193 protein-coding genes, 5 tRNA genes, 14 pseudogenes and 3 riboswitches (1 of these 215 running past the window's edge) are annotated in these 230686 nt (G+C 66.8%); of the genes and pseudogenes, 76 read left to right on the top strand and 136 right to left on the bottom strand.

What is annotated here, in order from left to right:
* Positions 1–312 carry the end of a 5-formyltetrahydrofolate cyclo-ligase gene (locus LXE91_RS14110; RefSeq protein ID WP_223274358.1) on the top strand. Its footprint begins 357 nt before the window's first position, so 312 of the gene's 669 nt are visible here — the last part of the coding sequence; its start codon lies beyond the left edge, outside the window; it ends in the stop codon at positions 310–312.
* Positions 313–441: 129 nt separating this feature from the next.
* Here the strand turns inward: LXE91_RS14110 and LXE91_RS14105 are convergent.
* A pseudogene (locus tag LXE91_RS14105) lies at positions 442–1500 on the bottom strand (AAA family ATPase); the annotation flags it as partial.
* Positions 1501–1589: 89 nt separating this feature from the next.
* Positions 1590–3281, bottom strand: coding sequence for a site-specific integrase (locus LXE91_RS14100; RefSeq protein ID WP_007180429.1), 1692 nt, complete (start codon positions 3279–3281; stop codon positions 1590–1592).
* A 143-nt stretch (positions 3282–3424) separates the two neighbouring features.
* On the opposite strand from LXE91_RS14100, the gene LXE91_RS14095 reads away from it, so the two are divergent.
* The 4 genes from LXE91_RS14095 (at position 3425) to LXE91_RS14080 (ending at position 7719) form a co-directional block, all read left to right on the top strand.
* The gene (locus LXE91_RS14095) at positions 3425–6451 is read left to right on the top strand and encodes a Tn3 family transposase (RefSeq protein WP_278068094.1); all 3027 of its coding nucleotides are present in this window, start codon (positions 3425–3427) and stop codon (positions 6449–6451) included.
* Positions 6448–6810, top strand: coding sequence for a hypothetical protein (locus LXE91_RS14090; protein ID WP_156903410.1), 363 nt, complete (start codon positions 6448–6450; stop codon positions 6808–6810). Before LXE91_RS14095 ends, LXE91_RS14090 begins: the two co-directional genes overlap by 4 nt.
* On the top strand, positions 6807–7070 hold the full coding sequence (locus LXE91_RS14085) for a hypothetical protein (protein ID WP_007180432.1): 264 nt from the start codon (positions 6807–6809) through the stop codon (positions 7068–7070). Before LXE91_RS14090 ends, LXE91_RS14085 begins: the two co-directional genes overlap by 4 nt.
* 76 nt (positions 7071–7146) lie before the next feature.
* Positions 7147–7719 (top strand): hypothetical protein, encoded by a 573-nt coding sequence (locus LXE91_RS14080; RefSeq protein ID WP_007180433.1) that lies wholly within the window; start codon positions 7147–7149, stop codon positions 7717–7719.
* 257 nt (positions 7720–7976) lie between these two features.
* Here the strand turns inward: LXE91_RS14080 and LXE91_RS14075 are convergent, their stop codons facing one another.
* Entirely contained in the window at positions 7977–8846 is an 870-nt protein-coding gene (locus LXE91_RS14075) for an RNA ligase family protein (protein ID WP_039354939.1), read from the bottom strand.
* A gap of 735 nt (positions 8847–9581) precedes the next feature.
* Between LXE91_RS14075 and LXE91_RS14070 the strand changes: the two genes are divergently transcribed.
* The 3 genes from LXE91_RS14070 (at position 9582) to LXE91_RS14060 (ending at position 13183) form a co-directional block, all read left to right on the top strand.
* Entirely contained in the window at positions 9582–10730 is a 1149-nt protein-coding gene (locus tag LXE91_RS14070) for an RNA ligase RtcB family protein (RefSeq protein ID WP_039354942.1), read from the top strand.
* On the top strand, positions 10724–11338 hold the full coding sequence (gene prfH, locus LXE91_RS14065) for a peptide chain release factor H (protein WP_039354945.1): 615 nt from the start codon (positions 10724–10726) through the stop codon (positions 11336–11338). The genes LXE91_RS14070 and prfH overlap by 7 nt, the downstream gene beginning before the upstream one ends.
* 381 nt (positions 11339–11719) lie before the next feature.
* The gene (locus LXE91_RS14060; protein WP_039354948.1) at positions 11720–13183 is read left to right on the top strand and encodes an MFS transporter; all 1464 of its coding nucleotides are present in this window, start codon (positions 11720–11722) and stop codon (positions 13181–13183) included.
* A gap of 542 nt (positions 13184–13725) precedes the next feature.
* On the opposite strand, the gene LXE91_RS14055 is transcribed toward LXE91_RS14060, so the two are convergent.
* From LXE91_RS14055 to LXE91_RS14035, 5 genes are all read right to left on the bottom strand, one after another.
* The gene (locus tag LXE91_RS14055; RefSeq protein WP_039354952.1) at positions 13726–14619 is read right to left on the bottom strand and encodes a LysR family transcriptional regulator; all 894 of its coding nucleotides are present in this window, start codon (positions 14617–14619) and stop codon (positions 13726–13728) included.
* Positions 14620–14715: 96 nt separating this feature from the next.
* Entirely contained in the window at positions 14716–15543 is an 828-nt protein-coding gene (locus tag LXE91_RS14050; protein ID WP_039354955.1) for an alpha/beta hydrolase, read from the bottom strand.
* 246 nt (positions 15544–15789) lie between these two features.
* Complete coding sequence (locus tag LXE91_RS14045) at positions 15790–16173, bottom strand: VOC family protein (protein WP_039354958.1); 384 nt, start codon at positions 16171–16173, stop codon at positions 15790–15792.
* Between the two features lie 22 nt (positions 16174–16195).
* Positions 16196–17158 carry a hydroxymethylglutaryl-CoA lyase gene (locus tag LXE91_RS14040; protein ID WP_039354961.1) on the bottom strand — a complete coding sequence of 321 codons (963 nt, stop codon included), beginning with the start codon at positions 17156–17158 and terminating at the stop codon, positions 16196–16198.
* Between the two features lie 24 nt (positions 17159–17182).
* The gene (locus LXE91_RS14035) at positions 17183–18373 is read right to left on the bottom strand and encodes a CaiB/BaiF CoA transferase family protein (RefSeq protein WP_039355045.1); all 1191 of its coding nucleotides are present in this window, start codon (positions 18371–18373) and stop codon (positions 17183–17185) included.
* A gap of 146 nt (positions 18374–18519) precedes the next feature.
* Here LXE91_RS14035 and LXE91_RS14030 point away from each other — a divergent pair.
* Positions 18520–18762: pseudogene (locus LXE91_RS14030) on the top strand (NAD(P)-dependent oxidoreductase); the annotation flags it as partial.
* 296 nt (positions 18763–19058) lie between these two features.
* Here LXE91_RS14030 and LXE91_RS14025 read toward each other — a convergent pair.
* The 12 genes from LXE91_RS14025 to LXE91_RS13970 form a co-directional block, all read right to left on the bottom strand.
* The gene (locus LXE91_RS14025) at positions 19059–19271 is read right to left on the bottom strand and encodes a hypothetical protein (protein ID WP_039354966.1); all 213 of its coding nucleotides are present in this window, start codon (positions 19269–19271) and stop codon (positions 19059–19061) included.
* A 288-nt stretch (positions 19272–19559) separates the two neighbouring features.
* A complete protein-coding gene (locus LXE91_RS14020) occupies positions 19560–19997 on the bottom strand; it encodes a hypothetical protein (RefSeq protein ID WP_039354969.1) in 438 nt (145 codons plus the stop codon).
* 122 nt (positions 19998–20119) lie between these two features.
* Positions 20120–21052, bottom strand: a complete 933-nt coding sequence (locus tag LXE91_RS14015; RefSeq protein ID WP_039354972.1) for an ABC transporter permease — start codon at positions 21050–21052, stop codon at positions 20120–20122.
* On the bottom strand, positions 21052–21924 hold the full coding sequence (locus LXE91_RS14010; RefSeq protein ID WP_039354975.1) for an ABC transporter permease: 873 nt from the start codon (positions 21922–21924) through the stop codon (positions 21052–21054). The genes LXE91_RS14015 and LXE91_RS14010 overlap by 1 nt, the downstream gene beginning before the upstream one ends.
* Before the next feature lie 37 nt (positions 21925–21961).
* Positions 21962–23041 carry an ABC transporter ATP-binding protein gene (locus LXE91_RS14005; RefSeq protein WP_039354978.1) on the bottom strand — a complete coding sequence of 360 codons (1080 nt, stop codon included), beginning with the start codon at positions 23039–23041 and terminating at the stop codon, positions 21962–21964.
* A gap of 49 nt (positions 23042–23090) precedes the next feature.
* Positions 23091–24257, bottom strand: a complete 1167-nt coding sequence (locus LXE91_RS14000; protein WP_039354979.1) for an ABC transporter substrate-binding protein — start codon at positions 24255–24257, stop codon at positions 23091–23093.
* Positions 24258–24565: 308 nt separating this feature from the next.
* Positions 24566–25153 (bottom strand): RBBP9/YdeN family alpha/beta hydrolase, encoded by a 588-nt coding sequence (locus tag LXE91_RS13995; protein WP_039354981.1) that lies wholly within the window; start codon positions 25151–25153, stop codon positions 24566–24568.
* 16 nt (positions 25154–25169) lie between these two features.
* Positions 25170–26498: an MFS transporter gene (locus tag LXE91_RS13990; protein WP_039354984.1), complete on the bottom strand. Its 1329-nt coding sequence runs from the start codon at positions 26496–26498 to the stop codon at positions 25170–25172.
* A gap of 169 nt (positions 26499–26667) precedes the next feature.
* The gene (locus tag LXE91_RS13985; RefSeq protein ID WP_039354991.1) at positions 26668–27723 is read right to left on the bottom strand and encodes a beta-keto acid cleavage family enzyme; all 1056 of its coding nucleotides are present in this window, start codon (positions 27721–27723) and stop codon (positions 26668–26670) included.
* A gap of 120 nt (positions 27724–27843) precedes the next feature.
* Positions 27844–28692, bottom strand: coding sequence for a TauD/TfdA dioxygenase family protein (locus tag LXE91_RS13980; protein ID WP_039354994.1), 849 nt, complete (start codon positions 28690–28692; stop codon positions 27844–27846).
* Between the two features lie 10 nt (positions 28693–28702).
* Positions 28703–29683 carry a quinone oxidoreductase family protein gene (locus tag LXE91_RS13975; RefSeq protein WP_039354997.1) on the bottom strand — a complete coding sequence of 327 codons (981 nt, stop codon included), beginning with the start codon at positions 29681–29683 and terminating at the stop codon, positions 28703–28705.
* An 18-nt stretch (positions 29684–29701) separates the two neighbouring features.
* Complete coding sequence (locus LXE91_RS13970; protein WP_039355000.1) at positions 29702–30634, bottom strand: universal stress protein; 933 nt, start codon at positions 30632–30634, stop codon at positions 29702–29704.
* Positions 30635–30873: 239 nt separating this feature from the next.
* Between LXE91_RS13970 and LXE91_RS13965 the strand changes: the two genes are divergently transcribed.
* The 3 genes from LXE91_RS13965 (at position 30874) to LXE91_RS13955 (ending at position 35801) form a co-directional block, all read left to right on the top strand.
* A complete protein-coding gene (locus tag LXE91_RS13965) occupies positions 30874–33576 on the top strand; it encodes a winged helix-turn-helix domain-containing protein (protein ID WP_278068093.1) in 2703 nt (900 codons plus the stop codon).
* Between the two features lie 223 nt (positions 33577–33799).
* Positions 33800–34924, top strand: a complete 1125-nt coding sequence (locus LXE91_RS13960) for a porin (protein ID WP_039355003.1) — start codon at positions 33800–33802, stop codon at positions 34922–34924.
* Between the two features lie 172 nt (positions 34925–35096).
* Positions 35097–35801, top strand: coding sequence for a glutathione S-transferase N-terminal domain-containing protein (locus LXE91_RS13955; protein WP_039355004.1), 705 nt, complete (start codon positions 35097–35099; stop codon positions 35799–35801).
* 219 nt (positions 35802–36020) lie between these two features.
* Here LXE91_RS13955 and LXE91_RS13950 read toward each other — a convergent pair whose 3' ends face one another.
* Both LXE91_RS13950 and LXE91_RS13945 read right to left on the bottom strand, forming a co-directional pair.
* Positions 36021–37502 carry an ApeA N-terminal domain 1-containing protein gene (locus tag LXE91_RS13950; RefSeq protein WP_135370770.1) on the bottom strand — a complete coding sequence of 494 codons (1482 nt, stop codon included), beginning with the start codon at positions 37500–37502 and terminating at the stop codon, positions 36021–36023.
* A gap of 232 nt (positions 37503–37734) precedes the next feature.
* Positions 37735–38229, bottom strand: a complete 495-nt coding sequence (locus tag LXE91_RS13945) for a MarR family winged helix-turn-helix transcriptional regulator (RefSeq protein WP_039355007.1) — start codon at positions 38227–38229, stop codon at positions 37735–37737.
* Between the two features lie 130 nt (positions 38230–38359).
* Here LXE91_RS13945 and LXE91_RS13940 point away from each other — a divergent pair, with 130 nt between their 5' ends.
* Positions 38360–39538: an MFS transporter gene (locus tag LXE91_RS13940; protein WP_039355010.1), complete on the top strand. Its 1179-nt coding sequence runs from the start codon at positions 38360–38362 to the stop codon at positions 39536–39538.
* A gap of 220 nt (positions 39539–39758) precedes the next feature.
* Here LXE91_RS13940 and cobM read toward each other — a convergent pair whose 3' ends face one another.
* The 5 genes from cobM to LXE91_RS13915 are packed head-to-tail and all read right to left on the bottom strand — an operon-like array spanning position 39759 to position 43599.
* Positions 39759–40487 carry a precorrin-4 C(11)-methyltransferase gene (cobM, locus tag LXE91_RS13935; protein ID WP_039355013.1) on the bottom strand — a complete coding sequence of 243 codons (729 nt, stop codon included), beginning with the start codon at positions 40485–40487 and terminating at the stop codon, positions 39759–39761.
* Between the two features lie 43 nt (positions 40488–40530).
* Complete coding sequence (locus LXE91_RS13930; RefSeq protein WP_039355016.1) at positions 40531–41262, bottom strand: cobalt-precorrin-6A reductase; 732 nt, start codon at positions 41260–41262, stop codon at positions 40531–40533.
* Positions 41259–42347, bottom strand: a complete 1089-nt coding sequence (locus tag LXE91_RS13925) for a cobalt-precorrin-5B (C(1))-methyltransferase (protein WP_039355018.1) — start codon at positions 42345–42347, stop codon at positions 41259–41261. Before LXE91_RS13925 ends, LXE91_RS13930 begins: the two co-directional genes overlap by 4 nt.
* A complete protein-coding gene (gene cbiT, locus LXE91_RS13920) occupies positions 42347–42895 on the bottom strand; it encodes a precorrin-6Y C5,15-methyltransferase (decarboxylating) subunit CbiT (RefSeq protein ID WP_278068092.1) in 549 nt (182 codons plus the stop codon). Before cbiT ends, LXE91_RS13925 begins: the two co-directional genes overlap by 1 nt.
* Positions 42892–43599 carry a cobalt-precorrin-7 (C(5))-methyltransferase gene (locus LXE91_RS13915; protein WP_278068091.1) on the bottom strand — a complete coding sequence of 236 codons (708 nt, stop codon included), beginning with the start codon at positions 43597–43599 and terminating at the stop codon, positions 42892–42894. The genes cbiT and LXE91_RS13915 overlap by 4 nt, the downstream gene beginning before the upstream one ends.
* A 271-nt stretch (positions 43600–43870) precedes the next feature.
* Positions 43871–44061, top strand: a riboswitch (cobalamin riboswitch).
* A gap of 107 nt (positions 44062–44168) precedes the next feature.
* Here LXE91_RS13915 and cobG point away from each other — a divergent pair.
* The 4 genes and pseudogenes from cobG to cobJ all read left to right on the top strand — a co-directional run bounded on the left by cobG (position 44169) and on the right by cobJ (position 48606).
* Positions 44169–45532: pseudogene (gene cobG / locus LXE91_RS13910) on the top strand (precorrin-3B synthase).
* Positions 45525–46151 carry a precorrin-8X methylmutase gene (locus LXE91_RS13905; RefSeq protein ID WP_039355026.1) on the top strand — a complete coding sequence of 209 codons (627 nt, stop codon included), beginning with the start codon at positions 45525–45527 and terminating at the stop codon, positions 46149–46151. Before cobG ends, LXE91_RS13905 begins: the two are co-directional and overlap by 8 nt.
* On the top strand, positions 46148–46882 hold the full coding sequence (locus LXE91_RS13900; protein WP_039355028.1) for a precorrin-2 C(20)-methyltransferase: 735 nt from the start codon (positions 46148–46150) through the stop codon (positions 46880–46882). The genes LXE91_RS13905 and LXE91_RS13900 overlap by 4 nt, the downstream gene beginning before the upstream one ends.
* Positions 46879–48606: a precorrin-3B C(17)-methyltransferase gene (gene cobJ / locus LXE91_RS13895; RefSeq protein ID WP_046196758.1), complete on the top strand. Its 1728-nt coding sequence runs from the start codon at positions 46879–46881 to the stop codon at positions 48604–48606. Before LXE91_RS13900 ends, cobJ begins: the two co-directional genes overlap by 4 nt.
* Positions 48607–48612: 6 nt before the next feature.
* Here the strand turns inward: cobJ and LXE91_RS13885 are convergent.
* A pseudogene (locus LXE91_RS13885) lies at positions 48613–49819 on the bottom strand (MFS transporter).
* 94 nt (positions 49820–49913) lie between these two features.
* Between LXE91_RS13885 and LXE91_RS13880 the strand changes: the two are divergent.
* Together LXE91_RS13880 and LXE91_RS13875 are read left to right on the top strand one after the other, a co-directional pair.
* Entirely contained in the window at positions 49914–50816 is a 903-nt protein-coding gene (locus tag LXE91_RS13880) for a LysR substrate-binding domain-containing protein (protein ID WP_039358567.1), read from the top strand.
* A gap of 259 nt (positions 50817–51075) precedes the next feature.
* A complete protein-coding gene (locus LXE91_RS13875) occupies positions 51076–52431 on the top strand; it encodes a chitinase (RefSeq protein WP_039358570.1) in 1356 nt (451 codons plus the stop codon).
* A 93-nt stretch (positions 52432–52524) separates the two neighbouring features.
* Here the strand turns inward: LXE91_RS13875 and LXE91_RS13870 are convergent, their stop codons facing one another.
* The 3 genes from LXE91_RS13870 to LXE91_RS13860 are packed head-to-tail and all read right to left on the bottom strand — an operon-like array spanning position 52525 to position 55678.
* Positions 52525–53268, bottom strand: coding sequence for an IclR family transcriptional regulator (locus tag LXE91_RS13870; RefSeq protein WP_039358572.1), 744 nt, complete (start codon positions 53266–53268; stop codon positions 52525–52527).
* Positions 53269–53328: 60 nt separating this feature from the next.
* Positions 53329–54495, bottom strand: coding sequence for an acyl-CoA dehydrogenase family protein (locus LXE91_RS13865; protein ID WP_039358576.1), 1167 nt, complete (start codon positions 54493–54495; stop codon positions 53329–53331).
* 19 nt (positions 54496–54514) lie between these two features.
* Positions 54515–55678: a CaiB/BaiF CoA transferase family protein gene (locus tag LXE91_RS13860; RefSeq protein ID WP_039358579.1), complete on the bottom strand. Its 1164-nt coding sequence runs from the start codon at positions 55676–55678 to the stop codon at positions 54515–54517.
* A 274-nt stretch (positions 55679–55952) separates the two neighbouring features.
* Here LXE91_RS13860 and LXE91_RS13855 point away from each other — a divergent pair, with 274 nt between their 5' ends.
* Together LXE91_RS13855 and LXE91_RS13850 are read left to right on the top strand one after the other, a co-directional pair.
* Positions 55953–56213 carry a hypothetical protein gene (locus LXE91_RS13855; protein ID WP_039358582.1) on the top strand — a complete coding sequence of 87 codons (261 nt, stop codon included), beginning with the start codon at positions 55953–55955 and terminating at the stop codon, positions 56211–56213.
* A gap of 150 nt (positions 56214–56363) precedes the next feature.
* Complete coding sequence (locus LXE91_RS13850; RefSeq protein ID WP_039358584.1) at positions 56364–56786, top strand: NUDIX hydrolase; 423 nt, start codon at positions 56364–56366, stop codon at positions 56784–56786.
* Between the two features lie 21 nt (positions 56787–56807).
* Here LXE91_RS13850 and LXE91_RS13845 read toward each other — a convergent pair whose 3' ends face one another.
* From LXE91_RS13845 to LXE91_RS13800, 10 genes are all read right to left on the bottom strand, one after another.
* On the bottom strand, positions 56808–57134 hold the full coding sequence (locus LXE91_RS13845) for a low molecular weight protein tyrosine phosphatase family protein (RefSeq protein WP_039358586.1): 327 nt from the start codon (positions 57132–57134) through the stop codon (positions 56808–56810).
* A gap of 31 nt (positions 57135–57165) precedes the next feature.
* Positions 57166–57738 carry a DUF1993 domain-containing protein gene (locus LXE91_RS13840; RefSeq protein ID WP_039358588.1) on the bottom strand — a complete coding sequence of 191 codons (573 nt, stop codon included), beginning with the start codon at positions 57736–57738 and terminating at the stop codon, positions 57166–57168.
* 174 nt (positions 57739–57912) lie between these two features.
* The gene (locus LXE91_RS13835; protein ID WP_039358591.1) at positions 57913–58365 is read right to left on the bottom strand and encodes a YaiI/YqxD family protein; all 453 of its coding nucleotides are present in this window, start codon (positions 58363–58365) and stop codon (positions 57913–57915) included.
* A 61-nt stretch (positions 58366–58426) separates the two neighbouring features.
* Positions 58427–59035: a vWA domain-containing protein gene (locus LXE91_RS13830; protein ID WP_039358593.1), complete on the bottom strand. Its 609-nt coding sequence runs from the start codon at positions 59033–59035 to the stop codon at positions 58427–58429.
* Positions 59036–59103: 68 nt separating this feature from the next.
* On the bottom strand, positions 59104–60189 hold the full coding sequence (locus LXE91_RS13825; RefSeq protein WP_039358596.1) for a magnesium chelatase ATPase subunit I: 1086 nt from the start codon (positions 60187–60189) through the stop codon (positions 59104–59106).
* A complete protein-coding gene (gene cobN, locus LXE91_RS13820) occupies positions 60186–63995 on the bottom strand; it encodes a cobaltochelatase subunit CobN (RefSeq protein ID WP_039358599.1) in 3810 nt (1269 codons plus the stop codon). Before cobN ends, LXE91_RS13825 begins: the two co-directional genes overlap by 4 nt.
* A gap of 6 nt (positions 63996–64001) precedes the next feature.
* Positions 64002–65090, bottom strand: a complete 1089-nt coding sequence (cobW, locus tag LXE91_RS13815) for a cobalamin biosynthesis protein CobW (protein ID WP_039358602.1) — start codon at positions 65088–65090, stop codon at positions 64002–64004.
* A gap of 26 nt (positions 65091–65116) precedes the next feature.
* Positions 65117–66175 (bottom strand): HoxN/HupN/NixA family nickel/cobalt transporter, encoded by a 1059-nt coding sequence (locus tag LXE91_RS13810; RefSeq protein ID WP_039358605.1) that lies wholly within the window; start codon positions 66173–66175, stop codon positions 65117–65119.
* Positions 66176–66358: 183 nt separating this feature from the next.
* A riboswitch (cobalamin riboswitch) is annotated at positions 66359–66621 on the bottom strand.
* A gap of 82 nt (positions 66622–66703) precedes the next feature.
* Positions 66704–67288 (bottom strand): EAL domain-containing protein, encoded by a 585-nt coding sequence (locus LXE91_RS13805; protein WP_278068088.1) that lies wholly within the window; start codon positions 67286–67288, stop codon positions 66704–66706.
* The gene (locus LXE91_RS13800) at positions 67285–68199 is read right to left on the bottom strand and encodes a CSS-motif domain-containing protein (protein ID WP_278068087.1); all 915 of its coding nucleotides are present in this window, start codon (positions 68197–68199) and stop codon (positions 67285–67287) included. The genes LXE91_RS13805 and LXE91_RS13800 overlap by 4 nt, the downstream gene beginning before the upstream one ends.
* A gap of 297 nt (positions 68200–68496) precedes the next feature.
* A riboswitch (cobalamin riboswitch) is annotated at positions 68497–68733 on the top strand.
* A 170-nt stretch (positions 68734–68903) separates the two neighbouring features.
* Between LXE91_RS13800 and cobA the strand changes: the two genes are divergently transcribed.
* From cobA to LXE91_RS13780, 4 genes are read left to right on the top strand one after another with little or no spacing between them, the layout of a single operon-like run.
* Positions 68904–69653 carry a uroporphyrinogen-III C-methyltransferase gene (cobA, locus tag LXE91_RS13795; protein ID WP_039358610.1) on the top strand — a complete coding sequence of 250 codons (750 nt, stop codon included), beginning with the start codon at positions 68904–68906 and terminating at the stop codon, positions 69651–69653.
* On the top strand, positions 69650–70027 hold the full coding sequence (locus LXE91_RS13790; RefSeq protein WP_039358613.1) for a cobalamin biosynthesis protein: 378 nt from the start codon (positions 69650–69652) through the stop codon (positions 70025–70027). Before cobA ends, LXE91_RS13790 begins: the two co-directional genes overlap by 4 nt.
* 37 nt (positions 70028–70064) lie before the next feature.
* Positions 70065–70667 (top strand): cob(I)yrinic acid a,c-diamide adenosyltransferase, encoded by a 603-nt coding sequence (gene cobO / locus LXE91_RS13785; RefSeq protein WP_039358616.1) that lies wholly within the window; start codon positions 70065–70067, stop codon positions 70665–70667.
* A 2-nt stretch (positions 70668–70669) separates the two neighbouring features.
* Positions 70670–71974, top strand: coding sequence for a cobyrinic acid a,c-diamide synthase CobB (locus LXE91_RS13780; RefSeq protein ID WP_039358619.1), 1305 nt, complete (start codon positions 70670–70672; stop codon positions 71972–71974).
* Between the two features lie 70 nt (positions 71975–72044).
* Here the strand turns inward: LXE91_RS13780 and LXE91_RS13775 are convergent, their stop codons facing one another.
* The 3 genes from LXE91_RS13775 to LXE91_RS13765 all read right to left on the bottom strand — a co-directional run bounded on the left by LXE91_RS13775 (position 72045) and on the right by LXE91_RS13765 (position 73855).
* Positions 72045–72284: a type II toxin-antitoxin system RelE/ParE family toxin gene (locus tag LXE91_RS13775; protein WP_232490759.1), complete on the bottom strand. Its 240-nt coding sequence runs from the start codon at positions 72282–72284 to the stop codon at positions 72045–72047.
* A gap of 45 nt (positions 72285–72329) precedes the next feature.
* A complete protein-coding gene (locus LXE91_RS13770; protein ID WP_076841742.1) occupies positions 72330–72575 on the bottom strand; it encodes a type II toxin-antitoxin system ParD family antitoxin in 246 nt (81 codons plus the stop codon).
* Positions 72576–72691: 116 nt separating this feature from the next.
* Complete coding sequence (locus tag LXE91_RS13765) at positions 72692–73855, bottom strand: M20 aminoacylase family protein (RefSeq protein WP_039358627.1); 1164 nt, start codon at positions 73853–73855, stop codon at positions 72692–72694.
* 340 nt (positions 73856–74195) lie between these two features.
* Between LXE91_RS13765 and LXE91_RS13760 the strand changes: the two genes are divergently transcribed.
* Positions 74196–75263 carry a type IV toxin-antitoxin system AbiEi family antitoxin gene (locus tag LXE91_RS13760; protein ID WP_039358630.1) on the top strand — a complete coding sequence of 356 codons (1068 nt, stop codon included), beginning with the start codon at positions 74196–74198 and terminating at the stop codon, positions 75261–75263.
* Between the two features lie 16 nt (positions 75264–75279).
* A pseudogene (locus LXE91_RS13755) lies at positions 75280–75516 on the top strand (nucleotidyl transferase AbiEii/AbiGii toxin family protein); the annotation flags it as partial.
* A 48-nt stretch (positions 75517–75564) separates the two neighbouring features.
* Here LXE91_RS13755 and LXE91_RS43660 read toward each other — a convergent pair.
* The 9 genes and pseudogenes from LXE91_RS43660 to LXE91_RS13705 all read right to left on the bottom strand — a co-directional run bounded on the left by LXE91_RS43660 (position 75565) and on the right by LXE91_RS13705 (position 97824).
* Positions 75565–75981 (bottom strand): annotated as a pseudogene (locus LXE91_RS43660) (type II toxin-antitoxin system VapC family toxin).
* Positions 75978–76244, bottom strand: coding sequence for a type II toxin-antitoxin system VapB family antitoxin (gene vapB, locus LXE91_RS13740; protein ID WP_046196769.1), 267 nt, complete (start codon positions 76242–76244; stop codon positions 75978–75980). Before vapB ends, LXE91_RS43660 begins: the two are co-directional and overlap by 4 nt.
* Before the next feature lie 249 nt (positions 76245–76493).
* Positions 76494–77510 (bottom strand): GNAT family N-acetyltransferase, encoded by a 1017-nt coding sequence (locus LXE91_RS13735; RefSeq protein ID WP_039358635.1) that lies wholly within the window; start codon positions 77508–77510, stop codon positions 76494–76496.
* On the bottom strand, positions 77510–78349 hold the full coding sequence (locus LXE91_RS13730; RefSeq protein WP_039358638.1) for a formyltransferase family protein: 840 nt from the start codon (positions 78347–78349) through the stop codon (positions 77510–77512). Before LXE91_RS13730 ends, LXE91_RS13735 begins: the two co-directional genes overlap by 1 nt.
* Positions 78350–78435: 86 nt before the next feature.
* On the bottom strand, positions 78436–80673 hold the full coding sequence (locus tag LXE91_RS13725) for a TonB-dependent siderophore receptor (RefSeq protein ID WP_455550411.1): 2238 nt from the start codon (positions 80671–80673) through the stop codon (positions 78436–78438).
* Between the two features lie 46 nt (positions 80674–80719).
* Positions 80720–82096: a lysine N(6)-hydroxylase/L-ornithine N(5)-oxygenase family protein gene (locus tag LXE91_RS13720; protein ID WP_039358642.1), complete on the bottom strand. Its 1377-nt coding sequence runs from the start codon at positions 82094–82096 to the stop codon at positions 80720–80722.
* 32 nt (positions 82097–82128) lie between these two features.
* Positions 82129–83163 carry a GNAT family N-acetyltransferase gene (locus tag LXE91_RS13715; RefSeq protein WP_278068086.1) on the bottom strand — a complete coding sequence of 345 codons (1035 nt, stop codon included), beginning with the start codon at positions 83161–83163 and terminating at the stop codon, positions 82129–82131.
* Positions 83153–88153 carry a non-ribosomal peptide synthetase gene (locus tag LXE91_RS13710; RefSeq protein WP_039358647.1) on the bottom strand — a complete coding sequence of 1667 codons (5001 nt, stop codon included), beginning with the start codon at positions 88151–88153 and terminating at the stop codon, positions 83153–83155. Before LXE91_RS13710 ends, LXE91_RS13715 begins: the two co-directional genes overlap by 11 nt.
* 9 nt (positions 88154–88162) lie before the next feature.
* Positions 88163–97824, bottom strand: a pseudogene (locus LXE91_RS13705) (amino acid adenylation domain-containing protein).
* Between the two features lie 271 nt (positions 97825–98095).
* Here LXE91_RS13705 and LXE91_RS13700 point away from each other — a divergent pair.
* Entirely contained in the window at positions 98096–99841 is a 1746-nt protein-coding gene (locus tag LXE91_RS13700; RefSeq protein ID WP_039358650.1) for a cyclic peptide export ABC transporter, read from the top strand.
* Positions 99842–100041: 200 nt separating this feature from the next.
* Here the strand turns inward: LXE91_RS13700 and LXE91_RS13695 are convergent, their stop codons facing one another.
* The 7 genes and pseudogenes from LXE91_RS13695 to LXE91_RS13665 all read right to left on the bottom strand — a co-directional run bounded on the left by LXE91_RS13695 (position 100042) and on the right by LXE91_RS13665 (position 106847).
* Positions 100042–101079, bottom strand: a complete 1038-nt coding sequence (locus LXE91_RS13695; RefSeq protein ID WP_039358653.1) for an ABC transporter substrate-binding protein — start codon at positions 101077–101079, stop codon at positions 100042–100044.
* Positions 101076–101879, bottom strand: coding sequence for a siderophore-iron reductase FhuF (gene fhuF / locus LXE91_RS13690; RefSeq protein ID WP_039358654.1), 804 nt, complete (start codon positions 101877–101879; stop codon positions 101076–101078). Before fhuF ends, LXE91_RS13695 begins: the two co-directional genes overlap by 4 nt.
* Positions 101876–103965, bottom strand: a pseudogene (gene fhuB, locus LXE91_RS13685) (Fe(3+)-hydroxamate ABC transporter permease FhuB). Before fhuB ends, fhuF begins: the two are co-directional and overlap by 4 nt.
* Positions 103962–104810, bottom strand: a complete 849-nt coding sequence (locus LXE91_RS13680; protein ID WP_039358658.1) for an ABC transporter ATP-binding protein — start codon at positions 104808–104810, stop codon at positions 103962–103964. Before LXE91_RS13680 ends, fhuB begins: the two are co-directional and overlap by 4 nt.
* Complete coding sequence (locus LXE91_RS13675; protein ID WP_039358661.1) at positions 104810–105817, bottom strand: TauD/TfdA family dioxygenase; 1008 nt, start codon at positions 105815–105817, stop codon at positions 104810–104812. The genes LXE91_RS13680 and LXE91_RS13675 overlap by 1 nt, the downstream gene beginning before the upstream one ends.
* 45 nt (positions 105818–105862) lie before the next feature.
* Positions 105863–106105, bottom strand: coding sequence for an MbtH family protein (locus LXE91_RS13670; RefSeq protein ID WP_039358664.1), 243 nt, complete (start codon positions 106103–106105; stop codon positions 105863–105865).
* A gap of 85 nt (positions 106106–106190) precedes the next feature.
* On the bottom strand, positions 106191–106847 hold the full coding sequence (locus tag LXE91_RS13665; protein WP_039358666.1) for an RNA polymerase factor sigma-70: 657 nt from the start codon (positions 106845–106847) through the stop codon (positions 106191–106193).
* A 320-nt stretch (positions 106848–107167) separates the two neighbouring features.
* Between LXE91_RS13665 and LXE91_RS13660 the strand changes: the two genes are divergently transcribed.
* Together LXE91_RS13660 and LXE91_RS13655 are read left to right on the top strand one after the other, a co-directional pair.
* A complete protein-coding gene (locus LXE91_RS13660; RefSeq protein WP_039358669.1) occupies positions 107168–107407 on the top strand; it encodes a hypothetical protein in 240 nt (79 codons plus the stop codon).
* Positions 107408–107454: 47 nt separating this feature from the next.
* Positions 107455–107592, top strand: coding sequence for an HHHH-motif protein (locus LXE91_RS13655; protein ID WP_172625590.1), 138 nt, complete (start codon positions 107455–107457; stop codon positions 107590–107592).
* A gap of 257 nt (positions 107593–107849) precedes the next feature.
* On the opposite strand, the gene LXE91_RS13650 is transcribed toward LXE91_RS13655, so the two are convergent.
* The 7 genes and pseudogenes from LXE91_RS13650 to LXE91_RS13620 form a co-directional block, all read right to left on the bottom strand.
* Entirely contained in the window at positions 107850–108875 is a 1026-nt protein-coding gene (locus tag LXE91_RS13650; RefSeq protein ID WP_039358672.1) for a fimbrial protein, read from the bottom strand.
* The gene (locus LXE91_RS13645; RefSeq protein ID WP_039359009.1) at positions 108872–109618 is read right to left on the bottom strand and encodes a fimbrial biogenesis chaperone; all 747 of its coding nucleotides are present in this window, start codon (positions 109616–109618) and stop codon (positions 108872–108874) included. Before LXE91_RS13645 ends, LXE91_RS13650 begins: the two co-directional genes overlap by 4 nt.
* Positions 109619–109634: 16 nt before the next feature.
* Positions 109635–112121 (bottom strand): fimbria/pilus outer membrane usher protein, encoded by a 2487-nt coding sequence (locus LXE91_RS13640; protein ID WP_321200021.1) that lies wholly within the window; start codon positions 112119–112121, stop codon positions 109635–109637.
* Positions 112122–112207: 86 nt separating this feature from the next.
* Complete coding sequence (locus LXE91_RS13635; RefSeq protein WP_039358675.1) at positions 112208–112720, bottom strand: fimbrial protein; 513 nt, start codon at positions 112718–112720, stop codon at positions 112208–112210.
* Positions 112721–113557: 837 nt separating this feature from the next.
* Positions 113558–115014: pseudogene (locus LXE91_RS13630) on the bottom strand (efflux transporter outer membrane subunit).
* Positions 115014–118151, bottom strand: coding sequence for a multidrug efflux RND transporter permease subunit (locus LXE91_RS13625; RefSeq protein ID WP_039358678.1), 3138 nt, complete (start codon positions 118149–118151; stop codon positions 115014–115016). Before LXE91_RS13625 ends, LXE91_RS13630 begins: the two are co-directional and overlap by 1 nt.
* A gap of 20 nt (positions 118152–118171) precedes the next feature.
* Positions 118172–119371, bottom strand: coding sequence for a MexX/AxyX family multidrug efflux RND transporter periplasmic adaptor subunit (locus LXE91_RS13620; protein ID WP_039358681.1), 1200 nt, complete (start codon positions 119369–119371; stop codon positions 118172–118174).
* Positions 119372–119521: 150 nt separating this feature from the next.
* Here LXE91_RS13620 and LXE91_RS13615 point away from each other — a divergent pair, with 150 nt between their 5' ends.
* The gene (locus LXE91_RS13615; protein ID WP_039358684.1) at positions 119522–120169 is read left to right on the top strand and encodes a TetR family transcriptional regulator; all 648 of its coding nucleotides are present in this window, start codon (positions 119522–119524) and stop codon (positions 120167–120169) included.
* A 340-nt stretch (positions 120170–120509) separates the two neighbouring features.
* A complete protein-coding gene (locus LXE91_RS13610; RefSeq protein ID WP_039359014.1) occupies positions 120510–121772 on the top strand; it encodes a M23 family metallopeptidase in 1263 nt (420 codons plus the stop codon).
* Positions 121773–121920: 148 nt separating this feature from the next.
* Here the strand turns inward: LXE91_RS13610 and LXE91_RS13605 are convergent, their stop codons facing one another.
* From LXE91_RS13605 to LXE91_RS13540, 14 genes are all read right to left on the bottom strand, one after another.
* A complete protein-coding gene (locus tag LXE91_RS13605) occupies positions 121921–122646 on the bottom strand; it encodes an amino acid ABC transporter permease (RefSeq protein ID WP_039359015.1) in 726 nt (241 codons plus the stop codon).
* Between the two features lie 2 nt (positions 122647–122648).
* A complete protein-coding gene (locus LXE91_RS13600; RefSeq protein ID WP_039358687.1) occupies positions 122649–123371 on the bottom strand; it encodes an amino acid ABC transporter permease in 723 nt (240 codons plus the stop codon).
* Between the two features lie 94 nt (positions 123372–123465).
* Complete coding sequence (locus LXE91_RS13595; protein WP_039358690.1) at positions 123466–124281, bottom strand: ABC transporter substrate-binding protein; 816 nt, start codon at positions 124279–124281, stop codon at positions 123466–123468.
* 181 nt (positions 124282–124462) lie between these two features.
* Entirely contained in the window at positions 124463–125638 is a 1176-nt protein-coding gene (locus LXE91_RS13590) for a fimbrial protein (protein WP_039358692.1), read from the bottom strand.
* A 60-nt stretch (positions 125639–125698) separates the two neighbouring features.
* Positions 125699–128695 (bottom strand): two-partner secretion domain-containing protein, encoded by a 2997-nt coding sequence (locus LXE91_RS13585; protein WP_039358695.1) that lies wholly within the window; start codon positions 128693–128695, stop codon positions 125699–125701.
* An 82-nt stretch (positions 128696–128777) separates the two neighbouring features.
* The gene (locus LXE91_RS13580; RefSeq protein ID WP_039358697.1) at positions 128778–129569 is read right to left on the bottom strand and encodes a fimbrial biogenesis chaperone; all 792 of its coding nucleotides are present in this window, start codon (positions 129567–129569) and stop codon (positions 128778–128780) included.
* Between the two features lie 4 nt (positions 129570–129573).
* A complete protein-coding gene (locus LXE91_RS13575; RefSeq protein ID WP_223274362.1) occupies positions 129574–132252 on the bottom strand; it encodes a fimbria/pilus outer membrane usher protein in 2679 nt (892 codons plus the stop codon).
* 148 nt (positions 132253–132400) lie between these two features.
* Positions 132401–133180: a fimbrial biogenesis chaperone gene (locus LXE91_RS13570; protein ID WP_223274364.1), complete on the bottom strand. Its 780-nt coding sequence runs from the start codon at positions 133178–133180 to the stop codon at positions 132401–132403.
* Positions 133181–133183: 3 nt separating this feature from the next.
* A complete protein-coding gene (locus LXE91_RS13565; RefSeq protein WP_039358699.1) occupies positions 133184–133768 on the bottom strand; it encodes a fimbrial protein in 585 nt (194 codons plus the stop codon).
* A gap of 802 nt (positions 133769–134570) precedes the next feature.
* Entirely contained in the window at positions 134571–136094 is a 1524-nt protein-coding gene (locus LXE91_RS13560) for an agmatine deiminase family protein (RefSeq protein ID WP_039358703.1), read from the bottom strand.
* 150 nt (positions 136095–136244) lie between these two features.
* A complete protein-coding gene (locus tag LXE91_RS13555) occupies positions 136245–137357 on the bottom strand; it encodes an agmatine deiminase family protein (protein ID WP_039358706.1) in 1113 nt (370 codons plus the stop codon).
* 76 nt (positions 137358–137433) lie between these two features.
* Complete coding sequence (locus tag LXE91_RS13550; RefSeq protein WP_082139518.1) at positions 137434–138546, bottom strand: polyamine ABC transporter substrate-binding protein; 1113 nt, start codon at positions 138544–138546, stop codon at positions 137434–137436.
* A gap of 10 nt (positions 138547–138556) precedes the next feature.
* Positions 138557–139471, bottom strand: coding sequence for an N-carbamoylputrescine amidase (gene aguB, locus LXE91_RS13545; RefSeq protein ID WP_039358709.1), 915 nt, complete (start codon positions 139469–139471; stop codon positions 138557–138559).
* Between the two features lie 46 nt (positions 139472–139517).
* The gene (locus tag LXE91_RS13540) at positions 139518–140555 is read right to left on the bottom strand and encodes an agmatine deiminase family protein (RefSeq protein ID WP_039358712.1); all 1038 of its coding nucleotides are present in this window, start codon (positions 140553–140555) and stop codon (positions 139518–139520) included.
* A gap of 101 nt (positions 140556–140656) precedes the next feature.
* Between LXE91_RS13540 and LXE91_RS13535 the strand changes: the two genes are divergently transcribed.
* Positions 140657–141586, top strand: coding sequence for a LysR family transcriptional regulator (locus LXE91_RS13535; RefSeq protein ID WP_039358716.1), 930 nt, complete (start codon positions 140657–140659; stop codon positions 141584–141586).
* Positions 141587–141672: 86 nt separating this feature from the next.
* Here LXE91_RS13535 and LXE91_RS13530 read toward each other — a convergent pair whose 3' ends face one another.
* From LXE91_RS13530 to LXE91_RS13480, 11 genes and pseudogenes are all read right to left on the bottom strand, one after another.
* A complete protein-coding gene (locus tag LXE91_RS13530) occupies positions 141673–142977 on the bottom strand; it encodes an MFS family transporter (RefSeq protein WP_039358719.1) in 1305 nt (434 codons plus the stop codon).
* A 232-nt stretch (positions 142978–143209) separates the two neighbouring features.
* The gene (locus LXE91_RS13525) at positions 143210–144889 is read right to left on the bottom strand and encodes a SpoVR family protein (RefSeq protein WP_039358723.1); all 1680 of its coding nucleotides are present in this window, start codon (positions 144887–144889) and stop codon (positions 143210–143212) included.
* Positions 144886–146154, bottom strand: a complete 1269-nt coding sequence (locus LXE91_RS13520) for a YeaH/YhbH family protein (RefSeq protein ID WP_039358726.1) — start codon at positions 146152–146154, stop codon at positions 144886–144888. Before LXE91_RS13520 ends, LXE91_RS13525 begins: the two co-directional genes overlap by 4 nt.
* Positions 146155–146279: 125 nt before the next feature.
* Entirely contained in the window at positions 146280–148202 is a 1923-nt protein-coding gene (locus tag LXE91_RS13515; RefSeq protein WP_011351905.1) for a PrkA family serine protein kinase, read from the bottom strand.
* Positions 148203–148753: 551 nt separating this feature from the next.
* Positions 148754–150514 carry a methyl-accepting chemotaxis protein gene (locus LXE91_RS13510; protein WP_039358729.1) on the bottom strand — a complete coding sequence of 587 codons (1761 nt, stop codon included), beginning with the start codon at positions 150512–150514 and terminating at the stop codon, positions 148754–148756.
* Positions 150515–150796: 282 nt separating this feature from the next.
* Entirely contained in the window at positions 150797–151723 is a 927-nt protein-coding gene (rbsK, locus tag LXE91_RS13505; protein WP_039358731.1) for a ribokinase, read from the bottom strand.
* Positions 151720–152752, bottom strand: a pseudogene (locus tag LXE91_RS13500) (LacI family DNA-binding transcriptional regulator). The gene rbsK and the pseudogene LXE91_RS13500 overlap by 4 nt, the downstream one beginning before the upstream one ends.
* A gap of 35 nt (positions 152753–152787) precedes the next feature.
* On the bottom strand, positions 152788–153807 hold the full coding sequence (locus LXE91_RS13495; protein ID WP_039358738.1) for an ABC transporter permease: 1020 nt from the start codon (positions 153805–153807) through the stop codon (positions 152788–152790).
* Positions 153804–155417, bottom strand: coding sequence for a sugar ABC transporter ATP-binding protein (locus tag LXE91_RS13490; RefSeq protein ID WP_039358741.1), 1614 nt, complete (start codon positions 155415–155417; stop codon positions 153804–153806). The genes LXE91_RS13495 and LXE91_RS13490 overlap by 4 nt, the downstream gene beginning before the upstream one ends.
* Positions 155418–155562: 145 nt before the next feature.
* Entirely contained in the window at positions 155563–156513 is a 951-nt protein-coding gene (locus tag LXE91_RS13485) for a sugar ABC transporter substrate-binding protein (protein ID WP_039358744.1), read from the bottom strand.
* A 275-nt stretch (positions 156514–156788) separates the two neighbouring features.
* Positions 156789–157175: a DUF805 domain-containing protein gene (locus LXE91_RS13480; RefSeq protein ID WP_039358746.1), complete on the bottom strand. Its 387-nt coding sequence runs from the start codon at positions 157173–157175 to the stop codon at positions 156789–156791.
* Between the two features lie 27 nt (positions 157176–157202).
* Here LXE91_RS13480 and LXE91_RS13475 point away from each other — a divergent pair, with 27 nt between their 5' ends.
* A complete protein-coding gene (locus LXE91_RS13475; protein WP_135370768.1) occupies positions 157203–157484 on the top strand; it encodes a hypothetical protein in 282 nt (93 codons plus the stop codon).
* 64 nt (positions 157485–157548) lie between these two features.
* Here LXE91_RS13475 and LXE91_RS13470 read toward each other — a convergent pair whose 3' ends face one another.
* From LXE91_RS13470 to LXE91_RS13450, 5 genes are all read right to left on the bottom strand, one after another.
* On the bottom strand, positions 157549–158475 hold the full coding sequence (locus LXE91_RS13470) for a CysB family HTH-type transcriptional regulator (RefSeq protein ID WP_006484201.1): 927 nt from the start codon (positions 158473–158475) through the stop codon (positions 157549–157551).
* 75 nt (positions 158476–158550) lie between these two features.
* Positions 158551–159612, bottom strand: a complete 1062-nt coding sequence (locus LXE91_RS13465; protein ID WP_039358749.1) for a sulfate/molybdate ABC transporter ATP-binding protein — start codon at positions 159610–159612, stop codon at positions 158551–158553.
* Between the two features lie 13 nt (positions 159613–159625).
* Complete coding sequence (gene cysW, locus LXE91_RS13460; protein ID WP_039358752.1) at positions 159626–160570, bottom strand: sulfate ABC transporter permease subunit CysW; 945 nt, start codon at positions 160568–160570, stop codon at positions 159626–159628.
* Positions 160567–161460, bottom strand: coding sequence for a sulfate ABC transporter permease subunit CysT (gene cysT, locus LXE91_RS13455; protein ID WP_039358755.1), 894 nt, complete (start codon positions 161458–161460; stop codon positions 160567–160569). Before cysT ends, cysW begins: the two co-directional genes overlap by 4 nt.
* A 123-nt stretch (positions 161461–161583) precedes the next feature.
* The gene (locus tag LXE91_RS13450; RefSeq protein WP_039358757.1) at positions 161584–162621 is read right to left on the bottom strand and encodes a sulfate ABC transporter substrate-binding protein; all 1038 of its coding nucleotides are present in this window, start codon (positions 162619–162621) and stop codon (positions 161584–161586) included.
* 264 nt (positions 162622–162885) lie between these two features.
* Between LXE91_RS13450 and lexA the strand changes: the two genes are divergently transcribed.
* Genes lexA through LXE91_RS13435 form a run of 3 tightly spaced genes read left to right on the top strand, consistent with a single transcriptional unit; the run spans position 162886 to position 164635 of the window.
* Positions 162886–163533 carry a transcriptional repressor LexA gene (gene lexA / locus LXE91_RS13445; RefSeq protein WP_009689103.1) on the top strand — a complete coding sequence of 216 codons (648 nt, stop codon included), beginning with the start codon at positions 162886–162888 and terminating at the stop codon, positions 163531–163533.
* 26 nt (positions 163534–163559) lie between these two features.
* On the top strand, positions 163560–163895 hold the full coding sequence (locus LXE91_RS13440; protein ID WP_006476078.1) for a hypothetical protein: 336 nt from the start codon (positions 163560–163562) through the stop codon (positions 163893–163895).
* Between the two features lie 29 nt (positions 163896–163924).
* Positions 163925–164635 carry a DUF2939 domain-containing protein gene (locus LXE91_RS13435; protein WP_039358763.1) on the top strand — a complete coding sequence of 237 codons (711 nt, stop codon included), beginning with the start codon at positions 163925–163927 and terminating at the stop codon, positions 164633–164635.
* 97 nt (positions 164636–164732) lie between these two features.
* Here the strand turns inward: LXE91_RS13435 and LXE91_RS13430 are convergent, their stop codons facing one another.
* On the bottom strand, positions 164733–165230 hold the full coding sequence (locus LXE91_RS13430; protein WP_039358765.1) for a universal stress protein: 498 nt from the start codon (positions 165228–165230) through the stop codon (positions 164733–164735).
* A 336-nt stretch (positions 165231–165566) separates the two neighbouring features.
* Here LXE91_RS13430 and nodI point away from each other — a divergent pair, with 336 nt between their 5' ends.
* Both nodI and LXE91_RS13420 read left to right on the top strand, forming a co-directional pair.
* Complete coding sequence (gene nodI / locus LXE91_RS13425; RefSeq protein ID WP_039358767.1) at positions 165567–166481, top strand: nodulation factor ABC transporter ATP-binding protein NodI; 915 nt, start codon at positions 165567–165569, stop codon at positions 166479–166481.
* Positions 166482–166487: 6 nt separating this feature from the next.
* Positions 166488–167321: an ABC transporter permease gene (locus LXE91_RS13420; RefSeq protein ID WP_039358769.1), complete on the top strand. Its 834-nt coding sequence runs from the start codon at positions 166488–166490 to the stop codon at positions 167319–167321.
* A 36-nt stretch (positions 167322–167357) separates the two neighbouring features.
* On the opposite strand, the gene LXE91_RS13415 is transcribed toward LXE91_RS13420, so the two are convergent.
* From LXE91_RS13415 to LXE91_RS13400, 4 genes are all read right to left on the bottom strand, one after another.
* On the bottom strand, positions 167358–167780 hold the full coding sequence (locus LXE91_RS13415; protein WP_039358772.1) for a hypothetical protein: 423 nt from the start codon (positions 167778–167780) through the stop codon (positions 167358–167360).
* 101 nt (positions 167781–167881) lie between these two features.
* A complete protein-coding gene (locus LXE91_RS13410; RefSeq protein ID WP_039358774.1) occupies positions 167882–168940 on the bottom strand; it encodes a permease in 1059 nt (352 codons plus the stop codon).
* Positions 168937–170064 carry a tRNA 2-selenouridine(34) synthase MnmH gene (gene mnmH / locus LXE91_RS13405; RefSeq protein ID WP_039358777.1) on the bottom strand — a complete coding sequence of 376 codons (1128 nt, stop codon included), beginning with the start codon at positions 170062–170064 and terminating at the stop codon, positions 168937–168939. The genes LXE91_RS13410 and mnmH overlap by 4 nt, the downstream gene beginning before the upstream one ends.
* A gap of 64 nt (positions 170065–170128) precedes the next feature.
* A complete protein-coding gene (locus LXE91_RS13400; protein ID WP_039358780.1) occupies positions 170129–171082 on the bottom strand; it encodes a LysR family transcriptional regulator in 954 nt (317 codons plus the stop codon).
* 166 nt (positions 171083–171248) lie between these two features.
* Here LXE91_RS13400 and LXE91_RS13395 point away from each other — a divergent pair, with 166 nt between their 5' ends.
* Both LXE91_RS13395 and LXE91_RS13390 read left to right on the top strand, forming a co-directional pair.
* The gene (locus LXE91_RS13395; protein WP_039358782.1) at positions 171249–172670 is read left to right on the top strand and encodes a M20 family metallopeptidase; all 1422 of its coding nucleotides are present in this window, start codon (positions 171249–171251) and stop codon (positions 172668–172670) included.
* A 35-nt stretch (positions 172671–172705) separates the two neighbouring features.
* Positions 172706–173992, top strand: a complete 1287-nt coding sequence (locus LXE91_RS13390) for an MFS transporter (protein WP_039358784.1) — start codon at positions 172706–172708, stop codon at positions 173990–173992.
* 77 nt (positions 173993–174069) lie between these two features.
* On the opposite strand, the gene LXE91_RS13385 is transcribed toward LXE91_RS13390, so the two are convergent.
* Together LXE91_RS13385 and LXE91_RS13380 are read right to left on the bottom strand one after the other, a co-directional pair.
* Entirely contained in the window at positions 174070–175122 is a 1053-nt protein-coding gene (locus tag LXE91_RS13385; RefSeq protein ID WP_039358787.1) for an NADP(H)-dependent aldo-keto reductase, read from the bottom strand.
* Positions 175123–175269: 147 nt separating this feature from the next.
* On the bottom strand, positions 175270–175707 hold the full coding sequence (locus LXE91_RS13380) for a PaaI family thioesterase (protein WP_039358790.1): 438 nt from the start codon (positions 175705–175707) through the stop codon (positions 175270–175272).
* Between the two features lie 178 nt (positions 175708–175885).
* Between LXE91_RS13380 and LXE91_RS13375 the strand changes: the two genes are divergently transcribed.
* Together LXE91_RS13375 and LXE91_RS13370 are read left to right on the top strand one after the other, a co-directional pair.
* A complete protein-coding gene (locus tag LXE91_RS13375; RefSeq protein ID WP_039358793.1) occupies positions 175886–176374 on the top strand; it encodes a winged helix-turn-helix transcriptional regulator in 489 nt (162 codons plus the stop codon).
* A gap of 340 nt (positions 176375–176714) precedes the next feature.
* On the top strand, positions 176715–177338 hold the full coding sequence (locus tag LXE91_RS13370; protein ID WP_039358796.1) for a phospholipase D family nuclease: 624 nt from the start codon (positions 176715–176717) through the stop codon (positions 177336–177338).
* 106 nt (positions 177339–177444) lie between these two features.
* On the opposite strand, the gene LXE91_RS13365 is transcribed toward LXE91_RS13370, so the two are convergent.
* Positions 177445–177663, bottom strand: coding sequence for a hypothetical protein (locus LXE91_RS13365; RefSeq protein ID WP_076841741.1), 219 nt, complete (start codon positions 177661–177663; stop codon positions 177445–177447).
* Positions 177664–177937: 274 nt separating this feature from the next.
* Here LXE91_RS13365 and LXE91_RS13360 point away from each other — a divergent pair, with 274 nt between their 5' ends.
* Entirely contained in the window at positions 177938–178909 is a 972-nt protein-coding gene (locus LXE91_RS13360; protein WP_039358800.1) for a GGDEF domain-containing protein, read from the top strand.
* Positions 178910–178975: 66 nt separating this feature from the next.
* Here LXE91_RS13360 and LXE91_RS13355 read toward each other — a convergent pair whose 3' ends face one another.
* The 5 genes from LXE91_RS13355 to LXE91_RS13335 all read right to left on the bottom strand — a co-directional run bounded on the left by LXE91_RS13355 (position 178976) and on the right by LXE91_RS13335 (position 181523).
* Positions 178976–179449, bottom strand: a complete 474-nt coding sequence (locus LXE91_RS13355) for a VOC family protein (RefSeq protein ID WP_027787493.1) — start codon at positions 179447–179449, stop codon at positions 178976–178978.
* 163 nt (positions 179450–179612) lie between these two features.
* Positions 179613–180155: a hypothetical protein gene (locus LXE91_RS13350; protein ID WP_039359022.1), complete on the bottom strand. Its 543-nt coding sequence runs from the start codon at positions 180153–180155 to the stop codon at positions 179613–179615.
* Positions 180156–180333: 178 nt separating this feature from the next.
* Positions 180334–180576 carry a hypothetical protein gene (locus tag LXE91_RS13345; RefSeq protein ID WP_039358804.1) on the bottom strand — a complete coding sequence of 81 codons (243 nt, stop codon included), beginning with the start codon at positions 180574–180576 and terminating at the stop codon, positions 180334–180336.
* A 208-nt stretch (positions 180577–180784) separates the two neighbouring features.
* Entirely contained in the window at positions 180785–181093 is a 309-nt protein-coding gene (locus LXE91_RS13340) for a phosphatidylserine/phosphatidylglycerophosphate/cardiolipin synthase (protein WP_039359025.1), read from the bottom strand.
* A 46-nt stretch (positions 181094–181139) separates the two neighbouring features.
* Positions 181140–181523 carry a VOC family protein gene (locus LXE91_RS13335; protein ID WP_039358806.1) on the bottom strand — a complete coding sequence of 128 codons (384 nt, stop codon included), beginning with the start codon at positions 181521–181523 and terminating at the stop codon, positions 181140–181142.
* A gap of 86 nt (positions 181524–181609) precedes the next feature.
* Here LXE91_RS13335 and LXE91_RS13330 point away from each other — a divergent pair, with 86 nt between their 5' ends.
* Entirely contained in the window at positions 181610–182353 is a 744-nt protein-coding gene (locus LXE91_RS13330) for a DUF695 domain-containing protein (protein ID WP_039358809.1), read from the top strand.
* A 430-nt stretch (positions 182354–182783) separates the two neighbouring features.
* Here LXE91_RS13330 and LXE91_RS13325 read toward each other — a convergent pair whose 3' ends face one another.
* Positions 182784–183146, bottom strand: a complete 363-nt coding sequence (locus LXE91_RS13325; protein WP_176731172.1) for a hypothetical protein — start codon at positions 183144–183146, stop codon at positions 182784–182786.
* A 565-nt stretch (positions 183147–183711) separates the two neighbouring features.
* On the opposite strand from LXE91_RS13325, the gene LXE91_RS13320 reads away from it, so the two are divergent.
* Positions 183712–184512 carry a VUT family protein gene (locus tag LXE91_RS13320; RefSeq protein ID WP_223274370.1) on the top strand — a complete coding sequence of 267 codons (801 nt, stop codon included), beginning with the start codon at positions 183712–183714 and terminating at the stop codon, positions 184510–184512.
* A gap of 271 nt (positions 184513–184783) precedes the next feature.
* Here LXE91_RS13320 and LXE91_RS13315 read toward each other — a convergent pair.
* The 8 genes from LXE91_RS13315 to ssuD form a co-directional block, all read right to left on the bottom strand.
* Positions 184784–184859 (bottom strand) — tRNA-His (locus LXE91_RS13315).
* Positions 184860–184916: 57 nt separating this feature from the next.
* Entirely contained in the window at positions 184917–185903 is a 987-nt protein-coding gene (dusA, locus tag LXE91_RS13310) for a tRNA dihydrouridine(20/20a) synthase DusA (RefSeq protein ID WP_039358811.1), read from the bottom strand.
* Positions 185904–186033: 130 nt separating this feature from the next.
* A complete protein-coding gene (locus tag LXE91_RS13305; protein WP_011351864.1) occupies positions 186034–186279 on the bottom strand; it encodes a hypothetical protein in 246 nt (81 codons plus the stop codon).
* A 55-nt stretch (positions 186280–186334) separates the two neighbouring features.
* Positions 186335–186532 carry a hypothetical protein gene (locus tag LXE91_RS13300; RefSeq protein WP_039358814.1) on the bottom strand — a complete coding sequence of 66 codons (198 nt, stop codon included), beginning with the start codon at positions 186530–186532 and terminating at the stop codon, positions 186335–186337.
* A 142-nt stretch (positions 186533–186674) separates the two neighbouring features.
* Positions 186675–186890: a TOBE domain-containing protein gene (locus tag LXE91_RS13295; protein WP_006476104.1), complete on the bottom strand. Its 216-nt coding sequence runs from the start codon at positions 186888–186890 to the stop codon at positions 186675–186677.
* Positions 186891–186947: 57 nt separating this feature from the next.
* Positions 186948–187907, bottom strand: a complete 960-nt coding sequence (locus LXE91_RS13290) for an ATP-binding cassette domain-containing protein (RefSeq protein ID WP_039358820.1) — start codon at positions 187905–187907, stop codon at positions 186948–186950.
* Positions 187904–188716 carry an aliphatic sulfonate ABC transporter permease SsuC gene (gene ssuC / locus LXE91_RS13285; RefSeq protein ID WP_039358823.1) on the bottom strand — a complete coding sequence of 271 codons (813 nt, stop codon included), beginning with the start codon at positions 188714–188716 and terminating at the stop codon, positions 187904–187906. Before ssuC ends, LXE91_RS13290 begins: the two co-directional genes overlap by 4 nt.
* Positions 188717–188733: 17 nt before the next feature.
* A complete protein-coding gene (ssuD, locus tag LXE91_RS13280; protein ID WP_039358826.1) occupies positions 188734–189891 on the bottom strand; it encodes an FMNH2-dependent alkanesulfonate monooxygenase in 1158 nt (385 codons plus the stop codon).
* 341 nt (positions 189892–190232) lie between these two features.
* Between ssuD and LXE91_RS13275 the strand changes: the two genes are divergently transcribed.
* Positions 190233–190661: a hypothetical protein gene (locus LXE91_RS13275; protein WP_039358828.1), complete on the top strand. Its 429-nt coding sequence runs from the start codon at positions 190233–190235 to the stop codon at positions 190659–190661.
* Positions 190662–190780: 119 nt separating this feature from the next.
* Here LXE91_RS13275 and LXE91_RS13270 read toward each other — a convergent pair whose 3' ends face one another.
* Genes LXE91_RS13270 through LXE91_RS13260 form a run of 3 tightly spaced genes read right to left on the bottom strand, consistent with a single transcriptional unit; the run spans position 190781 to position 192806 of the window.
* Positions 190781–191935, bottom strand: a complete 1155-nt coding sequence (locus LXE91_RS13270; RefSeq protein WP_039359033.1) for an enoyl-CoA hydratase/isomerase family protein — start codon at positions 191933–191935, stop codon at positions 190781–190783.
* Positions 191936–191966: 31 nt separating this feature from the next.
* Positions 191967–192299 (bottom strand): DMT family transporter, encoded by a 333-nt coding sequence (locus LXE91_RS13265; protein WP_321200025.1) that lies wholly within the window; start codon positions 192297–192299, stop codon positions 191967–191969.
* A 9-nt stretch (positions 192300–192308) separates the two neighbouring features.
* Positions 192309–192806, bottom strand: coding sequence for a heme-degrading domain-containing protein (locus LXE91_RS13260; protein ID WP_039358833.1), 498 nt, complete (start codon positions 192804–192806; stop codon positions 192309–192311).
* 197 nt (positions 192807–193003) lie between these two features.
* Here LXE91_RS13260 and LXE91_RS13255 point away from each other — a divergent pair.
* The 7 genes from LXE91_RS13255 (at position 193004) to LXE91_RS13225 (ending at position 198274) form a co-directional block, all read left to right on the top strand.
* Positions 193004–193080, top strand: a tRNA-Met gene (locus tag LXE91_RS13255).
* Between the two features lie 161 nt (positions 193081–193241).
* On the top strand, positions 193242–193787 hold the full coding sequence (locus LXE91_RS13250) for an NUDIX hydrolase (RefSeq protein WP_039358836.1): 546 nt from the start codon (positions 193242–193244) through the stop codon (positions 193785–193787).
* Between the two features lie 11 nt (positions 193788–193798).
* Positions 193799–194563: a leucyl/phenylalanyl-tRNA--protein transferase gene (gene aat / locus LXE91_RS13245; RefSeq protein WP_039358838.1), complete on the top strand. Its 765-nt coding sequence runs from the start codon at positions 193799–193801 to the stop codon at positions 194561–194563.
* Between the two features lie 33 nt (positions 194564–194596).
* Positions 194597–195427, top strand: coding sequence for an arginyltransferase (locus LXE91_RS13240; protein WP_039358841.1), 831 nt, complete (start codon positions 194597–194599; stop codon positions 195425–195427).
* 100 nt (positions 195428–195527) lie between these two features.
* Positions 195528–196565 (top strand): quinone-dependent dihydroorotate dehydrogenase, encoded by a 1038-nt coding sequence (locus tag LXE91_RS13235; RefSeq protein WP_039358844.1) that lies wholly within the window; start codon positions 195528–195530, stop codon positions 196563–196565.
* A gap of 99 nt (positions 196566–196664) precedes the next feature.
* Positions 196665–197459, top strand: a complete 795-nt coding sequence (locus tag LXE91_RS13230; RefSeq protein WP_039358847.1) for a cystine ABC transporter substrate-binding protein — start codon at positions 196665–196667, stop codon at positions 197457–197459.
* A gap of 122 nt (positions 197460–197581) precedes the next feature.
* On the top strand, positions 197582–198274 hold the full coding sequence (locus LXE91_RS13225; protein WP_039358850.1) for an amino acid ABC transporter permease: 693 nt from the start codon (positions 197582–197584) through the stop codon (positions 198272–198274).
* Positions 198275–198326: 52 nt separating this feature from the next.
* Here the strand turns inward: LXE91_RS13225 and LXE91_RS13220 are convergent, their stop codons facing one another.
* The 6 genes from LXE91_RS13220 to rnr all read right to left on the bottom strand — a co-directional run bounded on the left by LXE91_RS13220 (position 198327) and on the right by rnr (position 205528).
* Positions 198327–199313 carry a Gfo/Idh/MocA family protein gene (locus LXE91_RS13220; RefSeq protein WP_039358853.1) on the bottom strand — a complete coding sequence of 329 codons (987 nt, stop codon included), beginning with the start codon at positions 199311–199313 and terminating at the stop codon, positions 198327–198329.
* Positions 199314–199414: 101 nt separating this feature from the next.
* The gene (locus LXE91_RS13215) at positions 199415–200131 is read right to left on the bottom strand and encodes a FadR/GntR family transcriptional regulator (protein ID WP_039358856.1); all 717 of its coding nucleotides are present in this window, start codon (positions 200129–200131) and stop codon (positions 199415–199417) included.
* Positions 200132–200410: 279 nt separating this feature from the next.
* Positions 200411–201106, bottom strand: coding sequence for a ribose-5-phosphate isomerase RpiA (gene rpiA, locus LXE91_RS13210; protein WP_011351848.1), 696 nt, complete (start codon positions 201104–201106; stop codon positions 200411–200413).
* Positions 201107–201197: 91 nt separating this feature from the next.
* Positions 201198–202070 carry an N-acetylmuramoyl-L-alanine amidase gene (locus LXE91_RS13205; RefSeq protein ID WP_039358860.1) on the bottom strand — a complete coding sequence of 291 codons (873 nt, stop codon included), beginning with the start codon at positions 202068–202070 and terminating at the stop codon, positions 201198–201200.
* 97 nt (positions 202071–202167) lie between these two features.
* Positions 202168–202911, bottom strand: coding sequence for a 23S rRNA (guanosine(2251)-2'-O)-methyltransferase RlmB (gene rlmB / locus LXE91_RS13200; protein ID WP_039358863.1), 744 nt, complete (start codon positions 202909–202911; stop codon positions 202168–202170).
* Between the two features lie 148 nt (positions 202912–203059).
* A complete protein-coding gene (gene rnr, locus LXE91_RS13195; RefSeq protein ID WP_039358866.1) occupies positions 203060–205528 on the bottom strand; it encodes a ribonuclease R in 2469 nt (822 codons plus the stop codon).
* 249 nt (positions 205529–205777) lie between these two features.
* Here rnr and LXE91_RS13190 point away from each other — a divergent pair.
* Positions 205778–205864 (top strand) — tRNA-Leu (locus tag LXE91_RS13190).
* Between the two features lie 69 nt (positions 205865–205933).
* On the opposite strand, the gene LXE91_RS13185 is transcribed toward LXE91_RS13190, so the two are convergent.
* Complete coding sequence (locus LXE91_RS13185; protein ID WP_174990660.1) at positions 205934–206137, bottom strand: MarR family winged helix-turn-helix transcriptional regulator; 204 nt, start codon at positions 206135–206137, stop codon at positions 205934–205936.
* Between the two features lie 165 nt (positions 206138–206302).
* Here LXE91_RS13185 and LXE91_RS13180 point away from each other — a divergent pair, with 165 nt between their 5' ends.
* The 3 genes and pseudogenes from LXE91_RS13180 to LXE91_RS13170 form a co-directional block, all read left to right on the top strand.
* Complete coding sequence (locus LXE91_RS13180) at positions 206303–207292, top strand: aliphatic sulfonate ABC transporter substrate-binding protein (protein WP_039358869.1); 990 nt, start codon at positions 206303–206305, stop codon at positions 207290–207292.
* Positions 207293–207404: 112 nt separating this feature from the next.
* A tRNA-Leu gene (locus tag LXE91_RS13175) sits at positions 207405–207491 on the top strand.
* A gap of 353 nt (positions 207492–207844) precedes the next feature.
* A pseudogene (locus tag LXE91_RS13170) lies at positions 207845–208051 on the top strand (IS256 family transposase); the annotation flags it as partial.
* A gap of 57 nt (positions 208052–208108) precedes the next feature.
* Here the strand turns inward: LXE91_RS13170 and LXE91_RS13165 are convergent.
* Positions 208109–208546, bottom strand: coding sequence for a MarR family winged helix-turn-helix transcriptional regulator (locus tag LXE91_RS13165; RefSeq protein ID WP_223274372.1), 438 nt, complete (start codon positions 208544–208546; stop codon positions 208109–208111).
* Positions 208547–208831: 285 nt separating this feature from the next.
* On the opposite strand from LXE91_RS13165, the gene LXE91_RS13160 reads away from it, so the two are divergent.
* The 5 genes and pseudogenes from LXE91_RS13160 to LXE91_RS13140 all read left to right on the top strand — a co-directional run.
* Positions 208832–209251: a RidA family protein gene (locus LXE91_RS13160; protein WP_052760102.1), complete on the top strand. Its 420-nt coding sequence runs from the start codon at positions 208832–208834 to the stop codon at positions 209249–209251.
* Between the two features lie 11 nt (positions 209252–209262).
* Positions 209263–210186 (top strand): DODA-type extradiol aromatic ring-opening family dioxygenase, encoded by a 924-nt coding sequence (locus LXE91_RS13155; RefSeq protein ID WP_039358872.1) that lies wholly within the window; start codon positions 209263–209265, stop codon positions 210184–210186.
* A 31-nt stretch (positions 210187–210217) separates the two neighbouring features.
* Positions 210218–211030, top strand: coding sequence for a DODA-type extradiol aromatic ring-opening family dioxygenase (locus tag LXE91_RS13150; protein WP_039358874.1), 813 nt, complete (start codon positions 210218–210220; stop codon positions 211028–211030).
* Positions 211031–211087: 57 nt separating this feature from the next.
* Positions 211088–212563 carry a 2-hydroxymuconic semialdehyde dehydrogenase gene (locus LXE91_RS13145; protein WP_039358876.1) on the top strand — a complete coding sequence of 492 codons (1476 nt, stop codon included), beginning with the start codon at positions 211088–211090 and terminating at the stop codon, positions 212561–212563.
* Positions 212556–212897: pseudogene (locus LXE91_RS13140) on the top strand (RidA family protein); the annotation flags it as partial. The gene LXE91_RS13145 and the pseudogene LXE91_RS13140, both read left to right, overlap by 8 nt.
* Before the next feature lie 99 nt (positions 212898–212996).
* On the opposite strand, the gene istB reads toward LXE91_RS13140, so the two are convergent.
* On the bottom strand, positions 212997–213746 hold the full coding sequence (gene istB, locus LXE91_RS13135) for an IS21-like element helper ATPase IstB (protein WP_046543512.1): 750 nt from the start codon (positions 213744–213746) through the stop codon (positions 212997–212999).
* 15 nt (positions 213747–213761) lie between these two features.
* Positions 213762–215314 (bottom strand): annotated as a pseudogene (gene istA / locus LXE91_RS13130) (IS21 family transposase).
* Positions 215315–215614: 300 nt separating this feature from the next.
* On the opposite strand from istA, the pseudogene LXE91_RS13125 reads away from it, so the two are divergent.
* The 8 genes and pseudogenes from LXE91_RS13125 to LXE91_RS13090 all read left to right on the top strand — a co-directional run.
* A pseudogene (locus tag LXE91_RS13125) lies at positions 215615–215734 on the top strand (RidA family protein); the annotation flags it as partial.
* A 13-nt stretch (positions 215735–215747) separates the two neighbouring features.
* Positions 215748–216560: a 2-keto-4-pentenoate hydratase gene (gene mhpD, locus LXE91_RS13120; protein ID WP_039358881.1), complete on the top strand. Its 813-nt coding sequence runs from the start codon at positions 215748–215750 to the stop codon at positions 216558–216560.
* The gene (locus tag LXE91_RS13115) at positions 216557–217321 is read left to right on the top strand and encodes a 2-keto-4-pentenoate hydratase (RefSeq protein WP_039358883.1); all 765 of its coding nucleotides are present in this window, start codon (positions 216557–216559) and stop codon (positions 217319–217321) included. The genes mhpD and LXE91_RS13115 overlap by 4 nt, the downstream gene beginning before the upstream one ends.
* A gap of 59 nt (positions 217322–217380) precedes the next feature.
* A complete protein-coding gene (locus LXE91_RS13110; protein ID WP_039358886.1) occupies positions 217381–218322 on the top strand; it encodes an acetaldehyde dehydrogenase (acetylating) in 942 nt (313 codons plus the stop codon).
* Positions 218323–218412: 90 nt separating this feature from the next.
* Positions 218413–219375 carry a 4-hydroxy-2-oxovalerate aldolase gene (dmpG, locus tag LXE91_RS13105; RefSeq protein WP_395460140.1) on the top strand — a complete coding sequence of 321 codons (963 nt, stop codon included), beginning with the start codon at positions 218413–218415 and terminating at the stop codon, positions 219373–219375.
* A 188-nt stretch (positions 219376–219563) separates the two neighbouring features.
* Positions 219564–219650, top strand: a tRNA-Leu gene (locus tag LXE91_RS13100).
* 218 nt (positions 219651–219868) lie between these two features.
* Positions 219869–221068 (top strand): tyrosine-type recombinase/integrase, encoded by a 1200-nt coding sequence (locus tag LXE91_RS13095; RefSeq protein WP_003056225.1) that lies wholly within the window; start codon positions 219869–219871, stop codon positions 221066–221068.
* Positions 221065–222201: a PDDEXK nuclease domain-containing protein gene (locus LXE91_RS13090; RefSeq protein WP_003056224.1), complete on the top strand. Its 1137-nt coding sequence runs from the start codon at positions 221065–221067 to the stop codon at positions 222199–222201. Before LXE91_RS13095 ends, LXE91_RS13090 begins: the two co-directional genes overlap by 4 nt.
* 45 nt (positions 222202–222246) lie before the next feature.
* On the opposite strand, the gene LXE91_RS13085 is transcribed toward LXE91_RS13090, so the two are convergent.
* Both LXE91_RS13085 and LXE91_RS13080 read right to left on the bottom strand, forming a co-directional pair.
* Positions 222247–223035: a hypothetical protein gene (locus tag LXE91_RS13085; RefSeq protein WP_003056223.1), complete on the bottom strand. Its 789-nt coding sequence runs from the start codon at positions 223033–223035 to the stop codon at positions 222247–222249.
* A 6-nt stretch (positions 223036–223041) separates the two neighbouring features.
* Entirely contained in the window at positions 223042–223944 is a 903-nt protein-coding gene (locus tag LXE91_RS13080) for a WYL domain-containing transcriptional regulator (RefSeq protein ID WP_003056222.1), read from the bottom strand.
* An 89-nt stretch (positions 223945–224033) separates the two neighbouring features.
* Between LXE91_RS13080 and LXE91_RS13075 the strand changes: the two genes are divergently transcribed.
* From LXE91_RS13075 to LXE91_RS13055, 5 genes are all read left to right on the top strand, one after another.
* Entirely contained in the window at positions 224034–225227 is a 1194-nt protein-coding gene (locus LXE91_RS13075) for a ComEC/Rec2 family competence protein (protein WP_003056221.1), read from the top strand.
* Positions 225224–227479, top strand: coding sequence for a Mov34/MPN/PAD-1 family protein (locus LXE91_RS13070; protein WP_003056220.1), 2256 nt, complete (start codon positions 225224–225226; stop codon positions 227477–227479). The genes LXE91_RS13075 and LXE91_RS13070 overlap by 4 nt, the downstream gene beginning before the upstream one ends.
* Positions 227480–227524: 45 nt before the next feature.
* Positions 227525–228595 carry a ComEC/Rec2 family competence protein gene (locus LXE91_RS13065; RefSeq protein ID WP_003056219.1) on the top strand — a complete coding sequence of 357 codons (1071 nt, stop codon included), beginning with the start codon at positions 227525–227527 and terminating at the stop codon, positions 228593–228595.
* Between the two features lie 376 nt (positions 228596–228971).
* A complete protein-coding gene (locus tag LXE91_RS13060) occupies positions 228972–229322 on the top strand; it encodes a DUF2958 domain-containing protein (RefSeq protein ID WP_003056217.1) in 351 nt (116 codons plus the stop codon).
* A 63-nt stretch (positions 229323–229385) separates the two neighbouring features.
* Positions 229386–229664: a hypothetical protein gene (locus tag LXE91_RS13055; protein WP_003056215.1), complete on the top strand. Its 279-nt coding sequence runs from the start codon at positions 229386–229388 to the stop codon at positions 229662–229664.
* A 142-nt stretch (positions 229665–229806) separates the two neighbouring features.
* Here LXE91_RS13055 and LXE91_RS13050 read toward each other — a convergent pair whose 3' ends face one another.
* Both LXE91_RS13050 and LXE91_RS13045 read right to left on the bottom strand, forming a co-directional pair.
* On the bottom strand, positions 229807–230106 hold the full coding sequence (locus tag LXE91_RS13050) for a hypothetical protein (protein ID WP_003056213.1): 300 nt from the start codon (positions 230104–230106) through the stop codon (positions 229807–229809).
* Positions 230107–230253: 147 nt separating this feature from the next.
* On the bottom strand, positions 230254–230517 hold the full coding sequence (locus LXE91_RS13045; RefSeq protein ID WP_012204589.1) for a hypothetical protein: 264 nt from the start codon (positions 230515–230517) through the stop codon (positions 230254–230256).
* Between the last annotated feature and the right edge of the window lie 169 nt (positions 230518–230686).

Here is a 230686-nt window from a genome sequence, read left to right as displayed (position 1 = left end):
GACGCACCGGCCGGCTCCGAGCTTCGCGAGCGCGCGCTTGCCGACGGTTTCAAGGACGGGCGGTTTGAACTGACGGAGAGCGGCACGATCACCGGAAAGCGTTACCAGCCGAACGATGTCACGCCTTCGTCGATACCCCAGGCATTCAATCACCCGTACAACGTCAAGGTGATCGAGCGACCGTCGGTGCTCGGTAAGGGGGCGAAGATCGCGCTGTCGCCGATCACGATTGCAGCCGATGGTGCGCTCGGCCTGCTGGGTGTCGCACTGGCGCCGATCGCACTTACCACGATCCTCGTGCTGGCCCACTAGGGTCACGGCATCGCGACGTCACCGAGCTGCGTGCTCGCGCGACGCAGCAGAATCCGGCGCTGAAAATGAAACGAGCCGGTACGTCGCGGTGAATTGCGGCGTACCGGCTCGTGTCGCGATGTCGCCGCATCACACTTCATACCGCACCGCATGCGCTTCGGTCGGCTGCGGCAAATCCCAGCGCAGCAGCATCGACTCGAGCACGCGGTTCGTCAGCGACGTGTCGCGCCGCGCGTTGCGGCGCAACAGTTCCGCGCGCGGCTGTTCGAGATAGACGAGCGTCACGTCGGCGTTGTACGCAAACAGCAGGTCGAGCGTCTTCTTGCGCATCAGCGGCGACAGGTTCGTCGCATTCCACACGAACGGTTGTTGCGCGCGCAACAGTGCCTTCGCGGCGTCGACCGCGTGGTGCGCGACGGCGCCCTCGTTCTGCCCATGACGCAGCCCCAATGCATCGCGTGCATCGTCGAACGACACGACCGGCAGATCCGGATGATGCCGCGCCACCCACGTGTTCTTGCCCGACGCTGGCAGGCCCGACATCACGACGACCCGCGAGCCCGGCGTACGGAACAGCGGATAGTCGGGATGCACGTCCGCGCCACGGAAGTAGCTGAGTGCGGTGTGCGCGTCGGCGAACGCACGCGGCTGGCCATAGCAGCGCTCTTCCCGCGCCAGTTCGCGCAACAGTTCGATGTTGTCGAGCACGCGCTGTGTGTCGTCGCAGATGCGCCCGCGGATATCGGCTTCGGCGAGCAGGCACAGCAGCGGCAGGCTGACCTGCCACGACAGCTCGCGTGCGATGAACTCGGGCGTGCCGCGGCGCGACCCGCTCATCGCGAAGAACGGCACCTGGTGTACCGCGATCATCCGGCAGATCGCCTCGCGCACCGCGAACGGCACGCCGGCATCCCACAGTGCGATCCGCGCGTCGATCGCGCCCTTGCGCGAATGGCCGGGATGGCCGATCGCACCGGTAACGGGATCGACGACCGTCGTGCCGTGCTTCGCGATGTCGTGCAGCAGCGCGGCCAGGAACACGATCTCCTGGTCGGCGCGCGACGCGGCCTGGTACTCGGGCAGCGCGAGCAGCGCATCGATCACCATCATCGTATGCGTCCACACGTCGCCTTCGCCGTGGTGCGCGGGCTCTTGGGGTGTTGCCTTTGCGTGTTCGAGGGCGGGAAATGGGGTTCTACGCCGGAACCCCAGAAAATTCCGTCATTCCACATTGTGAACGTCAATCGGTTTGTTGCCTGACGTGCCGAGCGAGTAACTCAGTCGGTAAATGCCTGCCCGAACTGCCGTGCCCGCTTTACATCGTCGGTATGCAAGTAAATCGACGTGGTCGAAATCGACGCGTGACGCAGGTTATCTCGTACGGCGCTCAGCTCAACCCCTCTGGCGATCGCGTGGGTCGCATGGGTGTGCCGCATCCAGTGCGGAGAGGCCCGATGCAGCTTTTCAGCCAGCACCGGATGGTCGTTCTTGATAATCTGCGCGACGAGCCGAAAAAACCGGCGCATGACTTCCCACAGCCGCAAGGGCTTGATGCCGGCATCGGCGTCGTCAAGGCTGCCAATCAGGGACGTGGTCGGATTCCAGTGAGCACGGCTGACAGGAAGCCCCCGCTCCTGCAGATATCGGTCCAGCGCTGTGCGCGCTAGGGGTGTCAGGGTAACGCGGGCTGGCTTGCCGCCCTTGCCGACCACGTGCAGCCAGTGATCACCGGCTGCGTCGACTTCGATGCTGCGCAGTGTGGCGTCAGCCAGTTCGCTGATCCGCAGTCCCGTTGCGTAGCCGAAATCCAGCATGAACCGCAACCGTTGCGCAGCGGGCGCCTGCCAGCCGTACGACCACTCGAGCCCGTTGGCGATGGTGCGCGTCAGCATCCATTCTCCTTCGGTGAAAGCGTGCGAGGTTTCAAGAGCCATGGCGCGCTTGCTGCCGCGTACCTTGATGCCGGAGAATGGGTTGGCCACGACGTAGCGCTGCTCGACCAGCCAGCGGAACATGGCGCTGAGCACGGCAAGCGCATGCGCAATCGAACGGGCCGAGAGGTTGTCGACAAACGGGCGCCAGTCCGTTGATGTGCGCGGCCGCGGTGGCCCGACCCAGCGTTCTCGCGGTGTAGGTCTGCGCAGAAACGCCCTGTAGTCGGTGGCATCCCGGGTGGTCAGCGAAGACAGCGCCTTGCCGCGAGCAACGATGCCCCAGAGAATCAGCCGTTCGGCTTCCTTGCGGTAGGCCCGCTGCGTGGCCGGGGATTCGTGCAACGCGAGCCATGCCTGGATAGCGTCGTAATCGTTGTCGACGCCGAGGATGCAGGCCGACACCGGTGCGCGGAAGGCGCCGGCGGATCCGTCGATCTCGTGCGGTAGCCGTAGTTGCTCCCAAGGCGTCACGACTGACTGCCGATCCGCGATGATCAGTGCGCGGGCCCGCTCCGTGAGCGCCGGGTACGCGGCAAAGAAGGCCTCGATCCTTCTTGCACTGGCCGGCCCGAGACCCGGAATGACGGTCCACCACTGCCGGCGACGCGGAATCCGTACCGTGAGATCGGCCAGGGTCCGGATGCCGGCCGCGTGCAGGGTGCGGGCAGCGCGATTCGGCAGCCAGTGCGCAATGTCGTCGCCGATCTGCGGAGCTGGCGCAGGCATGATGCGCAGTAGCTCGACAGCCTGCGTGGTGGCGCGCGCATGATGCATACGCTTTTGGGCCGGGCATTCGAACAGCGTGGCCAGATCTGCCCGCTGTCGGTTACGGGCATAAAGTGCCAGTTGCCGGCGGATCTGGCCGATGACGCCGCGGGCTGACTGGCTGTGGCTGAGCCGATCTTGCATGTACCGGTGTGCCGCCTCACGCGAGGATGCGCCCTCGTACCAGGCACGCAGCGCTGCCAGTGCATCAGCATCAGGAAAGTCGGTCGGGATGTCGGCGGCGGACGGGCTCGTGGGGCGCGTTTTCATGTCATCGAGTTTAATATGGAAACAATGCCACAGAGATAATAAAGCTTATCTCTGTAGAATGCGGGAGTTCAATATTTCTGTCGTACCCCATGTCGTGATATCACAAAATTGAAGGATCTGACGTTGCGTGGAGAGGATGGTCGATGATCAACAAGAATAAGCTGCTCAGCGTCTTTTCCGACGCCGAACAGGAAGCCCTGTATGGCCTGCCTGATTTCGACGATGCGCAGCGGCTGGAATACCTGGCATTGACCGAATCCGAACTGGCGCTCGCCAGTAGCCGGCCCTCCATACCCGCGCAGGTCTATTGCATCTTGCAGATTGGCTACTTCAAGTCCAAGCACGCCTTCTTCCGCTTCGATTGGGACGAGGTTGAGGACGATTACGATTTCGTGTTGAGCCGCTATTTCCACGGCGAGCCGTTCGAACGCAAGCCGATCACCCGGCACGAGTACTACGCCCAGCGCGAACAGATCGCTGAACTGTACGGCTATCGACCGTGGGTGGCCGCCTTCCTGCCGCAACTCATGCAGCAGGCCGCGCAGATCGTACGTCGCGACGTGACACCGGGATTCGTCGCCGCCGAGCTCATCGTGTGGCTCAATGAGCACAAGATGATCCGGCCCGGCTACACGACCTTGCAAGAGCTAGTCAGCGAAGCCCTGTCCGTCGAACGTCGGCGGCTGGGCGACCTGCTCACCGGCGTATTGGACGAATTGACCCAAACCGCGCTAGACCAACTTCTGGTGCGCGATGATACTCTGTCGAAACTGGCGGCGCTGAAACAGGATGCCAAGAATTTCGGCTGGCGTCAGATGGTCCGCGAACGCGAAAAGCGCGGCACGCTGCAGCCGTTGCACGAAATCGCCAGGACGCTGCTGCCCCGGCTGGATATCTCGCAGCAGAACGTGCTGTACTACGCAAGCCTGGCGAACTTCTATACCGTCCACGACCTGCGCAACCTGAAGGCGGATCAGGCGCAGCTCTACCTGCTGTGTTACGCCCGGGTGCGCTTCCGACAGCTCACCGACAACCTGGTCGATGCGATGGCCTTCCACATGAAGCAGCTCGAGGAAGAAAGCAGCGCGGGCGCGAAACAGTCACTCATCGCCGAGCAAGTAAAACGCCATCGGGAAACGCCGCAGATCGGCCGCCTGTTGTCGCTCTATGTGGACGACAGCGTAGCCGATCCGACGCCGTTCGGCGAGGTGCGTCAGCGCGCCTATAAAATCATGGCCAAAGATGTGCTACAAAACACGGCGCAACGCATGACGGTCAAGCCGCTGAGTCAACTGGCACTACACTGGTTGGCGGTGGACGGCCTAGCCAAACGTATTCGCCGTCACCTGCGCCCCTTGTACGTCGAGCTCGACTTCGTCGGCACCTCCCCAGACAACCCGTGGCTCGCGGCGCTGGCTTGGGTCAAGGGGGCCTTCGCCAAACAGCAGCGCCTGTCACAACGACCGCTCGCCGAATGTCCCGCGGCCACGCTGCCGAAGCGCCTGCGACCGTACCTGCTGATCTTCGGCGCTGATGGTCAGCCGACCGGTTTGCACGCCGATCGCTACGAATTCTGGTTGTACCGCCAGATCCGGAAGCGCTTCCAGTCGGGAGAGATCTATCTCGACGACAGTCTGCAACATCGTCACTTCTCCGACGAGCTTGTTTCGATGAACGAGAAGGCCGACGCGCTGGCGCAGATGGAGATCCCGTTCCTGCAGCAGCCAATCGATGCCCAACTCGATGCGTTAGCGGCCGAGTTGCATGCACAATGGCTGGCCTTCAACCGAGAGCTGAAACAGGGCAAGCTTACGCACCTGGAATACGACAAGGATACGCAGAAGCTGATTTGGCGCAAACCGAAAACCGAGAACCAGAAGGTGCGTGAGCAGGCATTCTACGAGCAACTGCCATTCTGCGATGTTGCCGACGTGTTCCGCTTCGTCAACGGCCAGTGCCAGTTCCTGTCGGCGCTGACGCCATTGCAGCCGCGCTACGCGAAGAAGGTAGCGGACGCCGATAGCCTGATGGCGGTTATCATCGCTCAGGCAATGAACCATGGCAACCATGTCATGGCGCGCACCAGCGACATTCCGTACCACGTTCTGGATAGCACCTACCAGCAGTATCTGCGTCAGGCGACGCTGCATGCGGCCAACGACTGCATCAGCAACGCCATCGCCGCGCTGCCGATCTTCCCGTACTACTCGTTCGATCTCGATGCGCTGTACAGCGCCGTCGATGGGCAGAAATTCGGCGTCGAGCGACCGACCGTGAAGGCGCGTTACTCGCGCAAATACTTCGGACGAGGCAAAGGCGTCGTCGCCTACACGCTGCTGTGCAATCATGTCCCGTTGAACGGCTACCTAATCGGCGCGCACGAGTACGAGGCGCATCACGTGTTCGACATCTGGTATCGCAACACGTCGGATATAGTGCCGACTGCGATCACCGGCGACATGCACAGCATCAACAAAGCCAACTTCGCTATCCTGTATTGGTTCGGGTTGCGCTTCGAGCCTCGCTTCACAAACCTCGATGACCAGTTGCAGGAATTGTATTGTATCGACGACCCGGCGCTGTACGAGAAATGCCTGATTCAGCCGATCGGACAAATCGATCGGCAGCTCATCACCAGTGAGAAGACAAATATCGATCAGATCGTCGCCACGCTGGGCCTCAAAGAGATCACGCAGGGCTCGCTGATCCGCAAACTATGTACGTACTCGCAGGAAAACCCGACACGTCGCGCGATTTTTGAGTTCGATAAGCTCATTCGTACCATCTACACGTTGCGTTACCTGCGCGACCCGCAGCTCGAGCGAAACGTGCATCGCTCCCAAAACCGCCTCGAGTCTTACCATCAGCTTCGTTCGACCATCGCCCAGGTCGGCGGCAAGAAGGAATTGACCGGCCGCACCGACATCGAAATCGAGATCAGCAACCAGTGCGCCCGGCTGATCGCCAACGTCATCATTTTTTACAACTCGGCGATTCTGTCGCATCTACTGACGAAATGGGAGGCCAGTGGCAACGCCAAGATGCTGGCGCGGCTTACGCAGATATCACCGGCAGCCCGGCGGCATATCCTTTTGAACGGGCACTACACTTTTCAAAGCGACAACAAAATCGACCCGGACGCGCTCATTGCAGGGCTCGAATTGGAGTGATCGAATTTTCGGCGGTTCTGGCTTGGAATCCCTTATTCCTGTTACGGTGGAATACGATGCCACAACCGGGTAATCCTTTACCCCCAGCCGTGGTCAACACCTGGCGACTGAGCGTCGGCACGTCGCTGTTCGTGATCGATATCCTGGCCGACGGCAGCTGGCGACCGGCGTATATTGCGCCAAAGCGGCTGGGTGGCTGGACGATGGATGTGTTGCCGAACATGCCGCCGACGTTAGTCGATATCGCTCCCTCGGTACGCACCTGGGCGCGACAGTACGGCGCGAATGTAACGAACCGGCGCACGCCGGCGCGCCGGTTTCCCGCGCAAACCGCTTCTTCGAACAGGACGCCAGAATGAACATGCTGAAACGTCGTCTCGATGCGACAGACGAAAAGCTGCAGGAGCTGAAAACAGCCCGCAAAGCGGCAGCTAAGGCGCAGCGCCAGCAGGTCAAGCAAACGCGCGCGGATCGCGAGCGAAAGATCATGCTGGCCGGCGAGGCGTTGCTGCGGCGTGTCGATCGCGGCGAGTGGGATGAAGCCGATTTCCGCGCGATGATGGACGATTATCTGTCGCGGCCCGCCGATCGCGCGCTGTTCGAGCTCGACGATGTATAGCCTTTGATGTTCGACGTCGACGCACCGCACAGCCAGGTCGGCAAATGTTGATTTGATTCACGATGAAGGATGCCCGATGCTGCCAACGCTCCGCATGAACCGGAATTTTGTCGAGGCCTTGCTGGCCGAGCGCGCGCCCTGCTTTGCGATGGGACTCGTGGCCGAGGGCCAGACGCACTATGCTTGCCTGGCACTGCGGCCGGTGGATGACATTCCGAACGACGTAACACGCAGCGGTTTCAACTTTGGCCACTCGATACGCGGCACCGACGACTTCGAGGTCGTACACTTCGGCTTAGAGTTTTACGGCTACCGCATCTTCAATGCGCTGATCAATCCGAGCAACTTCATCGCCAGGACAATCCTGTCGCACATGGTCGACACGAAGGCGTTTTTCTTCTTCGCGGTCAACCCGTCAGGCGGTGTGACGGTGTTCAAGTCCGGCATCGGTGAATGCAGCCTGGACAGCATCGAGTCTAATCTCGAGCGGATACTGCGCTCGAGCACGTCCGATGCTCAGTACGACGCGGCGCTGACAACGTTCAGCGACCATCCAGATCCGGTCGGGCCGATGCTGCACTGGGTTTGCCGGGACTGCGAAGATTGTCTCGACCTGTCCCACAATGTAATCGAACTGGGCCCCGCGTAACGGTCCTGATGGTCCGTGTGACCGAGACCGTCATGTCACTCACCGGACGTCGCTCCAACATTCTTCGGCTGGAATAAGCCGATTAATGTTCACAATGTGGAACGACGGAATTTTCTGGGGTTCCGGCGTAGATCCCCGAAATGCCGCGAGACACGCGTGATAGTCCGGCTGCCGGCCGGGTGCGGGCACGAGTGCCTGCAACTGTTCGTACTTCATGATCAAGACTCCTCTCGAAACGGCGCTCGGCCGTTCCGCATTCATGTGTTCGGGTGCGCAGCGCGGCGCGAGGCCCACGTTACGGTCGGGCGCGGCGCATACAGGTCGACACCCGGCGCGAGCAGGTTCGGGATGAACGGCTGCTCCGAGTGATGGCGCGCCGATTCGAGAATGGCCTGCACGAAATCGTGGCGCACCCACTTCAGGCGCGCGGTCGTCGTGTCGTCCGTCTCGACCTTCACGTAAAGCCCTTCGGAGCGCTCCGACTTGTCGCACTGCTGCCATGCCCGCGCGAGATCGAGCCCCTGCCGCCGCACCGTTTCCTCGAATGCGCGACGCCAGTCCGGCGTCTTCGCGAGCGACGGCCCGAGCATGGCCTTCAGGTCCGCGAGCCGTGCTGGCGCGATGCCTTCGTACAGCACGGGCACCGACAGCACGGGGCCGCCGGCGAGCAGCGCGCGACGCGCGGGTGTCGACAGGAAACGGCCCGTCGCGCGATCGAACACGTCGAACTCGAAAAAGTGATGCGGCAGTGCGTCGTAGAACACCGCGTGCTTCTTGCTCATCGTCTCGCCGTACATCACGTAGCGATCGCCGAGGCGCTCGAGCAGCCAGCCGGCATGGGCGGCGGCCCAGGTCTTCACGAACCCGAACTGCCGCTCGCGGCCGCCGCCGGCCAGATAGTGGCCGCGTGACTGCAGCAGCAGTTCGCCCGCGGGGCTGAAACTGATGCCCGTGTTCGCGCCGTCGAGCTTTTCCTCGACGACGAGATGGGCGCCCGCGAGGGTGCGATAGGGAACGTGGTCGTGACCTTCGTCGCCGTCCTGCAGGCGCGAGCCTTCGAGGTGCGGCGTGCGCGGGTAGCGGGCGAGGTCGAGCGATTGCGCGTAGGCGCGAAAATCCAGCGTCATGGTCTTTCTCCGGAAATATCAGAAAAAGCCGACGACGGGAACGAACGATGGGGTGTGCGTTGCGGTGTCAGTGCGTGTCCGGGCGCGGCCCTGCGACACTGTTCCGGCGCCGCGAGGCGGACGGAAACGGGCAGGACGACACGCGGCCGGGACGGCAGTCGTCGGCGTATCAGGCGAAGGGACGAATGTTTGCGGGCACTTGGATCACCGATTCGATGAGGGTTCAGGGATGAAGCAGGCGGATGCTACGAAACGGTATTTGCGCTGTCAAGCGTGATGGCGTTCAGCCATTGCGGGTGTCGGCGTGCGTCGAATGCCTGCTGCGGCGTGCCAGGCACGCCATCGACATGGGAGTGATATGGATTCCTACTTGTGTGTTTTTCGCCACATCAAGCGGTGATTCGATGCGCAACGCTGCGCCCCCCGCTTGCTGCGCCCGTCGCGTGCGTGCTAGAGTCGCCGCCATTCCGATCAACCCCTCACTCGCAAGGAGAAAAAATCATGACGTCACGCCAATACTCCTCCCGTCGCGGGTCGTAGTTCGGGTTTTTCGCGTCCGTTCGTTTCATCGTTCACGCCACCAAGCAGCACCACGTATCGCCGTCACGGCGATGAGCCGGGTCGTTCCGATCCGGTCGTGCCGCCCTCTTCCCGACTTCCGATGCCGGGCAGCGCATGTGTGCGCTGCCTGTGCCATGGCCCGCCGTTCTCCTTTTTCATCGAACGGAAACCTCCATGGGCAATTCCATGCAATACCTGGGCGAGCGCATCACGTTGTGCGCTTGCGCCACCACCTGGATCGAAGGTGAGGCCATCCGGCAGCTCGAACACGCTGCCACCCTCCCCGGCATGCGGCGCGTCGCCGGCATGCCCGATCTTCACCCCGGACGCGGCTACCCGGTGGGCGCCGCGTTCTTTTCGACGGGCCAGCTGTATCCGGCGCTGATCGGCGGCGATATCGGCTGCGGGATGGCGCTGTGGCAAACCGCGCTCGATGCGCGGCGCGTCAGTGCGTCGAAGCTGGCGAGCCGGCTCGGCTCGATCGACGCCACGCCCGATGCAAGCTGGCAGCCGCTCATTGCGGCCGCCGGGTTCGCGGATCACGCGTACGCGGCATCGCTCGGCACGATCGGCAGCGGCAATCATTTCGCGGAAGCGCAGCGGATCGACGCAATGTACGAAACCGAGCCCCTCGCGGCGCTCGGTCTCGATCCCGATCGCCTGCTGCTGCTCGTGCATAGCGGGTCGCGCGGCTTCGGCCAGTCGATCCTCGAGCAACACATGCGCGAGCACGGCTACAACGGCCTCGTCGACACGGACGCCGCATGCACGGCATACCTCGTGCGTCACGATGCGGCGTTGCGCTACGCGATCGCGAATCGCGACCTGATCGCGCGGCGCATGCTGGCACGCTGGCGCACCGATGGCCGGTGCGTGCTCGACGTGAACCACAATCTGGTGAGCCGCGCGAACGTCGACGGCGAGCCGGGCTGGCTGCATCGCAAAGGTGCGACGCCGGCCGATGCGGGGCCGGTCGTCATTCCCGGATCGCGCGGCGACTACAGCTACCTCGTCGCACCGGTGCGGCCCGACGATGCGGCCAGCCTGGCGTCGCTGGCGCACGGTGCGGGCCGCAAGTGGGCGCGCGGCGATTGCAGGGGGCGCCTCGAACGGCGCTTCACGCCGTCGCAGCTCACGCGCACGCCGCTCGGCAGCCACGTGATCTGCGAAGACCGCGAACTGCTGTACGAGGAAGCGCCGCAGGCCTACAAGCCGATCGACAGCGTCGTCGACGCGCTCGAAGCGGCCGGGCTGCTGCGCAAGCTGGCGCGGCTCGCGCCGGTGCTGACCTACAAGACGTCCGGGGAGGCTGGCCGATGCTGATGCAGATTTCTTCGGCGCACGGCCCGCTCGAGTGCCAGCTGGCCGCGGCCAATGCATTGCGGCGCCTGCAGGCGGAAGCCGATATGCAGCGCGTCGTCGTCACCGTGCTCGATGCGCAGCCGGGCGAACGGCCCGGCACGCTGCGCTCGGCGCTGTTCGACCTCGACGGCGAAGGTGCGCAGGCACTCGCGGACCGCTGGACGGGCACGCTGCAATGGATTTGCGCGAGCCCGTACCGGTTGCGTCATCCGCGCAAGAACTGGTTCATCGGCGTCACGCGCTGCACCGACGCGCGGCCGCTGCCTGACGGCGACGTGCGGTTCGAAGCGATGCGCGCGCGCGGGCCGGGCGGCCAGCACGTGAACAAGACGAGCTCCGCGATTCGTGCGACCCATGTCGCGACCGGCCTGTCGGTGCGCATGGAAAGCGAGCGCAGCCAGCACGCGAACAAACGCCTGGCGCTGCAGTTGCTGCAGGTTCGCCTGCAGCAGGAAGCCGATCGTCACGCGTGCGATGCGCGCCGGCAGCGGCGGATGCAGCACTTTGCGCTGGAGCGCGGCAACCCCGTGCGCGTGTTTTACGGGGCAGCGTTCGTGCCGGCTGATTGAGCCCGAATGCCTGGCCGCTGGTGGTTTTCGCGCCGGCGACCAGGCCACCGGCCTCATGGTTTTCCCGCCTGCCGGTTGCGCGAGCGCGCCATCGGCTCCGTTGCGTGACCGCGCGCCAGGCCGGCTGCACGGGCCTGCCGCGTGCATGCCGGCTGCCGCGTGTTCCGCACCCTTTCTGCGCGGGAAAGGACGCTTGAAGCATCCGCAATTATCGCGTGCGGCGGATTTGCCCACCATGTGTCGAACGATCGGTACAGCCCGCCTGTCCGGCCCTTTCACTGGCCTTGCGGTGCCTGCCGCCGCGTCGTGCGACCGGATGCATCGCGCCGGTTGCGAACGGCCGGGCCCGGCGCCACGGCGGATCGATAATCAGGAGACACGATGAACAGCCATTCCCTCGATCTCGGCGGCAACGCGGGCGGACCCGCTTCCGCACGACCACCGGCCGCTGCCGCCGGCGTCGGTGCCGATGCGTCGGCCCGCCCCGCCCGCCGCGTCACGCTCGGCGATTTCATGGACGACCTGCCCGTCGGTGCGTTGCACCGGTTCGTCGTCTGGGTGATCGGCATCGGGCTGTTCTTCGACATGTACGAGATCTTCCTCGTCAGCACGATCGGTGCCGCCTTGCAGAACGAATACGGGCTGAGCCGGCAGAGCACCGATTTCAAGCTGCTGCTCGCATCGGCATTCATCGGCATGTTCGTCGGCGCGATGTGCCTCGGCAGCCTCGCCGACCGCATCGGCCGGCGCAAGGCCTTCCTGCTGACGCTCACGTGGTACAGCGCATTCTCGCTGGTCGGCGCGTTCTCGGTGAATGCCGACATGCTCGTCGCGTGCCGGTTCCTGACGGGTATCGGCGTCGGCGCGATCTATCCGGTTGCCGACAGCTTCCTGTCCGAGATCCTGCCGAAAGAGAAGCGCGGGCGGCTCGCCGCGTGGGCCTATACGACCTCCTATGTCGCGGTGCCGCTCGTCGGGTTCCTCGCGCTGTGGCTCAACCCGTTGCATGTGGGCGGCGTAGCCGGCTGGCGCATCATCCTCGCGATCGGCAGCCTCGGCGCCGTGTACGTGCTGCTCGTCCGGCATCGGCTGCCGGAGAGCCCGCGCTGGCTGCTCGCGCAGGGGCGAACGGCCGATGCGTACGCGGCAGCGCGGCGCTTCGCGGAAAGCACCGGCGTGCGCGTGCCCGAGCAGTTCGCGGAGCCGGTCGAGCCGCAACGGCCGCTCAGGCTCGGCGAGCGTATCGCGCTGCTGCGACGCGAACCGTACGGCGCGCGCTACGTGATGCTCGCGATCTTTCACCTGTTCCAGGGCTTCGGTTATTACGGCTTCGGTACGCTGGCCGGCACGGTCGTGAAGAGTCGCGGCTTCGACGTGACGGACAGCACGCTGTTCATCGCGCTGTCGTTCATCGGCTATCCGGTCGGCTCGCTGCTGTCGATTCCGCTGCTCAACTGGATCGAGCGCCGCACGCTCGTGATCGTGTCGATCCTGTCGATTGCCGTGTTCGGGCTGTGCTTCGCGTATTCGGGCAATACCGTGCTGATCGTCGGCTTCGGGTTCCTCACGACCTGCGCGTCGAACGTGTTCAGCAACGCGTATCACGTGTACCAGGCGGAGATTTTCCCGGCGCGGGTGCGCTCGACGGCGATCGGCAGTACCTATGCGCTGTCGCGGATCGTCAGCGGTGCGCTGCCGTTCGTGTTGTTGCCGGTGCTTGGCAGTTATGGCGCGGGTGCGATGTTCGGGGTGATCTCGGTCGCGCTTGGTGTCGTCGCGGTCACGCTGCGCGTGCTCGGGCCGCTGACGACGCGGCGCAGTCAGGACGAGATCAATCCGGTTTGAGGGTGGGGAATGCGGGGGCATGAGAACGTGCGCCCGCATCACTCTCGATGGCTGGGGGATTTCTTGGGCGATCGGTTGCGAGTCATCTGAGGTGACACGTTCGCCCGATCCCGAAAGGGCGCCCATGAATTCGCGAGCAAGTGACGCCATGCTACCTGCGGAACAGGAAGCCCCACATGAGGACCGTACAGAACACCAGCCCTATCCACCCCTGGAATCGGGTGATTCGAACCATTCTGGCCGACATGACGTCTTCGGTAGACATGTTGTAAATGAATTTGTACCACCATCGCCAGGCCCTCGATCGGCAATAGAAGGCCAATATTCGTTCCGGACGAAATGCCATGACAGCGGACATCGCGATACCGTAAGCAATAACGACAAAGCCGAAAATAAGGCGGTAGTTCGATTCGTTCATGTAGCGGCCCCGCATCCAGCTGTTGAGGGATTGGACAGAACGTCGGAAATCGGTGCGAACGCGGCCCGATGATTGTGTTCTCCGGAATCCGGGCCGAACCGGCTTTGCCGAATTCAACCCCGCCTCACCGCGCCGACATGAAATCGAACAGCTTCGCGATATCGGTTGTCAGCACACTCCCCGCCTTCACCCCCACCCACAGCGTTCTCGTCGCCCACGAATCGTCGAGCTTCACGACCCCGAGCCGCGCCGCGCGCTCGCCCGTCACCGCATCGCGCGGCAGGATGCCGATGCCGAGCCCTGCCTCGATCATCCGGCTCACGCCGTCGAAATTCGATACCTGGATTCGCAACTTCAGCGAGCGCTCGACCGCGAACGCCGCGTCGGTCATGCGCGCGAGCAGCGAGCTGCCGTCGCTGAGCCCGACGTAGTCCTCGTCGAGCGTATCCGCGAAGCGGATGCTGTCGCGCGCGGCGAACCGGTGCGTGCGCGGCACGAGCAGCACGAGCTCGTCGCGCCGGTACAGCCGCCGTTCGATGCCGGGCGCCGGCACGTTGTCGGCGAACACGCCGAGATCGGCCTTGCCGGACGCGAGCGCGTCGACGATCTCGTGGCTCAGCCGCTCCTCGAGGCTCACCTTGATGCCCGGATTGTCGGTGAGGAACGCGGCGAGGTCGGCGGGCAGGAACTGGACGATCGCGGACGTGTTGGTCCACACGTGGATGTGGCCGCGCACGCCGGCGACGTAATCGCTCATCTCGTGCGCCATCCGGTTGACCTGCTCGATCACCTTCGCCGCATGGTCGAGCAGCGCGCGGCCTGCGGGCGTGAGCTCCACACCGCGTGCATGCCGGACGAACAGCGCACTGCCCGTCACGCTCTCGAGCTCGGCGATGCGCTTGCTGACCGCGGACAGCGTGAGCTGGCCGTGTTCGGCCGCTTTCGTCAGGCTGCCGTGCTCGGCGACGAGCGCGAACACGCGCAGCGACTGCAGATCGAAATGAAGCGGGTTCACCATGTCGTGGGTCCTGGGAAGGCCGTGCCGGCGCATGCCGTCAGCGCGGCGGCCTGACGCCGATCATACGCGCGGCCGCCCCCGCGCGATACGGCGCGCCTAGCGCGGCGCGATCGACAGCAAGGCGGTGAGCATCGCACCGTCCGGCTTCTCGAGATCGTCGAGCACGTCGAAGTGCTTCATGCCGGGCAACCCGACATGGGCGATCCGTTCGCCGGCCGCTTCGCACGCCGTCGCGTAGTCGCGTGCCTGCCGGACGAGTTCGGGCAGTTCGGCATCGCCGACCGCCACGACCGTCGGCGCGCCGCGCCCGACATGGCGCAACGGGCTGTACGCGTCGACTTCGTGCGCGGTGAGCTGCAGCTTGTCGTTCAGGCAGCAAAGCGAGATCGGTTCGAGATCGACGAGCGGGCTGATCGCGAGCGCCGACACGACGGCCGGATGCGCGCGGTGCACGGCCGTCAGGTGGCCGCCGGCCGAATGGCCGCTCAGGTGGATCGGCCGCTTCGCCGTACCGAGGCCGTCTGGGTCGTTCGCCAGGTAGTCGAGCAGCGCGCCGATCTCGCCGACGATGTCGGTCATCGTCGCGACCGGCGCGAGCGTGTACTCGGCGAGTATCACGTCGAAACCGCGCGCGAGCGGCCCGCTAGCGGCGTAGGCGAAATCCTCTTTCGCGCAGTGCTGCCAGTAGCCGCCGTGAATGAACACGAACAGCGGCGCATCGGGCTGACCGCACGACAGCCAGTCGAAACGCTGCGCGGGTTGCGCGCCGTAACGCAGGTCGCGCCTGACGGATGCGGCTTCATAGAGCGCTGCGCTGCGCGCCTGCATCGACGCCAGCAACGCTGGGAAATCAGGTACCACCTTCGTGTTCAGATAAGCGGCGTCGAGCGCCGCGCGGTCCATGCCGCGATAGAGGATCGTCATCGGGAATTGCCTGGGTCGGGTTGCGGAAGCGCGGGCGCAAGCGTTGCGTCCGCTGCGAAGGCGGCTTCTCAGTCGCCGATGCGAGCATTATCCGCAGCGCGACACGGGCCGGCTATCCGGATTCGGCGAGCGCGGAAACCGGCTGTCCGATTTCGGCGGGAGATCGGCGCGGCATGCAGCCGCACCGTGTTCAGGTCCGCACACGCGCGTGCGACGGCGCGATACGGCGCGGCGGTGCACCGGTGCTCAGATCAACTCGGAGATCTCGATCAGGTTCAGGTCGGGATCGCGTACATAAACCGACCGGATCTTCTGCGTCGCGCCCGTGCGCTCGACCGGCCCTTCGACGATCGGCCAGTCGACGCGCTTCAGGTGCGCAATCACGTCGTCGAGCGGCACGGACGCGATGAAGCACAGGTCGAGCGCGCCTGGCACCGGCACATATGCTTTCGGTTCGAACTCCGCGCCACGCACGTGCAGATTGATCTTCTGGATGCCGAAGCGGAATGCGATCCGGCCGGCGCCGAAGGTTTCGAGCTGCATCTGCAGTACCTCGGTGTAGAAATGCGTGGTCCGGTCGGGATCGACGCAGGTCAGCACGAGATGGTCGAGGTGGTCAATCAGCGCCATGAGGTTTGCTCCTGTTCGTGGTTCACGAGAACGCGCGTTGCACGGGCATGTCGCCGGCGTCTGCGCGCGGCGCCGGGTGAAGGTCCGAGCGGCGCCCGGCCTTCAGGATCTGGCTCGGCACGTCATGGCCGATCAGCGCGGGCAGCCGTGCCGACGCTGCCAGCACGGCCGCGAGATCGATGCCCGTATCGTAGCCGTCGAGTTCGAGCATGTGCACGAGTTCTTCCATGCATGCGTTGCCGGTCGCGCCCGGTGCGTACGGGCAGCCGCCGAGCCCGCCGAGCGACGCGTCGAAGCGGTCGATCCCGGCATCGAGTGCCGCGAGCGTGTTCGCGAGCGCCATCCCGCGCGTGTTGTGGAAGTGCAGCGTGAGCTGCAGTGCGCCGAAGCGCTCGCGGGCCCGTGCCGACAGGTCGCGTACCTGCGACGGAAACGCCATGCCCGTCGTGTCGCACAGCGTGAAGCCGTGCACGCCGAGATCCGCGAAGCGCTGCATCCAGGCGAGTACGACTTCGGCTGCCACATCGCCTTCCATCGGGCAGCCCATCGCGGTCGACAGCGACACGTTGATCGCGACACCGGCGCCGCGTACCGCGTCGATCACGTCGCGCAGTTGTGTGAACGACTGCTCGCGCGTCATCCGCAGGTTCGCGCGGTTGTGGCTTTCGCTCATCGACATCACGAGGTTCACTTCGTCGACGCCGCACGACAGCGCACGCTCGGCACCGCGCACGTTCGGCACGAGCACCGTATAGACGACGCCGGGTGCGCGCGCGATGCCGTGCATCACGGCCTCCGCATCGCGCAACGCGGGGATCGCCTTCGGCGACGTGAACGACGTGACCTCGATCTTCGCGTAGCCGCACGCGCTCAACGCGTCGACGAGCGCGATCTTGTCGTCGGTGTCGACGAACGCCGCTTCATTCTGGAAACCGTCGCGTGTCGCGACTTCGTGGATGTAGAGCCGTTTGCGTTGCCCGTTCATGTCGTCGTCTCCTGTTTCCGCTTCTCAGATCACGCCGCGCGTGCGCCAGTCGCCGCGCGTCGCCGCATCGATGCCGAGCGATTCGAGTACCGCGTCGGTATTGGCGCCGAGCGCGGGCGCCGCGTGTTCGATGCACCCGGGCGTCGCGCCGAGCTTCGGCACGATGCCCGGCACGATTACCGGCGTGCCGTCGGGCAACGCGGCATCGACGAGCATGTCGCGGGCGCGGTAATGCGGATCGGCCGCGATGTCGGCTACGTCGTAGATGCGGCCGGACGGAATGCGCGCGTCGTTCAGCGCGGCCAGCACGGCGTCGAGATCGTGCTGCGCGCTCCATGCGCCGATCGCCGCGTCGATGCGTTCGACCTGCGCGACGCGCCCGTCGTTGTGCGCGAGCGCGGGATCGTTGCCGAGATCGGGCCGGCCGATCAGCTCCATCAGGCGCCGGAAGATGCTGTCGCCGTTGCCGGCGATCAGCGCGTACTTGCCGTCGCGGCAGCGGTACGCGTTGGTCGGCGCGATGCCGGGCAGGCTGCTGCCGGCCGCCTCGCGCACGGCGCCGAACGCCGAGTATTCGGGCAACAGGCTTTCCATCATGTTGAATACCGACTCGTACAGCGCGACGTCGACGACCTGCCCCTTGCCGCCCTGCTGTTCGCGATGCCGCAGCGCAAGCAGCACGCCGATCACGCCGTGCAGCGCCGACAGCGAATCGCCGAGCGAGATGCCGACGCGCACGGGCGTGCGGCCGGGCTCGCCGGTCAGGTGCCGCAGGCCGCCCATCGCCTCGGCGATCACGCCGAAGCCGGGACGGTCGCGGTACGGGCCCGTCTGGCCGAAGCCCGACACGCGCAGCATCACGAGCCCCGGATTGATCGCGGAGAGCGCGTCCCAGCCGAGCCCCCAGCCTTCGAGCGTGCCGGGCCGGAAGTTCTCGATCAGCACGTCGGTTTGCGCGACGAGGCGACGCACGACATCCTGCCCTTCGGGCGTGCGCAGGTCGAGCGTGAGCGAGGTCTTGTTGCGCGACTGCGCGGCCCACCAGACCGACGTGCCTTCATGCAGCAGCCGCCATTTGCGCAGCGGGTCGCCGAGCCCGGGCGGCTCGACCTTGAGCACGTCGGCGCCGAATTCGGCGAGCATCCGGCCCGCGAACGGCCCGGCGATCAGTTGGCCGAGTTCCAGCACGCGGATGCCGTCCAGGGGGCGTGTCATGACTATCTCCGATGCAATCGTGTTGTCGATGAAGGCGATCATGACGGCGTTCGCGACCGGCGAAAATCGATCGATCCTCAACCCGCCTTTCCGTTTCGGAAAGGCGCGCGTCGCGCCCCACATGCAGGCGTTGCGTCAGCCTTTCCATCCGGGAAAGCGCGCTCGTCGACGCATTGCAGTCGGGGCAGATCGTGGGCGCGGGGTTCGACGTGGTCACGCAGGAGCCGCTGCCGGCCGCGCATCCGTTCCACGCGATCCTGTCGCATCCGGCATTCATCCTGACGCCGCACGTTGCGTGGGCGAGCGACGAAGCGATGCAGGCGCTCGCCGATCAGCTCGTGGACAATGTCGCCGCGTTCGCGGGCGGGATGCCGCGGCACGTGGTGTGACGCGCGTGGCGCATGGCGCTGCGGAAGGTGATTTGGACCGCGCAAACGGAACGGCCCCGCTCGATGGCTCGAAGCGGGGCCGGCTGAATACGGGGGCTGCTTACGCCAGCGACTCGGCACGTTACGGGTTCGTGCATCCGCCCTATCTTGCGGCCGGTTTCTGAATTCCTGATGGGCTCTACTTTAAGGAATCCAGACGACCAGAGATATAGGACAAGTCCGAAACTGGATGGGGCCGATTCTGGAAACGTGCGTTTCGATCGCAGCGCACGGCGCCGACGCGACCGACGCGAATCTCAGTAAGCCGACATCTCGACGCAAGGATCGACCTTGGACGGCGAGCAGATGACCGAGTACTTGGCGCTCTCGCGCATCAGCGCTTCGCCTTCGTGCAGCGCGATCTTGATCTCGGGGTGACGCTCATACGCAAGGAATGCCGAGCACACGACGGCGGACATCACGACGAGGGAAAACACAAATTTTTCAATGGTTTGGAAACGTTCAGGCATGGTTCTGACCTATCTCTTAGGCCATGATTATATCTCGAAATAAGGGTTTTCCCTATAACCCGGCCCGCATACCGAGGATGTGTTCGGTCTTTAGGGAGCAGGTGCTCGAACCCCTTTTCGGTGAATCGGTGCCGAACGCGGGCCGTGCCGGTCGGATGGCGCGCCCCGCCGCCTGCGGTCGTGCGTGCACGGGCGATGGTCGTCGATGGCTTGAAGAAACGAGGCGAGCGCGGCCCGCCAGGACGAAACCGCGCCCGCGGAATCAGTGTGCGCCGCGCCGCCGGCGCGTCACTGCGGCGCCGACGCGCCGCTTGCCGCGTTGCCGGGCCACGCCTTGCCGATCTCGTCGACCAGCGATTTCGCGGCGCCGGACACGATCGCCGCGTCGACGCCGGACGTCTGCCAAGAGCCGTCGGCGGCTTTCACGAAGGTCAGGTTCGCACGCGAAGGCTTGTAGTCGGCATTGCGCCACGTGACCACGACGTCGCACGAGTACGTACGATCGCCGAGCTTCTTGCAGTCGCCATCGGGCTTCGCCGACACGACATCGGCCGAGACCGGCAGCGGCTGGCCGAACAGTGCGTTCAGGCCGCCGTGGTTTTCCGCCTCGAGCGCGCGGCGCACGGCGGCGTCGACGTCGCTCGAACCGGGGCCGTCTTGGAGCAGGTTGCAGGCGGCCAGCAGCGTCGATGCACCGGCGAGTGTCAGCAGCGTGTGGAGCTTCATGGATATCCGTGATCGGGTGAACGCCGCGTAGTCTGCAACGTCCGCGTGTCGTGCGCGGTATCCATTTGTAACCAATTGCACGGATGTGCAGGCGGCATCGCGCATCCGCGCGCCGCCCTTGCCTACTGCCGCTCCTGCTTCACGCGGCTCACGAGCTGCGTCGGGCTCACGAACTGCAGTGCGATCACGACCCACACGAGCGTGATGGCCATGTAGATCATCGCCATCGCGTCGATCGACTGTGGTGCGCGCACGCCGGTCGAGAACACCGCGTAATACAGCGCGACGACGAGCGTCTGCGTGCTCGGCCCCGCGGTGAAGAAGGTCAGCTCGAACATCCCGATCGTGCGCACCAGCACGAGTAACCCCGCCGCGAGCATGCCGGGCACCAGCAGCGGCAGCAGCACGTAGCGGAAATAGCGCCACGTGTTCGCGCCGAAGATGCGCGCGGCGGCTTCGAGATTCGGGTCGATCTGCTCGATGAACGGCGTCATCACGAGGATCACGAACGGCAGCGCCGGCACGAGGTTCGCGAGGATCACGCCGGGCAGCGTGCCCGCGAGTCCGACCTTGTACATCACGGTGGCCATCGGGATCCCGTACGTGACGGGCGGCACCATCAGCGGCAGCAGGAACACCAGCAGCGCGAAGCGCTTGCCGCGAAACTGCACGCGCGCCAGCGCATACGCGGCCGGCACGCCGAGCGCGATCGACAGCAGCACCACTGCGCCGACGACCTCGACGGTCACCCACAGCACGCTCGCGAGCTGGAAGTCCTCCCACGCCTTCGCGTACCAGTGCAGCGTGAAGCCCTGCGGCAGCGGCGTGCCGAACCAGCGGGTCGCGATCGAATTCACCGCGACGGTCGCGATCAGCAGCAACACGTTCAGCAGGAAGAACGCCATCAGCCCCCACACGAGCGCCTTCCAGGCGCGGCCGGCGAGATTGCCTGTCATCTTCTGCGGTTTCCCCGCGTCGACGTGGGGCGCATCGGGCGCATCGGGCCTGTCGTGCTTCGGCGGCCAGGTGCGCGCGGCATGATTGTCGGTCGCCATCAGCCCTTGCCTCCCGTTACCGCGCCCGTATAGAAGAAACGGCGCGCGCCGAGCATCGACGCGACCACCAGCAACTGCACGAAGCCCATCACGATCGCGATCGCCGATGCGAGCGAATAGTCGTAGCTCTCGAACGCGGCTTCCGCCGCCGCGATCGAGATCACGCGCGTGGGCCCGGCCGGCGCGCCGAGCAGCACGGCCGACGGGAACACCGAGAACGCCTGCACGAACGACAGGCACGCGGCCATCGTGAGCCCCGGCACGAGCAGCGGCAGGTAGATCTGCCGGAACTGCTGCCACGGGTTCGCGCCGAGCGTTGCCGCCGCGCGGGCGAGCGTCGGGTCGATGCCGCTGATGTACGACAGCATCAGCAGGAACGCGAACGGAAAGCCCGACACGATCAGCGACAGCAGCACGCCCCAGTAGTTGTGCGTGAGGCGCACTTCGTCGGTGTACAGGTGCAGCCCCTGCAGCGCCTGCGGGAACCAGCCGTTCGGCCCGAAATACGTGAGCATCCCGTCGGCGACGAGCACCGTGCCGAGCGTGACGGGAATCACGAGCAGCGTCGTGACGAACTTCTGGTACGGCGAGTGGCGGCGCAGCGCGAACGCGACGGGCACCGCGATGCCGACGTTGATCAGCGTCGCCGGCACCGCGAGCTTCAGCGTGACGAGCACGGTCGGCCACATCGCGGTGTCGGTGAAGAACTGCACGTAGTTCGCGAGCGCGCCGCCGCCGTTCATCGGCTGGAATGACAGCACGAGGCCGTACGCGAACGGATAGACGAACAGCGCGACGATGAACCCGAGCGCGGGCGTGACGAGCCAGGCTTTCGCGTCGCGCGGCGTGGCGCCGGACGCGAACGTGCTCATGCGGCCTCCCGGTGTAACCGCGCCGCGGCTGCGCCGCTCATGTCGGCGCTCCCGGGTAGACGAGCGTGCGCGACGGCGCGACGCGCAGCCGCAGCGGCTCGCCCTCCGTGAATTCGCCGGCCACGCGCGCCCAGATCGGGCCGAACGGCGTGACCGCGCGGATCAGCGAATCGCGGCCGCCGTACTCGACCGTTTCGACCGTCGCGTCGAACGTGTTGTCGCCGCCCTCGTCCGCGCGCTCGATGTCGTCGGGTCGCAGCGCGACCATGACCTCTTTCGCGTCGAAGCCGGCCATCGGCACGCCGGTGACGCGAACGCCACCGGCCGCCACGTTCACATAATCGCCGGCCATCCCTTCGAGCGTGAACGGCAGCACGTTGCGATAGCCCATGAAACGCGCGACATGCAGGTTGTGCGGGCGCGTGTAGACGTCCTTCGGCGTCGCGACCTGCTGCACGACGCCCTCCTTCATCACGACGATGCGGTCGGCCATCGACAGCGCCTCGTCCTGGTCGTGCGTCACGTAGATCGTCGCGCGTTCGAGCTGCGTGTGGATGCGGCGGATCTCGGCGCGCATCTCGATGCGCAGCTTCGTGTCGAGGTTCGACAGCGGTTCGTCCATCAGCACGAGCGGCGGCTCGATCACGATCGCGCGCGCAATCGCGACGCGCTGCTGCTGCCCGCCCGACAGCTGCCCGGGCAGCTTGCCCTCGTGGCCGACGAGCTGCACGAGTTCGAGCGCCTGCTGCGCGCGCCGCCGCGTTTCCTGCTTCGGCACGCCGCGCATCTTGAGGCCGAAGCCGACGTTGTCGAGCACCGACATGTGCGGAAACAGCGCGTAGTTCTGGAACACCATCCCGAAGCCGCGGCGCTCGGGCGGCAGCACGTCGATGCGCGTGTCGTCGAGCCAGATGCCGCCGCGCGTGAGCGGCTGCAGCCCCGCGATGCAGTTGAGCGCGGTCGACTTGCCACAGCCCGACGGGCCGAGCAGCGCGATGAATTCGCCGCGCCGGATCTCGAGATCGAGCCCGTCCAGCGCGGCGACCTGCGCGCCTTGCGCATTGGTGAAGCTGCGGCACACGCCATCGAGCCGCAGCCGTTCGAAACTGTGCTTCATTGCGCGAACTCCCTCGACGCGGGCGCCGCGGCGCCCGCCGGTCCATGCGTCACTTCGACTTCTGCGCGCCGATCTCGCGATCCCACTTCTGGAACGCGGCGACCATCGCCTGCGCGCTGAGCGGCTGCACGTGCGGGCGATCCGCGAGCAGCTTCGCGTACTCGGGGCGGCCGAATTTCCTGATCACTTCCTGGCTGTGCGCGGGCGCCATCTCGAGCGTCACGCCCTTCACCGCCGGGCCCGGATAGAAATAGCCGTCGTCGTAGGTCATCGCCTGTTGCGCCGGTTCGAGCAGGAAGTTCATCAGCTTGAACAGCACGTCGAGCTTTTCCTTCGGCACGCCCTTCGGGATCACCATGTAGTGCGCGTCGTTGACCCACGTCATGTTGTCGAACGCCTGGACCCTGAACTCGGCCGGCACGATGCCGAGCGCGCGCGGGTTGAGATCCCAGCCGGTGACGGTCACGGTCATGTCGCGCGTGCCCTCGCCGAGCTCCTTCATCACCGCCGACGTCCCGCCCGGGTAGTACGGCACGCAATCGTTCAATGCCTTGAGGAACGCCCAGGTCTTGTCCCAGCCGTTGATCGGATCCTGCGGGTTCCTGTCGCCGAGCACGTACGGCAGCCCCATCAGGAACGTGCGGCCGGGGCCCGAGTTCGCCGGGCGCGCATAGATCAGCTTGTTCGGGTGCGCCTTGCACCAGGCGAGCAGCTGGTCGGGCGTCCTGGGCGGGTCGCCGACCTTCGCCGGGTTGTATTCGAGCAGCGGGCCGGCCGGCATGTAGGTGACTTCGAGGCCGTAGCCCTGCGCGAGATCCTGCATCTTGCGCGGGCCGGGTGCGTATTTGTCGAGCACGCCGGGGAACGCGGCCGCGTCGTCGGGCAGCAGCTTCTGCCACAGGTTCTGCTCGATGCCGGCGGCCAGCGCGTCGGTGCCCGTCAGCACGAGGTCGATGTCGGCGCGCCCCGCCGCCTGCATCGCCTTGATCTTGCCCGGCAGCTGCGGCGCGGGTGCGTTCGTGAACGTGACGTTCGAGACGAGGTTCGGGTTCTTGTCCTTGAAGGCTTCGATGGCCTTTTGCGTGAGCTGCAGGTTGCCAGCGACATCGACGATGTTCAGCGAGACGGGCGCGGCGACGGCAGCCGCGGCGGACAGCGTGAAACCCAGGGCGAGTGCGATCCGGCGGACACGGCGAGCGATCGGGGTGGCGTTCATGTCTCCTCACTTCGGTCGGTGGATGGGACCTTTCTTTTCAGGAAATCATGACGGCGTTATACGATGTCGGTCAACAAAAAACCATGACGCACGGGGCGGGACTTTCCCTGACAAACAGCTTCCGGTTGTTGATGATTTGTGTACCGATCGCTGCCGGGAGCCGTGTGGCGCCGATTGTGTCGCGTGTTAAGACGTCGTATCTCGGCGGACAGCGAATTGGAATCGGTTCGGGGCCGCATCGCGGCCCGACGGTGACGGGGCGCGCGCCGGGTACCCGGTCGGGCGCGGCGCGCGAAAGACAGGAATATTCAGTCAGTCCGGGAGGCCGTGCCGAGTGCGGCCACCTCTTCGATCAGCCGCTCCGCATCCCGCCACTCGCCATACCCGGACGCCGGGTTCAGGTGCCCGACCTCTCCCAGATCGACGAGCGTGCTGCCCCACCCGGCCGCCAGCGCTTCAATGCGTTCGAAACGCGCGAGCGGATCGTTGCGGCTCGCGGCGACGATGCTCGGAAACGGCAGCCGTTCGATCGGTATCGGCGTCCAGCCGTTCGCGGCGATCGCATCGGGCGCCGGATAACCGGCGGGCATCGGCGATTCGAGATCGGCCGGCGCCGCGAGCAGCGCGCCGTGGATCCGGCGCTTGGCCTCGCGCGCCCAGTGCACCGTGATCATCACGCCCGCGCTGTGCGCGACGAGGATCACGGGGCCGTCGATCCCGGCCAGCGCCGCATCGAGCGCCGCGACGCGCGCGGCACGGCTCAGCTTGTCGGCTTCGAGCGGCGCGACGGAGCGCGCGTTCGGCAGGCGCCGTTCGAGGTGGGTCTGCCAGTGGTCTTCGACGTGATCGCGCAAGCCGGGCACGATCAGGATGGTGGGGGCGGTCGTCAGGGTCATGCAGTCTCCGAAGCGTTCAGGAAAGTGGGGACACGCGCCGTTCGCGTTCGACGCGTGCGAGGTCGGCCACATAGCTCGCGCGGCCGATGGCGAACAGCACGGCGGCCATCAGCGGCACGACGGGAATCCATTGCAGCGCGCCGACGAGGCCGGCGCGATCGGCGACCCACCCCGTCAGCAGCGGGCCCGGCGCCATGCCGAGCAGGTTGTTGGCGAGCGTGAGCGTGGCGAACGCCGATGCGTGGATCGCGGCCGGCGTCAGGTTCGCGACCATCGCGCCCGACGCACCGGACGCACCCGCGCCGACCAGCATCCCCGCGCAGATCAGCGTGAGCTGCAGCGGCCCGGGCGGCAACCGGAATGCAATCGCGAGGCACACGCCTGTGAGTACGCAATACGCGATCGCGGTCAGCCACTTGCGCTTGCCGTCGGTCTTGCCGACGCGGTCGGTGACGATCCCGCAGCCAACCATCCCGACGCCCGCGAGCAGCACGAAGCCTGCCGCGAGCACCGCTGCGCGGTCGGGCGCCATCGCGTAGTAGCGGTTCAGGTAGCTCGGCAGCCACGCGAACAGCGCGCCCGGCACGAACAGGTGCAACCCGCTGCCGAGATACGCGCAGATCACCGAACGCGAAGCGAACAACCCTGACATCAGCGCGCGCACGTTGCCGCGCAGGTCGCGCGGCGCGCCGGCGTCGCGCCGGCACGGTTCGATCCGGTACGCGGCGAGCCGCCGCTCGGTCACGACGCAGCGATACGCGACGAGCAACACGATGCCGAGCGCGGCCATCACGCCGAACGACCAGCGCCAGCCGAGATGCGCGCCGACCAGCCCGCCGAGCGCCATCCCGAACACGGAGCCGAATGCGCCGCCGGCCATGAACGCGCCGGTCAGCGTCGCGCGCAGCCGTGCCGGAAAGATGCTGAGGATCAGCGCGACGCCGACGCTGCCGTACGCGGCTTCACCGAGCCCGACGAGGCCGCGCGCGACGAGCATCTCCGTGTAATTGGTCGACAGCGCGCAGCCGAGCGTCGCGATGCTCCACAACGCGGCCATCAGCACGATGCTGCGCACGCGTCCGAAGCGGTCGGCGAGCACCGACAGCGGAAACGTCAGCAACCCGACCAGCAGCGCGACGACGCCGGACAGCGAGCCGAGCTGCGTGTCGGACAGCCCCCACGCGTGCTTGAGCAGCGGGAACACGGCGTTGAGCACCTGCCGCGACATGTAGTCCGACAGCAGCAGGCAGACGGTCAGCCCGAACACGAGCCACGCATACGCGGGCGCGCGCCGGCCGGCGGCGGCGACGTCCTGCATCGACGGCTCGACATGATGGATCAGCATGCGTGTCTCCTCCGGCGCCGGAACTCGTGCTCCGGCGCGGCTTGCGTGGCCCCGCTCCGTTGGCCGGAGTCAGCCCCCGCGCCGTGCGCGGGGATGGGTGCCACGCCACAACGATCGGCGGGCGGCGTCCCATGCGGCCGCTCGCCCGGATGCGCGAATGCGCAGCGCGTCAGGCGGCCCGCAGCGGCACGTTCACCTGGCCGGAGCGGCGGTTCGGCGCCATCCCGAGGTGCGCCAGCGTCTCGTCGATGCCGTCGTACTGCACGCCGATCCGGTAGATCGCCTTCGCCTCCTTGCCGCTGGCGATGTCGCGGCCGAGTTCGCGCGCGATCCGCACGCACTGCTCGACCTGCTGCACCGACGTCATCCGGTTGCCCTTCTGGTCGATGATCGTGTCCTCGATCCCGCAGCGCGGATGCAGGCCCAGCGCCATCGCGACCGTGTTGATCGGCAGCACGTTCTTCATCAGCGATTCGAGCGTGATGCACGCGCCGTCCGGGCAGCGCCGCACGAATTCCATGAAGTTGTACGGATTCGGGCCGTCGAAGCCGCCGCCGATGCCGACCCACGTGACGTTCAGCGGGCCGCGATAGACGCCGCGGCGGATGATCCGTTCGAGCGTTTCCAGCGCGTGCATGCCGGTGAGCTGGAAATGCGGCTGGATGCCGGCCGCCTGCAGGCGGCGCAGGTGCTCGTCGACCCAGCCGGGGCCGGCCGGCACGGTCATCTCGCGGTATGCGTCCCACAGTGCGGCTTCGTTCAGCGACGTGCCGGCGATGTCCCGGCGGTCCATCAGCTCGGTGATGTTCATCTGCACGGTGTTGATCGCGACCGTCACCTGGTCGGGCTTCGGCGTCAGCTCGGCGAGCATGTGGCGCGTGTCGTCGGACAGCCATTTCGCGTCGGCGCCCTCGCCTTCCGGCGCGAACGAGATCGAGCCGCCCACCTGCAGGATCATGTCGGGCACCGCCTCGCGCAGCCGGCCGAGCAGCTCGTTGAACTTCGACAGCCGCTTGCTGCCCTTGCCGTCGAGCTCGCGCACGTGCATGTGCAGCACCGTCGCGCCCGCGTTGTAGCAGTCGACGGCCTTCTGCACGTGCTCGTCCATCGTCACCGGAATGTCTTCCGGAAAATCGGCGGGCATCCATTCGGGGCCGTACGGCGCGACCGTGATGACCACCTTGTCCTGGTTTTCCGGGTGCAGCGAATCGTCGAGAAATTGCATGTCGTCCTCCAGTGGAAATCGTTGTATTTCGGTTGTACGGGCGTGCGTATCCCGCCGCGCCGGGCGGCGGGCCCGGCGCGTTGCATGGGGTTTCAGAAATTGGCTACCGTGCTGGCGGGCTCAGAACGGCACGTCGCCGACGATGCCCGCGCGCTCCATCTGGCGCACGCACGGCGGGTAGTCCATCACCGCGTAATGCTGGGTGCTGCGGTTGTCCCAGATCGCGACGCTGTGCTTCTTCCAGCGCCAGCGCACCTGGTACTCGGGGATCATGGCCTGGCTGATCAGGTATTGCAGCAACTGGCCGGCGCCGGGATTCGCGTCCTGCCCGAAGCGCACGCGCGCCGGCGTGTGGAAGTTCGTGAAATGCGTGGTGAACGCATTCACGTACAGCACCTTCTCGCCCGTTTCGGGATGCGTGCGCACGACCGGATGCTCGGCGTCCGGGTACTGCGCCTTCAGCGCGAGGCGCTTGTCGATCGGCATCGCCGCGCCGAAGCTCGCCTCGATGCTGTGGCGTGCACGCAAGCCGTCGATCTGCTGCTTCACGTGTTCGGGCAGGCGTTCGTACGCGAGCACCATGTTCGCCCACATCGTGTCGCCGCCAACCGGCGGACCGTCGATGCAGCGCAGCACACAGCCGAACGGCGGCGCCACGCGCCAGCTCGCGTCGCTGTGCCACGCATTCTCGTAGCGGTCGTTCGGCTGGTCGGGCGACTTGTAGATCCGCACGAGCCCCGGGTGCTCGGGATCGCTGCCGGCCACCGGATGATCCTCGAGCTCGCCGAAGCGCCGTGCGAACGCGACGTGCTCGGCGCGCGTGATGTCCTGGTCGCGCAGGAACAGCACGCGATGCCGGATCAATTGCGCGCGGATCTCGGCGAACAGGCCGTCGTCGTGCACGGCGTCGGCGAGGCTCACATCCAGCAGTTCCGCGCCGATCGCGCAGGTCAGGGGTTCGACTCGCATGCGCGTCTCCTCAGACGATGAACACCGACGAACCGGTCGTCTTGCGCGATTCGAGATCGCGATGTGCCTGTGCGGCGTCCTGCAGCGCGTAGCGCTGGTTGATCTCGATCCGGATCCGGCCGGCCGCGACGTGGGCGAACAGTTCGCCGGCCAGGTCGTTCTTCTCGGCCGGATCGGCGATGTAGTCGGCCAGCGCCGGGCGCGTCAGGTACAGCGAGCCCTTCATCGCGAGGCGCTGCGGATCGAACGGCGGGATCGGGCCCGACGCGGTGCCGACGCACACCATCAGCCCGCGCCGCTTCAGCGAATCGAGCGAGCCTTCGAAGGTGTCCTTGCCGACGCTGTCGAACACGACGTCGACGCCCGCGCCGTCCGTCAGTTCGCGCACGCGTTTCGCGACGTCCTCGCGGCTGTAGTCGATCGTGTGGTCACAACCGTGCGTGCGGGCGATTTCGGCCTTGTGCTCGCTGGAGACGGTGCCGATCACCGTGAGCCCGAGCAGCTTCGCCCACTGCGACACGATCAGCCCGACGCCGCCGGCGGCCGCGTGCAGCAGGATCGTGTCGCCCGGCGCGAACGCGTGGATGCGGCGCAGCAGGTAGGCCGACGTCAGGCCGCGCATCGTCATCGCCGCGGCCGTCTCGCACGCAATGCCGGCCGGCAGCCGCACGAGCGGCGCGGCGGGGATCAGCCGTTCGGTGCTGTACGCGCCGAGCGTGTTCAGGAAGCCCGTGTACGTCACGCGGTCGCCGACGGCGACGTTCGTCACGCCGGGGCCGACCGCCTGGACCACGCCGGCCGCCTCGACGCCGAGGCCGGCGGGCAGCGGCACCGGATACAGGCCGCTGCGGAAATACGTGTCGGCGAAATTCAGGCCGACCGCGTCGTGCCGCAGGCGGACCTGGCCGGGGCCCGGGTCGCCGACGTCGACTTCCTCCCAGCGCAGGACCTCGGGGCCGCCGGTTTCGTGGAATCGCACTGCATGTGCCATGGTGTTCTCCGTAGGGTGTCAGTCGGATGCGTGTCGCGCATCGTCGGGTTCGTTCGGTTCGTTCGCGCGTAGCGGCGTCGCGGCTGCGCCGTCCGCCAGCGATTCATCCAGTCCGGCCCAGTCCGCGTCGCCGAGATAGCGCCGCGCGGCCGGGAAAATCACGCCTTCCATCCGCCCCATCTGCTCGAACGCGCCGTGCGCGTAGCGGGCGAGCGCCGTGTCGAACGCGGCCGACGGCAGACCTTCCGCGGCGATCCGCATGAGCGCATCGAGCGCTTGCGCGTCGCGCTGCCGCTGGCGGTCGAGTTCGTCCAGCTCGGCCGCGACGCACTCCGCACGGTCGCGCAATGCCGCGAAAAGGCGCGCTTCGGCGGCCGTGCGGACCCGGGCGTGCTGCAGGGCGGCGAGCGATGCCAGCGCCTCCTGCGGGTCGGCCGCGTGCTGTTGCGGCGCGTCCACACCCGTGTGCAAGCTCGAGGCCATCAGCGCACGCAGCCACCCTTCGACCGCACGATGCGCATCAAGACACTGCGCCATCACACGCACCTCGGCAGGCGTTCGCCGCGACGTGCACACGAGCACCGGTACGCCGCTCGTCGCGAGCAGGTGCTGCCGTTTAGCGCAGGCCGCCGCGTCGGCATCGGGCGGCAGTGCCGCGACGCCGATCAGGTCGCAGCCGAGTTCGGCCGCCAGCGCGCCGGGGGCTATGTCGCCTGCCCCCGGATGGCCGGCCCCCGCAATCACATGGGACAGCCCCTGCGCCCGCGCGGCCGCTTCCACTTTCGCACCGTGCTCCGGCAGCCGCGCTCCGGATAAACGCGAGTCCGGAGCGGCGCCGGGCAGCACGAACGTGACCCGGGCGCCGACCGCGCGCGCCAGTTCGAGCGCATGGCCGATCGCGTCGATGCCGCCGGGCGCGCCGTCGACCGTCACGAGCAGATGGCGGTACATCGTGCCGCTCCGCTTATCCGGCGAATGGCGCGCTGCGCCGCGTGCCGGTCGATACGATCTTCATGGGGCTCCTCGTGGTGTTCGTCATGCATCGGAACCCATGCTATCGATGCGGTGCCGGTGCGGCCCCACTCGTCGCGGGGGGGATTGACGCGCGAACGCGGTTCGACCGATCCTTCCCCCCACACCCACCCCGACGCTGGCCCGCACGGCACCGCCGGATTCCGACTGCTGCCCCGATGGCCCACCCACCCGATCGCGCCGACGCGCCGCCCACCGAACTGGTCCTGAAGACGACCGCGCCGCGCGTACCGGCGCAGTTGCTGGCGCGCGCGCGGCTGAGCCTCGCCGCGCCCGCTTTCGACGGCCGGCCGGTCACGCTCGTGCAGGCGCCGGCCGGTTACGGCAAGACGTCGCTGCTCGCGCAATGGCGCCGCGAAACCCTCGCGCTCGGCCGCGCGGTCGTATGGCTGTCGGCCGACGAGCGCGACGATGCGGCGCGGTTGCTGCAGGGGCTCGTGCAGGCGGTGCGGACCGGTTGCGCGCGGCCCGGCTTCGGGCGCCTGATCCCGGTCGGTGCGGCCGACGCGGCGCGCGCGCTGGAAGGCGTGACCGCGTGGCTGGCCGAGGTCGCGCAACTGTCGATCGATGCGCTGCTGATCGTCGACGATGCGGAGCGGCTGCCGCCCGCCGGCCTTGATGCGCTGACCTACGTGCTGCACAACGCACCGCAAAACCTGCATGTCGTCGTCGCCGCGCGGCGCGGGCTCGATCTCGTGGCCGGCGACCTGCTCGCCGGCGGGCAATGCACGCTCGCGGGCCCCGACTGGCTGCGCTTCACGCTCGACGAGACGATTGCGCTGGTCGGCGCGCGCTTTGCGCAGCGGGTCGACGCCGACGCGTGCGCGCGGCTGTTCGAACGCGTCGACGGCTGGCCGCTGGGCCTGCAGCTCGCGATGGCCGCGATGGCGCGCTCGGCCGATCCGCGCCGGGCGGTCGACGCACTCGCCGCCCGCGTGGACGGCACGCGCGACCGCCCGGTCGAGCTGCTGCTCACGAACCTGTCGGCCGACGACACCGCGTTCCTGATCCGCACGAGCGTCGCCGATCGCCTGCATCCGACGCTGTGCGCCGCGCTGCTCGACGACGCAGACGCACCCGACCGCCTCGCGCGGCTCGCGCGCGACACGCCGCTGTTCATTGCGTCGGACGATTCGGACTGGTGCCGGCTCCATCCGCTCGTGCGCGACACGCTGCGCGACCGCCTGGCCGCGGGCCCGGAAGCCGAGCGCCGCACGCTGCATGCGCGTGCGGCCGCGTGGCTCGACGCGCACGGGATGACCGAGGAAGCCGCCCGCCACGCATACGCGGCCGGCCAGTTCGAGGTGGCGTATGCGCTCGCGCAGCGCTGTCTCGAGGATGCGATCAAGCAGGGCCGCATCAACGACGTGCTCGACTGGCTTGCGCTGCTGCCCGATGCGGAGCTCGACAAGCGCCCGACGCTGCGCGTAGCGGTGGCATGGGCGCTGGCGCTCGGCGAGCGCCATGTCGAGGCACGGCGCCAGATCGCGGGCATCCTCGCGGATCCCGGCACGCCCGCGGCAGTGCGCTACGAATGCGCGCTGATCCTCAGCGCGGCCGCCTATTACGCCGACGAAATCGACCGTTTCGTCGAGCTGTTCGAACCGTGGGCCGACTTCACGCCGCCGGCGGCGACGTGGCTCGCGCAAATGCACGCGAACCGGCTGTCGGCGCGCGCGATCATCGTCGGCGAACCGGCGCAGGCGCGCCGCTTCCAGCACGCCGCGCCGCGCGGCGAGACGGCGGCCGGGTTCGGCTACGTCGCGCGCTGGGGCGAGCTGATCACGGGCCTGAGCTACCTGCGCGAGGGCCAGGTCCGGCTGGCCGACGACACGTTGTCGCCGGCGCTGGCGCGTGCGGAAGCCGATCTCGGGCGCCGCCATCCGCTCACCTGCATGCTCGCGGCGATGTGCGCGGCGCTCGCGTACGAGGCGGACCGCGTCGACCAGGCGGCCGCGTTGCTCGCCAACCGCCTCGACGTGCTCGAACACGCGGGCACGCCCGATACCGTGCTGCTCGGCTATCGCACCGCCGCGCGCATCGCGCTGCTGCGCGGCGTCGAGCATCGTGCGATCGACCTGCTCGAAGCGCTCGACGCGATGGGTGTCGCGCGGCGCCTGCCGCGCCTGTCGGTCGCGAGTCTCGCCGAACAGGTGCGCATCCACGCGGCGCGCTATCGCGAGGCGACCTGCCACGCGCTCGTCGAGCGGATCGATGCGATCGCCGCGGCCGAGTTTCCGTCGCATGGGCCGCTGTGGCGGCGCCCCGTCGTGCTGCTGCAGGCAACCGCGCACGCGGGCGCGGCGCTGGCCGCGCGCCGCTGGGACGACGCAAGCGCCGCGCTCGACGAAGCCGCCGTGCTGGCCCGCGAAATGACCATGGGGCAGGCGCGCATCGAGATCATGGCGCTCAGCGCGTTCGCGCGCGAACAGTCGGGCGGCGGCGGCCGTGCGTTGCTCGACGAAGCGATGAACCTCGCGGACCTGTTCGGGCTGACGCGCACGCTGGCCGACGCGCATCCGGCCATCGCCGACTGGGCGCGCCGCGCCGGCGACGAAGCGGCCGCCGGCACCGGCCCCGTGCGGCACGCGCTTCCGCAACCGCGCATCGTGCCGCCTGCCCCGCGCGCCGCGGCCAGCCCGCGCGCGGTGCCGAGCGTCGTGCTGACGCCGAAGGAGCGCGCGATTCTCGAGTTGCTCGCGCGCAACCTGTCGAACAAGGAGATCGCGGTGGCGCTCGCCGTCGGCGAGGAAACCGTGAAGTGGCACCTGAAGAACCTGTTCGGCAAGCTCGACGCCAGTTCGCGCAAGCATGTGGTGCACCGCGCGCTGGTGCTCGGCCTGCTCGAAAGCGCGCCCTGACGCCGTAACGCCGGTTTCGCCAGTCGGGCGCATCGTCGCGCCCGCCTTCCGCCGATTCTCCGCAACCCTGCCCCCCGCGCATGGGGGGGAGCGGCCGCCCGCCGTTGCGTAGTCTTTCCGCACGGCTCATGCGGGCGTTGCCTGTCACACCTTCCCGCTAGCCTCCCTGCTTCACCCGGACGGGCTCGATCCCGTCCGGTCCAAACCGACCCCGGAGACTTTGATGAAGACGAAACTGGCCGCGCTCGCGGCGCTTGCCGGCTGTTCGGCGCTCGCGCACGCGCAATCCTCCGTCACGCTCTACGGCGTGATCGACTCGGGCCTGCTGTACCAGAGCACGTCGGCGGCGTCGTTCAGCCCGACCGCGAAGAACACGGGCAAGGTGTTCCGCATGAAGGACGGCGGCATCTACTCGAGCTTCTGGGGCATCAAGGGCAGCGAGGACATCGGCGGCGGCTACAAGGTCAACTTCAAGCTGCAGGGCTCGTTCGACAGCGGCACCGGCAAGCTGCAGCTGAGCGACACGCCGGGTGCCGTCGCGATCTTCAACCAGGTCGCGTCGCTCGGCGTGTCGGGCCCGTTCGGCGCGTTCACCGCCGGCCGACAGATCGTGCCGATGATCTACGCGATGGCCGACACCGACGTGCGCAACGCGCAGTTCTTCGGCAGCGTGCTGATCGCGTGGCTCGGCCTGAACACGGCGGCCGGCTGGTCGGGAACGAGCACCAACGCAGCGATCGGCGCGCTGTACGACAGTAATGCGCTCGTCTACCAGTCGCCGACCTTCGCGGGCGCGTCGATCGCGCTCGAATACGCGCCGGGCGGCGTGGCCGGGCAGTTCCAGGGCGGCACGCGCGAATCGGTCGTGCTCAGGTATGCAAACTATGGGCTCAATGCTTCGGCCGTCTACTACAACGGCCACGACACGAGCCCGGCGCCGGGCGTCGCGCCGACCGGCGTCGACAACAACCGCTTCATCTACTTCGGCGCGAAATACACGATCCACGATTTCTCGGTGTCGGCGTCGTACGGCAACGGCCGGAACCCGTCGCATGCGGACAAGGTGAACCTCGACATGCTGTCGGCCGGCATCGGCTATCGCTTCACGCCCGCGCTGCAGGTGACGTCCGCGGTGTATTACCTAAAGGACCGCAACGTCTCGGCGAACAAGTCGACGGCGGTCGTGCTCGCGGCCGACTACAGCCTGTCGAAGCGAACGATGGTCTATGCGCAGGTCGGGCACGTGAACAACCGCGGCACGATGGACCAGATGCTCGTGTACGGGCAGCCGGTCGCGCCGGGCGTCGGCACGACGGCTGCGATGATCGGGCTGCGGCACAACTTCTGACGGCTTCCGGCCGTGCGGCGGCGGTCGCGTGCGGCCGCCGTCGGCATCGATCGCCGGGATCGGCTACAGTGGGCGTTTTCGGCGCGCTCCGCCCTGCCGTCCCGCCATCGACCGTGGCGCGCGCGGCAGCAGGAACGGGGCGCGGATCCTTCACTTCGACGAGCGACCCTCCATGTCCGACCTGTCCGCCTTCCCGATCACGCAAAAGTGGCCGGCCCAGCATCCCGACCGTCTCCAGCTCTACTCGCTGCCGACGCCGAACGGCGTCAAGGTGTCGATCATGCTCGAGGAAACCGGCCTGCCGTACGAGCCGCACCTCGTGCGTTTCGACACGAACGATCAGTTTTCGCCCGAATTCCTGTCGCTGAACCCGAACAACAAGATCCCGGCGATCATCGATCCGAACGGCCCGGACGGCAAGCCGCTGCCGCTGTTCGAATCGGGCGCGATCCTGATCTATCTCGCGGACAAGACGGGCCAGTTGATCCCGAAGGATCTCGCGGGCCGCTACGAGACGATCCAGTGGGTGATGTTCCAGATGGGCGGCATCGGGCCGATGTTCGGCCAGGTCGGCTTCTTCCACAAGTTCGCCGGCCGCGACTACGAGGACAAGCGCCCGCGCGACCGCTACGTCGACGAGTCGAAGCGCCTGCTCGGCGTGCTCGACGCGCATCTCGCGAATCGGCAATGGGTGATGGGCGATACGTACACGATCGCCGATATCGCGATTTTCCCGTGGGTGCGGAACCTCGTCGGGTTCTATGAAGCGGGCGACCTCGTGGGCTTCAGCGAATTCCGGAACGTCAAGCGGGTGCTCGACGCGTTCGTTGCGCGGCCGGCTGTGGAGCGTGGGCTCAATATTCCGGCGCGGGGCTGATGGGTCAAGCGGGTGTACGTCGTGCAGGCCGCGATCTGAAAAACCCGCCGCGTTACGCGGCGGGTTTTTTGTTTGAAGTCGTCGCGAGTTTTTCGGGGAACGCCGGGAAGACTGTCGGTGTTCGGCCAGGAGGCGACACTGTGCCTCCCTAAGCGGACGGCGGGAGGGCAGCGAAAGTCAGTTTCGCTTGTAAATTAGAGTCTCGGGCTTGCAGCGATATCAGGACAACACCTCTTTCAAAAGATCAGCATTCGTTCGATAGCTCCAGCGGAACCTTGTGAAGCTATGCCCGAATCCGTAGTGTTTGTCGCCCCAAGCTACCGCATTCCACCCCGCGCATATCAAATCAGAGGTCGCGAAGATGAATTCCAGTGCGTCTGTGAGGAATGGCATCAATGGCTCCAACTTCGCATAGTCGAATCCATCTGAGCCTCCGTGCACAAAGAAATTGCGAAACTTGACTGCGGTCTTGGCTACCAAATCAAGATCCGGAAATCGATTTCCAAATTCGTCACTCACGATAGCGACGCGATGAAGCACTTTCTTCGTTAGAGATGGCTTGTTCAACCGCCCTAGCGCCCCGAGAATACTGTCTCGCTCCACTCCAGGTGCCAATTTTTTGAAGATTTCGCGACACTCTTTCTGTGCCTTGGTTACCTCCGGCGAAAGATTAGAGGTTGCGGGCACAGCATTCGGAGGCAAAATGTCGAACATATTTGCGGCGGCAACAAGGCGGTCAATGCTGTAAGAGTTCCCTTTCCCTGTGCATCCTGCATATCGGATTCGTGCCGCTCTCCATTCCGGATCTCGACTTAACCAATTCACGAGGACTGTTTTGAACTCCTCCGGTCGGCGAACCGCGTCGAGCGGAACATCCGCCGGCTGAGGCTTGTTGTCTTCATTTTTCGTTTTTTTTGGTGCGAACGCCCAATGTAAATCAAGTGTCGAGTGTGTGCTGGTTGACTCGTTGACTAAATCCATGCGAACGGATTCAATCGCTTGCTTACGACCCGCGATAACACTTAGGAATCTGTGAATCGACATCATTCGATCGATACATTCGTCGAAGATAACTGGTTGCGAGTACTCTAGGCTCACAATCATGTGGTTCTTTATGTATTCGCTAAACGAGTTGCCGATGCTGAAAGTTGGCTGATGAGATACACGGAATCGACCAATCGGCGTCTCTACTGCGACAACCTCATATTTCCCAGAAAAATAGAAAACTTCCGGTGATTCGCCAAACTCAATTTTATGATTTGGCTCGCATTCCTTCGCAAAGGATTCAATGGCCGATTTTGATGCAAAGATATGGCCGAACGTTCCGAAGTCGTAAAAAATCGAAGGGAGGTCAGGTGTCGTGAAATGAACTGCCCGGATGGACGGCTCGCCTGGCGCAAAGTGCCGATCACCGATGGTGACAAAGTGTGGAAGAATCTCAGCGTAGTGATATCGGCCCGCGTTACCCTTATATTCACTGCCCGACGATCCGATGACGCAGTCTAGACAGCTAACTTTCCGCAGGTCACCTAGCTCGCCAGTTATCGTGGTCGACGCGGGAAACGCCGGCAGTTCTCGTTTGAGGTGAAGGCGTAATGTCGTGCGACGTCCCTTGAGATACAGGTCGCCAAACACCTTTTGCGCATCTGGCGTTGTGAATACACCAGACGTTTGCGGCTTCTGTTTTCTGGAGTTGGCCATGATCGAGTCTCAGGCAGATATTAATTGGCTACAGATTGGGTTGACCGGATTCCGATCGTCGGGGGTGTTCAGGCTGCTATCTTGCTTGTTCGGTCCGAAAGTCCGTTTTCGCAACGCGCGACAGTCCGCTCCGGGTCGGCAAGCGACGTCCGAGATAATTCACGAAGCCCTTTTTGTCCGCCTCGCTGCGTTTGCGCCACGCATTCACAGCGCTACTTGCCGTCGGCCGCTTTCAGCTTCTCGCCCCCAACCCCGCCAGCAACTTTCCCAGCAGTTCCGACAACTGCGCCTGTTCCGCATCCGACAGCACGGCCAGCAACTCGCGCTGATTGTCGATATGCGCGACGACTGCCTCATCGATCAGCGCGCGGCCGCTCTCCGTCAGCGCCACAAGCGTGCCACGCCCATCCGCCGGGTTCGGCCGGCGCTCCACCCACCCTGCCTTCTGCAGCCGGTCGATGCGCGCGGTCATCCCGCCCGACGACATCATCAGCGCGTCGTACAGCGCCGTCGGCGTCAGCGCGAACGGCGCCCCGCCGCGCCGCAGCGTGGCCAGCACGTCGAATTCGCCCGGCTGCATCCCGTAGCGCGCGAATAGCGGATTGAGACGGTCACGCGCGATCACGAGCGCCGCTTCCTGCAGCCGCCCCATCACCACCATCGACGACGCGTCGAGATCCGGACGCTCGGCGCGCCATTGCACGAGCGCATGCGCGGCTCGATCCATTAACCCTCCTTGGCTCACCAGTTATCTTGACGTCGAGATAAATCAGCATTTATCTTGATGTCGAGATACTTTACATGAAATGCGCGTGGCGCCTCACCGGGGGCCGCGTACCGATATCGAGGGCCTTGCAATGAATCGCTTCACTTCCCCCGGATGGCGGCTCGCCGCCATCGTCCTTGTCGGGCTGAACCTGCGGCCGGCGCTTGCCGCGGTCGGCCCGCTGCTCGACATGATCCAGCGCGCGACCGGCCTCAGCGACGGCGCGGCCAGCCTGCTGACGACGATCCCGATCCTGTTGATGGGCCTCGGCGCACTGAGTGCGCGGCGCCTGCAGCGCCTGACCGGGATTGCGGGCGGCGTCTGGCTGGGCGTCGCGCTGATCGGGCTCGCCTGCGTGTCGCGCATCGGCGCGCAGCACGCGTGGCTGCTGCTCGCGAGCGCCTGCTGCGCGGGCGTCGGGATCGCGATGGTGCAGGCGCTGCTGCCCGGCTTCGTGAAGGCGCATTTCGCGACGCGGATCGGCGGTGCGATGGGCGTCTATTCGACGTCGATCATGGGCGGCGCCGTGCTCGCGAGCGTCGTCGCGCCGTTCGCCGCGGCGCGCTGGGGCTGGCTCCCCGCGCTCGCGGGCTGGGCGCTGCCGGCCGTGGTGGCCGCGCTGGCGTGGCCGCTGGCCAGTCGCGGCGGCGACGCGCTCGCCGCCGGGCCGACGTCGGCGTCGAATGCGCAGCCGTCGCGCTCGCCGCGCGCGTGGCGGCTCGCGCTGTTCTTCGGCATCGCGACGGGCGCATACACGCTCGTGCTCGCGTGGCTGCCGCCGTACTACATGCGGCTCGGCTGGTCGCCGACGGCGGCCGGCAGCCTGCTCGGCGGCGTGACGCTCGCGGAAGTCGTCGCAGGGCTGACGATCTCGGCGACGATCGACCGCCTGCCCGATCGCCGCCCCGCGCTGTACGCGTCGATCGCGTCGCTGTTGGTCGGCTTGCTGGTGATGCTGGCCGCGCCCGAGGCGCTGGCGTTGCCGGCCGCGCTGTTGCTGGGCGCGGGAATCGGCGCGCTGTTTCCGCTGTCGCTGATCGTCACCGTTGACCATGCCGCGACGCCGGCCGATGCCGCGTCGCTGACGGGGTTCGTGCAGGGCATCGGCTACCTGATCGCCGGGCTGTTCCCGTTCGGGGCGGGCATCGTGCGCCAGCACCTCGCGGACCTGACGCCCGCTTGGATCGCGATGGCCTGCCTGTGTGTCGCGCTGTTCGCGCTGGCGGCGGGGTTTGCGCCGAAGCGGGTCCTGCAGGCCGCGCGTGCGTAGCGCGGGTCCCGCCGCATGTGGCCCGGCCGCGATCGGATATGGCGGTGGTCGTGCTCGACCTGAGCCCCGTCGTCGGCAGCGCGGCGTCGATCCCGATCCTCGGCGAATCGGCGTCGCCGATCGACTTCATCGGTGCCGAGATCACGATCGGCGCGGCGCGCCACACGCACCCAAGCAACTGCGCGAACGCCGCAGCGAACCCGGGCCGGCTCGCGCGTGATCAGCCTGCGCCGGCGTACAGCGTCGAATCCGTGAACCCTTCGGCGTCGAGCACCCGCCCGACCAGGATCAGCGCGGTGCGCTCGATCTGCGTGCCCTGCACCTTGTCGACGATGTCGGCGAGCGTGCCGGTCACGCGCGCTTCATCGGGCCAGCTCGCGCGATAGATCACCGCGACCGGACAATCGGCGCCGTAATGCGGCAACACTTCGTCGACGATGCGGGCGAGATGGCGCACGCCGAGATGGATCGCGAGCGTCGCGCGGTGCGCGGCGAGCGCGCCGAGCGATTCGCCTTCCGGCATCGTCGTCTTGCCCGCGAAGCGCGTGAGGATCACCGTCTGCGCGACACCGGGCAGCGTCAGCTCGACGCCGAGCGTCGCCGCGCACGCGGCCGTGGCCGTCACGCCGGGCACGATTTCATACGGAATCCCGAGCGTCTTCAAGCGGCGAATCTGCTCGCCGATCGCACCATACAGCGACGGGTCGCCCGAATGCACCCGCGCGACATCCTGCCCTTTCGCGTGCGCGCCGGCGAGCAGCGCGACGATTGCGTCGAGGTCGAGTTCGGCGGTATTGACGACCTGCTCCGCGCGATGGCCGTCGAGCACGGCCGCCGGTACCAGCGAACCCGCATACAGGATCACCGGGCATGTGCGCACGAGGCGCTGGCCCTTCACCGTGATCAGCTCCGGGTCGCCGGGGCCCGCGCCGATGAAATACACCGTCATCGAAAAATCTCCGTCAATTCATGGGGTGACCGGCCGCGCGACGTCACGCGCGTGCAGCCGGATCGAGCGCGTCGATGAGCGCCGCGGCGGAATCGAACACGCGATCGGCTCCGGGCAGCGGCGGCCGGCGCAGCATCACGACCGGCAGCCTGCGTTCGCGCGCGACATCGAGCTTGGCTTCCGTGGCGGCGCCGCCGCTGTTCTTGCTGACGACGACGTCGATGCCCGTCAGCGCGAACAGCGCGCGCTCGCCGTCGAGCGTGAACGGCCCGCGCGCGGCGACGATCTGCGCGCGCGCATTGCCGGGATGCGCGTCGAGGCAGCGCACGAGCCAGAACTGGTGTGGCGGAATCGCGTCGAGATGCGCGAGCGGTTCGCGGCCGAGCGTGAACAGCGGCCGCCTGAACGGCGCGAGCGCGGCCTCGATGCCGGCCCAGTCGTCGACCATGCGCCAGTCGTCACCCGGTTGCGGCACCCACGGCGCGCGGCGCAGCGCCCACAGCGGCACGCCCGCTTCACGCGCGGCTGCTGCTGCGTTCGCGCTGATCCGCGCGGCATACGGATGCGTCGCGTCGATCACGAGGCCGATGCCGGCGTCGCGCAGATACGCGGCCAGGCCGGCCGCGCCACCGAAGCCGCCGACGCGCACGTCGCAGCGCAGGTCGTCGGGCACCTTGCCGAGGCCGGCCAGGCTGTACACATGATGCGAGCCGAGCGCGCGTGCGATCTTCAGCGCATCGCCGGTGCCGCCGAGCAGCAGGATGCGCGCGCTCATCGCGCCTCCCCGACGAAGCGGCCCTGCCGATCGATCGCGAACATCTCGACGGCCACCGACGGCGGCACGATGTCGCGCGCGACGCGTAACGCCTGTGCACAGACGAGATCGCCGAGCGGCACGCCGTCGGCGAGCGCAAGCTTCAGCGCTTCCTGGCTCGTGTTCGCGGCGCGCATCGCGCCTTGCAGCGTATCGCTGGCGCCGGCTTCGGCCGCCCACTGCGCGAGCAGCGGCAGGTCGATGCTCGAATGGCGGCTGTGCAGGTCGAGATGGCCGGCCGCGAGCTTGCTGAGCTTGCCGAAGCCGCCGCACATCGACAGCCGCGCGACCGGTGCGCGCCGCAGGTGCTTGAGCACCGCGCCCGCGAAATCGCCCATCTCGATCAGCGCCATGTCGGGTAGTTGATAGTGCGCGCGCATCGCGTCCTCGCTTGCGTTGCCGGTGCACGCGGCAATGTGGGTGATGCCGTTCGCGCGTGCGACGTCGATGCCCTGGTGGATCGACGCGATATAGGCCGAACACGAGAACGGCCGCACGATGCCGGTCGTGCCGAGGATCGACAGCCCGCCGACGATGCCGAGGCGCGGGTTCATCGTCTTCAGCGCGAGCGCTTCGCCGCCTTCGACGCCGATCGTCACGTCGAAGCCGCCCGCATAGCCATGCTCGGCCGCCAGCGCGTCCAGGTGCGTCGTCATCATCTGGCGCGGCACCGGGTTGATCGCCGGTTCGCCGACCGGCAGCGTGAGCCCGGCGCGCGTGACCGTGCCGACGCCCGGCCCCGCATGAAACCGCACGCCGGGCGCCGCCGCGAGCGCGACGCGCGCGAAGATAAGCGCGCCGTGCGTGACGTCCGGATCGTCGCCGGCATCCTTGATCGTGCCGGCTTCCGCACCGTCGGCCGTCGCCCGGCAGAACTCGAGCCGCATCATCACGCGCTGCCCCTTCGGCAGCACGATCTCGACCGCGTCGTCCACCCGGCCCGCAAGCAGTAGCCGCGCGGCGGCGAGCGACGTCGCGGTCGCGCAGCTGCCGGTCGTATAGCCGAAGCGCAGCGGTGCGGGCTGTTCGGGGGTCTCGTCGCGCATCACGCGTCCGTTGGGTTCGTCGTGTTCGTCGTGGCCGACGACGCGGGTGTGTCGGCCGGGTCGGGCTTGCGCACGTCGTACAGCGTGACCGGCAACGGTTGTCGCCACGTATCGAAGCGGCCGAGCGGCTCGGCATGCGCGAGCGACACGCGCGTGAGCGTGCCGCCGTGCGCATCGCGCCACGCGGCGAGCGTCATCTCGCCCTGCAGCGTGACCGCGTTCGCGACCAGCCGGCCGCCGGGCTTCAGCGCTGCCCAGCACGCGTCGAGCACGCCGGGCGCGGTCGCGCCGCCGCCGATGAAGATCGCGTCGGGCGCGGCGAGCCCCGCAAGCGCATCGGGCGCGCGGCCCGCGACGAGCTGCAGGCCCGGCACGCCGAGCGCGTCGCGGTTGTGCTCGATGAAGCGCTGCCGCTCCGCATGCGCTTCAATCGCGATCGCTCGGCATGACGGATGCGCGCGCATCCATTCGATGCCGATCGAGCCGCTGCCGGCGCCGACGTCCCACAGCAGCTCGCCGGGCGCGGGCGCGAGACGCCCGAGCGTCATCGCGCGCAGGTCGCGCTTGGTGAGCTGGCCGTCGTGACGGTACGCATCGTCGGGCAGGCCGGGCGTGAGCGCGCGGCGCGGCGCATCGGGGCCGGCCGGCAGTCGAGCGCGACGAGGTTGAGCGCGGCCGTTTCGTCGATGCGCCAGTCCTGCGCGAGCCCGTCGAGACGCCGCTCGAGCGGGCCGCCCAGATGTTCGAACACGCTGATGCGCGTCGGCCCGAAGCCGCGTGCGACGAGTTCGGCCGCGACGGCAGCCGGCGTGCGGCCGTCGGCGCTCAGCACGAACAGGCGGCGGCCGGGCAGCAGGTGCCGCGCGAGCGTCGCGAGCGGCCTGCCGACGAGCGAGACCGCGCCGACATCCTGCAGCGCCCAGCCGAGGCGCGCGGCCGCGAGCGACAGCGACGACGGCGCAGGCAGGACGCGCCATTCGTCGGGGAAAGCTGGCGCGCGAGCGTGGCGCCGACGCCGAACAGCATCGGGTCGCCGCTGGCGAGCACGCAGACGGGTGACGCGCGTCGAGCCAGCACGCCCGCCGGGTCGAACGGCGACGGCCACGCTTCGCGCGCGGCCGGCAGCCGCGCGGGCAGCATGTCGAGATGCCGCTTCGCGCCGACGACGAGCGTCGCGTCGAGCAGCGCGCGACGCGCGCTGCGCCCGAGCCCCGCGTAACCGTCGTCGCCGATGCCCACTACTGTCAGCCACGCCGTCATGCACCCTTCCCCATCGTTCGATTTCCTGCCGTGTGTTGCGATGCGCGGCGGCCGGGCTGCCGCGCGTTGATTCGTTGCTGATTCCGATCCCGATCCGCCTCCGCGCCGTGCGCGTCGCCCGCCGGTGCGATACGGCCCGGATGTCGGGTGCCGAGCCGCCAATCGTACCATTGACGCGACAGCGCAAAACCGGCTGCAGCCGTGCTGCGACGCGGTTGTGCGACACATCGCCGATGCCGGATCGTCCCGAAAATCGGGTATCCTACGGCCGTTCGTTCGCCGGTGCCCCTCGGGGCCGAAGAGGGAACACAGGGCGCGCCACGCGCCGCTGTGGCTGCCCCCGCAACTGTAGACAGCGAGCCGATCTCCCCCTCATGCCACTGGTTCCACCGGGAAGGCCGGGAGCCGGCGCCGACCTGTCAGCCAGGAGACCTGCCGGCCAGAAAGTGCGTGCGTGCCAGTCGGCGTCGGGCGGGGTGTACCGATGCGTTGGCCGCGGCGCGACACTGCCCCGGTACCCCGTTGAGTTCCGCCCCCGTTTCGATTCCTGCATCGCCCGTCATGCGCCCGTCGGCCTGCCCGGGGCTCGTGCGCGTGGTTGCGGCCGCCGACGGCGGACTGTGCCGGATCAAGCTGCCGGGCGGCCGGCTCGACGCGCGCCGGCGCGTGCGATCGCCGCCGCCGCGCGGGCATTCGGCTCCGGCGCGATCGACGCGACCAATCGCGCGAATCTCCAGCTGCGCGGCGTTCGCGACGGCGCGGCTAACGCGCTGACGCGCGCGTTGCTCGACGCGGGTCTCGGCCCGTCTGTCGACGCCACGTCGAATGCCGCCGCCGACGCGGCGGCGCTCGCCGCGAGCGACGACGTGCGCAACCTGATGCTCAGCCCGCTCGCCGGCCACGACCCCGCCGCGCTCGTCGACAGCCGCGCGCTCGCCGTGCCGCTCTTCGACATGCTGGCACGCGAGCCCCGCCGTGGCGAGTTGTCGCCGAAATTCTCGATCCAGCTCGACGGCGGCGAATCGGTTGCGGCGCTCGATCATCCGCACGACATCTGGCTGGCCGCCTGGCGTCGCGGCGACGGCGCGATGCGTATCGCAGCCGGGCTGGCCGGCTGCCCGCCGGTTGCGCACGACGACCCGCCCGCTTCGGTCGATGTCGCGCCCGATCAAGTCGCTGCGCTGGTTCGCGCGCTGCTGCTCGCGTTTCTCGATCTCGCACCGGCGGACGTCACGCGGCTACGCGCGCTGCTCGCCACCTGCAGCGAACACGCGTTGCTGGAGCGCGCGCAGCATTACCTGCCCTTCCCGCTTGCAGCCGATCCGGCGCTCGCCGGCTGGCGCCGCACGCGCACCGACCCGACGCTGCGTTTCGGCGTGCGCCCGTCGCTCGATGCGGCGCGCTGCAACGTCGGCGCCCAATTCGTGCTCGGCCGGCTCGATGCGACCCAACTGGAACGGCTCGCCGCGCTGGCCGAAGCCGACGGTGACGGCACGCTGTCGATGACGCCATGGCAAGGCGTGTTCCTGCATGACGTATCGCGCGTACGCGCACCGGCCACGCTCGATGCGCTCGCGTCGCTCGGCCTCGTCTGCGCGTCGTCCGACCCGCTCGCGACGCTCGTCGCGTGCACCGGCAGCGCGGGCTGCGCGAAGGCGCGCGCCGACACGAAGCACGACGCACTCGCGCTCGCCGCCCGCATCGGCCACGCAGTCGACGTGCACCTGACCGGTTGCGAGCGCCACTGCGCGCTGCCGCATCCCGCGACGCACACGCTCGTCGCGGTTGCGCCCGCGCACTACGACCTTTACCGGCGCGACGCCGCTGCGGGCCTCGGCGCCCCGCTCGCGCGCCATCTGACGATTGACCAGGCCGCGGCCCGACTGACGGGCGCGCGGCACAGCCAGGACACCACCGATGCTTGACTACATTCGCGACGGGCAGGAAATCTACCGCCAGTCGTTCGCGACGATCCGCGCCGAGGCCGACCTGTCGCAGGTTCCGCCCGACCTCGAGAAACTCGCGGTGCGCGTGATCCATGCGTGCGGGATGGTCGACGTCGTCTACGACCTGCGCTTCTCGGCCGGCGCCGGCACGGCGGGCCGCACGGCGCTCGCGGCCGGCGCGCCGATCCTGTGCGACGCGAGGATGGTCGCCGAAGGCATCACGCGCGCGCGGCTGCCGGCCGACAACCGCGTGATCTGCACGCTCGGCGAGCCCGAGGTGCCCGATCTCGCGCGGCATCTCGGCAACACGCGCTCGGCCGCCGCGCTCGAGCTGTGGCGTCCGCATCTCGAGGGCAGCGTCGTCGTGATCGGCAATGCGCCGACCGCGCTGTTCCACCTGCTCGACATGATCGACGCCGGCGCGCCGCGCCCCGCGCTGATCCTCGGTTTCCCGGTCGGCTTCATCGGTGCGGCCGAATCGAAGGCGCTGCTCGATGCCGACAGCCGCGGCGTGCCGTACGTCGCGCTGCTCGGCCGGCGCGGCGGCAGCGCGATGGCGGCGGCGGCGGTCAACGCCCTCGCGACGGAGGTCGAATGAGTACCGCGCGCGGACGCCTGTTCGGGGTCGGTGTCGGCCCCGGCGACCCCGAACTGATGACGATCAAGGCGCTGCGCGTGCTGCAGGCCGCGCCCGTGGTCGCGTACTTCGTCGCGAAGGGCAAGAAAGGCAATGCGTACGGGATCGTCGAAGCGCACCTGCAGGACGGGCAGACGCAACTGCCGCTCGTCTATCCGGTGACGACCGAGGCATTGCCGCCGCCGCTGTGCTACGAGACGGTGATCGCCGACTTCTACGACACGGCCGCCGGGATCGTGGCTGCGCATCTCGACGCGGGGCGCGACGTCGCGGTGATCTGCGAAGGCGACCCGTTCTTCTACGGCTCGTACATGTACCTGCACGACCGCCTCGCGCCGCGCTACGACACCGAGGTGATCCCCGGCGTGTGTTCGATGCTCGGCGGCACCGCGGTGCTCGGTCAACCGCTCGTCTATCGCAACCAGAGCCTGTCGGTGCTGTCGGGCGTGCTGCCCGAGCCCGAACTGCGCGAACGGCTCGCGCGGGCCGACGCGGCCGTCGTGATGAAGCTCGGCCGCAATTTCGACAAGGTGCGGCGGGTGCTCGACGAACTGGGGCTCGCGAAGCGCGCGCTGTATGTCGAGCGCGCGACGATGGCGAGCCAGCGCATCGTGCCGCTCGACGAAGTCGATCCGATGGCGTCGCCGTATTTCTCGCTGCTCGTCGTGCCGGGGGAAAAATGGCAAGGATGACGACTCCGCCCGCGATCGTGATTCTCGGCGCGGGCGCGCTCGATACCGCGCGGCGCATCCAGGCGCGCTATCCCGGGGCGCTCGTGCATGGCCTTGCGTCGCGCGTAGCGACCGACGTGCCGTTCGACGATCTCGGCGCCCACCTGCGTGAACTCTATGCGCGCGGCCTGCCGATCGTCGCGCTGTGCGCGGCCGGCATCGTGATCCGCTGCATCGCCCCGGCGCTTGCCGACAAGGGCGTCGAGCCGCCCGTGCTCGCGGTGGCGGAAGACGGCTCGGCGGTCGTGCCGCTGCTCGGCGGGCTGACGGGCGTGAACGTGATCGCGCGGGAAATCGCCGCATGCGTCGGCGTTGCGCCGGCGATCACGACGAGCGGCGAACTGCGCTTCGGCGCGTGCGTGCTCAATCCGCCGGAAGGCTATGCGCTTGCCGATCTCGGCCAGGGCAAGCGCTTCGTGTCCGACTTGCTCGCAGGCGCGTCGACGCGTATCGACGGCGCGGCGCCGTGGCTCGACGATGTCGCGCTGCCGCGCGACGATGCGGCCATGCATGCGATCCGCGTAACCCCCGATGCATGGCGCGGTGCGCGCGACGAACTCGTGATTCACCCGCGCAGCGTGGTGGTCGGCGTCGATGCGCTGGCTATCCACGCGGATGAAGCGCTTGCCGCACGCATCGATGCCGCGCTCGATTCGCAAGGTCTCGCACGACTGGCGCTCGTGGCCATCGTTGCGCCCGCATCGGAAATCGGCAATGCCGTGCTGGAAAGAGCCGCGCAAACGCTCGACGTGCCGCTGCGCTTCGTCGATGCCGGAACCGACGCTGACGCTGATGCTGACTCAACCGATGATGCGGCCACCCTGCTCGGCCGCGCGTTGCGCGTCGCACATACGCTGCGCGCCACGACGAACGGCATCGCATGCGCGGTCGCGTCGCATCCCGTCGATCCCGCCACGCTCGGCCGTGCGCGCGGCCGCCTGACGGTGCTCGGCCTCGGCCCGGGCGACGCTGAATGGCTCACGCCGGCCGCGCGCGCCGCGCTTGCGGACGCAACCGACATCCTCGGCTACACGACCTACGTGAACATGGCCGGCCCGTTCCGCGACGACCAGCGCGTGCACGGCACCGACAATCGCGAAGAGATGCAGCGCGCACGCCATGCGTTCGAACTCGCGGCCGAGGGCCGACGCGTCGCGGTCGTGTCGTCGGGCGACCCGGGTGTGTTCGCGATGGCCGCGGCCGTGCTCGAAGCACTCGACGAAGCGCGCGATCCGCACTGGGCCGCGGTCGACCTGCGCATCGAACCCGGCATCTCGGCGTCGCTCGCGACGGCCGCTCAGGCCGGCGCGCCGCTCGGCCACGACTTCTGCGCGATCTCGCTGTCGGACAACCTGAAGCCGTGGGACGTGATCGAGAAGCGCCTGAGCCATGCGGCACAGGCCGATCTCGTGATGGCGTTCTACAACCCGATCTCGCGTGCGCGGCCGTGGCAGCTCGATCGTGCGCTCGATGTCGTGCGCACGCACCGCCACGCCGATACGGTGGTCGTGCTCGGCCGCGACATCGGCCGGCCGGGCGCGACGCTCACGACGACGACGCTCGGCGCGCTGCGTAGCGATCAGGTCGACATGCGCACGATGGTGATCATTGGTTCGTCGACGACGCGGCGCTTCGTGATCGGCAACGCACGCGAGTGGGTCTATACGCCGCGCTGGTATCGCTGAACCGGGTCAGCGCATCGGCGTGACGCTGCGTGCGTCGGCCTGCGCGGTGCCGGCTGCGCCGTCGGCATGCCAGAACCGGTACACGAGCACGCCGACGATCGCCTGCGCCGCGACCACGAACGCGACGCAACCGGCCCATCCCCACCGATGCCAGCCGGGCACCGGCAGGATCGAGCCGAGGCTGCCGCCGAAGTAATAGCAGGACAGGTAGATGCCGATCGCCGTCGAGCGTGCGTTCGACGCCGCCTGCGAGATGAACGTGTTGGCCGACGCCTGTTCGACGAACACGGCGGTCGAACTGAGCGCGAGGCCGGCCGGATCACCGGCACGTTGTCGGACAGCGTGAGCAGCGCCCCGCCGATCGCGAGCGCGGCCGCGGCAAGCCCGGCGCGCGCGGGCCGCGATGCCGCGCGAGGCGCCCCGCCAGCGGGGTCACGACCACCGCCACCAGAAACACCCCGTAGATCGCGCCGATCCCGACCGTGCCGAAGCCGAACGGCGCGCCGGCCAGGCGCAGGCCGACGAACGTAAACGTCGCGACCTGCGACGCGAGCACGCATGCGCCGATCGCGAACGACGCGAGCAGCGGGCCACGCGTGACGATGCGCCAGGACGGCCCCGCGCCGCCATCCGCATCGTGCTCGACGTGCCGCGCGATCCCGCCGGACGCCGGCAGGCTCGCGTAGATTGCGATGCCCGTGACGAGACACAGCGCCGCGACGACGTCGAGCGCATGCCGCCAGCCCCAGATCGACGTCATCAGGTTGGTCGCGAAGCGGCCGGCGAAACCGCCGAGCGTCGTGCCGGCGACGAACAGCGCGCTGATCTCGGCCGACGTGCCGCGATCGAAGCGCTCGGCGATATAGGCGATCGACAGCGCGAAAATGAACGGCATGACGAGGCCGGCTGCAAAGCGCGCGCCGAGAAACGACGCGAAACTCCCCGCATGCGCGGACCACACGACCGGCAGCGCGACGGCCACCGCCGCGAGCGAGATCGCGACGCGCCGCTCGATGCGCGCGGCCAGCACGCCGACGAACGGCGCGATAATGGCGACGGCCGTCGTGGTGGCGCTCACGCCCTGCCCCGCGCGCTCCGCGCTGACACCGAAGGTGCCCGCGAGTTCGTGCAGGATGCCCTGCGTCGAATACAGATTGAGAAACGCGGCGAAGCCGCAGAGAAAGAACGCGATGCGCGTGGTCCTGTCGTTCATCGGAGCGGCCTGTTCGTCGATGCCGACAGTCTGACGAGTGCGCCGCAGGCACGCCAATACCGTTTTCAACGTCATTGATACCGGAACCACAACAATGCTCGACCTGCGCCGCCTCCGCTATTTCGTGGTCGTCGCCGACGAACTGCACTTCGGCCGCGCGGCGTTGCGCCTGCGGGTCGCGCAGCCGCCGCTGACGCGCCATATCGCCGCGCTGGAAAGCGAGCTCGGCGTCCGGCTGTTCGAACGTTCGACGCGCGCGGTGCGGCTGACGCCGGAAGGCGCCGCGTTCCTCGACCATGCGCGCAACGTCGTCAGCGCGGCCGCCGAGGCCGAGGCGAGCGCGCGCAAGATCGCGCAGGGCATCGCCGGGCGCATCGTGATCGGCTATGCGAGTTCGATTCCGATGTCCGACACGTTCCCGGACGTCATCCGCGTCGCGAGCCGGACGATGCCCGACGTCGAACTCGCGTTTCGTGAGGCGGCGACCGCGAGCCAGCGCCAGCAGATTGCGGACGGCACGATGGACATCGGTTTCGGCTGGGCGTGGGACGGTGCGCCCGGCGTGCCGGTGGCGTCGCTGGTCGTGTCGCGTGAACCGCTCGTCGCGGCCGTGCCGGCCGGCGATCCGCTCGCGGGCCGTGCGAGCGTCGACGTCGCGGAGCTTGCGAACGCAACCTTCGTCACCTTTCCGCCCGGTTACGGCTCGGCACTGACTGCGGCGCTGGACGACCTGTGCGCGCAAGCCGGATTCGCGCCGCGGATCGGCGCGACCGCCGCGCAGATCACGACGCTCGTGTCGCTGGTGGCCGCCGAGCGCGGCATCGCGATCGTGCCGGGCTTCACGGCCACGCTGCAGCGTCCGGGCGTCGTCTACGTGCCGCTCGCCGGCACGCGCGCGGTCGAGCAGATCGTGTCGTGGAACGAGCCGTTCGCGTCGGCGTGCGTCGAGCGCTTCGTCGCACTGGCACGCTCGCTCGTGCAGCCGCCATCGGCCTGATGCGTCGCGAACGACGCGCGTGAGGCCACGCGCGATCGGCACGATCGATCGGAAAAAACACCCGCATCACGCATTCCGCAACTGTGTCGAATCGGCAAGATCGTTACGTATCGGGAATCAAATAACAAAAAGAACTCCTGACCATTCACTATTCGACGCGAATCCTCCAAGATGGGCACGCCGCCGGCCGGGCATGCCCGGTCGCCCGACCGGCGGCGATACGCAGGCCAGCGTATCCCTCTTCCACTTGGAGAACACAATGAACAACAATGTGTTGCCGCGTTTCGTTCCGCGGGCGTTTGCCGCGGGTTGTCTGCTCGCGATCGCGAGCGTGTCGCACGGTGCCGGCGTCTATGCGCCCTACGTCGACGTGACGCTCTATCCGACACCGCTCGTCGACCAGATCGGCGTGCGCCAGGGTATCCAGCAGTTCACGCTCGCGTTCGTGGTCGCGGGCAACGGTTGCGTGCCGTCGTGGGGCGGCGTGCAGCCGATCGGCAACGGCGCGAGCGGCGGGCTACTGACCGCGCTCTCGACGTCGATCGCGAGTTATCGCGCGAAAGGCGGCGAAGTCGCCGTGTCGTTCGGCGGTGCGAACGGCACGCCGCTGATGCAGGCATGCTCGACGGTCCCCGCGCTGGCGAGCGCGTACCAGACCGTGATCGACACGTACGGCCTCACGCACATCGACTTCGACATCGAAGGCGCGTCGCAAACCGACACGGCCGCGGTCGCACGCAACTTCCAGGCGGTCACGCAGCTGCAGGCGAGCTATGCGGCGAAAGGCAAGTCGCTGCGCGTCACGTTGACGCTGCCGACGATGCCGACCGGGCTCACGCAGGACGGCGTAAACGTCGTCAACGCGGCCATCGCGAACAGGACCACGTTCGACGCGGTCAACGTGATGGCGATGGACTACGGCCCCGCGAACCTCGACATGGGCGCCGCCGCGATCAGCGCCGCGCAGGCGCTGTACTCGCAACTCGATACCGCGTTCAAGTCGGCCGGCCAGCCGAAGACCAACGCGCAGCTCTGGCAGATGGTCGGCGTCACGCCGATGATCGGCGCGAACGACGTGCAGGGCGAAACCTTCACGCTCGCGAATGCGCAGACCGTGCTGAACGCGGCCGTCGCGAACGGCTACGGTTTCTTCGGCAACTGGTCGGTCGGCCGCGATCAGGCATGCCCGTCCGGCGGTACGTATGCGTCGCCGACCTGCTCGGGCGTCGCGCAGCAGCCGTACGCGTTCGCGACGATCTTCAAGCAGCTCGACGGCAAGTGGGGCGCGGGCGTCACGCAGGATCCGAACTACGGCGGCGGCTCGAACGGCGGCACGCCGCAGCCGGGCGCGCCCTGGTCGGCCGGCCAGGTCTATACGGCCGGCGCGACGGTCACCTACCAGGGCACGACGTACCAGGCGCAATGGTGGACGCAGGGCGACGTGCCCGGCCAGGCCGCCGTGTGGAAGGCGGTGGGCGGCGGCACGGCCACGTGGTCGGCGACCACCGCGTATTCAGGCGGCACCTGCGTGATGTACCAGGGCGCGAAATACTGCGCGAAATGGTGGACGCAAGGCGACAACCCGAGTGCGGGCGGTGTGTGGGTGAAGTCGTGATGCGGCGGAACGGCCGTCGCTAGGCTTCAGGCCTGTGCATCTGGGGCCGTTCACGGCGATCGCCAGTACCGGATCGCCGGCGGACGGCCCGCCCTAGCCGTGCGCGTGCTCGGCCAGCAGTCTGGCCTTCGCGTCGACGAGCAGCGCGGCATGCATGTCGCGCTGCTGGCGAATCCGCTCGGTCGGCCCGACCACGGATAGCCCGTACCAGTCGCCGTCGAGCGTCAGCGCGACCGCAATGGCTGACAGCTCGGGCGCGCTCTCGCCGACGTTCTCGGCCCAGCCGACTTCGCGAAACCGGGCGGTTTGCGCGACGAGCGCGGGCAGATCCGCCACCGTCGCATCGGTGAGGCGTTCGAACGGCAGCTGCATGCCGAGCGCCTGCTGCGCGTCGCTCGCCAGTTCCGCGAAAATTGCCTTGCCGATCGAGTTCGCATGCAGCGGGCGCAGTTCGCCCGGCGCGCGCGTGTAGCGGATCGCCTGCTCCGATTCGACGACGTCGAGATACGTGACCGATACGCCCTGGATCTTGCCGAGCACGGCCGTCTCGTGGCTCGCGTCGCGCAGTGCGACGAGATGCGGATGGACGATGTCGACGACCGGATCGGTCGCGTCGATTGCGGCGGCGATCGTCTGCAGGCGGCGCGTCGGGTAGTAGCCACCGCGCTTGCGCACTTCGTACAGGTAGCCGCGGCTCACGAGCGTGCGCGCCATCGCGAGGCAGCTCGACGCCGGCACGTTGAGCAGGCGCGCGAGTTCGGTGAGCGGCAGCGGCCGCCGTTCGGCGGCGAACAGCTCGAACAGGTCGAGCGTGCGGGCAACGAGTTTGACGTCCATGACGAGCGCTTGAATCGGAACGGGAAACCGCGCACCGGGCCGGCCGCCGGGTCGGTACGGTCAGTACGACTTCGGCAGCCCGAGCACCTTCTCCGCGATGTAGCACAGGATCAGTTGCGGACTCACGGGTGCGAGCCTCGGAATCATACACTCGCGCAGGTAGCGCTCGACATGGTATTCCTTCGCGTAGCCCATCCCGCCGTGCGTCGCGACCGCCGTCTGGCACGCGTGGAACGCGGCTTCCGCGCCGAGGTATTTCGCGGCGTTGGCCTCCGCGCCGCACGACTGCCCCGCGTCGTAGCGCGTCGCGGCCTTCATCACCATCAGCCACGCGGCCTCGAGCTGCATCCACGCCTGCGCGAGCGGATGCTGGATCGACTGGTTCTGCCCGATCGGCCGGCCGAACACGACGCGCTCGCACGCATACTGCGTCGCGCGCCGCAGCGCAGCCTGCCCGAGCCCGATCGCCTCCGCGGCGATCAGGATCCGTTCGGGATTCAGCCCGTGCAGCAGGTAGCGGAAACCGTCGCCTTCGTGGCCGATCAGGTCGCCTTCCGGCACGCGCAGGTCGTCGATGAACAGCATGTTCGAATCGACCGCCTTGCGGCCCATCTTGTCGATCTCGCGCACCTCGACACGCGAGCGGTCGAGATCGGTATAGAACAGGCTCAGCCCGTCGGTCGGCTTCGCGACCTGGTCGAGCGGCGTCGTGCGCGCGATGATCAGCATCTTGTTCGCGACCTGCGCGGTCGAGATCCAGATCTTGCGCCCGCTCAGCAGGTAATGGTCGCCGTCGCGGCGCGCCTGCGTGCTCAGGTGCGTGGTGTCGAGGCCCGCATCGGGCTCCGTCACCGCGAAGCACGCCTTGTCGCGCCCGGCGATCAACGGCGGCAGGAAGCGCGCCTTCTGCGCGTCGGTGCCGAACACCTGCACCGGGTTCAGCCCGAAGATGTTCATGTGGACGGCCGACGCACCAGAAAGGCCGGCGCCCGATGCGCTGATCGTGCGCATCATCAGCGCGGCCTCGGTCATCCCGAGCCCGGCGCCGCCGTGGGCCGGATCCATCGCGATGCCGAGCCAGCCGGCCTCGGCGAGCGCCGCGTGGAAATCGGCCGGAAACCCGCCCGCGCGATCGCGTTCGAGCCAGTAGTCGTCGCCGAAGCGCGCGCAGATTTTCTCGATCGCGCTTTCGATCGCGCGCTGGTCATCGGTCAGGTCGAACTGCATGGCATGCCCTCCCGTCCAGTCAGTCCTGGCGTATGTCGTGATCGTTGCCTGCGTCGGCGAACACCTGCCCCGCATGTTCGTTCAGCGCGGGCGGCGGCCGCCGGTACGTGGCCGGCGTGCGGCCGAGCTTGATCGGCGACGCGATGCCGCGATGCCGGCCCAGCTCGACCTTCATCTGCCGATGCGCGACATGCGGATGGTCGAGCGCCGCATCGAGCCCGAGCACCGGTGCGCACGGCACGCCGCGGCGCATCAGCTGCTCGGCGAGCGCCGCGCCGTCGTGTCCGGCCAGCGCCGTTTCGAGCAGCGTGCGCAGCGCGGCACGGTTCGCGCTGCGCGCGCGGTTGTCCGCGAAACGCGGATCGTCGAGCCAGTCGCGCGTGCCGAGCACGTCGCACAAGCCCGCGAACTGCCCGTTGTTGCCGACCGCCAGAAAGATGTCGACGCCCGCCGTCGGAAAGCTGTCGTACGGCGTGATGTTCGGATGCGCATTGCCGGTGCGCACGGGTGCCTTCCCCGAATGGAAGAAGTTCGGCGTATGCGGATGCAGGATCGACAGCGCGCAGTCGAACAACGTCGATTCGACGAACTGGCCGCGGCCGCTCGCATCGCGCTCGCGCAGTGCCATCAGCAGGCCGAGCGCCGCGTTCAGCCCGGTGACGAGATCGACGATCGGCACGCCGACCCGCAGCGGCGCGCCACCGGCTTCGCCATTGACGCTCATCAGCCCCGTGAGCGCCTGCACGGCCGCGTCGTAGCCGGGCAGCCCGCCCAGCGGGCCGTCCGCGCCGAAGCCCGATACACGGCAATGAACGAGGCGCGGAAACCGCGCATGCAGCACGTCGAAGCCGAGGCCCCAGCGCTCCATCGTGCCGATCTTGAAGTTCTCGACGATGGCGTCCGCATGTTCGAGCAGGCCGAGCAGCCGCTCGCGGTCGGCCGGTTGCGTCAGGTCGAGCGCGATGCCGAGCTTGTTGCGGTTCACGCCGAGGAAGTACGACGCGGTGTCGCCGTCGAACGGCGGGCCCCAGGCGCGCGTCTCGTCGCCGGACGGCGGTTCGACCTTGATCACCTCCGCGCCGTGATCGGCCAGGATCTGCGTGGCATAGGGGCCACCCAGCACCCGCGACAGATCGATGATGCGCAATCCCGCCAGCGCGCCCTGCTGCTCGTGTCCCACCATGCGTCCCGCTCCTGGTTCCGGTTGATCGGCCTGCCGGCCCCGGTGGTCCCGCGCCTGCGGCGCGATCTTCCGGATTCGGCAAATAATTCTTGTGCGTGAATTTATATTCACACTCAGGAATTACATTGTCAACTCCGGCGGTACGCTGAGGCGGAGCGGACGACGACGCCGCGCGCAAGTGGGGCGGCACCCGGCACGGGCCGGTTGCGGCGGCGCGCCGCCTTTCGTAAGCTGGCGGGCAATCTTCATCTCAAAACAATCGGACGGATCATTCATGAAACGGATGTTGCTCGCGGCCTTCGTGCTGGCGTCGACGCTGGGCGTCGGACATGCGCAGACCCAGACGTACCATTTCGGCGAAGGACAGACCGGGATGCCGGGTGGCGCGCCGCAGTCGGCCTCACCGGCCGCACGGCCCGCGCCCGCGCGGCGGCACGTCACGTCGCCGCCGTCCCACCATCGGCGCGCGGTTCACAAACGCCGCCAGCCGCGCCACGCGAAGCCCGCGCGCAGCGGCATCTATACGCACGCGTGACCCGGCGGTCGTCCCGCGAAGGCGTGCATGGAACTGTCATGAACGACCGCTAAGATCGCTACGGGTGCCTGTACGCCGCTGTAGCCTGCTGCCGGGCAACGCGCCGCCGACACGCAATTTCTCCACGATTCAGCACCTGTTTTACCGAACATGAGTACCGGGCCGGACACTCTCGCCGTCATCAAGGAACGCGCCACGATCGTGTGCCGTCAGCGCAGCAGCGTGCTGCTGGTTGCCCGCGTCGCGTCGCGCTGGTCGCTGCCGGGCGGCACGATCCGGCGTGGCGAAACGCCGCTCGATGCCGCATTGCGGGAGCTTGCCGAGGAAACCCGGCTGGAGGGGCTCGCGCTCGACTACGCAGTGCAGTTCGGCGGGCTGACGAAACTTCATCACGTGTTCGTGGCCGACGTGCCGGCGCACCTGACGCCGCGCGCGAGCAACGAGATCGCCCGCTGCAAGTGGTTCACCGTCGACCGGCTCGACACGCTGCGTGCGAGCGTGCCGACGCGCAAGATCATCGAGCTGCTGCGTCTCGACGGTTTTTCGGCGATCGCGAACGGCCGGCTGCGCTGACGTCGATAGCGCCTGCTCTGGTCACGCGCGCAGCAACGGGCCGGCCTTGCGTTCGAGCAAGGTGACGAGTTCCGGCTGCATGTATGCATAGCGGTCGGGAATGTCGAGGCAGACGATCTTCTTGTGCCGCAGATGCGCGCCGAATTGCGCCGCCAGCCGCGCCTGGTGCGCGCGCTCCATCACGAATACGACGTCGGCCCAGTCGAGCTGCTCGGCGGACACGCGCGTGTCCGCATCGGGGGCGAGGCCCGCCGAGTCGGTTTCGACGCCCGGCCATGCTGCGAACACCGCTTCGGCCGTCGGGCTGCGCAGCCGGTTGCGGCTGCAGAGGAAGAGTGCCCGCGTCATGTCGCTTCGCAGAGGCCCGACGCCTGCCCGATCAACCTTGCGGAATCGTGCCCGGCCGGACGTACGCGAGCATGTGCGGCACGTAGTCGGCCTTGCCGAGTTCGACGCCCTGGTGGCGCAGGATCGCGTACGCGGTGATCGCGTGGAAGTAGAACTGCGGCAGCGCCCAGTCGCGCGCGTACTGTTCGCCCGTCATGTCGAACGCGATCCCGTTCGGCAACTCAAGCGCGATCGGCAGCGCGGCACCGCCATCGAGCGCATCCGGCGCGAGGTCGCCGAGAAACGTGAGCGTGCCGGCGATGATCGCCTGCGCATCGGCGAGCGTGCCGGGCTGCGCATCCGCATTCCATCCCGCCTCGCGCAATGCGAGCAGTGCGTCCGGCAGCGGCTCGCCGCGCAGCCGGTGGACGGGCTCCATCGCCTGGAAGCACGAGAAGCGCGCCTGTGCCGCGAGCGGATACATGTCGGGCGCCAGCTTCAGCAACATCGCCGCGTCGGGCGCGTCGCCCGCGGCCTGCCGATGTGCGGCGGCCTTGTCGAGCCACGCGGACTGCGCGCGCAGCATCTGGGTGAAGGTCGGAACGAGGAGTTGAGTCGGTGACACGCGTGCGCTCCTATGCTGTGTTGTGGTTTTTGCCACGATAGCAGCGCAGGGACAAACCTGCATCCCCGCCTGTGGGGCACGCGCGATTCGATGCGGATTCGGTGAGGTAGCGCATGGCGCGCAGGCGCAGCCCCACGCAGGGCGATCACGACACGTGGCCGCAGCGACGCAACCTCAAGGCTTGCCGTGCCGCGCCAGGAACCGGTCGAACTGCGACGCAAACGCCTTGCCGTCGCGTGCGCTGAACGGCGCCGGGCCGCCCGTATCGATGCCCGCGCTGCGCAACTGGTCCATCATCGCGCGCGTCGACAGGCGTTCCTCGATGTTCTCGCGGCTGAACCAGTTGCCGCGTGGGTCGAGCGCATGCGCGCCCTTGTCGAGCACGGCGGCGGCCAGCGGGATGTCGGCGGTGATCACGAGGTCGCCCGCTTCCACCAGCTCGACGATGCGCGCATCGGCCACGTCGAAGCCGGCCGGCACCTGCACCGCCTTGATGAATGGCGATGGCGGCGTGCGCAGAAACTGGTTCGCGACCAGCGTCACGCGGATTTCGGCACGACGCGCGGCGCGAAACAGCATGTCCTTGATGACGGCGGGACACGCGTCGGCATCGACGAGTACTTGCATGGCGGGGTTTTCCAATGGGTTGAAGCAGAAGCGGCGATCATAGCGCACCGCCGGCCGGCCATCAGCCGGCGCGGCCCGTGCACAGCGCGTCGGCCGTCACCCACTGCGCGCCCCACGCGTCGGCCAGCCGCGCGCCCTGCCCGATCCGCACGGCCGCATCGTCGAAGTCGACGAACACGACGTGATCGGCCGCCGCGGGTTTCGCGGGCATCTCGCGCGTGCGTCCGTCGGACAGCACCCACAGCCAGCGCTGTGTGGCCGGCTCACGCCGCGCCGCGCGCGCGAGCAATTGCGCGGCGGCCGCGATGCCGTCCGCGAGCGGCGTACCGCCGCCGCCTTCGACCGGTTCGAGCCAGCGCGCATTCCACCAGCGCGGCACGGCCGGGCCGAAGCGCCGCACGGCGCCATGGCCGCCGAAGCAGATCAGCGCGGTTTCGACACGGTCGCGCGCGGCCTGGTCGAAATACGCGACGATCAGCCCCTTCGCCAACGCGAGCCGCGCGTGCGACAGCATCGACGCCGAACAGTCGAGCACGAAGCATTGCAGTGCGTGCGGCGTGCCGGCGTGTTTCCGGAAGCGCAGATGGTCGCGATGCAGCGCGCTGCCGCGTTTCGCGGCGAGCGTCGCGGGCCATGCCACGGCCGTGCCGGCGCGCACCGTGCCAGGCACGCGCGCGGCTGCGCCTGATTGCCATCGAGGACCGCGAACGGGGTTCGCGGCGGCGCCGGCTCGATGGCTCAGCGTTTTTTTAGCGGCAGCGGCACCACGCCCTTTACTTCGCGCAGCCCGGCCGGCTCGGGTGGCAGGTAGCCCCAGTCGCCCTGCGATGCGGTGGCATCGTTCTTCGCCATATCAGACGAATCGTCGGGGCGATCGTGCACATCGGGCACATCGGGCGCAGAGCGATCGTTGCGTTCGTCGTCGCGTTGCGGCGCGCCTGACGAGGGCGGCGCGCCCGCGTGGCGCCGGTGCCGCAGCACCGCGTCGGCCACCCGCTCGACATGCGACACCGTCACAGCGTCGGCCTGCTCCAGCGCGGCGAGCGTGCGCGCCGCGCGCAGCATCACGAGATCGGCACGCAGCCCGTCGACCGCCGCGGCGATGCACAGCGCGCTGACGCGCGCATGGACCGCATCGTCGAAATCGAGCGCCGCCAGCCGGGCGCGCGCCGCCTGAATGCGGCTGCCGAGTTCGCGCTGCGCGGATGCATGACGTGCGCGGAACGCATCCGGATCGAGATCGAACGCGAGCCGCGCCTTCACGATCCGCTCGCGCTGCGCGGCGTCGAAGCAGTTCTCCAGCTCGACCATCAACCCGAAGCGGTCGAGCAGTTGCGGACGCAGCTCGCCCTCCTCCGGATTCATCGTGCCGATGAGCACGAAGCGCGCATCGTGCGCGTGCGACACGCCATCGCGCTCGACGATGTTCACGCCGCTCGCGGCGACGTCGAGCAGTGTATCGACGAGCCCGTCGGCGAGCAGGTTCACTTCGTCGACATACAGCACGCCGAGATGCGCCCGCGCGAGCAGGCCCGGCCGGAAGCGCACGCCGTTTTCGGCGAGTGCATGCGCGAGATCGAGCGTCCCCGTCACCTGCTCGTCGCTCGCCGACAGCGGCAGCGTGACGAACTGCCCTTCGGGCAACAGCTCCGCGAGGCCGCGCGCCGCAGTCGATTTCGCGGTGCCGCGCGGCCCGCTCACGAGCACGCCGCCGAGCGACGGGTCGATCGCGGCGAGCAGCAGCGCCTGCTGCAACGCGTCCTGTGCGACCAGCGCCGCAAACGGAAAGACCGCGCGGGCGCGGTGCGTCGTCGGATCGGTCATCGCCGTCCTCCTTCCTGGAGTTGTTCGCTCGCGAGCCAGACCGCTTCGATCCGTTCGCGATAGTTGCCCGGCTGCTGCCACAAGCCGCGCTGCATCGCCTCGACGAAGCGTTCGCAGATGCCGTGCAGCGCCTTCGGATTGTGCCGCTCGAGGAACGCGCGGGTGGCGTCGTCGAACAGGTACGCGTCGGCGACGAGCGCGTACTGGTGGTCGGACAGCACGCGCGCGGTCGCGTCATAGCCGTACAGGTAGTCGACGGTCGCGGCCAGCTCGGCCGCGCCCTTGTAACCATGTCGCTTCACGCCGTCGAGCCATTTCGGGTTGACGACGCGCGAGCGGATCACGCGCGCGATTTCCTCGCGCAGCGTGCGCATCTTCGGCGCGGCCGGGTTCGCGTGGTCGCCGTGGTAGATGCTCGGCTGCTGCCCGGACAGGTGCCGCACGGCCGCCGTCATCCCGCCCTGGAACTGGTAGTAGTCGTTCGAATCGAGGATGTCGTGCTCGCGGCTGTCCTGGTTCTGCACGACGACGTCGATCGTCGCGAGCCGCTCGCCGAACACGTCGGCCCCGGCGTCGCCCGCGCTGTTCTGCGCGTACGCATGGCCGCCCCACTGGCGGTAGGCATCGGCGAGATCGGCGTCGGTCTGCCAGCGGCGCTGGTCGATCAGGTCCTGCAGGCCCGCGCCGTAGCTGCCCGGCCGCGCGCCGAACACGCGCCAGCCGGCGCGGCGCCGCGCTTCGTCCGGCGCCACGCCCTGCGCCACCCATTTCTCGCGTTCGCGCTCGATGCGCGCGCGGATCGGGTTCAGCGCCTCGGGCTCGTCGAGCGCGGCCACCGCCTGCACGGCCGCGTCGAACAGGTGCATCAGGTTCGGGAACGCGTCGCGGAAGAAGCCCGACACGCGCAGCGTCACGTCGATGCGCGGCCGGTCGAAGATCTCGATCGGCAGGATCTCGAAGTCGGTCACGCGGTGGCTGCCGTGCGCCCATTTCGGCCGCACGCCGAGCAGCGCGAACGCCTGCGCGATGTCGTCGCCGCCGGTGCGCATCGTGGCCGTGCCCCAGACCGACAGGCCGATCGCGCGCGGATAGTCGCCGTGATCCTGCAGATGGCGCTCGATCAGCTGCTGCGCGGATTTCAGGCCGAGCGACCACGCGGCCTGCGTCGGCACCGCACGCGTGTCGACCGAGTAGAAATTGCGGCCGGTCGGCAGTACGTCGGGGCGGCCGCGCGACGGCGAGCCGCTCGGCCCCGGCGGCACGAAGCGGCCGTCGAGCCCGCGCAGCAGCTGGCGCATTTCCTCGCCGCCGCACGCATCGAGCGCGGGCAACAGCGTCGCGCGGACGCGTTCGATGACGGCGAGCGTATGCGGCCAGTCGCCGGGCGGCGGCGTGCCGGTGCACGTGTCGCGGCCGTCGGCTGCGCACAGCCCGTCGAGCCATTGCTGCGCGAGCCGTTCGAGCCGCTCGCGTGTATCGCCCGCATGGCGCCACGGCGATGCGTCGAGCGCCTGCAGGACCGCCGGACGCGGGCCGACCCACGGCGCGGCCCAGTCGGCCGCGAGCGGATCGAAGTCATCGCCGAGCGCGAGATCGCGTGCGAGCGCGCCGATCAGCCCGGCGCGCGCCCCCTTGCCGTCGCCGACCGGAAAACGCGCGAGCGCGAGCAGCGTGTCGCGACGCTGGCGCTCGGCCGGCGATTCGCCGAACACGTGCAGCCCGTCGCGGATCTGCGCTTCCTTCAGTTCGCACAGCCACGCGTCGACGCGGGTGAGCAGCGCATCCTCGTCGCCCGCGTCGCGCGGCGGCGACACGCTCAGTTCGTCGTGCAGCCGATGCTCGGCGATCGTCGCGAGGATCGTCTTGCGCAGCAGCTTCGCGCGCCGCGCATCGACCATCAGCGCTTCGTAGTATTCGTCGACCTGCCGTTCGAGATCCTGCAACGGACCGTAGTTTTCCGCGCGGGTGAGCGGCGGCATCAGGTGATCGACGATCACGGCCTGCGCGCGGCGCTTCGCCTGGCTGCCCTCGCCCGGATCGTTGACGATGAACGGATACAGGTGCGGCAGCGGCCCGAGCGTGAGGTCGGGCCAGCACGCGTCGGACAGCGCGACGCTCTTGCCCGGCAGCCATTCGAGGTTGCCGTGCTTGCCGAGGTGGATGACCGCGTCGATGCGATACGCATCGCGCAGCCAGAAATAGAACGCGAGATACGCATGCGGCGGCACGAGATCCGCGTCGTGATAGCTCGCGTAGTCGTTCTCGCCGCGCGAGCGCGACGGCTGGATGCCGACGAACACGTTGCCCGCGCGCCAGCCGGCGATCGTGAAGCGCCCTTGCCGCAGCGTCGGGTCGGCTTCGGGCGGACCCCAGCGTTCGTTCAGCGCATCGCGCACGGCCGCCGGCAGCCGCGCGAAACGCGCGACGTAGTCGGCCAGCGGGAAGCTCTGGAATGCGGGGCGCAACGCATGCACGGCCGCGTCGTTGGTCACGCCTTCGGTGAGCCGCGCGATCAGCGCGCCGCCGTCGGGCGGCAGGTCGGCCACCGTGTAGCCCGCGTCGCGCAGCGCCGCGAGCACGCGCAGCGCGGACGCCGGCGTGTCGAGCCCAACGCCGTTGCCGATGCGCCCTTCGCTTTGCGGATAGTTCGCGAGAATCAGCGCGACGCGCTTGTCGGCGTGGTCGAGCGTGCGCAGCCGGCACCAGCCGCGCGCAAGCGCCGCGACGAACGCGATCCGCTCGGCGTCCGGCTGGTAGCGCACGACGTCGACCTCGGTGTGCGGGCAGCGGTACGCGAGCCCCTTGAAGCTCACCGCGCGCGTGACGATGCGCCCGTCGACCTCGGGCAGCGCGATATGCATCGCGATGTCGCGCGCATGCAGGCCCTGGTTGTCGGCCACCCACGCGTCGCGATTGCCGCCGGACAGGATCACCTGCAATACCGGCGCGTCGCCGGCGAGCACGTCGTGCTCGGGGCTGTCGATTGCGCCCGCCGCGAACGCGGTCGTGTTCAGCACGAGCGCGACGTCGTGCGTGTCGCAGAGCTGCGTGATGACTTCGCGGCTGACCGCGTCCTTCAACGACGTGACCGCGATCGGCAGCGGATTCAGCCCTTCGTCGACGAGCGCGTCGGCCAGTGCATCGAACACGGCCGTGTTTGCCGCCTGCCAGTGCGCGCGATAGAACAGGATAGCGACGACGGGCGCGCCGGGCGTCCAGCGCGGCCGCCAGTCGTCGACGCTCGCGCGGTCGCGCGCCGGGTGATACAGCGCGGCGGCCGGCAGCGGGCGCGGCGGTTCGGGTTCGTCGCCGAACCCGAGCGTGTGGAAGGCGATGCTGCGCAACAGCGCCTCGGCGTTGTGCACGCCACCCTCACGCAGGTAGCGCCACCACAGCCGGCACAGGTCGGGCGCGACGGTGCTTTTCGCGACGAGGTTCGGGTCTTCCTGCAGGTCGCCCGAGAACATCGCGAGCTGCTGCCCGCGCTTCGACGCGAGCGACACGGCCTGCTCGATCCCGTACGGCCAGTACGCCTCGCCGCCGAGATGATCGATCACGACCGACTTCGCATGCTGCAGCACGTCGTCGACGTAGAAATCGACCGACGCCGGCTGCCGCAGGAACGTGACGTTCGCGAGCCGCACGCTCGGGAACCCGGCCGGCAGGCGCGGCACGACGCTCGCGAGGAGCGACAGCGTCGTGTCGGCCGAACTGAGGATCACGATGTCGGCCGGTTGCTGGTCGATCCGGACGACGCCCTGCGTATCGTCGACGAAGCCGCCCGGCGTGGTGCGCAGCAGATGCATCGTGCGTTACGCCTGTTGCGGCTCGGCCGCGCATGCGGCGTCGAACGCGCGTTGCAGCGCGGCCGCGTCGAGATCCTCGCCGATCAGCACGAAGCGGCTCGCACGCGTTTCGCCGTCCTGCCAGCGACGGTCGAAATAGCTGTCGAAGCGGCGGCCGACGCCCTGGATCACGAGCCGCATCGGCGCGCCGGGCAGCGCGGCGAAGCCTTTCGCGCGGTAGATCGTGTGCGCCTCGACGACGCGCTGCAGCGCGGCGATCGTCGCTTCGCGCGTACCCGCATCGCCCGACACGACCACCGAGTCGAAATCGTCGTGATGGTGATCGTGATCGCCGTCGTCGGCCGAGCCGTGATGGTCGTGACGCAGGTGGATCGTTTCTTCCGATGCCGATTCGAGGCCGAGCAGCATCGCGAGGTCGAGCTCGCCGCGCGTCGCGCGCACGATCTTCACCTGCGGCGGGATCTCGTCGCGGATCGCGGTTTCGATCTGCGCGAATTCCGCGTCGCCGACGAGATCGGCCTTGTTCACGATCACGAGATCGGCGGACGACAGCTGGTCGGCGAACAGCTCGTGCAGCGGCGATTCGTGGTCGAGGTTCGGATCGGCGCGGCGCTGCGCGTCGACGGCCTGCGGGTTTTCCGCGAACTGGCCGCTGGCGGCGGCCGGCCCGTCGACCACGGTTACGACCGCGTCGACCGTGAAGCTGTTGCGGATCGTCGGCCAGTTGAACGCCTGCACGAGCGGCTTCGGCAGCGCGAGGCCGGACGTCTCGATCAGCACGTGGTCGATGTCCGCGCGGCGCTCGACGAGCGCTTCCATCACCGGATAGAACTCTTCCTGCACGGTGCAGCACAGGCAGCCGTTCGCGAGTTCGTAGAGCTGGCCCGCCGCTTCGCCCTGCGCGCCGTCGGCATCGTCGCAGCCGATGCCGCAGCCCTTGAGGATTTCGCCGTCGATGCCGAGCTCGCCGAATTCGTTGACGATCACCGCGATGCGGCGGCCTTCGGCATGCTGCAGGATGTGACGCATCAGCGTGGTCTTGCCGCTGCCGAGAAAGCCCGTGACGATCGTGACGGGAAGCTTGCGTAGGGTCATGGTAGGTCCTGTGTCGAATGAGGGAGTCAGGCCGAGAGCGTCACGTCGATCTCGTCGTATCGTTTGAGGCGGTAGATCGCGGCCGATACGATCCAGCACGCGAGGAACAGGCCGATCACGACGTAGCCGAGCATCCCGAAATGCGAGGCGACCAGCGTCGAGAATGCCCAGACGGGGCCCTGCAGCGAGAGTTTGTCGGCGAGCAGCGCGAGCACCTCGATGCCGCCGATCAGCGCGGCGACCAGCACCGACACGAACGTGATCGTCATGTTGTAGTAGATCTTGCGGATCGGCCGCACGTATGCCCAGCGGTACGCGCCCATCATCAGGATGCCGTCGGTCGTGTCGACGAGCGTCATGCCCGCGGTGAACAGCGCCGGCAGCACCATCACCGACCAGAACGACATGCCGCCCTGAACCTGCGTCGCGGAAATGCCGAACAGCGCGATCTCGGTCGCGGTATCGAAGCCGAGGCCGAACAGGAAGCCGACCGGATACAGGTGCCAGCTGCGCGACACGAGGCGGAACAGCGGCCGGAACAGGCGCGCGAGCACGCCGCGCTGGTTCATCAGCATGTCGAGATCGGCATCGACGATCGCCTCGCCGCGACGGGCCGCGCGAAACGTGCGGTACACGGAGATCAGGATCAGCAGGTTCGCGGCCGCGAGCACGAGCAGGAAGAATGCCGACACGCTCGTGCTGATCACGCCGCCCCAGGTCTTCACGCTCTCGAAGCGCGCGAGCGACGCCGCGGTCAGCGCGACCGCCGCCGACATCACGATCACCACGGTCGAGTGGCCGAGCGAGAAGAACAGGCCCGCGCCGAGCGGGCTGCGGCCTCCCTGCATCAGCTTGCGCGTGACGTTGTCGATCGCGGCGATATGGTCGGCATCGACCGCGTGGCGCAGCCCGAACACGTACGCGAGCAGCGCGGTGCCCAGCAGCACGGGCTGGTCGCGGAACGCGACGAAGGCCCAGATCCACGCGGCGACGTTGAACGCGACGAGCAGCGAGTAGATCGCGGCGATTTTTCCGCGCAGCCCGGACGGGCTGTCGTTGAACAGGCGGAGGAACGAGTCGAGCATGATGCTCCCTTGCGAACGGTCGACAGGGTGAATGCCAACACGGCTGCCGCGTGCCCTGCCCGTGCCGCCCGCCGCACGCCACGCCGGCGCGTGCATGCAGCGGACGGTTCGGCGGAGGAAGCGGGAAACACTCGGACGTCTGGGCGTACTGCGGCCGTGGACGATGCGCCGCCTCCCCGCGGCGCTGGATCCAACGTCCTGGCCGGTATCCGGGCTGACGAACACGCCGCTTCGCCTTCCCGGATGCACGGCATCCAGTGGCGGTCGTCCGCATGCGGCAGGCATGCGGCGAAGCGGCGCTGCGTCGTGGCGGGCACGACGCGTTCGCTTACCGTTGCGGGGGCAGCACAGGTTGGCTCGACTGCGGTGCAGGCAGGCTCCCTGTTTCCCGTTTAACTGCGCGCGCCGGAGCGGCACGCGCGAGCACCAAAACGCGTGCGAGTGTAGGCGGGTGGGCCGAGAGCGTCAAGACGACGGCCCGCGAGCCCACGCGAGCGCGCGTCGCGGCCGGCTTTTCGGTCCAGCGGCTCAGCCGGTTCCCGGCGACTGCGCCGCGATCGCGTGGCGCAGCGCTTCGACGGTATCGGGACGCCCGAAATACCAGCCCTGTGCACGGATCGACTGCCCGGGGATGTCGAGCATGTCCGCCTGCTCACGGGTCTCGACGCCCTCGAAGACCAGGCCGGCCCCGAGCCGGCGGGCGATCGCCAGGATCTCCGGAATGAACGAAGTGCCGTCATGCTGCGGCGCGACCGGCAGCAGCGAACGGTCGACCTTGATGTAGTCGATCGGAAGATGCTGCAGCAGGCTCAGGCTGGAGTAGCCGGTGCCAAAATCGTCGATGTAGACGGGATGCCCGAGCTCGCGCAATTGCCGCAGTGCCGGCACGATTTCCGGCAGCTCCACGGTCGACCGTTCGGTCAGTTCGACGCCGACATGCCGGCGCGGCAATCCGGCCGGCCAGCAGCCGTTCAGCGTCGCCATCAGGCTGCCGTCCCGCAATTCGGGCGCGCTGGCGTTGATGGTGACGCAAAAGTCCGGCCTGCTGTCGAACAGCACGCGCATCTCCCGCAGGACCGTGCGTACGACGAACGCCGTGACGTCGACGATCATGCCCGCGCGTTCGGCCTCGGCAATGAACACGTCGGGGCGGCCGGCCCGCCGGTCCAGCGGATCAGCGCTTCGGCGGAGACGATTCGCGATGACGCGCCCAGCGCAACGATCGGCTGATAGCGCAGGACGAATTGCCCGTTTGCCAGCGCTCGACGTATCTGCGCCGGGAGCGCGGCCCAGCGCCGGTGCAGCACCCACGCGCCGAGCCCCAGACAGCAGCCCGCCGCGCCGGCGGCGATCCCCAGCAGCCAGCCGGCGCGCCGACGCGCGTTCGCGAGCGCCTGCGGCGTCACGACGACGACGGTGCACAGCGGCACCCGCGCCGAGCAGAATGGTTTGCCGTCCCGAAACCCCGGCACCTGGCCGGCATCGACGTACGCCGGGACGCCGCGCTTGTCGAGTCCGATGACGAGCGCGGCCGGGTGGTCCTTGAGTTCGATCACGTAGTGCAGGCCCGGAGGCGGCGGCACCCTGAAGGCGTCCAGATCCATCAGCAGGTTCGCCCTCCCCCCGGCGACCACCAGCCCCAGCGTGTCGGGGCTCGACAACAACGGCACAGTCCAGAAGGCCGACATCGCGTCGGTCAGCCGGAATGGCTGCCGCTTCGGCGCAAAGGGCCTGGGCAGCACGCCCAGCATCGTCGTGCAGAGCAGATCGGGGCCCGACAGGCGTCCGACGTCCTTGATGTACTTCGACTGCACGGAAGCCGATCGCAACAGGCGCCGATCCTGGGGCGAGCAGGCGGCGTACGGCGAGGCATCGACGTCGGCAAGCGTCCTGGCCGCCGAGTCGAATACAACGTCGATCTGCTGGACGACTTGCATCCCCAGCGCGGCAACCGATCGCGCCAGCACGATCTTCGTGACCTGTGGCCACACTGCCAACGCCAGTCCTGCCGAAACGACCAGCACGCAGATAGCGAGTGCATGGCCGGCCCCATGGGAGGTTGTCCACCTGCGTACGTTCGGCATAGGTGCAGCGCTTTGCGATGTAGTGGTCATCGCCCTGCAGGTCCGGCAGAGCGAGCCGATTTTGGTATGGATTTCGTCAGCCTCGTGCGACCGGGGGCCCGAAGCCCGCGCCTTGGTCGTGACGTTGGCCAGAGGATCGCACACCAATATTACGGCCGGACAACGCAGCGCCGCCGGATCGAGTACCGAACGGATACGGGCCCGGTTCGCCGGCGCCGTGCCCGATGTGCGCTGTGCTATCGTAGCGCCGCGTTCGGTGCTCGCATGCGCATTCCGCGCGTGCAGTTAAACGGGAAACAGGAGGCGGACCACCGCCCGGCCTGTGCTGTCCCCGCAACGGTACGCCGCCCGCGCGACGCGCTTCCCCGCGCACGCGCCCAGGCCGCCCTCGATGCCACTGCCCTTCAGCCGGGCGGGAAGGCTGCGGCCCGGCAAGCGGCCAGCCCGGATACCGGCCGACGCAAGGGGCGAGCCCGACGCTCGCCGAACGCCCGATCCGCGGGGGACGGATGAGGTGCGCATTCCGCCCGCGTCCGCGCGAGCTTCGTTCGATTCGTCATGGTTCACCTGTCCGCTGGCCGCCGCCGGGCCGCCCGCCTGCCCCTTTTCCCCGTTACGACACGGTGCGCGCCGTGCCGCGCCCGATGAGCCGCGCCTGGCTCATCGGCGCCGGCCCGGGCGATGCCGACCTGCTGACGCTCAAGGCCGCCCACGCGATCGGCGTGGCGGACGTGCTGCTCGTCGACGATCTCGTGAATCCCGACGTGCTGCGCCATGCGCGCGCCGATGCGCACGTCGAGCACGTCGGCAAGCGCGGCGGCCATGCATCGACGCCGCAGGAGACGATCGTCGCCGCGATGCTCGCGCATCTGCGCGCGGGCCGCAGCGTCGCGCGGCTCAAGGGCGGCGATCCGTTCGTGTTCGGCCGCGGCGGCGAGGAGCTGGCCGCGCTCGGCGCGGCGGGATTCCCGGTCGAGGTCGTGAACGGCGTTACCGCGGGCATCGCCGCGCCGGCTGCCATCGGCATCCCGGTCACGCAGCGCGGCGATGCGCAGGGCGTGATCTTCGTCACGGGCCACGGCGCGGGCGCCGACGAACCCGACTGGCGCGCACTCGCGGCCACGCGCATGACGATCGTCATCTACATGGGCATTCGCCGGCTCGACGCGATTGCAACCGCGCTGCGCGAAGGCGGCCTGCCCGGCGAGACGCCGTGCGCGGCGATCGAGAACGCGACGCGCGTCGAACAACGGCACGTGCTCGCCACGCTCGACACGCTCGTCGAACGTATCGACGCCACCGGCATCGGTTCACCCGCGATCGTCGTGATCGGCCGCGTCGCGGCGTTCGCCGACGATCCCGCGGTACGTGCCGCGCTCGGCGGCGGCGCATGATGCGTGTCGCACTCGGCATTGGTTTCCGTGCCGGCGTGACGGCCGCGCAACTCGATGCCGCGATCCGCGCGGCGCTGATGCCGTACCCGGCCGCCGAACCGGCGCTCGTGGCCACGCTCGCCGACAAGGCGCGCGCCCGTGCGCTGCGCACGCTGTGCGCGCGACGCGGCTGGCCGCTCGTCGCGTTCGATGCGGCGCAGCTCGCGAGCCGCCCGGAGCTGGCCGCGAGCGGCCCGTCGGATGCCGCGCTCGCCCGCTTCGGCGTCGCGGGCGTGGCCGAGCCTTGCGCACAGCTCGCGGCGCCGCACGGCCGGCTGCTGGGCCCCAAATCCATCCGGGACGGCGTGACGGTCGCACTCGCCGGCCCGCTCTGAACCCTTTGTTTCGCTTTCTTTCGACAGGACGAATCCGATGAAAACCGACGCCGAATCCCATCAACGGATGACCGAACGCCGCCGTGCGGGCCACGAGAAGAAGCAGGCCGCCGCCGTCAACGAAAAGGGCCTGCTGATCGTCAACACCGGCAACGGCAAGGGCAAGAGCACGGCCGCGTTCGGCATGGCCGTGCGCGTGCTCGGCCACGGCATGCGGCTCGGTGTCGTGCAGTTCATCAAGGGTGCGCTGCATACGTCCGAGCGCGACTTCCTCGGTGCGGTGGCCGAATGCGATTTCGTCACGATGGGCGACGGCTATACGTGGAACACGCAGGATCGCGACGCCGACATCGCAACCGCGCGCAAGGGCTGGGACGAGGCGCGCCGGATGATCGAGAGCGGCGACTACCGGATGGTGATCCTCGACGAGCTGAACACCGTGCTGAAGTACGAATACCTGCCGCTCGACGAGGTGCTCGCGACGCTGACTGCGCGTTCCGATTCGGTGCACGTCGTCGTGACCGGGCGGCATGCGCCCGATGCGCTGATCGACGCGGCCGACCTCGTCACCGAAATGCGGCTCGTCAAGCATCCGTACAAGGAGCAAGGCGTGAAGGCGCAGCGCGGCGTGGAGTTCTGAGCATGCCCGCCTGCCCTGCGCTGTTCGTCAGTGCGCCCGCGTCGGGCCAGGGCAAGACGTCGGTGACGGCTGGCCTGGCACGGCTGCACCGCCGGCTCGGCCGGCGCGTGCGCGTGTTCAAGACCGGGCCCGATTTTCTCGATCCGATGCTGCTCGAACGCGCGAGCGGCGCGCCCGTGCATGCGCTCGATCTCGGGATGGTCGGCGAGGCCGGCTGCCGCGCGCTGCTGGCCGATGCCGCGCGCGACGCGGACCTGATCCTGATCGAAGGCGTGATGGGGCTGTTCGACGGCACGCCGAGCAGCGCCGACCTCGCGGCCGCGTTCGGCGTGCCGGTCGTCGCGGTGATTTCCGCGAAGTCGATGGCGCAGACGTTCGCCGCGATCGCGTTCGGGCTCGCGCGGTTCCGGCCGGGACTGCCGTTTCACGGCGTGCTGGCGAATCGCGTCGGGTCGGCCCGACACGCGGAACTGCTGCAACAGGCGATGCCCGACGATTTGCGCTGGCTCGGGCACGTGCCGGCCGATGCGGGCATCGCGCTGCCGGAGCGGCATCTCGGCCTGCACCAGCCGAACGACATCGACGATCTCGATGCGCGGCTCGATCGCGCGGCCGACGTGCTCGCACAGACGGCGCTTGCCGAGTTGCCGCCGGCCGTTGCGTTCGCGGAACCGGATGTAGCGGCGCCGCTGCCGCGTGCGCTCGCCGGCAAGCGGATCGCGGTGGCGCGCGACGGGGCTTTTTCGTTCATCTATCCGGCGAATCTTGCGTTGCTCGACGCGCTCGGTGCGCAATTGCGGTTCTTCTCGCCGCTCGCCGACGAACCCGTGCCGGACGATTGCGACGCACTGTTCCTGCCGGGCGGCTATCCGGAACTGCATGCGGCGACACTCGCGGCGAATGCCGCGACCGCGCGAACGATTCGCGCGCACGCCTCGGCCGGCCGGCCGATCGTCGCGGAATGCGGGGGGATGGTGTATCTGTGCGAATCGCTGACCGACGTGGACGGCGTGACGACGCCGATGCTGGGGCTGTTGCCGGGTCACGCGACGATGCAGCGCCGGTTCGCGGCGCTGGGGATGCAGCAGCTCGACACCCGCAGCGGGACGATGCGGGGGCATACGTTCCATTATTCGCGGCTCGAGACGCCGCTGGAACCGGTCGCGAATGCCGTGCGCCCCGACGGCGCATCGGGCAGCGGCGAAGCCGTCTATCGACGCGATGCGATCGTCGCGACGTACATGCACATGTACTGGCCGTCGAATCCGGATGCGGTCGTGGCGATGTTCAGCGGGGAAGCGTTCTAGATTCGGGATCGCTCAAGTCATACCGGGATTGCATGCCCCGTCGCAACGATCACGTGCCTGCTTTGTGCGACTACAGATGTTGTTCGATGTCCATGCGTTGATGCAGGACCCGAATCAAATCGATCGTGTATTCCGTTTCACGATAGAACACGACGTGGGAGCCCACGGCGTACCGGAAATATCCATCGCGAACAATGCAAGTCCGGCCGACCTTTTCACCGCGCGCCAGCGCTTCCATGGTTCCGATCAGATCGCGGTGGTAAAGGTCGGTTTGCTTGAGCGACCCACGCCCGACGGTATCGCGCCAAATGTCTTCGAGATCGAGTTCGGCCAGCGGGGCGAGCCGACGCTGCCTTTAGCCGTCATGCGCGGCCCGCATGCGGGCCAGGAAGGCCTCGCGGTCGAATGGCCTGAGTGCTCCCGATACCTCCCCGGCCTTCAACGCTTCCTGCAACGCGCGCACCTGCATGTCGCGTGATTCGAGAAGCCGCAAACCGGTTCGTTCGACGTCGCTTGCGGAACCGTATTGTTCCGATTGCACTTGGGTATCGACGAGTTCGGCAAAGTGGTCGCGCCGGGAAACGGATGCGTTTTGCGACATGAGTCATTTCTCTTTCAATGCGGCCATCGTTTTCCCGAGTCTGGGACTTCCGGCGCTCCGCCGTTGCGGCGACCTTGTCGATGCCCAACCTCGCGCCGTAAGCGTCGTTTCCGACGTCAAACCAGAAACGTCTCCGCCAGCTTCACCCAGTACGACGCGCCGGTCGGCAGCGCCGCGTCGTTGAAGTCGTAGCCGGGGTTGTGCACCATGCAGCCGCCCTCCCCGTCGCCGTTACCGATGATCAGGTAGCATCCCGGCCGCTTCTCGAGCAGGAACGCGAAATCCTCGCTGCCGGTGAGCGGCACCATCCCGTCGATCAGGTTCGCGTCGCCCACCCATTCGCGGGCGACGTTGCGCGCGAACGCGGTCATTTCCGCATCGTTGACGAGCACCGGATAGCGGCGCTGGTAGTCGATCGTCGCGGTCGCGCCGAACACGGCCGCCTGCGCATGCACGACTTCCTTGATGCGCGTCTCGAGCAGGTCGCGCACCTCCGGCTTCAGCGCGCGCACCGACAGGCGCATCTGCGCGCGATCGGGAATCACGTTCGGCGCCTCGCCCGCGTGGATCGCGCCGACCGTGACGATCGCCATGTCGAGCGGCGACACGTTGCGCGACACGATCGTCTGCAGCGCGATGACGATCTGCGCGCAGACCACCACCGAATCGACCGCCTTGTGCGGCACCGCGCCGTGGCCGCCCCGGCCCTGCACGTCGACGATCACCGTATCCGACGACGCCATGAACGACCCCGGCAGGAAGCCGAACTTGCCCGTCGGGAAGCCGGGCATGTTGTGCATCGCGAAGATCGCGTCGCACGGGAACAGCTCGAACAGCCCTTCGTCGAGCATCTTCTTCGCGCCGCCGAGCCCTTCCTCGGCCGGCTGGAAAATCAGGTTCAGCGTGCCCGAGAAGCGGCGCTCGCGCGCAAGATGCTTCGCGGCCGCGAGCAGCATCGCCGTGTGGCCGTCGTGGCCGCACGCGTGCATCTTGCCGGCGATCCTGCTCTCGTACGGAAGGCCGGTGGCCTCGTGGATCGGCAGTGCGTCCATGTCGGCGCGCAGGCCGAGACGCTGCGTGCCTTCGCCGACCTTCAGCTGCGCGACGACGCCCGTGCCGCCAAGCCCGCGGTGCACCGTGTAGCCCCACGACTGCAGTTGCTCGGCGACGAGGTCGCTCGTCGCGAATTCCTCGAAGCCGAGCTCGGGGTGGGCATGGATACGGTGCCGGATCTCGATCATTTCGTCGGCGAGGCCTGCGGGAATCACGCTGTGCGTCACGGTGTCGTCTCCTGTCCTGTGGGGAATGTGCAGCCAAGGATAGTGGGTTCGACGGCAACCGGGCAGACGGAAAGTCGTCGCGGTAGCAACCGTCAGTTGCCATATTGGGAACGATGCGCGACGCACGCAAGCTGGCCATCCGGACGACTGCCGCGCAGCAACCGAACGCGCCAGACTACGCGCCATCCATCGATTTCTTGTGCGCGAGGGCCCCGATGACTATCGTTAAAAATTATAAAATAGTGACTATGTATCAATGCCTTGCGCATTCTTGTTCACTTTTTGAGCATCGTACATTTTTTGTGTACGCTGACAAAAAATGAACATGCGATCCCTGTCGATGCCCGCGAATCCTGCCCTCTCCGTGTCGGAACAGCACGTGCTTGACGAAGCCTGCGTCGCGTTCGAACGCGCGACCCGGCGCTTTCGCGCACGGCCCGTGCGCGTGCCGGCCGCCTACAAGGCGCGCGCCGACGCCATGATCCGCTTCGACATCGCCGGGCAGACATTCGAGATGCCGGTCGCCGTGAGCCTGCGCGTCGAATCGCTGGCAGGCGCGCTGGCGGCATTGCGTCGAGGCGGCAGCGCAGTGCCCGGCGAACGCCCGTTGATGCTGGTCACGCCGCATCTGTCGGCCGAACTGGCCGCCGGCCTGACCGACCAGGGCATCCCGTTTCTCGATACCGCCGGCAACGCATGCCTGATTCAGCCGGAGGCGACCGTGATGATCGCCGGCCGGCCGAAGCCCGCACGTGCACCGCGCCGGCAGTCGTCGCGCGCGACGACGCCGAAGGGGTTGGCCGTGATGTTCGCGCTCGCGACACAGCCGGGCCTCGTCGCGCAACCGTACCGGGCGATCGCCGCCGCGTCGGACGTCGCGCTCGGCACGGTCAATCTCGCGATGGACGACCTGATTGCGCGCGGCCTCGTCGGGCAGCGCCGCAATGGCGAGCGCCTGCTTCCCGACTGGCCTCGCTTCGTGCAGGAATGGGTCGCGCTGTATCCGAGCCGCTTGCGCGCGAAACTGCCGAGCCGCCGGTTTGCCAGCCTCGCGCCCGACTGGTGGCGCAGCTTCGATTTCGCGGCATTCGATGCGCGGCTCGGCGGTGAGCCGGCGGCCGACCTGTTGACGCACGACCTGAAGCCGGCCGCGATCACCGTCTATACGCACGGTACCGCGTCGAACCGGCTGCTGCTCCAGGGCCGCCTGCGTCCGGACGAGGGCGGCGAGGTCGAACTCGTCGAAGCGTTCTGGCCGCCGTCTGCCGCACTCGACTGGCGCGAGCAGGAAGTCCCGGTCGTGCCGCCGCTGCTGATCTACGCGGATCTCGTCTCGTCCGGCGACAGCCGCAATCTCGCCATCGCCGATCGCATCCATGGCCGATACCTCGCCCAACCGCCCGCTTGAGGTCGACGCACGCCGGCCGGGACTCGCCGCTGCCGCGCTGCTCGCGCGACAGGCGAAACGGATCGCTTCGCCGCAAACGCGTGACGCGATCCGTGCGCTGTTGTCGGACGAAGCAACTTATGCCGTGCTCGGCCAGGATCTGTTGGCACGTGCATTTGCGCTGTTGCCCGGTGAATTCAGCGATGACGCCGACCGGTATCTCGACGCATTCCGCAACGCCTTTCTCGCAGACGAACCCGCGTCACGCGCTTGACGCGCCGATGCGCAACTGCCGAGCGACCGAACAGATCCCGAACGGCGCTCAGGCGGCCCAGTCTTCGAGCGACAACCCGGCCACACGACCGAACTCGCGGCTGTTGTGCGTGACGAGCACCGCACCGGCCGCGATCGCATGGCCGGCGATCGATGCGTCGTTCGCGCCGACCGGCGTGCCGCGCGCGGCGAGATCGGCACGGATCGCGGCTGTTGCATCGACGGCCGCCGTGCCCCACGACAGCACGCCATCCAGCCGCGACACAAAGGCCGTCACGAGTTCCGCATGCTTCGGCGATGCCTTCTAGCCGGCCGCGCCGAATCGCATTTCGGCATAGGTAATTGCCGAGACGACGATCCGGTGCTGCGCATTGACGCACGATTGCAACCGGGACAGCACCACGGGCGGCCGCTCGCGCATGATGAACGAACAGATGCTCGTATCGAGCATGTAGAGCGTGGTCACTGGCCGGACTCCGTCGGTGCGGCGCCGCCACCGTCGGACAGGTCGAAGCGGCCGGGCTCGATGACGGCCGGGCGTTCGGCGAGGAAGTCGGCGTCGGCCGGCGGTTCGCTCGCGAACGAGAGACATGTGGGCCGCACCGGCCGCAGCAGCAGCGTGTCGCCCTCGCGGCGAATCTCGAGTTCGGTCACCCCCTCGAACTCCATGTCCTTCGGGATGCGGATTGCCTGGTTACGAGCATTCTTGAAAATGGAAACGGTGCGCATGAGCCACTCCATGGGAGTACGATGCGCCCATTCTGGACATGTGCCGGCATATGTCAATTTCGGCGCACGCAAACCGGATGTCGCGCCCCATGCCGTCGCGGATGTTTTTGCCATGTCGAGGGCCTGTCGTCGATGAGGAGAGCGATCCATTCTTCACGACGCCGGCCGCGCGGTCCATATCCCGGACGGCCGATGCCCGCGAGCCACGGCGCCGCGCGCAACCTCGCGCCGCACCGCGCACCCGCTCCGTTACGGCAATTTGAAAGTGTCGAAGAATGTATCGCGCTCGATCACCGTGAGCGCCGCGCGCTTGTGCGGGAAGTCGAATTCCTTCAGCGTGTAGAACCCGAGCCGGTGCATGTACGCGATGTGCCGCACGTGATCGACGCGCGGCTCGCCCACGAGCCGCTGCGTGCGCGGTTCGTCGACGAACATGTAGTGCAGCACCCCGCTCCACCACGCATGCAGCTTGCCGGCGCTCTGGAAGCGCGAATCGCCGATCAGCAGGTGCAGCCCGCGATCGTAGTCGTGCGCGTCGTAGAACGGCGCGAGGCGGTCCTCCTTCGCCCAGTAGAACTCGAAATAGCCGAACGGCGTGTCGTCGAAATAGCCGATCATCGGGTGCATGTGCGGATCGGCGAGCCGCTCGGCGAGATATGCCGCGTGCTCGTCGCGCGTGCCGCGCTGGTCCCAGAAATGCGCGACGCGATCGAGGTTCATCCAGCCGCTGAACAGGTCCGCGTGCGCGTCGACGTCGACGGTGCGCAGGCTGAACGTCATCCCGACCTGCGGCATGTAGCGTGCATAGATCTCGCCGGCCGGCGACGGTGGCCGCACCGGGTGCCGGTGGCCGTTCGTGATCACATGGCGCAGCGGCATTCCCCCCGATGCGGGCGACTTCAGCCACGGCCGCGGGTTCTGCCAGAACGTCGCGCGCGACACGGTGAAGCGCAGCGCGTCGCCGGCAACCTGTGCGCCGTCGATCACGCCCTCGCGCACCGCGCGCGCGGCGTACGCCGCGACGGCTGCCGCATCGGCGCCGCCGAGCGGCACCGTGATCGTCGCCGCGTCGTAGCGCGTGTCGGTGTTGAACAGCGCGACGAATGCCGCGAGCAATACGTCCGGCGAGTCGTCGGGCCGCCACGCGTCGAGCGTATGCTCGGCGACGGCCATCGCCTGCCCGTGCGAGGCGCCGTCGAGCGCGGCGGCCACTTCACCCTCGACGGCGTCCGCGGCGCCGGCCGGTTTCGTCAGCGTGTCCTGCATCACAGTGCTCCCGCGTCGTGGCGATCGGCAAGGACATGCAGCCCCCGCTCGAGTGCCGGAAACAGGCTGCGCTGGAAGTTGTTCCAGCGCAGTTCGAGAATCGTGTCATCCGGCGCGATCGGCGTGTCGAGCACGTCGCAGATCACCTCGCCGGAATCGATGCCGTTGTCGACGTAGTGAAACGACGCGCCCGTCATCATCACGGGCTCGACGGACGACGTCATGCCGTTCGACCAGTCGACCCGTTCGCCGCGCGCGCCGTGCAGCGCGTCGAGCGTCGCCCATGCGCCGCGCCGCTGGTACGGCGAACCGTCGGCCGTGATGCCCGGGTGGATGTTGGCGATGCGCCGGTGAAAGCGCGCGCCGGGCCGCACGAGTTCGTCGAGGATCACAAGCAGCCCGTCGAGCACGACGACGTCGGCGTCGAGTTCGAGCAGGCGCTCGAGCAGGCGGCGCTCGAACGCCTGCTTGCCGGCCACGCGCTCGCGCGCGTCGCGCGGCAGCCGCCGGTACGTCGACGCAATCGTGCAGAACAGGTCGTCGACCGGCCGGCCCTGCACCGTCAACCCTTCCGGCAGGATCCACGGGCGGCCCGGCGTGCGGGCGAAGCCGTAGTCGGCGACTTTCGCGCGGTCGGCCGGCGAACCGTCATCGTCATCGACGATCACGCCCTTGAGCGTGTAGCGCTCGCCGAGTGACGAATCGTTCAGGCGTTCGACGAGATATTCGAGCGGCGCCTTCATGTAGCGCGTGCCGCCCTGATAAGCGACCGGCTGCCCGGCACGATCGGCCGCGCCGTTGCGCAGCGACTGGATGTAGACGAGGTTTTTCTTCGGCATGGATGGGTCGTGGAAAAGCGGACGAAGGCGCCGCGGCCCGCCCGCGCCGGCCACGAAGGCCGGCCGGCGAGCCGTGGCGCGCATCGTCACCAGTTGTATTTCGCGGTCGCGATCACGGTACGGTCGGTGCCGAACACACAGACGTTCGTCGACTGGCAACCGCTGATGTAGTGACGGTTGGCCAGGTTCGTCCCGTTCACCGCGAAGCGCCAGTTACGCGTGTCGTAGTGCACGCCCGCGTCGAACAGCGTGACGCTCGATACCGTCAGCGAGTTGTCGGCCGCACCGGCCGATGCGCTCTGGTAACGAATGCCGCCGCCCAGGCCGAAGCCCGCGAGCGGCCCCGTGTGCCACGTCCAGTCGGTCCACAGCGACGCCATCTGGCGCGGGCGCGGAATGTCGACCGGCCAGTTGTTCAGCGACGCGTCGTTGGCCTTCACGTTCTTCACGTCCTGATACACGTACGACGCGATCACCGACAGGTTGCGCGTGACCTTGCCGGTCGCGCTCAGCTCGATCCCACGCGAACGTACTTCGCCGGTCTGCACCGACTTCGTGCCGGTCGGGTCCTGGCTCGGCAGCGCCGATGTGAGCACGTTGGTCTGGTTGATCTGGTAGATCGCCGCGTTCAGCATCAGGTTCTTGCCGGGCGGCTGCCAGCGCAGGCCGGCTTCGATCTGCTTGCCGCGCGTCGGCTGCGGCAGCCCGCCGCCGACCAGGTTCACGCCGATCAGCGGGTTGAACGACGTCGCGTAGCTGACGTACGGCGACAGCCCGTAGTCGCCCTGGTACGTGAGGCCGACGCGGCCGGTGAACGCCGTGACGTCCGCCTTCGTCGACGTGCCGGCCGCACGGTCGTCCATCCGCATGTTGACCCAGTCCTCGCGGCCGCCGAGCGTCAGCGTCCAGCGGTTCCACTTGATCTGGTCCTGCGCGTACAGTCCGAACGTGTTCATCGTCGTGTACGTGTTGGTGCGGAACGTCGAATCGGGCGTAAACACCGCCGTCGTGACGGGCTGGTAGACCGGGTTGTAGATGTTCAGCGGCGGCGCGGCGGCGAGCCATTCGCTGTCGGTCGCGGTCTGGCGGTTGTACTGGAAGCCGAGCAGCAGCGTGTGCTGCAGCGGGCCCGTCGCGAAGCGGCCTTCGAGGTTGTTGTCGATGTCGAAGCGGCTGTAGTTCATCTGGAACACGCCGGCCCAGCGCGACACGTCGGTCGTGCTGCCGTCGACGAAGCCGTTGCCGAATACCGAACCGTTGTCGAGCGACAGGTGCATCAGGCGCGTGTTCTGGCGGAACGTCCACGCCGGCGTCAGGTTCCGCTCGAACTGATAGCCGACCGACCACTGCTTCTTGCGGTAGTAATTGAAGTTCGGATCGCCTTCGTACACGTCCTTGTTGATCTGACCGTTCGGGTTCGGCAGCACCGTACCCTGCGCGGGCAGGAAGTTCGACGAGATGTCGCCCCAGTCCTGCAGATAGGTGGCCGACAGCGTCAGCGACGTATCCGCGTTCGGGCGCCAGCGGAACGACGGCGCGAGCGCGACGCGCTGGTCGTTGTTCGGGCCGGTCAGCGCGTTGCCGTCGCGTGCGACGCCGACGAAGCGGTACGCATACTTGCCGTCCGGGTCGAGCTTGTCGCCGACGTCGATCATGAACTGCTTGCGCGCGTAGTTGCCGATCTGCACGCCGGCCTCGCGCACGCGCTCGCCGTCGGCGAGCTTGGTCTGCACGTCGACGATCGCGCCCGGGTCGCCCGCGCCGTACAGCACCGAGGTCGGCCCGCGCAGCACGCTGATGCTGTCGATCATGTACGGATCGACGCGCCAGCTCGACAGGTTCAGCGTGTTCGGCACCTGCAGCCCGTTCACGTACGCGGTCGGCGTGAAGCCGCGCAGCGCCGCGTACCAGTCGGAACGGTTGTCCGAGCCGTACGACGAGAAGCCCGGCACGTAGCGCAGCGCCGCGTTCACGTCGGTCGCGCCGGTCATCTCGATCTGCTGCGCGGTGACGACGTTGATCGTCTGCGGGATCTCGTTGATCGACGTATTGGTCTTCGTGCCGGTGCGGCTGCGCTTCGCGACGAGGCCGACTGCGCCGTCCCCTTCCGAGGCCGCGTTGACGTTGATCGTCGGCAGCGTGCCGGTCGACGCACTGGCCGACGCACTCGCCGCCGCACCGTTCTGCGCACTGCTGGCCGATGCCGCTGCGCCTGCGTTCACGGCCGGCGCCGTCTGGGCATGTGCCTGCCCTGCCGCCACACCGAACGCCACGCTCGCCGCGGCTGCGATCGCACGCAAACGCGTGCCTGTTGCCCACTCCATCTTTCTCTGCTCCACTTTTTTCATGCGGTCTCCGACCGCGCCTTTGTCAAAGAGCGAAAGCCATCCGGCTCGCGCTCGCCCCGTTTTCCTGTCGTTTTTCCTGTGTTGCCCGGGCCGCGCCTTCTTCATGGGCGGGTGCGATCCCGTCTTCGAGCGACGCGCAGATTTCGTCCGCGCGGCGCGCCAGCACCGACAGCAGCGTGTCGGACAGGCCGTGGCTGTCTTCGCAGCAGCCTTGCAGGTAGATGCGCGGCGCGAAGTGCTCGGGCGTCGCGAGCAGGTAGTCGCGCGTGACGTCGCCGCGTGCCAGCGCGTCGCCCAGATGCGGCGCGAGCGCTTCGAGCAGCGCCGAATGCGTGTCGCGGCGGTAGCCGGTGGCCAGCACGAGCGCGTCGAAGCGCTCGACGCGCGTGTCGCCGCTCATCCGGTCGCGCAGCGTCAGCTCGATGCGGCCGTCGGCGGTGCGCACCGCGGCCTCGATCGCGCTGTTCGCGAGCAGCGCATGGCGCGGCGTGCCGTCGATGCGCTGCAGGTACAGCATTTCGTAGATCTGTTCGATCAGCGGCCGGTCGACCACCGCGTAGTTCGTGTCGCGATAGCGCTCGAGCAGCGCGCGGCGCGCGTCGTGCGGCTGCGCATAGACGACATCGGTGAACTCGGGGCTGAAGATCTCGTTGACGAACGGGCTGTCGTCCGCCGGCTTCAGCGCGCCGGCGCGCATCACGAGGCTCGCGTCGACGTGCGGGAAGCGCCGCGCGAGATCGATGAACACCTCGGCCGCGCTCTGCCCCGCGCCGATCACGGCGACGCGGCGGCGCTCGCCGTCCGGCGACGCGACGAGCCGGTCGATGTCGGTCAGGTAGGATGACGAATGGATCACGCGGTCGCGGCCGAGCGCGGCGAACGCGTCCGGCACCGCCGGCGTGCCGCCGACGCCGACCGACAGCGCGCGCGTGACGCGCTGGCGCTCGTGACCGCCGGCGTCGCGCGACAGCACGCGCAGCGCGTCGATCCTCGCACCGTCGCCGCGCACCGGTTCGATCGCGAGGACGGTCTCGCTGTAATGGACGCGATCGTCGAACGCGTCGGCCACCCAGCTCAGGTAGTCGTGGAATTCGACGCGGGTCGGATAGAAGTTCTTCAGGTTGACGAATTCGTTCAGCCGGCCGCGTTCGAACAGGTAGTTGATGAACGTGTAGCGGCTTTTCGGATCGCGCATCGTGACGAGATCCTTCAGAAACGAGATCTGCATCCGGCAGTCGTCGAGCAGCATGCCGCGATGCCAGCCGAATTCAGGCTGGCGCTCGACGAAGCAATGGGCGAGCGGGCGCGCCGCGCGCCGTTCCTCGAGGCGGATGGCCAGCGCCAGATTCGACGGCCCGAAGCCGACGCCGATCAGGTCGAATACGGTTTCTCTCTGCATGTCTCAGCTCCCTTGTCGGTAAATCCGGCCCGTCAGACGTGACGGCCGGAGAAGAACGTCTCGCGCAGCGTGCGCATCCACAGCGGCTGTGCGTCGGCCAGCGCGAGACGGCGCTGCCGCGCGAAGCCGTGCCGCGCGAGATGGTCGGCAACCCGCGCGTGGCCGGCCGGTACGGCACAGCCGACCGCCTCGGTACGCGGGTCGTCGAGAAACAGGTAATGCACGACGGACGGCAGCCAGCCCGCCACGCAATGCGGGCCGCGCCAGCGCGACTCGCCGACCAGCATCCGCAGCCCGCGGTCGTAGTCGCGTGCCGCGACGTGCGGCGCGAGCGCGTCTTCCTTCAGCCAGTACGCCTCGACATACGCGAACGGTTCGCCGTCGAAGCAGCCGACGAGCGGAATCACGTGCGGATCGGTGCCGGGTGCGGTGCCCTGCGTGCCGTCCGTGCCGGGCTGCGCGCCCGGCCAGCCGTCGCGCACGCGCGGTTCGTCGAACCAGCGCGCGAGTCGCGCGGTGTCCTCGGCCGGCTGCCAGCCGCGCAGCGTGAAGCGCACGCCGAGCGCCGGCAGGTCGCGCGCGTAGACGTCGCCGCGCGGCGCCGGCGGCCGGCGCGGGTGACGGCGGCCGTCGGTGAACGTCGGCAACGTCGCGCACGGCAGATGCGGGCCGACGCGCCACAGGTCGGCCTGCTGCGCCCAGCCTTCACGCATGCAGCGGCCGCCGTCGGCCAGCACGCCGCTCGCGCGCAGCGCATCGAGCGCGACTGCGGGCCATGCGGCCGGGTCGAGCCGGATCGCCGCGTGGCGCGCGCTGTCGGAAAACGCCGCGGCCGGGGCCGCCAGCAGCGCACGCCGCTGGTCGGCCGGTGCCGCGCGATGGTTGTATGCGACGAGGCGCAGCGCGCCGTCGTCGCCGAGTTGCGCGCGCAGCAACTGCGCGCCGATGCCGTCGCCCTGCGCGACGCGGATCTCCACGCCGTCACGCACGGCGAACAGGCCGTCCGCGAACGCGAGGCGGTAGGTATCGAGCATCGTGAATCCGTCCGGACGCACTTCAGCCAGCATGGCGCGCCTCCTGCCCCGTTTCCATGTGCGCATCGAGCCGCGCGCCGAGTGCGCCGAGCGTCGGCGACGCGAACACGTCGGCGACCGTCAGCGCGTGACCGGCGCGGCTGGCCGCGTCGACGAAGCGCACGACGTCGAACGACGTCGCACCGGCTTCGAACAGGTCGGCATCGGGTTCAGGCGCAGCCGTCGCGAACGTGTCGGACCACAGTGCCGCCAGCGCGGCAGCCGCATGCGGCGCTCGCCGCGGCGTTGCGGCGCGCGCATTGCTTCCGGTCTGCGCGCGATGCGACGCCTGCGCAACGGCACGCGTGTCGGGCGCACCGAGCACCGCTTCCGACGCGCCGGCGAAACGCGCGACTTCGTCGTGATAGAGATCGACGAGCGCATCGACCAAGCCGCGATCGAGCAGTTCGTCCGCATACGAGAACGCGGCGCTCACGCGGCCATCCGGATGCTCGACGACGTCCAGCTCCAGCGTAAACACGACGCGATGGCGCACGTCGTCGAACCCGGCCAGCGACAGGCCGGCCCAGTCGCGCGCCGCGGCACCCGTCGGGCGCAGGTAGTTGAACATCACCTGGAACAGCGGATTGGCCTGCGCGGCACGCGGCGCGCGCAGCGCCGCGACGACGTCCGCGAACGGCACGTCGGCGTGCGCGTAGGCCATGAGCGCCGTATCGCGCACTTGTGCGAGCACGTCCGCGCGGCGCGCGGCCGGGTCGATCCGCGTGCGCACGACGACCGAATTGATGAAGAGGCCGAGCGCGTCGCGGGCCGCATCGCCCGTCAGCTCGCGCGTCGACGCAAGCACGCCGACCGGCTGGTCGGCCGCGCCCGTCGCGCGGAACAGCGCGGTGTTGAGCGCCGCGTGCAGCAGCATCGGCAGCGTCGCGTGCGCGGCCGACGCCGTGTCGCGTGCGGCGCGGATCAGCGCGCCGGCGAATTCGAACGCGATGCGGGCCGCGCGCCATTGCGGCACGGCCGGCGCGTTCGCGCGCTGCGGCAGCACGCGCGCCGGCAGATCGGCCAGCGCGTCACGCCAGTAGGCGACGCGGGCCGGATGGCACGGCGCGGGCAGCACAAGCGGTCGGGCGGCCGGTTGGACGGCCTCGTCGGCCGGCACGGCGCCGGCGCCGCCCTGCACACGCGCAACATAGCGCGCACGAACCGCATCGAGCCACAGCTCGATCGATTCGCCGTCCGACACGATGTGATGAATCGTCATCGACAGCACATGGTCGTCCGCGTCGAGCCGCAGCACGCGCGCGCGCCACAGCGGCGCATCGGCAGCCAGGTCGAACGGCGCGAGTGCATCCTCGTCGGTCAGCACCGCAGCGCGAACGAGCGCATCGGATTGCGCCGACAGGTCGATCACGGGCAGTTCGACAGAAACATTTGCATCGATCCGCTGGCCCGGCATGGCGCCGTCACGCGCGACGAGCCGCGCGCGCAGCGCCGGATGCACGGCCGTGACATCCGAGAAGGCCGCACGCAGCGCATCGACGTCGAGCGGGCCGCGCACCCGCAGCGCGACCGGAATGTTGTACGCGGCGCTGTCCGGCTGCGCGCGCCACAGGAACCACAGGCCGAGCTGCGCCGGCGACAGCGGCCACACGCCATGTGCATCCGGTTTGGCGACGGCCACGCCCGGTGCCGCCGCACCGGCGTGCGCCGCGCGCGGCGCATCGGCAACCTGCAACGCATACTGCGCGAGCACCGGCGCCTCGAACAGCGCGCGCACCGGCACGTCGCGGCCGAGCCGTTCGGCCACGCGCGTCGCGACGCGTACGGCGGCGAGCGAATGGCCGCCGAGATCGAAAAAGTGATCGCCACGGCCCACGCGCTCGAGATTCAGCACGTCGCACCAGATCGCCGCAAGCGCGGCTTCGTCGCCGTCGTGCGGCGCTTCGTATGCACGTTCGACGCGTACCGGCGCCGGCAGCCGTGCGCGGTCGACCTTGCTGTTCGCGTTGCGCGGCAGCGCGTCGAGCACGATCAGCTGCGCGGGCACCATGTAATCGGGCAGCGTGCGGCGCAGGTGCGCGTCGAGCGTCGCGGCTTCGACCGGCTGCGCGGCCGCCCGTGCGTCGGCGGTCAGTTCGACATAAGCGACGAGCTGCGCCAGTGCGCCCTGCCCGTGCACGACCGCGCAGGCTTCCCGCACGGCCTCGTGCGCGGCAAGCTGGGCCTCGATCTCGCCGAGTTCGATGCGCAGCCCGCGCAGTTTCACCTGGTGGTCGACGCGGCCGATGAAGTCGAACACGCCATCCGCGCGGCGCCGCACGAGGTCGCCCGTGCGGTACAGCCGCGCGCCCGGCGCGCCGTACGGATCGGGCACGAAGCGCTCGGCCGTCAGTGCCGGGCGGTCGAGATAACCGCGCGCGACGCCGATCCCCTCGCCGCCCAGGTACAGCTCGCCGATCACGCCGACCGGCAGCGGATGCAGCCGTTCGTCGAGCACGTGCGCGGTGCGTGCACCAACCAGCGTGCCGATCGGCAGGTACGCGGCGTCGCCGAGCATCGCGAGATCGTCGCCGGGCCGGAACATCCACAGCGTCGGCGTGATGACCGTCTCGGTCGGGCCGTAGCCGTTGACCACGCGCACGTTCGGCAGCGCGCGGCGCAGCATCGCGAACGCCTCGCGCGACGTCGCCTCGCCGCCGACCGTCAGCGAACGCAGCGTCGGCGGTGCGCCATGCGCGAGCGCCCATTCGGCGAGCTGCGCGGCGCAGCCGGGCGGCACGTAGGTCATCGTCACGCCGTCGCGGACCATCATCGCGCAGGTCTGCGCGGGCGGCCACAGCACGTCGGCCGTCACCGACACGGCGGCGCCCGACATGTATTGCGAAAACCAGCCTTCGTGCGCGCCGTCGAAGTTGACCGACTGGAACAACAGGAACACGTCGTTCTCGCCCGCGCCGTAGCGCTCGGCGATCGCCGCGCAATGCAGCGCGAACGACGCATGGTCGACGATCACACCCTTCGGCTTGCCGGTCGAGCCCGACGTGTAGATCGCATAGGCCGCGTGGCCCGGCAGCACGTCCGGCAGCACGACGTGCGCGGCTTCGTCGAGGGCATCGACTTCATCGGCGCGCCAGAGGCGCAGATCCGGCAGTTCGGGCAGCGACGCGGCGCTCGCGCCGTCGGTCAGTACGTGCGCGATGTTCGCGTCGCCGACGATCTGCGCGAGCCGTTCGCGCGGATGCGCGGGGTCGAGCGGCACGAACGCGGCGCCCGACTTCAGCACCGCGATCAGCGCGACGAGCAGGTCGACCGAGCGCTGCAGCGCGACGCCGACGCGCATTTCCGGCCGAACGCCGGCCGCCACCAGGTGGCGTGCCAGGCGCGCCGCGCGCGCATCGACTTCACCGCGCGTCAGCGCGCGATCGATATCGGCGACGCCGCGTGCGTCGGGCCGTGCGTGAGCATGCGCGGCGATGCGGGCATGCACGGGCACGAACGGTTCAGTCGCGGTTGCGCCTGCCGGTGCGTTCCACGCGAAGAGCTGCTCGCGCTCAGCGGCGGGTAGCCAGTCGAGATCGCCGATCGGCATGTCGGGGCGCGCGAGCGCATCGGCGAGCAGCGTGACGAAGCGTGCGGCCAGCCGGGCAATCGCGTCCGCTTCGAACAGGTCGAGCGCATAGATGAAGGCGGCGTCGAACGTACCGTCCGGCGTCGCTTCGACCGACAGCGTCAGGTCGAATTTCGCGGAGGGCGTACCCGACGGCAGCAACGCGGCCGATGCCGCGCCGAGCGCCGGCAGCGCGCGGCGCTCGCCGTAGGCGGCCATCACCTGGAACAGCGGATGATGGCTCGCGCTGCGCGGCACGCCGAGCGCGTCGACCACCTGCTCGAACGGCACGTCCTGGTGCATCTGCGCGTCGACGAGCGCGCGCTGCGTGCGTGCGACCAGCGACGAGAAATCGCCGTGCGCGGGCACGTCGACATCGATCGCCAGCGTGTTGACGAAGAAACCGATCAGGCCGGCGACTTCCGCGCGTTCGCGGTTCGCGGCCGGCACGCCGACGCAGATCCGCGCGTCGCCGGTCGCGCGCGCCAGCAGCGCATCGAGCGCAGCGAGCAGCACCGCGAACGGTGTCGCGCCCGATGCGGCTGCGAATGCGCGCAGTTGCGCACCGATGCGCGCGTCGAGCGAAAACACGTGGCGTGCGCCGCGCGCACTGCGGCGCGCCGGTCGTGCGGCCGCGCCCGGCAGCGCCAGCACGCCGCGTTGCGGATCGAGCCGTTCACGCCAGAACGCGAGCTGGCGGTCACGCTCGCCGGCGTCGAGCCAGCGGCGCTGCCACAGCGCGTAATCGGCGTACTGGATCGGCAGCGGCGCGAGCGGCACCGGTTCGCCCGACGCATAGGCGCGATAGAACGCCGCAAGCTCGAACAGCATCACACCCGACGACCAGCCGTCCGACACGATGTGATGCACGGTCAACGCGAGCCAGTGATGCGTCGCATCGAAACGCACCAGATGCGCGCGGACGAGCGGCGCCGCGCCGAGATCGAACGGCTCGGCTTCGTCGGCCGTCGCGACGGCTTCCGCGCGCGCCGTGCGTTGCGCGTCCGGCAGCCCTTCAAGATCGGTTTCGCGCCATGGGCAGCGCAACGGTGCATGGATCGTCTGCGCGACGCCGTCCTGCGCTTCGTCGAAGGTGGTGCGCAGCGCCTCGTGGCGTGCGATCAGCGCGTCGCACGCGAGGCGCAGCGCATGCGCGTCGAGCGGGCCCGTCAGTGCCAGGCGCTCGGTGATGTGATACGCGTCTGGCGCATCGATCAGCCGCGCATGCAGCCACAGCCGCGTCTGCGCGAACGACGCCGGCACGCGGTCGTGGCGCGGCGTGCGCGGCGGGATCGGCAGCACGCGGAAGTCGATGCCGGCCGCGCCGAGCTTGTCGATGAAGACCGCGCGCTGCGCGTCGGGCAACTGCGCGAAACGCGTCGCGAGCGCGAGCCAGTCGGGTTGAACCTTCGTCATCCGTCGTCCTTATTGGGTTTCCAGTTCGCCGAGCAGCGCGTCGATCGCGCTCGCCGCATCGGTCTCGCCACGGGCCGCGCAGGCCGCGTCGATCGCTTCCGCGCAGCGCGCCAGCGTGCGTGTGTCGAACAGCGTGCGCAGCGGCAACGCGAGCCCCCAGTGCAGGTTCGCCTGAGCGTGGGCCTGCGTCGCGAGCAGCGAATGGCCGCCGAGCAGGAAGAAATCGCCGTCGCGGCCGATCGCGTCCACGTGCAGCACGCGTTGCCAGATCGCGGCGAGCGCGCGCTCGGTGTCGGTCGCGAGCTCGACGTCGGCCGCCGCTTCGCGCACCGGCGCGGGCAGCGCATGGCGGTCGCACTTGCCGTTCGGCGTCACGGGCAACGCGTCGAGTTCGATCAGTTGCGACGGCACCATGTAGGCCGGCAACTGCGTGCGCAGCGCGTCGAGCAGCGCCGCCCGGTCGAGCGGGCCTGCGTCGCCGCGTGCGACATAGCCGATCAGTTGCTCGTCGCGCACGATCACGACCGCGTCGTTCACGCCGGGCGCCGCACGCAGCAATGCCTCGATCTCGCCCGGCTCGATCCGCTGGCCGCGCAGCTTCACCTGCGTGTCGACGCGGCCGAGATAGTCGAGCGCACCGTCGGCACGCCGACGTGCGAGGTCGCCCGTGCGGTACATGCGCGCGCCCGGCACGAACGGATCGGGCACGAAGCGCTCGGCGGTCAGCGCCGGGCGGCCGAGATAGCCGCGCGCAAGGCCCGCGCCCGCGAGATACAGTTCGCCGGTGGCGCCCACCGGCACCGGCTGCCATGCCGCATCGAGCACGTGCAGTTGCAGGTTCGCGATCGGATGGCCGATCGGTACGGCAACCGCATGCGCGTCGTCGGGGCCGCAGGTCCAGTGCGACACGTCGATCGCCGCTTCGGTCGGCCCGTACAGGTTCACGAGCGTCGCGTTCGGCAGCAGCCGCGCCAGCTTTGCGACGAGTTCCGGCGCGAGCGCCTCGCCGCTCGCGACGATCAGGCGCACGCTGTCGCACTGTGCAGCGGCCGAGAAATCGTCGAGATACGCGGCGAACGCGGCGAGCATCGACGGCACGAAGTGCAGCACCGTCACGCCGTGCGCATGGATCGCCGCTGCGAGACGCGCCGGATCGCGATGGTCGCCAGGCGCGGCGATCGCGAGCTTCGCGCCGATCGCCAGCGGCCACACGAACTCCCACACCGACACGTCGAAGCCGAACGGCGTCTTGTGCAGCACGACGTCGTCGCGCGTCAGCCGGTAGGCGTGCTGCATCCATGCGATCCGGTTCGCGAGCGCGCCGTGCGTATTGCCGGCGCCCTTCGGCTTCCCGGTCGAACCGGACGTGTAGATCAGGTACGCGAGCTGGGCATCGTCGATCGTGGCGGTCGCGCCGGCGGCGTCGCCTTCGGCTTCATCGGCGAGCAGGTCCGCCACCGTCAGCAACTGCGTGGCGACGCCATCGCCGAGCGCGGCCTCGACCTGCTCGCGCAGGTGGGCCAGCGTGATCGCGACGGCCGGCCGCGCGTCGCGCAGCATGTAGGCAATGCGCTCGGCCGGATAGTCGGGATCGATCGGCAGGTAGGCCGCGCCGGCCTTCAGCACGCCGACCAGCGCCATCACCATGTCGAACGAGCGTTCGACGCACAGCGCGACCGGCGTGTCGGGCTGCACGCCGCGCCGGCGCAGCGCAGCCGCGATGCGTGACGTGCCGACATCGAGTTCGCGATAGGTCGCGCGATGCACGCCACCGTGTACGTCCTCGTATTCGAGCGCGATCGCGTCGGGCGTCGCCCGTGCCGCATCGGCGAATTGCAGGTGCAGCGGCTGTTGCTGCGCAGCCGGCCATGCGCGGGCGGTGTCTTGCGCTTGCGCCAGTGCGTTACGAGTCGCTTCGTCGGCGATCGACAGCGTGCCGAGCAACGCATCCGGCGTGCGGGCCAGTGCATCGAGTGCGCACGCGAAGGCGCGGTGCCAGGTTTCAACCTGACGTGCATCGACGCGCGCGGTGTCGTAGCCATAGTCGATCGTCAGCTCGGCGCCGCTCTCGATCACGAGCGTCAGCGCGAAATCGGTCGCTTCGATGCTGCGCACACCGCTCAACGCCAACGCTCGCGGATCGGCGTCGCGCATCGTATCGTCGACCGGGTAGTTCTCGAACACGACCAGGGTGTCGAACAGTGCGCCGCCCGCGCCGCGCGCCCAGCGCTGGATGTCGGCAAGCGGCGTGTGGGCGTGCTCGGCGGCGGCCGCGTTCTCGCGTTGCAGCGTCTGCAGCCAGTCGGCCGCGCGTTGTTGCGGCGCGGGCGCCGTGATCACCGGCAGCGTGTTGATGAAGAGACCGAGCACCGAATCGACGTCCGCGAGCGCATCGGGGCGGCCCGCGACGGTCGCGCCGAACGCGACGGCCGGCTGGTGCGTCATCCGCTGCAGCGCGAGCGCCCACGCGCCCTGCACCAGCGTGTTGACCGTCAGCTTCAGTGCGCGCGCCGTCTGAGCGACACGCGTCAGCGTGTCGGCATCGAGCGTCGCGCGCCACGTGACCATGTCGGCATCCGCGCGGTCGGCCGTGCGTTCCGCGATCAGCGTCGGCGCGTCGAGTCGTGCGAGGCGTTCCGTCCAGAAGCGTTCGTCGGCGTCGCGGTCGCGCGTGCCGAGCCACGCGATGAAGTCGCGATAACGCAGCGCCGGGCGGCTCGCGAATGGCGACACGGCCTCCGGGTCGCGATAGTCGCGCAGCACGCCGGCGAGCAGGCGCGCGGTGCTCCAGCCGTCGAGCAGCACGTGGTGACGCGTCCACACGACGCGCCATGCGTCGTCAGTCACGCGGATCAACGTGAGCCGCATCAGCGGCGGCTCGCGCCAGTCGAAACCGCGTGCGCGATCGGCGGCGAGCCAGGTGTCGAAATCGGCGTCGAACGTGTCGCCGCGGGTGCGCCAGTCGAGCTGTTCGACCGGCATCCGCGCATGACGATGCACGCATTGCAGCGGCGCGGCTTCGTCCGGCATCACGCTCGTGCGCAGGATGTCGTGGCGCGCGATCGACGCGTCGAACGCGGCCGCGAGCCGGTCGGCGTCAAGCGCGGTCGCGGTCGCGACGAGCTGGTTCACGTAGCTGGCATGACCGGGGGCGAACAGCGCATGGAACAGGATGCCCTGCTGCATCGGCGACAACGGATACACGTCGTCGATCGCGCGCCAGTCGAGCGGCGTGCGGTCGATCGCGGCCTGCGTGAGCCCGGCGGCCTGCGCGAGCGGGAAATCGCCCGGCGTCGCGCCACCGCCACGATGCGCCACGCGCGACGCGCATGCGTCGACGAGCTCGCGCAGCGCCGCCGCGAAACGTTCGGCGAATGCGTCGATCGTCGCACGCTCGAATTGCGGTGCGCCGTAGACCCAGTGCACTTTCAGCGTGCGTGCGCCGTCGCGATCCGTGTCGAGGTATGCGTGGATCGCGAGCGTATTGCCGAGCGGCCCCTGCGGGTCGCGCTCGACGCCGGTGCCGCCGAAGCGCGGCACGAGCGTTGCGTCGCGCGGCGCATCGAACTGGCCGAGATAGTTGAACGTGACGCGCGGACGCGGCACGGCGGCCAGCGCCGCTCGCGTCGCCGCATCGCCGTAATGCGCGAGCACGCCGAAGCCCAGCCCCTTGTGCGGCACCGCGCGCAGCGTGTCCTTGACCGCGCACAGCGTGTCGCTTGCCGTGGCCGCGACCGGCAACGTCACCGGGTAATGGCTCGTCAGCCAGCCGATCGTGCGGCTGGCATCCACGTCGTCGAACAGCGCCTCGCGGCCATGCCCTTCCAGTTCTACTCGGCACGATGCGGCACCGCTCACGCCGGCCAGTGCCAGGGCAAGCGCCGCGCCCAGCAGTTCGATCGTCTGCGTGCGGTAGGCCGCGTGCGCATCGGTCAGCGCCGCCCGGGTCACGGCTGCGTCGATCGTCTGCACGACAGCGGCCGCATCGGCGTTCGTCGCCGCCGCGTCGGGATGATCGGGCACGATGTCGTCACCCTGCGCCATGCCGGCCCAGTACGCGGCCTCGGCCGCGAACGGCGATGCCGGTTCCGTTGCCGCACGGGCGAGCCGTGCAGCCCATGCATCCACACGCAGGCCCGGCTGCGACAGTCGAACCGGCGCGCGTTCGCATGCGGCACGGTAGGCCGTGTCGAGGTCGTCGAGCAGGATGCGCCACGACACGCCGTCGACGATCGCATGGTGAATCGCCAGATACAGCTGCGTCGCGCCGTCCGGCAGCCGTGCCGCGCAGGCGCAGGCAAGCGGCCCGCGGCCGAGGTCGAGACGGCGCTGCAGCGCGTCGAAGCGCGCGAGTGCGTCGGCTTCGTCGCGGGCGGCGACTTCGACGAACGGCAGCGCGTCGTACGGTTTCGCCGCCTCGCTCGCATGCCAGTTGCCGTCCGCGCCACGTGCGAAACGCTGGCGGAACGCGTCGTGATGCGTCAGCAATGCGTCGAACGCGCGCGCGAATGCATCGGCGTCGAACGGCCCGCGCACGTCGAACGCAACGGACTGGTTCCAGTGGCCAGGATGCGGGATATCGAGCGCGAAGAAGCGCTGCTGCGCGGGCGTCAGGACCTTTGCTGCTACCGGCGCGCTGGCTGCGGCCGCAATGGCAGGCTGCGCGGCGGCGGCAGTCACGTCCTCCGTCTTCGCGGTACGCGCGAGTTCGGCGACCGTCGGGCCGTCGAACAGCTGCTTCGGCGTAAAGCGCACACCACGCTTGCGCGCGCGGGCGATCACCTGCAGCACGAGGATCGAATCGCCGCCGAGCTCGAAGAAGTTGTCGTCGCGGCCGACCTTCGGCGCTTTCAGCACGGCCTGCCAGACTTCGGCGAGCACCGTTTCGATCGCGCCCTGCGGTGCATCGCCGGAGGCGGTCACGACCGGCGCCGCCGCCAGTTCACGCAGCGCCGCGCGATCGATCTTGCCGTTCGCGGTGACCGGCAGGCGCACGAGCGCGACGAACTGCGCGGGCACCATGTAGTCAGGCAGCTTCGCGGCAAGTGCCGCGCGCACGGCCGCCTCGTCGAATGTCGAACCGTCGCGCATCACGACGAACGTCGCGAGCCGCAGGCGGCCGTCGTGGTCGATCGCGAGCGTTTCGGCCTGTGCGATCGGGCCGGCCGCACGCACTGCCGCACTCACCTCGCCCGGTTCGACGCGGTAGCCGCGAATCTTCACCTGGTCGTCGATGCGGCCGAGGAACGCGAGACGGCCGTCCGCGCACAACCGCACACGGTCGCCGGTGCGATACAGCCGCGCGCCGGGCGTGAACGGATCGGGTACGAAGCGCTCGGCGGTCTGCGCCGGACGCCCCAGGTAGCCGCGCGCGACGCCCGGCCCGCCCGGTACAGCTCGCCCGTCGCACCGGCCGGCACGCATGCGCCGAACGCGTCGAGCACCAGCGCGCGCGCATTCGGCAGCGGCAGGCCGAGCGGCACGCCGCTCGCCGGATCGCGCGCATCGGCGGCGATCGACGCCGTGTCGCAGGCGATCGCGCCGACGGTCGCTTCGGTCGGCCCGTAGTGGTTGATCACGCGGCAGGCCGGCGCAAGCGCGGCCACGCGCGCGACGAGCGCCCACGTGAGCGTTTCGCCGCCCGTCACGAGCGCGTGGCGCGGCAGCACGTCGGCCGGCACACGTGCGTCGAGCAGCGCCTGCAGGTGGCTCGGCACGATCTTCAGGACACCGACGTCGCGGCGGCGCATCTCGTCCGCGAACAGGTCCGGATCGAACGCGCACGCGGCCGGCAGCAGGTGCAGCGTACGGCCCGCGCACAGCGCGCCGAACAGCGTCGTGTGGCCGAGGTCGGCCGCGACGGTCGACACCATCGCGAACGACGCGTCCGGTGCGAACGCGAGTTCGTCGAGCATCCCCTGCACGTAGTCGGCCAGCGCGCCGTGCGACACGACGACGCCCTTCGGCGTACCGGTCGAGCCCGACGTATAGATCAGGTATGCGCCCTGCTCCGGATGCGGTGCAATGCGCAAGCCGGTTGCGTGCGCGAGGGTTGCGTCCTGCGCGAGCGTGTCGACGTCGAGCGGCTGTGCGTCGATGCCGGCAGGCCATGCGGCCGGTTCCGCGACGAGCGCCCAGCGCGCGCCGCAGTCGGCGGCCGCCGCGGCCAGTCGCGCGGCGGGCTGCGCGGGATCGAGCAACACGGCGAGCGCACCGGACTTCAGCGCGCCGAGCAGGCCGACGACGAAGCGCGCCGAGCGTTCGATAGAGACGATGACGGACGTCTCGGCCGCCACGCCGCGCTGGGTCAGCGCGCGAGCGATGCGGTTCGATGCGTCGTCGAGCTCGGCGAACGTCAGCGACGCCGACGCATCGGCGAGCGCGACGCGATGCGGATACGCGGCTGCCTGCCGCGCGAACGCGGCGACGATGTCAGCATGTTCGATGTGCAGCGCACGGCCGTCGCGCGGCTGGCGCGAAGCGGCCGATGCGTCGCACGGCAATACGGCCGTCGTCTGGTGCGGATCGCGCGCGGCCGCACCGACGAGCGCCGCGTAGCTGTCGAGCCACGCACGCGCGGTGTCGGCATCGATGCAGTCGGTCGCATAGGCCGCGACCAGTTCGATGCCATTTGCATCGTCGGTGAAATCCACGGCGAAGTCGAAGCGTGCGGCCAGGTCGGGCCCCGGCGTTGCAACGGCCGTCGCGCCCGGCAGCACGCTGTCGTGCCGCGCGTCGAACTGCTGCGCGAATTTCACGCGCAGCCATTCGTCGCCGCGCTTGACCGGCGGCTTCACCGCGTCGACGACGCGCTCGAACGGCACGTCCTGATGCGCGACCGCGTCGAGCGCCGCCGTGCGCGCCGCATCGACGAGCGCGCGGAACGGCAGCGTCGGCGCCACTTGCACACGCAGCGCGACCGTATTCAGGAACAGCCCGAGCAGCGCGCGCGTTTCCGGGCGCTGGCGATGCGCAACCGGCACCGCGACGACGACATCTGTTGCGCCGGTCACGCGCGACAGCCACGCATCGAGCGCGGCCAGCAGCACCGTGAAGACCGTTGCCTGCGCGTCGCGCGCGAGTCGCCGCACGTCGGCCGCGACCGCGTCGGGCAGCCGCACCGACACGCGCGCGCCCTGCAGCGTGCGTGTGGCGCCCGGCTGCCGGTCGACCGGCAGCGCGAGCGGGCCCGGCACGTCGCGCAACGCGCCGCGCCAGTAGTCGAGCTGGCGCTCGCCCTCGCCGCCGGCCAGCATGTCGCGTTGCCAGTCCGCATAGTCGGCGTACTGGATCGGCAGGTCGGGCAGCGACGGTTCCCGGCCTTCGGCATACGCGCGATAGGCGGCCGACAGTTCGTCGAACGCGCAGCGCGAGCTCCAGCCGTCGGTGATCGCGTGATGGGCGGTCAGCAGCAGGCGGTGGCGGTCGTCGGCCAGTGCGACCAGCGTCGCACGCAGCAGCGGGCCGCGTGCGAGGTCGAACGGCTCCGCCACATCGCGCTCGGCGAGACGCGCGGCTTGCGCGTCGCGGGCGGCGGGCGGCTGGTCGCGCAGGTCGATGTCGGCGATCGACACCGGCAGACGGGCATGAATCCGCTGCATCACGACGCCGTCGTCGTCGTCGACGAGCGTCGTGCGCCAGGCTTCGTGGCGGCCGATCACGTGATCGAGCGCGCGCTGCAGCGCGGCGCGATCGAGCGTGCCGTCGATCGTCCAGTGCGCGGCGATGTGATACGCGGCGCTTGCATCGCGCGTTTGTGCGAGTACCCAGAAACGTTGCTGGGCGAGCGACGCGGCACGGTCGACATGCGGTACGGCGGACACGGCCGCATCGGCCGGTACACGGCGCGCGGAAATGATGGCCAGCGGCTCGCCGGTTTCGCGTTCCGCGCGATCGACCGCTTCGGCCAGTTCGAACAGCGCCGGATCGGCGAACAGCGCATCGAGCCGCAGGTTCACGCGCACTGCCGCACGGATTGCGGCCTGCAACTGCATCGCGGCGAGCGAATCGGCGCCCAGCGCGAAGAAACGATCGTCACGCGACGGCGTGACGTCGAGGCCGAGCAGCGTCTGCCAGAGGCCGGCGAGCTGTTGTTCGGTCGGCGTGCGCGGTGCGTCGCCGCTGCGTTGCGCGGTGTCGCGCGCGGCGGCGATCTGCTCGCGCAGCGCGGCACGGTCGATCTTGCCGTTCAGCGTGTACGGCAGCGCATCGCACCGCACGAACCGGTGCGGCTGCCATGCGGCCGGCAGCTGCGCGGCCACATGTTCTTTCAGTGCTGCGTCATCGGCCGCGCCGCGCAGCGCGACGCAAGCGATCAGCCGCGTCGGCCCGTTGCCGGTTTCGGCCACCACGGCCGCATCGGCCACGGCCGGATGCGAGCGCAGGCACGCGGCGATTTCAGCGGGCTCCACGCGTACGCCGCGCACCTGGACCTGATCGTCGAGGCGGCCGAGGTAGTCGAATGCACCGTCGTCGCGCAGCCGCGCGAGATCGCCGGTGCGGTACACGCGCGCACCGGGTTCGCCGTCCGCATCGGGAATGAAACGTTCGGCCGTCAGCGCCGGGCGGCCGTGATAGCCGCGCGCGACGCAGACGCCGCCCAGCAGCAACTCACCCACGCCATCGGCCTCGCCACCGTCGACACGCGCGATGCGCGGCCCGATCACGCGGCCGATCGGCAACGACGCGTACGCATCGTCGGCAGCCAGCACCGGCGTCTCGCCCGGTTCGACCGGCCACAGCATCGGCGAGATCACGGCCTCGGTCGGCCCGTAGCCGTTGATCAGGCGTACCGACGGGAAGGTGCTGCGCACGAATTCGAACGCCTGCTGCGGCAGCGCCTCGCCGCCGAACGCGAGCACGCGCAGTGCCGGCGGCACGCCGTCGCGCGCGGCCACCGCCGCGAATTCGCGCAGGTACGCGGGCGGGAACGCGGCCACGTTGACCGATTCGCTCACCAGCAACGCATGCGCGACATCCGGTGCGAACGGCTGCGGCGGCGCCACGACGATGCTGGCGCCGGTCGCGAGCGGCGCGAGCCAGCACTCGTGCGCGGCGTCGAAATTGACCGACGCGAAATGCAGCAGCCGGTCGCCGGCCTCGATCGGCAGCGCGGCAGCGAGTGCATCGCAATGCGCGGCGAGCGGCCCGTGTTCGACGACGACCGCCTTCGGCGTGCCGGTCGACCCCGACGTATAGATCATGTAGGCGGCCGAACGCGGGTGGACGGGTACTGCTTCGTCCTCCGCAACGATCTCCTGCCCATCCGCCGCGTCGGCGGCCACGTCAAACGCGTGTTCGAACGGCTTGCCGAGCGCTGCGCGGCCGGCCGCATCGACGATCCCGTGCCGCAACTGTGCATCCTGGACGATCCAGTCGAGGCGCGCGGCCGGGTGACGCGGATCGAGCGGCACGAACACGCCGCCCGCCTTCAGCACGGCCAGCAGCGCGACGAACAGTTCGCCCGAGCGTTCGACGCACACGCCCACCCGCACTTCCGCGCCGACGCCGGCCGCGCGCAGTTGCCGGGCCAGCCGCGATGCCCGCGCGTCGAGCGCGCCGCGCGTCAGGCGCAAGTCATTCTGGAAAGGGACCGCGATGGCGGGGGCGTCGGGCGCGAGGCGCGCCAGTTCGCGGATTCGGTGATGCAGCGCAGTCGGGAAACTCGTCATGTGCGTGAAGTCCTTCGGTCCGGCCGCTTCGGCCAAGTCTCGGGGCCGCTTGGGGCGGCTTCACTGGTGTGACGAATGGCGCCGCCGATTTTTTACCGTTTTGCGCTCAAAGCGCGTGCGGACGCCTTTTTTGAACGGGCCGCTAAATATTTGCGCGGCCCGTTCGTCTATCAGGGAGGAAAGCCGGAACGGGGCCCCGCCTCGCCCGCCGCTTTCGCGTCAGTTTTGCCGTTCCCGCTTTTTCGCTTGCCTTCCCTTACCGACGTTGCCGATGACAGCCGCCCACGAGCCTTCCTCCCCGCCGTCCCTCGACGCTTCCCCCGGCCGCCCCGCGGCGCGCCTGATCCTTGCGCTGTTGCGCGAAAGCCGCGTGTCGCTCGCGCTGGCGCTCACCGCGTGCGTGCTGAACGGCGTCGCGAGCGTGCTGCTCGTCGCGACGCTGAACCGCGCGCTGTCGCAGCCGGGCGCGGCCGACGCGTCGCTCGCGTGGCGCTTCGCACTGTGCGCCGTGATCGCGCTCGTCACGCGGATCGTGTCGGGCACGCTGTTCGCGCGCCTGTCGCAGGACACGATGGCGCGGCTGCGCGTGCATCTCGCGCGGCGCGTCGGCGCGGCCGAGCTGCGCGACATCGAGCGGATCGGCGCGGCGCCCGTGCAGTCGGTGCTGACCGACGACGCCACCAACGTGTCGATGCTGTTCTTCGCGCTGCCGAACCTGGTCATGCACGGCTCGATCGTGTTCGGCTGCCTCGGCTACCTCGCGTGGCTGTCGTGGCCGGTGTGCCTGCTGGCGCTCGCCGCGATCCTCGCCGGCTCGCTCGGCTATCACACCGGCGACCGCCGCGCGATCGCGTCGCTCGAAGCGGCCGGCCAGGCGCAGGATCGCCTGTTCGGCTATCTCGGCTCGCTGTTTTCCGGCGCGAAGGAGCTGAAGCTGCACGACGAACGCGCACGCCAGTTCGTCGACGGCCAGCTCGGCGCCGCGATCGGCGAAGTGCGCGACCACCGCCGCCGCGCATTCAGCGCGTATGCGGTCGGGGTCGGCTGGATCATCTTCCTGTTCTATGTGTTCCTCGGCATCGCGTCGTTCTGGCCGCAGCTCGGCGTGCATGCCGATCCAGCCGCGGCCGCCGGCTACGTCGTCGTGTTCCTGTTCATGCTCGTGCCGCTCGACGGGCTGCTGAACAACCTGCCGACCGTCAACGCGGCCCGCGTGTCGCTCACGCGGATCGAAGGCGTGATGGCCGAATTCGGCGCGCTGCGCACGGTGCCGCCGGCAGCCGACGCACCCGACGTGCCGCCGGCCGGCGCCGTCACGCTGCGCGGCGTCACGCATGCGTACTTCCACGAGCGTGACGAACGGATGTTCAGCATCGGGCCGATCAACCTGACGATCCAGCCGGGCGAGCTCGTGTTCATCGTCGGCGGCAACGGCAGCGGCAAGACGACGCTCGCGAAGGTGCTGACGGGGCTCTACGAACCGGAAGAAGGCACGATCGAGGTAGACGGCCGCACGATCGGCTGGCGCGAGCGCGCCGCGTACCGTCAGCGCTTCAGCGCGGTGTTCAACGATTTCCATCTGTTCGATGCGCTGCTCGGCATCGTCGATCCCGACGATCCGTCCCGCGCGCAGGCCGATGCACGCGCGAACGCGCTCGTCGCGAAGCTCGCGCTCGATCACAAGGTGAAGGTGGTGGACGGCGCGTTCTCGACCCGCGCACTGTCGACCGGGCAGCGCAAGCGGCTCGCGCTCGTCGTCGCGTACCTGGAGGACCGGCCGTTCTACCTGTTCGACGAATGGGCGGCCGACCAGGACCCGTCGTTCAAGGCCGTGTTCTACGAACAACTGCTGCCCGAGCTGCGTGCGCGCGGCAAGGCGGTGATCGTGATCACGCACGACGACCGCTACTTCGATCTCGCCGACCGCCTGTTGAAGCTCGACAACGGGCGCATCGTCAGCGACACGTCGCCGGCGCGGTCTCGCGCGCAGGATGGTGTCGATGCGCTGAGCGCGTAACACGGCAAGTCGATGAAAAAATCGCCGACGCGCTGCAATGGCAGTGCGTCGGCGATTTTCGTTTCGGAAGGGAATGTTTAGGGTGCGCAGCGTGGCGCGTTCGTGGAAGGACCCGGTGATTCACCGCGAGTCGGGGCAACCGCAACGCCCTGCCCGTCGAAGCCGAAGCGGCAACCCTCCACCGATCGACCGCCGCACACTCAACGCGCGGCCGGCAGCTTCAGCATCGTATCGGTCATCACGTCGGCCAGCTTCAGCGCCGACATCGGCCCGCCGAACCCCCAGATGTTGCGTTCGATCAGCGCGATCCGGTGTTCCTTCATTGCGGGCACGAAGCGCCACACCGGCGAATCGAGTTTCGCGGACAGCGGCACGTCCATCCCCGATGCGGTCACGAACATCACGGCCAGGTCGCGCTGCCTGAGCAAGTCGGCGGACGTTACGTACAGCGTGCCTTCCCGCGTCGGCTTCTTCGGCCACGGATCGAGCCCGAGCGCCCGTGCGAGGCCCGCCGACGTGCTGTTGCCCGTATAGGCCCAGTAGCGGTCGGGCAAGCCGAGATCCTGCAGCAGCGCGACGCGCTCGCCCTTGCGGCCCGCGGCCGCGAGCCGCGCCGCATTGCGCGCGATGCCCGCATCGAGCTGCGCATCGACCGCCTGCGCACGTGCGTCGCGCCCCGTCACCGCACCGATCGTCCGGAAGATCTGCCGCATCCAGTCGAGCTGCGTGACCGGCACGCCGCCGTCCGACACGTTCGGACTGAATTGAAACAGGATCGTCGGCGCGATCCGGTCGAGCGCATCGAAAATCGGCGCATGCCGGAAACCGACACCGATGATCAGGTCCGGCTTGACCGCCGCGATCGCTTCGAGGCCCGGCTCCTGGCGCGACCCGATATCGGTCACGTTCGCGAGCCGGTCGCTTTGATAACCGAGCCAGCCCGGATAGAACGCGGTATCGGCCATCCCCACCGGCACGATGTCGAGCGCGATCACGCTTTCCGCGAACATGAAGTCGAGCGCGACCACGCGTTGCGGGCACACCGGCATCGTCGCGCTCGCCTGCGACACGACGGGATTGCCGGCCAGCGACACCGCCCCCGGCGTACGTACGCCCTGAGCACGATGGACATCGAGCGTCGCGGCAACCGCGCGGGACGGAGCGGAAAGCGCGCCGCAGCACGCGGCGCCGAGCGCCGCGAGTGCGCCGAGCGCGTGCCGGCGGCCGCTATTCGTCACCGGATCGCGTCCTGCTCGGCCAGCGCCGCGTCGTCCATCGTCAGTAGCAAGGGGCAGCTTCCACACAGTTGCGTTTCTCCGGGAATTTCATAGCGCAGGCAGCACACGCGGCGCGCGCGAAACGGCGTCGGCAGCAGCGCCGAGCGCGGCACGGCATCGCGCACGGGGGCGCGCAGCGGATTCGGCTCGCCGTGCACGCAGCTCGACCCGAACAGCCAGTCCGCATCGCGCACGGGATCGGCCACGGATGGCAGCGAACGATACGTATCGAGCAGATAGTCGAGCAGATTGCCCGCGTTGCTCCACAGCACGCGCGGCGTGACGCGGCCCATCGCCGCGAGCAGGTCGATCACCGTGCCGAGATGCGCGACGAGCCCCGCATAGCGGGGCGCCGGGTCGTCGCACGGTGCGCCGAGCGCATCGTGCGGGAAATACAGCGCGGCGGGCATCCCGTCGTCGAGCGCGACGAACGTCCGCTCGGGCGTCATGTCGAGCGGCCGGCCGAGCGTCAGCGCGGCGACGACGCCGGCCGGCGCCGCGCGGCCGAAATAGTATTTGCTCCATTGCGACATCAGCGCGCGCGCATGCTGCGCCGGATCGCCGCCGTAATGGCCGACCATCGCGTCGAGCACGATGTCGCGGTGCGCGGGCAACGCGCTCACGGGTACGACGATACGGCCCGGTGCATCGTGAGCGTCGTCCGGCATGCCGAGCCAGACGACGTCGAGGTGTTCGGCGAACGGTTCGGGCGCGAATGTCGAAAAACGCGTGGCGCGCGCGCCGTCGAGCGCGGGCGTCATCGCCCTGCGCGCCGGGCGCGGCGCCCCTCGAGGATCAGCAGCCCGAGCAGGTACGGCGCGCCGATCAGCGCGGTCAGCACGCCGGCCGGCACTTCGCGCGGCGCGACGACCGTACGCGCCGCGAGATCCGCCACGCCGGGATCAGCGCGCCGCAAGCGGCCGCGAGCCACAGCCGCGTCCGGTGCCGGCGCGCGCCGAGCATCGTCGCGACGTGCGGCGCCATCAACCCGATGAAGCCGACCGGCCCGACCGCCGCGACGGCCGCGCACGCGGCGAGCGTCGCGATCGTCAGCGCGAGCGGCCGCAGCGCGGCCACCGGCAGAGCCGAGCGCGGCGGCTCGGTCGTCGCCGAGCGCGAGCATGTCGAGCGGTTTCGCGAGCCATGCGAACACGGGCACCGCGAGCACGCACCACGGCAGCAGCATCGACACCTCGCCCCAGCTCCGGCCATAGGTACCGCCGACGAGCCACACGACGAAGCGTGCGGGCTGCACGCTTTCCTGCGTGATCAACCACTGCGCGAGCGTCGTCCACAGCGCGCCGATCACGATACCCGTCAGCGCCACCGCGAGCGGCGCATAGCGATGCCGGTGATTCAGCGCGAGCGTGATCGCGAGCGACAGGCCGCCGCCGATCAGCGCAGCCGCCGCGAGCGTCACATGCCCCATCAGCGGCCATGTCGACAACGCGAACAGCGTGACGAGCCCCGCGCCCTGCGTGACGCCGAGCACTTCGGGCCCCGCGAGCGGATTGCGCACGACGCTTTGCATCGCGACGCCGCTCACCGCGAGCAGCGCGCCGGCAAGCAGCGCGCACAACAGGCGCGGCATGCGCAGGTCGATCAGCATCCGCGCGAGCGCATCGTGGCCAGACAGCGCATCGGACCAGCGCGCGATCGACAGCCACTCGGGGCCGGCTGACACGCCGACGAACACGATCAGCACGCCCGCCGCGACGAACAGCGCCGTGCGTAGCGGCCAGCCGAGCCGTTCGAGCCAGCCGACGAGCCGCGTCGAGCCGCCGCCGGCCGCGCGTTCGGCGTCCGCGTGCAGCACGCCCGACCACGCGGCGCCGCGCCGGATCATCGCCAGCATCAGCGGCGTGCCGACCAGCGCGATCGCGACGCCGGTCGACAGCGTCGCGTCGAGACCCGATGCGAGCACCGCGCTGTCGGTGACGAGCACGAGCGCACCGCCGGCGAGCGCCGACAGCGGCACCAGCACGCCGAGCCGCGCCGCACGTGCGCCGCGCACCGGCGCAACAGGTTCGGCGCGACGAGGCCGACATACGACAGCGGGCCCGCGATACTGACCGCCACGCTCGTGAACGCGACCGCGACGATCGTCGCGGCGAGCCGCGTCGCATCGACGCGCACGCCGGCCGCGGCCGCCGCATCGTCGCCGAGCGTGAGCGGATTGAGCGGCCGGATCACCAACGGCAACGCGACGAGCGGCACGACGAGCCAGCGCGCGGCGAGCGCAAGACCCGTCGCGCCCGGCTGATAGAGGCTGCCGTTGGTCCACAGCGCGGCGCCCGCGATGTTCTGCTCGAAGAAGGCGAGCACGAGCGTCGAAAGCGCCGCGAACAGCAGCATGCACACGCTTCCCGCGAGCACGAGGCGCAACGGTGTCGCGCGCCAGCCGCCGGCCGCGACGATCGCGCAGGCGGCCGCGGCCAGCCCGCAGACGAACAGCAGCGGCACCGACGCCACGCCGGCCAGCGCCGGCACGAGCATTGCCGCGAGCAGGCCGAGCTGGGCACCGCCCGTCACGCCGAGCAGGTCGGGCGACGCGAGCGGATTGCGCGTGAGCGACTGGAACAGCGCGCCCGCGATGCCGAGGCAGCCGCCCGCGACGAGCGCGGCCGCGACGCGCGGCAGGTTGAGGTCGAACAGGAACACGTGCGCGAGCGCGGCGGCATCGCTGCCGGGCACGGCACCCCACCACACGCGCAGATCGGGGGCGACGCGCAGCACCGTGAGCGCGGCAATCAGCGCGACAAGGCCGAACGCGATTGCACTGGCCCGGCCCGACGCCGTGCCCTTCCCCGCCGCCGCGAGGCGCTTGCGCATCGCGAACGTCGTCATACGGCGAGATCCCGGTCGAAGATGCCGGCTGCCTGCGGCACGCCGTCGGTCGTCCGCCCGTAGGCCGGCACGCACATCGGCGCGCCCGTCTGCGGATGCGAAAGCTTCAGCATCTCGACGCCGAACGCCGCGCGCAGCCGCGCCGGATCGAGCATCGCGTCGGGCGTGCCCTGCGCGACGAGGCGACCCGCGCGCATCAGCACGATCTCGTCGCTGTACGCGGCCGCCTGGTTCAGGTCGTGCAGCACCCACACGATCGTCAGCCCGCGCGTGCGGTTCAGCGTGCGCAGCGCATCGAGGATGTCGAGCTGGTGATGGATGTCGAGATAGGTCGTCGGTTCGTCGAGCAGCACGATAGGCGCCTGCTGCGCGAGCGCCATCGCGATCCATGCGCGCTGGCGCTCGCCGCCCGACAGCGCGCCGACGTCGCGCTCCGCGTCGCCCGCGAGGCCGCTCGTGTCGAGCGCCTCGTCGATCGCCGCATGGTCGGCCCTCGACAGGCCGCGCAGGAAGCCGCCGTACGCATAACGTCCGTACGCGACGAGCTCGCGCACCGTGAGGCCCGACGGAATCTGGTTGAACTGCGCGAGCATCGTGAGCTCGCGCGCGAGCGCGCGACGGCGAAACGCCGCGAGCGGCTGGCCGTTCACTTCGACATGGCCGGCACGCGCGGGCTGCAGGCCCGCGAGCGTGCGCAGCAGCGTGCTCTTGCCGCAGCCGTTCGGTCCGCACAGCGCGGTTACGCGGCCGGCCGCGATCGACAGGTCCAGCCCGTCGATCACGACATGGTCGCGATACCCTACCGACAGCCCGCGCGCGGCAAGCGCGGCGGTACTACGCGTCATCAATCCTCCGTTCGGTCGCGCGGGACCGTATAACTCTGCGCCATCGCGACCACGACCTTGCGCGGCCCCTCGAACGGGTCGCGCGCATGCGCGGTCAGCATGTTGTCGAGCATCAGCACGTCGCCCGTGCGCCACGGGAACACGATGCGCTGCTGGTCGAGCACGCCGCGAATCTCCGCGAGCGCATCGGCTTCGAGCGGTTCGCCGTCGCCGTAATACACGTTGCGCGGCACGTTCTCGAGCCCGACCGCGTCGACGAGCGCTTCCTGCATGTCGTCGTCGAGCGCCGACAGGTGAAACAGGTTCGCCTGGTTGAACCACACGCGGTCGCCGGTGCGCGGATGGCGTGCGACGGCCTGGCAGCGTTCGCGGGTACGCAGCAGCAGCTCGCCGTCGTCGTCGGTGCGCCAGGCGCACTCGATGCCGCGCGCCGCGCACATCCGCTCGACTTCGGCCGGCTCGTCGGTGCCGAACGACTGCTGCCACGGCAGGTCGAGCCCCTGCCCGAAATTGCGCACGTACAGCAGCTCGCGCTTCTCGAAGCGCGCGATCAGCGCAGGATCGAGCGCGCGATAGACGGCGCGGCTGTCCGCGATCGGCGTCGCACCGCCTTTCGGCGCGGCGAGCGCGCAGTGAAACCAGATCCGCAGCGGCCATTCGCGCGTGTACGACTGCTCGTTGTGCAGCGGAATCGCGCGGTGCGGCGGGTATTCGGTCGACGTATAGACCGCGCCTTCCACCTGGCTGCGCGGCGTCGACGCATATTCATAGCCGATCAGCGGATCGCCGAACGATGCCGCGAATTGCTGGAACGCATCGATCGACGGCACGTGAAAGCCCGTGAACAACACGCCGCCCGCCCGTTCGAGCGTGTCGGCCGCGATCTCGCGCGCGAGCGGCGCGACGTCGTCGATCGACATCCCGTCGTCGCCGCGCGGCGACACGACGGTGGGCAGCCCCGGCTCGATATGCAGGTCGTCGAGCGTCGGCAACGAAAGCAGGGTCATGCAACGTCCTCTTCAGGTGGCGCGCCGCAAACGCGGCGCAGCGGGTCACGACGCGCGCGATGCGCGCTCGCCGTCCATCGCGCGGCGCAGGCTCGCGGGGCGCATGTCGGTCCAGACGGTCTCGATGTGCGCGAGGCAGTCGGCTTTCGGGCCGCTCACGCCGACTTCGCGCCAGCCGGCCGGCACGGGCCGGAACGTCGGCCAGATCGAATACTGTTCTTCGTCGTTGATGACGACCGTGTAGACGAGATCGTCGGTGTCGGCGGAAGGCGTCGGGGCTTGCGTCATGATCGGAAATCGCTGGGCGGTTGAAGGTGGCGAAGCGGCGGTTTCGGCCGCTCCTGTCTGATAGACGGTTGGCCGGCCCGTTTTTTTACCGGCGCCGTGCGCGGCCGCCCAGGAACACCGGGCACTCGACGCCGCGATGGCACGCGTCGAGGCATTCCGCGCAGTGACGCTCCGCGTCGCGCACCATGAAATGCACGAGCGTCTGCGACACGTTCAGCGCGCGCGCCGCGGTCTGCAGCGTCTCCTCGCGCAGCCGCACCATCTCGAAGGCTGCACGGCTGCGCGCCGGCAGATCGTCGAGCGCCGCCCACACGCGCCGCAGCGTGTCGCGGGTCAGCAGCGCGGCTTCCGGCGTCGGCTCGGGCGACGGCACGTCGAAGCCGTCGTCCTCTTCCGTGTGATAGACGTTCTCGAGGCTTTGCCGGCGGCACGCGTCGATCGACGCATTGCGCACCATCCGCGTCACGTACGCGACCGGCTGGCGCACCGCATCCTGGTTCGGGAATTCGACGAGCTTCACGAACACGTCGTGCACGACGTCCTCGGCGCGGCTCGCGCAGCCGACGAAGCCGCGCGCGACATTGACGAGCATCGCGCGATGCGAGATCAGCACGTCGAGCAACGCGCCCTGCGCACGAGGCTCCGCGGTGCGGCGCGCACGCGGCGGCCGGTCGGGATAACTGCCGAGGAACGGGTTTGCCGCTGCCGCCGCCGGTCGGTCGAGCACTTCCGCCATCGCCATCGATCTGCTCCGTCAAATTCCGAGATAGCGAAATTTAACGTAAACGCAAATCATTCTCAATACGATTACGAGATACCCCTTCCGGTTGTCAGGATTTGTCTGAACAATCGACGGAATCGTTACCGGGGCAGATGGGACGCATGGTGCCCGTCGTGGCAGGCGGCCAACGATGCGTCTGTCCGGCGGATACGGCTACCGCTGCTTTCACCGGTTCCGACGAAACGCCTGGGGTGTCGTGTCATGTGCGGTAGCAACTTCTTACCACGTGAAATTTTGAGGGCCCGTACGATCGACGTGCCGTTTCCCCAGGGAGAACAAACATGAAATCCATCGTGCTGTCCGCTGTCATGCTGGGTGCGCTGTCGAGCGTGATGCTCACCGGCTGCGTCGCCTATCCTGCCCCGGCCGAAGTCACGATCGGCTGGCATGGCGATCGTTACTGGGACGGAAATCGCTACTGGGAGCGCCGCGACTGGGAGGCTCAGCATCGCGGCGGGCATGACGACCGCCGCGACGATCGCCGGGACGACCATCGCGACGATCAGCGGCCGCAGTGGTGATGCGCTGCCGCTCCCGTGACCCACTATTCAACGACAGGACCTCAAACATGAAGACGCTACTCAAAACCCTGACCGTCGCGGCGCTCGCCGCCGCCGTACTCGTGCCGGTCATCGCCGAAGCGCATCCGCACCGCGTGTGTCACTTCGAGCATCACCATCACAAGGTTTGTCGCTGGGTGCGGTAAATGACACAAGGCGCCGGGGAACCGGCGCTGCCGTTGTAGCGACTATCGCGCGGCCCGCCCAGGTCGCCGATCACGGTCAACGAATAACCGCCCGCCGATACTGTCTGTGCGTGAACCCCGCCCATTGCCGACACGGCCAGCATGGCCGCGACGATACTGCGTCTCGGATACATCCCCTTCTCCTCCGTCAGTTCGTCAATGCAATTCCGGTGCAGCCGACGTGTTTTTCGACACTCGTCGCTCGCACCGCACCACGCTCAATACAGGAAAATCCGGATCGTGGCGGACGCGTCGAACGGCCCGATCTTCGGTGGTCCGAACGACTTGAGCACCGCATCGAGCAACACGGTCTGATTCGCGACGTTGGCCGCAAACTGCGTGAGCGTGAACTGCTTGTTGAATTCGATCGGCTTGCCCTGGCTATCCTCGAGGCCGATCCCGAAATTGCTGTTCGCCGCCGGCACCAGCAAACCATTCTGCACGGTGCCCTTGGTCGCCTCGAAATAACCGTCGACGCGAATCGGGATGCTGCATTTCTTCGTCAGCGACAACGAGAACCGCCGGCGCGGCACTGCCGGCAGGAAGCCATTGCCGGACGCCTGCACCTGGCCGAAATTGACGATGCCGGGCTCGGGCGTCACCAGCACGTCGACCAGGCAGGGCGTCGGCTTCAGGCGCGACAACCCGCTCAGCCGGTACTGAAAACTCGATCGGGCCGCGTTGAGGCCGTATTTGCCGTCGAACTGAAAGACCGCATAGATATCGTTCGGCGGCTGCATCCATTGGCCCTTCTTGCGTATCACCACCTGATAGGTAATGCTGAGCGGCACCTTCTCGCAGCGCCCCCGGTCAAAGTCCCATTGCGAACACGTGCCTACTGTCGTGTTGGTTTCCACGCGCGCGCTCGGTCCGCTACCCAGGCCGAAATAGTCCTGGCCACCATAGCGAATGCCGATTTCCAGTCCCCATGCGGCGGGATCCTGCGATCTCGGGTTCGCGTAGAAGTAAACCTTCTCGGAAAACTTCAGCGCGTCCCCGCCGTAGTCCTTGTAGCAGTAGCCCGTCGTCGTGCGCGGCGGCGATACCCAGATCACGTACCCGTCCTGCGCGTCCGTCGGATACGATGCGACACCGCCGATCGGTTCGGTCAGCGAATCCGCGCCGCCGTCGCTCAGGCAGCGCAGCGCCCATGCCGGCTGCACCGCCGCGATCAGCATCGCGAGCACGGCCCAGCGCAACCATGCCGCGAGCGGCGACACGCGTTGTCTTGCGCCCCCGCTCATTTCTTCACGCTCTTGCAAGCACCTGCCTCACACGCATACTCCACCGCCACCTGGCCACCGTAGTCGTCCACATGCGTGACGAACAGCGTCGACGGCGTCGCGGCCTTGAACGGCACGTCCGTCCTGCTCATCGGGCTCACCATCACCGGCTCCAGCGGCACCTGCGTCTTCTGCGCCCCCGCAGCCAGGTTGACGATCGTGATGTGATACGGCGTCGGATTGTCGAACACGAGCGTGTGCGCGGCCGAGTCGACCCGCAACGTCATCGGCAGCGTCCAGTCCACTTCGCGCGCCGGCTGCACGGCCTTCGGGCGATAGAACAGCTTCATCTGCGTGTGCAGCGCGATCTGCAGCGTGTTCGGCGTATCCGTCTTCGGCGGCACTTCGCGGATGTTCAGGTAGAACACGGTTTCGCGATCGGCCGGCAGCTCGGTGCCCGGCAGCTTCGCGATCCGCAGCACGTTGCGCTCGTTCGCCTCGACGCGCTGCAGCGGCGGCACGACCATCAGCGGCGACGTGATCTTGTTGCCGTTCGCGTCCTCGAGCCACGACTGCACGAGATACGGGTACGTCGCGCTCTTGTTGGTGATCGTGACGATCGCGGCCTGTTCGCCTTCGTTGAAGATCACGCGCGTGCGGTCAGGCACGATCGCCGCTTGCGCGGCGCCTGCGAACAGCGTACCGGCGGTTGCGAGCACGCACCATGCGCGCAGCGGAAAGGAAAGGGAGAAGCTGTTTTTCATCGCTGGATCCGTGAATTCATCGTTCGACCCGCGCAGCCGCTGCATGCGACTCGCCGGGCGTCTGGCACGTCACCGGAATCGGCGTGCCTTCGAGTTGGAGCTGGTTCGGCAGCGCGTCGATCGTGCAGAGCGTGCGTTCGCCCGCCCGCACCGCCAGCGTGGACTTCGGCTGAACCTGGGTCAGGAACGCCGCACCGCCCTCGCCGACGATGCCGAGTTCCTTGCCGTTCGCCACGTCCTGCACCGATGCACCGAACGGCAGCGGCTTGCCGGCCGGGTCGGTCAGCGTCAGGTACAGGTTGCTGCCGCGCGCGGCGGAAAACTTCACGAAGCCGATCGCGCCGTCGGTCAGCACCATGCGCTGGATCGGGTTCGTCACCTGCACTTCGAGCGGCAGCTTCTCGACGTTGACGGTCGCGTCGTACACGTTGTACGGCGAGATGCCGTCGAGCACCGCATAGCCGCGCGAATCGGTATGCGAGAGCGTGCCCGACAGCGGCACATCCGGCACGCCGTCGGTCGACACCAGCAGGCGCGTATCGCCCGCATTGCCGTTCGCGTGCGCCGACACGCCGTATTGCGTCGCGACGAACGAACCGTCGACTTCGAGCGATGCCGCCGCATACGCGTTGGCGAGCGTCGACGCCTGCGCGGTCAGCTGATACGCGGACGAGCGCTGGCGGTAGCTCGCGTTCGCCGACGCGCGCCCGTCGGTCGCACCCGCGTTGACCTGGTACGTACGGCCGCTCGGATCGTCGTAGATGTAGCCCGCGTTCACGCTCGTGCTGCCGCTGCCCGTCGTCAGGTTCGACGTGACGGTGTGACGGCCGCCGATCGGCAACGTCGCGGTGACCGAGACCTGGTTGCCGCTTGCACCGGCGCTCTGCGTGCGAAACGCCGACACGCTCACGTTCAGGTTGCGCAGCGTGCCGATCGAGAACGCCCGCGTCAGCGTGAGGCCGACGCGCTGCTCGTTCGCGCGTTCCCAGTAGGTCGTCTGGTCGTACGAGAAATAGGTCGAGGTATCGCCGAAACGCTTCGACAGCGTCGCCGAGTAGCGTTGCTTGCTGTTGGCGAGGCCGTACGCGGTCGGGTCGCCCGAGAACTGTGCGAAGTTCGTGTATTCGCGCTCGGAGAAGCGATAGCCGAAGAAGCGCACGTCGGCATCGAGCCCGTCGAAGTGCTTCGAATAGTTGATGCGGTACGAGTTGCCGTTGCGGGTCGCGCCGTTCCACCACAGCTTCGCCCGCGCATGCGTGACGTCGGCCGACAGCGCGCCGAACGCGCCGAAATCGCGGCCCAGGCCGAGCGCGATCGACGTATAACCCGACGCGGCGATGAAGCCGCCGTACGCCGTGACGTCGAACGGCAGGCCGTAGGCGATTTCGCCAAAGCCGAAGAACGGCGTGATGCCGGCGCCACCGAACTGGCGCGGCTTGCCGACGGCGGCCTTGTAGCGCAATTGCCCGGCGCGCGCGAGGAACGGCACGGCGGCCGTCGTCACCTGGAAGCGCTGCACGCTGCCGTCCTCTTCCTCGACCGCGACGTCGAGCGTGCCCTGCACGCTCGTATTGATGTTCTGCAGCGCGAACGCGCCCGGCGACACGCGCGTCACGTACAACACGCGGCCTGCCTGTGAAACGGTCACGGTCGCGTTGGTGCGCGCGACGCCCGAGATCAGCGGCGCATAGCCGCGCAGCGACGGCGGCAGCATGCGATCGTCGCTGCGGATCGACGCGCCCGTCAACGCGAACGTGTCGAAGATGTCGGAAGTCAGGTAGTCGTCGCCGAACGTCACCGTCGACTGGATCGACGGCAACGCACGAAATGCATAAAGCCGGCTGAAGCGGAACGTGCGGTCCGCGTAGGCCGTATTGCCCACGTTCGATTGCGCCTGGTAGTCGCCGCGAAAGCGCCATGCATCCCAGTTCGCGCCCACCGTCCCGTAGGCCTGGATCGAATTCGTCTGGCGGCCGCCCGTCCCGAAGTTGCGGTTCGTGTTCGCGATCACGCGATAGTCGAGCATCGCACCCGGAATCCCCTCGGACCAGCGCGACGGCGGCAGGTAGGTCGAATCGGTGAACTCGAGCGCGGCCTGCGGAATCGTGATCTTGAGCCGCCCGTCGCTTTTAAGGTAGCGCACGGTCGCGCCCTCGATCGCGCCGAGGTCGACGCAACGTCCGCCCTGGAAGCGCGGCAGGTCCTTCAGGAGCGACGGCTTCAGCCCGAACTGCGCGACGAGTTCCGGCGGCAGGCACGGCTTGCCCGCCCCCGACGTGTCGACGGCGATGAATTCGATCGCCTGCAGCCCGTAGAACAGGTCGTTGACCTGCACGTCGAGCATGTACTCGCCCGGCAGCGTGAAGTCCGCCTGGGAGAACTGCGACAGGTCGACGTTGTTCGAGCCATCGATGTTCAGGAACGACGAATTGAATTCCGTCGCATGGCTCTGGCTGCCGACCACCAGCACGGAGACGCAAAGGAAGGAATGTCTGATTCGCACGCGGCGCTACCGGAAGTCCAGGGAGGGAGAAAAAGGAGGAAAAGCGAACGAGGAAGGGTGCGCGCACCCTTCCCCGGTACGGCGGCTTACTGGTAGCGAACCGTGAAGTTCGCGACGCCGTCGGCGGTACCCGGCGTCACGCCGGCTGCGGTCGCTTCGTACATCGCAGCGAAGCGCGCGATGTTCGTGCCGTTCTGCAGCACGGTCGGTGCCTTCTGTTCGGCGCCGTTGTCGAGGTATTCACCCGACGCTGCCTGCAGGCGGATACCGACGTTGGTCGCCGAACCGATCGTCGCGAGCAGCTTCGGCTGGCCTGCGCTCGACGTGCCCGTGAACGTGAAGTACGCGTTCTGCGCGACGCTCGTGTCGCAGTCGGTCAGCTTGATGTCGAAGTTGGTCGGCGTGGACTTGTCGCCGGCCTGCTTGAACACGTTGGTCGGCACCTTGCCGAGGTTCACGGTCTGGTTGACCGAGCCCGAATCGATGCCGCATGCGCCCGCGACGATCTCGCCCGTGAAGTTGATCGTGCCGGTGCCCGCTGCGAAGGCCGAGGTCGACAGGGCCGCGAGTGCGACAGCGGTCAGGATGGATTTTTTCATGACGTTTCCCGTAAGGACTGCAAATGGAGTAGTTGACGTGGCGGACACAAACGGCAGCGCATGGTGGCTTCCGTCCGACACGAGGCGGCATTATCGAGATAATCATGAAAGTTTTCTGTAAATCATTGTCAAATGCTTCTGACAATGTTCGATTCAGCCCTCTAAATCCACACTATTTCCCGTCGATTTCCAATCCCGTGATTTTTATCCGCAGTCCTTTTTTGTTCGACGGAAGCAATTGAAGATTAAAGAAATTTTCGAGATATAGTCGACACCACCCCGCCCGCCCTTGCTGGCATTGGCTCTGGGGAAATCATCCGCGAAAAGGACAAAACATTGTCCAGAGCCGCCATCGTTGTCCGGCGGCAACACCGATATCAAATCATTTTCAACAAACAGGAAATTAAAGATCGATTCAATCAATATAATTTTTTCGCGCAAACGATTGCGCACTGAGTACAAACGTTTTACTGCGACACTTTGCCGCCCTCATTATTTCCAATAAATGATTAATTCGATCGTCAATTCCGGATCGTAAATCGCACGCACGAGCGGTCGCCGGAGCCCGACATCCGGACCGCATCGCATGGGAGAAGGAAGGAGAAATGACCCGCACACGTTTGCGCGGAACGGCGACACGAGCGGTCGCAAGACGAGGGCTGTTCCGGAACGCACGCGTGCGCATTGCGACACGATGAAAAGCGTCCTGACCAGCCTGTCAGTGGGGGAAAGATATCGCTGGAACAGCGGTGCGGATCGAAGGAAGCGGCGGCGGCACGCCGAAGCGTACCGCCGCGGTCATGCCGCCCGACGCGTCGTCGCGTCGGGCGACGGGCCTTACGCGGAAGCCGCGGCTTCCGCCGACGCCGGCGACCAGCCGCCGCCGAGCGCGCGGTACAGCGTGATCGCATTCGCGAGCCTGAGCTGCTTGAGCCGGATCAGCTCCTGCCCCGACTCGTACGTGCTGCGCTGCGCGTCGAGCAGTTCGAGATACGTTGCCACGCCACCCGCGTACCGGCGCTCCGCGAGCTTCAGCCGAGCGCCGTCGGCCGCATACACGTCCTGCTGCGCGGCGAGCTGGCGATCGATCCAGTCGCGCGCGGCGAATGCGTCGGCCACTTCACGGAACGCGGTCTGCACCGTCTTCTCGTAATCGGCAACCGCGATGTGCTTGCGCGCTTTCGCGACGTCGAGGTTCGCGCGATTGCGTCCGCCTGCGAAGATCGGCAGCGTGAGGCGCGGCGCGAACGTCCACACGTTCGTGCCGCCGCTGAACAGGCTCGAGAACGCATCGCTGACCGAGCCGTAGTCGCTCGTCAGCGTGATGCGCGGGAAGAACGCCGCGCGCGCGGCGCCGATCTGCGCGTTGGCGGCCTTGAGGCGTGCCTCTGCCTGCCGGATGTCCGGCCGCCGTTCGAGCAGCGCACTCGGTGCACCGGGCGCCACGGGCGCGATCGACAGTGCGTCGAGCGCAGTCGTGTCATCCGGCACATGGCGCGCGAAGTCGCCCGCGAGCAACTGCAACGCGCGCACGGACTGCGCATGCTCGCGCTGCAGTGCAGCCTGAGACGCGCGCGCGGATGCCACCAGCATCTCGGCCGAACGCAGCTCGATCGCGTCGCTCGTGCCGGCCGCATAGCGGCGCTGCGTGAGCGCGGCCATGCGTTCGCGGGTATCCAGCGTGCGCTGCGCCAGCGCGAGCTGCTCGTGCAGCGCGCGCTCCGATACATAGGCGCCCGCCACGTCGGCGATCACGCCGATGCGTACCGTGCGTTGCGCGTTCGCCGTCGCGAAATAGTCAGCGAGCGCCGCGTCGGACAGGCTGCGCACGCGGCCGAATAGGTCGAGCTCGTACGCGCTGATGCCGACGCCCGCGCGATACAGCCCGCTGATCGCGCTTTCGCGCACGACCGGGTCGTACTGGCGCGTACGGTCATAGCCCAGATTCGCATCGACCGACGGCATCCGATCCGCGCGCTGCACGCCGTACAGCGCGCGTGCTTCCTCGAGGCGGCCGGCCGCAACGCGCAGGTCGCGGTTGTTCGCGAGCGCCGCGTCGATCCACGCCTGCAGCGCGGCATCGGTAAAGTAGGTGCGCCAGTCGTCGAGCAGCGCGGCGTCGGCGGGCGACGCCTCGGCCGCCGGCGCGGCACCGCCGTCGACCGGCGCATAGGTCGCCGGCACCGGCGCCGCCGGCCGCTCGTAACGCGGCGCGAGCGTGCAGCCGGCCAGCGCGAGCGCGGCGGCCAGCGCCACCGGGCCCGCAGCGCGGCGCGTGCATTCAGCGCAAACATCATTGAGAACCCTCCATCGTCGCCGGCTGTGCCTCGCCGCGCCGGCGCGGGCCGACGTCGAATAGGCGGCCGACGATCACGAAAAACAGCGGGACGAGGAACACCGCGAGCACGGTCGCCGTGATCACGCCGCCCAGCACGCCGGTGCCGATCGCCATTTGCGCGCCGGACGCGGCGCCCGACGCGAACGCGAGCGGCAGCACGCCGACACCGAACGCGAGCGACGTCATCACGATCGGCCGCAACCGCAGGCGCGCGGCTTCGAGCGCCGTATCGACGAGCGACATGCGCTGCGCGACCAGGTCCTTCGCGACTTCGACGATCAGGATGGCGTTCTTCGCGGACAGCCCGATCGTCGCGATCAGCCCCACCTTGAAGTAGATGTCGTTCGGCATCATCCGCAGCGTGACGCCGAGCACGGCGCCGATCACGCCGAGCGGCACGACCAGCATCACCGCGAACGGAATCGACCAGCTCTCGTAGAGCGCCGCGAGCGCGAGGAACACGACGAGCACCGACAGCGCGAATAGCATCGGCGCCTGCGCGCCCGACAGCCGCTCCTCGAACGACTGCCCCGACCACGAGAAACCGGTGCCGGCCGGCAGCTTCCCGGCGAGCCGCTCGATCGCGGTCATCGCCTCGCCGCTGCTGTGGCCTGCCGCGGCCGAGCCGTTGATCGTGAACGACGGAAAGCCGTTGTAGCGCGTGAGCTGCGGCGGCCCGAGCGTCCAGTGCAGCGTCGTGAACGCCGCGAGCGGCACCATCTCGCCGCGCGTGTTGCGCACGCGCAGCTTCTTCACGTCGTCCGGATCGAGCCGGTGCAGCCCGTCGGCCTGCACGACCACGCGCCGCACCTGCGTGCCGTGCATGAAGTCGCCGATATAGTCGGAGCCGAACATCACCGCGAGCGTCGTGTTGATCTCGTCCATCGACACGCCGAGCGCGGACGCCTTCGCACGATCGATGTCGAGCTTCAATTGCGGCGCGTCCTGCGTGCCGGCGAACATCAGGTCGGTCAACGCCGGATCCTTGCGGCCCGTCGCGAGCAACTGCTCGCGCGCGGCGCTGAACGTCGCATAATCGAGCCCGCCGCGGTTCTGCAGCCGGAAGTCGAAGCCGCTCGACGAGCCGAGATCGGGCAACGCCGGCGAGTTCATCGCGAACACCGTCGTGTTCGGCGTGCTCGCGAAGCGCTCGTTGATGCGCGCGACGATCGCCTGCACGTGCGCGTCTTCGCTCTTGCGTTCCTTCCAGTTCTTCAGCGTGACGAAGATCATCCCGCCGTTCGGCCCTTCGCCGTACAGGTTGAAGCCGCCAAGCGCATACGTGAACGCGGTCGGCTCGTCGCGGCGGAGGGTCGACTCGACTTCCCGCACGCTCTGCATCGTTTCCGCGAGCGGCGTGCCTTGCGGCCGGATCACCATCACCATGAAGTTGCCCTGGTCCTCGTCCGGCAGGAACGCGGTCGGCAACTGCGTGAGCATCAGCGCCGCAGCGCCGGTCAGCACGCCGTACACGACGAGCCAGCGCACCGGCTTCTTCAGCATCGTGCCGACGCGCGTCGCGTAGCGCTGCGTCGAGCGGGCGACCAGGCGGTTGAACCAGCCGAAGAAGCCGCGCTTCTCGTGATGGTCGCCCGACACGGGCTTGAGCAACGTCGCACACAGCGCGGGCGTCAGCGACAGTGCAAGGAAGGCCGAGAAGCCGATCGACACCGCGAGCGACAGCGCGAACTGCCGGTAGATGTTGCCCACCGCGCCGCCGAAGAACGCCATCGGCAGGAACACCGACGTCAGCACCACGGTGATCCCGATGATCGCGCCGCTGATCTGCTTCATCGCCTTGACGGTCGCGTCGTAAGGCCCGAGCCCCTCCTCGACCATCAGCCGCTCGACGTTCTCGACCACGACGATCGCATCGTCGACGAGGATGCCGATCGCGAGCACCATCCCGAACATCGTCAGCACGTTGATCGAGAAACCGGCGGCATACATCACGCCGAACGTGCCCGCGAGCGCGACCGGCACGACGAGCGTCGGGATCAGCGTCGCACGCAGGTTCTGCATGAACAGGAACATCACGAGGAACACGAGCACGCCGGCTTCGATCAGCGTCGTGACGACCTTGTTCATCGATACGCGCACGAACGACGACGTCTCGTACGGGATCTGGTACTTCACGCCCGGCGGAAAATACGCGGACAGCTCGTCCATCGTCGCGCGCACGCGCTTCTCGGTGGAGACCGCGTTCGAGCCCGGCGCGAGCTTGATGCCCATGCCGGTCGCGACCTTGCCGTTCACGTATGACGGATAGTTGTAGTCGTTGCCGCCGAACTCGATGCGTGCGACGTCGCGCAGGTAGAGCGCGGAGCCGTCGGCCTGCGTGCGCAGCGCGATCGCGCCGAAATCGGCGGGCGTCTTCAGCGGCGCATCGGCGAACACGGTCGCCGCGATCGGCGCGCTGGCCGGCACCGCGCTACGCCCGATGTCGCCGATCGTCACGCGTGCGTTGTGCGCACGCACGGCCGACGCGATATCCGACGCGGTGAGGCCGTGCCCGGCCATCTTCACCGGGTCGGGCCAGATCCGCATCGCGTACTCGGCACCCCAGAACTGCACCTTGCCGACGCCCTCGACGCGACGCAGCGCCTGCACGACGTTCGCCGACGCATATTCGCCGAGCTGCACGTCGGTCATCCGCCCGTCGTCGGACGTCAGCGATACCACGAGCTGGATGTTGTCGGCGGCCTTCTCGACCTGGATGCCGTCGCGCCGCACGGGTTCCGGCAGCCGCGCCTCGACCGTCTTCAGCCGGTTCTGCACTTCGACGGCCGCGAGATCGGCATTCACGCCCTGCTTGAACGTCAGGTACAGCGACGCCGCCCCGGCGCTGCTGGTGGCCGACGTGTACATCAGCCCCGGCGCGCCGTTCATTTCGCGCTCGATCAGCGCGGTCACCGATTCCTCGACGACCTGCGCGGACGCGCCCGGGTACGTCGCATAGATGCTGACGACGGGCGGCGCGATGTCCGGGTACTGCGCAACGGGCAGCGCGCGGATCGCGAATGCGCCGCCCAGCATGATGAAAATTGCGATCACCCACGCGAAGACAGGGCGATCGATGAAGAAACGTGCCATGGTGGTGTGGTGTTGACCAGTCAGGTTTGACGGGCGGCCGCCTGCGAAGCGGCCGCTGCCGGCGCAGCCTTCGACGGCGGCGCCTTTTCGACGGGCTTGACGGCCGTGTCGGGCGCGAACTGCGCGGCGTTGTCGACGATCACGCGCTCGCCGCCCGCGAGGCCGCGCGTGATGCGCCAGTCATGGCCGCTCATCTGGTCGGCCGTGACCTCGACGTCCTTGACCTTGCCGTTCGTGCCGACGACCCGCACCGACATGCGGTCGGTCGTGCGCAGCAGCGCATCGCGCGGCACGAGGATCGCCCGCTGGTCGACCGCCGTGTCGAGCGCGATCCGCACATACGCGCCCGGCAGCAACTCGCGCTCCGGATTCGGAAACAGCGCGCGCATCGCGACGGTGTCGGTGGTCGGATCGACCGCGAGATCGCTGAACAGCAGCTTGCCCTTCAGCGGATATGCGGTGCCGTCGGCGCGCAGCAGCGTCACCGCGATGTCGTGCTGCGCGATGCCCGTCGCGCGCCCGCTCTTCACCGCACGGCGTAGTGCGTCGACGTCGGCGGCCGGCTGCGAGAAGTTCACGTAGATCGGATCGAGCTGCTCGACAGTCGTGAGCGGCGTCGCCTCGCTCTGGCCGACCAGCGCGCCTTCGGTCACGAGTGCGCGCCGCGCGCGGCCCGCGATCGGCGCGGTGACGGTCGCGTAGTCGAGCTGCAACTGCGCGCGTGCGAGCTCGGCCTTCGCGGACGCGACCTCGGCCTTCGCCTGCGTGTCGGCCGCGACGGCCTCGGTGTGGTCGCGCTCGCTCACCGCGCGATCGCGCACGAGATCGTCGTAACGGCGGCGCTTGTCGGTCGCCGCGAGCGCGGCGGCCTGCGCCTTCGCGAGCGCGCCCTGCGCGGCGTCGCGCGCGGCCTTCAGCGGTGCGGGATCGATGCGGAACAGCACCGCGCCCTGCTTCACTTCCTGGCCTTCCTCGTAGGTGCGCGCGGTCACGATGCCCGCGACTCGCGCTCGCACTTCCGCCTGCCGGTAGGCGTCGAGCCGGCCCGGCAATTCGACGGTCATCGGCACGGCCGTCGGGCGCACCGTCACGACCGTCGCCTGTTTCGCGGCCTCCGGCGCGGCGTCCTTGTCGCCCTTCCCACATCCGGCCAGGGCCAGCACGGCCGCCAGCGCGAACGGCGCCAGTCGGTGGCGCAACAGGGAGCGATTGTTGTTCATGTGTGACCTCGGATCGTTCGCCACCGATAAAATGCGGCGGCTCAGGGTGGCCGATTATAATCAGTCACGACTGATTAAATACACGCCGCTTCAATCTGACCGTCACACTGTCTCAATAAAACGACAGCGAACTGTAAGGAATTTCAGGACATGGCCCGCAAGACCCGCGAAGAATCGCTCGCCATCAAGCACCGGATCCTCGACGCCGCCGAGCTCGTGCTGCTCGAGAAAGGCGTGGCGCAAACCGCGATGGCGGACCTCGCCGAGGCCGCCGGGATGTCACGGGGCGCCGTCTACGGCCATTACCGCAACAAGATGGAGGTGTGTCTTGCGATGTGCGACCGCGCGTTCGCGCGCACGTCGGAAGGCTTCGACGCGGGCGAAGGGCTGCCCCCGCTCGCCACGCTGCGGCGCGCCGCGTCGCACTATCTGCAGGAATGCGGCGAGCCGGGCCCGATGCAGCGCGTGCTCGTGATCCTCTATACGAAATGCGAGCAGAGCGAAGAGAACGGCGCGCTGCAGCGGCGCCGCATGCTGCTGGAATTGCAGATGCTGCGGATCACGAAGGCGCTGCTGCGCCGCGCGATCGCGGCCGGCGAAGTCGCCGCCGATCTCGACGTGCACCTGGCCGCCGTCTATCTCGTGTCGCTGCTCGAAGGCGTGTTCGCGTCGATGATCTGGACCAACCGGCTGCGCGGCAATCTGTGGAACGACGCCGAGGCCATGCTCGACGCCGGCTTCGACACCGTGCGCACGTCCGCCGCGCTGCGAATCCGCGCGCACAAATTGCCGGGCTGACGTAAATTGTCGTAATAAATGCTGATTTAACCCGATTTACCGCACTGCGAAACGAATGAGCTGACCCTCTTTAAAATTTTTAACGTTTCGCGGAACATCGGTAGACTGACGCTGTCATCTTTCTTTAGCGTCTTCGTGATAACCGGGTACGACCCGGCATGCACGCCGCCGTTCGAAGCGGGCACCGCCCCGCAGGTTGGGTCGAACGGAAACGACACAGGCCCCTGGCGGGGCCTGTTTTGTTGCACGCCCGCCGCCCGCCCCGTCGCCGTTCGACGGATGTGCCGCCGGCGGCCCCCGCCCACACCCCCTTTGAACCGCTTTCCTGGATGTGGACACCTTGGTCAAGTCTGCCGCTACCCCTGATGCTTTCGCGCCCGGCCGCGCGCAGCGCATTGCGCGCGCGCTCGTGCCGGCCGCCGTGCTCGGCGCCCTTGCCGCACTCGGCTTCGCCGCGCTGCCGGCCGTGTCGCAACTGCCGGGCGCCGTCGATTCGGGCACGGCCGCGCTGCCGCAGCGCGTGCTGTCCGACACGCCGTTCCCCACCGCGCAGCATTTCGTGACGAGCGAGCTCGCCCGCACGATCGGCGAGCGCAACGATGCCGGCGAACGCAACGACCGCAGCCAGCAGCCGGGCCTGTTCGCGCCGCTCAGCGCGCACCGCAACGAGATGCTCGGCTATGCGAGCCTGTTCCAGCTTGCCCCGCCCGAACACCAGCAAGGGATGCGCGCGGGCAACATCGAGCTCACGCTGTCCGATACGCTGAACCGTCTCGACGTACCGCCCGAGGTGCGCATCCAGCTCGGCGATCTCGTCACCGGCAAGGTCGCGATGCGGGCGAGCGCGCAGCGTGGTGACTATTACCGCGTCGCGTACGACACGAACAACGGCACCCCGCACCTCACCGCGCTGGAGCTGCGCGTCGCCGGCCGCACGTTCGGCGCGATCTGGTTCCGCGCGCCGGGCGCCGAACACGGCGCGTACTACGCGCTCGACGGTTCGCCGCTCGAAGCCGCCGCGTTCACGATGCCGGTGAAGTGGACGCGCATCAGTTCGTTCTTCGGCGAACGCATTCACCCGCTGTCTCAGGCGATGGCGTTCCATACGGGTGTCGATCTCGCCGCGCCGAGCGGCACGCCGGTCGATGCGGCGGCCGACGGCGTCGTGTCGTTCGTCGGCACCGATCCGGGCGGCTACGGCCGCTACGTGATCGTCGATCATGCGGATGGGTACTCGACCTACTACGCGCACCTGTCCGCATTCGCGCACGGCCTCAAGACGGGCGAGACCGTGAAGCAGGGACAGCGCATCGGTTCGGTCGGGATGACGGGCGCCGCGACGGGCCCCCACCTGCACTTCGAGGTGCGCGTGGCAAACAATCCGGTCGATCCGCTCGTCACGCTCGCGAGCGCGCAGACGGCGCTGTCCGACATGCAGCTCACCGCCTTCCGCCAGGAAGCGGCGCAATGGCGCTTCCGGCTCGCGTCGATCAACACAACGTCGTTTGCGTTCGCGCAGAACGACGGGCCGCTGTGGGGCGATTTCGCGACCGATTCATCGACGTTGCGCGCCGTCTTCAATACGCATTACTCGGCGTCGTGATGCACCTGCTGCCCGCCGTCGCTCGACGAGCAGCGGCGCGCGCGGCAGGTTCTCCACATTCCTTGTCCCTCTCCCTGCCTGCCGGGCCTGACCTGTCTGGCGCGCTGTCCGCTGGCCTCTTCGGCCATTCGAAACGGCGCAGCAAGCGTCATCGCGCGGGTTCCGTATACTCGGCCGCCACCTGAGCGATGCGTTCCGCGCGCGGGCGCCGCGACAGCAGCCAGCGTGCCGCACCGTCGAGCGACGTGCACAGCACCAGATAGATCAGTGCAACGAACAGGAAGATCGGCGCCGGATACACCATCAGCCGGTTGTTCACCTGCGTCGCGACGAACGACAGCTCCGGCACACCGACGATATACGCGAGCGACGTGTCCTTCACGAGCGCGACCCACTGGTTGACGAACGACGGCGTCATGATCCGGATTGCCTGCGGCAGCAGCACGTAGCGCACCGTCTGCCAGCGCGTGAGCCCGAGCGACAGGCCGGCCTGCCATTGCCCGTCGCCGGCCGCGACGATACCCGCATGCACTGCGTGCGCGAGATACGCGCCGCCGATCAGCGCGAGCGCGCATACGACCGTCGCGAGCCCCGGCACATCCATGTGCAGCAGCACGGGCATCAGGAAATACGTCCAGAAAATCAGCATCAGCACCGGAATCGCGCGGAAGAATCCGATGAACGCAAGCAGCAGCACGCGCGCCGGGCCGCGTGCGAGCGCCATCGCAACGCCGAGCACGATGCCGAGCACGGCCGAGGCTGCCGCCGACGCGATCGCGAGCAGCAGCGACAGCGCGGCACCGCCGAGCGGCCCATCCGGGAACGCGCCGATGAGCAGGTACGGCAGATTGGCGAACAGCAGCGAAAGATCCATCGTCAGCGCCCCGCTCCCAGCCGATCGCGCCATTGCGTGGCCGCATACGCGCCGGCTTCGATCGCGGCCACCGCCGCGACGTACAGCACAGTCGCCACGCCGAATGCGGCGAACGTCTTGAACGTCTCCGTCTCGACCTGCCGCGACGCATACGACAACTCGGCCACGCCGATCGCCATCGCGAGCGACGAGTTCTTCACGAGATTCATGTATTGGCCGAACAGCGGCGGCAACGCGATGCGCACGGCCTGCGGCAGCACCACGTAACGTAGCGATTGCATCGGCGTGAGGCCGAGCGCGGCCGCCGCGTCGTGTTGCGCGCGGCGCACGCCGCGCAGGCCGGCTTCGCACTCCTCGGCGACGAACGCGGCCGTATAGGCGCTCAACCCGACCCAGCCCGCGACGAATTCGAACGACGGCCACGCAAGCGTGAACGGGCCGACGTTCAACGCATGGCGCGCGTTCAGCCACGCGATCCACGTATCGGGCAGCAACGACGCGACGCCGAAATACCAGAACAGCAACTGCACGAGCAGCGGCGTGTTGCGGAACGTGACGACGTACGCGGCCGCCACCGTGCGCGGCGCCATGCCGCGCGCATGCCGCATGACCGCGAGCAGCAGCCCGCCGGCGGTCGCTGCGACGGCCGACGCAGCCGCGAGGCCGAGCGTCAGCAGGAAGCCCTGCCAGAGCCAGGACAAATATTTGGGAGCCAACCCGAACATGCTGTAGAGCGCGCACGACGCGCGCGGTCGGATGAAAACAAAAAGCGCCGCGCGGCCGGTGTACCGGCCGATCGCGGCGCGCGTGCGGGACCTGTCAGGTCTTGTCGCCGATGCGGAAGATACGCGTGAGCGGTGTCTTCGTCGTCGGCCCGAACCATGCGTCGTAGATCTGCGTGGCGCGGCCGCTTGCCTCGAGCCCCTTCAGCGTGTCGTTGACGAAGCCGAGCAGGCGCGTCTCGCCCTTCGGCACGCCGACGCCCATGTAGTCGTTCGAGATCGTGAACGCCGGGATCTCGTAGTTCTGCTTGTCCGGCACGTTCGCGAGCAGGCCGATCAGCTTCGGGCCGTCCTGCGTGATCGCCTGCACGTTGCCCGCGCGCAGCGCGGCGAACGCGAACGGCGTGTCGTCGTACGCCACGATCGTCGCCTTCGGGAATTTCTCGCGCAGCGTGATCTCGTTGGTCGTGCCCTTGTCGGCGCCGACGCGCAGCGCGTTCAGCTGGTCGGCCGATTTCAGTACGCCCTTCTTCGTGAGAAACTGCTGGCCCGACGAGAAATACGGGATGCTGAAGTCGACCTGCTTCGCGCGCTCGTCGGTGATCGTGAAGTTCGCGAGCACGAGGTCGACCTTGCCGGACGTCAGGAACGGAATGCGGTTCGCGGGATTGGTCGGTTGCAGTTGCAGCTTCACGCCGAGCTTGTCGGCGAGTGCCTTCGCGTAATCGACGTCGAGGCCGACGATGTGATTGCTTTTGCCATCGACATAGCCAAATGGCGGGTTGCTGTCGAACGTTGCGACGCGCAGCACACCGGCCTTCTTGATGTCGTCGAGACGGTCCGCATGCGCGACGGTGCCTGCAGTAATGAGCGCGGCTCCGACGAGCCACGTAGCGAGCGTGTGGAATTTCATGAGCACGACCTGATTTGTTATGAAGGCCGCCGCGGATCGCGCGGCGGCACGGTTCGACACACATCGCGACGGAGTGTGCCGTCGCGAAGCCGCTAACGTATCAGCGCACGCGGCGAATCCGAACCAACAAATGGTGCTTTGCTCTGCGGGTTTCGTGATGAGGCCGCATCGCGCGCCGCGATCACGGAAACGTGAAGGAGAATTCCGCCCCGCCGCCCGCATAGCCGGGCGCCAACTCGCCTTCCCCGCCGGTACGGATGTACTGCGCACGCAACGGCATCACCGCCATGTCGCCCGTGCGCCGCATCGGGTACTCGGCGGCTGCGCCCGGCTCGCCGTACGCGATCCGCTCGCCGGTCAACGCGTTCGTCATCACGATGTTGAACCCGCGTGCGACCGTCTGCCCGGCCGGCGCGCTCAGCTGCAGCAACGTCTTGTCCGGATTCGGCTTCGCGGCCTTGTCGCGGAAGCTGATCGCCGGCTTGGCCGACGCCGCGCATTGACTGAGCGCGATGTCGAAACTGACCGGCTTCGACGTCGCGTTCACGCTCGGAAAATTGCTGATCGAGAAATTGCCGAGCGTCACCGGCACGATCCAGTTCGACTGAATCTCGCAACGATTCGGCACATGGATCTCGCATTCGCTGCCGATGCACACGTTGCCGACGCCGACAAAAGTCTTCAGCTGCTTGCACAGGTTGGCCGGCGTGGGCTGCTCGGGCACCGTCACCGTGCCGCCAATCGTCGCGGTGCCTTTGGGCAAGTCGAGCGCGTAAATCGCGACGGTCGGATTGCCCGGCAGGTTCTTGACGACCAGCTTTTCCTGCGGCAATTGCGAAGCCGGCTTGTCGAGCACCAGATACTGTCGAAAGCGTATGAACCGCGAGTCGGTATCGCCGCCGCCCGCGCGATCGAGGTTGATCTTCGCGGTCGCCATCGGCAGCGCGTGTTGCTGCAGCGCGCGTTCGGTGTCGTCGCCGGACACGCCAACCCATTTGAAGCCGATGCCGTTGACGTTCGTCGGTGCGATGCCGTCCGCGACGACTGCGCCCGGCACCCAATGGGCGGCACTCACGAGTTCGTGCGCCACTGGCGCCGTGCCGTACTTGAACGACACCATCAGAGAGACGGTGCGCTGGTACAGGATCGCGTTTTGCGGCGTCATGCTCGTCAACGGCGTGATCATTTTCCACGGTGACGCTTCCGGGTTGCTGAAACTGCAATCCAGTGCTGTCGCACCGATGGAGCCCTGCGCCATGACTTGCATGCAAGGTGCCAGCACCAGATATCCCGCCATCGTCAGGCGACCGATCGCGCGGCCGATTCGCCCGGGACTGCACCATTGAATCGTCTTCATGCTGCTCTACCTTGGTATCGCCGACGGGCGCGCAGGTCGCCGCGCCCGCCGGCCGTTGCGTTACTCGATCACACCGAGATTGAGACCGGCGATCTTCTGCAGCGCAGCTTCACCGGACGCGATGCTGTTGCGGAAGATGCCACGGTTGATGCCGACGAGCCCGCCGAAAGTCTGCGTCGACGATCCGTTGACCCGGCCGTTCGCAGCGGAGCGTTCGACGAGTCCGGCGTTCATGCCGATCAAGCCGCCGAGCGTCGAGTAACTCCCCGCGTTGACCACGCCCGATGCCGACGCGTCGCGCACCGTGCCGAGGTTTTCGCCGGCAAAGCCGCCCACCGTGCTCGACGAACTGCCCGTCACGTTGCCGGTGGACGACGCTGCCTCGATCGTGCCGGACGTCGTGTTGGCGCCGGCGAAACCACCCACCGCCGCACCATAGCCGCCGTACACGGTGCCGCTCGCGTCGACGTTGCTCAGTTCAGCCGCGTTGCTGCCGACGAAGCCGCCCGTCTTGCTGTAGTTGCCGCCCGTCGTCTTGCCGCGCGCGACCGCATGTGCAATCCGTCCGCCGAAATGACTGCCGACGAAGCCGCCGATGTTGCCCTGGCCGCCGCTCACCGCACCGTGGGCCTCCGCCATGTCGACGGTTGCGTTGGGCCCCAGGTTGACGCCGACGAAGCCGCCCGTCGAACCCGTCGATGCGCTCCACACGTCACCCAGCGCCTTGCTGTCGGTCACGATGCCCTGGTTCAGGCCGACGAAGCCGCCGATCGCTTGCGCGTACCGGCCGTCGACGAGGCCGCTCGCGCTCGACTTGGCGATCTTGCCCGTATTGCTGCCCGCGAGGCCGCCCGCCGTACCGCCCGAGCCGCCCGTCACCCGCCCGAGCGCGCTCGAGTCTTCGATCGTGCCGAGCAGGTTCGCCCCCACGAGCCCGCCCACGTTCACGCCCGCGATGTTGGCGCCCGACGTCGTACCGCGGCTCGTCGACCTCAGAATGTCGCCACCCCGGTTCACGCCGACGAGACCGCCGATCGACGCGAGATTCGATGCGCCGCCGGATACGGTCGCATTCGACTCGCTGTCGGACACCACACCGGAACGCTGATCGGCGCGGTTCTCGCCGACCAGGCCGCCGACCGCATACGACATGCCGTTGCCCGCGACATTTCCGGTAAGCGATGCGCCGGATACTTCACCCAGGTTGATACCGACCAACCCACCGAGCGCGTTGCTGCGGTTGGCGCCTGCTGTCACCTGCATGCCGGTCGCGGTCACATTCGAAATCCTGCCGGCGTTTTCGCCCACCAGCCCGCCGATGGCCACCGGGCCGACGCCCGCCGCGGCATTGACGCGCAACGCGTTCAGCTTGAGGTTGGCAATCGTGCCGGTGTTGCGGCCGAACAGCCCCGCGTACGGGTCGCTGCTCGAAATGGCGAGGTTGCCGATCGTGTTGCCGAGGCCGTCGAACACACCGGTGAACGACGCGCCCGAACCGATGGTCCTGAACGCCGTGCCGTAATAGGAACCGACGATGTCGTTGCCGAGCACGTACAGGCCGTCGAGATTTGCATTGACCGCCTGCAACTGCTGCAGGTTCTGGATCACGGTATAGCGATAGCCGTTCGATTCGAAGCCGGCCCCGGCGCCGGACAGCTTCACTGCCGCAGCGCCGGTGAGCCATTGCGCCGCGCCGTAGTCGAGCGTCAGCAGCGCGTTCGCGCCGGTCAGCGCGATCGGCGCCGCGATCCGCACGTCCTTGCGTGCGTCGATTGCAACACGCGCGTTCGCACCGGTCGCGCGCAGCGCACCGTTGACCGACACGTCGCCCTGCCGGCTGGCCAGCACCAGGCGGTTGCCGCTCGCCCACGTGATCGCCCCGTCGACCGAGGTCTGCCCGCGTTCGGCGACCAGTTCGACATCCGTCGTCGCAAGATTGCGCGACAGCGTGTCCGCCACGATCGTACCGGGCTGGTTCGCACCCGCCGTGACCGATACGTCGGACGATGCGATGCGCCAGGTGCCGCCGCGGCCGTTGGTTGCGCGCGTGTCGACCGTCGCGCCGAGCGCCACCTTCACGTCGGCGCCGCGCGTCTCGACCGTACCGCCGTTGCCCGGCGTCGTGGCGCTCGCGTTCAGCACACCCGCAACGTTCACGGTGCCCGCGTCGTAGCCGTCCAGCGAGATCCGGCCCGCCTTGTTCCTGAGCGTGCGTGCCTCGATGGTGCCTTGATTGTTCACCACCGTGCGTAGTACGGTATCGGCGGTCCTGGCGCTCATCAGCACCTGCCCGCCGTCGGCTTTCAGCAACTGCTCGTTGCTCACCAGCGCGTTGAGGGTGCCCTGGTCGATCTGCACGTTGAGCAGCTTGCCGCCGTCGAAGTTCAGCGTGGCATCGCTGCCGGACGCCAGTGCGACGGTGCCCATCTGCGCCTGGACGATCCCCTTGTTGACCACGCGCGCGCCCAGCAGCGCGATCGCGCCGCCTTCGCTCGCCACGATATTGCCGAAGTTCTGCACTTCGCTCGGGGACTGGCCGGAGAACCGGAAGCGGCCGGCGTCGAAGTCTTCGTTCTTGATATCCAGCGTCGTCGCGACCAGGCCGCCGACATTGACCTGAGCGCCCTTGCCGAACAGGATGCCGTTCGGATTGACGAGAAACACGCGGCCGTTCGCGTCGATGTTGCCGTAGATGCCGCTGCCGTCCTGCCCGACGACCCGGTTCAACGCGATCGACGTCACGGACGGCTGGTTGAACGTGACACGCTCCCCCTTGTCGACGTTGAACGTCTGCCAGTCCAGCACCAGCTTGTTGTCATGCTGGTTGATCGACATCTGCTGCCCGTTGTCGTAGCGAAGAATGTCGGCTTTCCCGGACACGATCTTCTCGCCCGCGGGTAGCGCATGCACGGGCGTCGCCGCGCTGCCCGCGAGCCACGCCAGCACCGCGACGACGCCCGCGCGCGTGGTGGATTTGCCGCGCCGGCGTACGCGTTCGCCGGCGACCTGCCAGGCGCCTTGTCGGACGTTCCACACCAAAGCATAGGTCTTGTTCACTTTCGTTTTTCCCTTGTTATAGTCGAATCCCTGCCGATACTCCCCGGCAGGACGGGTCCTGCAAACATTGACGTGCCGCTCGTCACGGCGGCACGGCCTGCGCCCGGTATTCGTGCGATGCGCCGCTCTCGTCGACGGCATCGAACACGATCGCGCCCGCGCCGATTTGCCTGTCGATCGGGATCTCGGCTCGCCCGAATGGCGCGACATCCACCGCGCCGTGCTTCAGCGCGACGGGCTCGCCGTTCACCGACAGGCGCGTCAGCGTCACGTAGTAAGGCGTGGGATTGCTCGCGGCGATCGACGCTGCGGCCTGCGTGCCGTCGCGCGTCCATGCGAGCCGGTTCGGTGCGTCGTCGGGCTCGCCACGAAGCCCGGGCGGCCGAACCAGCAGCTTCATCCTGAACCGGTAGGCGATGCGCAGCACGGGCTCGCCGGTCGGCGCGGCGGGCGGTACTTCGAGCAGGTTGATCCAGAAACAGGACTCGCGGTCCGTGGCAAGCCCGCCGCCAACGCCCTGTACGCGGATCGACAGCGGTTGCCCGGGATCGAGCCGAGCAAGGGGTGGTGCGACGACGAACGGCACGCGCAGCCGGCTCGGGTCGGCATTCGCGTCGCCGTCGTCCAGCCACGCCTGCACGAGAATGGGCGCGCTGCCGCTGTTGCGGGCGAGGATCGTCAGCGCACGCGCATCGGCCGGATAGACGAACCGGGTGCCGACTACGGTGAGCGACGCTTCGCACCGGGGCGTGCCGACGCTCGCGACGCTGGCCAGCACCGCCGCCCTCAGGATGCGGCCGGCAACCCGTTTCCGGCACCCACGGCGCGACGACAGGCGCGCGAGCGGAACGAAGCGAAAGCGCGAACGATCCATCGTGCTATCGCCCCCCTGCCCGCTCGGCCTGCGGCCCGAGCACGTTCGGCGTCAGCGTCGCAGCGCGGCAGGTGCCGGTGAGCGCCACATAGCCCGTCCCCGAACGCTGCGCGGCCGGTATCCCGTAATCGACCACGCATTGCTGGTCTGCACGCGTTCCCCATTCGACGCGAATCTGGCCATCGTTCTCGGCACTGCGCACGAACAGCCGGCTGCCCTGACCGACCGCGCCGAGCGCCACGCCCGTGCGCGCGTCGACCGCACGGGCCGCGAACGGCAGCGGCCGCCCGTCGTCGAGCTGCGCGTCGATCAGCAACGCACGCGCCTTCAGCGTGTCGTAAGACAGCATGACGACCGAGCCCGAGCGCGGCGCCACGCTGCGCGACACGGTCTTCAGTTCGACGTCCTCTGGAACGTCCTTCGGATCGATGTCGACCTTGTTGAGCTGATACGGAATCAGGCTCGGCACGATCGCGTAGCCGAAGCGGTTGACGCGTGCGCTCGTGTTCGCGACCAGTGCGCCGCGCGCGTGCGGCGCACGGACGACACCGATCGTCTCGCTCAGCGTGGGGGCCGGTGTCAGGCCGCCCGGATGCAGCACGAGGCCGCCCGTCGCATTCGCCGACGCCTGCTGGTAGTCGCGCCCGATACCCAGATTCGCCGACACGGACACGGCGGGCCGCTGATAGCCGATGCCGAAGCTGCCCGACGATGCGCGGTTGTTGCCGTCATAGCTCGCTGCCATCGAGTACGAACCGTCGCCCCGCTCGCCGAAGCGGCCGGCGAGACTCGCCGTGGCGCTCGTGCCGGTGCTGCTGTCATGCGTCATGAACGAGCTGAAGATCGGCGCGCGTCGCGAATTGCGCCCCAGCGGAATCGATACGTTCAGGCTCACGAGCGTGCTGCCGGCGCCGCGGCCGAACGATGAATCCCGGGTGGACAGATTGCGCACGCGCTGCACCGACGCGGTGACCGTCGCATCGCGCCATTGCGTGCTGTAACCGAGGGTAAAGCTCACCGTTTGCCCGCCGCCCGCCCAGTAGCTGAGCGCCGACCCGTTCGCATAAATGTTGCCCGCTCGCCCGATCTGCTGGCTCACGTTGAGATCGACCCGATCGCGCAACCGCGCAAACGAGGCCGCCGCTGCGCCCTGATCGCTCCGGCCGTTCAGCAGCATTGCGTCGCGCAGGCCGAGATAGCCTCTCGTCGAGTAGCGATACGCGAGCAGCGAGAAGTTGGTTCCGCTGTTCGGCAGGTTCTTGCTGTACGACACGCGGATGCTCGAGCCGTTCATGCGCTCGCCGCCGCGCGGCTGCGTGCGCGCAACCGTGATGTCCGCCGCGAAGCCGCCGATCGGCGTGTTGAGTGCGACGCCCGTCAGCACGGATTGGTAGCGGCTCGCAAACGCGGCGCCGCCATAAGCCGTCATCGCGTTGCTGATACCGCGCTGCACGGTGAACTGGCCGACGTACTGCTTGCCGATATCGTCGCCGAGCTCGATCGCCTGCCCCGCCATCACGCTGAACCGCGTGCTGCCCGGACGCAGCAGTTGCACCGTCGTCGCGAACGGCACCACGAAGCTGCGCGTCTCGCCGTTGGCCTCGGTCACCGTGACGTTCAGGTCGCCGCCATAGCTCATCGCCTGCAGGTTGTCGATCGCGAACGGGCCGGGTGCGACGGTCGTCTCGTGCACGAGATAGCCGCGCTGGTAGATCGACACCTTGGCGTTCGATTGCGCGACGCCCCGCACGACGGGCGCGTAGTAGCGCTGCTCGTCGGGCAGCATCCGGTCGTCGCTTGCGATCTGCACGCCGCGAAACGACACGGCGTCGAACATCGCACCGCTGGTCGAGCTCTCGCCCGCCAGCAACTGCGCACGCCAGGCGGGCAGATCGGTTTGCGCGTATACGTAGCCGCGCTGATAACGGGCGCGGTCGTGCTGCGACCACGTCAGGTTGCCGTTGTGACGAATCCGGATCGGCCCCGCGCTCGCCGCCATCGACAGGCCGGTGTAGAGCTGCGAATACTCGTAACCGCTCGAACGTGTCGTAAATGCGCTCGCGTTGTAGTTCAGCCATGCGGCTGGCACGCCGTTCGTCCAGTTCGACGGGTCGACGTAGGTACTCTGCTCCGCGAGCCGCATGTAGAACTGCGGCGCCGTCAGATACAGCTTCTGCTCGGCCGTATCGAACGACAGCGCGCCGCCGGGCACGTACCGGGACAGCGCATCGCAGATCAGCCCGTCCGGCATCGGATTCGGCGGCTGGCTGGCATCCTGGCCGCGCGCGCTCCGATCCAGATCGATCCCCACCCGCTGCAGCAGCGCGCGATCGTAGCAAGGCAGCACGTCACCGCGCGCATCGTGGCGGAACGTGATGTCTTCCACGCCGCGCCACTGCCCGTTGACGATGAGATCGGCGCGATACACGCCCGGCACGATCGCATTCGGTTGCGCGAACGGCGTCGTATCGATCGGCTCGCTTCCTGCGCCGTGCATCAGCATCGAATCGTCGAAGTGCGTCTCGGCGCCGGCCGACCCGCTCGGCGGCGGGTTCGCACTCGAGCGGCGGGTGTCCTCCAGCGCGCCCGCATCGACCGCATCCGCCGGGGCGACCGTGGCCGCGAAGCCGTTCGTCCCCGACGCCATCGCCACCGATGCGAACACGGATGCGACGGCCAGCAAACAAGGTCGCTGCGGAAGCCGTGGTGCGCATGAAGATTGAAAGCCCGCCGAACTCAGCATGAGTATACATTTGTTTCGCATGCCGAATCGTTATGACGAACCGGCGTGCAGTGTTGTGCCTTCTGGATGTGTGGCGTGAACCGGTTGCTCAGTCCGCCAATTTTTTTGTGATGGTGCTTCGGCCGCCGTAGTCGTCGATCGCGATGTACCGCACGGCCGTCGGTCGCTGGGAACGTCCGCTGGCACCAGGCAGCGGGAAGCGCTGCGAGCCGAACGGTGCGACCATCCCGCCACCTGCCGGGATGAATTTTCCGCCGACGTCGCCCTCGACCAGGCCGAACGACACGTAGTACGGCGTCGGATTGGCAACCTCGAGCGATATCGGTTGGCCGCCCGTATGCGGCACGTCGGCCGATACCTTCCAGACCAGCTTGTCCGCCGCGGTATCGACGTCGTTCGCGAGCGACGTTGGCCGGTAGAACAACTTGATGCGCGTCCGGAACGCGAAGCGCAACCGGTTGTCGGTGTCCTGCTGTACGGCGGGAACCTCGAGCACGTTCAACCAGAACACCGATTCGCGGTCGGCGGGCAGTTGTGCTTGCATGTTCGTGATGCGCAGCACGGCGCTCCGCCCTGCTTCGACGCGCGCCAATGTCGGTGCAACCACGAACGGCGTACGCATCTGTTCGGGCGGCACGTCGGCACGGCCATCGTCGATCCAGCTCTGCGCGAGTACCGGCTCGGTACCGGCGTTTTTTATCCGGACCGTGACATCGCGGTCATGCTCGGGAAAAATCACCCGCGTACCGTCCAGCAGCAGCGCTGCCTGTGCCAGCGTGGCACAGGCAGCCCACGCCACGACTCCGGCCACGGCTTGCAAACGGAGGGAACGAATGGTCAAGTTCATGACGTGGAGCAGCGGTTGCATCGATCAGTGGTAGGCGAGCACGTATCGGATGAACGAGTTGCCCGAACCTGTCTTGATTGCACTCTTCGCGGCAGTCGAGACGTACTGCGCCGCATAAGTCAGCGTGGCGGTGTTGCTTGCGACGGTTGCAACCTGGGCCTCCGCCAAGTTCTGCGCCTGGCCGAGCATGATCTTGCCGGTCTTGCCGTTACCCGCATCTTTGATCTGGATTTCGATGCCTTCTGCAGGCTTGGTGCCGACGAGTTTCAGGTTGCCGGTCACCGGATTGATGTTGTTCGACCGCTGATCGAATTCGACCAGCACCTTCGTGCCGTCGGTACAACCGGTATTGCCGCCGATGACCAGGTTGAACGTGGCGGGGGTCGAAACCGCGCCGACTTGGGGGAACGTGTCGGTGCCGATGCGGTCGCCGAGTTGCACTTCCTTGCGGTTGCCGTCGCCCGGCGCTACGCCGTTGATGTTGCAGGTGACGTCGGAAATGCTGCCATAGAACGCGAGTTCCCCATCGAATGCGTGGGATACCGACGGCACGAACGCCGCACTTGCGATACCCGCGGCGACGCAACCCCGAAGCAAATTCATCTTCATCGTTGAATTCCTCTAAAAATGGATGTTTTCTCGGAACAGCACCGTTCGAAGTGCGAGCATTCGATCGTTTCACCAATTGCCCGCAATACGAAGGGGTCGTCTGCCTCGGAAAGACTGGCCAATATCCCATCCGAAAATTGACGACCGACGCCATTCTATTAATTAAATTAATTTATCGATATCGTACGAGTATGAAATACTCAAGCCATTTACAAAGCAACACGGAATTCGAATGAATGCGGCCGGAGGCCCGGACTGACCTGTCAGGTGGCCCGCGCCACAGGGGCGTCAAAGAGGCAGTCTATGGAATGGTGGTGTGAAACGGGCGTGGGAACGCCCGCGATTTCCGATGCGACAAAAACCGAAACAATCTCGCGATTTACGATCAATCAATACCGCTTCATCTCGATTTTAAGAATCGTCCTATTTGAAGTGAATTGAATTTAGTACGAATCGCATGGAGTCACGCCCACGCCGGCCAACAAATTACCCCGGTTATCGCGTGTCGGCAGGCGGATTTGTTCATATCGATTCGCGATTGCGCGGGCTGGCCTTTCCGCAATCGAATCGATATACGCGCCATGACGGACGCGTCCCGTGCGGGTCGTCCGGTGCAGCGGCGCCCCGGGCTTTCGCACCGCTTCGGGCGGCCACGAATGCAGCGCGCAAAAAAAGACGCCCGCTGCAAGCAGCGGGCGCGAATCCCAGTCAAGGAGGTGTCACACGAACTACAGGCCCAGATTAAGGAATTCGCCCGTCACGGACAACGAATCGATTTCAATATCGATATGACGGGACACGCTCACGCCGGCACTTCGCGGGTCGAGCAGTGGATGCCGCCGCCGCCCGACGCGATGCCGAGGATGTCGACCTGTACGATCGCCCGGCTTCCCGCATACGGCCGGATGGCGGCGACGGCGGCCGCGTCGGCCGCCGCGTCGTTGAACTTCGGCATGACGATCGCACCGTTGCACGTGTAGAAATTGATGTAGCCGGCCGCGAAATTCGTCATCTGCCGGTCGTTCAGGCTGGTGCCGGCCGACGTGCCGAAATTGGCTGGCGGCACCAGCTCGACGATCTGCAGCGGTCGGCCGTTCGCGTCGGTCTGGCCGGCTAGCCGTTGCCGGTTGGCGTCCGTCAACGCGCGTTCGCCGGTCGAATTCGACGCGTCGTAACAGCATGCGACCACGCCGGGCGCGAGAAAGCGCGCGTAGAAGTCGACGTGCCCGTTCGTGATGTCGGTCTCGCCGGCCGGGGTCGCCGCGCCGCCGGCACCGCCTACGCCGCTGCCGCGCGGATAGGTCGCCGTACCCGGCAGCCAGATGACCTTCCGCACGCCGAGCGTGCGCTGCAGTTCGGCGAGCACCGTGTCTTTCGCCGTCGGCAGCAGCGTCGCATTCGCGATCGCGCCGTTCGGGATGTCGAACAGTTGCGGATTCCGGTTCACGTGCAGCACCGACGACTCGGTGAGGATCGCCGTCGCGTCGCCGTCGAATTCGATCGCACCGCCTTCGAGCGTCAACGTACTGCGGATCAGGCTCGCGCCCTTGCGCTGCGCCATCCAGCCCGCCACCGCGTTGTCGCGCCCGAACGGCTGGAAGAACTTGCCCGCCTTCGACCGGTTGCTCCCGGCCTCGACTTCCGGCGGGACCGTCGCGCCGGGGCGCATGCCGGCACCGTCGGTGTTCGCGTTGCCCCATCCGTTGAAATTGAAGCCGACCGCATTCAGCGCATTGTCGTTCGTCGAATCCCTGACGAACAGGCATCCCGTGTCGCGCACCCAGAAATCGTCGAAGCCGTCGGCGAGCGGCACGAGGTTGATCCCGCCGGCTCCCGCGGCGCGTGCCGCATAGCGCGCGTGCAGGTCGGGGTTCGCGACGCTCGCGGTCGCGAGCAGCGCGCGGGCCGCGTCGAGATCGGCCGGTAGCACCAGCATGTCGACCGGTTCGGTTGCGCCGATCGCTTTCGCGACGTCCATCAGGTCGGCCCGCACGCGGTCGATTCCGGCATCCGTGCTTTGCGGCGTGACGGGCATCCAGATGCCTTCCGCGCCGGACGCGAAGGCCATGTAGGTCGACGCATGCGGCGCATCTTCGGCCGGCAGCCGGTACTTGACCTGCCGCGTCGACGGCGTCGTGCCAGATGTCGTGCCTGGCGACGTGGAAGCCGCGTCGGCGGCACCATCGCCGCCGCCGCAAGCCGTCAGGCTGCCCAGCAGCGGCAAACCGAGAACGGCGGTCGAATATCGAATGAAGCCGCGCCGGCCGTTATCCGGTGTGGGCCGCATACGCTTGCCTGTGCTCGCGCGGGTACGTCGTTTCATCATGATTCAACTCCATTGCGCGGTCGGCGCGCACGCGTGCACGCCGGCTTCCGTCTTGCAAGACGGAGTCCGCTTTGTTTTCAGTAGTCCGGAACGAAAGGGGGCCTGCTACGGTCACCCGGGCGGCGGTCGCGCGCCGGCCTGCGGCAGTACTCAGGCCGGCTGCTGTTGCGTGGTGCAGTGGATTCCGCCGCCGCCCGCGGCGATGCCGTCGATGTTCAGCTGGATGATCTCGCGCCCCGGAAACAGGTCGACGAGCGTGTCGCGCGTATTGCGGTCGGCGCGGCTGTCGCCGAATTGCGGTGCGATCACCGCACGATTGCACACGTAGAAGTTGATATAGCCGGCCGCGAATTCGTCGTTCTCGTATTGATGCCGGACGGACTTCGGGCCCGGCAGCACGACGACCTTCAACGGGCGGCCCTTCGCATCGGTGGATTTCCGCAGGATCTCCAGATGCTGCCGCGTCACCGCGTGATCGTACGACGACGGATCGGTATCGAGCCCGGCCACCACGACGCCCGGGCTCGTGAAGCGCGCATAGAAATCGGTATGCCCGTCGGTGATGTCCTTGCCCGCGATGCCCGGCAGCCAGATGATCTTCTTCAGCCCCAGCAACCGGCTCAACTCCACCTCGCACTGGGCCTGGCTAACACCCGGATTGCGGTTCGGATTGAGCACGCAGCTGCGGGTGATGATCGCCGTGCCCTCGCCGTCCACCTCGATGCCGCCGCCTTCGAGCACCAGCCGCGTGTCGACCAGCCGCACCCCGGCGCGCTCCGCCACGAACGGCGCGACTTCCGCGTCCTGGTCGTGCTCCTGCTTGTTGCCCCAGCCGTTGAAATTGAAGCTCACGCCGCCGAGCTGGCCCGACGGGTTCTTCACGAACACGGGCCCCGTGTCGCGCATCCACAGATCGTCGACCGGGCGCTGGACGAGCTCGACCGATGAACCGCACAGCCGCGACGCGATCGCATAGTCCTGCTCGCGCACCAGCATCTTGAGCGGCTCGTGCGCGGCGATCGCCTTCGCGATCGCGGCCAGGTTCGCGCGCGCGACGGGCAACAGCCGCGCGCCCCAGATGTCCTCGCTCGGGCCGAACGCCATCCAGGTCGCCGTATGCGGCGCCCCCTCGTCCGGCATGTGCCAGGTTGCGCCCTGCTGCGCGTGCGCGGCGCGGCCGAGCAACCCGCCCAGCGCGCCGGCGGCCAGCGCCGCCCCCGATACGGACAGGCCGCGTTTCAACAGTTGACGTCTCGTTGTCATGGCATTCCTCTTTCGCTCGCCGGTTGCTTCGTTTGCTTCGGTGGTTTCAATCGTTCGGTGACTTCGTGATGCGCGGTCACGGCCGCGCCGTCTTGAAGCCGAGCCAGGTCCGGCCTTCCAGGCGCATCGCCGCCGGCGATTCGGCGATCGGCGTGAACAGCGTACGCCGCGTCGCCTCGTCCGGATAAATGCCCGGATTGCGTACCAGCGCCGGGTCCATCAGCTTCAGCGCGCCCTGGTTCGCATTCGCATAGCGCGTCGAATTCGAGATCTTCGCGATCACGTCCGGGCGCAGGATGTAGTTGATGAATGCATGCGCGTTGTCCGGATGCTTCGCGGAGGCCGGAATGACCATCGCGTCGAACCACATCAAGGTCCCGATCCGCGGAATGTCGTACACGACGTCGCGTTTCGGATCGCGCGCCTTCGCCTTCTGCGCGGCCAGGCTGATCGCGCCGGAGAAGCCGACCGTCACGCACAGCTCGCCGTCGATCAGCTCGTTGGCATCGGACGAATTGACGAACTCGCGGATGAACGGCCGGATCTTCATCAGCATCGCCTGCGCGGCCGCATAGTCCTGCGCGGACGGATGCATCGGATCGTGGCCGATGTAGCGCAACGCCAGCGGCAGTACGGTGCTCGCGGAATCCTGCAGCCCCAGCCCGCACTTCGCGGAGACGCGCGCCGCGATCTCCGGCTTGAACAGCAGGTCGAGGCTGTCGGCCGGCATGTCCTTGCCGAGGATCGCGCGCACCCTGGCGCGGTCGTAGCCGACGCCCACGGTGCCCCACATGTACGGCACGCCGTACTGGTTGCCCGGATCGGATTGCGCCATCTGCTTCAGCAGCGACGGATCGAGATACTTCAGGTTCGGCAGCCGGTTCCTGTCGAGCTTGCGAAACACGCCGGCCTGGATCTGCTTGGCCATGAAGTCGTTGGTCGGCCACACGAGGTCGTAGCCGCTGTTGCCGGTCAGCAGCTTCGACTGCAGCGTCTCGTCGCTGTCGTACGCGTCGTAGCGCACCTTGATGCCGGTTTCCTTCTCGAAGCCGGCCAACGTATCCGGCGCGAAGTAATTGCTCCAGTTGTACAGGTTCAGCACCTTCTCTTCGTCGGCGCGAGCCGTGCCGGCCAGCACGCACAGTGCGAGGCCCGGCACCGCGAAGCGCAACCCTCCTTTCCGTTTCATCGCGCTTCCCTCACCGATAACACGACGACACGCCGTCGCTGGTCAGCAACGTGCGGTACATCTCCGGGCGGCGATCGCGGAAAAAGCCCCACGACTGCCGGTTGGCACGGATCGCGTCTAGATCGAACGTGTGCACGAGCACGGCTTCATCGGTGCGGTTCGCCTCGGCCCGCTTCTCGCCGGTGTGATCCGCGATGAAACTCGACCCGTAGAACACGCCGGTGAGCCCCTGCTGCTCCGGATCGCCATTGCCGATGCCGACTTCCCGGCCGATCCGGTTCGCCGCCACCACCGGCACCATGTTGGCGGCCGCGTGGCCCTGCATCGTGCGCTGCCAGTGGCCGGACGAATCGAACGCACTGCTGAACGGCTCCGAGCCGATGATGGTCGGAAAGCACAGGATCTCCGCGCCCATCAGCGCGAGGCTGCGCGCCGTCTCCGGGTACCACTGGTCCCAGCAGATGCCGATGCCGATCCGGCCGAAACGCGTGTCCCACACCTTGAAGCCGGTGTCGCCCGGCGTGAAATAGAACTTCTCCGTATAACCCGGCCCGTCCGGGATATGAGTCTTGCGATAGACGCCGAGCACGCGCCCGTCCGCGTCGGCCACGGCGATCGAGTTGTACGCGGCATTGCCCGCACGCTCGAAGAAACCGATCGGCAGCACGATCCCGAGTTCGCCGGCCAGCGCCGCGAAACGGGCGATCTGCGCGTTGCCTTCGAACGGCTGCGCGAGTTCGAGATGACGCACGTTCTGGTCGAGGCAGAAGTACGGCATCGCGAACAGCTCCGGGCACAGCACGAGATTCGCACCCTGTGCGGCGGCCGCGCGGATCAGGCGCTCCGCGGTGGCCATGTTGTCTTCGAGATTCCAGCTGCCCGACGCCATCTGGACGGCGGCGACGGTGATGTGTTTGGACGGCATTGCGATTGCTCCTCGGTCGAACCGTAAACCGCTGACGAAACGTCGCTCAGTTCGCGACGGACGGCTGCTGCTGCGTCGAGCAGTGGATGCTGCCGCCGCCGATCGACAGCGTCGGGATCGGCAGCATCTCCACGTTACGCCCGGGGAACGCGCGACCGAATACCTCGCGCGCCGCCTGATCCTGCTCGACGCCGAACGCGGACACGATCACCGCGCCGTTCACCAGGATGTAGTTCGCATAGCAATCGCAGTAGCGCTCGGAGCCGAAGCGTTCGGTGACGATCGGCGACGGCAGGTCGAGCAGCTCGAAACGGCGCCCCGCCGCATCGGTCGCAAGCTCCAGCGCGCGGCGGTTTTCCCGCATCACGTGAAAATAGTCGCCCTGCTCCGGCAGCGCGGTCTGGCATAGCATCCGGCCCGGTGCGATGAACGACGCGATGCCGTCCACGTGCCCGTTCGTCTCCACTTCGTCGGGATTGCCCGGCAGCCAGATGATCTTCTCGACGCCCAGCATGCGGCGCAGCTCCGCCTCGATCTCCGCGCGGCTCAGGTGCGGATTGCGATTCGGATGCAGCAGGCAGCTCTCGGTGGTGATCAGCGTGCCCTGCCCGTCGACATAGAACGCGCCGCCCTCCAGCACCATGTGCGAGTTGAAGATCTCCGCGCCGGCCGCGCGTGCGATGTCCTGCCCGGCCTGCTGGCAGCCGTCGTACGGCTGGTACTTCTCACCCCAGCAGTTGAAGCGGAACACGGCCGCGCCCAGCCCGCGCTGTTCGCTCACGAGGAAGATCGGCCCGCAGTCGCGCAGCCAGTTGTCCTCGGCCGCGACCGGCAGCACGTCGACGCTCGCACCGACCATCTCGCGCGCGGCATCGGCCTGGCCGTAGTGTGCGGCCACCACGCAGCGCTGGTAGCGGGCGATCGTCCGCGCGACCAACGCGAATTCACGGCATACCTGCGCGTAGTGGCTCCCCCACAGATCCTCGCGATCGTGGAGCACCGGCCATCCGAGCCACGTGGCATCCATCGATTCCCATTCCGCGGGCATCCGGTAACCGCGCTGGCGAGCATCAAAGCGACCCATCGTTCCGTCTCCGTTGTGATTGATGGCCGATTGTGCGTCAGGTTAAACTTGATGAATATTGATATTTCTTGGCCGAATCAATCAATTCACTTCATACCTCGATGCAACGCGTTCCGTCCCTGAAACTGCTGACCGGCTTTGAAGCCGCGGCCCGATTGGGTAATTTCTCGCGCGCGGCCGACGAGCTGCACCTGTCGCAATCGGCAATCAGCCATCAGATCCAGCAGCTCGAAGCGCAACTCGGGCAGCCGCTGTTCCGCCGGCGCGGTCGCGGCGTCGAACTGACCATCGCCGGCGAGGTCCTGCAGCGCAGCGTGCAGCGCGCGATGGACACGTTGCGAGGCGGCCTCGACCGCATCGCGACCTACCTGAACCCGGGGCTGGTCGTGCTGGTGTGTCCCGCGCCATTGCTGCACGGCTGGCTGCAGCCGCGCCTCGAGCCGTTGCAGCAGGTCCTGCCCGATCTGTGCCCGCTGCTGTCGACCGACGAAACCGCACGCTACGTCGACGAGATCGACGTCGACATGACGATCGGCACGCGGCCAATGCTGCAGCCCGGCCTGCTGGATATCCCGTTCATGCGGGACGAATGGGTGACGGTATGCGCGACGCCGCTGGCGGAACAACTCGAACGCGTGCCGCGCGACGAGCACCCGCGGCATGCGGGCGTCATCTGTCTCGAAGCCAGCCTGACCGACGAGCGGCTGGCGACGGTGTTTCGCGAGCGGCTGTCGGCCTTCCGGATGCATGCGATCTACGACGACCAGCGGCTCGTGCTGGACGCCGTGCTGCGTGGCCGCGGCATCGCGTGCCTGCCGCGCCTCGTCGCGCAGGCAGGTATCGACCAGCGCACGCTGACCGTGCTCGAGGGCTACCCGCGCCTGCCCGGCACCACATGGTGGCTGTCGCGCATGGAGGGCCCGTCGCGCTCGCCGATCGTCGAGCGGATGTTCGAATGGCTGGTCGAGCAAGGCAGCCTGTCGAGCGCGTCCGAGCCAGCGCCCGCCCACGCACCGGCTCCGCCCGCGTAATCGCACGCCGCAAAAAAAACGTCCCGCCAGCTGGCGGGACGTTCGTCATGAGGCAAATGCGCTCAACGCGCACACTGCGCAGCCGATCACGGCTCGTGACGCAGATACCCTTCCTTGCTCGGATCGCGCATCCGCCACGACACGAGCAGCGAGATGGCGCACAGCACGGTCACGTACCAATAGAAGGTTTCCTCGCTGCCGATCGACTTGAACCACAGCGCGACGTACTCGGCGGAACCGCCGAAGATCGCATTCGCGACCGCGTACGACAAGCCGACGCCCATCGCGCGCACTTCCGGCGGGAACATCTCGGCCTTGATCAGGCCGCTGATCGACGTGTAGAAGCTGACGATCGCGAGCGCAACGGTGATCAGCACGAATGCGGCCACCGGGCTCGTCACGTCCTTCAGTGCATGCATCAGCGGCACCGTGCCGATCACCGCGAACGAACCGAACAGGATCATCGACGTGCGGCGGCCGATCTTGTCGGACAGCGCGCCGAATACCGGCTGCATCAGCATGTAGACGAGCAGCGCGACGGTCATCACGTTGCTGGCCGTCTTCGCATGCATGCCGGCCGTGTTCACGAGGTACTTCTGCATGTACGTCGTGAACGTGTAGAAGATCAGCGAGCCGCCGGCCGTGAAGCCGACCACCGTGAAGAACGCGCCCTTGTGCTGCCACACGCCGCGAATCGTGCCCGCGTTTTTCTTGTCGCGCGATTCGGACGTCGACGTCTCGTCGAGCGACTTGCGCAGGTACAGCGAGATCAGCGCGGCCGCCGCGCCGACCACGAACGGGATGCGCCAGCCCCACGCCTTCAGTTCGTCGGCCGACAGCGTCTGCTGCAGGATCACGAGCACGAGCAGCGCGCACAGCTGGCCGCCGATCAGCGTCACGTACTGGAACGACGCGAAGAAGCCGCGGCGGCCCTTCAGCGCCACCTCGCTCATGTAGGTCGCGCTCGTCCCGTATTCGCCGCCCACCGACAGCCCCTGGAACAGCCGCGCGACCAGCAGCAGCGCCGGCGCGAGCGCGCCGATCTGCGCATAGGTCGGCAGCACCGCGATCACGAGCGAGCCGCCGCACATCATCAGCACCGAGATCATCATCGCGTTGCGACGGCCGTGGCGGTCGGCGATGCGGCCGAACAGCCAGCCGCCGATCGGACGCATCAGGAAGCCGGCCGCGAATACGCCTGCCGTGTTCAGCAGCTGCGTCGTCGTGTTGCCGCTCGGAAAGAATGCCGGCGCAAAGTACAGCGCGCAGAACGAGTAGATGTAGAAGTCGAACCACTCGACGAGGTTGCCCGACGAGGCGCCGACGATGGCGAACACGCGCCGCCGGGTGTCATGCGCGGACAGCGCAGCTTGGTCGCTCTGGACGTCCATGGATGGGTCAGTTCCTTTTAGTGCTTTCTGGGCGAGACGGCGGAGGCCGCCGCGTGCGGTCGCGCGTGGCACCGGTTCCGGGGCACGGCGCTACGGGATTTTAGCGAAATGTAAAGTAACGGGCTCTCCGGGTTCGTCCGGATGTAGAAAATTTTTCTCCCGCCACGCGCTCGCCATATGAAAACGCCAGCCCGCGGGCTGGCGTCCGGTGCAAACTCTCCGTTGCCGATGTTCAGATCCGCACCTCCGGCGGCACATAGCGGCACTCGTAGCGCTTGCGCACGGTACCGGCCTCGTCGACGCTTTCCAGGAAAACATCGAACTGCCAGAGCCGCGCCATGTGCTTGAGCACCTCGTCGCTGTCGTTCGACAGATGGCGGTTGTCGGTCATGAAGTGGCGCAGCGTGAGGCTGCGGTCGCCGCGCGTGTTCACCGCCCACACCTGGATGTTCGGCTCGCGGTGATGGATGTCGTACTGCCGCGACAGCGCCTGCCGCACGTACTGGTAGCCCGAATCGTCGTGGATCGCCGACACCTCGAGCGAATCGCGCATGTCGTCGTCGAGCACCGAGAAGAGCCGCATGTCGCGGATCAGGGTCGGCGACAGATACTGCGCGATGAAGCTCTCGTCCTTGAAGTTGCGCATCGCATAGTGCATCGCCGGCAGCCACGGGGTGCCCGCGATCTCCGGAAACCACTTGTAGTCTTCTTCCGTCGGCGCTTCGCAGATCCGCCGGATGTCGCTCATCATCGAGAAGCCGAGCGCATACGGGTTGATCCCGCTGTAGTACGGCTTCGTGACGGGCGGCTGGTAGACCACGTTGCTGTGCGAGTGCAGGAACTCCATCATGAAGCTGTCTTCCAGCTTCCCCTGGTTGTACAGCGTGTTCAGCAGCGTGTAGTGCCAGAACGTCGCCCAGCCTTCGTTCATCACCTGCGTCTGCCGCTGCGGGTAGAAGTACTGGCCGATCTTGCGCACGATGCGGATCACTTCCCGCTCCCACGGTTCGAGCAGCGGCGCATTCTTCTCCGCGAAATACAGCAGGTTCTCCTGCGGCTCGGGCGGATAGCGGTCTTCCTGTTCTTCCATCAGCTCGGGTTTCTTGCCCGGCAGCGTGCGCCACAATTCATTCACCTGCGACTGCAGGTACGCCTCGCGTTCGCGCCGCAGCGCGGCTTCTTTCGACAGCGAAGGCTTCTGCGGCCGCTTGTAGCGGTCGACGCCGTAATTCATCAGCGCATGGCACGAATCGAGCAGTTCCTCGACGCGATCGAGGCCGTAGCGCTCCTCGCATTCCGCGACGTAGTTCTTCGCGTACACGAGATAGTCGATGATCGCGTGCGCGTCGGTCCACAGCCGGAACAGGTAGTTGCCCTTGAAGAACGAGTTGTGCCCGTACGCCGCGTGCGCGATGACGAGCGCCTGCATCGTCATCGTGTTCTCTTCCATCAGGTACGCGATGCACGGGTTCGAGTTGATGACGATTTCGTACGCGAGCCCCATCTGGCCGCGACGGTAGCTCTTCTCGGTTGACAGGAAATGCTTGCCGAACGACCAGTGACGGTAGTTGACGGGCATCCCGACCGACGCATACGCGTCCATCATCTGTTCGGCGCTGATCAGTTCGAGCTGGATCGGATAGATGTCGAGCTCGTATTGTTCGGCGACCTGCGAGATGTGCGTGTCGTATTCCTCGAGCAGTTCGAACGTCCAGTCGGACGGGCACGGCAGCGGCTTGCGTTCGGCAACGTTCATACGCGCTTCCTTTTGCCCGGAGCCGGGCAAGTCGGCGGCCGGCGGCGGTGGTTCGGCCTGCCCGCGTTGCTGCGATGCGGCAGGGCCGGCCGTGTCGTCGCCGGAAGGGCGCGGCGCATAGCCGCGCGACTCGTTGTGCAGATGGCGGGTCGTCATGACATTTCCACCTGCTTTTCGAACAATTCGCGAAACACCGGGTAGATGTCCGCAGCCGATTCCACTTTTTTCATCGCGAGATGCGGCTGCGACAAGGCCAGTTGCGCGTATTCCAGCCACAGGTTCTGCTCTTCCGGCGCGACCTGGATATACGCGAAGTAACGCGTCTTCGTGAGGATATCCTCTTCCAGGATTTTGCGACACTTGGGCGAATCGTCGGTCCAGTTGTCGCCGTCGGACGCCTGCGCGCCGTAGATGTTCCACTCGGTCGGCGAGTAGCGCTCGTTCATCACCTTGCGCATCAGCTCGAGCGCGCTCGACACCACCGTGCCGCCGCTCTCGGTCGAATGGAAGAAGGTATCTTCGTCGACTTCCTCGGCGCGCGTGTGGTGACGGATGAACACGACCTCGATGCGCTCGTAGTTCCGCTTGAGGAACAGGTAAAGCAGGATGAAGAAGCGCTTCGACAGATCCTTGCGCTGCTCGTCCATCGAGCCCGACACGTCCATCAGGCAGAACATCACGGCCTGGCTCGACGGTTGCGGCTGCTTCACGCGGTTGATGTAGCGCAAGTCGAAAGGATCGATGAACGGAATCCGCCAGATGCGCCCCTTCAGGTGATGGATCTCGGCCTCGAGCACCGCGATCTCCGCGCGCCGATCTTCCGGATCGCTCTTCATCGCCTCGAGCTGCGCCTCGAGTTCGCGCAGCTCGTTGACGAGCGGCGAGCCGAGCGCGATGCGACGCCCGAGCGCGCTGCGCAGCGAACGCACGACGTCGATGTTGTTCGGCGTGCCTTCCGCCGACCAGCCCGCGCGCACGTTCTTCCAGCTCGGCACCGTCAGCAGGTGCGTCTTCACGAGGCGCGGGAGTTCGAGATCGTCGAAGAAATACTGCATGAACTCGTCACGCGACAACTCGAACACGAAGTCGTCCTGCCCTTCGCCCTCGTTGCTCGCCTGACTGCCCCCGCCGCCCGAGCCGCCCTGCGGGCGCGGGATCTTGTCGCCGCGCACGTAGTCCTCGTTGCCGGGGTGCACGTATTCACGACGTCCGCCAGGGGCGTGCCGAAAATTCGGCTCCGCGATGTCCTTGCGCGGAATCGTGATGCTTTGCGTGCTCTGGATATCCTTGATGCTACGGTCGCGCACCGCATCGGACACGGCACGACGAATGTAGTTCTTGACGCGACGCAGAAAGCGTTCGCGGTTGGCGATACTCTTGTTCTTGCCGGCCAGCCTGCGGTCGATGATTTGATGAAGCACTCCCGGTCTCCCGCTCGAAAATCGATATGCCGGGACGCTCGCCGCACATGCCGTCTCCCGTCATGCGGGCGGCGTCTCTGAAAACACCCGTACGGCGACGCCGTACGGGCGCGGTACCGCGCGCGTCATGACGACTTGCGCACGCGCAGGTACCAGTCGCAAAGCAGCCTCACCTGCTTCGGCGTATAGCCCTTCGCGACCATCCGGTTCACAAAGTCCTCATGCTTGCGCTGCTCCTCCGCCGAACCCTTGGCGTTGAACGAAATCACCGGCAACAGTTCCTCGGTGTTCGAGAACATCTTCTTCTCGATCACGACGCGCAACTTCTCGTAGCTCGTCCACACAGGGTTCTTGCCGGCATTCGCCGCCCGTGCACGCAACACGAAGTTCACGATCTCGTTGCGATAATCCTTCGGATTACTGATGCCGGCCGGCTTCTCGATCTTCTCCAGCTCCGCGTTCAGCGCGGCGCGGTCGAAGCTCTCGCCCGTGTCGTGATCGCGGAATTCCTGATCCTGGATCCAGAAGTCCGCATACGTGACGTAGCGGTCGAAGATGTTCTGGCCGTACTCCGAATACGATTCGAGGTAGGCCGTCTGGATCTCCTTGCCGATGAATTCCGCGTAGCGAGACGCGAGCACGTCCTTCACGAAGGACAGGTACTTCTGCTCGGTTTCCGGCGGGAACTGCTCGCGTTCGATCTGCTGTTCGAGCACGTACATCAGGTGCACGGGGTTCGCCGCGACCTCGCTCGAATCGAAGTTGAACACGCGCGACAGGATCTTGAACGCGAAGCGTGTCGACACGCCCGTCATCCCTTCGTCCACGCCCGCGTAGTCGCGGTATTCCTGGTACGACTTCGCCTTCGGATCGGTGTCCTTGAGGTTCTCGCCGTCATACACCTGCATCTTCGAGAACAGGCTCGAATTCTCCGGCTCGTGCAGGCGCGACAGCACCGAGAACTGCGACATCATCTTCAGCGTGCCCGGAGCGCAGACGGCCTCGGCCAGCGACGAGTTGCGGATCAGCTTCTCGTAGATCTTGGTCTCTTCCGATACGCGCAGGCAGTAAGGCACCTTCACGACGAAGATCCGGTCGAGCAGTGCCTCGTTGTTGCGGTTGTTGCGGAACGCCTTCCACTCCGACTCGTTCGAGTGCGCGAGGATGATCCCGTCGAACGGAATCGCGCCGAAGCCCTCGGTGCCCTTGAAGTTGCCTTCCTGCGTGGCGGTGAGCAGCGGGTGCAACACCTTGATCGGCGCCTTGAACATTTCGACGAACTCGAGCAGCCCCTGGTTCGCCAGGCACAGGCCACCCGAGTAGCTGTACGCATCGGCGTCGTCCTGCGCGTACTGTTCGAGCTTGCGGATGTCGACCTTGCCGACCAGCGACGAGATGTCCTGGTTGTTCTCGTCACCCGGCTCCGTCTTCGCGATGCCGACCTGCCGCAGGATCGACGGATAGCGCCGCACCACGCGGAACTGGCGGATATCGCCGTTGTATTCGTGCAGCCGCTTGACGGCCCACGGACTCAGGATGTTCTTCAGGTAGCGGCGCGGAATGCCGTACTGTTCCTCGAGGATCGGACCGTCTTCGTCGTAGTCGAACAGACCGAGCGGCGATTCGTTGACGGGCGAACCCTTCAGCGAATAGAACGGCACGCGCTCCATCAGTTGCTTCAGACGCTCGGCGATCGAGGACTTGCCGCCGCCCACCGGGCCAAGCAGATAGAGGATCTGCTTCTTCTCTTCGAGCCCTTGCGCAGCGTGTCGGAAGTAGGCGACCACCTGCTCGATCACCTCCTCCATTCCGTAGAACTCACGGAATGCGGGATAGACCTTGATGACCTTGTTCGCAAAGATCCGCGACAGGCGCGGGTCGTTGCGGGTATCGATGTGTTCAGGTTCCCCGATTGCTTCCAGCATGCGTTCACCAGCCGTCGCGTACGCGGATGGATCGTTCTTGCAGAGCGCGAGATACTCCTCCAGCGAGAGCTCTTCCTCTCGCGTTTTTTCGAAGCGGTTCGCGAAGCTGCTGTAAATATCCATGCTACCTCCCTCGCCTGAGTCTGAAGACGTGCCTGCCTTCGTACGACTGCGCAGAAGCAAGCGCGTTCGAATTCATCCTAAACCCTTTCTTATTTTTTTTCACGAACTCTTCGTATGAAGTTCGTCATTCTCGACAACACCGCTTGGACAACACATTTCGTCGTTTTACAATCGTCGTCCCGAGTCGCAGAAACTGCATCCGCCGCGTCTCGTCGAACAACGGAACGTCTTGTGTGTTGGACACAACCGACGTCGTCACTTCTCCCCTTCATCCCTATACGTTCGAGCGGTCGTTTTCGACGACACGTTGTGCGCACCGTTACAAATTTTTTTCGCAGTGCCCTTACGGAAATACCCGTACGACGGATGCGGGAACCTCACCTGCCCCTGTGCACCCACCCGTCGATGCCGGTCACGCGATGCACGCGACGCGGCGCGATCGTCATTCACGCACGTCGCCTGTCACAATGTCCCAAGGCAGAAACGACGACGCCCGCATGTCGCGGGCGTCGTACGTCACCAAATGGGGATAGATGCGCTGCGCGCGCGAATCAGAAGGTTTCCCAATCGTCGGCGGTAGCGGCCGTTTGCGCGGGCGCCGCAGCAGCAGCAACGGGCTTGCGTGCCGGCGGCGCTGCGGATACACGTTTCGGCGGTGCGTCGCGATCATCGCGCGCAGCAGCCTGGACGGGCACCGCAACCGTTGCAGCGACCGCACGCGGCGCGTGACGCACGGCAACCGGAGCCGCGACACCCGGGCGTGCCGTGTCTTCATTGAGCTGGAACACCGCCGCCGTTTCACGCAGGCGCCCGGCCTGTTCGTCGAGCGATTGCGCGGCGGCCGCGGCTTCCTCGACGAGTGCCGCATTCTGCTGCGTGACCTCGTCCATCTGCGCGACCGCGCGCGCCACCTGGTCGATCCCGCCGCTCTGTTCCTCGGACGCCGCCGCGATTTCGCCCATGATGTCGGTCACGCGCTGCACCGCGCCGATCACGTCGCTCATCGTGCGCCCTGCTTCGTCGACCAGCGAGGAGCCCGACCGGATCCGCTCCACCGACGCGTCGATCAGCACCTTGATCTCCTTGGCCGCGGTCGACGAACGCTGGGCCAGGCTGCGCACTTCGCCCGCGACGACCGCGAAACCGCGGCCTTCCTCGCCCGCCCGTGCCGCTTCGACTGCGGCGTTCAGCGCAAGAATGTTGGTCTGGAACGCGATTCCTTCGATGATCGCAATGATGTCCGCGATCTTGGCCGAGCTGTCGTTGATCTCGCCCATCGTGCCGACCACCTGGCCGACCACCATATTGCCCTTGTTTGCGATCTCCGACGCGTTCGCGGCCAGCGAGCTCGCCTGGCGTGCATTGTCCGCGTTCTGTTTCACGGTGCCGGTCAGTTGCTCCATGCTCGATGCGGTTTCCTGCAGCGCCGCGGCCTGTTCCTCGGTGCGCGACGACAGGTCGATGTTGCCGGCCGCGATCTGGCGCGCCGCGGTCGCGATCGACTCGCTGCCGCCGCGCACGGTGCGCACCGTCTCGACGAGCCCGCGCTGCATCTTGCCGAGGCCCTCGAGAAGCTGGCCCATCTCGTCACGGCGATCCACGACGATCGGCCGGCGCAGGTCGCCGGCGGCAATGGCGTCGAAATGCGCGAGCGCGTCGGCGATCGGGCGACCGATCGCGCGGCTCAGCGTCAGCCACGACACGACCGCGGCGGCAAGGCCGGCCAGCAGCGCGGCGATCGCCAGCACGCGCAGCGTGTCGTACGTCGATTCCGCGTGGTCGAAGCCGGCTTGCGCATCGGTGAACTGGAAGTTGCGCAGCGCTTCGCTCGCCGTCGACAGGTCGCTATAGCTCGCCTGGAGCTGCTTCGCGCCGTTGCCGATCTGGTCGACCTGATTCGCTCCGACAACGCTCGCGAACGCGTCGCACGCGCGCTGCAACGCCAGCCGTTTCGCGGCGACGTCCTGGGCGAGCCGGTCTTCCTCCGGGCCGCGCGGCAGCGCGAGGTACTTCTGCCACCACGCGTCGGACTGCGTACGCATCGCACGGCTTCGCGCAACGGCGTCCGCAGCATCGGGCGTGCCGGCCAGAAGCGCCGCCCGGTCAAGCGCGAGGCGTTCGCGCGCGGCGAAGATCTCGGCCACCGATACATCGACCGCGCTCGGCATCTGGTTCGTGAAAATTTCGCGCGTCGTCTCGTTCGCGCGTGTCATTCCGTACAAGCCGAGCCCGCCGATCACACCCAGGAGCACCGCCAGAAACGCCATCGTGAGACCGATGCGCGCACGAATCGTCAGGTTCTTGAACACCATCATCCTTCCTGTGTTGCGTCGTGATGGACGGGACAGGCCCGTCGCTTCGAAGCATTGCTTCACCTGACGCATTTACGACCATGCACCGCACAACTTGATGGTATTTCCGTTATTTTTTCGAATTATTCGTCTGTTCATTACAAATTGCTAAACGAATAATGCGATTTTCAGCGTCTGCTCGAAGGAAGGCGACGGGGAGGCTCTCCGCTGCCGGCGAGCGTCGTGGAGACGCGGCCGGCCGTCGTTGGCGACGGGCCGGCCGTGGTGATTGATCAGGCCCTGTCAGGCCAGTTCGGCCAGCGTGGGAATCGACGGCTGCGCGCCCGCTCGCGTGACCGACAGCGCCGCTGCGCGTTGCGCGAAGCGGATGGCCGTATCGACGTCCGTGCCGGCCGCGAGCCGCGCGGAAAAGCCGCCGATGAAGGTATCGCCGGCCGCCGTCGTGTCGACGGCCTGCACGGCCGGCGCCGGATAATGCCGCGCCGCGCCATCGGCCGTCAGCGCCAGCACGCCGCGCGCGCCCAGCGTAACCAGCACGTTGCGCGCGCCGCCGGCCTGCAGCACGCGCGCAGCGGCTTCCGCCTCCGCCGGATCGCGCACCGGTAGGCCGGTCAGCGCAGCCGCCTCGACCTCGTTCGGAATCAGGTAATCGACGAGCGGCAGCCAGCCGTCCGGCAGCGGTGCGACGGCCGGGGCCGGATTGAGCACCACGGTGCGGCCGAGCCGACGCCCGGCCGACAGCGCCGCGAACACCGCGTCCGGCGGCGTCTCGAGCTGGCAGATCAGCACGTCGGCCGACGCCAGTGCGGCCTCGTGCCGGGCGACCGTCTCGGTCGAGACCTCGCCGTTGCCGCCCGCGACGATCACGATCGCGTTCTGGCTCGCGTCGTCGACGACGATCAGCGCGACGCCGGTCGACGCCGACGCGCTCGTCGCGAGCCCCGTACAGTCGATCCCCTCGGCTGCGAGCCCCGCGCGCAGGGCCGCGCCGTGCGCATCCGCGCCGACGCAGCCGATCATCGCGACCTGCGCGCCGAGCCGTGCGGCCGCGACGGCCTGATTGCCGCCCTTGCCGCCCGCCGCCTGCGCGAACGCGTGACCGGCGAGCGTTTCGCCCGGCAGCGGCAGACGCGGTGCGCGCACCACGAGATCCATGTTGAGGCTGCCGACCACCGTCACGCGGCCGGTGCCTGCCGCCGGCGCCGTCATGCGCGACCGCCGGAAGCCGGCGGCTCGCGGTAAAACCGCCGTCGATTCGCGCAGTACGAGGCGCGGCGACACGACGCGGCGGCGGCTCGGCACGGCGGTCGAGCCGCCGCCGATCCGCTCGATCAGCGTCTGCGCGGCCATTTCGCCGAGCGCGCGCACCGACTGGCCGACCGTCGACAGAGCCGGATACGTGTACCGGGAGAATTCGATGTCGTCGAACCCGATGATCGAACAGTCGTCGGGCACGCGCATGCCGCGCTCGGCCGCCGCGCGCAGCGCGCCGACGCCCATCAGGTCGTTGCCCGCGAAGATCGCGCTCGGCCGCACCGATTCGAACAGGCGCGACGCCGCGTGATAACCGCCGAGGCACGAGAAGTCGCTTTCCGCGATCGCGCCCGGCACGATGTCGACCCCCCGCTCGGCCATCGCGCGGATGAAGCCGTGCACGCGCATTGCGCTGACCGCCGTGTCGGTCGGCCCCGTGATGCAGCCGATCTTCGCGTGCCCGAGTTCGAGCAGGTGACGCGTCGCCAGGTACGCTCCGCGCTCGTGGTCGATCTGCACGAGGTCGGCCGCGAGCCCCTCGATGTTGCGGTCGACGACGACGAGCGGCGCGTGGATATCCGCGAGCGTCTGCGCGAGCACCGCATCCTCGCCCGCCGATGCGACGATCAGCCCGTCGATGCGCTTTTCCTGCAGCACGCGCAGGTAGTTGCGCTGCTTGACGGGATCGTCGTCCGAGTTGCAGAAGAACACGCAATAGCCGTTGGCCGCGCACTGATCCTCGATCCCGCGCGCAAGCTCCGCGAAGTACGGATTCGTGCTGTTCGGCACGACGAGGCCGATGGTCGCCGTCGCTCGCGCCTTCAGCGAGCGTGCCACGGCCGACGGCACGTAATTCAGCTCGCGGATTGCGCCCTCGACCTTCGCACGCACGTCCGCGGACACCGGCCGCGAATTGTTCACCACGTGCGAGACGGTCGTAAACGACACGCCCGCCATGGCCGCCACATCCTTGATCGTCGCCATTTCCCGTTTCTCTCTGGTCTGTTCTGTCTGTATTTCTACCGCACGCGGGTGCGACGGCTGCGATACGTATCGAGCACGACCGCCACCACGATCACCGCGCCGGTGATGATCCGTTTCGTCGGCTCGTTCGCACCGATCTGCGCCAGCCCCGCGGCCAGCACGGAGATGATCAACACGCCGAAGAACGTGCTGATCACCGAGCCGCGCCCGCCCATCAGGCTCGTGCCGCCGATCACGACGGCGGCGATCACCTGCAGTTCGAGACCGACGCCCGCATTCGGGTCGGCCGCCTCGAGCCGCGAGATCTGGAACAGCGACGCCAGCCCTGCGAGGGCGCCCATCAATGCGAATACGAGAATTTTATACGGCCTCGGGTTAACCCCTGCAAGTCGGACCGCTTCTTCGTTCGTGCCGATCCCGACGAGATAGCGCCCGAACACGGTGCGCGTCAGCACGAACTGCGCCGCGATCATCACCGCGACCGCGATCAGGAACGCCGGCGAGATGCCGAGCGCGATCGGGTTCGACAGGAAATCGAACGCGTCGCCGATGTAGGCCGTGCGCGAATTCGTCAGCTGGTACGCGAGGCCGCGCGCGGCCTCCAGCACGCCGAGCGACACGATGAACGACGGAATCCGCCAGCCGACCGTGACCGCGCCCGTCAGCGCGCCCGTGATGGTCGCGACCGCGATGCCGATCAGGGCGGCCGGCAGCGGCCCCCACTGCCATTTCAGCGCGGCGACGCTGACCATCGACGCGGCGAGCGCGAGCACCGAGCCGACCGACAGGTCGATCCCGGCGATGATCAGCACGAAGGTCATCCCGACCGACATCACGACGAGATCGGGAATCTGGTTCGCAATCGTGCTGAACGTATCGTAGGTCAGGAAATGCGAGCTCAGCACCGAAAACAGCGCAATCATCGCGGCGAGCGCACCGGCGAGCCCGAGGTAGTTCGACAGGCCGAGACGCGTGCCGGACAGCGTGCGCGCACGGCGCCCCGTCACGTCCTGCTGCGCGCCTGCGTCGGTCGGGGTTACGGGAGGCTGGGTCATTGCTGTCGTCCTGTATTCGAAGTACCGCGAGCGGCGCCCGGCGCCTGCCCCGCGTCCGGATGCTGCGCGCCGCCCGGCGGCGTCTCGCGGCCGAAGCCGGCGAACGCCGCGGCCAGCAGCGCATCCTGGGTCCAGTTGCCGCGCTCGAACACGGCGGTCATGCGCCCGGCCGACATCACGCCGATCCGGTCGCAGATCAGCATCAGCTCGCGCAGGTCGCTCGACACGACGACGAGCGCGCGGCCTTCGCGCGCGAGCGCGCCCATCAAAGTGTAGATCTCGAACTTCGCGCCGACGTCGATCCCGCGCGTCGGCTCGTCGAACAGCAGCACGCCCATGTCGCGCGCGAGCCAGCGGCCGATCACGACCTTCTGCTGGTTACCGCCCGACAGCTCGCCGACCGCCTGCGTCGCGCCGTGCGAGCGGATCCGCAGCGCGTCGATCTGCTGCTCGGCGAGCGCCGTTTCGCGCGCGCCGTCGACGATCCCGCCGCGCGCGAGCCGGTCGAGCTGGCCGAGCGACACGTTCGCGGTGATCGACTGCGTCAGCAGCAGCCCTTCGCCCTTGCGATCCTCGGTAATCAGCGCGATGCCCTGCTTCACCGCCTCGACCGGCGAACCGATCCGCACCGGCTTTGGCGGCTGGCCGATCGCGATCGTTCCCGCGTCCGGCGCATCCGCGCCGTAGATCAGCCTCAGCAGCTCGGTGCGCCCCGCGCCGATCAACCCCGAGATGCCGAAGATCTCGCCCGCGCGCACCTCGAGCGACACGTCGCGCACCGCCGTCCCGCGGCTGAGGCCCGACACGACGAGCCGCGGCGCGCCGATATGACGCTCGCCGAGATCGATGTGCTCGCCGATCTCGCGCCCGACCATCAGCGTGACGAGCCCGTCAGATGTCGTCGCCGCCATGTCGCCCGCGTGAACGAGGCGGCCGTCGCGCAGCACCGCGACGCGCTCGGCGACCCGCGCGAGCTCCTCGAGCCGGTGCGAGATGTAGACGATCGCAACGCCGCGCGCCTTCAGCCGGTCGATCTGCTCGAACAGCAGCTCGACTTCACGCGCGGTCAGCATCGCGGTCGGTTCGTCGAGAATCAGCACGCGACAGTCGCCGATCAGGTTGCGCGCGATCTCGACCATCTGCTGGTGGCCGATGCCGAGCGCGCCGACCGGCGTATCGGGGTCGACCGTGTCGAGCCCGACCTGCGCCATCGCGGCCCGCGCGTCGTCGCGCAGCCGCGCGCGATCGATGATCCCGAAGCGCCGCGGCAGGCGGTTCAGGAACAGGTTTTCGGCGACCGTCAGTGTCGGCAGCAGGTTCAGCTCCTGCATCACCATGCGCACGCCGAGCGCCTCGGCCTGCGTGCGGCTCGCCGGCGCATACGGCTGGCCGCCGAGCTGCATCGTGCCGGCGGTCGGCTCGACGAGCCCACCGATGATCTTCGACAGCGTGCTCTTGCCTGCGCCGTTCTCGCCCGTCAACGCAAGCGCGTGACCCGCCTCGAGCGTCAGCGTGACGTCGGCGAGCACGGGTTCGGCATAGGTCTTGCCGATGCCGGAGACGGACAGCACGGGAGCGGCTGCGCGGGAGGGTTGGGAAGTCGGGTCCATCGCGATCCTGGTTGCGGCCGCGCGCACGCGGCGCGCGGGTGTGACGCTCACAAGTGCATGTGCATGCAGTGGCCGTGATCGCGCTCACCCCGGATAACGGCCGCCGCGCCCGATTCTTGAGGGCCGCGGCCGCATCGGGGCCGCGTCACTTCGTCACGAGATCCACCGGCGTCTCGACCACGCCCGACATGTCGGCCTGCTTGCGATGCTCCGCAATCGCCTTGAGCGCCGTGTCGATACCGAACACGGCCTGCTTCGCCGCGTACTGATCGGCGGTCGCGAGCACGCGGCCGTCCTTCAGCATCGGCTTGATCGCGTTGATGTTGTCGTAGCCGACCACGAGCACCTTGCCCTGCTTGCCGGCCGCGCGCACGGCCGACACGGCGCCGATCGCCATGTTGTCGTTGCCGCACAGCAGCGCCTTCAGGTTCGGGTATTCGTTGAGCATCGCGGCGGCAACCGCATTGCCCTTGTCGATCTCCCATTCGCCGGACTGCACCGACACGACCTTCATCCCGCCCGCCTTCATCGCGTCCTGGAAGCCGGCCGTGCGCTGCTGCGCGTTCGTCGTCGTCGACACGCCTTCGAGGATGCCGACCTGGTCGCCCGCCTTCAGCCGCTTCGCGAGGTAATCGCCGATCTTGCGCGCACCCTTGCGGTTGTCCGGGCCGACGAACGGCACGTTCAGGTTCTTCGACTTCAGCACGTCGGGATCGAGCCGGTTGTCGATGTTCACGACGATGACGCCCGCGTCGACCGCCTTCTTCACGACCGGCACGAGCGCCTTCGAATCGGCCGGCGCGAGCACGATCGCGTCGACCTTCGACACGATCATCTGCTCGACGATGCGGATCTGGTTCGCGGTGTCGGTCTCGTCCTTGATGCCGTTGGTGATCAGGTCGAACTGGCCTGCGTTGTGTTTCTGGTATTCCTTCGCGCCCGTTTCCATCGTCAGGAAGAACTCGTTGGCGAGCGACTTCATCACGAGCGCGACCTTCGGCTTGGCGGCAGATTGCGCGTGGACGGCCGGTGCGGCGGCAACCGCGACGGCGGCGAGCGCGGCGGTCAGGAAGCGACGGCGAAAGAGGACATTCATACTCATCTCCTGGCGACTGGCCCAACGGGCCGGACTTTTATTTGACTGTTGTTTTAATGTGAGCAAACGTTTGCGCCACACTACCCGGGCAATGGCCATCGATGCTGCTGTCGGTACCACGGAATGGAAGCGAGGCAGACGGCCGACTGCCTGGCGCGCTGTCGTTTACGCGCCGCCGCCGGCGGGACGCCGGCGGAGTGAGGGCTATGCTGTACCGATTCGCGTCGGTGCGCAACCTGTCTGATCAATATTTAAGGGTTTATTCGGAGCGCGTGTCACGCCGGGTCCCGCGGCGCCGGTTCGTCTTCATCGGCCGACGGCGGCTCGCCGAAGCGGTTCGCATGCGGCGTGCCGGCGATGAAGCCGTTCATCACGAACAACGCGAGCGCGCCGACGATCGGCACGAACAGCAACAGCATCCACCATCCCGACTTGTCGATGTCGTGCAGCCGCTTCACCCCGACCGCAATCGACGACCACACGGCGACGACCGCGACGACGACGAGCGCCAGCATCGCAAGCAGCGGCAGATCGTCTTCCGGCGCGCCGCGGGAACCCGCATCGAAAATCGCGCTGAGCACGGTGGAAACCAGCGCGTAGATCCACCACGGCAGGCGCCCGATCCGGCCTTCGAAGGAGAAGAGAAGCCATTTCAGATTCATTGTTTACCTCGTCGTCACGCGTGTTGCGTGCTGAGCGATATGTCTCCGAGCGTGTCGGGACCGGCAATCCGCATTGAATCACATTTGCCGGCCAATGGATCGCTCGATATGGCAGATGGCCTGAACCGAAACGAGGCGTATACGTGCCCGCTCTCGTTCATTGTTCATGTCGTTGTGCTGGCAAGCGAATACGGGTCGTTCGCCACGTGCGGCGAAGAATCGGAGGGGGAAACCGCGATGGCGGCCGGTGATTCGGTGAGTCGAACCACCCAGGCAGCGGCAGGTCGCCTGCCGCTGCCCAATACATGAGAATCCGCGCCGGTACGTCGCGCCATCCGCCGCGATGGCGCGGATGGCGCACGACGCACTGTCGTCAAACGGCTTCGCGCAACAGCCCCGCGATTTCCGCTTCGTTCAGGTGCGGCGCGAACATCTCGATCAGCCGGTACGCATACGCGCGCAGGAACGCACCCTTGCGCAGCCCGACCCGCGTCGTGCTCGCCTCGAACAGATGCTGCGTATCGAGCGCGACGAGCCCCGTGTCGCGCTGCGGATCGTAGGCCATCGCCGCGACGACGCCGATCCCCATCCCGAGTTCGACATACGTCTTGATCACGTCCGCGTCGATCGCCGTCAGCACGACGTCGGGCACGGCGCCCGCCTGCGTGAACGCCTGGTCGATGTGCGAGCGGCCGGTGAAATCCTGGTCGTACGTGATGATCGGGTACTCGGCGATTTCCTCGAGCGTCAGGTTCTCGCGGCCGACGAGCGGGTGGCCCTTCGGCACGACGACCGTGTGGTGCCACGAATAGCACGGGAACGTGACGATGTCCGGATAGCGGTCGAGCGCCTCGGTCGAGATGCCGAGATCGGCCTCGCCGTTCAGGATCATCTGCGCGATCTGCTGCGGGCTGCCCTGGCGCAGCGCGAGATGCACCTTCGGGAACACGTCGGTGAACTGGCGGATCACCTTCGGCAGCGCGTAGCGCGCCTGCGTGTGCGTCGTCGCGACGACGAGGTGGCCGCTGTCCTGGTCGGCGAACTGGCGCGCGACGCGGCGCAGGTTCTCGGCGTCGAGCAGCATCCGCTCGATCAGCTGGTGCACGGCCTTGCCGGGCTCCGTGAGCCCCGTCAGCCGCTTGCCGCGCCGGATGAAGATGTCGACGCCCAATTCATCCTCGAGATCCTTGATCTGCTTCGACACGCCCGACTGCGACGTGTACAGCACGTTCGCGACTTCGGTCAGGTTCATGTTCTGGCGCACCGCTTCGCGCACGAACCGCAATTGCTGAAAATTCATGGGTATGCCTCTTAGGCTGTCGTTGTTTGATTATCGAATCGGAGCACTTTCCGCCCCCTGCCCTGCATTCTGGCGTCAACGCGCGGGAAACACCCGCACGGCGCGCGGCACGGCGGTCGCCCCATCGCCGACCTGCAGCGACAGCGCACGCCACGCATCGCGATCGAGTTCCGCCTCGAGCGCGCCGCCTGCACGCGCCTCGAGCTCCACGCGCACCGAGCCGCCGAGCGGGATCACGCGGCGCACGTCCACCGCGATGCCGTCGCGGTGCCCTTCTTCGCCGACCGGCCACAGCTGCAGGTCGTGCGGCCGCACATAGGCGTTCGCAGGGCCTGCGAAATCGGCGTCGACCTCGATCGGCGCGGCCGCCCCCTCGGCGACGAAGCCGCGCCCGGCGACCGTGCCCGGCAGCCGGTTGGCCGCACCGAGGAACTCGTAGACGAACGCGCTCTGCGGATGATCGTAGACGTCCTGCGGGCTGCCGACCTGCTCGACGTGGCCGCGGTTCAGCACGACGATGCGATCGGCCACTTCGAGCGCCTCTTCCTGGTCGTGCGTGACGAAGATCGTCGAGATGTGCAGGTCGTCGTGCAGGCGACGCAGCCAGCCGCGCAGCTCCTTGCGGACCTTCGCGTCGAGCGCGCCGAACGGCTCGTCGAGCAGCAGTACCTTCGGCTCGACCGCGAGCGCGCGGGCGAGCGCGATGCGCTGGCGCTGCCCGCCCGACAGCTCGGACGGGTAGCGCTGCGCGAGCCAGTCGAGCTGCACGAGCTTCAGCAATTCGTGCACCTTCTCGCGGATCGCGGCTTCCGACGGCCGCTCGCGGCGCGGCTTCACGCGCAGCCCGAACGCGACGTTCTCGAACACCGTCATATGGCGGAACAGCGCGTAGTGCTGGAACACGAAACCGACCTGGCGGTCGCGTGCGCCGACCGATGCGACGTCGAGCCCCTGCAGCACGACCTGGCCGGCGTCCGCGTGCTCGAGGCCCGCGATCACGCGCAGCAGCGTGGTCTTGCCGCAGCCTGACGGCCCGAGCAGCGCGACCAGCTCGCCGGGCGGAAAGTCGAGCGATACGTTGTCGAGCGCCGTGAAATCGCCGAAGCGCTTCTGAAGGTTACGGACGGTGATACCCATTCTGGTTGCCTCTTTACGATTTCGACGAAACGGCGCCGGCGGGGCCGGCATGTGCGGGAACGGCGTCGTGCACGTCGGCCAGTTCGGCCGCAAGATGACGCTCGGCGATCAGCTTCAGCGCGAGCGTGACGAGCGCGAGCAGCGCCAGCACCGACGCCACCGCGAACGCCGCCGCGAAGTTGTATTCGTTGTACAGGATCTCCACGTGCAGCGGCATCGTGTCGGTCACGCCGCGGATGTGGCCGGACACGACCGACACCGCGCCGAACTCGCCCATCGCGCGCGCATTGCAGAGGATCACGCCGTACAGCAGGCCCCACCTCACGTTCGGCAGCGTCACGCGGCGGAAGATCTGCCAGCCCGACGCGCCGAGTACGCGCGCGGCTTCTTCCTCGTCGGTGCCTTGCGCCTGCATCAGCGGAATCAGCTCGCGCGCGACGAACGGAAAAGTGACGAAGATCGTCGCGAGCACGATGCCCGGCACCGCGAAGATGATCTGCACGTCGTGATCCTGCAGCCACGGCCCGAACCAGCCCTGCGCGCCGAACAGCAGCACGTACACGAGGCCCGATATCACCGGCGACACCGAGAACGGCAGGTCGATCAGCGTCGTCAGCAGCGCCTTGCCGCGGAATTCGAACTTCGCGATCGCCCACGATGCGCACACGCCGAACACGAGATTCAGCGGCACCGCGATCACGGCGACGGTCAGTGTCAGCTTGATCGCCGACCACGCGTCGGGATCGGCCAGCGATTCGAAATAGAAGCCAACGCCCTTGCGCAGCGCCTCGACGAACACCGCGGCGAGCGGCACGACGAGGAAAAACGCGAGGAACGCCAGCGCGATGCCCGTGAGCAGCCAGCGCACGACGCGCGACTCGCTGACGGGGTCGAGCCGCTTCGCGGCACGCGCGGCCGGCGACGGGGTTTTCAGCACGACGGTGGCCTCCTGGCTCATTGCTGGCCTCCTGCTGCGACAGCAGTGCCGGTGGCGGGCGCCGGACCGCTCGCGCCCTTGCTCGTACGACGCTGCAGATACCATTGCAGCGTGTTGATCAGCAGCAGCATCAGGAACGACACGACCAGCATCACGACCGCCAGCGCGGTCGCGCCCGCGTAGTCGTATTGCTCGAGCTTGGTGATGATCAGCAGCGACGTGATCTCGGATTTCATCGGCACGTTGCCGGCGATGAAGATCACCGAGCCGTATTCGCCGAGCGCGCGCGCGAACGCGAGCGCGAAACCGGTGAGCAGCGCCGGCAGCACGGCCGGCAGCACGACGCGGCGGAACGTCAGCCAGCGCGACGCGCCGAGGCACGCGGCAGCCTCTTCCTGCTCGCGCTCGAAATCCTCAAGCACCGGCTGCACCGTGCGCACGACGAACGGCAGCCCGATGAAGGTCAGCGCGACCAGCACACCGGCCGGCGTGAACGCGATCTTGATGCCGAGCGGCGCGAGATACTGGCCGACCCAGCCGTTGGTCGCGTAAACGGCCGCGAGCGAAATGCCGGCGACCGACGTCGGAAGTGCAAACGGCAGGTCGACGACCGCATCGACGAGGCGCTTGAACGGGAACGTGTAGCGCACCAGAACCCATGCGACGAGAAAGCCGAACACGGCGTTGATCAGCGCGCCGCCGAGCGCGGCCGAGAACGTCAGCCGATACGACGCGAGCACGCGCGGCGACGTGACGGCGGTGACGAACTGGTCCCACGACAGCGTCGCGGTCTTCAGGAACGTGGCGGCGAGCGGGATCAGCACCACGAGGCTCAAATAGGCCACCGTGATGCCGAGTGTTACGCCGAAACCGGGCAGCGCGCTCGGCTTGCGAAAGGTGTACGTCGTCATCGGATGCTCTTGCTGGGTCGATGCTGCTCACGGGTCCGACGCAAACGCCGGCGCAGTGAATCGCGCCGGCGAGCCGTCGGGGACGCGGCGCGCTGTCGTGGCGCACCGCTTGTCGTTATGGCGTTACTGCGGCTTGTAGATCGAATCGAACACGCCGCCATCCGCGAAATGCGTCTTCTGCGCATTCGTCCAGCCGCCGAAGGTATCGTCGACCGTGTACAGCTTCAGCTTCGGGAACTGCTTCGTCAGTTCCGCCGGCACGTTCTTCGAACGCGGACGGTAGTAGTTGCGTGCCGCGATCTCCTGGCCCTGCGGGCTGTACAGGAAGTTCAGGTACGCCTCGGCCAGCTTGCGCGTGCCCTTCTTGTCGACCACCTTGTCGACCACCGCGACGGGCGGCTCGGCCAGGATGCTCACCGACGGCACGACGATCTCGAACTTGTCGGTGCCGAATTCCTTGACCGACAGGAATGCCTCGTTTTCCCATGCGATCAGCACGTCGCCGATCCCGCGCTGCACGAAGCTCGTGGTCGCGCCGCGCGCGCCCGAATCGAGCACGCCTGCATTCTTGTAGAGCTTCGTGACGAATTCCTTCGCCGTCTGCTCGTTGCCGCCCGGCTTGTGCAGCGCGTACGCCCACGCGGCCAGGTAGTTCCAGCGCGCGCCGCCCGACGTCTTCGGGTTCGGCGTGACGATCGAGATGCCCGGCTTGGTCAGGTCGTCCCAGTCCTTGATCCCCTTCGGATTGCCCTTGCGCACCAGGAACACGATCGTCGACGTGTACGGCGACGCGTTGTCGGGCAGGCGCTTCTGCCAGTCCTTGTTGACGAGCCCCTTGTTCGCGAGCGCATCGATGTCGTACGCGAGCGCCAGCGTGACGACGTCGGCCTGCAGGCCGTCGAGCACCGAGCGCGCCTGCGCGCCCGAACCGCCGTGCGACTGCTTGAAGTTGACGGTCTCGCCCGTCTTCGCCTTCCACTCCTTGCCGAACGCCTGGTTGAAGTCCTGATACAACTCGCGCGTCGGGTCGTACGACACGTTCAGGAAGGTCGTATCGGCCTGTGCGTGCGTCGCGACGCCCAGCGCCGCCGCCGCGCCCAGCGCGAGTGTTGCGATCAGGCGGCCCACTCCGCCCACCAGCCCCGTGTTGCGCTTGCCCATCCTTGGTTCTCCAGTGTTGTCGGTATTGCGATGTCGGGCCAGTCTAACGAACGGGTTACATGATTAAAAATAATCGTTCCTTATTTTTTAATACTCAAAAGTGCTAACGCAGACGGAATGGACGGTTGCGGCAGATAAACCGGCGTCCGGACGTCGCCAAATCGCGCCGGAACCGGCGCGATCGCGTCGAACCTCACGTAACACTTGAAATTCGCGGACTACTGTATAAAAATACAGCTCACTGTCTATCCATACAGTTGAGCCATGACCAAACTCACCGCCCGTCAGCAGCAAGTGTTCGACTTGATCCGTCGCGCGATCGAGCGCTCCGGATTCCCCCCCACCCGTGCCGAGATCGCGGCCGAACTGGGCTTCAGCTCGCCGAATGCCGCCGAGGAGCACCTGCGCGCGCTGGCGCGCAAGGGTGTCATCGAGCTGGCCGCCGGCGCGTCGCGCGGCATCCGCCTGCTCGGCATCGACGATGCCCCGCACCAGTTCACGCTGCCGCACGCCGGCCTGATGCAGTTGTCGCTGCCGCTCGTCGGCCGCGTCGCGGCCGGTAGCCCGATCCTGGCGCAGGAGCACATCTCGCAGCATTACGCGTGCGATCCCGCGCTGTTCTCCAGCAAGCCCGACTACCTGCTGAAAGTGCGCGGCCTGTCGATGCGCGACGCCGGCATCCTCGACGGCGACCTCCTCGCCGTGCAGAAGCGCACGGAAGCGAAGGACGGCCAGATCATCGTCGCGCGTCTCGGCGACGACGTCACGGTCAAGCGCCTGATGCGCCGGCCTGGCGGTCTCGAGCTGATCGCGGAGAACCCCGATTACGAAAACATCTTCGTCAAGGCCGGCAGCGCGGAATTCGCGCTGGAAGGCATCGCCGTCGGGCTGATCCGCTCGGGCGAACTCTGACATTCCGTCTCGATCAGGAGAACAACATGGAACGCCTTGCCCGTCTGCTGCCTTTCCGTCAATTCGGCCGCCTGCGTCACCTGCGCGGCCGCACGCCCTGCGCACCGCTGTCCGCGGCGGCGCCAGTGCAAGAAGAAGTCGCAGTCGAACGGCAGGCGTCCCTGCTGCCGTCGGCGCTACCCGCTTTCGCGCGGGTATCGCTGAACGCCGGCCTGAATCACGCCGAACCTGCACGTCGCGCGCCGGTGCGCGTCTATCACGGCCGGTCGCGCCTGATCATGGTCGGCACGATCGACGCCGTGTGCCGGATGATCGATCGCTGCATCGCAGAGGAACGATCGGCCACGCCAGGCGGTCTCTGATTGCGGAACATCCCCGCACCGGAGGCAACGTGACCGGATCCTCGGGCCGCACGTGGCGGCTCAAACCCCTGCTGATCGTCGTGCTGGCCGTCGCCATCATTGTGGCGATCGGCTATGCCTACGCGTCGCCGTACGTCGCGCTCGGTCGCCTGAAATCGGCAATCGATGCGCGCGACGCGCAGGCCATCAGTGAATATGTCGATTTCCCGTCACTCCGCATCAGCCTGAAGCAGCAGGTCACGGAGGAATTGATGCGCCGGATCGACGCGGTGAAGAAGAACAATCCGTTCGCGGTGATCGGTGCGCTGATCGGATCTGCACTGATCGGCCCGCTGGTCGATGCATACGCGACACCGGAAGGCGTAGCCGCGCTGATGAGCGGATTGCCGCCGCGTGGCAATCCAGGCGAGCGTCCACCTGAATGGTCGAATCTGCCGCCGGGCGGCAATGCACCGGCAGCACCGGCGGCCAATCCGGCTCCTCCGGCAAGCGCAGCCGCTCCGGGTAACAACGCGGCCGCTACAGCCCCGTCATCGCCACCACCCGCCGTTGCCGCACCGACCAGCCCGGCCGATGCAGCGCATGCGCCGCACCAGCAGCAAACCAGCGCCGGCTACCGGAACATCGATGAATTCGTGGTGACTTACCAGCGCAGTGCCGACGGCACGCGCTATGCGGCGATATTCCACCGCTCCGGCCTGTTCTCGTGGAAGTTGTCCGCGATCGACCTGCACGCTTGACCGGTCCTGGGTGGCCGCGGCCAGCGCCCACCCCACGGACGTGGCACGACGCCCGGCCGGCGCGATTCGCCGGTCAGGCAGTCGTCGAATCATTGGATCATTTGCCGTTCGCCGTGGCCGCTTCACGCTCCCGTGCGATTTCTTCCTTCTGCTCCTGCGCCGACGAACACGCCACCAGAATGCTGCAGTTCACGCGATCGAGCAGTTGCGTGTTGCCCGACCCCATCCACCATCTGGACAACCCGCTACGGCACCGATGGCCGACGACGACGAGGTCGGCCTTCAGCTCCGTCGCGAGATTCGCGATTTCGTCGATCGGATAGCCGAACGCGAAATGGCCTTCGGCCTGCACGCCGCGCTCGCGCAGCCAGTTCACCCCTTCCTGCAGGATTTCACGCGCGGTTTCCTCGAACCGGCCGCACGCGACGTCGGTCAGCAAACCCGCGCTCTGCGCAATGCTCGAGCGCATGTCGACTACTGACAGCAAATGCGTCTCGGCCTTCAGGTCCATCGCGAGATTGGCGCCGCAACGCAGTGCCTTGCGTCCTTCGAGCGTGCCGTCGTAACACAGCAAAATCTTGTTGTAGCTAGCCATGAAACCTCCCTATCGCAACAACGAGCCTACGCATTCATCATGGTGCGCCGCAATTCAGGACGCAAGGGATGGAAAACGCTGATTCGCCCCGCTCGGCTCGTGCGCGATGATGCAGTGCACGATCGGTGCGCACATGCATCGCACCGTGCAGGCATGCCCTGAAGAGACGCAGTCGATGCACTAGAATGGCCCGTTCGTACTCCAGCGGGTCATCAAGCGCCGGCGTCGTGCGCTTCGGTCATGCCCGTCTGACACGCAATCGTCCGGCCGGTTCGTCAACCGGCACGCATCCGGCAGCGGAACGCTTCCGCGCCCGCCTACAACGACAACATGCCCATGTCCGTTGCACCGATCGATTTCCGGAACGTCGAAAAGCGCTATGGCGACAAGCTCGTCGTCAACGGCCTGTCCTTCACCGTCCAGGCCGGCGAATGCTACGGCCTGCTCGGGCCGAACGGCGCCGGCAAGACCACCACGCTGAAAATGCTGCTCGGCCTCACGCATCCCGATGCGGGCACCATTTCGCTTTGCGGCGAACCGGTTCCATCGCGTGCGCGGCACGCGCGCCAGCGCGTCGGGGTTGTCCCGCAGTTCGACAATCTCGACCCCGACTTCACCGTGCGCGAGAACCTGCTCGTCTTCAGCCGCTACTTCGGCATGACCGCTCAGGCCGCGCACGCGCTCGTGAAGCCGCTGCTCGAATTCGCGAAGCTCGAGAACAAGGCCGATGCAAAGGTCGGCGAGCTGTCGGGCGGCATGAAGCGCCGCCTCACGCTCGCCCGCGCGCTCGTCAACGATCCCGATGTGCTGGTGCTCGACGAGCCGACGACGGGCCTCGACCCGCAGGCGCGTCATCTCATGTGGGAGCGGCTGCGCTCGCTGCTCGCGCGCGGCAAGACGATCCTGATCACCACGCATTTCATGGAAGAAGCCGAGCGCCTGTGCGACCGCCTGTGCGTGATCGAGGAAGGCCGCAAGATCGCCGAAGGCGCGCCGCACGCGCTGATCGAATCGGAAATCGGCTGCGACGTGATCGAGATCTACGGGCCCGATCCGGCCACGCTGCGTGACGAGCTGTCGGCGTTCGCGAAGCACACCGAGATCAGCGGCGAGACGCTGTTCTGCTACGTGAGCGATCCGGAACCGCTGAGCGCGCGACTCAAGGGTCGCGCGGGGTTGCGCTATCTGCATCGCCCGGCCAATCTTGAAGATGTGTTCCTGCGGCTCACGGGCCGCGAAATGCAGGACTGATCGATCATGGACGTCCGCAACTATTCCACCGCCGCACCGTCGGCACCCCCGCGCGTGTCGCGCTTCGCGATCGCCATGCCCGCGAACGCGACCAACTGGATCGCCGTCTGGCGGCGCAACTACCTCGTCTGGCGCAAGCTCGCGCTCGCGTCGATGTTCGGCAATCTTGCCGATCCGATGATCTATCTGTTCGGGCTGGGGTTCGGGCTCGGGCTGATGCTCGGCCATGTCGACGGCGTGTCGTATATCGCGTTCCTCGCGGCCGGCACGGTCGGGTCGAGCGTGATGATGTCCGCGAGCTTCGAGTCGATGTATTCAGGCTTCTCGCGAATGCACGTGCAACGAACGTGGGAGGCGATCATGCATACGCCGCTCGCGCTCGGCGACATCGTGCTCGGGGAAATTGTCTGGGGAGCCAGCAAGGCGATGCTGTCGGGGGCCGCGATCATGCTCGTCGCGGGGGCGCTCGGCTATGCGCAGTTTCCGTCGATGCTCGCCGCGCTGCCCGTGATCGCGCTCGCGGGCCTCGCGTTTGCCAGCATCGCGATGATCGTCACGGCGCTCGCGCCGTCCTACGATTTCTTCATGTTTTATCAGACGCTCGTGCTGACGCCGATGCTGCTGCTGTCGGGCGTGTTCTTCCCGACCACGCAGTTGCCGCCGATCGCGCGGCATGCGGCGCAGGCGCTGCCGCTCGCGAATGCCGTCGAGCTGATCCGGCCCGCGATGCTCGGCCGGCCGGCGACCGACGTCGCACTGCATGTCGCGGTACTCGCCGGTTACGCGGTCGGCGGCTTCCTGCTGTCCGCGTGGCTGTTCCGGCGGCGGATGATGCGCTGACGGCCGGCGCACGTGCGCCGGCTTCCTGCGACGACGTTATTCGTCGTCGTCGCTCCACGGGATCTCGACGTCGGTCAGGAACGCGACGGTCGCGAGCGGGCCACCTTCCTGGCGGCCGAGCTTGCCGTCCGCGCGATGCCATTCGACGCGGAACTGCGTGCCCGGATCGTCGGCAACCAGATAGACCGAGCGCAGCTCTTCCTTGTCGGCTTCGGCCACCGGGCCGTCGAACGACACCAGCAGCTTCTGCGGCCACAGCCCGTTGACCGGATCGTAAATGCGGTCGCCCTGCGGAATGTCGATGCTGGCGTCGACGCCGATCGTTGCGGAGGCCTCGATGATCATCGTGCCGAGTGCGTGCAGCACGGCAGTCGCCCGCGCGGAATTGGCCTGGCGGATCGCGAGATCGCCGCGCGTCAGCGCCTTTTCGAGTCGAGGATGGATCTTCGGTTGGGTCATGCGTTTTCCTGTTTGCTTCTTGTAAATGGCGCCGCACGCGTGAAACGGCGGCGCCGGATGAATATGACGATTGCGCCCGTCGAGCGCGCCGCTCGCTCGCGTCAGAACCCGAGCGCGACCGCGAGCAGGCCGCTCGCGATCCCGAATACGACGACGAGGATCGCGACGATGGCCAGCATGTAAGGCTTGAACGAACGCGCGAGCATCGCGAGCGACGGCACGCTGATCGGCGGCAGCGTCATCAGCAGCGCGGCGGCCGGGCCGACGCCCATGCCGAGCGACAGCATCGCCTGGATGATCGGCACCTCGCCGGCCGTCGGGATCACGAACAGCATGCCCGCAACCGCGAATGCAATGATCCAGCCGAGATGATTGCCGATGTCCGGGCCGATATGCGGGAACAGCCACGCGCGCGCGGCGCCGAGCAGCAGCACGAGCACGATGTATTCGGGCACGAGCCGCACGGCCATGCGCGCAAGCAGCTTCATCCAGCGAACGAACGGGTTGCCGGCCGCAGCCTGCTCGGCTGCCAGCGCGGCGAGCTGTGCATCGTCGATGCTGCGGTCTTCCGGACGTGCAATGCGGTTCAACAGATAGCCGATCCCGAACACCATCGCGATGCCGAGCACGAGGCGTAGCGCACTCCAGTGCCAGCCGAGCACGAAGCCCATGAAGACCAGCGCCGCCGGGTTCAGCACCGTGTTGCCGAGCCAGAACGCGACCGCGCCGCCCGGTGATGCATGGCGCGCACGCAACCCCGCGACGACCGGCGCCGCACAGCACGTGCACATCATGCCGGGCAGCGACAGCAAGCCGCCCGCGGCGACACTGCCGAAGCCGGTGCGGCCGAGCACGCGCGCAACCCAGTGTGCGGGCAGCAGCGCCTGCACCGCCGAACCGAGCAGCAGGCCCAGCACCATCGCCTGCCAGATCGCCTTGCCGTATGCCCACGCGTAGTCGAGCGCTGCCTTCAGCGACGGCTCGGGCGCGGACGCCGACGTGCCCATCAGGATCGACTGGCCGATCGAATGATGCTCGGCTGCCACGAACGCCTTGTTGTAGTACGGGAACCATTTCACATAGAACAGGCCCGCGACCGCGATCAGCAGGAAGGTCATCCAGCCGAGGGCCGGACTGGGTTGGGTGCGTGTGGTTGTCATCGTGTGGTCGTCGATTGGTCTTGGTCGGTTTCGGATGTCGCACCCGCGGCAAGCGCGGCCGATGCGGGCAACCCGGCTTGCGCGAGTTCGGCCAGCAGCGCACGCGCCTGGTCGCGCCCATCGGCGGCATTGGGCCGGAATTTGAACGTCAGCGCCAGGTTCGGCTTGTTGTACGTCGCGCGATAGGTGCGCGCATAGGCGGGATCGTAATGCTTGTCGATCAGTTCGGTGAACAGTTCGGCCCGTGCGTCCGCATCGATCAGCGCCTTCCAGTGCGTCACCTGTTCACGGCTATGCAGGCCGATCAGCCGATGGAGCTGCGCCTTGAACGCATCCGGTTCGTCGAACAGGTGTGCGTAATCGTCGAGAAGGAATGCGATGCGCTCGTCGTGCGCCGCGTCGACATGCACCCACGGCCCCGCGTGAAACGCTTCGATCAACGCAATCGGCAACTGCACGAGCCCGATCCGGCGGCTTTCCGACTCGACGAACACCGGCCATTCGGGGTCGAAACGACCGAGCGTTTCGACGAGCCCCGAATCGAACCCCTTCTGCGCCGGCTGCGGCTTGCCCGGCAGCGCGCCGAGCAGCGAGCCGCGATGGCATGCGAGCGCCTCGAGATCGAGCGTCTGCGCGCCAACGTCGCGCAGCGCGTTCAGCAGGCGCGTCTTGCCGCAGCCCGTATGGCCGACGAGCGCGATGTAGCGAAAGCGCGTCGGCAGCGAGTCGAGCGTCGCACACACCGACTGGCGGTACGCCTTGTAGCCGCCGTCGAGCTGGCGCGCCTTCCAGCCGATCAGGTTGAACCAGGTCGTCATCGAACCCGAGCGCTTGCCGCCGCGCCAGCAGTAGATCAGCGGCCGCCAGTTGCGCGGCCGGTCGGCGAATGTCGTGTCGAGATGGCGCGCGATGTTGCGCGCGACCATTGCCGCGCCGACGCGCGTCGCCTCGTACGGCGAGACCTGGCGGTACATCGTACCGACGAGCACGCGCTCCTCGTTGCTGAGCACGGGCGCGTTGAGCGCGCCGGGGATATGATCCTCGGCGAACTCGAGCGGCGTGCGCACGTCGATGATCTCGTCGAACTCGCCAGCGCGATCGAGGGTGACAATCAGGTTCTTCAATTTGGCGTCGAACAGGGGCGATACGGCTCGAAGAGCCGCATGGGCGCGGAAGGCGGATTGACGATTATCTCACGGGCCGGCGTCTCGGGCCGCGCGCGGCAGTCGGCGGCGCCGACGCGGCTTGCATCGCGTCGATCAGATGGTCGCGGAACGCGCGAACCGACGCGGGCAGATCGCGCCCCGCCATCGTCTGCACCTGGATGCTGCGCTCGCGCAGCTGCGGGTTCGTCACGGGCACGACGACGAAGCCGTCCGCGGCGCATCGGTCGCGCACCGACAGCAGCCCCGTGAACATCACCGCGCCCGTGCGCCGCGCATAGCCGTACATCGCCGCCGTGTTGTTGCTCGTCAGTTCGGGCTCGAGCAGCAGCCCGTCGAGCGCGCACGCGATGTCGATCAGCTGGCGCACCGTCGTGCCGGCCTCGGGCAGCACGTGCGGGTGACGCGCGACATCGGCGAGCGACACGGCTTCCCGCGTCGCGAGCGGATGGTCGTGCCGCACCAGCGCGAAAATCGGCGCGCGCTCGGTATGGTCGACGCGCACGCCCTTCTCCGGCGCGAGGCTGAAGCTCAATGCGATGTCCACATCGCCGTCGCGCACGCGCCGCGTCGCGTCCGCCGGCGACACCACCCAGACGGAGAAATCGACACCCGGATGGCGCGCCTTGAAGCTGGCGAGCGTGCCGGGCAGGAAGTCGATCGCGAACCCTTCCGAGCACGCGATCTTCAGCAGGCTGCCGTGCAGCGCATCGAGCCCGCCGATGTCCTTCATCACGTGCTCGGCCTCCAGCAGGCTGCGCTGCGCGAACGCCAGCAGCCGCTCGCCCGCCTCCGACAACGCCATCCCGCGCGGCCGGCGCTCGAACAGCGGTGCGCCAAGCTCGCTCTCCAGTTTCGCGATCTGGCGGCTGATCGCCGATACGGCCACGTGCAGCCGCGCGGACGCGTCGCTGATCGAGCCGGTGCGCGCCACTTCGACGAAATATCGCAACGCGAGGCCATGCAGGAAAGCCGCCATCGTTCTGTCTCCGCCCGGCTGCCTGCCGTGCCGCTTTGCCTTTTCGGCAAAGAAAGGTTCGAAATTCGATCATTGTGACAAAAAAAACGGCTTCCTAGAATCGATCGCACTTCACGCTGCCTGCCCGATCCGGCGCATGCGGCGAAGCCGTCAGAGGAGACACGACTTGAGCCGTACCGCCGCCATCCAGCACGCGCTGAACCAGTTCGAATCCGGTGCGTTCTTCACGACCCTGAGCCGCCGCGTCGGCCTGCGCACCGAAAGCCAGGAAAGCGGCAACGGTGCCGCCCTGCGCGCCTACCTCACCGACGAGATCGCCCCCGAAGCCGCGCGCCTCGGCTTCACGTCGCGGATCGTCGACAATCCCGTCGACGGCGGCGGCCCGTTCCTGCTCGCCTCGCGCCACGAAGACGACGCACTGCCGACCGTGCTGATCTACGGGCACGGCGACGTCGTGCGCGGCTACGACGCGCAGTGGCGCGCACCGCTGTCGCCGTGGACGCTGACGGCCGACGGCGACCGCTGGTACGGCCGCGGCAGCGCCGACAACAAGGGCCAGCACACCATCAACCTGGCCGCGCTGGCGAGCGTGCTCGACGCGCGCGGCGGCCGGCTCGGCTTCAACGCGAAGCTGCTGATCGAGATGGGCGAGGAAACGGGTTCGCCGGGCCTCGACGCGCTGTGCCGCCAGGAGCGCGACGCGCTCGCGGCCGACGTGCTGATCGCGTCCGACGGCCCGCGCATCGCCGCCGCGCGCCCCACGGTATTCCTCGGTTCGCGCGGCTCGGTCAATTTCAAGCTGACCCTGCGCGCCCGCGATGGCGCGCATCACTCCGGCAACTGGGGCGGGCTGCTGCGCAATCCGGCGATCGTGCTCGCGCATGCGCTCGCGAGCCTCGTCGACGCACGCGGCGCGATTCGCGTCGCGGGGTTGCGTCCGCCGCCGATCCCGGCCGCCGTGCGCGATGCACTCGCCGACCTCTCCGTCGGCGGCGGCCCCGGCGATCCGGCGCTCGACGCCGACTGGGGCGAGCCCGGCCTCACCGCGGCCGAGCGCGTGTTCGGCTGGAACACGTTCGAGATCCTCGCGTTCAAGGCCGGCAACCCCGAGCACCCCGTCAATGCGATTCCGCCCGCCGCGTACGCGCACTGCCAGTTGCGCTTCGTCGTCGGCACCGACTGGGAAGCGCTGCACGCGCATCTGCGCGCGCACCTCGACGCGCACGGCTTCGCCGACATCGAGATCGACGTCGAACGCGGCGCACCGGCGACGCGCGTGCCGCCGGACGATCCGTGGGTCCGCTGGGCCGTCGCGTCGCTCGCGCGGACCACCGGCAAGAAGCCCGCGATCCTGCCGAATCTCGGCGGCACGCTGCCGAACGAAGTGTTCGCCGACACGCTCGGGCTGCCGACGCTGTGGGTACCGCACTCGTACCCGGCGTGCTCGCAGCACGCACCGGACGAGCACCTGCTCGCAAGCGTCGTCAGCGAGGGGCTGCAGATGATGGCCGGCCTCTTCTGGGATCTCGGCGACGACGCGCCGACCGCTCGCCGCGCGGCGCCCGCCGCGGCCGGCGCCGCCCTGTAACGCGCTTCACCCCTTTCACGGGACCTGCATACACGATGAATACGACCACCCTGACCTCGCAGGAAGCCGCCCGCCCCAGCGCCGCGAAGATCCGGCGCATCATCTTCGCGGCGTCGATCGGCAACGCACTCGAATGGTTCGACCTGATCGTCTACGGCTTCTTCGCGGTCACGATCGCCAAGCTGTTCTTCCCCGCCACCAGCGAAGCGACGTCGCTGATGCTTACGCTCGGCACGTTCGGGCTGTCCTACCTGATCCGGCCGATCGGCGGCTTCGTGCTCGGCGCGTACGCGGATCGCGCGGGCCGCAAGGCGTCGCTGCTGCTGTCGATCGCGATGATGATGGCCGGCACGCTGCTGATTGCGCTGATGCCGACCTACGCGTCGATCGGCATACTCGCGCCGCTCGGGATCATGCTGTCGCGGCTGATGCAGGGCTTTTCCGCGGGCGGCGAATTCGCGAGCTCGACCGCGTTTCTCGTCGAGCACGCACCGCAGCGGCGCGGTTTCATGTCCAGCTGGCAGTTCGCAAGCCAGGGCCTCGCGACGCTGCTCGCATCGGGCTTCGGCGCGTTGCTGACATCCACGCTGACGACCGCGCAACTCGAAAGCTGGGGCTGGCGGGTGCCTTTCCTGTTCGGGCTCGCGATCGGCCCGGTCGGGCTGTACATCCGCCGCTACGTCGACGAAGGCGTCGAGTTCAAGACGCAGGCGCGCTCGGAAGCGCCCGTGCGCGAGCTGTTCGCGCAACAAAAGGTGCGGGTGCTGCTGTCGATCGGCGCGCTCGTCATCTCGACCGCGATCAACTACATGATTCTGTACATGCCGACTTACGCGATCAAGCAACTCGGGCTGCCCGCATCGACGGGCTTCGCGGCCACGCTCGCGACCGGCTTCGTGCTCACGCTCGTCACGCCGATCGTCGGCCATCTGTCGGATCGCACCGGGCGAATCCGCATGATGGCGGTCGCGGCGGTCCTGATGCTCGTCACCGTGTACCCGACGTTCGCGTGGCTCACGCGTCACGCGTCGTTCGCGACGATGCTCGCCGCGCTGGTCTGGATCGGTGCGCTGAAGGCGATGTACTGCGGCGCGCTGCCGGCGCTGATGGCCGAGCTGTTCCCGTCGCAGACCCGCGCTACGGGGCTCGCGGTCAGCTACAACACGGGGGTCACGGTGTTCGGCGGCTTCGCGCCGTTCGTCATCACCTGGCTGATCAGCGCGACCGGCAACCGGCTGTCGCCGGCGCTCTATCTGATGGGCTGCGCACTGCTGAGCCTCGCTGCGCTGTTCGTGGCGCGCACCCGGCTCAAGATGCGATAACGGAAGAAACGGCGGCGCAGGGCTGTGCCGCCGGTGCGGCCCGTCGCGGCATCGCTGCCGCGCGGGCTGCGCGCCATTTACGGCGCAGGGTTCGGCTGCAGTTCGTGCTGCGCGTCGATCTCGGCGAGGACCTCGTCGGACAGCTTCACGTCGACGCTGCCGATGTTCTCCTTCAACTGCTCGAGTGACGTCGCCCCGACCAGGTTGCTGCGCGTGAACGGCCGGCTGTTGACGAACGCAAGCGCGAGTTGCGCAGGCGACAACCCGTGACGCCGCGCGAGCGCGACATAGCGCGACGTCGCCTCGACGGCCTGCGGCTTGCTGTAGCGCTGGAAGCGTTCGAACAACGTGATGCGTGCGCCGGCCGGACGCGCGCCGTTCTCGTACTTGCCGGACAGCCAGCCGAACGCGAGCGGCGAATACGCGAGCAGGCCGACGCCGTCGCGGTGCGTGAATTCCGACAGCCCGTTCTCGAACGTGCGGTTCAGCAGGCTGTACGGATTCTGGATGCTCGCGATGCGCGGCAGCCCGAGCTTCTCGGCCGCGCGCAGGAACTGCGCGACGCCCCACGGCGTTTCGTTCGACACGCCGATCGCGCGCACCTTGCCGGCCTTCACGAATTCCGCGAGCACGCCGAGCGTTTCCTCGATCGGCACCGTATAGGCGTCGTCGACCCACGGATAGGCGGGACGGCCGAACGTCGTCGTGCTGCGATCGGGCCAGTGCAGCTGGTAGAGATCGACGTAGTCGGTCTGCAGGCGCTTGAGGCTGCCGTCGAGCGCTTCGGTCAGGTTCTTGCGGTCGAACTGGTTGCCTTCGCCGCGGATATGGCGCGGATTGTGCGGCTGCCGCGCCGGCCCGGCGATTTTCGTCGCGAGCACGATGCGCTCGCGCTGCGCGCGATGCTGCGCGAGCCAGGTGCCGATGTACGCCTCGGTGCGCCCCTGCGTATCGGGTTTCGGCGGCACCGGATACATCTCCGCGGCATCGATCAGCGTGACGCCCTGCCCGATCGCGTAGTCGATCTGCTCGTGCGCATCGCGCTCCGAATTCTGCTCGCCCCACGTCATCGTGCCCAGGCCGATCAGGCTGACCTCGATGCCCGAATCGCCAAGTGTGCGGTATTCCATGCTGTTCCTGTCGCGTCGGTGGAAAGCAGGAACGCTATCACATTGAAGCGACCGCTTCAGACAGGCCCCGCCTACGCTTACAGGCGGCCTTCGGCGCCGGCAAGGAGGTTCACGCGCCGGCCCGGGCGATGGCGTTGCCGCCCGCGGTTACTGCGGCCGCTGGATGAAGCAGGTTGCCGACGCATGCGCGACGATCTTGTCGTCCGCAGTCTTCAGCGTACCCTCCGCGACGCCCAGCGAGCGCGACAGGTGAATCACGCGCCCTTCCGCGACCAGGTCGACATCGCGCGGCACGGGCCGCAGCATCTTCACATGCAGATCGACCGTGCCGTAGCCCACGCCCGCATCCAGCATCGAATGCACCGCACACCCGGTGACCGAGTCGAGCACCGTCGCGGCGAACCCGCCGTGCACGCCGCCGAGCGGATTCAAATGCCGGCCGTCCGCCCGCGCCGAAAATTTCACATAACCGAGCTCGACGTCGAGCGGACGCATCGGGATCGTCTCGGAAATCGATGCGAGCGGCGCATCACCCGATACCGCCGCGCGCAGCAGATCGAGACCAGACAGGGAAAGCGGGTTCATCGGGTTGTCTCCGGGTTGAAAGCGCGTTGCCGCGCGAGTAAGTTCTAAATTGGAACTGATTATTGACAACGACCGCTGCCGTTGTCAACGTGGTCGGGCCCGTTGCAACCGAAGACGGGTTCTATAATCGAACCCACTATTTCGCTGAACCGCAGCAAAGGATGCAAGAGACTCGACGATGAAATGGGATGACATCGGCACGCTGAACTGTTCGGTCGCGCGTACGCTCGCCGTGCTCGGCGACCGCTGGACCATGCTGATCCTCCGCAACGCGTTCCTCGGCTGCCGCCGCTTCGACGCGTTCCAGACCCAGCTCGGCCTCACGCGCCATGTGCTGGCCGAGCGGCTCGCGCGACTCGTTGACGAAGGCGTGCTGGTCAAGCGCGCGTATCAGGAGCGGCCGCCGCGGTTCGAATACCGGCTGACGGACAAGGGGCTCGACCTCTACCCGACCCTGCTCGCGCTGACGGCGTGGGGCGACCGCTGGAAAGACGACGGCCAGGGGCCGCCGGTGCAGCTGCGTCACCGCACTTGCGGCCATCTGATGCATGCGGTCTACGTATGCTCCGCGTGCGGCGAACCGCTCGACGCACACGACGTGCAGCCGGAGCGTGGCCCCGGCTGGATCGCAGCCGAGGCAGCCGGGGCGCCCGCGGACGAGCATTGATGCAGCGTCGTGCATCCGTGAATGAACGCGTAACGCACACGGATCGTTAGTCGCACTCACGCTGCTGTTGCGTGCCGCGCCGAGCCCGCCCGGCTGCACTCGCGCAGGGCTCGTACTCTCCCACTCCGCCACCAGCGCACGCCCAATCGCGCGCTGCCATCGCCCCCACCCGCTGATCAACCCGATCACGCACGCGAATCCTGCACAACGCAACTTTGCGTCACCGCCTCTGCCATCACGGTCATCGCGATGACGCATCCCGTCTCATCCACGCGTGACCGGGCCGCCACGTCTGCGTTACACTCACGGCCCGCTGTCTCGAAATTGTTCGCTGTCCAAGATGTTGTTGCGCAATCGCCTCGCCGCTGCCTGTCTCGCCGCCTCCCTGCTCGCCACTCCGTTCGCCGCCTTCGGCAAGACGCAAAGTGAATCACTGCTCCAGCAGGCGATCGACCTCGTGTCGCGTTGGCTGCCGGCCCCCACCCACGAAGCACCCGCGACACAGGTCGTCGAATCGGCGTTTTCGCCCGACGGCGGTGCCGAGGCGCTCGTGCTAAAAGCGATCGGCGCCGCGCGCAGCTCGATCCGCGTCGCCGCGTATTCGTTCACGTCGCCGCCTGTCACGCGCGCACTGCTCGCCGCCAAGCGACGCGGTGTGAATGTCGCGGTGGTCGTCGACGACAAGGGCAATCGCGCAAAGAGCAGCAAGCAGGCGTTGAACCTGCTCGTCAACGCCGGCATTCCGACGCGGACGATCGACGCCTATGCGATCCATCACGACAAGTACCTCGTGATCGACGCCGAGCACGTCGAAACGGGCTCGTTCAACTACAGCGCATCGGCGGCCAGCCGCAATTCCGAGAACGTCGTCGTGGTGTGGAACAACCCGCAACTCGCGTCGCGTTATCTCACGCACTGGCAAAGCCGCTTCGACCAGGGCACGCCGTACCGCTCCAGCTACTGAGGCAGGCCGCGGGGCGCTCGCCCCGGGTTCGATCCGCCGTGCTGCTGATGATCGGCGAGCGCGGTGCGAAGCTCAATTCAGCCGAATGGCCAGCGCGCCGCCACACTCAATGGATGTCGGGCGTCCGTCCGTTCGCCGCACCGGCGTGCGTCGTCAGTGCACACCGATTCGTCTGTCCGCTCGCGCCGCTTGCCGAAGACGTCGGCGAGCCGCCGGGCAGCGCACTGCTCACGCAAACGACGCCGAATGCCAGCGTGTTCTGAACCATCGGATAAAGAAGATACAGCGCAAACGCGAGATAGCCCGCGTACAGAAATCGAACCATGGTGCGATGGGTAGCGATGAGAAGCGATGACCGAATGGACTCGCCCTGTTTACGGCACTGCACCGCGCACCTTGAGGTACCGCGCCTCCGATTGCGCATCGGTGCGAAACGCGGGTCCATGACGCCCGCTTCTCCCCCCATCTGCATCGATTCGTGCCGGGGCGAAACCACCGGCAGGCGGATGTGCAACGTGGCGATCTGCCGAACAATGCGCGATACTGTCCGACATACGATCCTGTAACCGGCCTCGCAGCCGGGACAAAAGACCAGGCCCATGCAAATCGCACCGAAACCAGCCGACGAGGCGGCCCGGCTCGATACGCTTCATTCGCTCTCGATCCTCGACACGCCGCCCGAAGAGCGCTTCGATCGCCTGACGCGTCTCGCACGCAGGCTGTTCGACGTGCCGATCGCCCTCGTCAGCCTCGTCGACGACGATCGCCAGTGGTTCAAGAGCCATGCCGGGCTCGACGTCACGCAAACGTCGCGCGACGTGTCGTTCTGCGCCCATGCGCTGCTCGAGGGCAATACGATGGTGATTCAGGATGCGTTGAACGACAACCGCTTCCACGACAATCCGCTCGTCACCGGCACGCCCGGCATCCGGTTCTACGCCGGTCGACCGCTCACGGCGCCGAACGGCGCACCCATCGGCACGCTGTGCCTGATCGACACGCGGCCGCGCTCGCTCGAACCCGACGAACTCGCGCTGCTCGGCGATCTCGCCCACATGACCGAGCGCGAGATCGCCGCGCTGCATTTCGCGACCACCGACGAACTCACGCAACTGACCAACCGGCGCGGCTTCGAGATTCTCGCCCGCCACGTGCTGAGCCTGTGCGATCGCCTCGACCGTCACGCGGTGCTGCTGTTTTTCGACCTGAACGATTTCAAGTCGATCAACGACCGCTTCGGCCACGCGGAAGGCGACCGCGCGCTCAAGGCATTCGCCGATACGCTGACGGGCGCACTGCGCGACAGCGACGTGATCGCCCGGCTTGGCGGCGACGAATTCGTCGTGCTGCTGAGCGCCACCGATCCGGCCGACGTCGCCGAGCCGGTCGAACGCGTGACACGTGCGCTCGCGCTGCGCAACGCGGCCGACGCACGCGGCTATGACATCCGGTTCAGCGTCGGGCATGTCGACTACGATCCCGCAAACCATCGCGACGTGGCCGACCTGCTCGCCTCGGCCGATCAACGGATGTACGAGGACAAGCAGCGCGGCAAGACGGCAGGCACGTAAGCGCGGACGGACCGGGCGCAAGCGCCTGCCACCGCCCTGCCGCTCAACTGCCGTTGCGTGGTTGCATCAGCTTCCGCACGGCGGCGCGCTGGCCATGGCCTCCGCGATCTGCTCGGGCGTCAGGTCGCGCTGATGCGTCGCGAGCGACCATCGATGGCCGAACGGATCCTCGACCTGTCCGTAGCGATCGCCCCAGAACATGTCGGCAGCCGGGATCGTGACCGTCGCGCCGGCCGCGACCGCCTTCGCAATCGCCGCGTCGGTGTCCGGCACGTACAGGTGCAGGCAGACCGGCGTGCCTTTCAGTGCCTTCGGCCCGAGCGCGCCATGCTCGGGCATTTCATCCACCAGCATCAGTGTCGAATCGCCAATCACGAGGCACGCGTGCGCGAGCCGGCCGTCGGGCATCGCCAGGCGAAACTGTTCGCTTGCATTGAACGCGCGCTTGTAGAAGTCGATGGCCGCTGCTGCGCCGGCGCAGATCAGGTGCGGCGTCAGTGTGCGCATCCCTTCCGGGATCGGTTTGACGGACGTGGACATGGGTGTCGCTCCTTCGGTCGGTTGTCGTATCGGAATCGGGACGGACGCGCGATGCGCACGCCTCCGATGCTACGACGGTCGAACCCGGCGGAATTCGACACGGCGCCCGACATTTTTTTGTTTTTCTCGGATATCGGCGCACGTGGGTTCCCCGCATCGGGCGTCATCGGCCCGTTCGGTCGGTGTCGTTGTCCGGTACGCCGAACTGCCGACGACATGCCTCCAGCAATCCGGCCACCGCATCGAGCGGCAGATCGGCAAACCGGGCGATCGGCAGCATCACGCCACCCGGTACCTTGTTGCGCGATGAAAGCGCCGAGAACTGATAGCCGATGTAGCGATTTCCGGCCACGCTGATGATCCGGAATTCGGTGACGTCGCGCCACGGCGTGACGGGTTGCTCGCGCAAAGCCCCGATCAGCCTGAAGCCCGTCTCGTCGACATGCAGCGCCATCCTGCGCCGCGACGACACGAAGAAGGCAGCCCCCGCCAGCGCCAGCAACACGGCCAGTGCCGCCACCGGCCATAGCGCCGGAGCAGCCGCATAACCGCACAGGGTCGCCACGGCCAGCATCGCGCACACGATCGCCCTTCGTCTCAGGCTCCGGCCGTCGACCGCCAGCGTCACCGGCAACTGACCGACGACAGTTCCCGCGTCGGGATCCACACGCCAGCCGGAATCGGAGGTTTCGCTTTCGTCGTTCATCGCGCAATCGCTCACATCGACGACAACCGGCTCATTGAGGTCGGACACCCGATCGATGCGCCGAGACAGGCGGCATGTCGACAGGAAATGACCGGGATCGACGAAGGTAAGCAACGACGCACGACAACGCGCCTTCGTCCGCGCGGAACGGGCCACGCTTCGTCGGCATCGATCATGTTCAGTTGCACACCTTGACGGTGCCGTTCGTCGTGCATTGACCGATGGCCCAGTGACTCTGCCCTGCCAGATGAGGTGCCTGGCCGACGCCACGGATCGGCTCGGACGTCGACGATGCCGGAACGGCCGCGGCAGCCGACGCGGTGTCGGGCGATGGCAGCGGAGGCAGCTCGGGCGCGGTCTGGCAAGCCGACAGCGCGAGACAAAGATCGGATGCCAACAGGGCGATGAGCGGTCTGGACATGATCTCGTACGCGTTTGCGATATTCGCTTCCGGTAAAACGGGCTCGCTCAATATCACGTGCCCCGTCAGACCGTTCGGCGCAACCGCCGTTGCAGCATGACGGTCATCCAATGCTACTCCTCGCGATCGACGTCGCGCGAGCGGCCATTCGGCCAGCTGCCGCCATTCATGCGGCGGCACGCGCTCTCGCTGGCGCATGCCGGGCCGGTCAGATTTGCGGCAGGTCGCGCAAAGTGCGCGACTCGTTCGTTGCATCGATGTCGAGCTCGATACCTTCCGATGCATCGCGATACAACACGCGTTTCAGCCTAGGCCCGATCGCGGTGGCGTCCGATGCCGAGAAGATTGCGCGGACATCGTTTCCGGACGCGAGTGCACGCGCCACGTCCGCCACCGGCGCTTCGCTTGGCGTCGCCGCCCACGACCGGTCAGCCGGATTCACGGCCGCCCAGCGCACGTGCGTCACGCGCGCGCTGAGCGGATCGATTCGCACGCCATTCACCGCAAACGTCGACATCGGCATCTCCTTCGAATTTTTTGCGGTCCGCCATACCGATGCGCGGTCACGGACTGCCCCAGATCTCGCAGACGTTTCCCGCCGGATCCGCCACGGAAATCGCGATCGTGCCGTCGCCGTAGTCCCATTCGTTCAGGATACTGACGCGACACGATTCGAGTCGCGCGACGGCTTCCGAGACATGCGCCACTTCGATGGCCAGCGCAATGCCATGGCCGGTCGGACGAAACTCAGGGTACGGAAACTTGCCACCGCTACCCGTATGGATGGTCAGCGTCGCCCCATCCACGACAAAGCGATGCCACGGATTCCCCGCAGCCGACACGCCTTCGGCAAGCACGGGCAGCGCGAGCGCCAACCGATAGAAATCCACCACCGCCCGGAAGCGGTCGTCTTCGACCGGCACCAGGATGCCCAGACTCGCGATCATGTGCGCTCCTTCGGCCCACGCGATTTTCGATGATACATTGGGACGCTTTACAACCGTCAACAGACAATCGTGCACGGGAGAAACACATGACTGACGCCTGGGGAACCTTCCCTGCCAGAATGGGCGACCATCAGGCTTTCATCAGCTTCAACCACGGCTTTGCGGAAATCGCCGAAGGCGATCCGCGCACATCGCTGCTCAGCGTGCGCGTCCCCTTTGCGCATCCGACGCAGGAAGGCCTGCCGACCAGCGACGAATTCGCCGGTCTCGCGCAGATCGAGGATCTGCTCGACGCCACGATCACCGCGAAAGGTGGCGTGCAGGTCGGCCGCATCACCGTCGACGGCCATCGCGATTTCCTTTTCTACGTGCCGTTCGACGAAGAGGCAGCGACGGAGATCGTCGACGCGCTGGCCGATCAGACGACTTACGCACTGCAGTACGCGCACCAGGACGATCCGGACAAGGAAGCGTACTGGCAGACGCTCTACCCGACCGACGACGACTGGCTGATCATGCGCGACATGCGCGTGCTGGATGAGTTGCGAAAAAAAGGCGACGCCAGCGACATAAGCCGGCGCGTGATGCACTGGGCGTACTTCCCCGACCCGAGCGACGCGCATCAGTTCGCGGACTGGGCCGAATCGAAAGGCTATCCGGTCGAATCGGTTGCGCCCACCGAGGACGGCAAGTCGGCCGTCCGGTTTTCACATGAAGGCACCATGGCACTCGCCGACATCACGCGCCATACGATCGCGATCAACCACGAAGTGCGTGCACTCGGAGGGAATTACGACGGATGGGAAACCAGCGTCGAACAGGCTGGCTGAGCGGAGCGGCCTGCCCGCCGTGCGGCATGTGATGCAACGCATCCGGCGCAAAAAATATCCCGGCGGCATGCTTGCGCGCCGCCGGGACCAAGGCATCACCGGCCGAAACCGGCGATGGGCCTGAGGGTTCGCTCAGGCACGAGGAAAGCGATTCGTGCGGATCAGGCGAACGGATGCCGGGGCGCGCAATCGATGCGATCACGCTGCCCGCCGGACGCCTGTCCGGTTCCGTCGACGCAGCCTTCCCGCGTCGGACGGGCAAAAAGCCCCCGCTCCTGCGCGAGCGAGCGGGGAAATGGTTGACCGGGCCGGGGAAGAACGGTCAACCGGCCAAATTGTGAGCGTGGGCTGCGCAACGATCTGTGCGGCAACTCACCATTTGGTGACAATGCCGCAGCAATTGGTTCGCCCGCATGCCGCTCGGATCGCGTCACTGTCCGAGCGCAACGCCCCCAACCGGCGCGAGCTTCATCACGATGATCGGCGACCGCACAACGGCCCCGTTCGTCATCACGCCCTCGGCTGCGAGCGCACAGGCGTCGCGAGCACGTGCCTTGCCCGCCGTCGTGATGCGGTCGGTGGCCCGGATCTTGTACGGACGCGTAAACGACGACCACGTCTTGCCGTGAGCAATGCCATCGGCGAGATAGCGCGATCCGGCCAGTTCCCCCTTCATCCCCAGATCCCGGTTTCCGAGCTTCGTGAAGCCGTCCGCCAGCGCGCGATCCCAATCCTCGTCGGTCATGTCATTGCAGTGGCGCCGCGGCGAGAAGTCGCCCGAGATCCTGCTCACGCAGCGCGCCGGGGTTTCCGGCTTCGGTGGCCCCACTCAGCTTGCCCTCTTGATCGGGACGTCTCGCCGCAAAAATATTCCGCACGTTGGCGCATGCCCCCCCCAACGACGCTGCGCTCGAACGATACCGTGTCGGCCCGTCACTGGACGACGAAATCAAGGCGTCGTACTCCGCACGTTATCGTCGCGTACCCTGCATGCGCCCTCGCCACCCAGTGGCTCGTGACGTTCGCCAGCGCGCGTCTTCTTCACGTCTGACGCGATCATGTCGGCGCCGGGCCACCGGGCGTCGCTGCAACTCGTTGCCAGTGCAACGGGATGCAGGCAAAAAAATCCCGACTTCGTCATTGGTCGTCGGGATCGAACGGCCCTGCAAAGCATGAGGGCACGAGGAAGCCGACACATTACACCAATGTAAGATTGTTGAGCACCGTCGTTTGACGCCAAATCCCTGTCCCGTTCCGCCATTCATGCGCAAAGCGCGGCCAAAAACGAAAAAAGCCTGCTCACGCGAAACGCGAGCAGGCAAGAAAACGGATCAGCATTCGAGGCACGAGGGCTGTCCATGGAAGATAACGGCACGGGGCGCAAGAACCTTAGCCGGGACAGGAAACTTCGCAACATCACGTCGACGGGATACGGCCATCCAGTCTCGCGTCGGAGATCCATTGATGAAAACCGGCGACACAGTGACGATATCCTGTCGCTCGCCACCCTGGCCGTCCGCCAACCGTGCGAAGCTCCATCCGGCTTGCTCGTAGCGAAGCACCCGTCCGTCGAATCAGCCACGTATGGCAAACTTCGGCTCCGAATCGACGCAGCGCGCACTCTTCATTGCAGGGGAATCATGTACGTCTTGATCTATATCGCAGCAGTCGCTGTCGCGAACCTGATGGTCGCTCATTTCGGACCGGCTGCTACACCGATCATCGCGTTCTTTCTGATCGGACTCGATCTCGCGATTCGAGACCGGCTCCACCTGGACTGGCGCGGCCGCGCGCTTTGGTCGAGGATGCTTGCGTTGATCGCGGCCGCGGGCGTAGTCAGTTACGCGCTCAATCCCGCTGCCAAGGAAATCGCCCTCGCGTCTCTCGTTGCGTTCGGTTCGGCAGCCATGGCAAGTGCAATCGTATTTCAACTCGCACGTCGCTTTCCGATACTGGCGCGCGCCAACGGTGCGAACGTCGCGGGCGCGGCTGTCGACTCCATCGTCTTTCCGCTTATTGCGTTTGGGGCAGTGTTTCCGACGATCGCCGCATTGCAGTTCGTCGCAAAGGTGGCGGGTGGCGCTTTGTGGTCGTGGGTGGTTTTTCGAAACACCCGAACGGTTCAGGCGGGGATTGCGAGCAATGTGGTCGATCGTTAAGCGCGGGTTGTGCGTATAGCGGCATTGTTCGTTGCCGAGGTCGTCGTCGTTTCTGTTCGTCCAGGCGTTTCTCGATTCGACCAAGCTCACGATCACGGAACAAAGACCAGAGTGTCGTGTTGTTGGTCGGTTACGCGGACGGCACAACGATCGAATGAAGATCGTAAAGCGACGAGGCCTGTAATTCCCGATTATGGAATTCCAAAACAAAAACGGCACTGTCTTTTGGGACAGTGCCGTTTTTAACAACTTGATACCGCTTGGAATTCTTTGGGGTGGCTGATGGGACTCGAACCCACGACGACAGGAATCACAATCCTGGACTCTACCAACTGAGCTACAGCCACCACTGTTACTGCTTTTTGTTCTTCGCTGCGTTTGTGTTTCAGCAGCGAAGAACAAGATTATACGAACACTTTTGAATCTTGCAAAGCTTTTTTTTCAAAAACTTCTTCGGCCTCGTTCAGATGCGCGCGCGCCTCGTCGAACACGGCCAGATCAGCACGCGCGAGCTTCTTGTTGTCGGACAGCACACGACGCCAGCCGCGTGCACCGGGCATGCCGCGATACAGCCCGAGCGCGTGTCGCACGATCGCGCCGAGGTAGGTCCCGCGCTTCAGTTCGGCCGCGCAGTATTCGATCAGCTTCGCCTCGGCCTCTTCGCGCGTCGGCACCGCTGCGGTCGATCCGTAGAAGCGCGTATCCACCTCCGCGAGCACGTACGGGTTGTGATACGCCTCACGGCCGAGCATCACGCCATCGACATGCTCGAGATGCTGCGCCACTTCGTCGAGCGTCGTAATGCCGCCGTTGATGACGATCTCGAGCGACGGAAAATCGCGCTTCAGCTGATACGCATAGTCGTACTTGAGCGGCGGGATCTCGCGATTCTCCTTCGGTGACAGCCCCTGCAGGATCGCATTGCGCGCATGCACGACGAACGTCTCGCAGCCCGCCTCGGCCACCGTGCCGACGAAGTCGCGCACGAACGCGTAGTCCTCGACCGCGTCGACACCGATCCGGTGCTTGACCGTGACCGGCACCGACACCGCATCGCGCATCGCCTTCACGCAGTCGGCGACGAGCTGCGGCTCGTTCATCAGGCACGCGCCGAACGCGCCGCGCTGCACGCGCTCGGACGGGCATCCGCAATTCAGGTTGATCTCGTCGTAGCCCCACTGCTCGCCGAGCTTCGCTGCGCGCGCGAGATCGTCCCGCTCGCTGCCGCCCAACTGCAGCGCGACCGGCGATTCGTTAGGCGTGAACGCGAGATGCCGCTGGGCATCGCCGAACAGCAGCGCGCCCGTCGTGATCATCTCCGTATACAGCCACGTGTCGCGCGTCAGCGTACGGTGGAACGACCGGCAATGGCGGTCGGTCCAGTCGAGCATGGGCGCGACGGATACGCGGCGGGGAGGAAGCGAGGACGGTACGGACATGGATTTCGGGCAACAGGCCAGACGGCGCGGAAACAACCCGTTATTTTACCGCAAGACGGGCCGCGCCTGCCCGCCATGCAGGCTACCCCTCGCCCAGCTCCGCATCGACCGCCCGCCGCGCCTCGTCGAGCACGCGCTCGATCACGCGTCGTTCGGTCAGCAGTATCCCGTCGACCTTGACGAGCCGCCAGTCGATCCGCACCGCATCGCCCTGCAGCACACGGTAATGCGCATGCTCGCCGTCCCAGACCTGCTCGGTCTTCACCTCGATTTCGAAGCCGCGGTACGGCTCGCTGAAATCGCCGAGGTCGCTGCCTCTCGGTTCCATCGCACGCTCCGTGGCGACGCGGCGCCTGGCCGCCCGCGCGGCCGGCGCCGTGCGCTCAATCGTATTCGTCGGACAAAAAGGATTTGCCATCGGCCGTCAGGTCGACCCGGTCTGCCGCCGCCTGGTAGATCAGCCCCTCGTTCAGCAACGCGTAGATGACGTCGTCGAACGCAGCGGGAACCGGCCGGCTTTCACCGAACTGGTCGATCCATTTCAGCGCCTCGATGGCTTCGGGGGAAAGGATGGGGGTCATGCGTTGCCCTCCGGCATCGGTGTCGCTCCATCCTAGCACTTCGTCCCGACGTCGAATACCAAGGCAAACGCGCTGCGCAAATGCCAGGCGGCGCCAACGGGCAGGTTGCCCGCGGCGCCGCGCCGGTTCAGGACACGCGGGCTCAGAGGCGCGCGATCGATACTTCGGTCGATTTCACGAGCGCGACGACTTCCGCGCCCACCTTCAGTTCGAGTTCGTCAACCGAACGGGTCGTGATCACCGACGTGACGATGCCGAACGGCGTCTCGACGTCGACCTCGGAGACCACCGATCCGCGAATGATCTCCTTGACCTTGCCCTTGAACTGGTTACGTACGTTGATTGCGGTGATGCTCATCAGGTTGATCGCTCCGAAGAAAAGGATCTCAGAACGGGCGGCTGCTGCCGCCCGGATTTAAACGGCCCAGCGGATCTGCCCGACCGGTCGAACGTTGTCTGCCTCATGCGGTGCGTCGTGGTCGGCCGCACCGGGCCCGCCGGCGAGTACGCGTTTCAGCACGCGATCCTCGAGCGCCGCAAACGCGGCCGACGCGCGGGCGCGCGGCCGGTCGAGCGGCACCGGCTGATCCAGCGCCACCCGCCCCTGCTCGATGAGCAGGATGCGATCGCCGAGCGCAACGGCCTCCTGCACGTCGTGCGTGACGAGGAGCGCGGTGAATCGATGCTCGCGCCACAACCGCTCGATCAGCGCGTGCATCTCGATGCGGGTCAGCGCGTCGAGCGCGCCGAGCGGCTCGTCGAGCAACAGCAGTTGGGGCCGGTGCACGAGCGCACGGGCCAGTGCGACACGCTGCCGCTGGCCGCCCGACAGTTGCGCGGGCCAGTCGTTCGCGCGTTCCAGCAGGCCGACTTCATCGAGAACCGCGCGCGCCTGGTCGCGCGCGCCGCGCCCGAGGCCCAGCATCACGTTCTGCAGCACGGTTTTCCACGGCAGCAGGCGCGCATCCTGGTACATGATTCGCGTATCGAGTTCGCCGCCGCCCTCGCCGCGCGCCTGAAGCGTGCCGCTGCTCGGCTGCTCGAGTCCCGCAACGAGACGCAGCAGCGTCGATTTCCCGCAGCCGCTGCGGCCGACGATTGCGACGAAACTGCCGCGCGCGATGCCGAGTTCGACGTTGTCGAGCACCGTGCGTGCCCCGAAGCGCTTGCTGACGCCCGACAGCGTCACGGCATCGTCGGGAGCCGGGCTGCCTGGCCGTCGCCGCGCGAGCGGAACGATGGATGCGCTGCCGTCACGTTCGAGAACCGCTGCGTCACGCGCGTCGCCGTCCGCGACACGCGCCTGCGCCAGTTCGGCCTCGAGGTCTGCGCCGGCGAGCGGGCCGTAGGCGGCCGCCGAAGTCGTCGCATTCATGCCTTTGCTCCTGATTGATAAGCGGGGTGCCAGCGCAGCGTCACGCGTTCGAGCCATTTCGCCAGCACGTCGGCCAGCTTGCCGAGCACCGCGTACAGCAGGATGCCGACCACCACCACGTCGGTCTGCAGGAATTCACGCGCGTTCATCGTCATGTAACCGATACCCGACTGCGCGGAGATCGTTTCCGCGACGATCAGCATCACCCACATCAGCCCGAGCGCAAAGCGCACACCGACGAGAATCGACGGCAACGCACCGGGCAGGATCACGTCGCGGTACAGCGCGAAGCCGCGTACGCCGTAGCTCTTCGCCATCTCGATCAGGTTCGCGTCGACCGAGCGGATCCCGTGATACGTGTTGATGTAGACCGGGAAGAACACCCCGAGCGCAACGAGGAACAGCTTCGCCTTCTCGTCGATGCCGAACCACAGGATCACGAGCGGAATCATCGCGAGCGCCGGGATGTTGCGGATCATCTGGATCGTCGAATCGAGCGCGACCTCGGCCGCCTTCGACAAGCCGGTCGCGAGCCCCAGCGCTAGGCCGACGCCGCCACCGATCGCGAAACCGAACAGCGCGCGCCAGGTGCTGACCTTCACGTTCGCCCACATTTCACCCGACGTCACGAGCGACCAGGCCGCGCGCACGACCGCCACGGGCTCGGGCAGCACGCGGGTCGACAGCCAGCCGATCCGCGCGCCGACTTCCCATGCCGCCAGCAGCGCGAGCGGCACGAGCCATGGCGCGACGCCGCGCCATGCGCGGGCGGCCAGGGCAGCGCCCGTGGTGGACGTTTTCGTTGTCATCGCAGGCCTCCTGTCGCTCAGCTCTGGGCCGCTTTCGGCAGATAGCTGTTGCCGACGATCTCGCCGAACGGGCCCGACAGCGGGCCGGTGGCCTTCGTCGCGCCGGTGCCCTTGATCAGCGGGAATACGAGTTCCGCGAAACGATACGACTCCTCCAGGTGCGGATAGCCGGACAGGATGAAGGTCTCGATGCCGAGATCGGCGTATTCGCGCATGCGCTCGGCGACCTGCTCCGGATTGCCGACGAGTGCGGTGCCCGCGCCGCCGCGCACGAGGCCGACGCCGGCCCAGAGGTTCGGGTACACCTCGAGCGCCTCGCGGCCCCCTCGCTTGCCGCCGTGCAGCGCGGCCATCCGGCGCTGGCCCTCGGAATCCATGTTCGCGAACGCCTTCTGCGCGCGTGCGATGGTTTCGTCGTCGAGGCGGCTGATCAGGCGCTCGGCGTCGCGCCATGCTTCGTCCTCGGTCTCGCGCACGATCACGTGCAGACGAATGCCGAACTTGATCTTGCGGCCGCGCGCCTCGGCACGTGCGCGAATATCGGCGATCTTCTTCGCGACGGCCTCGGGCGGTTCGCCCCAGGTCAGGTAGGTGTCGATGTGGTCGGCCGCGATCTCGTGCGCAGCCGGCGACGAGCCGCCGAACCACAGCGGCGGATGCGGACGCTGCACGGGCGGATACAGTGCCTTGCCGCCCTTCGACTGCAGATGCTTGCCGATGTAGTCGAAACCGCCATTGTCGTGCGACGCGGACAGCAGCCCGCGCCAGATGTTCAGGAAGTCGTCGGTGATTTCATAACGCGTGTCGTGATCCGCGAACAGGCCGTCGCCTTCTAGCTCGGCGGCATCGCCGCCCGTCACGACGTTGATCAGCAGGCGGCCGCCCGACAGGCGGTCGAACGTCGCGGCCATCCGCGCCGACAGCCCCGGCGATGCGATGCCGGGACGGATCGCGACCAGGAATTTCAGGCGCTGCGTCGCCGAGATGAGGCTCGACGCAACGACCCACGCATCCTCGCAGGAACGACCGGTCGGCAGCAGCACGCCCTCGTAGCCGAGCGTGTCGGCGGCCACTGCGACCTGCTTGAAGTAGTCGTAATCCGCGGCGCGCGCACCTTCGGCCGTACCGAGATAGCGGCTGTCGCCATGCGTGGGGATAAACCAGAACACATTCATCTGCTGCTCCTGCTTGACTGTCCTTGCCGGAATTTGGAAAAAACATCGCCCTGCTCGCGTCGCGGATGCGCGGCGCATGCATGGTGTGCGTTCGAATCGGGATGGTTCGCCGGTCAGGCCGTGCAGCGGGCGAGGACGCGATTGCACGGCTGTTTCTGGGAAATCAGTCTAGGGATCGGTGCAGGGCTTTGGAACGATTTTTTTTAGCTTAGGTTTTCCGCTTTCGTGATTAGCACGACGCTGGAGCGAATATCGCGGCGGGCGGGCCCTATAATGGCGCACCTATCCGAATAACTCCGCGCGCGCGGCCCCGGCCGTGCGCGCCTGCGGTGCACTCATCGATGCAGAAAGTCATCCTGCCATTCCTGTCCGGCTTCCTGGCCGCCCTGTTCTTCCGCGAAGCCACGCTCGCACTCCTTCATACGGCCGACCTGATCGCCGCAACCGGCTTCTCCACGCAGCCGTTCGCGCCGCTCGGCATTCCTGAATTTGTCGCGAATGCGCTGATCAGCGCGTGCTGCGCGATCCCGATGGCGTGGCTGCTGCGCGTGTCGCCGGAACGCGAGGCCTCGTGGATCGGCGCGCTGGTATTTGGCGGCATCGTGCTGACGGCCGCCCGCGTGTTCGCGATCGATCCGCTGCGCGGCATCTGGCCGACGGGCAACATGATGCCCGTGCTCGCGGCCGGCTTCGCGGCAAACGCGGTATGGGGCTTCGGCGCACTCGTGTTCATGCGCGCGTTCATGTCGGACAACGCAGGCGACGAATAACGCGTAGACAAGCGCTACGCCCTTCGACCACGAACCGGTCGACACCCATGAAAAAGGCCGCCTGCACATGCAGGCGGCCTTTTCGTTTCCAGCGCGCGCTTCGGTCAGTCCGACTGACGTCAGTCCTGCAGTTTCCGCAGCGGATGCGTGTCCGGCGTCCACGGGCTGTCGAACATCGCGAGCACGTCCGCGCGGTCGATATCGGCGGACGACTTGAAGCGCCAGGCCGGCTGGTGGTCCTTGTCGACGATCAGCGCGCGCACGCCTTCGATCACGTCGCCGCGCGCGAACGTCGAGCGCGTGAGATCGAGATCGCGCCGCAGGCAATCGGCCATCGTTGCGCCACGTGCACGTTCGACGACTTCCAGCGATACGGCCATCGACAGCGGCGACAGTTGTTCACGCATCGCATGGGTCGCCTTCTCGACCCATCCGTCGACGGCCGCGCAATCCGGCTCGGCGTCGAGCGACGCGAGGATCGCGCCGATGTCCGGGTGTGCGAAATGCCGGTCGATCCCTGCACGCGCGTCGGCTAGCGCCGACGTGTCAGGCGTCGGCACGACCTTGTGTGCGGCCGCCGCATCGGCCACGCACGCGACCGCATGCTCGCCGCTGTCGATGTGCGCGGTACGCAGCGTGTCGAGCAGCGCCGGCAGCTCGGCATCGGGCAGATAGACGTCGGCGAGCTGCGCGTACAGCGCGCCGGCCGCGTCGAGCGTCGCGCCGGTCACGGCGAGATAGCGACCGATCGCGCCGGGCGTGCGCGCGAGGAACCAGCTCATCCCGACGTCCGGGAACAGGCCGATACGCGTTTCCGGCATCGCCATCTTCGTCGAGTCGGTCACGACACGCAGGCCGCCCGTATGCCGCGCCGCCTGCGAAATTCCCATGCCGCCCCCCATCACGACACCGTGCATCAGCGCGATATAGGGCTTCGGATACGTGAAGATCGTGTGGTTGAGCGTGTATTCCTCGACGAAGAACGTGTCGACCGCATCGCGGTCGCCGCGCTGCCACGCTTCGTGGAAGAAACGCACATCGCCGCCCGCGCAGAATGCGCGCGGATGCGGGCTGTGCACGACGATCGCGACGACTTCGGGATCGTCGCGCCACGCGTCGAGCGCCTGCTGCATCAGCCGGATCATGCCGACCGACAGCGCGTTCAGCGCCTTCGGCCGGTTCAGTTCGAGAAAGCCGATGCGGTTCGCGACAGTCGCGCGCACGTCGGGCTGAGTGGATTCGGCGGAAACGGCCGCGGAAGTCGATTCGGTCATGAGGGTCATCCGGCAAATGGCAGTCGCACGCTCAGTGCGCCTGCATCTTCGAGAACAGGTTCAACACCACGACGCCGGCGATGATCAGGCCAAGGCCGATCACGGCCGGCAGGTCCGGCACCTGGCGATAGAGCAGCATCGCAACGAGCGTGATCAGCACGATGCCGGCGCCCGACCAGACTGCATAGATGATGCCGACGGGCATCGTGCGCAACGTGATCGACAGGCAGTAGAACGCGATACCGTAGCCGGCGACGACCAGCAACGACGGCCAGAGGCGCGTGAAACCGTCCGCCGCGCGCAGCGCCGACGTGCCGATCACTTCCGCAACGATCGCGATCGCGAGCCATGCGTAACCGGGCAGTTGCATCGCTCAGCTCCTGGCGAGGGCCAGCACGGCGTAGTCGTGGCCGAGCTCGGCACACAGCGCCTCGACGACGAATTCGTGGTCCGCGCGCTGCGGCAGCCCCGACGCAGTGATCGAGCCGATCACGCCGGCACCGGCGACTGTCAGCGGAAACGAGCCGCCGTGAGGCGAATATTCGGCGATCGGCAGCCCGTGCTTGTCGACGAGCGTCGCGCCGGCCTGCTGCATGCGCAGGCCGATGGCGTACGAGCTGCGGCGGAAATGCGCGACGACGTTGCGCTTGCGGCGTACCCAGTCGGCATTGTCGGGCGTGGCGCCAGCAAGCGCCGCATAGAACAGCGGCTGGCCGAACGTGACGATGTCGATCGCGATCGCATGGCCGCGCGACGTCGCGAGCGCGTGCATCCGGTTCCCGAGTGCCCACGCACGGGCCGGGTCGAAATGGGGAAATACAAGCGCCTGTTCCTGCGCGCCGATCGATTGCAGATCGTGAGCGATGTCCATGAATCCGTCGATACAGTAATGAGAGCGGCAACAGCGCCGAAGCGATCCCGCACGGCCCCGCTGGCGAAGAAACGAAACAAACCGCTCGATTCTAGCGCACGCACCTGCCGTACCGGCCCCACAAGCAGCGACAAGAAATTGTCAGAAAACGCTTGCACGCATTCGGGTTACTCCTTATAATTCATTTCTTCGACGGACGCGGGGTGGAGCAGTCTGGCAGCTCGTCGGGCTCATAACCCGAAGGTCGTAGGTTCAAATCCTACCCCCGCAACCAACGTCCAGAATGATGCAAAAAGCCCGGCCCAGCGCCGGGCTTTTTGTTTTCCCGCCGCACATCCCTCCCTGCTTCGCGCGACACGCGGCCTGCACGCGCAGGCGTTCAAGAATGCCGCGCCCCGGTGATACACTCGCATCACCTCGTCCCTTCCACTCGACATGAAATTCTGCTCCGTCTGCGGTCACGAAGTCATCGCGCGCATTCCTCAGGGCGACAACCGCGAGCGCTTCGTCTGCGATCACTGCGGCACGATCCACTACCAGAATCCGCGCAACGTCGTCGGCACGGTCCCGGTCTGGGGCGACCAGATCCTGCTGTGCCGCCGCGCGATCGAACCGCGCTACGGGTTCTGGACGCTGCCCGCCGGCTTCATGGAAATGGGCGAGACGACGGCCGAAGCCGCCGCACGCGAGACGCTCGAGGAAGCCGGCGCGCGCGTCGAGGTGCAGAACCTGTTCACGCTGCTCAACGTGCCGCACGTGCACCAGGTCCACCTGTTCTACCTCGCGCGGCTCACCGATCCGGCGTTCGAGGCCGGCGAGGAAAGCCTCGAAGTGAAGCTGTTCGACGAAGCCGACATCCCGTGGGACGAAATCGCGTTCCCGACCGTCAGCCAGACCCTGCGATTCTTCTTCGCCGATCGCGCCACGGGCGACTACGGCGTGCACACCGGCGATATCTTCCGCTCGCTGCGCAACGGCTGAGCCCCCGCCCCATGGTCCCCTGGCTCGGCCCGGACGATCCGTTTCCGCCCATCGAGCGCGCGCTCGGTCCCGCGACCGGCGCGCCGGGGCTGCTCGCCGCGAGTGCCGACCTGCTGCCATCGCGCCTCATCGACGCATACCTGCGCGGCATCTTCCCGTGGTATTCGGACGGCCAGCCCGTGCTGTGGTGGAGCCCCGACCCGCGCATGATCCTCGTGCCGGCGGAATTCAAGGTATCGCCTTCGCTGCGCAAGACGCTGAAGCGCGTGCTGCGCGAGCCCGAATGGGAAGTGCGCGTCGACCACGACTTTCCGGGTGTCATGCGCGCGTGCGCGCAGGCGCCGCGGCGCGGGCAGCGCGGCACGTGGATCACGGCCGAAATCATCGACGCGTACACGTCGCTCTACCGCTCCGGCAACGCGCACAGCATCGAGACTTGGCACGACGGGCGGCGCGTCGGCGGCCTGTACGGCGTGTCGTTCGGGCGGATGTTTTTCGGCGAATCGATGTATGCGGACGCGACCGATGCGTCGAAAATCGCGCTGGCCACGCTCGTCGCCCACCTTCGCGAGCAGGGGCTGGAAATGATAGACTGCCAGCAGAATACGTCGCATCTAGCGTCGCTCGGCGGCCGCGAGATCGCACGCAAGGCCTTTGTCGCTCACGTGCGCAGCGCGGTAGCCGAACCGCCGATTCCGTGGCAGTTCGACAAGCGCGTGCTCGCCGCGCTGACGAGCCGCGCCGGAACGGCGGCCCCCTCCGGAATCGAGCGCTAGCGCGGCACTCCCTCCCTGCAACGAGAGCTGCCCATGACTCACCCGACTGAGCTGCCGCTTTCACCGCTTTCGGCGCTGCAATTCTATGCAACGGCGCCCTATCCGTGCAGCTATCTGGACGGCCGCGTCGCGCGCTCGCAAGTCGCGACGCCGAGCCACCTGATCAACTCCGACATCTACACCGAGCTCGTGAAGGCCGGCTTCCGGCGCTCGGGCGTCTTCACGTATCGCCCGTACTGCGACGGCTGCCGAGCCTGCGTGCCGGTGCGCGTCCCCGTCGACGCATTCGCGCCGTCGCGCACGCAGCGCCGGATGTGGAAGCGGCACCGCTCGCTCGTCGCGACGGTTTCGCCGCTGCACTACGACGAAGAGCACTACGCGCTCTACATGCGCTACCAGTCCGCGCGCCACGCGGGCGGCGGCATGGATCGCGACAGCCGCGACCAGTACGAGCAATTCCTGCTGCAGAGCCGGATCAACTCGCGCCTCGTCGAATTCCGCGACCTCGACGCCCCGGGCGGCGAGCCCGGGAAGCTGCGCATGGTCAGCATGATCGACATCCTCGGCGACGGGCTGTCGTCCGTCTATACGTTCTTCGAGCCCGACGACCAGCACACGAGCTACGGCACCTACAACATCCTGTGGCAGATCGAGCAGGCGAAAAGCCTCGGCCTGCCCTACGTGTACCTCGGCTACTGGATCCGCGAGAGTCCGAAGATGGCCTACAAGGCGAACTTCCACCCGCTCGAAGGGCTGATCGACGGCCGCTGGAAGATACTCGATCCGGAACGGATCGACCTGCCGCCCGTCGACGCGGCGCTGGCCCGTGCGCCGTTGCCGGGCGGGCATTCCGGCTCGGGCTGACGCACGCCCCGCGGGGGTGACGAAGCGAAGCGTGCCCCTGCCGCCCAACTCCCGGTAAAATAGCGGGTTGTCATTCATTCCGGCTGTCCGCCCTATTCCCGTGTTCAGTTCCCTCTATCCGCTGGCCCGCGCATCCCTGTTCAAGATGGATGCGGAAGACGCTCACCACCTCACGCTGCGCGCGCTCGGCGCGGCCGGCCGCACGGGCCTTGCCTGCGCGCTGTCGGCCCGCGTGCCCGACGCACCGCGCACCGTGATGGGGCTCACGTTCCGCAACCCGGTCGGCCTCGCGGCCGGCCTCGACAAGGACGGCGCGGCCATCGACGGCCTTGCGGCGCTCGGCTTCGGCTTCATCGAGGTCGGTACGGTCACGCCGCGCCCGCAGCCCGGCAACCCGCGCCCGCGCATGTTCCGCCTGCCGCAGGCCGAAGCACTGATCAACCGGATGGGCTTCAACAACCACGGCGTCGACCAGTTCGTGAAGAACGTCCAGGCTGCCCGCTATCGCGGCATCCTCGGCCTGAATATCGGCAAGAACGCCGATACGCCGATCGAGCGCGCCGCCGAGGATTACCTGTACTGCCTCGAACGCGTGTACCCGTTCGCGAGCTACGTGACGATCAACATCTCGTCGCCGAACACGAAGAACCTGCGCCAGCTGCAGGGTGCGGGCGAACTCGACGCGCTGCTCGCGGCGCTGAAGGACAAGCAGCAACGCCTCGCCGACCTGCACGGCAAGCTCGTGCCGCTCGCGCTGAAAATCGCACCCGATCTCGACGACGAACAGGTCAAGGAAATCGGCGACACGCTGCTGCGCCACAAGATCGAGGCGGTCATTGCCACCAACACGACGCTGTCGCGCGCGGCCGTCCAGGGACTGCCGCATGCTGACGAAGCCGGCGGCCTGTCGGGCCGCCCCGTGTTCGATGCGTCGAACGAAGTGATCCGCAAGCTGCACGCCGAAGTCGGCAGCGAAGTGCCGATCATCGGCGTCGGCGGCATTTTCTCGGGCGAGGATGCCCGGGCGAAGCTCGCGGCCGGCGCGGCGCTGGTGCAGCTCTACACGGGGTTCATCTACCGTGGCCCCGCGCTCGTCGCGGAATGCGTGAAGGCCGTCGCCCGCGACCGCACCGCGTAATATAGGCATAAACAAACGCTATTTATTGGTCGATTGCATTTTTGCTATCATCGGCCCGTTATCAGAATCAATAACCCGGACAGGGCAAGGAAACACACGATGAAGATTGCGCTGCTGAAGAAGCTGCTGGTTGCCGGCCTGATCGGCACGTCGTTCGCCGCCGCCACCGCGCATGCGGCCGACCTCCTCGACCAGGTGAAACAACGCGGCACGCTGCGAGTCGGCCTCGAAGGCACGTTCCCGCCGTTCAACTCGAAGAACCCGCAAGGCGAACTCGTCGGCTTCGACGTCGACATCGCGAAGGCCGTGGCCGCGAAGCTCGGCGTGAAGGCCGAATTCGTGACGACCGAATGGAGCGGCATCATCGCGGGCCTGCAGGCCGGCAAGTTCGACGTGATCGCCAACCAGGTCGGCATCACCGACAAGCGCAAGGAAACGCTCGACTTCTCGCCGGCGTACACGTACTCGTCCGCGCAACTGATCCAGCGCAAGGATGACACGCGTGACTTCAAGTCGCTTGAAGACCTGAAAGGCAAGAAGCTCGGCGTCGCGCTCGGCACGAACTATATGGACATGGCGAAGTCGGTACCGGGCATCGACGTGAAGACGTACCCTGGCGCGCCCGAGTACCTGCGCGATCTCGCGGCCGGCCGTCTCGACGCGGCGCTCAACGACCGCCTGATGCTCGCGTACCTGACGAAGAACTCGCAACTGCCGCTGCGCCCGGGCGCGAACGTCGGTTCGGCGAACCCGTCGGGCATCCCGTTCAAGAAGGGCAACCCGAAGTTCCAGAAAGCGATCGACGATGCGATGGCGCAACTCGAGGCCGACGGCACCTTCACGAAGATCTCGGACAAGTGGTTCGGCATCGACGTGACGAAGCCGATCAAGTAAGCACGCCTGCATTTCCCGCCTGACGGCGGGCCGGAAAGGGCGGCATCCGCAACGATGCCGCCCTTTGTTTTATCGGTCCGGTTTATGATTGCGCTTTCGCGCACGCATTCGCTTCGTATTCCATGTCGACAACGTCCCTGCTCGTCCAATCGCTGCCGGTGCTCGCCCAGGGTGCCGTACTGACCGTCAAGTTCGCCGTGCTGTCGATGGTGTTCGGCCTGCTTGGCGCCGTCGTGCTCGCGATGATGGGCATCCGGCAAAGCGAAGCGCTCGACGGCTTCGAACGCATCTGGGTCAACGCGCTCGCGTGGCTGGCACGCGCGTACGTGAGCCTGATGCGCGGCACGCCGCTGCTCGTGCAGATCTTCGTCATCTACTACGGGCTGCCGAGCCTCGGCATCTCGCTCGATCCGACGCCCGCCGGCGTCATCGCGCTGTCTGCGAACGTCGCGGCTTACATGTCGGAAAGCATGCGCGGCGCGATCAACGGGATCGCGCGCGGCCAGTGGCTCGCCGCGTACAGCCTCGGGCTGTCGTGGGGGCAGACGCTGCGCTATGTAATCGGCCCGCAGGCGCTGCGCATCGCGGTGCCCAGCCTGTCGAACAGCCTGATCAGCCTGATCAAGGACACGTCGCTCGTGTCCGTGATCACCGTGACCGAACTGCTGCGCAGCGCGCAGGAAGTGATCGCGGCGACCTATCAGCCGCTGCCGCTCTACCTGGCCGCCGCCGCCGTGTACTGGATCCTGTGCCAGGTCCTCGAATGGGTGCAGCGCTGGTACGAAAAACGCCTGTCGCTGCCCACGCGGCACTGAGCGCACGCCGTCCGCGGGGCCACTCGCGCGTGTCCGGCTCCCGCCCTCCCGCTTACTCGCCCGAATAACGCACGCCGAGCGCCGCTCGCGCGGCATCGGTCATCGCGATCATCTGCCGCGAATGGTCGTGCGTCATGATCGGGCTTTCGATCTTGCCCGCGCGCAGCAGGTCGCAGAAGTGAGCGGTCTCGTAGTTCAGCCCGCCGCCGTCGACCGGTGCGTCGAGTTCGACGGTGCGCCCATCCGCATACCGGATCGTCGCGCGCGCCGGGTTCCACCACTTCTCGTGAATCGTCACGTGGCCGCCGGGCGCAGCGATCAACGCGTCGCCGCGGCCCATCACGTCGAGCCCGCAAAAAATCTGCGCGATCCCGCCGTTCGCGTGCACGCTGTTCAGGCTCGCGAACAGGTCGACGCCCGTTGCCCCGACGCGGCCGAGCGTCTGCACGTCGAGCGCCGCGCCGAGCCAGTCGACCGCGAGAAACGCCTCGTAGATCCCGATATCGAGCAGTGCGCCGCCCGCGCGATCGAGGCGATAGACGGAATGGTCGTCCGGTACCGACGACGACGCGCACCCTGCCCGCACGAGCCGGATCTCGCCGATCGGATCGTCATGCAGATGCGCGCGCAACTGACGGTACAGCGGGAAGAACGGCGGCTTCATCGCCTCCATGAAAAGCCGCCCGGCGTCGCGTGCCGCACGCAGCACGGTGTCGAGCTGCGCCGTGTTCAGCGTCGCAGGCTTTTCGCACAGCACGGCCTTGCCGGCAGCAAGCGCGGCCAGCGTGTACTGCGCGTGACTGTCATGGAGCGTCGCGATGTAGATCGCGTCGATATCGCTCGCGAGGAGTGCGTCGAGGCTTGCGGCAGGCGTACCGCCGTACGCTTCGCAAAAGTCTGCCGCGGCATCGGCGCGGCGGGCCCAGGCACCGGCGAGCGTGGCGCCCGGCACGTGCGCGAGGCTTTGTGCGAAACGGCGCGCGATGCTGCCTGCGCCAATGATGCCGAAGCGCACCGTGCGTTGGTCGTTGTCGTTCATCCTGATCGTCCGTGTCGGTCGTATGACGGTAGCCGGCACGCTGCCGGCCGGCCGTCATGATAAACGGCCCGGCGGCACACGGATGAGCGACTCGCGCAGCGTCAGGCGCGCATGGGCACGTCGACGGAGAAATCGCGCGAGATCTCGTCGGCGCTGAAATCGATCAGCGCGAGCGAAGCGGCTTCGGCTTCGCGCGGATCGCGACGCTCGATCGCGTCGACCACACGTGCATGCGCCTTCACGACGATGTCGTGTGCACCTTCCTTCTGCACGACACGCGGATTCACGAGACGCACTGCACCGCGCACGATCGCCGCCATCTGCTGGAAGAACTGGTTGCCGCTCGCCTGCACGATCCGCGTATGCAGCAACTCGTCCGCCGTGTCGTAGCCGGCGTCGCCCGGCTGCAGCACCTTGAACGCATCGAACGCTTCGCGGATGCCAGCGATGTCGGCAGCCGTCGCACGCACCGCCGCCTGCGCGGTCGCACGCGGTTCGATCAGCATCCGGAATTCGATGACGTCGCGCATGAACTGCGGATCGGGTTTCGCCCGGAATCGCCAGCTCACCACGTCTTCGTCGATCATCCGCCAGTCGCGCATCGGCCGCACGCGCGTGCCGACTTTCGGACGCACGTCGAGCATGTCGCGTGCAAGCAACATCGATAGCGCTTCCCGCATCACGGTGCGACTCACATCGAACTCTTTCGACAGCACGTCCTGCGGCGGCAAGATGCCGCCGTACTTGTCCTCGACGATACCCGAGACAAGCCCATCCATCACTTTGGCGACCAGTGACCGGTCTTTGCCCTGCTCCATGACACCTCCCCGTGCGTCGATTTGCGAACACCTGCTCCGCAGTTCCGCCGGCCCTGGTTACGACTGTTCTTATGATCTATAAGTTGATGAGTTCGAGGATATTTCGCTATCTGGTAAACACCTGACAGGGTTATCCCTCTTTTTGACGGGGTGATTTATACGGCTAAAAATAAGGCCCGGGAAGCGCATTGCGCCTACCGGGCCCCGATTTCCACAAGATTTAAACATTCAGTCCATTACGACGTGCGGCATTTCATTACGGACTGCTTGTCTTATCTTTCAATTGGCCGAATACACGATCGTTTCAACGCCGTTTTCCGTGCCGAGCAAGCACAGATTCGCACCGCGCTCGGCGAACAGGCCGACCGTCACGACGCCCGGCCATGCGTTCACCTGCGCTTCGAAACCGCGCGGATCGGCGATCTGCAGGCCCTTCACGTCGATGATCTCGTTGCCGTTGTCCGTGATGTACGGTGCACCGTCCTTCGTCACGCGCAGCACCGGCACACCGCCGAGCGCGGTCACGCGCCGGCCGATCGCCGTGCGCGCCATCGGCACGACTTCGATCGGCAGCGGGAACGCGCCGAGCACCGGCACGCGCTTGCTGGCGTCCGCGATGCAGACGAACGTATCGGCCACCGACGCGACGATCTTCTCGCGCGTCAGCGCGCCGCCGCCGCCCTTGATCATCGCGCCGCTCGCGTCGATCTCGTCGGCGCCGTCGACGTACACCTGCAGCGAGTCGACCTCGTTCAGGTCGAACACCTTGATGCCGTGCGACTTCAGGCGTTCGGTCGTGGCGACGGAGCTCGACACGGCGCCGCGATAGCGCGCCTTGACGACGGCGAGCGCGTCGATGAAGCAGTTGGCGGTCGAGCCGGTGCCGACACCGATCACGGCGCCTTCCGGCACGTTCTGGATCACGTAATCAGCGGCGGCCTGGCCGACGAGGCGTTTGAGTTCGTCTTGAGTCATGGAGTGGTAATGCTGCGGGATTGCGGAAAACCGCCAGTTTACCGGACTCGGATGACGGCCCGCTCATTTCGGCGTGCCGGGCACCGCGGATTCAGGGCGCGCCCGCTGCGGACGCGTTGTCCGCCGGTTGCGTGCCGGCGAAGTACTTGTCGAGCAATGCCTGCGCAATCGCATCGGTTTCGGCATCCGGGTTGCCCGCATAGTCGGACGGCCTGAAATGCATCTGGAACGCCGCGAACACGCGTCGCGTGCGTGCGTCGAGCACGCCATCGGTGGCCACGTCGTAGCCGTAGCGCGCGAGCTTGAGCTGCAGTTCGCGCACGTCGACCGGCGCATGCGGATCACGACCGCCGAGCCGCGCAGTCACGGTCGCCTCGTCCGGCCACGCACCGACGCCGGCCTCGGCCAGCGCATGCCACGGAAACAGCGGCCCCGGATCGATCTTGCGTTGCGGCGCGATGTCGCTGTGCCCGACCACGCGCGTGGGCGGAATCCCGTAGCGCGCGACGATATCCTTCGACAGTCGGGTCAGCGCCGCGACCTGTTCGGGCGGATAGGGCTGCCAGGTGCGGTTTTGCGGATCGAGCGGCCCGCGGTTCACGTTCTCGATGCCGATCGACACCGCATTCAGCTCGGTCGTGCCCTGCCACGCGCTGACACCCGCGTGCCATGCGCGATTCGATTCCGGAACGAGCTGGTAGACCACCGGCATCCCGCGCTCGATGCGCGGCTGCGGCGGGATGACGTAATGCACGCTGACTGCATCGCCCGTCAGCGTGCGCAGCGATTTCGCCTCGTCGCTTTCGGTGTAATGCATCACGAGAAAGCGGACCCGCGAATCGGCGCCGCGCGCGTGCAGGCTCGTGTCGGCGTAGTAGGTACCGCGTTCGACGAGCGACGGCGACGTACAGGCCGCCACCAGGCACAGCGCGGCGCAGGATGCACCAATGCGTAACAGGATCATCGGTCGCGAGCTCCGGAGAGCCGCGTGCCGCATCGGATCGCGGCACGCGTCGTTCGGGTCATTCAAGGCCCGCGCAGGGTGCGCGGGACGGGCTGCGTCAGCCCTTCACGCGCCGCTGGCGCACGGCTTCGTACAGGCACACGCCGCTCGCGACCGACACGTTCAGGCTTTCCACGCTGCCGGCCATCGGAATGCTCATCACTTCGTCGCAGGTGTCGCGCGTCAGCCGGCGCATGCCTTCGCCTTCCGCGCCCATCACGAGCGCGACGGGACCGTCGAGCTTCGTTTCGTAGAGCGTCGCCGATGCCTCGTCCGACGTGCCGATGATCCACACGCCGGCGTCCTTCAGCTCGCGCAGCGCACGGGCGAGGTTCGTCACCGTGATGTACGGCACCGTATCCGCCGCGCCGCTCGCCACCTTGGCCGCGGTGGCATTCAGGCCGACCGCGCGGTCGCGCGGCGCGATCACCGCATGCGCGCCAGCCGAATCGGCGACACGCAGGCACGCGCCGAGGTTGTGCGGATCGGTGACACCATCAAGCACCAGCAGCAGCGCGGGGCCCTGGATGCCGTCGAGCAGTTCGGACAGGTTCTGCGCGAGCGGGATGTCCTCGACACGCGCCACGACGCCCTGGTGACGCTCGGTATGCGCGAGGCCCCACAGGCGCGTTTCATCGGCCGCGATCAGCCGCACGCCCGCTTCCTTCGCGGTGTGCAGGAAGTCCTGCATGCGGCGGTCGCGGCGCGTCTGGTCGTACAGCACCTCCGCAACCGTCGATGCATCGTGCCGCAAACGTGCGGTCACCGCATGAAAACCGTAAAGAACCTTCAGACGTGACATGACTGGAACAACCTTCGATCAAACGTGCGGCCGCGCGACGCGCGCAGCCGCGATCCATGGAAAAGGAAAGCGCCGCGTTGCCGGTGGATGACCGGTCACGCGGCGTCTCTCGATACTGCAGGGCGGGCGCTGGCGCCACCCCGAACGCTCAATACTTCTTGCGGGCGCGTGTCTTCTTCGCGGTCGGCTTCGCCGCCGCTCCGCCACCGCTGCCACCCTTCTTACGCGCGGCGCGCACTTCCTTCACCGCGACGCTCGGCGCACTCGCGGCCTTCTTGCGGCGCGGCGCCGGCTCCTCCACCTGCGGCAGCGTGCGTACACGCGGGCCGTTGCCGCGATCGACACCGCCGCCGGCGGACGCCGGCGCGGGCGACGGACGCGGCGCCTTCACCGGCGTATCGCGCACGAGGCGGAAGTCGATCTTGCGTGCATCGAGATCGACGCGGCTCACCTGCACGCGCACGCGATCCGACAGGCGATAGCGGATGCCCGTGCGCTCACCGCGCAGCTCGTTCTTGATCTCGTCGTACTGGAAGTAGTCCGAGCCGAGTTCCGTGACGTGCACGAGCCCTTCGATGAAGAGCGTGTCGAGCTGCACGAAGATGCCGAACGACGTGACGCCGTTCACCATCCCGCCGTACTCCTCGCCGAGCTTGTCGCGCATGAAGTAGCACTTGAGCCAGGCCTCGACGTCACGCGATGCCTCATCCGCGCGGCGCTCGTTCGCCGAGCAATGCAGGCCGAGTTCTTCCCAGATCGCCGTGTTCGAGCGCGAGCGGCCGCGCGATTCGTCGTCGGCCTGCTGCATCGCGCGGGCGCGCGGCGACAGCGCAGTGTTCAGCTCGAAGCCTTCCGGCGCCTTCGGCACGTATTTCTTGCCCGACAGGATCGCGTAGATCGCGCGGTGCGTGAGCAAGTCCGGATAACGGCGGATCGGGCTCGTGAAGTGCGCGTATGCCTCGTAGGCGAGGCCGAAGTGACCAATGTTGTCCGGGCTGTAGACGGCCTGCTGCATCGAGCGCAGCAGCATCGGCTGCAGCATCTGCGCATCGGGCCGGTCGCGGATCTGCGCCATCAGCGCCGCGTAGTCGCTCGCATGCGGCTTGTCGCCGCCGCCGAGCGACAGGCCCATGCCGCGCAGGAACGCACGCAGGTTCTCGAGCTTCTCCGGCGTCGGCCCCGCGTGCACGCGGTACAGGCCCGGATGCTTGTTGCGCTTCAGGAAATCGGCCGCGCAGACGTTCGCGGCCAGCATGCATTCCTCGATCAGCTTGTGCGCATCGTTACGCTGGCGCGGCACGATCTGCTCGATCTTGCCCTGCGAGTTGCAGACGATGTAGGTCTCGGTCGTGTCGAAGTCGATCGCGCCACGCTTCTGCCGTGCGGCGAACAGCGACTTGTAGACGCCGTACAGATCCTGCAGGTGCGGCAGCAGGTCCGCGCGGCGCGCAGCCTCCGGCCCCTTCGTGTTCGACAATACGGCGGCGACTTCGGTGTACGTCAGGCGCGCTGCCGAATGGATGACCGCCGGATAGAACTGGTACGCCTTGATCTCGCCGCGCGCGGTAATCACCATGTCGCATGCGAGCACGCAGCGGTCGACCTGCGGATTCAACGAGCAGAGGCCGTTCGACAGCTTCTCCGGCAGCATCGGAATCACGCGGCGCGGGAAGTAGACCGACGTGCTGCGCTCGAGCGCGTCGGCATCGAGCCCGCTGCCCGGCTGTACGTAGTGCGACACGTCGGCGATCGCGACGATCAGGCGGTAGCCGTCGCCGCGGCCGACCTTGACCGGCTCGCAGTAGACGGCGTCGTCGAAGTCGCGGGCGTCCTCGCCGTCGATCGTCACGAGCGGCACGTCGCGCAGGTCGACGCGGAAACGCAGGTCGGTCGGCCGCACCTTGTCGGGCAGCGCGGCGGCTTCGTCGAGCGCCGGCTGGCTGAACTCGTGCGGCACGCCGTACTTGCGCACCGCGATTTCGATTTCCATGCCCGGATCGTCGATGTCGCCGAGCACCTCGACGACACGGCCGAGCGGCTGCGAATGGCGACTCGGGAAATCGGTCAGCTCGACGACGACGACCTGCCCGACCTTCGCTTTCTTCACGTTCTGCGTGATCAGGATGTCGTGGCCGATGCGCTTGTCTTCCGGTGCGACGATCAGCGCGCCGTTCTCGTTGAGCAGGCGGCCGATCACGCGCTTGTTCGCGCGCTCGGTGACTTCGACGACATGCCCTTCCGGACGGCCGCGGCGATCGTAGCCGACGATCCGTGCGAGCACGCGATCGTTGTGCATCACCTTCTGCATTTCGCCGTTCGGCAAAAACAGGTCGTCCTGGCCGTCGTCGCGAATCACGAACCCGTAGCCGTCGCGATGGCCCTGCACGCGCCCGGCGACGAAGTTCGACGGATGGGTCAACTGGTAATGGCCGCGCTTGTCGAGGCGGATCTGGCCGTCGCGTTCCATCGCGGCGACACGCCGGAAGAACCCCTCGCGCTCCTGACGCTTGATCGACAGTGCTTCTGCGATGTCGTTGGCGGCCAGCGGCGCGTCGCTCGTACGCAGCACGCCGAGAATTTCTTCACGGCTCGGAATGGGGTACGGATATTTGCTCAAGGGTTTGTCGATGGTTGTTCTCGTTGCGTTGATTGATGGTGCACGGCATCAACATAGAGGTGTCCGTCAGACAGTTCTATATTGACGGCGGCGGGTCATTCTATCACCCGCCTGTGTCACCAAAAGACCGGAATGCCGCCAGCGGGCGCGGCGGAGCCCGGTTTGCGATGCATCGCAAAAAAGTGTTGACACGAATAATTGGGGCGCTATAATTTCGCTTCTTTGCAGCAAGCAGCTACTGCAAAACGTGCCCAGGTGGCGGAATTGGTAGACGCACTAGGTTCAGGTCCTAGCGGTGGCAACATCGTGGAGGTTCGAGTCCTCTCCTGGGCACCATCTGTTTTTGAAAAGGTCGGCTTCTAGCCGGCCTTTTTTCATTTCCGGTGCCAACAAAAGGCGCCCGGCTTACTCGCCGATGAACTTGCGCAGCAGCCGGGTCAGTTCATCAAACCCCGCCTTCGAGAATTTCCGCAAGCAGGCGTTGAGCGCCTTCGGCGCAATCCCCGGAATCTGGGCGACAACCGCCTGCCCCGCTTCGGTCAGCGCGAGGTTCATCACCCGCCGATCGCTCACGCTGCGCGAATGCTCGACGAGCCCCTTGCCCTCCATGCACATATCCAATGCACGCAGGAGACAGCGGTCAGGCACCCTCGCCTTCTCTTATGCCCGCCAGCCGGATCGATAGCAGAATTTATCGGTTATCGTCCGGCCGCCTCGTTGGTACGTTAGCCGGCTCGCTTCAATGCAACGAACCAGACACGAGGAGCACAGCCCATGACGTCGACGAACCGCCGCGCATTTGCGCGCGTGATCCTGGCCGCCGGCCTTGCTGCGGCCGGCGTCCGAACGCACGCCGAGAACGCACCCGATGTGCTGCGCATCGGCTATCAGAAGTCATCGACAATCATCACGCTGCTCAAGACGCGGGGCGCGCTCGAGCAGGCACTGGCGCCGCTCGGCCTGCGCGTGTCGTGGCATGAATTCGCAAGCGGATTGCCGCTGACCGAAGCGCTCAATGTCGGCGCCGTCGATTTCAGTGCCGATGTGGCCGATACGGTTCCGGTCTTCGCACAGGCCGCGCGTGCGCGTTTCGTGTACGTCGCGCAGGAGGCGCCTTCGCCCAAGGCACAGGCGATCATCGTCAAGCAGGGCAGCGCGCTGCGCACGCTCGCCGATCTCAAGGACAAGCGCATTGCGGTCACGAAGGCAGCCGGCAGTCATTACCTGCTGCTTGCCGCGCTCGCACGCGCGAAGCTCGGGCCAGCCGATGTAGCGGTCCACTACCTGACACCCGCGGACGGCCGCGCGGCGTTCGAGCGTGACAGCGTGGACGCCTGGATCACGTGGGATCCCTATGTCGCGTCGGTCGACCGGAATCCGGACGTGCGGATTCTGGCCGACGGCAATGGACTCGCGTCGTACCAGCGCTACTACCTCGCCTCCAGCAGTTTCGCCGCCGCGCGGCCCGATGTCCTCCAGATCCTGTTCGACCAGTTGTCGCAAGCGGGCACGTGGCTGCGCGACCACCCGCAGGAGGCCGCGAACACCCTCGCGCCGATCTGGGGGCTCGACGCGGCGACGATCGCGCGCGCGAACACGCGGCGCAGCTATGTCGTCCGCGCGGTGGTCGCGCAGAACTTCAGCGAGCAGCAGAAGATCGCCGACACGTTTCTCGCAGCCGGGCTGCTACCTGCCCGCGTCGACACGAGCCAGGCGCAGCGCTGGAATTTCGTGGCGAAACGTGCCGAACCGGTCGGCGTGTGAGAATCCGTCGCGGAAGGGGCAATATTTTTATCGCATTGAGCGAAATTATGTTGACAGACTCGGCCGACACGCTAAAATAGCGGTCTTCGCACTGCAGTAACAAGCGAAACGTGCCCAGGTGGCGGAATTGGTAGACGCACTAGGTTCAGGTCCTAGCGGTGGCAACATCGTGGAGGTTCGAGTCCTCTCCTGGGCACCACTTATATACGTCCGGAGACACTCCAAGAGTGTCTTCTGGAACTTCGAAGAAGCCCGCCGTTGCGGGCTTTTTTGTTTTTGCGCGCCCATCACGATCCACTGAGGGCCGCGGCAAGCCAGCACCCAAGCTGGTACATTTTTCGGCACATCGAACGTTCGAGTTGACCGAATCCACCGCGCCATCCGCGGGGAAATCAATGCATGGGCCAGGACTGCAGATGCGCTAGCGGCACCCGCACCACAAAGCGACCGGCCACCTCCAACAGCGCGAGCCCCTCCCCTGCGCCGGGGCAAGCCCGTGCCGTCAGAAGTATCTAAACAGCACATCGAACGGCTACGGAGCCTACTCGCCAGGAAATGAGTGCTTCGGTCTATCCGGCCGCGCAAATCCAGACCTGGATCGCACATCTGATGCGCATCTCACTGGATCTGGTGAACTGAAAGTGAAAGGACCGCAAACCGCGAGCGGCCGCGCTCAAGCCAATCTACCAGGCAGCCATTGCCGGGGCGGCAGCGGCGAGGGATACCTTTGCGAAAAACGAGTGGGGCCGTAAATCCCCACCGCGAGGGCAATGCGAATAACCCTCCTCTGCCCGGGCCTCGAACCCGAGCGTCATCCTAGCCCTCCTCGGCGATCAAGCGCAGACATTTGACGAAAAGGCTGCGGTACTCCTCCGGCAGGCGAGCGAGTAACTGCTCTTCGACAGCAGAGTCGCGCGGCATGACTCGGTTGAGCAAATCCATCCCTGCAGCGGCCACATACAGTTGGTAGGCCCGCGCGTCCTCTGGTGACGGCCTGCGTTCAATCAGGCCTCCACGGCTCATTCGCCGAACCATTTCCGCCACCGTGTTGCGATCCATGGCCAACCGCTCAGACAAGGTGTTCTGATTGAGCCCGGGCTCTTGATACAGCAACACCAACGCTGCCTTCTGCCGTGGCGTGACCCCCTCGTCCGAAAACGTATTCGCGAAGATCTCCTCGGCCTTGAAGTGCGCCCGCCGAAGCAAATGGGAAGGGACGTCCTCCAGCCTGAAATTCCTCAGCAGCGCATGCACTTCCTTCGTAGCGGACTGAGATGACGGCGCGGCAGACGAGGATCGGGGCGAAGGAGAGCGAGGCATTTTGGCCTGATGGAAATTCAATGGGTGGGCAAATTATAAGACGGATCCCATCATATCAAAATAGAACGTATACATACAATTTTGACTTCAAGCAGCGGGGTATCAACGCACCTATTTTGCAAAAAACCAAGGGAAAACCCTCTTATATCCAGCGGTACGCATCCGACAATATACGACGTATACGTATTACAATCAGGCCAAAACGAGGACGCGAAAACTGTGCAGACCCAAGTCAAGAAACCAATCTCGCAGGTACCTATCCAGCGCATTGAGCGCTCGGACGCGCTTCCGCCACCTCGTTTCCGGTACTCGCCTGCGGTGCGGGTCGGCTCGGATGTGTATGTATCGGGGCTGGTCGGCCTGGACCCGGCAACTGGCGCGCTGGCCGATGCTACGGCTGCGGGTCAGACACGGCAGATTCTGCGCAACCTGCAAGCCCTGTGTGCCGAGCAAGGGTGGTCGCTCGAACGCATCGTGCTGGCGCGCGTGTACTGCGCCGGCCCAGCTGCGGCAGAAGGCATGAATGAGGTGTGGAGCGAATTCTTTGAGCAACTCGCGCTACCCGCCAGAACCTTCACAGTCGTGCAGGCCCTCCCGCTGGGGGCTGCGGTGGAAATCGAGTTCCAGTTGTCGATCTGAGGAGATTCACTATGACCCAAGGCAGAATTCTTTCCGGCTTCCTGGCACCCCATCCGCCCCACCTGGTCTACGGCGAGAATCCGCCACAGAACGAGCCGCGCTCGCAGGGCGGCTGGGAGCCGTTGCGCTGGGCTTACGAGCAGGTACGCGAGAACATCGAACGGCTCAGGCCCGATGTCCTGCTCGTCCACTCCCCACACTGGATCACCCAGGTCGGCCACCATTTCCTGGGGGTGCCCCGGCTCACGGGGCGCTCCGTCGATCCGATCTTCCCGAACCTGTTCCGCTACGACTTCGGCATGGATGTCGACGTGGAACTGGCCGAGGCGTGTTGCGAGGAAGCAGCCAGGCTGGGCCTGGTCGGCAAGATGATGCGCAACCCCAAGTTCCGTGTCGATTACGGAACCATCACCACGTTGCACATGGTTCGCCCGCAATGGGATATCCCCGTGGTGGGCATCTCCGCCAACAACACGCCGTACTACCTCAATACCCAGGAAGGCCAGGGGGAAATGGATCTGCTGGGACGCGCCACGCGCGAGGCCATCCGCAAGACCGGACGACGCGCCATTCTTCTTGCCAGCAACACGTTGTCGCACTGGCACTTCCACGAGGAACCGGAGCTGCCCGAGGATATGACCAAGGAGCATCCGGAGCGCTACGACGGCTACAAGTGGGACGTTCGCATGATCGACCTGATGCGCCAGGGACGCATGAGGGAGGTCTTCGAACTCCTGCCTCAATTCATCGACGACGCCTTTGCCGAAGTGAAATCCGGTGCCTTCACCTGGATGCACGCCGCAATGGGTTACCCGGAACTTGCCGGCAAGCTGTACGGGTACGGAACGGTCATCGGGACCGGCAACGCGGTGATCGAATGGAATCTCGAGGAAGCAGGCCTGTCGGGCCTTGAACCGCTGGCGGAACCCGCCTGACGCGGACAAAAAGACCAACAGGAGACTCAATATGACCATCGTATCTGCATTCCTCGTCCCCGGCAGCCCCCTGCCGCAGCTGCGGCCTGATATCGCGCCGTGGGGGCGCCTGCGCGAAGGCATGGCGCGAGCCGGCAAAGCGCTTGCGGCGTCGAAACCGGACTGCGTGCTTGTGTACTCGACGCAATGGTTCGCGGTGCTCGACCAGCTGTGGATCACGCGGGAGCGAAGTACCGGGCTTCATGTCGATGAAAACTGGCATGAATTCGGCGAGCAGGCGTTTGATATCCATTCGGACTCCACATTGGTGGAGCACTGCGTACAAGCGTGCAATGCAGCGGGCATCAAAACGCGAGGGGTCGACTATGACCAGTTTCCGATCGACACCGGCACGATCACCGCGGCAACGTTGATGGGCTTCGGCACGGCCGATATCCCGGTCGCCATCGCCGCCAACAACCTCTACCACAGCGCCGAGACGACCGAGCAACTGGGCGCAATTGCAGCGGCCACAGCCTCGGACAAGCGTGTGGCGGTCGTCGGAATTGGCGGCCTTTCCAACGGCATGTTCCGCGAAAACATCGACCTTGGAGAGGATCACATCTTCGCCGAAGCCGACGACAAGTGGAACCGGCGTGTGCTGGCGCTCATGGAAATCGGCCATATCGACGTACTGCGCGCAACCCTTCCTCAGTACGCCAGCGAGGCGCGCCCTGATATGGCGCTCAAGCACTTCTACTGGCTACTCGGCGCAATGAACGGCGGCTTCAAGAAATCGACTGTCCATGAGTATGCGCCCCTCTACGGCAGCGGCGGCGCTGTCGTGGAGTTCAGCTTGCAGTAACGCCTTCCATCACGGCTTGCACGGCGAGTCCACATTTGCCTCCAGGGAGCTTTCGTTTTGAAGCAATACAAGAACTTTATCAATGGCCGATTCGTCGAGAGCGACAGAAGGTTTGCCGGGATCAATCCAGCCACCGGCATTCGCTTTGCCGATGTTCATGAAGCCACCAGGGAGATGGTCGATGCGGCCGTCGAGGCGGGCCACGAGGCAGTGCGCGGCTGGGGTGCGACGTCGGTGATCGATAGAGCCGACATGCTCTATCGCATTGCCGACGAGATCGATCGGCGTGCCGATGATTTCCTGGATGCCGAAGTGAGCGATACCGGCAAGCCGGTGTCACTGGCTTCCAGATTGGACATCCCGCGCGGCGCAGCGAATTTCCGCATCTTCGCCGACATTCTGAAGACCGCGCCATTGGACACCTTCCGCACCGAGCTGCCGGGCGGTGCGCAGGCCATCAACTACACCGTGCGCAAGCCGTTAGGTGTTGTCGGCATCATCTCCCCCTGGAACCTTCCCCTGCTCTTGTTCAGCTGGAAGGTGGCCCCGGCGCTGGCCTGTGGCAATGCCGTGGTGGCAAAGCCCTCGGAAGAAACACCGGGAACCGCGACCCTGCTCGCCGAAGTCACGCAGACTGCCGGCCTTCCCCCGGGCGTCTTCAATCTGGTGCATGGCTTCGGACCCGACTCTGCCGGAGAGTTCATCAGCACGCACCCCCGCATCAACGCCATCACCTTCACCGGCGAATCGAAGACGGGCACGGCGATCATGCACGCGGCCGCGGAGGGGGTGAAGCCCGTATCGTTCGAACTGGGTGGCAAGAACGCCGCCATCATCTTCGCCGACTGCGATTTCGAAAAGACGGTGGAGGGAATGACGCGCGCGGCATTCCTCAACAGCGGCCAGGTTTGCCTGTGCTCGGAGCGGATATTCGTTGAACGCCCCATCTACGACCGCTTCGTGAAGGCGCTCGCTGAGCGAGCAAAGGCAATCAAACTGGGCGACCCCACCGACGAGACAACCGGCATGGGGCCGGTCATCTCCGCCGCCCACCGCGACAAGGTGCTGAGCTACTACGCACTGGCTCGCGAGGAAGGCGCCGAGTTCATCGTCGGCGGCGGCATCCCACGCTTTGGCAACCAACTCGATGATGGTTTCTGGGTGGAACCCACGCTGATTGCGGGGCTGGCCGACGACGCGCGATGCGTCACGGAAGAGATTTTCGGACCCATCGGCCACATCTCGCCTTTCGATTCGGAGGCTGAGGTCATCCGGCGCGCGAATGCGACACCCTACGGCCTGGCTGCGACGATCTGGACAAGCAATGTCAACAAGGCGCACCGCGTCGCGCAATCGATGAACGTCGGCATTGCATGGGTCAATACCTGGTTCCTGCGCGACCTGCGTACTCCCTTCGGCGGAAGCGGCTTGTCCGGCATCGGGCGCGAGGGCGGGCTGCATTCGCTGAACTTCTACTCCGAACTCACCAACGTCTGCGTCCATGTAGATGCGCCGGATGCCGCCCATGAATGAAAAAGCCGACAGCAACGCCAATACTTCTTCGGCGGTCGTCCAAGGGCGAGCCCAACCGCGCGGAAAGTTCCCGCACGCCAAGCGCGCGGGGGACTTTCTCTTCGTTTCGGGCACCAGCTCGCGCCGCCCCGACAACAGTTTCGCGGGAGCCGAAGCCGATGCGATGGGCGTGCTCAATGCGGACATCCGTGCGCAGACCCGCGCCGTCATCGAGAACATCCAGGCCATCCTGCAAAGCGTCGGCGCGGACTTGACGGATCTGGTCGAGCTATCCGCCTTCCTGGTCGATATGGGCGACTTCAAGGGCTACAACGAGGTGTACGCCGAGTATTTCTGCGTATTTCGGGGAAGTTGAACGCCCGTTTCGGTGAAGTCGAACAGGCCAGGAGGGAGGTGCTGCGTTGTGCTTAGATTGTACTGCAGGTGTTCGAGATCAGGCTACTTTTTGATCAGGTGCGTTCTTCTTGCGCATCGAGTCGCCCTTCAATGCAAGCTTGTGAGCCTGATGGACGAGGCGGTCGAGGATTGCGTCGGCGAGAGTCGGGTCTTGCAGCCAGGCGTGCCAGTGTTCAAGGGGCAATTGCGATGTGATGATCGTGGATCGCGTGCCGACGCGATCGTCGAGCACTTCGAGCAAGTCGTTGCGCGCGCCCTGGTCGACGTCCTGCAGTCCCCAGTCGTCGAGCAACAGGACGTCCATCTTGGCGAGCTGCGCGAGCCGACGTGTGAAGCTGCCGTCGCCATGGGCGATCTTCAATTCCTCGAACAGCCGGGCGACGCGCACGTACAGCACGGAGAATCCCTGTCGGCAGGCCTGCTGGCCGAAGGCGCAGGCGACCCATGTTTTTCCGGCGCCAGTCGGCCCTGTCAGGATGAGGTTCTGTGCATTGCGGATCCAGTCACAGCCGGCGAGCGTAGCGACGATACCCTTGTCGAGCCCACGGCTCTGCCGGTACTCGATGTCCTCAACGCAGGCCTGGGGATTCTTGAGCTTCGCAGACTTGAGCAATCGCTCGAGCCGCCGGGTATCGCGCCAGGCGATCTCACGATCCACGACCATGCCGAAGCGTTCCTCGAACGACAGGCTCGTGCTGGCCGTCAGCGCCGCCTGTTCCTCGAACGCGCGAGCCATGCCGTCCAGCTTGAGGGCCTTGAGCTGGGAGAGGGTTTGCTGCATCAACATCGCGACCTCCTTGGGTCAGTGGTAATACTTGGGCCCTCGCACGTTCTCGTGCAGGGGCGACTGCCATTCGGTGGCCCCGCTTTGTGGCAGTGGATGCTTGTCGGCGCCGGTTTGCAGGATGGTGCGCACGGACCGCTGGGTCGGCGCGCCAATCACGAGTGCGCGCTGACACGCCGCTTCCAGCCGCTCCTTGCCGTACTTGCGCGACAGCGACAGCAGACCCAGGCAGGCCCGGTATCCCATTTCCGGGTGCGGACGGTTCGTCAGCAAATGCCTGACGATCGCCTCAGCGCTGACGCCGATCGATGTACCCCAGTGCAGCAGCCGGCTCGGGGTCCATTCCATGTGGGCGCGGTAAGCCGCAGGCATATGCTCGGCCACGGTGGTGTACTTCCCTTGAGCCGACTGCGAGCGTGGGCGGCAACGCGCTTGCCGCCGTGCAGGACTTCTACACCGTAACGCGTCACGCGCGCGTGGACTTCCTGACGCACAAGACTGTGCGGTGCGCTGTAGTAGTGACCGTCTACCTCAATGTGCGCGTCAATGTTGACGCGGCACTTCTGGAAGGTGGCGATTTCGTAGCGACGCGTCGGCAACGGGCGCAGCGCCGGTTTGTCGAGCCGCTCGAACCACTCGCGTCGAGTGCCATCGAGCTTCTTGAACGGCCGCGTATTCAGGTCATTGATCAACCCGGCGATCGCCTTGTTCAGTTCGGCCAGACTGTAGAACCGGTAATTCCGGAGGCGGGCGAGAATCCATCGTTCGACGATCTGTACGCCGACCTCAACTTTCGCCTTATCCTTCGGCTTGCGCGGGCGCGCGGGCAGCATCGCGGTACCGTAATGGTTCACGAAGTCCTGCGTGGTCAGGCCGAGCGTGGGTTCGTAGCGGTCGGCGTTCGAGATCAGTGCCCTCGGGTTGTCGGGCACAAGCAGAGCGGGCACGCCGCCGCAGAACTCCATCGCGTCAATGAGGCCACCGATCCAGTCGGGTGTCGCTTCCGATCGCGTAGCGCACGCATACGTGTAATTCGATGCGCCGAGCACGGCGACGAAGATGTGCGCCTTGAACGCAATGCCGCCGGTGCGATCGAGAATCGGCACCGTTTGCCCGGCGTAGTCGGCGAACAACTTCTCGCCGGCGTAATGTTGCTGGGGCATCGAGCGCTTCAACGTCTGGGCCCAGTCCTTGTATCGCTGACAGAACTGCGTGTAGCGCAAGGTCTTCTGGCCGGGGTTCGCGCCGACGTACTCCTCCCACAGCAGTTGCAAGGTTACGCCTTTGCGGCGCAACTCCCGATGAATCCAGGCGCAGTCAGGCTCCATGCGCTTGCCTGCGGCCGTCGTCGGAACGGCGCCGTTGACGAGCAACTGCTCCAGCTCTGCCTCGGACAGCGGCTCGATCTTCGCCCAGTCCGAGCCGGCCGAGGCGGCAAGCTGCAAATATTGGGTAATGGTACCGAGCCCGACGCCGAGCGCGCCGCTCACTTGCCGGTGAGACAGATTACAGGTCCATTTCAGGCGAAGCACATCTTTTATTTTGCGCATGGTCGTCCGGTGAGCCGGCATAGTCGGTTTCTCCCAAAAGGAGCAACCTTAACCGCCGGCCGATTGAGCCATCCGCAGTACCGCCAACCGAAACCGCGCCTTTCGTTTCGGCACGCCGAACACACATTTCGGCGCAGTGAACAGCCGTTTCGGCGGGCTGAACACCGATTTCGGGAAGATGAACACGCGTTTCGGAACGCCGAACACCAATTTCGGAATACCCCGAAACTGTTCGACTTCAAGCGAAACGGCTGTTCACCTTCCTCCGGAAACCCTGTTCGACTTCAACCGAAATCCGTGTTCGGCTTCGCCGAAATACGCAAGTATTTCGGCTACGACGGCCCCACGCGCACGACCGTGGCCGTTCACCAGCTGCCTCACCCGATGCTGCGCATCGAAATCAAGGCGGTGGCCTACAAGCCTCTCGCGTCACTCGCATAAAGGAGTATCCATCATGACGCCACAACAACGCGAAGAGGCCGCACGGGCTCTTTATCGGGCAGCGCAGAATGGTACGTTCATCCCCCCGCTGCGGGAAACCTACCCGGACATGAGTGCGGAGGATGCCTACACGATTCAATCCATCAACACCGACAGGCGCATCTCCGAAGGTCGGCGCGTCGTGGGTCGCAAGATCGGATTGACCTCGCTCGTGGTCCAGCGTCAGCTGGGTGTCGACCAGCCTGACTTCGGCTCGCTCTTTGATGACCTGTCTTTCGGCGATGCAGAAATCGTACCGCTATCGATTCTTCATCAGCCCAAGGTGGAGGCTGAAATCGGTTTTGTCCTCGGACGCGACCTAAACATGGAATGCCCCACACATCAGGAAGTCCTTCAAGCGGTGGACTATCTGATTCCGGCGCTTGAAATTGTCGGCAGCCGCATCGACTCCTGGAACATCAAGTTCGTGGACACCGTGGCCGACAACGCATCGAGCGGCGTCTACGTGTTGGGCTCGACGCCGATTTCTCCTTCCGGCCTGGACCTGAGTCTGGCCGGGATGTGTCTGTCGCGACGCGGAGAACCCGTCTCCACGGGCGCTGGCGCAGCTTGCCTGGGCAACCCGCTGAACGCCGTGGTCTGGCTTGCGCGCACCATGACGCGCGTCGGAAAGCCGCTGCGTGCCGGCGAACTCGTGCTGTCCGGCGCCCTCGGCCCCATGGTCGCCGTCAATCCGGGCGATGTGTTCGAGTGCAGCATCAACGGGCTGGGCACCGTTCGCACAGAGTTTGAATCGGATAACCAAGACGCTGGAGTTACGGCATGAGCGCACACGAGGAAATCATTACCCGACTGGACGACGCCGCGCGATACGCGCGCGAGGTCCCCCAGTTCGACCAGGACAACGCCCTGAGCCTGCCCGATGCTTATGAAATCCAGCGGGGATCCATCGCTCGCAGGCTGGAGCGAGGCGAGCGCCGTGTCGGCGTGAAGATGGGTTTCACCAGCCGCGCCAAGATGCTCCAGATGGGGCTGTCTGACGTGATCTGGGGACGGCTGACTGACGCGATGCAATTGGAGGAAGGCGCCGATGTGCAGCGTTCGCGGTTCGTGCATCCGCGAGTCGAGCCGGAACTCGCCTTCCTGCTGAAAAAGCCGCTGACGGGCAAGGTCACTGGCGCCGAGGCCCTCGCTGCGGTCGAAGCCATTGCACCCGCATTGGAATTGATCGACTCGCGCTACCGGAACTTCAAATTCACGCTGCCGGAGGTCATCGCCGACAACGCTTCCTCGAGCGGGTTCGTGGTCGGCGGCTGGCATTCTCCCGCAACCGATTTTCGCAACCTGGGCCTGGTCATGAGCATCGATGGGCGCGCTGTGCAAGTCGGCTCCACCGCCGCGTTGCTCGGCGACCCATTGCGCTCGCTCGTGGCCGCGGCACGCGTCTCGGCAGCGGCGGGAGAGCCTTTGGAAGCCGGCTGGATCGTTCTCGCGGGAGGCGCGACCCCCGCGGAGTGGATCCATCCGGGCCAACACATCTCCCTGCGCATGCAAGGCCTGGGCAGCGCCGGTTTCCAACTGGTCTAGTACGCGAAGGCGCCCCCTCCCCGGACAAGCATGTGCCTCAGCAAAATCTGGAGTTCTGTATGACCCGCAAATTCAAGGCTGCCATCATCGGCAGTGGAAACATCGGTACCGATCTGATGATCAAGATCATGCGCCACGGCCAGCACATCGAGGTGGGCGCGATGGTCGGCATTGATCCTGCCTCGGACGGCCTGGCCCGGGCATCTCGTCTCGGCGTGGCCACCACACACGAAGGTGCCGAAGGCTTGACCCGAATGCCCGTCTTCGAGGAAATCGACTTTGTTTTTGACGCGACCAGCGCGAGCGCGCATCTGCGCAATGATGCCTTGCTGCGTGAGCACAAGCCGGGCATCCGCATCATCGACCTGACGCCGGCTGCCATCGGTCCGTACTGCGTTCCCGTCGTCAACGGCGAGCAGAACCTGGACGCGCTGAACGTCAACATGGTCACCTGCGGCGGCCAGGCGACCATCCCGATGGTGGCGGCGGTGTCACGTGTAGCGAAGGTCCACTATGGCGAAATCGTCGCCTCCATCGCCAGCAAGAGCGCCGGGCCAGGTACCCGGGCGAATATCGACGAGTTCACCGAGACCACATCGAAGGCCATCGAGGCGGTAGGCGGCGCCACCAGAGGAAAGGCCATCATCGTGCTGAACCCTGCCGAGCCACCGCTGATCATGCGCGACACCGTATACACGCTCAGCAACATCGCCGACCGGAAGGCAATCGCCGACTCCATTGCGAGCATGGCGGCCGAGGTCCAAAGCTACGTGCCCGGCTACCGACTGAAGCAGTCGGTTCAATTCGATCTTGTCGAGAATCTCAACGTGCCAGGTGTAGGCCGGATTTCCGGGCTGAAAACCAGTGTTTTACTGGAAGTCGAAGGTGCTGCGCACTATCTGCCCGCCTATGCAGGCAATCTCGACATCATGACCAGCGCAGGACTGCGCACTGCCGAGCAGATGGCCGCACGGATGGCCGCTCGCACCGTTGCCGCCTGATCAGGGAGTACCCCGATGAACAATGACCAAAAAGCAGAGCAGACCAAACTCTACATTTCCGATGTGACGCTTCGTGATGGAAGCCACGCTATCCGCCATCAATATTCCGTCGCTCAAGTACGGGGGATCGCGCAGGCACTGGACGAGGCTCGCGTGGATTCCATCGAAGTTGCACACGGCGACGGCCTGCAGGGCTCGAGCTTCAACTATGGTTTCGGTGCGCACACCGATCTCGAATGGATCGAGGCGGTGGCCGATGTGGTCAAGCACGCCAAGATTGCGACGCTGTTGATACCGGGTATCGGCACGGTCCATGATTTGCAGGCCGCATATCGCGCAGGCGCTCGCATCGTACGCGTAGCGACCCATTGCACGGAGGCCGATGTTTCCCGGCAGCACATCGAATTCGCACGCAAGCTGGGCATGGACACGGTGGGTTTTCTCATGATGAGCCACATGTCTTCGCCGCAGGCGCTGGCTCAGCAGGCAAAGCTCATGGAAAGCTACGGCGCGACCTGCTGCTACGTCGTCGATTCCGGCGGCGCGATGAACATGAACGACGTCCGGGATCGCGTGCGTGCCATGCGTGACGTATTGGCGCCTGAGACCACGATCGGCATTCATGCTCACCATAACCTCAGTCTCGGCGTGGCCAACTCCATCGCGGCCGTTGAGGCCGGGGCTATCCGTGTGGACGCGAGCCTGGCCGGCATGGGGGCCGGCGCCGGCAACGCGCCGCTCGAGGTGTTCATCGCCGCAGCCGAGCGCCTGGGCTGGCATCACGGCACCGACCTGTATCGGCTCATGGATGCCGCCGACGACATCGTACGTCCGTTGCAGGATCGTCCGGTGCGTGTCGATCGTGAGACGCTCGCACTCGGCTATGCCGGGGTCTACAGCTCGTTCCTGCGCCACGCGGAGGCAGCCGGCCAAAAATACGGACTGAAGACGGTCGACATCCTGGTGGAACTGGGCAAGCGCCGCATGGTTGGAGGCCAGGAAGACATGATTATCGATGTGGCGCTCGACCTGAAAGAGAAGGCGTGCGGATAACGCGCGGTTCAACCGCGTCGCCCACAAAAATGCGGACGGGTTCAAACGGCGCGCGTGCCCACCTCCCCTCCTTCGCCCGTCCGACCAGCGTCCTCAATTATTTTCGTTCGCGATCTGAAATTGTGTTGACAGCCTCTTCGGACACGCTATAATTGCGTTCTTTCGCGATGCAGCAACAAGCGAAACGTGCCCAGGTGGCGGAATTGGTAGACGCACTAGGTTCAGGTCCTAGCGGTGGCAACATCGTGGAGGTTCGAGTCCTCTCCTGGGCACCATCTGTTTTATAAAAAGGTCGGCTTCTAGCCGGCCTTTTTTCATTTCACCATGACTCCAGCACCGAACTTTGCTGGACTACGCCGAAGCCCGATACAGCAGGTTTATCAATAACTTAGGCGAGTCCAACATATGCCGGTGCTTTCCGAAACCTGACCCGGCTTCCCCTCTGATGGCCCCTACATGGCTCTTGGGAATCGGGTCTTTCCGAGGAGTCATCGTGGCAAAACTCAAGCTCACCAAGTCCGCAGTCGATGCGGCACAACCCCAGGCGCAGGCCGTCGAACTCCGGGACACGCTGGTGCCCGGCTTCCTGTGCAAGGTTACACCAGCGGGCCGCAAGGTGTTCATGCTCCAGTACCGCACGAACGCTGGCGAGCGGCGCAAGCCCGCCCTGGGCCTGTACGGGGAACTGACCGTCGAGCAGGCCCGCTCGCTGGCCCAGGAATGGCTGGCCGAGGTGCGCCGGGGCGGCGACCCCAGCGCGGCCAAGGCCGCCGCCCGTTCAGCCCCCACGGTCAAGGAGCTGTGTACCAAGTTCATGGAGGATTACTCCAAGCAGCGCAACAAGCCCAGCACCCAGCGCGGGTATCAGGCCGTCATCGACCGCTGCATCGTTCCGATGCTGGGCCGTTTGAAGGTCCAGGACGTGAAGCGCCCGGACGTGGCCACGGCGATGAAGAAGATGGCGCACAAGCCGGCCGAGGCCAACCGTGCTTTCAGCGTGATGCGCAAGATGTTCAACCTGGCCGAGGTGTGGGGCCACCGGCCTGACGGCACCAACCCCTGCCGCCACGTCCCGATGTACCCCAACGGCAAGGCCACCCACCTCATCAGCGACGAGGACATGGGCAAGCTGTTTCGGCGACTGGAGCACATCGAAGCCGAGGGTCTGGAGAACTACGTCATCCCGCTGGCGATCCGCCTTCAATTCGAGTTCGCCGGCCGCCGCTCCGAAATCGTGACGCTCCGATGGGATTGGGTGGACCTGGACAACCGCCGCGTGGTCTGGCCGGACAGCAAGACGGGCGGCATGTCCAAGCCCATGAGCGAGGAAGCCTATCGACTGCTCTCGACGGCGCCACGGCAGGAAGGCACTCCCTATGTGCTGCCGTCTCCAAGCCATCCCGGCAAGCACCTGACCACGGGCGAGTATTACGGCGGCTGGAGCCGCGCCCTCAAGGCGGCGGGCGCCACGCACGTCGGCACGCATGGCATCCGCCACCGCTCCGCGACCGACATTGCCAACTCGGGCATCCCGGTCAAGGTCGGCATGGCGCTGACGGCGCACAAGACCGTGGCGATGTTCATGCGCTACGTCCACACCGAGGACGATCCGGTGCGCAAGGCGGCCGAGCTGGTGGCGAACCGGCGCAAGACGATCACCGAGGCGCAGCGGCCTGCGGAGGTGGCTGCATGACCAAGAAGGCGCCTGCGATGGCGGGAGTCGCACCCGCCGCCGTGCCTGCCGGCTACGCCGGCATCCACGGCGGCATCGTGGATCTGCTCGATGCCGCGCGCCAGACGGCAGCGCGCAGCGTCAATGCGCTGATGACGGCCAGCTACTGGGAGATTGGCCGCCGCATCGTGGAGGCCGAGCAACAGGGCAAGCGGCGCGCGGGTTATGGCGAGCAGTTGATCGAGCGGCTGGCAAGCGACCTCACCCAGCAGTTCGGCCGTGGCTTCAGCCGTCAGAACCTGCAGCAGATGCGGTCGTTTTTTCTGACCCGGCCAATTCGCCAGACAGTGTCTGGCGAATCTTCCCCGGAGCCAGTGCGGCCTTGGCGGCTGGACGAGCTGGCGCAGGTCTTCACGCTGCCGTGGTCGGCCTATGTGCGGCTGTTGTCGGTCAAGGACGAGCATGCGCGCCAGTTCTATGAAGCCGAGGCCTTGCGCGGCGGCTGGAGCGTGCGCCAGTTGGATCGGCAGATCGGCAGCCAGTTCTACGAGCGCACGGCGCTGTCGAAAAACAAGGCGGCGATGCTGGCCAAGGGCGCGGTGGCCAAGCCCGAAGATGCCGTCGCGCCCGGCGATGCCATCAAAGACCCCTATGTGCTGGAGTTCCTCGACCTCAAGGACGAGTATTCGGAGTCCGATCTGGAGGCCGCCTTGATCCGGCGGCTGGAAGACTTCCTGCTCGAATTGGGTGAAGGGTTCACCTTCATTGGACGGCAGCGGCGCTTGCGCATCGACCAGACCTGGTATCGGGTGGACTTGCTGCTGTTCCATCGCAAGTTACGCTGCCTGGTCATCATCGACCTGAAGCTGGGGAGTCTGACGCATGCGGACGTAGGCCAGATGCACATGTACTGCAACTATGCCAAGGAACACTGGGCCTATCCCGAGGAGAACCCGCCGGTGGGGCTGATTCTTTGTGCCGACAAGGGGCTCGCCCTGGCGCGGTATGCGCTGGAGGGCTTACCCACCAAGGTCATGGCGGCGAACTACCGGATGGTTCTGCCGGATACCGATGTGCTGCAAAAGGAACTGGAAAGCACGCGGCTCTTGCTAGAGTCTCGCGGAACGATTCGTCCCAAGACGTGGAAGCGGTAGACACACCTGCGGAGCTATACGCCTGTTTGGAGATTGGGCAGAACCTCAGTCTGTAGTCGGTTTTACGGCTTTCTTCCGTGAGGAGGAAGAAGGCAACGACGGCAAACATTCAAACAAACGTTCCGCATAGACGAATCCCATCCGCCTTACTGCGTCCTGATCGAAATACAGTAGCCATGCGGCAAGTAGCGCCAGCGAAATGAGCAATGTCAAGCCTGCGGCAAGCCCTGGATCGGCAAGGTGCACCAAGTCAAATTGGAGAGGTGCTACCTGCAAAATCTTTGCAATCAACAATCCGTAGACGACGCCCATGAGGCACGACAGGATACCGACAGGCTTCATCGCCAGCATGTTGCGATGAAATCCATAGGCGATGTTCTCTTTCAGCAAGAGCTGCTTGTTGGAACGCGTGAGTTCGCGAAGCCGCTTAGTGGCACCGATGTAGATGTCGTCTGCCTTGTCTGGGTTTGCTGATTCTTCTTCTGCCGTTGGCATGGCGATACCCAACTTGGCAGTGATCGCCGTGTGATAACGCTGCTTGCTGACACCATCAAGGAACTTGTCGCGGTGGCGTAGTGCGATGGTCGTGGGCATGCCACCCCATTTTGAGACCAGCATCTCTTCAAGTTTTTTACCACGTCCGCGCGCTACGCTCGCGAGTGCATAGATAGCGCCGCAGCCGCCCAGCAGGCCGATCACACCTGTAAGCACAGGGTGCCGAGCCCCGTAGACGCACAACAGCGGCACCAGCACGGGTAAGGCCACAAGAAGGCCAGGGATAACACGTGCCTTGCGCTCGTAGGGGTCTTTGACCAGTTCAAAAATTGTTGTCATGTGAAGTCAGGCCTGTGCCGCCAAGGCGTCGATATAGGGTTGGATTTCATCGCGGTTTTTCAGCGTGATCTGCTGTGCGAGGGGGTCTGGTGCTTCCTTGGTATGCAAACCCAAACGTCTCAGCGTGTAGTACAGAAACGCTTGGCGGCATGGAAGTTTGACCTCTCCATCTTCCATGCCGTAGTCCAACTCTAAGACTCGTTTCTTGGCTGCAGGCAAATCGGGATGCGGTGCAAGTACCAGCGTCAATACAGTTTGCCAATGCGAATCTTGGTTGGAGTCCACTTGGGTCGCCTCGAAGCCATCGATGCGCAGGATTCGAGCAAGGACGAAATCGCTGAAGCGCTGGCGCTTGTGGCAAAACGCGCGCATGTGCCAGCGAAAACCGTCATTGCCAAGGGCGTGGGGAGACAGCAAGCGAACCGATTCATCCAACGACGTCATGGACTGGTAGCTCACCAGAATGGATTCCTGCTGGCGGATTGCGCGCACCACTGCTTCGACGGTCTGCTCATTGATCGTGCGCCAAGGGGACGGGGCCCAATCTGTCTCCGGCGCGGAGCCGATGAAGCTGGCCGTCGGCTCGACAATTCCCATCTTTGTCGCTAGCAGTTCTGCTAGATAGCGTTGCGCCGAGCTTCGTTGGTAAAGCGGGTGAAAACTCTGCGCTGCCGTGTAGGTCTTGGAGCTGCGGTCGTAAGTCAGGTTGCTCGGCGCCAACTCCATGTACTTGGAAATGTCCAGCGATGCCTGCGGGACCGAAATACCAAAGTGCTCGGTGAGATCCATCCGGTTGATGCGCCGCTCCCAGCGCAGACGGAAATCGATGAATTGAAGTCTGCTCTCCAGCCCCCAACTTAGCCCCTTAGGCTCAGCAGGTTCGGCGGCAGGAACGGAAGGTTTTTGCATCAGTCACGCCTAAAAAGTAGACGGATATAAAAAATCGTCGTACATTAACTATACGCGATCATCCTTCGGTCGTCTACCCGGAGACCCCAGTGCCTACAACCATCACGTTTTTTCCCGTCGACAACGGGGACATGACCCTCATCAAGTTCGGCGATCTCGACGCGACGACTCTGCTGATCGACGTAAACATCAGGCAAGACGCCGACGACCCTGACGGGGAGGCGCGCGATGTCGCCAAGGATTTGCGCGAACGACTGAAGAAGGATGAGAACGGCAGGCCGTATGTCGATGCGTTCCTGCTGAGCCACCCGGATCAAGACCATTGCCGAGGGTTGAAGCGACACTTCTACCTAGGGCCACTCGACAAGTACCCGGACGACAAGAAGGACGACAAGGACAAGAAAATCGTGATCCGCGAGATGTGGTCGTCCCCGATCGTGTTTCGACGCGCCAGCAAGACGCACACCTTGAGCGACGACGCCAAGGCATTCAACACGGAGGCGCGTCGGCGCGTGCAACTGAACCGTGACAAGAATTTCGCCGTCGGGAACGGTGACCGCATTCAGATCATGGGCGAGGACATCGACGGAAAAACCGATGATCTCACTTCGATTGTGCGGAAGGTGGACACGCGCTTTTCAACGATCAATGGCAAGAGTTCCGCATTCTTTTCTGCGTTTCTTTTGGCTCCACTGGACGCCCAGGATGACGAGGAAGAGGAAGAGTGCCTGGTCAAGAACCAGTCCAGCGTTATTCTGAACATCACGTTGGCGGCTGACGCGCAGACGCCGGATGGTGCGAAATTCCTTACTGGTGGCGATGCTGAGGTGTTCATCTGGAACCGCCAGTGGCAACGCCACAAGGCTGAAGCAGATGTGCTTGAGTACGACATCATGCAGGCGCCTCATCATTGTTCCTGGCATTCGCTGTCCTATGACAGCTGGTCCGACTACCGTGAAAAAGCCAAGCTCGATGCTGATGCTCGCAAGGCGCTTTCGCAGACCCGTGACGGCGCCGTCATCGTCGCCAGCTGCAAGCCGATTGCAGATGATGACAGCGATCCGCCCTGCATCCGTGCGAAGCGTGAGTACGTGACGATCGTGGACGAAGCAAAAGGCGAGTTCTACTGCACAGGCGAGTACCCCAGCGAAAAGTCCGTGGAACCGCTCGTTTTCACCGTAACCGCTCAGGGTGTGCAACCTCCCTCGAAGAAGGAGTCCGGATCGAAGGCCGCTGCCGTGGTGACCTCTGCGCGCACCCCCATGCCGCACGGAGCATCATGACGGGCACCATCGCAGACGCACTGCATCAACTTCAGCGGCATCGAGGCCTTATCCGCGTTGGCGAGCCAAGGACAACTGGTGCATCGACGGAGATTGAAGTCGATGTTGCGGTCCAACTGCCGAACAGGTCTCGGCGCAATGGTATCTCTGAGACCGGAGTGCGCACCGTCGAGACGTGCGTGCTGGTATTCGGTAGTGACTGGCCCCTGTCTGCACCCGAGCCCTTCTTACGTGCGGACTTCCCGCTCAACTTGCCGCACATCAACCCCCATCGCCAAGGCGAGTTAGTCTCGCCGTGCCTATTCGAAGGGTCGTTGAACGAGCTGCTGCATCGGTTTGGCCTGGACGCCGTTGTCGATCAGTTGATCGACTGGCTGCACAAGGCCGCGGCCGGAACACTCCTGGACCTGGAGCAGGGGTGGGAACCAACGCGCCGAGACAGCTGTCCTTCGACCGTTGTATTCAGTGCCGAGAAGGTCGCGGCCGCCGCTCCCGCTGACGGCACGATTCTGGTGGTTCCCGCAGGCTACGTGACGATCGATGGCGGTCTGTACGCCATCATCAACGCCGAACTGACCGCACAAGTCGATCCTGTGTTTTATCAGGATGTTCACAACGACAAGCTGGGCAAATGGGGGAACGGCCATGCCGCGGCCTTCATCGCGCGCGCTCCGATGACCGACGGCCTCCCGCATGTGATCGGACGCTATCAACCAGAGACAGTTGTCGATCTCGCGACGCTGCTCGATCGAGCAGCGGAGCTTGGTATTGATCGCGACGCTTTGGCCCAGGAAGTGGACGGTTATTTCGGACGCTCAATCCTGGATATGCGACAGGACTCGCATGGCTGGGTGCATGGTTTGTACGCGATTGTGATTCTGGCTGTGCAAAGGCCAGCGTCGCTTGTGGGCTCGCCAGGGAGGAGTGTCGAGGTATTGCCCTATGTGGTGCGCTATGAACTCAACGCTCAATCGCTCCTGGAGCGTAACGCCACGGTTCACCCGGCCTTTCACGCGCATGCGTTGTCTCCTGAACTGCTGGCAAGGACGTCCGGCATTCCATACGCAGCCACATCACAGCCGCTGGTCGTGCTCGGCTGCGGAAGCGTGGGATCGAAAGTCGCGATGCAACTGGGGCGAGCGGGCTTTGGTTCGATGACTTTCGTCGACAACGAACCCATGTCGCCTCACAACGCCGCGCGGCATGCACTCATTGAGCGGGCATCAGTTCTGGTTCCGCCTCGGAAGTCGGCGCTGATGAAGACAGCCTTTGAATCGCTGTCGCATCTTCAATCGCGAGCGTTCGACACCGACGCAGTGACTCTTTTGGTCGATCCGGAACAGTTTGCGGCAACCGTTCCGCAGGATGCGGCCCTCATCGTGGATGCGACGGCGTCACTTCAGGTGCTGGCTGCAGAAACACAATCGGCAGCGTTGGATCAATCCCCAGCCCGATTGGCACGGATCGCGATGTATGGTCAGGGGCGCTGTGTGGCGGTATTGCTCGAAGGAGCTGGCCGTGCCGGCCGAGTTGACGACCTCACGGCGTTCTTGTTCGAGTGCTGCCGGTTTGCACCGGAACTGCGTGCGTCGATTGCCGGCGAGACGTCTGAGCCGACTCGGATTTTCGTGGGTGACAACTGTCGTTCGCTGACGATGCCTATGTCTGACGCCGTTGTTTCGCGGTCGACGTCACTGGCCGGCCTGCAACTGGAACGATGGCTCGTTGATGGGCTTCCGAAGGAAGCGACGCTTTGCGCCGGAATCTCAGATGCCGAAGGCCTTGGAATGGCATGGACCCGCGCCAGCCTTGGCCCGACCACTGCGCTTGAAGTCGCAGACGATGGTGGCTGGAACATTCGGGTCCTGTCCCCAGTTGCGCAAGCAATCCATGCTGATGCGCTGCGCTGGGGTGCTCTGGAAACAGGCGGCGCCTTGATCGGCCGCATCTCGTTTGAAAATCGAACCATCACCATTGCAGGCCTTGTTGAGGCACCGCCTGACAGTGTTCGAGAGGCCGCCCGCTTCGTCCTCGGAACCAACGGGCTTGTTCAAAATTTGCGCGCCGCAAACGCGGCCTCTTTGGGGTATCTCGCCTTTATAGGAACGTGGCACAGCCACCCGAAAGGCGGCGCACATTCGGGTATCGACCGAAATACATTGCGCGGCATCGCCGAGGATGCTGGCGGCCTTCCGGCCGTGTCGTTGGTATGGACTCCGACAGGACTCACGTGTGCGGTGGATCGCTGGTAGGTGCAAAGCCACCGGCACTTTGTTGGCATAAAACAAGAGGGATGTATGGCTGACTACTTCGAGATCGACTTTCTTGGCGTCGAAACAGCGAAAAGCGGGGACGCGATCACGCTGCGCTACTCGGTGAATGGCACCGAGGGCGTGCACGTTGTTGACGGTGGGTATCTGGATACGGGTGATCAGATAGTCGAGCATCTGAAGACGTACTATGGAACAACAGTCATCGACCATGTGATCCTCACGCACCCAGATCGCGATCACGCCAACGGACTACGAAAAGTCCTGGAGCAATGCACGGTCAGGAATCTTTGGATCAACCGGCCGTGGATATACGCGGACCAGTTGATCGATCGCTTTGAGACCTATGAATCGGTTGAAGCCCTGCGACGGAAGTTGCGCTCAATCTACGATGCCACGGCAATTCTTGAGGATATTGCGGTGGAGAAGGGAATTCCAATCCATGCCCCCCTTCAGGGGCAGAGCATCGGTCCGTTCGCGGTCATGGCACCTACCCTGGGGCGCTACTTGGACCTGATCGTGGACTCCGCGAAGACACCGGAAGCTGTCGAAGAAAGTGCTTTTGATAGCGCGCTGAGCAGCATATTCCGGGCAGTGAAGGCCGCGACCGCCTACATCAAGTCCCTGTGGGGCGAGGAATATTTCCCGCCTGAGCCGACCAGTCGTGAGAATGAAATGAGTGTGGTGCAGTCGGCTGTCTTGAACGGTCATCGCGTCATGCTTACTGGCGATGCCGGGCGTGAAGCACTGCAGGAGGTGATCGACTACGCACCTTTCGTGGGACTCGCGCTGCCAGGTATTCGGTATTTCCAAGTGCCCCATCACGGCGGGCGACACAACGTTTCGACCGAAGTCTTGGATCAACTGCTCGGCCCACGGTTGAACAGTATGCCGGACAAGCACCATTGGAATGCCATATGCAGTTCTGCCAAGGCGGATGAGGATCATCCGCGGAAGTCGGTGATTCGCGCCGTATTGCACCGGGGTGGGCACTGGGCGGCAACTGAAAGCCAGAACATACGCATCGGGGCAGGCATCACCCGCGATGGCTGGGTGCCGATTCCCCAGGCGGCGTATCCGGAAGATCAAGAAAATTGACAGCGCCTGAAGGCCAGCACCACTTTTCAACTGCCTGCTGGCAACTTGGCCTGCATCCCGACGTTCCTTCGTCGGGCTCATGGGCTGCGCCCCGAGCTTCGTGCCGAATCGCAGTCATCCGGCTTCAAGCCCGGACGCTCTGATCTGGACTGACGCTTCGGACCTGCGCGCTACGCTTGTCAATACCGGGGTGGCTGCGTGGTGAGGTGTGGCGGCTTGCTGTTCCCTTCATCGTGCCACGGCGTGCTCGCCGTCAATGACTGCGCACCTTCGGCGCTTGCGGCCTGGCGGCCGTCTTCGATCTTTGACTGCTTGCGCTGCGCCGTGCCCTGCAAGGGCTGGGCAATTCCGCCCGGTAACCTTACAGGAGTTCACCATGAACCACGCATTCATCACGGACGAGCAGCGCATCGTGCTGCTGGCCAACGGCCGCGAATCCTTGGAGAACCCGGACTTCGATCCGGCCCCAGTGGTCAAGCTGTTCACGCCGGATGCCGGCGCGACCTGGCTGCTGACCGAGATTGATCCCGATGACCACGATCACGCCTTCGGTCTTTGCGACCTGGGCCTAGGGATGCCGGAAATCGGCTGGGTCAGTCTTTCCGAACTGGCGACCGTGCGCGGGCGGCTGGGCTTGCCGGTAGAGCGGGATCTGCACTTTCGTGCCGAGAAGCGGCTGAGCGCCTATGCGCGCGATGCGCGGCTGGCGGGGCGTGTCGTTGTCTGACCTGGTTCTGGGGCGCCGCAAGGCGCTCCTGAGCGTTCTCAATCATTTCAGGAGGTCAAGGCCATGAGCAGCCACCACGACTACATCCTCGAAATCACGGCAGAGCATGATGCGTTCAAGCCGTTCCCACCGGAGAACGGCCAGCCCTTGCGCTTTGCGCTCGGCGACGCGGTGATCTATACCAACGAGTTTGGCGCACAGTTCCGGTGCCGCGTCACCGGGTTTTATCGTCCCAGCGGACTTTCGGGCCTGTACGCGCGCGGTGCGCGCTACCTGCTGGACTCGTCATCGCCGTGGATGCCGGTGTCGGAAGCCAGCCTGCGCCCCGACGACCCGGCCTGATGCCTTCGCGCCCCTGGCGGGGCGCTGCGCGCTGCGCTTGCCTCCAGGGGAAAGCCCTGCGGGCTATCCCCGCCGCGCAGGCTTGGCGCCCCTCTCGCGCAGCGAACCGGCTGGTGCCGGATCGCTCCCTTCATGCCGGACATTACGATGGCACTTCGGGCGTGGGTGTGTCGGGTTCGTAGTCGCCCAGCCACTCGAAGAGACGTTCGATATCGCAGTCCAGCTGGTTCAGCGTGGCCTGGGCCATTGCGTACCAGGTGGTGCCGTCGTCCGTTTCTTCGGAGGCGGACAGCAGGACGTTGAGCTGTGCGCGCCGTCCCAGCAGGCGCTGCATCTCGTTGCCTACCGTCTTGCGGTCGGTGGTCCAGATGAGGGTCGGCAGAAAGATGCCAGGCCCTTCTGCTCCAGGCGCAGGCGTTCCGGGTTGCATGGGATCGCTCATGGTGGTTCTCCAGAAGGTGGAGATTCCACGGTAGGCATTGGCCCGTGACCGGGCCACTCGAAATTCGCGCTATTTCGGGGGGATTTCGGGATCAGCGCCGATCGGCCGTGGCGCAGTCATGCGGGCGGGCTGCCTTTGAGCCGGTGCTTACCAGGGCTTCCAGCGCCGCTGGGGTGTTTGCGGCACGGCGCCGAGCAATTGGATCGGCGGCAGTGCATGGGGCGCATTGTTCCTGGGGAAGCGCCGGCGCACTTCGCATTCCAGTTCGTGCGCGAGGCCGCGTGCGTCCTTCTCGCCGCGCAGTGCCCGTTGCCGCCAGTCTCGGGCCTGGGCCATCAGTTCATCGTCTTGTAGGGCTCGTATGTCCATGCCATTGCCATTTTGCCGATGGCTGGGTGGGTAGCTGTCCACGGGGATTTCATTGAAGTCATGTGGGCGTCCCCGGCCACCTGGGAGATGGCCGGTCGCGCTCTCGTGCTAGCGCATCGAGCCGCCTGCGGCGTCTCGCCCCCTTCGGGCTTCGATCGTTCCCTCACTCCGTTCGGCTGACGCCTCCGGCCCGGCTTCCAGCTTCGAGCCT

The organism is Burkholderia contaminans (assembly GCF_029633825.1).
Classification (GTDB): domain Bacteria; phylum Pseudomonadota; class Gammaproteobacteria; order Burkholderiales; family Burkholderiaceae; genus Burkholderia; species Burkholderia contaminans.
The sequence above is the reverse complement of the archived record's forward strand: the minus strand, read 5'-3'. Positions and strand labels throughout refer to the sequence as shown.

Excerpts from the sequence above, each read along its gene's own strand:
- LXE91_RS13845 (WP_039358586.1), bottom strand. The coding sequence starts at position 57,134 with ATGACGCGGGCACTCTTCCTCTGCAGCCGCAACCGGCTGCGCAGCCCG.
- LXE91_RS13510 (WP_039358729.1), bottom strand. The coding sequence starts at position 150,514 with ATGGTGTTCAAGAACCTGACGATTCGTGCGCGCATCGGTCTCACGATG.
- LXE91_RS13635 (WP_039358675.1), bottom strand. The coding sequence starts at position 112,720 with ATGAAAAAATCCATCCTGACCGCTGTCGCACTCGCGGCCCTGTCGACC.
- LXE91_RS13180 (WP_039358869.1), top strand. The coding sequence starts at position 206,303 with ATGACGTCGACGAACCGCCGCGCATTTGCGCGCGTGATCCTGGCCGCC.
- LXE91_RS13305 (WP_011351864.1), bottom strand. The coding sequence starts at position 186,279 with ATGGAACCGAGAGGCAGCGACCTCGGCGATTTCAGCGAGCCGTACCGC.
- LXE91_RS13725 (WP_455550411.1), bottom strand. The coding sequence starts at position 80,673 with ATGGAGTGGGCAACAGGCACGCGTTTGCGTGCGATCGCAGCCGCGGCG.
- LXE91_RS13860 (WP_039358579.1), bottom strand. The coding sequence starts at position 55,678 with ATGGTGGGACACGAGCAGCAGGGCGCGCTGGCGGGATTGCGCATCATC.
- aat (WP_039358838.1), top strand. The coding sequence starts at position 193,799 with ATGGTCCCCTGGCTCGGCCCGGACGATCCGTTTCCGCCCATCGAGCGC.
- LXE91_RS13590 (WP_039358692.1), bottom strand. The coding sequence starts at position 125,638 with ATGAAGACGATTCAATGGTGCAGTCCCGGGCGAATCGGCCGCGCGATC.
- LXE91_RS13600 (WP_039358687.1), bottom strand. The coding sequence starts at position 123,371 with ATGTTCGGGTTGGCTCCCAAATATTTGTCCTGGCTCTGGCAGGGCTTC.
- LXE91_RS13230 (WP_039358847.1), top strand. The coding sequence starts at position 196,665 with ATGAAGATTGCGCTGCTGAAGAAGCTGCTGGTTGCCGGCCTGATCGGC.
- LXE91_RS13850 (WP_039358584.1), top strand. The coding sequence starts at position 56,364 with ATGAGTACCGGGCCGGACACTCTCGCCGTCATCAAGGAACGCGCCACG.
- prfH (WP_039354945.1), top strand. The coding sequence starts at position 10,724 with ATGCTGATGCAGATTTCTTCGGCGCACGGCCCGCTCGAGTGCCAGCTG.
- LXE91_RS13770 (WP_076841742.1), bottom strand. The coding sequence starts at position 72,575 with ATGTCGCAAAACGCATCCGTTTCCCGGCGCGACCACTTTGCCGAACTC.
- LXE91_RS13985 (WP_039354991.1), bottom strand. The coding sequence starts at position 27,723 with ATGCAATTTCTCGACGATTCGCTGCACCCGGAAAACCAGGACAAGGTG.
- LXE91_RS14020 (WP_039354969.1), bottom strand. The coding sequence starts at position 19,997 with ATGAAGCTCCACACGCTGCTGACACTCGCCGGTGCATCGACGCTGCTG.
- LXE91_RS14000 (WP_039354979.1), bottom strand. The coding sequence starts at position 24,257 with ATGAACGCCACCCCGATCGCTCGCCGTGTCCGCCGGATCGCACTCGCC.
- cobW (WP_039358602.1), bottom strand. The coding sequence starts at position 65,090 with ATGACCCTACGCAAGCTTCCCGTCACGATCGTCACGGGCTTTCTCGGC.
- LXE91_RS13665 (WP_039358666.1), bottom strand. The coding sequence starts at position 106,847 with ATGGCGATGGCGGAAGTGCTCGACCGACCGGCGGCGGCAGCGGCAAAC.
- LXE91_RS13955 (WP_039355004.1), top strand. The coding sequence starts at position 35,097 with ATGTCCGACCTGTCCGCCTTCCCGATCACGCAAAAGTGGCCGGCCCAG.
- LXE91_RS13225 (WP_039358850.1), top strand. The coding sequence starts at position 197,582 with ATGTCGACAACGTCCCTGCTCGTCCAATCGCTGCCGGTGCTCGCCCAG.
- cobO (WP_039358616.1), top strand. The coding sequence starts at position 70,065 with ATGAAAACCGACGCCGAATCCCATCAACGGATGACCGAACGCCGCCGT.
- LXE91_RS13620 (WP_039358681.1), bottom strand. The coding sequence starts at position 119,371 with ATGAACAACAATCGCTCCCTGTTGCGCCACCGACTGGCGCCGTTCGCG.
- LXE91_RS13700 (WP_039358650.1), top strand. The coding sequence starts at position 98,096 with ATGACAGCCGCCCACGAGCCTTCCTCCCCGCCGTCCCTCGACGCTTCC.
- LXE91_RS13450 (WP_039358757.1), bottom strand. The coding sequence starts at position 162,621 with ATGGGCAAGCGCAACACGGGGCTGGTGGGCGGAGTGGGCCGCCTGATC.
- LXE91_RS13150 (WP_039358874.1), top strand. The coding sequence starts at position 210,218 with ATGACCATCGTATCTGCATTCCTCGTCCCCGGCAGCCCCCTGCCGCAG.
- LXE91_RS13345 (WP_039358804.1), bottom strand. The coding sequence starts at position 180,576 with ATGTCCAGACCGCTCATCGCCCTGTTGGCATCCGATCTTTGTCTCGCG.
- LXE91_RS13440 (WP_006476078.1), top strand. The coding sequence starts at position 163,560 with ATGGAACGCCTTGCCCGTCTGCTGCCTTTCCGTCAATTCGGCCGCCTG.
- LXE91_RS13525 (WP_039358723.1), bottom strand. The coding sequence starts at position 144,889 with ATGACGACCCGCCATCTGCACAACGAGTCGCGCGGCTATGCGCCGCGC.
- LXE91_RS13660 (WP_039358669.1), top strand. The coding sequence starts at position 107,168 with ATGAAATCCATCGTGCTGTCCGCTGTCATGCTGGGTGCGCTGTCGAGC.
- LXE91_RS13570 (WP_223274364.1), bottom strand. The coding sequence starts at position 133,180 with ATGCAACCGCTGCTCCACGTCATGAACTTGACCATTCGTTCCCTCCGT.
- LXE91_RS13370 (WP_039358796.1), top strand. The coding sequence starts at position 176,715 with ATGTTGTTGCGCAATCGCCTCGCCGCTGCCTGTCTCGCCGCCTCCCTG.
- LXE91_RS13980 (WP_039354994.1), bottom strand. The coding sequence starts at position 28,692 with ATGCGAGTCGAACCCCTGACCTGCGCGATCGGCGCGGAACTGCTGGAT.
- LXE91_RS14045 (WP_039354958.1), bottom strand. The coding sequence starts at position 16,173 with ATGGCGCTGATTGACCACCTCGACCATCTCGTGCTGACCTGCGTCGAT.
- LXE91_RS13625 (WP_039358678.1), bottom strand. The coding sequence starts at position 118,151 with ATGGCACGTTTCTTCATCGATCGCCCTGTCTTCGCGTGGGTGATCGCA.
- LXE91_RS13825 (WP_039358596.1), bottom strand. The coding sequence starts at position 60,189 with ATGACCGATCCGACGACGCACCGCGCCCGCGCGGTCTTTCCGTTTGCG.
- LXE91_RS13790 (WP_039358613.1), top strand. The coding sequence starts at position 69,650 with ATGATGCGTGTCGCACTCGGCATTGGTTTCCGTGCCGGCGTGACGGCC.
- LXE91_RS13335 (WP_039358806.1), bottom strand. The coding sequence starts at position 181,523 with ATGATCGCGAGTCTGGGCATCCTGGTGCCGGTCGAAGACGACCGCTTC.
- LXE91_RS13480 (WP_039358746.1), bottom strand. The coding sequence starts at position 157,175 with ATGAATCTGAAATGGCTTCTCTTCTCCTTCGAAGGCCGGATCGGGCGC.
- LXE91_RS13185 (WP_174990660.1), bottom strand. The coding sequence starts at position 206,137 with ATGGAGGGCAAGGGGCTCGTCGAGCATTCGCGCAGCGTGAGCGATCGG.
- LXE91_RS13970 (WP_039355000.1), bottom strand. The coding sequence starts at position 30,634 with ATGTACCGCCATCTGCTCGTGACGGTCGACGGCGCGCCCGGCGGCATC.
- LXE91_RS13595 (WP_039358690.1), bottom strand. The coding sequence starts at position 124,281 with ATGAAATTCCACACGCTCGCTACGTGGCTCGTCGGAGCCGCGCTCATT.
- LXE91_RS13760 (WP_039358630.1), top strand. The coding sequence starts at position 74,196 with ATGCCCGCGAATCCTGCCCTCTCCGTGTCGGAACAGCACGTGCTTGAC.
- LXE91_RS13275 (WP_039358828.1), top strand. The coding sequence starts at position 190,233 with ATGCAGAAAGTCATCCTGCCATTCCTGTCCGGCTTCCTGGCCGCCCTG.
- LXE91_RS13855 (WP_039358582.1), top strand. The coding sequence starts at position 55,953 with ATGAAACGGATGTTGCTCGCGGCCTTCGTGCTGGCGTCGACGCTGGGC.
- LXE91_RS13810 (WP_039358605.1), bottom strand. The coding sequence starts at position 66,175 with ATGCTCGACTCGTTCCTCCGCCTGTTCAACGACAGCCCGTCCGGGCTG.
- LXE91_RS13380 (WP_039358790.1), bottom strand. The coding sequence starts at position 175,707 with ATGAACCCGCTTTCCCTGTCTGGTCTCGATCTGCTGCGCGCGGCGGTA.
- LXE91_RS13960 (WP_039355003.1), top strand. The coding sequence starts at position 33,800 with ATGAAGACGAAACTGGCCGCGCTCGCGGCGCTTGCCGGCTGTTCGGCG.
- LXE91_RS13875 (WP_039358570.1), top strand. The coding sequence starts at position 51,076 with ATGAACAACAATGTGTTGCCGCGTTTCGTTCCGCGGGCGTTTGCCGCG.
- LXE91_RS14060 (WP_039354948.1), top strand. The coding sequence starts at position 11,720 with ATGAACAGCCATTCCCTCGATCTCGGCGGCAACGCGGGCGGACCCGCT.
- LXE91_RS13540 (WP_039358712.1), bottom strand. The coding sequence starts at position 140,555 with ATGGGTCGCTTTGATGCTCGCCAGCGCGGTTACCGGATGCCCGCGGAA.
- LXE91_RS13715 (WP_278068086.1), bottom strand. The coding sequence starts at position 83,163 with ATGCTGGCTGAAGTGCGTCCGGACGGATTCACGATGCTCGATACCTAC.
- LXE91_RS14025 (WP_039354966.1), bottom strand. The coding sequence starts at position 19,271 with ATGCCTGAACGTTTCCAAACCATTGAAAAATTTGTGTTTTCCCTCGTC.
- LXE91_RS13805 (WP_278068088.1), bottom strand. The coding sequence starts at position 67,288 with ATGATCGTCGACGTCACGGCGTTCGTCGTACGCACGGTCCTGCGGGAG.
- cobN (WP_039358599.1), bottom strand. The coding sequence starts at position 63,995 with ATGCATCTGCTGCGCACCACGCCGGGCGGCTTCGTCGACGATACGCAG.
- LXE91_RS13385 (WP_039358787.1), bottom strand. The coding sequence starts at position 175,122 with ATGGAATACCGCACACTTGGCGATTCGGGCATCGAGGTCAGCCTGATC.
- LXE91_RS13340 (WP_039359025.1), bottom strand. The coding sequence starts at position 181,093 with ATGTCGACGTTTGCGGTGAATGGCGTGCGAATCGATCCGCTCAGCGCG.
- LXE91_RS14100 (WP_007180429.1), bottom strand. The coding sequence starts at position 3,281 with ATGAAAACGCGCCCCACGAGCCCGTCCGCCGCCGACATCCCGACCGAC.
- LXE91_RS13360 (WP_039358800.1), top strand. The coding sequence starts at position 177,938 with ATGCAAATCGCACCGAAACCAGCCGACGAGGCGGCCCGGCTCGATACG.
- LXE91_RS13710 (WP_039358647.1), bottom strand. The coding sequence starts at position 88,153 with ATGACGAAGGTTCAACCCGACTGGCTCGCGCTCGCGACGCGTTTCGCG.
- LXE91_RS14035 (WP_039355045.1), bottom strand. The coding sequence starts at position 18,373 with ATGACACGCCCCCTGGACGGCATCCGCGTGCTGGAACTCGGCCAACTG.
- LXE91_RS13975 (WP_039354997.1), bottom strand. The coding sequence starts at position 29,683 with ATGGCACATGCAGTGCGATTCCACGAAACCGGCGGCCCCGAGGTCCTG.
- LXE91_RS13375 (WP_039358793.1), top strand. The coding sequence starts at position 175,886 with ATGAAATGGGATGACATCGGCACGCTGAACTGTTCGGTCGCGCGTACG.
- LXE91_RS13730 (WP_039358638.1), bottom strand. The coding sequence starts at position 78,349 with ATGCCGAAGAAAAACCTCGTCTACATCCAGTCGCTGCGCAACGGCGCG.
- LXE91_RS13535 (WP_039358716.1), top strand. The coding sequence starts at position 140,657 with ATGCAACGCGTTCCGTCCCTGAAACTGCTGACCGGCTTTGAAGCCGCG.
- LXE91_RS14095 (WP_278068094.1), top strand. The coding sequence starts at position 3,425 with ATGATCAACAAGAATAAGCTGCTCAGCGTCTTTTCCGACGCCGAACAG.
- dusA (WP_039358811.1), bottom strand. The coding sequence starts at position 185,903 with ATGCTCGACTGGACCGACCGCCATTGCCGGTCGTTCCACCGTACGCTG.
- LXE91_RS13470 (WP_006484201.1), bottom strand. The coding sequence starts at position 158,475 with ATGAATTTTCAGCAATTGCGGTTCGTGCGCGAAGCGGTGCGCCAGAAC.
- LXE91_RS13930 (WP_039355016.1), bottom strand. The coding sequence starts at position 41,262 with ATGAGCGCGCGCATCCTGCTGCTCGGCGGCACCGGCGATGCGCTGAAG.
- cobJ (WP_046196758.1), top strand. The coding sequence starts at position 46,879 with ATGACGACTCCGCCCGCGATCGTGATTCTCGGCGCGGGCGCGCTCGAT.
- LXE91_RS13670 (WP_039358664.1), bottom strand. The coding sequence starts at position 106,105 with ATGACGCAAGCCCCGACGCCTTCCGCCGACACCGACGATCTCGTCTAC.
- LXE91_RS13350 (WP_039359022.1), bottom strand. The coding sequence starts at position 180,155 with ATGAACGACGAAAGCGAAACCTCCGATTCCGGCTGGCGTGTGGATCCC.
- LXE91_RS13355 (WP_027787493.1), bottom strand. The coding sequence starts at position 179,449 with ATGTCCACGTCCGTCAAACCGATCCCGGAAGGGATGCGCACACTGACG.
- LXE91_RS13995 (WP_039354981.1), bottom strand. The coding sequence starts at position 25,153 with ATGACCCTGACGACCGCCCCCACCATCCTGATCGTGCCCGGCTTGCGC.
- LXE91_RS14015 (WP_039354972.1), bottom strand. The coding sequence starts at position 21,052 with ATGGCGACCGACAATCATGCCGCGCGCACCTGGCCGCCGAAGCACGAC.
- cysW (WP_039358752.1), bottom strand. The coding sequence starts at position 160,570 with ATGAGCCAGGAGGCCACCGTCGTGCTGAAAACCCCGTCGCCGGCCGCG.
- LXE91_RS13560 (WP_039358703.1), bottom strand. The coding sequence starts at position 136,094 with ATGATGAAACGACGTACCCGCGCGAGCACAGGCAAGCGTATGCGGCCC.
- LXE91_RS13495 (WP_039358738.1), bottom strand. The coding sequence starts at position 153,807 with ATGACCCAGCCTCCCGTAACCCCGACCGACGCAGGCGCGCAGCAGGAC.
- LXE91_RS13650 (WP_039358672.1), bottom strand. The coding sequence starts at position 108,875 with ATGAGCGGGGGCGCAAGACAACGCGTGTCGCCGCTCGCGGCATGGTTG.
- LXE91_RS13530 (WP_039358719.1), bottom strand. The coding sequence starts at position 142,977 with ATGGACGTCCAGAGCGACCAAGCTGCGCTGTCCGCGCATGACACCCGG.
- LXE91_RS13070 (WP_003056220.1), top strand. The coding sequence starts at position 225,224 with ATGACGGGCACCATCGCAGACGCACTGCATCAACTTCAGCGGCATCGA.
- LXE91_RS13330 (WP_039358809.1), top strand. The coding sequence starts at position 181,610 with ATGACTGACGCCTGGGGAACCTTCCCTGCCAGAATGGGCGACCATCAG.
- aguB (WP_039358709.1), bottom strand. The coding sequence starts at position 139,471 with ATGCCGTCCAAACACATCACCGTCGCCGCCGTCCAGATGGCGTCGGGC.
- LXE91_RS13550 (WP_082139518.1), bottom strand. The coding sequence starts at position 138,546 with ATGAAACGGAAAGGAGGGTTGCGCTTCGCGGTGCCGGGCCTCGCACTG.
- LXE91_RS13485 (WP_039358744.1), bottom strand. The coding sequence starts at position 156,513 with ATGAATGTCCTCTTTCGCCGTCGCTTCCTGACCGCCGCGCTCGCCGCC.
- rpiA (WP_011351848.1), bottom strand. The coding sequence starts at position 201,106 with ATGACTCAAGACGAACTCAAACGCCTCGTCGGCCAGGCCGCCGCTGAT.
- fhuF (WP_039358654.1), bottom strand. The coding sequence starts at position 101,879 with ATGACGCCCGCGCTCGACGGCGCGCGCGCCACGCGTTTTTCGACATTC.
- LXE91_RS14085 (WP_007180432.1), top strand. The coding sequence starts at position 6,807 with ATGAACATGCTGAAACGTCGTCTCGATGCGACAGACGAAAAGCTGCAG.
- mhpD (WP_039358881.1), top strand. The coding sequence starts at position 215,748 with ATGACGCCACAACAACGCGAAGAGGCCGCACGGGCTCTTTATCGGGCA.
- LXE91_RS14070 (WP_039354942.1), top strand. The coding sequence starts at position 9,582 with ATGGGCAATTCCATGCAATACCTGGGCGAGCGCATCACGTTGTGCGCT.
- LXE91_RS14010 (WP_039354975.1), bottom strand. The coding sequence starts at position 21,924 with ATGAGCACGTTCGCGTCCGGCGCCACGCCGCGCGACGCGAAAGCCTGG.
- LXE91_RS13655 (WP_172625590.1), top strand. The coding sequence starts at position 107,455 with ATGAAGACGCTACTCAAAACCCTGACCGTCGCGGCGCTCGCCGCCGCC.
- cobA (WP_039358610.1), top strand. The coding sequence starts at position 68,904 with ATGAGCCGCGCCTGGCTCATCGGCGCCGGCCCGGGCGATGCCGACCTG.
- nodI (WP_039358767.1), top strand. The coding sequence starts at position 165,567 with ATGTCCGTTGCACCGATCGATTTCCGGAACGTCGAAAAGCGCTATGGC.
- LXE91_RS13415 (WP_039358772.1), bottom strand. The coding sequence starts at position 167,780 with ATGACCCAACCGAAGATCCATCCTCGACTCGAAAAGGCGCTGACGCGC.
- LXE91_RS13420 (WP_039358769.1), top strand. The coding sequence starts at position 166,488 with ATGGACGTCCGCAACTATTCCACCGCCGCACCGTCGGCACCCCCGCGC.
- LXE91_RS13115 (WP_039358883.1), top strand. The coding sequence starts at position 216,557 with ATGAGCGCACACGAGGAAATCATTACCCGACTGGACGACGCCGCGCGA.
- LXE91_RS13430 (WP_039358765.1), bottom strand. The coding sequence starts at position 165,230 with ATGGCTAGCTACAACAAGATTTTGCTGTGTTACGACGGCACGCTCGAA.
- LXE91_RS13260 (WP_039358833.1), bottom strand. The coding sequence starts at position 192,806 with ATGGACATCGCTCACGATCTGCAATCGATCGGCGCGCAGGAACAGGCG.
- LXE91_RS13950 (WP_135370770.1), bottom strand. The coding sequence starts at position 37,502 with ATGGCCAACTCCAGAAAACAGAAGCCGCAAACGTCTGGTGTATTCACA.
- LXE91_RS13410 (WP_039358774.1), bottom strand. The coding sequence starts at position 168,940 with ATGACAACCACACGCACCCAACCCAGTCCGGCCCTCGGCTGGATGACC.
- LXE91_RS13080 (WP_003056222.1), bottom strand. The coding sequence starts at position 223,944 with ATGCAAAAACCTTCCGTTCCTGCCGCCGAACCTGCTGAGCCTAAGGGG.
- LXE91_RS13990 (WP_039354984.1), bottom strand. The coding sequence starts at position 26,498 with ATGCTGATCCATCATGTCGAGCCGTCGATGCAGGACGTCGCCGCCGCC.
- LXE91_RS13390 (WP_039358784.1), top strand. The coding sequence starts at position 172,706 with ATGAATACGACCACCCTGACCTCGCAGGAAGCCGCCCGCCCCAGCGCC.
- LXE91_RS13645 (WP_039359009.1), bottom strand. The coding sequence starts at position 109,618 with ATGAAAAACAGCTTCTCCCTTTCCTTTCCGCTGCGCGCATGGTGCGTG.
- LXE91_RS13680 (WP_039358658.1), bottom strand. The coding sequence starts at position 104,810 with ATGACGCGTAGTACCGCCGCGCTTGCCGCGCGCGGGCTGTCGGTAGGG.
- LXE91_RS13240 (WP_039358841.1), top strand. The coding sequence starts at position 194,597 with ATGACTCACCCGACTGAGCTGCCGCTTTCACCGCTTTCGGCGCTGCAA.
- LXE91_RS13365 (WP_076841741.1), bottom strand. The coding sequence starts at position 177,663 with ATGGTTCGATTTCTGTACGCGGGCTATCTCGCGTTTGCGCTGTATCTT.
- LXE91_RS13050 (WP_003056213.1), bottom strand. The coding sequence starts at position 230,106 with ATGAGCGATCCCATGCAACCCGGAACGCCTGCGCCTGGAGCAGAAGGG.
- rbsK (WP_039358731.1), bottom strand. The coding sequence starts at position 151,723 with ATGACGGCGCCGGCGGCAGGCACCGGCCGCGTGACGGTGGTCGGCAGC.
- LXE91_RS13735 (WP_039358635.1), bottom strand. The coding sequence starts at position 77,510 with ATGCAGGACACGCTGACGAAACCGGCCGGCGCCGCGGACGCCGTCGAG.
- lexA (WP_009689103.1), top strand. The coding sequence starts at position 162,886 with ATGACCAAACTCACCGCCCGTCAGCAGCAAGTGTTCGACTTGATCCGT.
- vapB (WP_046196769.1), bottom strand. The coding sequence starts at position 76,244 with ATGCGCACCGTTTCCATTTTCAAGAATGCTCGTAACCAGGCAATCCGC.
- LXE91_RS13250 (WP_039358836.1), top strand. The coding sequence starts at position 193,242 with ATGAAATTCTGCTCCGTCTGCGGTCACGAAGTCATCGCGCGCATTCCT.
- LXE91_RS13675 (WP_039358661.1), bottom strand. The coding sequence starts at position 105,817 with ATGACCCTGCTTTCGTTGCCGACGCTCGACGACCTGCATATCGAGCCG.
- LXE91_RS13060 (WP_003056217.1), top strand. The coding sequence starts at position 228,972 with ATGAACCACGCATTCATCACGGACGAGCAGCGCATCGTGCTGCTGGCC.
- LXE91_RS13270 (WP_039359033.1), bottom strand. The coding sequence starts at position 191,935 with ATGACCGAATCGACTTCCGCGGCCGTTTCCGCCGAATCCACTCAGCCC.
- LXE91_RS13580 (WP_039358697.1), bottom strand. The coding sequence starts at position 129,569 with ATGGATCGTTCGCGCTTTCGCTTCGTTCCGCTCGCGCGCCTGTCGTCG.
- LXE91_RS13925 (WP_039355018.1), bottom strand. The coding sequence starts at position 42,347 with ATGCGCGACGAGACCCCCGAACAGCCCGCACCGCTGCGCTTCGGCTAT.
- LXE91_RS13835 (WP_039358591.1), bottom strand. The coding sequence starts at position 58,365 with ATGCAAGTACTCGTCGATGCCGACGCGTGTCCCGCCGTCATCAAGGAC.
- LXE91_RS14005 (WP_039354978.1), bottom strand. The coding sequence starts at position 23,041 with ATGAAGCACAGTTTCGAACGGCTGCGGCTCGATGGCGTGTGCCGCAGC.
- LXE91_RS13780 (WP_039358619.1), top strand. The coding sequence starts at position 70,670 with ATGCCCGCCTGCCCTGCGCTGTTCGTCAGTGCGCCCGCGTCGGGCCAG.
- LXE91_RS14080 (WP_007180433.1), top strand. The coding sequence starts at position 7,147 with ATGCTGCCAACGCTCCGCATGAACCGGAATTTTGTCGAGGCCTTGCTG.
- LXE91_RS13945 (WP_039355007.1), bottom strand. The coding sequence starts at position 38,229 with ATGGATCGAGCCGCGCATGCGCTCGTGCAATGGCGCGCCGAGCGTCCG.
- ssuD (WP_039358826.1), bottom strand. The coding sequence starts at position 189,891 with ATGAATGTGTTCTGGTTTATCCCCACGCATGGCGACAGCCGCTATCTC.
- LXE91_RS13905 (WP_039355026.1), top strand. The coding sequence starts at position 45,525 with ATGCTTGACTACATTCGCGACGGGCAGGAAATCTACCGCCAGTCGTTC.
- LXE91_RS13865 (WP_039358576.1), bottom strand. The coding sequence starts at position 54,495 with ATGCAGTTCGACCTGACCGATGACCAGCGCGCGATCGAAAGCGCGATC.
- LXE91_RS13870 (WP_039358572.1), bottom strand. The coding sequence starts at position 53,268 with ATGGACGTCAAACTCGTTGCCCGCACGCTCGACCTGTTCGAGCTGTTC.
- LXE91_RS13155 (WP_039358872.1), top strand. The coding sequence starts at position 209,263 with ATGACCCAAGGCAGAATTCTTTCCGGCTTCCTGGCACCCCATCCGCCC.
- cbiT (WP_278068092.1), bottom strand. The coding sequence starts at position 42,895 with ATGACGCTCGGGCGTCTCGCGCCCGCGCCCGGCGAGCTGCTGTGGGAC.
- LXE91_RS13300 (WP_039358814.1), bottom strand. The coding sequence starts at position 186,532 with ATGACCCCCATCCTTTCCCCCGAAGCCATCGAGGCGCTGAAATGGATC.
- LXE91_RS13320 (WP_223274370.1), top strand. The coding sequence starts at position 183,712 with ATGGAAGATAACGGCACGGGGCGCAAGAACCTTAGCCGGGACAGGAAA.
- LXE91_RS13290 (WP_039358820.1), bottom strand. The coding sequence starts at position 187,907 with ATGAATGCGACGACTTCGGCGGCCGCCTACGGCCCGCTCGCCGGCGCA.
- LXE91_RS13900 (WP_039355028.1), top strand. The coding sequence starts at position 46,148 with ATGAGTACCGCGCGCGGACGCCTGTTCGGGGTCGGTGTCGGCCCCGGC.
- LXE91_RS13090 (WP_003056224.1), top strand. The coding sequence starts at position 221,065 with ATGACCAAGAAGGCGCCTGCGATGGCGGGAGTCGCACCCGCCGCCGTG.
- LXE91_RS13880 (WP_039358567.1), top strand. The coding sequence starts at position 49,914 with ATGCTCGACCTGCGCCGCCTCCGCTATTTCGTGGTCGTCGCCGACGAA.
- LXE91_RS13055 (WP_003056215.1), top strand. The coding sequence starts at position 229,386 with ATGAGCAGCCACCACGACTACATCCTCGAAATCACGGCAGAGCATGAT.
- LXE91_RS13515 (WP_011351905.1), bottom strand. The coding sequence starts at position 148,202 with ATGGATATTTACAGCAGCTTCGCGAACCGCTTCGAAAAAACGCGAGAG.
- LXE91_RS13565 (WP_039358699.1), bottom strand. The coding sequence starts at position 133,768 with ATGAAGATGAATTTGCTTCGGGGTTGCGTCGCCGCGGGTATCGCAAGT.
- LXE91_RS13940 (WP_039355010.1), top strand. The coding sequence starts at position 38,360 with ATGAATCGCTTCACTTCCCCCGGATGGCGGCTCGCCGCCATCGTCCTT.
- LXE91_RS13400 (WP_039358780.1), bottom strand. The coding sequence starts at position 171,082 with ATGGCGGCTTTCCTGCATGGCCTCGCGTTGCGATATTTCGTCGAAGTG.
- LXE91_RS13215 (WP_039358856.1), bottom strand. The coding sequence starts at position 200,131 with ATGGAGCAGGGCAAAGACCGGTCACTGGTCGCCAAAGTGATGGATGGG.
- LXE91_RS14075 (WP_039354939.1), bottom strand. The coding sequence starts at position 8,846 with ATGACGCTGGATTTTCGCGCCTACGCGCAATCGCTCGACCTCGCCCGC.
- LXE91_RS13220 (WP_039358853.1), bottom strand. The coding sequence starts at position 199,313 with ATGAACGACAACGACCAACGCACGGTGCGCTTCGGCATCATTGGCGCA.
- LXE91_RS13490 (WP_039358741.1), bottom strand. The coding sequence starts at position 155,417 with ATGGACCCGACTTCCCAACCCTCCCGCGCAGCCGCTCCCGTGCTGTCC.
- LXE91_RS13605 (WP_039359015.1), bottom strand. The coding sequence starts at position 122,646 with ATGGATCTTTCGCTGCTGTTCGCCAATCTGCCGTACCTGCTCATCGGC.
- LXE91_RS13065 (WP_003056219.1), top strand. The coding sequence starts at position 227,525 with ATGGCTGACTACTTCGAGATCGACTTTCTTGGCGTCGAAACAGCGAAA.
- LXE91_RS14055 (WP_039354952.1), bottom strand. The coding sequence starts at position 14,619 with ATGGTGAACCCGCTTCATTTCGATCTGCAGTCGCTGCGCGTGTTCGCG.
- cobM (WP_039355013.1), bottom strand. The coding sequence starts at position 40,487 with ATGACGGTGTATTTCATCGGCGCGGGCCCCGGCGACCCGGAGCTGATC.
- LXE91_RS13615 (WP_039358684.1), top strand. The coding sequence starts at position 119,522 with ATGGCCCGCAAGACCCGCGAAGAATCGCTCGCCATCAAGCACCGGATC.
- LXE91_RS14040 (WP_039354961.1), bottom strand. The coding sequence starts at position 17,158 with ATGAACGGGCAACGCAAACGGCTCTACATCCACGAAGTCGCGACACGC.
- LXE91_RS13085 (WP_003056223.1), bottom strand. The coding sequence starts at position 223,035 with ATGACAACAATTTTTGAACTGGTCAAAGACCCCTACGAGCGCAAGGCA.
- LXE91_RS13465 (WP_039358749.1), bottom strand. The coding sequence starts at position 159,612 with ATGGGTATCACCGTCCGTAACCTTCAGAAGCGCTTCGGCGATTTCACG.
- LXE91_RS13205 (WP_039358860.1), bottom strand. The coding sequence starts at position 202,070 with ATGATCCTGTTACGCATTGGTGCATCCTGCGCCGCGCTGTGCCTGGTG.
- LXE91_RS13555 (WP_039358706.1), bottom strand. The coding sequence starts at position 137,357 with ATGACAACGAGACGTCAACTGTTGAAACGCGGCCTGTCCGTATCGGGG.
- LXE91_RS13720 (WP_039358642.1), bottom strand. The coding sequence starts at position 82,096 with ATGCAGAGAGAAACCGTATTCGACCTGATCGGCGTCGGCTTCGGGCCG.
- LXE91_RS14050 (WP_039354955.1), bottom strand. The coding sequence starts at position 15,543 with ATGACGATCCTCTATCGCGGCATGGACCGCGCGGCGCTCGACGCCGCT.
- LXE91_RS13295 (WP_006476104.1), bottom strand. The coding sequence starts at position 186,890 with ATGAGCATCACCGCAATCAACGTACGTAACCAGTTCAAGGGCAAGGTC.
- cysT (WP_039358755.1), bottom strand. The coding sequence starts at position 161,460 with ATGACGACGTACACCTTTCGCAAGCCGAGCGCGCTGCCCGGTTTCGGC.
- istB (WP_046543512.1), bottom strand. The coding sequence starts at position 213,746 with ATGTTGATGCAGCAAACCCTCTCCCAGCTCAAGGCCCTCAAGCTGGAC.
- LXE91_RS13965 (WP_278068093.1), top strand. The coding sequence starts at position 30,874 with ATGGCCCACCCACCCGATCGCGCCGACGCGCCGCCCACCGAACTGGTC.
- rlmB (WP_039358863.1), bottom strand. The coding sequence starts at position 202,911 with ATGTCACGTCTGAAGGTTCTTTACGGTTTTCATGCGGTGACCGCACGT.
- ssuC (WP_039358823.1), bottom strand. The coding sequence starts at position 188,716 with ATGACAACGAAAACGTCCACCACGGGCGCTGCCCTGGCCGCCCGCGCA.
- LXE91_RS13110 (WP_039358886.1), top strand. The coding sequence starts at position 217,381 with ATGACCCGCAAATTCAAGGCTGCCATCATCGGCAGTGGAAACATCGGT.